Below are 230,686 nucleotides of genomic sequence, written 5' to 3' on the forward strand. Positions count from 1 at the left end.
GACCGTCCTGCTGTCGCTGCTCGTCGCCGCGGTGGTGCTCGTGATCGCCGTGGCCAGGCAGAAGCTGGGCGGCGCCCGCACCGCGGAGCCGGCCGCGGACGCCGACGAGGCCCCGGCGAAGGCCGGCGTCTGACCGGCGCACGGCTGGTGGACGAAGGGCCCCGCGGCCGTTGCCGCGGGGCCCTTCGCGCCCGCCCCCGAAACGCCGAAGAGGTTCGCCGGGCCGAAGGAGTGCTTCGGCCCGGCGAACCTCTTCGGCCGGAACTACGGCGTCACTTCCGCACGAGCTTCCAGGCGGTGGGCAGCAGGCCCATCGCCAGGGCCGCCTTCAGGGCGTCGCCGATCAGGAACGGGGTGAGCCCCGCCGCGATCGCGGCGGTCGCGGACATGCCGGTCGCCAGGGCCAGGTAGGGGACGCCGACCGCGTAGATGACCGCCTCGCCCAGCAGCATCGCGCCGGCGGTGCGCAGCACCGAACGGTCGGCGCCGCGGCGGGCCAGGGCACCCACGACGGTGGAAGCGAGCAGCATGCCGAGGACGTAACCGAAGGAGGGGGCGGTGGCGCCCGAGGCACCGCCGGCGAACCACGGCACACCGGCGACACCGGCGAGCGCGTAGAGGGCGAGCGACAGGAAGCCACGGCCGGCGCCGAGGGCCGTGCCCACCAGCAGCGCGGCGAAGGTCTGTCCGGTCACCGGTACCGGGGAGCCCGGCACGGGAAGCGAGATCTGCGCGGCGAGCCCGGTGAGCACGGCACCGCCGGCCACGAGGGCGACGTCACGGACGCGGGACGCGGGCAGCAGGTCGGCGAGGACCTCGCCGGGGCGGGCGATGGCGGTGGTGGTGCTCATGAAGGACTCACTCCGGCGGGGGAGACGGTTTGGGACACGTTGACGCTATCCCAGGCCACTTCGGCAGATCACCGTCAGCGGTCGACAAAGGGGGGAACGACGGCGTGATGGACTCCATACAAAGAGCGGGCGCTACACCCGGGTCGGCGTGACACTGGTCACTGAGGTCCGCTCGATGTGCCGACCGTGGGGTAGGGGGAGCCGACTGTAGGGTTTCACCAAACGGGGTCTCACCCGGACCACCCGGCCGTGTCACGGCTCCCATGTCACCGCCCCCGTACACTGCGTACCCCGTGCGTCCGCATAGTGGGCGGCGTGTCCCGCTGAGCGGATGACCGTCCAGACTGCGGGCGTTTCCCCGCCCCCTCTCACGCCTTGGACGAACCGCGCCCATGCCCCGCACCACCGTCGAGACCCCGTCCGAGCCGGACGTCTCCCTCTCCCACGGCCTCAAGCAGCGCCATCTGTCGATGATCGCCCTCGGCGGGGTGATCGGCGCCGGCCTCTTCGTCGGCTCCGGCGCGGGCATCGCCGCCGCCGGCGCGTCGATCGTGATCGCGTACGCCGTCTCCGGTCTGCTGGTCATGCTGGTCATGCGCATGCTCGGCGAGATGTCGGCCGCCTACCCGTCGTCGGGTTCCTTCTCGGCGCACGCCGAGCGGGCGATCGGTCCCTGGGCGGGCTTCGCCGCGGGCTGGTCGTTCTGGGTACTGCTGTGCACGGCCGTCGGCCTGGAGGGCATCGGCGCCGCGAAGATCGTCACCGGCTGGCTGCCGGGCACACCCGAGTGGGCGTGGGTGGCGCTGTTCATGCTGGTCTTCTGCGGCGCGAACCTGGCGGCGGTCAGGAACTTCGGCGAGTTCGAGTTCTGGTTCGCGGCGCTCAAGGTCGGCGCGATCGCCCTGTTCCTGGTGCTCGGCGTGCTGGCGATCGCCGGTGCCCTGCCGGGTACGGACTCGCCCGGCGCCTCGAACCTGACCGACGTCCTGCCGCACGGCGGCGAGGGACTCGTCGTCGGCCTGCTCGCGTCGGTCTTCGCCTACGGCGGCCTGGAGACCGTCACCATCGCGGCGGCCGAGTCGGAGCACCCGGTCAGGGGTGTGGCGAGCGCGGTCCGTACGGCGATGTGGCGCATCGCGCTCTTCTACGTCGGCTCGATGGCCGTCATCGTCACGCTCGTCCCCTGGAACGCGAAGGGGATCGTCGAGAAGGGCCCCTATGTGGCCGCCCTCGACCACCTCGGCATCCCGGGCGCCGGCCGGCTGATGGGCGTGGTCGTGCTGGTCGCGCTGCTGTCCGCGATGAACGCCAACATCTACGGCTCCTCGCGCATCGCGTTCTCGCTCGTGGCGCGGGGCCAGGGCCCCAGGGCGCTGGGCAGGGTCTCCGGGGGCGTGCCGCGGGCCGCCGTCCTGGCCTCGTCCGTCTTCGGCTTCGTGTGCGTCGTCCTCAGCTACTGGCGGCCGGACGACGTCTTCCCGTGGCTGCTGAACATGATCGGCGCGGTGATCCTGGTCGTCTGGATCTTCATCGCGGTCTCGCAACTGCGCCTGCGCCGCCGCCTGGAGCGGGAGGCGCCCGGGAAGCTGGTGGTCCGGATGTGGGCGTTCCCCGTGCTGACCTGGGTGGCGCTGGCGGGCATGGTGGCGATCTTCGTACTCATGGCGCGGCAGCCGGACACCCGGGTGCAGCTGTACTCGACGGGTGCGATGACGCTGTTCCTGGCGGTCGTCGGCTACGCGCGGCAGCGGGCCCGGGCCGGGAACTGACCCGCAGCGTCCCACCGGGAGACACGCGACGGCGTATTGCGGCCCGCGCCCCCGGGGCGGTATGAAGCGTGCTGCTCGTGATCGTCTTCTCACCCTTCACGCGGCAGGCGGGGAGAGGAGCGGCCCGCGCGAGGGCGCGCCTCACCCGGGCCGCCCCGTCACAGGCAGGGCACATTGAGCGACAGCAGGCCCACGGAGTCCTCGTCCACCCGGAGTTCGCTGATCGCGACGTTGTGCAGCCGCGGGAACACGCGGCGGTACTCGCCCGGCGGGATGGACAGCAGCGTGCACAGCGCCAGCCGCAACAGGGTGCTGTGCGCGACCACCAGGACGCGTCCGCCCGGGTGCGTGGCGGCGATCCGGCGCAGGGCGCCCGCCCCGCGGGCCGCGGCCGCCCGGGGATCCTCCGCCCCGGGGAAGGGGTGCGCGGCGGGATCCTCGAGGAAGGCGGCCGCACGCTTGGGATCCTCGGCCTCGAACTCGGCGAACGTACGGCCCTCCAGGACCCCGAAGCTGCATTCGCACAGGCCGGGGTCGCGGTGCGGGGTGAGGCCGAGCGCACGGCAGGCGGGCTCCGCAGTGGCGATGGCACGGGAGAGCGTGGACGTCCAGACCGCGTCGACCGGATGGGCGGCGGCCCAGCGCCCGAGTGCCTCCGCCTGGGCGCGGCCCGTGCCGGTGAGGGCCACGTCGCTCACACCCGCGTAGCGGTTCTCGTCGTGCCAGACGGTCTGCCCGTGCCGGGCCAGCAGCAGTGTCGTCCCCATGATCCCGCAGTATCCCCCGGCCTTGCGGACGCGGTCGGCGCGGAGCGGACGTCAGAGGTTGCTGAAGTCCGGTCCCTTCGTACGGGTGCGCTTGATCTCGTAGAAGCCCGGGACCGAGGCGACCGCCAGGGTGCCGTCCCACAGCTTGGCGGCCTCCTCGCCCTTGGGGGCGGGGGTGACCACGGGGCCGAAGAAGGCGAGTTGCTCGCCGTCGCCGTCCGGGACGGCGATCACCGGCGTGCCCACCTCCTGGCCGACCTTGTCGATGCCGTCCTTGTGCGAGGCGCGCAGTTCCGCCTCGAACTCGAAGTCCTCCTGGTCGGCGTATTCGATCAGGTCCGCGGGCAGGCCGGCCTCTTCGAGCGCGGCGGCCATCGCCTCCCGCGTCGGGCCCTCGCCCAGGTTGTGGAATCGGGTGCCGAGCGCCGTGTACAGCGGTCCGAGGACCTGCGCGCCGTGCTTCTGCCACGCCGCGGTCACCACGCGCACGGGCTGCCACGCCTGGGTGGCGAGCATCTCCCGGTACTCCTCGGACAGCTGGTCCAGCTTGTCCTCGTTGAGCACCGCGAGGCTCATGATGTGCCACCGGACCTCGATGTCACGGACCTTCTCCACTTCCAGGACCCAGCGGGAGGTCATCCAGGCCCACGGGCACAGCGGGTCGAACCAGAAGTCGACCGGGGTCCTGCCTGAGGGGGTCGCCGTCTCGGACATGGCTCTCCTCGATAGATATTGGTTGATCTGAAAACAATCACGGCCGGTGCCGCCATTCCCGGGTTCCCCGCGGGTGCGCCCGGTGTTCCGTGTCAGGGGCACATGGCAGGATCGGTCCTGTTCACCCCGTCCAGCCGTCCAGAAAGAGGGAGTGGCGCCCGTGCCCGGTGAGAATCTGTCCCGCGACGAGGCCCGGGAGCGGGCCGCCCTGCTGTCCGTCGACGGGTACGACGTGTCGCTCGACCTGCGCTCCGCCGTGGGCGGCACACCCGGCGCAGCGGGCGGCGAGCCGCGCACCTTCCGGTCGCTCACCACGATCCGCTTCCGCTGCGCGGAGCCGGGGGCCGCCACCTTCGCCGACCTGATCGCCCCGAGCGTCACCGCGGTCTCCCTCAACGGCAAGGACCTCGACCCCGGGGAGGTCTTCGACGGCACCCGCGTCCGGCTGGAGGACCTGGCCGCCGAGAACGAACTCGTCGTGGACGCGCAGTGCGCCTACTCCCGCACCGGTGAGGGCCTGCACCGCTTCGTCGACCCGGAGGACGGCGAGGTCTATCTGTACACCCAGTACGAGCCCGCCGACTCCCGGCGCGTCTTCGCGAACTTCGAGCAGCCGGACCTCAAGGCCCCCTTCCGCTTCGAGGTCCGCGCCCCGGACGGCTGGACGGTGTGGAGCAACGGCGCCGGCGAACTGCGCGACGGGGTCTGGCGATTCGCGGAGACGAAGCCGATCTCGACCTACATCACCGCGGTGGTGGCGGGCCCCTACCACTACGCCACGGACACCTACACCCGCGCCTTCGAGGACGGCACGACGCTGGAGATCCCGCTCGGCGCGATGTGCCGCAAGGGCCTGGCGAGGCACTTCGACGCGGACGACGTCTTCCTCGTCACCAAGCAGGGCCTGGACTTCTTCCACGACCACTTCGACTACCCGTACCCCTTCGGGAAGTACGACCAGGCGTTCGTGCCCGAGTACAACCTGGGCGCGATGGAGAACCCCGGGATGGTCACCTTCCGCGAGGAGTTCATCTTCCGCGGCAAGGTCACCCAGGCGGCGTACGAGCGCCGGGCCAATGTGATCCTGCACGAGATGGCGCACATGTGGTTCGGCGACCTGGTCACCATGGTGTGGTGGGACGACCTGTGGCTGAAGGAGTCCTTCGCCGACTTCATGGGCTCCTTCTCCCAGGTGGAGGCCACCCGCTTCACCGACGGCTGGATCACCTTCGCCAACAACCGCAAGGCATGGGCGTACCGCGCCGACCAGCTGCCGTCGACGCATCCCATCACGGCGGACATCCGCGACCTGGAGGACGCCAAGCTCAACTTCGACGGCATCACGTACGCCAAGGGCGCGTCGGTGCTGAAGCAACTGGTGGCGTACGCGGGGCGGGAGGCGTTCCTGGAGGGCGCGCGCCGCTACTTCAAGCGGAACGCCTACGGCAACACGCGTCTCGGCGACCTGCTGTCGGTCCTGGAGGAGACCAGCGGCCGGGACATGGCGGCCTGGGCGCGCTCCTGGCTGCAGACGGCGGGCGTCAACTCCCTGACGCCGCAGGTGCTGCTGGGCGACGACGGGCGGATCGCCGAGCTGTCCGTGCTCCAGGAGGCCGCGGAGTCGACCGCATCCAACCATGCGGCTCCACCGCGTGGCGAACTGCGGCCGCACCGCGTGGCGGTGGGCCTGTACCGCGACGAGGCGGGCGCGCTCGTGCGGTACGCGCGTGCCGAGATCGACGTGCACGGCCCGCGTACGGTGGTCGGGGAGCTGGCCGGTGCCGAGGCCCCGGACCTGGTCCTGGTCAACGACGACGACCTGACGTACTGCAAGATCCGTTTCGACGACACGTCGCTGGCGACGCTGAAGGACCGTCTCGGCGACGTCACCGACCCGCTGGCGCGGGCCCTGTGCTGGTCGGCGCTGTGGAACCTGACGCGGGACGCGCTGCTGCCGGCGCGGGACTTCGTCGGCCTGGTGCTGCGGTTCTCCGGCCGCGAGTCCGACATCGGCGTGCTCCAGATGCTGCACACCTGGGCGAACTCGGCGCTGACGTACTACGCGGCACCCGAGTGGCGGCGGCCCGGGTGGCGGCTGCTGGCGCAGGGGGCGCGGCGCGAGCTGCGGCAGGCGGAGCCGGGCAGCCAGCACCAGCTGACGTGGGCGCGGTTCTTCGCGGCGGTGGCGGAGGAGGAATCCGATCTGAAGCTGCTGCGGGGGCTGCTGGAGGGCACGGAAAAAATCAACGGCCTGGACGTGGACCAGGAGCTGCGCTGGGCGTTCCTCGGGCCGCTGGCCGCGCACGGGGCCGCGGACGAGTCGGTGCTCGCGGCGGAACTGGCCCGTGACGACACGGCGTCCGGCAAGCGCCACCAGGTCCGCTGTCTGGCGGCGCGCCCCTCGGCGGCGGTCAAGGCCCAGTCCTGGGCCCAGGTCGTCGAGTCGGACACGTTGTCGAACGCACTCGTGGAGGCGACCATCGCGGGCTTTGTGCAGCCGTCGCAGCGTGAGCTGCTGGCGCCGTACGCGGAGAAGTACTTCGCGGTGATCGAGCGGGTGTGGGCGCAGCGTTCCATCCAGATCGCGATGGACGTGGTGAGGGGGCTGTTCCCCTCGCTCCGCGACTCGCGGGAGACGCTGGACGCGACGGACGCGTGGCTCGCGGCGCACGAGGACGCCCCGCCGGCCCTGCGGCGGCTGGTGCTGGAGGCGCGCGACGACCTGGCGCGCGCCCTGCGCGGGCAGGCGTGCGACGCGGAGGCCGCGCGGTAGGACCGTGTTCCGCACGGGTGGGCGCCCCCGGTCACGCCGGGGGCGCCCACCCGTGTGCAGCGGGGTGTGCCGGCGCAGGCGGGCGGTTGACGTGTGCCGGCGAACGACAGTTACGAAATACGGGCATCCCACCCGTAACCCGTCCGCACCGCCGCCCGGACCAGCCTCTTCCGGTGGTCGAACACGCGTACTTGAGCGCCCTGTTGTCCGCATTCGTCGACAGACGTGTAACAGCGGTTAGCGGACGGATCCCGCGCGGGAACTCCGGGGGCATGACCCACAACCCCCCGCTCTCCCCACGGCCTCTGCGCCATCTCACCGATGTGCAGCGCCGGGTGCTGACCACCACCCAGCTGCGCGCCCACGGTGTGACGGCCGCCGAGACCAACGACCACTGCCGGCCCGGCGGCCCATGGCAGCAGTTGCTGCCGGGCGTGTACCTGCTGCACCCGGGCCCCCCGACCGCCGAGGAGCGCCTGCACGCGGTGCTGCTCTACGCGGCGCGCTCCTCGCTCGCCGGCCCGGCGCCCGCGGTGCCGTCCCAGCCGGGCGCCGGGGGCCCGCGCGGCCCGCTGCCCTACGCGGACGCGATGATCACGGGCCTGGCCGCGCTGACGCTGTACGGTTTCGCCTGCGCGCCCTCACTGCCGGCGCTGGAGACGATCGACGTCCTGGTCCCGCGGCTGCGGCGGCTGCGCAGCACCGGCTGCGCCCGGGTGATCCGCACCCCGTCGCTGCCCGCGCCGCGCCTGGTGACCGGCGTGCCCGTCGCACCCGTGCCGCGCGCCCTGGCCGACGCGGTGGCCCGGTTACCGGACGCGGGCGCGGTCCGCCGCCTGCTGACCGAGGCGGTACGCGGAGGCCACTGCGAACCGGCGGCGGTGGTACGGGAGCTCAACCAGGCGAAGCTGCTGGGGCGGCCGCACCTGGTGGACGCCGTCGACTCGCTCCTGGCCGAGGGCCGGGCGATCGCGGAGGAGCGCCTGTACCGGATGGTGCGGGAGCACGGCCTGCCGGACCCGGTCTGGAACGTGGACCTGCGGCTGCCCGGCGGCCCCTGCCTCGGCGGCCTGGACGCGTACTGGCCCGAGCAGGCGGTCGCGCTGGAACTGGACACCCGCGCGCCGCGGCAGAGCGACCCGCGGGACGACGAGCCGCCCTCGGAGTACGCCCGCAAGCGGGAACTGCTGGAGCGGTTCGGCATCACGGTCGTCCACCTCACGCCGAAGAAGCTGCGGGACGCCCCGGAGCAGCAGGCGACGGTGGTGCGCACCGCGCTGATGGCGGCGGCGGACCGGGAGCCGGCCGCGTATGTCGTGGTTCTGCCGCGGTAGTGGGCGGCCGGGGCCGGCATCGGGAGGGGACGCGGGTCGGGTCCGCCCGGCCGCCCCGTATCCGGCCCCGTATAGCCGCCCCGTATCCGGCCCCCGTATACCGGTGGCACCGCTGCGGTCCCGGTGTGACGATGACCGGATGACGGAGATGGCCGGATGACCGACCCGATCGACGCCACGATCAGGACCGCCGACGGGCGGCGGTATCACGTCCGGGAGGCCGAGCCGCGGGACGAGCCGGAGGTCCTGGCGCTGTTCGAGGCGGGCACCGCGTACGTGGAGGCGGCCACCGGCCTGCCCTCCGGGCCCGCCGACCTGCAGAGCCTGAACTACGGCCTGCCGCCGGGGGCCGACTGGCAGGACAAGCGGATCCTCGTGGTGACCGAGGGCACCGGCGGCCCGCTGGTCGGCGTCGTCGACGCGGTGCTGCGCTTCCCGGCGCCGGACGCGTGCGCGGTGGGCCTGTTCCTGCTGCACCCGTCGCTGTGGGGGACCCGCACGGGCCCGGCGGTGGCCACCGCGCTGCTGGAGCGGGCGGCCGCGTCAGGCATCGGCAGGGTGACGGCGACCGTCCCGGTGGGCTGGGAGCGCGGCCGCCGCTTCCTGTCGTCGCTGTCCTTCCACCTCACGGGCCCAGCGGCGCGGGGCCCGGCCACCGCGAACCGGTCGACGGGCCCGAGGGAGGCCGCGGTGCAGAAGGCGGAACTGCTCCTGGCACCGGCACCCTGAGCGCACCCGCGCGCCCCGTCCTGCGCCGGCCGAGCCGGCGGCCGGCGCCGGGCCCCGTGTCAGGGGGACGGGCTCGCCGGGCGGCCGGTGGGTGGTCGTTCGCGCCACAGGGTGAGGGCCGTGTCCATCAGGCGGACCCGGGGCAGTGACGGCACCTCGTCCAGCGGGTGCCAGGCCGCCATGTCGGTGGAGCCGCCGGTCTCGTGGCGCAGTTCGCCACCGGTGATCCGGACCTCGTAGACGAGCCGTACCCCGTGGTGGTCGACGGTGCGCCCCAGACGGCGCGGGAGGCGGCGGCGGACCGAGTCCACGCCGAGCAGGCCGGTGATCTCGACGTGGAAGCCGGTCTCTTCGGCCACCTCCCGCAGGACGGTGTCGTAGGGGTCCTCGCCGTGTTCCATGCCACCGCCGGGCAGGGTCCACTCGGGCGTGCCGCGGGCGTCACGGCCGCGGGCGAGCAGGAGTCGTCCGTCGCGAACACAGACGGCGTAGGCCGCCACCCTCAACTTCTGGCGCACAGGGAGACGTTAGTACGCCGGGTCCGGATCGGCAGGCGAGTATGCGGGCGCGGACCAGCGCAGCGGCACCGCCGACCGGGTGCCGGCCGTCTGCGCCACCGTGAAGCGGACCGTGCGGTCGCCGTCCGCGCCGAACTCCGTCCGCGCCGAACTCCGTCCGCGCCTCACCCGACAGGCGCAGCGTCCGGCCCGTCGTCCGGTCCGGGAACAGCAGGCCCGCGCGGGGCCCGGCCCGGCCGGCCACCCGCGACGTCGCGGAACGGCACCCGCCGCTGGTGCTCCATGGCCACCTGCGGCAACCGCGCGAAGGCTTCCCGCCACTGTGCGCGCACGCGTGAGAGCCGAGGCCCGCGGACTACGCGCGTAGGGGGCGGCCGGAACGCCGGATTGCCCCTTCCCGTGCCACTACGTCCCCGATGGCGCATGGCGGGATTGCGCCATGACTCCATCCCCTCCCGGTCAACTCTCCCCAAACATATGCCCCTTGGGTAAAGCTGAGCGGTCACCCGGACCCGACATCCGGACGACCGTGGCGAGGACCGATCGATCTTCCGGTCCGGGCCGCACCGCTTTCGTTCCTTTACCTACAAGGGATGCCGATGACCACCGACCCTCACCGCACCCCGGCAACGGGCGCGAGACGCATGGCCCGGACAGCCGCGGCCGCGGGTCTCGTGGCCGCCCTCTCCGCGGCCGGACCGATACCCCTGGCCCACTCCGCCGACCAGCGTCCCACCGCCGACCCGGCCGTCAAGTCCGCGGCCGCCAAGCTCGGTTCGGAGGACGCCGACCTGCTCGCCGAGGCCAAGGCCGACGGCGCCAAGAACGTCACCATGATGATCGCGACCGCGCCCGGGCAGACCGAGCAGGTCGCCCAGCAGATGGACGCGGTCAAGGGCGGCTCCGTGGGCCGCACCTACGACCGGCTCGGCTACGTCCGCGCCACCGTGCCGACGGGGAAGGCGGACGCGGCCATCGCCGCCGCCGCGAAGCTCTCCTCCGTGCACGCCATCGACCTGCGGCAGGAGATCCCGCTCGACGACCCGGCGCCGAGCGCCGACGCCGCGAAGGGCTCCTCCTCCCAGGGCACGGCCGGCTACTCCGGCCCCGGCGAGAACACCCCCGCCGTCAACCCGTACAACCCGTCCTTCGAGACGGGCGCCGTGGAGTTCGTCCAGCGGCACCCGCAGGCGGACGGCCGGGGCGTCACCATCGGCATCCTCGACTCCGGCGTGGACCTCGGCCACCCGGCGCTGCAGAAGACCACCACCGGCGAGCGGAAGATCGTCGACTGGGTGACCGCCACCGACCCGATCGTGGACGGCGACGCCACCTGGCGCCCGATGGTCAGCGCGGTGTCCGGACCGACCTTCACCTACGGCGGCAAGACCTGGACGGCGCCGTCGGGCTCGTACGCGGTCAGCGTCTTCAAGGAGTCCGTGACCGCGGGCGGTGACGCCAAGGGCGACGCGAACCGCGACGGCGACACGACCGACTCCTGGGGCGTCCTCTACGACGCGGCGGCCGGAACGGTCCGCGTCGACCTGAACAACAACAACGACTTCACCGACGACGAGCCGATGAAGCCGTACAAGGACGGCTTCCAGATCGGCTACTTCGGGACCGACGACCCGGCGACCGACGTCGTCGAGCGGCAGCCCTTCGTCGTGGAGATACGCAAGGACGTGCCGATGGACCCCTACGGCGGGTCCTGGGTCGGCAAGAAGGCCGACTTCGTCAACATCGGCGTCATCGAGTCCGAGCACGGCACCCACGTGGCGGGCATCACCTCGGCGAACGGCCTGTTCGGCGGGAAGATGAACGGTGCCGCGCCGGGCGCGAAGATCGTCTCCTCCCGCGCCTGCACCTGGAGCGGCGGCTGCACCAACGTCGCGCTCACCGAGGGCATGATCGACCTCGTCGTCAACCGCGGCGTCGACATCGTCAACATGTCCATCGGCGGCCTGCCCGCGCTCAACGACGGCAACAACGCGCGCGCCGAGCTGTACACGCGCCTCATCGACACCTACGGCGTCCAGCTGGTGATCTCCGCGGGCAACTCCGGCCCCGGCGCCAACACCATCGGCGACCCCGGCCTCGCCGACAAGGTGATCTCCGTCGGCGCGGGCATCTCCCGGGCCACCTGGGCCGCCAACTACGGCTCCCAGGTCACGAAGACGTACGCGATGATGCCCTTCTCCTCGCGCGGCCCGCGTGAGGACGGCGGCTTCACTCCGACGCTCGTCGCGCCCGGCGCCGCGATCAACTCCACCCAGACCTGGCTGCCGGGCTCCCCGGTCGCCGAGGCGGGCTACTCGCTGCCGGCCGGCTACTCCATGCTCCAGGGCACCTCGATGGCCTCCCCGCAGGCCGCCGGCGCCTCGGCCCTGCTCCTGTCGGCCGCCAAGCAGAAGGGCATCGACCTGACGCCCGCGACGCTGCGCACGGCCCTGACCTCGACGGCCCACCACATCAAGGGTGTTCAGGCGTACGAGGAGGGCGCGGGACTCATCGACATCGTGGACGCCTGGGACACGATCAAGGACGGCGCCGCCGCCCACGACGCCGCGACATCCGACTACGTGGTGAAGGCCCCGGTCGACACCGCGATCGACTTCGCGCTGAAGACCCCGGGCTTCGGCACGGGCCTGTACGACCGCGAGGGCGGCCTCAAGGCCGGTGAGCGGAAGACGTACGACGTCACCGTCACCCGCACCTCCGGCCCCGACCGGGCGGTGTGGCACACGCTGCGCTTCGAGAACAACGCCGGTGACACCTTCCGCATCGTCGGCTCCGGCCTGGTGAGGCTGCCGCTCGGCCAGCCGGTCACCGTCAAGGTCCAGGCCGCTCCCTCGTCCGCGGGCGTCAAGAGCGCGATCCTGGAGGTCGACGACCCCTGGACGGAGGGGGTCGACAAGCAGATCCTGACCACCGTCGTGGTCTCGACGCCCGTCGCGTACACCTACTCGGCGTCGGGTTCGGTGCAGCGCAACAGCACCCGGTCGTACTTCGTGACCGTCCCCGAGGGCGCGAAGTCGCTGGAGGTCGCGATGAGCGGGCTGCAGGACAAGAGCCAGACGCGGTTCATCGCGATCCACCCGTACGGCGTCCCGGTCGACAGCACCTCGACGCCGAACTGCTACAACAACTACCTCGACGGCAACGGCTGCAGGCCCGACGTGCGGTCGTACGCGGACCCGCAGGCCGGCGTCTGGGAGATCGAGGTCGAGTCGCGCCGCACGTCGCCGCTGCTCGACAACCCCTACCGGCTGGACGTCGCCGTCCTCGGCGCGGCCTTCGACCCGGAGACCGTGACCGTGCCCGAGGCCAAGGTCGGCACCCCGGCCGCCGTCTCCTGGAAGGTGACCAACTCCTACGCGGCCCTCGACGGGGCGCTCAAGGGCGGCCCGCTCGGCTCCTCGAAGACGGACCGGCCGACCATCAAGGACGCCGAGACGCAGACGACCACGGTCGAGGTGCCCGCGGGCGCCACGTCGCTGGACGTCGCCATCGGCAACGTGTCCGACACCGCCGCCGACCTCGACCTGACGGTCTACGACGCGAACGGCAAGCAGGTCGCGCAGTCCGCTGACGGCGACTCCGAGGAGTCGGTGCACATCGCCTCGCCCGCCGCCGGGACGTACACCATCGAGATCGCGGGCTACTCGGTCCCGTCCGGCTCGACGGCGTACGACTACCGGGACGTGTTCTTCTCCCCGGCGCTCGGCCGGGTCGCCGTCGACGAGTCGGCTCCGGTGAAGCTCGGCACGGGTGACTCCGCGACGGTGTCCGGCACGGTCACCGCGGCCGCGGCGGCGCCCGAGGGCCGGGAGTTCTTCGGCCAGGTCCAGCTGGTGAACGGCCGCGGCACGGTCGCGGGCGTGGGCAGCGTGAAGATCGAGAAGGTCACGCCGTAGCGGTGGCTGTGGCAGGAGCACCGGCCGGTGTCCGGCCGGTGCCGCCCGGGGCGGGCGTCCGCTGGTGCAGCGGGCGCCCGCCCCGTGTCATGGCGTACAGGTGATCGTGCGGGACGCCGGCAGCGCGTCGAGGATGAGGGCGCGCTCGCGGGCGATCTCCGCCTCCCCGGTGACCCAGCGGTCCGCCACCGCCGCGCCGGGCCGGACGCCGACCAGGACGTGCTCGCCCTCACGCGGCCGAGGACCGTCGTCCGGGTCCATGAGGAAGCTCACCTCGTCCTTGCCGCTCGCGGGTTTGTAGAAGCGATCGACGCTCACCGTGACCCGGTACCGGCTGCCGTCGGGCACGTTCCGCAGGCCGGTCACCCTGCCCTCCACGACCAACCGGGCGCAGGCGAGGTACCCGGCCTCGTCGCGGGAGTCCCCCGCGCGGCTGTCGGACGCCTTCGCACCCGCACTGCTGTCGGCCCCGGGCCCGCCGTGCGCGACGAGCCATCCCGTCCCGAGCACCACGGCGGTGACGACCGCCGTGACGAGGACGCCGAAACCGAGTGCGCGGACGCCGGGCCGGCGCCGGCGCCTCCGCGACGGCCTCGGCGCCGGCCGGGGCGTCCCTACGGGCGTCCCTACGGGCATCCCGGCGGGCGTCCCGACGGCCGTCCCGACCGGCGCGGGCCGCGCCGCGGGCCGCGCGAGCGTGTCCCCGATGATCCCCAGTTGCTCCCGCAGCAGCGCCACATCCGCCCGTGCCGCCCGGTACTCGGCCGTGAAGGCGGCATCGTCGCGCGCCTCGTCCGGCAGCGGCTCGCCGGTGATCGCGGCCAACAGCGCGTCGGCGCCGTCGTACTCGGCGGCCACGTCACACCACCTCGTCCTCGTGCAGACGGTCGCGCAGCGCGCGGACCGCCGAGTGGAGCCTGCTCTTGACCGTGCCCTCGGGGATGCCGAGTTCCTCCGCGATCCCCCGGACCGGCAGATCAGCGTAGAAACGCAGCACGAGGACCTGGCGCTGGGGACCGGGCAGCTCGTCCAGTCCCTGGGCGACTGCGAGCGAGAGCAGGCGGGAGTCCTCACCGCAGGGCTGCTCCGCCGGCCGCAGCGCGGCCAGCCGCTCACCGAGCCGCTCCTGGCGGCGCCTTGCCCGGTGCCAGTCCATCGCCAGGTTGGAGGCGACGACCGCCGCCCAGGCCGACAGGTCGCGCGGTGCCTCACGCCCGCTCGCGGTCCGCTCCAGCAACCGCAGGCGGACCTGCTGCACCCCGTCCGGCAGGTCCGCCTGCGGCACTCCGCCGAGCGCGAGCACCGCCCGCACCCGCCGTTCCTGGGCCGCGTCCAGGGGGTCGTCCACCGCGTGGTCCGCCCCCGGCCCGCGGCGGGCCTTTCTGCGCAGCACGGCCGCCCCTCCCCTCGTGTGTTTCCCCTACGACGCCGGGGAGGGGCAGAACGTTCGCCCGCCGGCGTGTCTTCTCCTGCGGGCGGACCGACGCCGGCGTGCGGACCGACGGAGTCGTGGAGGCCGCGTCATCGACACGTCCGTGGAGGCGTACGTCACACCGGGCCCCGAACCGGGGCGAGGGTCACGTACGAGCCGTACGGCGCGCCCCGCCCGCCGGTGCCCGGAGCTGGACGATCGCCCGGCCCCGGTGCGGCGGACCCGTACGGCTTCCGGTGCGCGGGGCGTTCCGGGCGGATATCTCCGGATCGGGACGGGCGGCCCGCCGGGTCGTCGGGCCGGGGGCCGAGCCCGGGTCCCGTCCCAGCCCTCGGGCAATGGATTGGACACGCGGGCCGGGGTGAGACGCATGATGGAGAGGCCCCGGTCATGCGGGCCGGCACACGCAAGCCAGGTAAAGGAGTCGCCGTGAGGGTCGGAATCGTCGGAGCCACCGGTCAGGTCGGCACGGTCATGCGCAGGATTCTGGCCGAGCGGAACTTCCCGGTCGACGAGCTGCGCCTGTTCGCCTCGGCCCGTTCGGCGGGGACGGTCCTCGACGGGGTGACCGTGGAGGACGCGGCGACCGCCGACTACACGGGGCTGGACATCGTGCTGTTCTCCGCGGGCGGCGCGACCTCGAAGGCGCTAGCCGAGAAGGTCGCCTCGCAGGGCGCGGTCGTGATCGACAACTCCTCGGCCTGGCGCCGTGACCCGGACGTGCCACTGGTGGTGTCCGAGGTGAACCCGCACGCGATCGCGAACCGGCCCAAGGGCATCATCGCCAACCCGAACTGCACGACGATGGCCGCGATGCCGGTGCTGAAGCCGCTGCACGCCGAGGCGGGCCTGGAGGCGCTCGTCGTCGCCACCTACCAGGCCGTGTCCGGCTCCGGCCTCGCGGGCGTCGCGGAGCTGCACGGGCAGGCGCAGAAGGTGATCGCCGACGCCGACAAGCTGACGCACGACGGGGAGGCGGTCGACTTCCCGGAGCCGCAGGTCTACAAGCGCCCGATCGCCTTCAACGTGGTGCCCTTCGCCGGCAACCTCGTCGACGACGGCCTGAACGAGACCGACGAGGAGCACAAGCTCCGCAACGAGTCCCGCAAGATCCTGGAGATCCCCGGGCTGAAGGTCTCCGGCACCTGTGTACGGGTCCCGGTCTTCTCCGGCCACTCCCTCCAGGTCAACGCCCGCTTCGCGCGCCCGCTGACGGTGGAGCGCGCGACGGAGCTGCTGGCCGCCGCCCCGGGCGTGGTCCTCTCCGACATCCCGACCCCGCTCCAGGCGGCCGGCAAGGACCCGTCGTACGTGGGCCGCATCCGCACGGACGAGACGGTGGAGCACGGCCTCGCCCTGTTCGTCTCCAACGACAACCTCCGCAAGGGCGCGGCCCTCAACGCCGTGCAGATCGCGGAGCTGGTGGCCGCGGAGCTCAGGGGCTGACACCGGCGCACACGGTCGGCGGGCCCGGCGGGATCAGTCCCTGCGGACCTCGAACTGGAAGCAGCCGTACTCGACGGCCCGGACGTGGACGAGTGCGACCTCCGGATCCGCGAACGCCTCCGCGAAGGCGTCGTCGAAGTCCTCCGCGCCCGCCACCAGGCGTCCGCCCAGGATGTGCCCGTCGGCCGAGTAGCGGCGGACCGTGCGGTGGGCGCCCGGGAACGGGTAGCCGTCCCCGTCGGGTCCGCCGCACTCCTCGGCGTGGACGAACACCGGCCCCTGCTCGTCGTAGGCCCCCGGCCGGGCGCCGGTCTCCGCCGCCCAGCGGCGCAGCGGGGCGTAGGAGACGAGGGCGATGCGCTCCCCCGGGGCGCTGCGGCGCAGGCAGCACCGCAGGGGCGCGCCGCCCTCCTCGTCGGTCACGGGAGCCATCGCCCGCCCCGCGTCGTCGCGCTCCCGCAGGTCCCGCAGGACGGCCGGGGGGATGGGACGGGCCCTGTAGGCCGTGGCGGGCGTCGTAGCGTCCGTCGTCACCACTGTGATCGTCTCTGAGGTCGTCTCTGTCGTCATGCGCCCAGACTCGCGCGCGGCGGCCACGGCCACCGGCGGGATATGGACATCGCATTCGGTGCCCCGGGGGTGCCCGGCGGCGGCCGCGGCGGCGGCGGACGGCCGCCCGGCACCGGGCCCCGAACAGCGCGGACGGCACCGCACACACCTGCTCGTCGCCCGGCGTTCTGCCGTGGAAGGATGGCGCAACCCACACATAACGAGGAGATGACCGCGTGCCTGGCACAAACCTGACTCGCGAAGAGGCACAGCAGCGGGCGAAGCTGCTGACCGTTGACTCGTACGAGATCGATCTCGACCTCTCCGGCGCGCAGGAGGGCGGCACCTACCGGTCCGTGACCACGGTGCGCTTCGACTCCGCCGAGACCGGTGCGGAGTCCTTCGTCGATCTGGTGGCCCCTACCGTCCACGAGATCACCCTCAACGGTGATCCGCTCGACCCCGCCGAGGTCTTCGAGGATTCGCGGATCGCCCTCCCGGGGCTGCTGGAGGGCCGCAACGTGCTGCGTGTGGTCGCCGACTGCGCGTACACCAACACCGGCGAGGGACTTCACCGTTTCGTCGACCCGGTCGACCAGCAGGCGTACCTCTACACCCAGTTCGAGGTGCCGGACGCCCGGCGGGTCTTCGCCTCGTTCGAGCAGCCGGATCTCAAGGCCACCTTCCAGTTCACCGTGAAGGCCCCCACCGGCTGGACCGTCGTCTCCAACTCGCCCACGCCGGAGCCGAAGGACGACGTCTGGGTCTTCGAGCCGACGCCGCGGATCTCGACGTATGTCACGGCGCTGATCGTGGGCCCTTACCACTCCGTGCACAGCGTGTACGAGAAGGACGGGCGGAGTGTCCCGCTCGGCATCTACTGCCGGCCCTCCCTTGCCGAGTTCCTCGACTCGGACGCGATCTTCGACGTGACCCGGCAGGGCTTCGAGTGGTTCCAGGAGAAGTTCGACTACGCCTACCCGTTCAAGAAGTACGACCAGTTGTTCGTGCCGGAGTTCAACGCGGGCGCGATGGAGAACGCGGGCGCGGTCACCATCCGCGACCAGTACGTCTTCCGCTCCAAGGTGACGGACGCGGCGTACGAGGTGCGTGCGGAGACGATCCTGCACGAGCTGGCCCACATGTGGTTCGGCGACCTGGTGACCATGGAGTGGTGGAACGACCTGTGGCTGAACGAGTCGTTCGCCACCTACACCTCCATCGCCTGCCAGGCGTACCACCCCGAGTCGCGATGGCCGCACTCCTGGACGACGTTCGCCAACTCCATGAAGACGTGGGCGTACCGGCAGGACCAGCTGCCGTCGACCCACCCGATCATGGCCGAGATCCGGGACCTGGACGACGTCCTCGTCAACTTCGACGGCATCACCTACGCCAAGGGCGCCTCGGTCCTCAAGCAGCTCGTCGCGTACGTCGGCATGGACGCGTTCTTCGCGGGCGTGCAGGCCTACTTCAAGCGGCACGCGTACGGCAACACGCGCCTGTCGGATCTGCTGGGCGCCCTGGAGGAGACCTCCGGCCGCGATCTGAAGACCTGGTCGCGGAAGTGGCTGGAGACCGCGGGCATCAACGTCCTGCGCCCGGAGATCGAGACGGACGCGAACGGGGTCATCACCTCCTTCGCCGTCCGCCAGGAGGCCCCGGCGCTCCCGGCCGGTGCCAAGGGCGCAGTATCCGATGACGCGACTCCGTCGCGTGGGACCCTCCGCCCGCACCGCATCGCCATCGGCCTCTACGACCTCGACGACGACAGCGGCAAGCTGCTGCGCGACGAGGCCGGCCGGATCGAGCTGGACGTCGACGGTGAGCTGACGCCGGTGCCGCAGCTGGCCGGCCGTCGGCGCCCGGACGTGGTCTTGCTCAACGACGACGACCTGTCGTACGCGAAGGTTCGCCTGGACGAGCGGTCCCTCGCCTTCGTCACCGGGCACCTGGGCGACTTCGAGTCGTCGCTGCCGCGCGCCCTGTGCTGGGCCTCGGCCTGGGACATGACCCGCGACGCGGAGCTCGCCACCCGCGACTATCTGTCCCTCGTCCTGTCCGGCATCGGCAAGGAGTCGGACATCGGTGTCGTGCAGTCGCTGCACCGCCAGGTCAAGCTGGCGATCGACCTGTACGCCGACCCGTCCGCGCGCGAGGCGCTGCTGACCCGGTGGACGGATGCCACCCTCGCGCATCTGCGGGCCGCCGAGCCCGGCAGCGATCACCAGCTGGCGTGGGCGCGCGCCTTCGCGGCGACCGCCCGTACGCCGGAGCAGCTGGACCTGCTGGAGGCGCTCCTGGACGGGTCGGAGACCGTCGAGGGGCTGGTCGTGGACACCGAGCTGCGCTGGACGTTCCTGGAGCGGCTCGCGGCGGTGGGCCGCTTCGACGAGGCGGAGATCGCGGGCGAGCTGGAGCGCGACAAGACGGCGGCCGGTGAGCGGCACGCGGCGACCGCCCGGGCCGCCCGTCCGACCCCGGAGGCGAAGGCCGAGGCGTGGGCGTCGGTGGTGGAGTCCGACAAGCTGCCGAACGCGGTGCAGGAGGCCGTGATCGCGGGCTTCGTCCAGACCGACCAGCGCGAACTGCTCGCCCCGTACGCGGACGCGTACTTCGAGTCGGTCAAGGACGTCTGGGACTCCCGTTCCCACGAGATGGCCCAGCAGATCGTGGTCGGGCTCTACCCGTCGATCCAGGTCTCCCAGGAGACCCTGGAGAAGACCGACGCCTGGCTGGCCTCTGCCGACCCCAGCCCCGCGCTGCGGCGCCTGATCTCGGAGTCCCGCGCGGGCATCGAACGCGCCCTGAAGGCACAGGCGGCGGACGCGGCGGCACGGTAGTCACCGCTACGACGAGGGCGCCCGGTGCCCGGCCGGGCGCCCTTTCGTGCGCTCAGCGCCTGCCGGGGGTGCGGCACGCCGCCGAGGACGCCCGCCCGCCGGCGGGAGACCCGGCTCGGTCTCTGCCGTGGCGGGTGCCGATCTCGCGCAGCGACAGGACGACGGACGCGAGGTCGAGGGGCGCGGCGGGGGCCGGACGCGCAGCAGGCCGGCCAACTGGCTGGCCTGCTGCGGCAGTTGCTCGCCGGTACCGTCACCTCCGGCCCGTCCAGCGGAGCAGCGCCTCCTCCAGCTGCGCGGCGTCGGGCGACTCCGCGGCCCAGGCGACGTATCCGTCCGGACGCACGAGGACGGTCGTGCGGCGCCCGCCCGCCCAGTGCGCCACCGCCAGCCGGTCCGCGCGGGCGCCCACCTCGTACTCCCGCGGGGTGACGAGGACGAACCGGCCGCCGCGCAGGGCCTCGTACAGCCGGCCGGTGGTGAGGGTGACGTCGGGCATGCGCCTGCCGGCCAGCGGGTGCGCCCCGCGCGGGGCGGCGTACGCGTACCCGATGCCGGTGATCTGGCCCACCACGCGCCGCCGGACCGGGCCGACACGGTTGACGACGGTGGTCAGCGCCGCGCGCAGCGCCAGGGTCCAGGGACGCTTGGCCATGGCGAGCCGGACGATCCCGCCGCTGCTGCGCAGCACGGCCCTGCCGACCGGGTGGCGCTCCGACTCGTAGGTGTCGAGGAGGGCCGGGCCGGCGTGGCCGCGCAGGACCGCGGCGAGCTTCCAGGAGAGGTTCGCGGCGTCCTGCAGGCCGGTGTTCATCCCCTGGCCGCCCGCCGGGGTGTGCACGTGCGCGGCGTCACCGGCGAGGAGGACACGGCCGACGCGGTAGGCGGGCGCCTGGCGCTCGTCGCTGTGGAAGCGGGACATCCAGCGGGCGTCTCGCATGCCGAAGTCGCGGCCGAGCGCGAGCCGGACGGTCTCCCTGACCTCGTCCAGGCCGAGCGGTGCGGTGTCGGGGACATCACGCCCGCGGTGCCAGCCGATGACGCGGTAGTAGCCGTCACCGAAGGGCGCGAGGAAGGCGAACGCGTCGCCGACGGCGCTGGCGGTCAGCACCTGCTCGGGCTTCTCGTCCAGGAGGACGTCGGCGAGGACGACGGAACGGATGACGGACCGCCCGGGGAAGGGCAGCCCGACGGCCTCGCGCACGGCGCTGTGCAGTCCGTCGGTGCCGACGGCGTAGGCCGCGCGCAGCTCGCCCGGCTCACCGTCCGCGCCACGGACCTGGAGCGTCACACCGTCGCCGTCCTGGCTCAGGCCGGTGACCTCGGTCTCGTACACGAACCGCACCCCGGCCTCGGCCGCACGCCGCTCCAGTGCCCGCTCCACCTCGTGCTGCGGCAGGACGAGAAGGTGCTTGAAGCGGGAGGGAAGGGTGTCGAGCCGGATGGTGAGCCGGCTGAAGAGCCGGATGTCGGAGAGCGGCTGCCCCGCGGCCTCCAGTTCGCCGGCGAGCCCGCGGGCGTCGAGCTGCTCCAGGGTGCGGGCGTGCAGGATGAAGGCACGGGAGAGGTTGCTGATCTTGTGGGGGCGCTTCTCGACGAGGGTGACGGGGACACCCGCGGAAGCGAGGTCACCGGCGAGAAGGAGCCCCGTGGGGCCGGCCCCGACGACGAGGACGCCGTCGGTGACACCGTTGCCCGAAGCGGTGGTGCGGGTCTTGCCTGCCATGGCGGCCTCCTGATGCCTGCCTACACCTGTAGGCCAACGCTCGTTTGCCAACGCTTGTTTGCCAACATAGGTGGACCTCTCTGGACTGTCAACACTTGTTGGCCTACGCTTGTTGGCATGGCTGAGACCCCACCCCGCCGATCCGACGCCACCCGCACCGCGATCCTCGCCGCCGCGCGGGAACGCTTCGCCTCCGAGGGCTACGAGCGCGCCACCATCCGCGCGATCGCCAGGGACGCGCGGATCGATCCCTCCATGGTGATGCGCTACTTCGGCTCCAAGGAGGGCCTGTTCGACGCGGTCCTCAACGTCGACCTACGGCTGCCCGAACCCGTGCGACTGCGGCGGCACGACGCGGGCGAGGTCCTGGTGACGCACTTCCTCTCCGTCTGGGAGGACAACTTGGAGGCGCTCACGGCGATGCTGCGCGTCGGCGTCACCAACGCGGCCGGGGCCGAGCGGCTCCAGGGGATCTTCCGGGACCAGTTGCTGCCCATCGCACGGCAGGTCTGCCCGGACCCCGAGCAGGCATCGGCCCGCGCCGGGCTCATCGCGTCACAGGTGCTGGGGATGGCGCTCACGCGCTACGTGCTGAAGTTCCCGCCGGCCGTCGCACTGGCCCGCGAGGAGATCGTGGCCTGGCTGGGACCGACCGTGCAGCGCTACCTGACGGCGCCGCACCCGTAGAGCGCGTGCACCCGGCGCCGTGCACCCCTGGGCCGCCGTGCACCCGTGGGGCACGGCCCTCGGCCCTCGCGTGCGCCGGGGCGGAGACACGTCGAGGGAGCCCGCGCACCGGATGGGTGTGCGGGCTCCCTCGACGGATGTACGGAGAGAGGTGTCAGCCCTGCTTCTGCTGCTTGCGGGACTTGTCCAGGACCATTACGAGACCGCCGATGACCAGGAACATCACGACCGGCAGTGCCACAAAGAGCCCCAGCGTGTCCACCACGCTCAGGCCCTGACCGGGGTCGTCGCCGTCGTCGCGCGTCAGCGCGAGCGCGGGGGACGACATGAGCAGCATCATCAGCGTCGTACCGGCGGCCAGGGCGCCGGCGCGCAGGGCGTTCTTCTTGTCCACGGTGCAAAAGTAGCGAACGCCCGAAGAGCGCGCGCGCCCGGGGTGCCCGTACGAGGCACGGCGACCGGTCGCGGCCCCGCGCACGGCCCAGGCGGACGGCCCGCGCACACCCCGGCGCGCACCCCAGCACGCGGCCTGGCGCGCGACCTGGCTCACCGCCGCCCGTCCGCCTCGCCCCTCCCCCTGCCGCCGCCCCCGCCACCGTCGCCCCCGCCGTCGTCGCCCCCGCCCCGCACCACGCTCACGAGCGCGTGCAGGCGCGGTGAGGCCGCGAGCTCCTCCAGGGTCACCGGGCGCCCCTCCGCATCCGCGATCGGCAGCCGCCAGTTGGGGTACTGGTCCCAGGTGCCCGGGAGGTTCTGCGGGCGCCGGTCGCCCACCGCGTCGGGCAGCCAGACCCCGATCAGCCGGGCGGGGGTGCGCACCAGGAACCGGTGGACGGCCTGGACCTCGGACTCCTCCGACACCGCCGAGCCCCCGCCGCTAGCCCCCTTCAGCAGTCCGAGCCGGGAGAGCAGGGCGAGCCATTCGCGGGTGTCGGCGGCCGCCTCGGCGCGTTCCTGGTCCAGGGAGCGGGTCAGCAGGCCGAGCCGGTCACGGAGTTCGACGTGCTCGCCCGCCAGCCGGGCGGCCGTGGGCGGCAGGTCGTGGGTGGTGGCGGTGGCCAGGCAGTCCGCCCGCCAGCGCTCCGGCGGCAGCGGCCGTCCGGTGCCCTCCCAGTCGCGTTCGAACCACAGGACGGATGTGCCGAGCACCCCGCGCTCGTGCAGCGCCTCCCGGACACCGGGCTCCACCGTCCCCAGGTCCTCGCCGATGACCAGCGCCCCGGCGCGCGCCGCCTCCAGGACCAGGACGGCGAGCATCGCCTCGGCGTCGTAGCGGACATAGGTCCCCTCCGTGGGCGGCTGCCCCTGGGGCACCCACCACAGCCGGAACAGGCCCATGACGTGATCGACGCGCAGGGCGCCCGCATGCCGGAACAGGGCGCGCAGAAGCCGCCGGTAGGGGGCGTAACCGGAGGCGGCGAGGCGGTCGGGGCGCCAGGGCGGCAGACCCCAGTCCTGGCCGCGCGGGTTGAAGGCGTCCGGCGGGGCGCCCACCGACATCCCGGCCGCGAGGTACTCCTGCTGCGCCCAGGCGTCGGCGCCGCCCGGGTGCACGCCGACCGCGAGGTCGTGGACGAGCCCGACCGCCATCCCGGCGTCGCGCGCGGTGCGTTGCGCGGTGGCGAGCTGGGCGTCGGTCAGCCAGGCCAGCCGGCTGTGGAAGTCGACGCGGTCCATCAGCTCGGCGCGTGCGCGGGCAGTGGCGGACGAACGCGGATCGCGCAGCCGGGACGGCCAGCCGTGCCAGTCGGAGCCGTACACCTCCGCGAGCGCGCACCAGGTCGCGTGGTCCTCCAGTGCCTCGCCCTCCTCGGCGAGGAAGTCGGCGTACGCGGCGCGCCGGCCGGGTCCGAGGGGCACGGCGTGCACGAGTTCCAGCGCCTCGCGCTTGAGCTCCCACACGGCGTCGCGGTCGATCAGCTCGCCCTTGTCCAGCACGGATTCCCGCAGCCGCGCTGCGCGCTGAAGCAGCGTACGGACGCGGCCGTGGTCCTCGGCGTACGCGAACTCGGGGACGTCCTCGATGCGCAGGTGCACGGGGTCCGGGTAGCGGCGGGAGGAGGGACGGTAGGGGGAGGGGTCCGTGGGGGCGCCGGACGCGGCCCCGCCGGGCACGGCCGCGTGCAACGGGTTGACCTGCACGAACCCGGCGCCGAGCGCCCGGCCGGCCCATGCGGTCAGCTCGGTGAGGTCGCCGAGGTCGCCCATGCCCCAGGAGCGGCGGGAGAGGAGGGAGTAGAGCTGGACGAGCAGTCCGTACGAGCGGGCGGGCGGCGCGGGCAGCCGGGCGGGGGCCGCGACCAGGTGGGCGTCCGCGGTGCGTCCGTCGGGTGCGGTGGCGTGCAGCGCGTGGACGCCGGGCGGGAGGTGCTCGGCCGAGGCGCGCGTCTCACCCTGTTCGGTCACGATCCTCAGGCGGGTGCCGTCCGGGAGGCCGGCGAGCGCGTCGGGCGGCCGTCCGCCCCAGCCGACCACGGTCGGCGGCAGCAGCCTCCCGCGCAGTTCCCGCTCGCGGGAGGCGAGGGCGTGGCGTACGGCGTCCGGGGTGCTCGCGTCGACACCGAGCGCGGCCAGGGCCGCGGTGACCGCGGTGTCCGACGCCGCGACCGTGCGGTCCGGGGCCGGGTGGTAGGAGGTGGCGACGCCGTGCAGCGCGGCGAGGCGGGCCAGCGGCGTCCCGTCGCGCGCGGGGTCGGCCGGCATCTAGTACCCCGTACGGTCCGGGTAGCACCCCGTGCGGTCGGGGACGGCGGTGGCGGGCTCGCTGGTCAGCGGCGCGGGATCGGTGAGCGGGGGTTCGCTGGTGAGGGGCTCGGCGTCGGGCAGCGGCGGCTCGCTGGTCAGCGGCGCCTCGGCCCGGGCGCCCTCGGCGCTGAGGACGCACAGCGCGGTCCGGGGTTCGGCGGGCGGCTCCGCCTCGCGTTTGGACAGGGCGGGGAGCGGGGGGTGTGCCGGTGCGGCCACGGGGGCCTCCTTGTCGTCGTACGACGGTTGCGGGTGAAAGCAGCCCTACCCAGCGGGCGCGGTCGCAGACGTACGAGGACGGACAACGTGCGTTCGGTCACAGACCGTACCAGGGCGAGGCGTCCGCGCCGCCGAGGAGGACGGAGTCGCGTCACGCATGACGTCCGGCGGCGCATGACGTCCGGCCCCGGGAGCACGGGGGCTCCCGGGGCCGGATCCGAGGTGCGCGCGGGGCGGCGCCCCGGGAAACGCGAAGGCCCGGATCGTCAGGCGGAAATGCCGTCGATCCGGGCCAGGGCGTCGTCCGCGCCGTACGGCCGCAGGTATGGCAGCCAGCGCGGGTCCCTATGTCCGGTGCCGATGATGCGCCACGCCAGACCGGTGGGCGGCGCGGGTTTGTGACGGAGCCGCCAGCCGATCTCGAAGAGATGGCGGTCGGCCTTGACGTGGTTGCAGCGGCGGCAGGACGCCACCACGTTGTCCCAGACGTGCTGACCACCGCGGCTGCGCGGAATGACGTGGTCGACGCTGGTTGCGACGCCACCGCAGTACATGCACCGGCCGCCGTCACGCGCGAAGAGCGCGCGCCGGGTAAGAGGAACGGGCCCCCGGTAGGGAACCCGCACGAATCGCTTCAGCCGGACCACGCTGGGCGCGGGGACGGTGACGGTTGCGCTGTGCATGTAGGCGCCGGACTCCTCGAGGCAGACGGCCTTGTTCTCGAGGACGAGGACGAGCGCGCGGCGGAGCGGTACGACGCCGAGTGGCTCGTACGACGCGTTGAGGACCAGGACGTGCGGCACGGATATGCCTCCTTGTACGCCGGCGGCGCGTGGCTCGCGCCGGGACGATCTGCAGTCAGTCTCCCCTCATGCCTGGTGGAAGCGCCACCATGTCCCGGTAACGGGCTGGGAGTGTTTTCGACCACACCCGGCGTGTCCCGTGCCGCGCGCCCCCTTGCCTCCCCCGGTACTTCTCCGGGTGCGCACGGGCCGTCCTTCGAACATCGCCGTGATCCCCACACGATGCCCCGTTAGTGTGGTGAGCCTGCCCGTCCGGTGACCTTTCCGTGACCTGACCGCTCACACCGGAGGCAGCGCCTGCACCAGGAGGTACCTGCCGTGTCCCTGCCCGCCCTGCCGGCCGTCGGCGCCGCTCCGTCACCGTCCCCGACCTCGACGGAGGACCCGGCGACCGCGACGCTCCAGGACGCCCAGCACACCGCGACCAACGCCGCGAGCTGGGTCGAGCAGAACTGGTCGACGTGGCTCGCGATCGGCCTCAGGGTCGTACTCATCCTGGTGATCGCGGCGGTGCTGAGGGTGGTGGTGCGGCGGGCGATCACCAAGCTGATCGACCGTATGAGCCGTACGGCCGAGACGGCGGAGGGCACGACGCTCGGCGGTCTGCTGGTGAACGCCGAGCGCCGCCGGCAGCGCTCGCAGGCGATCGGCTCGGTGCTGCGCTCGGTGGCCTCGTTCCTCATCCTGGGCACGGCGGCGCTGATGGTCCTGGCGACCTTCCAGATCAACCTGGCACCGCTGCTGGCCTCCGCCGGTGTCGCGGGTGTGGCGATCGGTTTCGGTGCCCGCAACCTCGTGACGGACTTCCTGTCCGGCGTGTTCATGATTCTCGAGGACCAGTACGGCGTGGGCGACACCATCGACGCGGGGGTGGCCACCGGCGAGGTGGTCGAGGTGGGCCTGCGCGTGACGAAGCTGCGGGGCGCCGGCGGCGAGATCTGGTACGTCCGCAACGGCGAGGTCAAGCGCATCGGCAACCTCTCCCAGGGCTGGGCGGTGGCGGGCGTCGACGTGACGGTCCGGGCCTCCGAGGACCTGGACAGGGTGAAGGCCACCCTGGACGGCGTCGCCGAGCGGATGAGCAAGGAGGAGCCCTGGAACGAGCTCCTGTGGGGCCCGGTCGAGGTGCTCGGCCTGGACAGCGTGCTGCTCGACTCGATGGTCGTGCGCGTGTCGGCCAAGACGATGCCCGGCAAGGCGCTCACGGTCGAGCGCGAGCTGCGCTGGCGCATCAAGCGGGCCTTCGACGCGGCGGACATCCGCATCGTCGGCGGCGCGACGGCACCGGCGGAGGAGGACCCGGCCCCGGACCCGACGGCGGCCGTCGCGGCCCCGGCGGTGTACTCCGACGCGGCGTCCCCGCAGGCGGAGACGGCGGCGCCGATACCGCCAGCGCGGCCGGCGGCGAAGTAAGAGACCGTACGGGGGAGGCGGCGCCCGGGATGCCCGGGGGCCGCCTCGTCCCGTCCGGGCAGCGTAACGGTTCGGCACACTCGTTCGAGTGAACGGCAACGATTCTGCAGGTCAGCGGCCCAACGAGGTCACGCATGCTCCCCCCGGGGCACCCGGCGTGGGCGTAGCCTGGCACCAGTGTGACGAGGAGAACCAGCGATGAGCGCCGAACCGATCATGGAGCCGGTCATGACGCAGGTGGACCCCATCGACCTGTTGATCGCGTTCGAAGAGGCGTCCGAGATGCCGATTCGGCCGCAGTACATCGAGGAGACGGGCATCGTGCCGCCTCAGCCGGACGAAGAACACAGCGACGGCATCGCGCAGCTGTTTCTCCAGTTCAACAGTGCGGGTTTCGCCCTGGCGGGATTCGGAATGGGCTTCCGTGTCGCACACAAGGACGGCCGGACGCAGGCGCTGGTCATCCCCGACTTCTACGTCCGTCGCCGCAGGGCGACCGAGCTCGACGAGTCGTACCGCAAGGCACACAAGGGCTGGTACCCCATCGACATGATCGCGCTGGTCGGCGAGGTCACGTCCACCAACCACGAGACCGACACCGGCCCCAAGCTGCGCACCTACGCGGCGACCGGCGTCCCGGTCTACGTCCTGATCAACCGCAACACCGGGACGGCCCACTGCTACACCGACCCGGTCACGCCCCCCGGCGGCTCCACCAAGGCGTACTACGGCAACGAGTCCAAGGTGCACCTCGGAGAGCCCCTCCCCCTCCCGGCCCCCTACCCCGCCCTGGACACGGCTCCGTTCCTGGAGAGCTGAGCCGGAGACCCGCGCAACGAGCCGGCTGCCACCACGGCCCACCCTTGACGCCCCCGCGCCCCTTGGCTACCTTCCTGTCACCGCAATAGGAAACTTTCCTAACAGTGGTCTTCGCGAGGGTGCGCCCGGACAGGGCCCGCCCCCGGGACGATCACCCGGTGGACTTCCCGACGGCCCCGCTGAGAAGCTGGACCGTTGAAAGGCAGGTGGCGACACACATGGCAGGATCCGCCGGTACGCCGGGCACCCCGCGCGTGCTGCGCGCCATGAACGACCGCGCCGCCCTCGATCTGCTCCTGGAGCACGGTCCGCTCAGCCGCACCCGCATCGGCAAGCTCACCGGCCTGTCGAAGCCCACCGCCTCCCAGCTGCTCGCCCGCCTGGAAGCCGCCGGCCTCGTCCTGATGACCGGCACCAGCGAGGGCCGGCCCGGACCCAACGCCCAGCTGTACGTGGTCAATCCGGCCGCGGCCCATGTCGCCGGACTCGACGTCACCCCCGAGCGCATCCACGCCGCAGTCGCCGACATCACCGGCAGGACGGTGGGCGAGTACGAGCTGCCGACGCCGGGCCGCCGTCCGGCACAACCGGTGGTACGGCAGGTCACCGACGCCCTCGACGGCGCGGTGAAGGCCGCCGGGCTCGCCGTCGCGGACGTGCACCGGGTCGTCATCGGCACCCCGGGCGCCTTCGACCCCAACACCGGCCGGCTGCGCTACGCCTCCCACCTGCCCGGCTGGCACTCCCCCACACTGCTCGACGATCTCGCCGCCGCCCTCCCGATGCCCGTCGAGTACGAGAACGACGTCAACCTCGTCGCCCTCGCCGAACAGCGCCTCGGCGCCGCCAGGGGGCACGACGACTTCGTACTGCTGTGGAACGAGGGCGGTCTGGGCGCCGCGCTCGTCCTCGGCGGCCGGCTGCACCGCGGCTGGACCGGCGGTGCCGGCGAGGTCGGCTTCCTGCCGGTGCCCGGCGCTCCCCTGGTCCGCCAGGTGACCAGGGCGAACAGCGGCGGCTACCAGGAACTGGCCGGATCGCAGGCCGTTCCCGAACTCGCCCGCGAACTCGGCATCACCGACGTGCCCACCGGCCCGTACGCCGAGGTCGCCGCCACCCTCGTGGGCCTGGGCGCCGACAGCGCCACGGGCCCCCACCGCCGGCTGCTGGAGGCGTACGCGACCCGGCTCGCCACCGGTCTGGCCTCGCTCGTCTCCGTACTCGACCCCGAACTCGTCGTCCTCAGCGGCGCCTGCCTCACCGCCGGGGGCGAACCGCTGCGGTCCCTGCTCCAGGCCGAACTGGAGGAGCTGGCCGCGTCCCGGCCGCGCCTCGTCGTCGGCGACGTACATGAACACCCCGTGCTGCGCGGCGCGTTGGAGAGCGCCCTCGCCGCCACCCGCGACGAGGTCTTCGACACCTCGCACTGAGCACCCGCCGGGCCCCGCCCCGTTCCCGCCCCCGAACCCGGCACCCGCCCGCATCCACACCACAGCCCGTCCCAGGGAGACCCCGTCATGCCCGAAGTCATGCCTGAAATCGCCAGAAAGACGGCTCTTGCCCTCATCGCGTCGGCCGCCCTCCTCACCACCGCCTGCACGGGCCAGTCCACCTCCGGCGCGCACGACGACGCGTCCAAGGAGACCACCGTCAACTTCTGGCACGCCTGGAGCGCGCCCTCCGAGACCAAGGCCGTGGGCGCGCTGATCGCGGGCTTCGAGAAGGCGCACCCCAACATCCACGTCAACGTCGTCGCCAACATGACCGACGACAAGATCAACCAGGCGCTGCGCACCGGCGGCGACCGGGCCCCCGACGTCATCTCCTCCTTCACCACCAACAACGTCGGCAAGTTCTGCTCGTCGGGCGCCCTCGTCGATCTGGGCCCCTTCTTCAAGAAGTCGGGCATCGACCCGGACACGACGTTCCCCAAGGCGATGAACGAGTACACCCAGTACGACGGCAACCGCTGCACCGCGCCGCTGCTGGGCGACGCGTACGGGCTCTACTACAACAAGACCGCCTTCAGGAAGGCGGGCATCACGCGCCCGCCCAGGACCTGGTCCGAGTTCGAGGCCGACGCGAAGAAGCTGACGATCCCCGACGGCGACGGCTTCAGGCAGCTCGGGTTCATGCCCGACTACCACGGCTGGGAGACGACCACCGAACACTACTTCGCGCAGTTCTCCCCGACGTACTTCGACTCGAACGGCAGGTCGAACCTCGCCAAGGACCCCGCCTTCAGGGCCGGTTTCACCCTGCAGAAGCGGCTCGTGGACGAACTCGGCGGCTTCGGGAAGCTGGAGAAGTACCGCTCCGAGCTGGGCGACGAGTGGGGGCCCAAGCACCCCTTCCACACCGGGCAGGTCGCCATGCAGCTGGACGGGGAGTGGCGCCTGGGCATGGCCCTCGACGCCAAGCCGGCCTTCGAGATCGGGGTGGCCCCGCTGCCCGTCCCCGACGACCAGGCCGCCCGGTACGGCAAGGGCTACATCACCGGCACCGTCACCGGCATCGCCGCCACCAGCAGGAAGCAGAACGCGGCCTGGGAACTGGTGAAGTACATGACCACCGACACGGACGCGGTGGTCGGCTTCGCCAACGACATCCACAACGTGCCCTCCACGCTGGCCGCGCTGAAGTCCCCGAAGCTGCGGTACGACCCGCGCTTCAAGACGTTCCTGGACATCGCCGCCGACCCGGACTCGACCACGACGCCGGCCTCCGTCAACGGCGGCCAGTACCTCGTGACGATCCAGCAGTTCGGCTACGACTACGAGAGCGGCAAGGCCAAGGACCTCACGGCCGGCCTGAAGAGCACGGCCGCGCAGATCGACACGGACATCGCGCAGGCGAAGCGGTGATGAGCACGCTCACCCTCGCCTCCAGACGCCGCCGGGCGGCCCTGCGCACCGCCGCCTTCATGTCGCCCTGGCTGATCGGCTTCGCGGTCTTCTTCGCGTACCCGCTGGTCTCCACGGTCTACTTCTCGTTCATGCACTACGACGGCTTCGGACCGGCGACGTGGAGCGGGGCCAGGAACTGGACGTATGTGTTCGGGCACTACCCGCTGTTCTGGCCCGCGCTGCGCAACACCCTCTGGCTGGTCGTCGTCATGGTCGGCCTGCGGGTCGCCTTCGGGCTGGGCGTCGGGCTGCTCATCACGAAGGTCAAGACGGGTACGGGCGTCTTCCGCACCCTCTTCTACCTGCCCTATCTGGCCCCGCCGGTGGCCGCGACCATGGCGTTCGCGTTCCTCCTCAACCCGGGCACCGGGCCGGTCGACTCGATCCTCGGCCGGATCGGCGTCCCGGCCCCCGGCTGGTTCAACGACCCCGCCTGGTCCAAGCCCGCCCTCACCCTGCTCGCCCTGTGGGGCGTGGGCGACCTGATGGTCATCTTCATGGCCGCGCTGCTCGACGTGCCGCAGGAGCAGTACGAGGCGGCGGAACTCGACGGGGCCTCGGCGTGGCAGCGGTTCCGCTACGTCACCCTCCCCAACATCTCACCGATCGTGATGTTCGCGGTGGTCACCGGCGTGATCCAGACCATGCAGTACTACACGCAGCCGCTGATCGCGGGAAAGGTCGCCTCGGGCGTCATCCAGGGCGCCGGCACACAGTTCGAGCCGGGATACCCCGACAAGTCCACGCTCACCCTGCCCCAACTCGTCTACAACCTGGGCTTCCAGCGCTTCGAGTACGGCTCCGCCTGTGTGGTCGCGCTCGTGCTCTTCGCCCTGTCGATGGTCTTCACCGCGTTCCTGATGCGACGCCGGGGCGGCCTCAACCTGGCAGGTGACCGGCCATGACCCAAGTACTCGACCCGCCGGCGAAGGTGCGGGCGGCCGTCTCGCCGGCCCGGCGCGCCGCCCGCCGCAGGGCCGCCCTGGAGTGGATCGCGGTCCACGCCCTGGGCGTCGCCGCCGCCCTCTTCTTCACGCTGCCGTTCGTGTTCGTGTTCCTGACCTCGCTGATGAGCGACACGCAGGCGCTCAGCCGCGATCTGGTACCGCACACCTGGGAATGGGGCAACTACCGGACGGTCTTCGACACGCCCGGCTTCCTCACCTGGTGGCGCAACACGCTGCTCTACGCGGGCCTCGGCACCGTCCTGACCGTCGCGTCGTCGATCCCGGTCGCCTACGCCCTCGCCGCGTTCCGTTTCCGGGGCCGCAGCCTGTCCCTCATGCTGGTGATCTCGATGATGATGCTGCCGCCGCAGGTGATCGTCATCCCGATGTACCTGTTCTGGGCGAAGCAGCTGGACCTGTCCGGCACGCTGTGGCCGCTGATCATCCCGATGGCGTTCGGCGACGCGTTCTCCGTCTTCCTGCTGCGGCAGTTCCTGATGACCATCCCGAAGGAGTACCTGGACGCGGCGAAGGTCGACGGCTGCGGTGAGCTGCGGACCCTCCTGAGGGTCGTGCTGCCCATGGCCAGACCGGGCATCGCCGCCGTCGCGCTGTTCCAGTTCTTCTACGCCTGGAACGACTACTTCGGGCCGCAGATCTACGCGTCCGAGAACCCCGGTGCCTGGACCCTGAGTTACGGCCTGGAGTCGTTCAAGGGCGCGCACCACACCGACTGGAACCTCACCATGGCCGCCACCGTGCTGGTCATGGCCCCCGTGATCCTCGTGTTCTTCTTCGCCCAGAAGGCGTTCGTCGAAGGCGTCACGCTCACCGGAGTGAAGGGTTAGCTACCGTGAAACTCACCGTGGTCGGCGGAGGGTCGACCTACACACCCGAACTCGTCGACGGATTCGCACGGCTCAGGGACACCCTGCCCGTTGAGGAGCTGGTCCTCGTCGATCCGGCCGCCGAACGCCTTGAGCTGGTGGGCGGGCTGGCCCGGCGCATCTTCGCCCGGCAGGGGCACGACGGCCGCGTCGTCACCACCCGCGACCTGGACGCGGGCGTCGAGGGCGCCGACGCCGTGCTGCTCCAACTGCGCGTCGGCGGGCAGGCGGCGCGCGAGCAGGACGAGACATGGCCGCTGGAGTGCGGCTGCGTCGGGCAGGAGACGACCGGCGCGGGCGGCCTCGCCAAGGCGCTGCGCACGGTGCCCGTGGTCCTCGGCATCGCCGAACGCGTCCGCCGTACCAACCCGAAGGCATGGATCATCGACTTCACCAACCCGGTCGGCATCGTCACCCGCGCCCTCCTCCAGGAGGGGCACCGCGCGGTCGGGCTGTGCAACGTGGCGATCGGCTTCCAGCGCAAGTTCGCCGCCCTGCTGGGCGTCGCCCCCGCCGACGTCCACCTCGATCATGTGGGCCTCAACCACCTCACCTGGGAGACCGGTGTGCGCCTCGGCGGCCCGGAGGGCGAGGACGTCCTGCCCAAGCTGCTCGCCGAGCACGGCGAGGCGATCGCCGGCGACCTGCGCCTGCCGCGCGCCCTCCTGGCGCGGCTGGGCGTCGTCCCGTCCTACTACCTGCGCTACTACTACGCGCACGACCGGGTCGTCCGGGAACTGCGCGGCAAGCCGTCGCGGGCCGCGGAGGTCGCCGCGATGGAGCGGGAGTTGCTGCGCATGTACGGCGACCCGGCGCTCGACGAGAAGCCGGCACTGCTCGCCGAGCGGGGCGGCGCCTACTACTCGGAGGCGGCCGTCGACCTCGCCGCCTCGCTGCTGAGCGGCGCCGGATCGCCGTACCAGGTGGTGAACACGTACAACAAGGGCACGCTGCCCTTCCTGCCGGACGACGCGGTGATCGAGGTGCAGGCCGCCGTGGGAGGCCACGGGCCGACGCCCCTTCCGGTGGCCGGCGTCGACCCGCTGTACGCGGGGCTGATGGCGAACGTGACCGCGTACGAGGAACTGGCCCTGCAGGCCGCCCTGCACGGTGGCCGCGAGCGGGTCTTCAGGGCGCTGCTCGCCCACCCCCTGGTCGGGCAGTACGCGGACGCCGACGCCCTCACCGACCGGCTGATCGCGCACAACCGGGAGCACCTCGCGTGGGCCTGACCGGGGGTGTCCTCGCCATCGACGCGGGCAACAGCAAGACCGACGTCGCCGTCCTCACCGGCGAAGGCGAGGTCCTCGCCACCGCCCGCGGCGGCGGGTTCCGGCCGCCGGCGGTGGGCGTCGAGACGGCCGTGGACACACTGGAGGAGGTCGTACGGCGGGCCCTCGCCGCGGCGGGGGCCGCCTCGGCCGGGCATGTCTCCGCCTGTCTCGCCAATGCCGACCTGCCCGTGGAGGAGCAGCAGCTGGCGGCCGCGCTGCACGCGCGCGCGTGGGGCACCACCACCGAGGTGCGCAACGACACCTTCGCCGTCCTGCGCGCCGGTGTCGCCGAGCCCCGCGGGGTGGCGGTGGTGTGCGGCGCCGGCATCAACTGCGCCGGCATGCGCCCGGACGGGCGCACCGCCCGCTTCCCCGCGCTCGGCCGTATCTCCGGCGACTGGGGCGGCGGCTGGGGCCTGGCCGAGGAGGCACTGTGGTGGGCGGCCCGCGCGGAGGACGGCCGGGGCGGGCCGACGGCCCTGGCGCGCACCCTGCCCGCGCACTTCGGGCTCGACTCGATGTACGCGCTCATCGAGGCGCTCCACCTGGAGCGGATCGAGCACGGCCGGCGCCATGAGCTGACACCGGTGCTGTTCGCCACGGCCGGGCGGGGCGACCCGGTGGCCCGCGCGATCGTCGACCGGCTCGCCGAGGAGGTGGTGGCCATGGCGGTGGTCGCGCTGGGCCGCCTCGACCTGCTCGCCGAGGAGACGCCGGTACTGCTCGGCGGAAGCATCCTGGCCGCCCGCCATCCGCAGCTGGACGACCGGGTGAGGGAGCTGCTGGCCGCCCGCGCCCCGAAGGCGGTGCCCCGGGTGGTCACGGCGCGGCCGGTCCTGGGCGCGGCGCTCCTCGGCCTCGACCGCGTCCGCGCCCCGGCGCAGGCCCACGCGCGCGTGCGGGCGTACTTCGAACCGGGCTGACGGTGCCGGTGGCGGCGCGCTCCACCGCCGTGGCGCGGGGCTTGCGGCGGGCGCACGGGACGCCCGGAACATCCCCACTCGTACGGGAACCGAACGGATCCCGAGGACGTATTGATGAACAGGGGGCGGTGCGGGGAGGCTTGCGCCGCGCCGATGTCCGGGCGGCGGCACCTCGATCCTCAACAAGATCGCGTGCAGACCTGTGCGGATGCCGGTTCCGGCGGCGATACTTGCCGCCGTGCACCTGCGTCCGCACCCGTGCTCCGGGCGGAGGTGACCGACGGATGACCATGGGGGAGGTCAAGTGACACAGCCGCAGCAGGGCGGAGCGCCACCGGCGCCGGCAACGGCGCCGGCCGCGGCCCCGGAGGCCACCCGCTCCGCGGCGGGCACGGCCCCCGTGCCCCGGGGCCGTCCCGCCGCCCGGCCCCGCCGCACGGCCCTCGCCGAGAGCGCCGACCGGCTGCGCGCGACCGCCACCACCGAGCCCGGCCGGCTGCGCATCATCGGGGCCGTCCTCGCCGTGCTCGTCGTCGCGTTCGGTGCCGTCACGGCCTGGCAGATGGCCGAGCGGTCCACCGCCGCCGACGACGTGCTGCACAGCAGCCAGCCGCTCAGCGCGGGCGCCGCCGACATCTACCGCTCCCTGGCCGACGCCAACACCACGGCCTCCAGCGGCTTCCTGTCGGGCGGTCAGGAGCCCGCCGCGACCACCCAGCGGTACGAGCGGGACATCCGCACCGCCGCCGCGGGGCTCGTCAGGGCCGCCGCCAGCGCCGAGCCCGGCTCGCCCTCCGCCGCCACCATCGCCAGGCTCAACACGCTGCTTCCCGAGTACAAGGGCCTCATCGAGCGGGCCCGGGCCAACAACCGGCAGGGCTTCCCCGTGGGCGGCGCCTACCTGCGGACCGCCAACGACACGATGCAGCGGAAGATGCTGCCGGCCGCCCAGAAGCTGTACGAGAGCGAGAACCAGCGGCTGCGCGCCGACTACGCGGACGCCACCCCGTACCCCTGGCCCGCCATCGCCCTCGGCGTCCTCGCGCTGGCCGCCCTCGCCTGGGCGCAGCGCCGCCACTACCTGCGCACCAACCGGGTACTGAACCACGGCCTGGTGGCCGCCACCGCCGCCTGCGCGGTCGTCCTGCTGTGGCTGGTCGTCGGCCATGGCTTCGCGCGCGCCGGGCTGGAGTCCTCCTACGCCCACGGGGTCCGCTCGCTGAACGTCCTGCACGACGCGCGCATCGCCTCCCTCAACGCCCGCGGCAACGAGAACCTGACGCTGGTCAGCCGCGGCGCCGAGACGAGGAAGCTGGCCGACGGGACGATCGAGGACGCCTACGACTACGCGTTCCAGCAGGACATGAAGACCCTCTCCGCGGGCCTCGGCAAGGCCGAGTCCCTCGCCGACGACCGGGCCGGCAGGCAGCCCGTCACGGCCGCGACCGGCAATATGAAGGTCTGGCAGCAGCGCCACCGGCAGGCGCGGGCCGCGGACGACGACGGCAACTACCAGGCCGCACTGGACAAGATCATCGGGTCCAGGGCGGACCAGCCCACCGGCGAGTGCTTCGACAGCGTGGACGCGAACCTGGCGAAGGCCCTGGACCACGAGGAGCACGAGTTCCGGCAGGCGGCGGGCGACGGCCTGGACGCGATGACCGGGCTCCCGGTGGGCGCGGCGGTCCTGGCGGTCATGGGCGCGGCGGGTGCGGTGCTGGGCATCGGGCGCAGGCTTTCGGAGTACCGGTGAGAGGGGGAGCGGTGATGGTCGCGCGGCGCCTGAGGACGAGCCTGAAGGGCTGGGGCGGTGTGGGTGCGATGCTCGTCGCCTGCCTGCTCGCCGTGGCCTTCGTGCTGCTGCTGCCGCTGGCCCACCCGCGGGGGGACGGTCCGCCGGGAATCGGCGGCCCGGGACTCGCCGAGGGCACCCAGGCGAAGGCCGACTCCTGCGGCGACCACCCGGAGCGGCTGAGCCCGCCGCCGTCCGGCGACGAGAGCGGCCCGTCGGTCACGGCCATCAAGAAGCGCGGCTATCTGTCGGTGGGCGTCGACCAGAACAGCTACCGCTGGGGCTACCGCGACCCCAACACCCCCGGCAGCGACCTGGAGGGCTTCGACATCGACCTCGCCCACGAGATCGCCCGGCAGATCCTCGGCGACGCGAACGCCGTCCGCTTCCACGCCATTCCCACCAACCAGCGCATCCCCGCCATCAAAAGCGGGCAGGTGGACCTGGTGGTGCGCACCATGACGATCACCTGCGACCGGCTGAGGGAAGTCGCCTTCTCCGCCCCGTACTTCACGACCGGCCAGCAGGTCCTGGCCCCCCGGTCGTCCGGCATCACGGGCTACGACCGCTCCCTGGCCGGGCGCAGGATCTGCTCGGCCGAGGGTTCGACGGCCGGCACCAAACTGGCGGACGACAAGAGGTCCGGCCGGCTCGCGGCGTCCGCGGACATCTCCACCACCGTCCCCAACCAGCTCGACTGCCTGGTCAAGTTGCAGCTGGGCCAGGTCGACGCGGTCGTGACCGACGGCGCCCTCGCCGCGAGCCAGGCGGCCCAGGACCCGACGGTCGAACTCAAGGGAAAGCCCTTCACGACCGAGTACTACGGGGTGGCGATGAACAAGCAGGCGGGCGATCTGGTGCGCCGGGTCAACCAGGTGCTCGCGGACTACCGCAGGAGCGGCTGGCAGGCCTCGTACGCCAAGTGGCTTTCCTCGACGCTGGGCACGGACCCGGCGTCGTCACGGCCGCCGTCTTGATGACAGGGGCAACCGACCTGATACCACTGGAGAGTCAGCCCGGCGCACCGGACACGCGCACCGGGAACCACGAGAGCGAGAGGTGATCGATGGGCGTCACGGGACCCACCGGGCCGGTACTGGACCGGGACGAGGTGGACCGTGCGCTGGCGCGGCTCGGCGCGGAGCACGAGGCCATAGAGACCTCCCTGCTCGCCCTGCAGGACCATGCGGGCCGCCGGCTCCTCGAAGGCGCCGAGCTGACGGGCGTCACCAAGGAGCGCTGGACGTCCGCGGAGGCGTCGATCACCCTGCTGTGGGCGTACTTCGACGCCTACACGGACGCCCTGCACACCGCGCGCGCGATCCGCGCCCGCCGGCGCTGGTCCAGCCGCGAGGACCTGGTCGAGCTGACCGAGCTGCTGCGCGGCGCGAGCGTCACGGTCGCGGGCAGCGCCGCGGCGACGGCGAACGCGCCGACGCTGGCGGGCGCCGGCAGGCTCAGCGAGCAGTTCACGCTGGTGCAGCTCGTGGAGCGGATGAACGAGCTGTACGCGTCCTCGCTCGACATGGTCGTCGCCGCCGACGCGGTGTGGTCGGCGCTGCCCGCCCGGATCGATCTACTGGCCGCGGAACTGCAGCGCACCCGCCGGCTCGCGCACTCCGTCGGGGTGCGGCCCGGCGAGCACCCGGCGGGCGACGACCTGGAGCGGATCACCCGCACCCTGACCGCCTTGCGCGAGCAGGTGGTCTCCGACCCGCTCGCCTTCTGGGTGCCCGCGCAGGGAAGTTCGGCGCCCGGCGGCGGCCGCCCGGACACCACCGTGTACGACCGTGAGGCGCGCGCCCTGGAGGACGTGCGCCGCGAGATCGACGCCGTGCTCACCGTCCGGCAGGACGCGGAGCAGCGGCTCATCAGGCTGCGCGACGTCCTCAGCCGGGCGGACCGCACGCTCGCCGAGGCGCGCACCGCCCGCGGCGAGGTGCTCGCCAAGATCGCCGCCACGGAGGTGCCGGTCGTCAGCGGCCCGCCCACCGCGCTGCAGGAGCAGCTGGCGACGGCCGCCGAGTACCGCAGACACGCCCAGTGGCACCGCCTCTCACCGCTCCTGGAGTCCCTGGAGCAGCAGGCCGAGGACGAACTGCTGCGCGCCCGCGAGTCGTTGACGGCGGTCACGGCGCCCCTGGCGGTCCGCGCCGAACTGCGCGGCCGCCTCGACGCGTACAAGGCCAAGGTGGCCCGGCACGGTCTGGCGGAGGACCCGCTGCTGATCGAGCGGTACGACGCGGCCCGCCGCATGCTGTGGAGCGCCCCCTGCGACCTCAGGGTCGCCGAGCAGGCGGTGCTGCGCTACCAGCGGGCGGCCGCGGAACTGCTCGGCTCCCGCGTGCCCGAGCAGAGCGGCCCGGCCGATCGGAGGGGGGAGCCATGAGCCAGGAGGGGCACACGTGCCAGCGGCCCGGATGCGACGGGTCGTACGAGGACGTGGGCGGCGGCGAGCTGTACTGCGACACATGCGGTCTGGCCCCGGTCCTCGCGGCACGGGACACGGCCGGCCCGGCGGCCACGGGGATCACCTCGGGCGAGGGCTCGCACGGTTCCGGCGAGGGGCACACGTGCCAGCGGCCCGGATGCGACGGGTCGTACGAGGACGTGGGCGGCGGCGAGCTGTACTGCGACACATGCGGTCTGGCCCCGGTCCTCGCGGCACGGGACACGGCCGGCCCGGCGGCCACGGGGATCACCTCGGGCAGGGACTCGCACGGTTCCGGCAGCGGCAGCTCGCGCGCCAGTTCCCGTACGTCGTCGCGGTCGTCGCAGTCACGGCGCTCGGTGTCGGGCCGGCTTTCGGGGAAGTCCACCGGCCGCTCGGTGTCCGTGCGCAGCTCCGGCATGTCGTCCTCCGGTTCCGGGCGCAGCCGGCTCGGCCTCGGCCTGGTGCAGGTCCCGGACGTGCCGCGGCCCGACCCGCGGGCGATGGTGCTGGACGACCCCGAGGTGCCCGAGCGCAAGCGGTTCTGCTCGCGCTCCGACTGCGGTGCCCCGGTGGGGCGGGCGCGCGGCGACCGGCCCGGGCGCACGGAGGGGTTCTGCACCAAGTGCGGTCACCCTTACTCGTTCGTGCCCAAGCTGCGCGCCGGGGACATCGTGCACGGCCAGTACGAGGTCGTGGGCTGCCTCGCGCACGGCGGTCTCGGCTGGATCTATCTGGCGGTGGACCGCGCGGTCTCCGACCGGTGGGTGGTCCTCAAGGGCCTGCTCGACACCGGCGACCAGGACGCGATGGCCGCGGCGATCTCCGAGCGGCGCTTCCTGGCGGAGATCGAGCACGCCAACATCGTGCGCATCTACAACTTCGTGGAGCACCTCGACCAGCGCACCGGCTCCCTCGACGGCTACATCGTGATGGAGTACGTCGGCGGCAAGTCGCTGAAGGAGATCGCCAACTCCCGCCGCACGCCGGACGGCAGGCGGGACCCGCTGCCGGTGGAACAGGCGTGCGCGTACGGCATCGAGGCGCTGGAGGCGCTCGGCCATCTGCACAGCCGCAACCTGCTGTACTGCGACTTCAAGGTGGACAACGCGATCCAGACCGAGGACCAGCTCAAGCTGATCGACATGGGCGCGGTGCGCAGGGCGGACGACGACGAGTCGGCCATCTACGGCACGGTGGGCTACCAGGCGCCGGAGGTCTCCGAGGTGGGCCCGTCGGTGGCGAGCGACCTCTACACGGTCGCCCGCACCCTCGCGGTGCTCAGCTTCGACTTCCAGGGCTACACGACCGTCTTCGTGGACTCCCTGCCCGACCCGGACGGCGTCGAGGTCTTCAGCCGGTACGAGTCCTTCTACCGCCTGCTGGTCCGCGCCACCGACCCGGACCCGGCCCGCCGGTTCGCGTCCGCGCAGGAGATGTCGGAGCAGCTGACGGGGGTGCTGCGGGAGGTCGTCGCCCTCCGGACCAACCGCCCCCGGCCCGCGCTGTCGACGCTGTTCGGCCCCGAACTCAGGGTCGTCGACACGGAGTTGTTCGCGAAGCCGACGGAGGACGTGTCGCGGCTGGGGGCGCGGGTGGTGCGGACGAGAAGGAGGCCCGCCGTCCCGGGCTCCGGCGCGGCGGGTACCGCGGCACCGGGTGGCGCGGTCGTGCGCTCCGGCGCGGGTGCCGTGCCACCGGCCGGCGCGGCGCCCGTGCCACCGGCCGGCGCGGTACACGTGCCACCGGCCGGCGCGGACGCGCGCGCCTCCGGTGGGGGCGCCGGGCTCGTCAAGCCGCTCGACACCGCCGCCGCCGCGCCGGCCCTGCCGGTGCCCCTGGTCGAGCCCGGCGACTCCAACGCCGGTTTCCTGGCCGGTCTGCTGGCCTCCGCGCCCGCGGAGCTGATCGCCGCGCTGCGCACGGCGCCGACGTCCTCCCCGGAGCTGCGGCTGCGCGAGCTGCGGGCCCGGCTGGAGATGGGCGAGACGGACGCCGCGGGGCGGGTCCTCGACGGGCTGGAGGCGGACCACCCCGACGACTGGCGGGTCGTCTGGTACCGCGGTGTCACCGCGCTCGTCACCGGCGACCACGAGGCCGCCGCGCTCTCCTTCGACGCGGTCTACGACGCCTTCCCCGGCGAGCCCGCGCCCAAGCTGGCCCTCGGGCTGTGCGCGGAGGTCCTCGGCCAGCTCGACAACGCGGCCGAGTACTACGGCCTCGTCTGGACCACCGACCCCAGCTACGTCAGCTCGGCCTTCGGCCTGGCCCGGGTCCAGCTCGCCTCCGGCGACCGGCACGCCGCCGTAAGGACCCTGGAGTCCGTGCCGGAGGCGTCCATCCACTACACCGCCGCCCGCGTCGCCGCCGTTCGGGCCCGGCTGCGGCAGCACCCGGGCCAGGGCCCGGAACCGGCGTTCCTGGACGACCTCGTGGCCGCCGCGGGGCAGGTCCAGGCGCTGGAGGCGTACGGTCTGGACGCCGTGCGGCGCGAGCAGTTGTCCACAGAGGTCCTCGGCCGCGCCCTGGACTGGGTACTCTCCGGTAGCCAGAGCCCCTCGCCGGGCGCGGCGGCCGGACGGGCGCTGCTCGGCAGCGACCTGGACGAGCGCGGCCTCCGCTTCGGCCTGGAGCGCTCGTACCGGACGCTGGCCAGGCTCGCGCAGCGCAGCGAGGAGAGGATCGACCTGGTGGAACGTGCCAACCGTTACCGCCCCCGGACATGGGTGTGATCGATGTCGCAGATGCCCCAGCCGACGGCGCTTTCCCGGTGCCCCAGTTGCGAGGAGCCCCTCGAGTCCGGTGACCGCTTCTGCGGCGCCTGCGGGTACGACCTGTCGGTGGTGCCCGCCCGCCCGTCGGACACGCCGACGCTGACCATGAACGGCGCGGCGCCGCCCCCTCCCGGCGAGGCGGCCCCCGTGGACTGGCCTGCCGCTCCCCCGGCGGGCGGCCCCGGCCCGTCCGCACCGGTGCATCTGCCGGCCGATCTCCAGGGCACCGACTCCGGCGGCTCCGAACTGCCGGCCGCGCCCGCCGCCCCGGCCGCCCGCGCCGCGCAGGGCGTCCGGTTCGACCGTCCCGCGCAGCCCCAGGACTACACCCTGGCGGCACCCCAGCCGGTCGACCCGCGCACGGCCGTGCCGGCGACGCCCCCCGCCGGCACGAAGGTCTGCGTGGCCTGCCGCACGGGCACCGTCGACGGGGACGGCTACTGCGAGCACTGCGGTCACGCCCAGCCACGGGAACGGGACCACATGGAGCAGGAGTTGGGCGCGGTCGCCGCGGTCAGCGACCGGGGCCTGCGCCACCACCGCAACGAGGACGCCTTCGCGGTCTCCTCGACCGCCCTGCCCGACGGCTCGCCCGCGGTCGTCGCCGTGGTGTGCGACGGCGTCTCCTCGGCGACCCGCCCCGACGACGCCTCCCTCGCCGCCGCCCACGCCGCGAACGAGGCGCTGCTGGAGGCCCTGCCCCGTGGCACGCACCCCCAGCAGGCCATGCACGACGCGATCGTCGCCGCGTCGCACGCCGTCAACGCGCTTGCCACGGAGCCCGAGACGGCCCAGGAGCACTCCCCGCACCAGAACGCGCCCGCCTGCACCCTGGTCGGCGCCGTCGTCACCGCCGGCCTGCTCGTCGTCGGATGGGTCGGGGACAGCCGCGCCTACTGGATCCCGGTGGACCGCGCCGCGCCCCCGGCCCGGCTCACCGAGGACGACTCGTGGGCCGCGCAGATGGTCGCCGCGGGCCTGATGAGCGAGGCCGAGGCGTACGCCGACGAACGCGCGCACGCGATCACGGGCTGGCTGGGCGCCGATGCCTACGAACTGGAGCCGCACACCGCTTCCTTCAAGCCGGACCGGCCGGGTGTGGTGGTGGTGTGCACCGACGGGCTGTGGAACTACGCGGAGACCGCCGAGGAGATGGCCGAGGTGATGCCGCCCGACGCCGAGCGGCGTCCGCTGCACTCGGCCCGGGTGCTGGTGGGCCACGCCCTGGACGGCGGGGGCCACGACAACGTAACAGTGGCGGTCCTCCCGTTCCCGGCCACGCCGCAGGGGGCAGGATCCGCCTGAGCGGTGTGTCCCCGGACACGCCCGTGGCCGGCGGGGGCCGGCCCCCAGGACCGGAGGGGACCGGTCCGCAACCAGCCATCGCCCCAGGGTGCTGGGGTCCTTGAGGGGGATCAGAGAACGCATGGCCAATTTCTCGAAGTCGAACGTGCCGCAGTTCTCGGTGGACGTCTATCAGAACGAGTACCTGCCGGAGGGCGGCCGCGAGGTCAACGCCATCGTGACGGTGACCGCGACCGGCGGCGGCACGATCGGAAGCGCGGTCGCCGCGCCCCGGCTCTACGCGCCGGGGCAGGGCCCGAGCGCGGCCGTGGCCGTCATGGTCGACTGCTCGGGGTCGATGGACTACCCACCGGCCAAGATGCGCAACGCCCGCGACGCGACGGCCGTGGCCGTCGACACGCTGCGCGACGGCGTGCACTTCGCGGTCATCGACGGCACCCATGTGGCCAAGGAGGTCTACCCGGGCGGCGGACGGCTCGCCGTCGCCGACGCGCACACCCGTGACCAGGCCAAGCAGGCCCTGCGCCGGCTCAGCGCGGGCGGCGGCACGGCGATCGGCACCTGGCTGCGGCTGGCCGACCGGCTGCTGTCCTCCGCCGACGTCTCGATCCGGCACGGCATCCTGCTGACCGACGGCCGCAACGAACACGAGGCCCCCGAGGACCTGCGGGCCGCGCTGGAGTCCTGCGCGGGCCGTTTCACGTGCGACGCGCGCGGAGTGGGCACCGACTGGGAGGTCAAGGAGGTCACCGGGATCGCCTCCGCGCTGCTCGGGACGGCCGACATCGTGGCCGACCCGGCCGCGCTGGCCGCCGACTTCCGGCAGATGATGGAGGCGGCCATGGGCAAGGAGGTCGCGGACGTCTCGCTGCGGCTGTGGACGCCCGTGGGCACGGAGACCGTGTTCGTGAAGCAGGTGGCGCCCACGGTCGAGGACCTGACCGGCCGCCGTGCCGAGGCGGGCCCGCGCGCCGGGGACTACCCCACGGGCTCCTGGGGCGACGAGTCCCGCGACTACCACGTATGCGTCCGCGTCCCGCCCGCGAACATCGGCCAGGAGATGCTGGCCGCCCGGGTCTCGCTCGTGATCCCGCAGAACGAGCAGGGCAGCGCCCACAACCTCGGCGCCCAGGGACTCGTACGGGCGGTGTGGACCGACGACATGGCCGCGTCCACGTCGATCAACCCCCAAGTCGCGCACTACACGGGCCAGGCGGAACTGGCGCATGTCATCCAGCAGGGGCTGGACCTCCGCAAAGCGGGCGATTTCGACGGCGCAACGGCCAAGCTGGGGCGGGCCGTTCAGCTCGCCGGCGCCTCGGGGAACGCGGATACTGCGAAACTGCTTGCGAAGGTGGTGGACGTGGTCGACGCCGCGACAGGTACTGTGCGACTGAAGGCGAAGGTCGCGGAGGCCGACGAGATGACTCTCGAAACACGGTCCACAAAGACTGTTCGTGTGAAGAAGTGACGTAGGAAGTCCTGACAGCAGCGAGCCCGACCCCCCCGGGGTTGGAGAACCACGCCGGTCACAGCGACCGGAGAAGGAAAGGGGGAAGCGCCGACATGCCGACCTGCCCGAACGGACACCAGTCGGGTTCCGACGACTGGTGCGAGGTCTGCGGTCACCGTATGGCCGGTGCCGTACCCCCGCCGCCACCTCCACCGCCGCCGCCCGGCGCCGGCTACGGCTACCCGCCGCCCGGCTCGCCCCCGCCGCCTCCGGGCGCGGGCGGCGGCCCCGCGGGGCGGCCCCTGTCCGCCGTACCGGACCTTGAGCCGGAGCTCTGCCCGCAGTGCCGCACCCCCCGCGAGGGCGGTGCCCCGTTCTGCGAGGAGTGCCGCTGGAACTTCCTGACCAACACCGCGACCTCCTACACCCCCGCGGCTCCGCGCCCGCCGGCTCCGTCGCCGAACCCGGCGCTGCGCTTCCAGCAGGGCGGGCAGACCGGGCCCGGCCCGGACCCGTACGACTACCACAGCTCCCGGCCGTCGCAGGTGAACCGGCCCGCGGAACCGATCCCGCCGTCCCCGCCGTTCGGCGGTGAGCCGTCCGGGCCGACGGGCTTCGGCGGTGAGCCGTCCGGGCACGGGGGCTTCGGCGGTGAGCCGTCCGGGCACGGGGGCTTCGGAGGTGACGCCTCGCGTCCGTCCGTCTTCGGGCACGACCCGTCGCGTCCGGCGCCACCGCCGCCCGGCCCCCCGTCGGGCGGTCCCGGCGGTCCGGGCGGTCCCGGCTTCCTTGGCGGTCCCGGCGGTTCCACCGGCCCCGGCGGCCCTGGTGGTCCCGGTGGCCCCGGTGGCCCCGGCGGACCACAGACCCAGGCTCCGAACGGCCCGTCGGCCTTCCAGCCGAGCGGCCCGCCCCCCACGTACCAGCGGCCCGGCGGCCCGCCGCCCCCGGTCCAGGGCTTTCCGCCGCCCGGGGCGCCGGGGCCCGGCGGGCCGGCCTTCGGCGGCGGTGACGACGACTGGGTGATCTCGCCGCCGTCGTCCTCCCCGGCGGGCGGCGCGCCCGGCGGGCCGGCGGGTCCCGGTGCCCCCGGCGGCGGTCAGGGCGGGGGCTACGGCTACCCGCAGCCCGGCGCCACCCAGGCCCCGCCCCGCCCCTACGGGCAGCAGCAGCCGGTGACCTGGACCGCCACCATCGGTCCGGACCGCGAGTACTTCCTGGCGATGATGCAGCGCTCCGGCCCCGAGGCCGCGGGCCTGAACCTGCCCGCGTACTCCCCAGAGCAGCAGCGCACCCTGTCCGGCAACCAGGTCACCATCGGCCGCCGCCGCCACTCCACGGGCGACACCCCCGACATCGACCTGTCGGTGCCGCCCGAGGACCCGGGCGTCTCGCACCAGCACGCGGTCCTGGTGCAGCAGCCGGACGGCTCCTGGGCGGTCGTCGACCAGAACTCCACGAACGGCACCACCGTCAACGGCGGCGAGGAGCCCATCCAGCCGTTCGTGCCGGTCCCCCTGCAGGACGGGGACCGGGTGCACGTGGGCGCCTGGACGACGATCACCATCCGCCGGGGCTGAACGGCGCGGCCCCGGGCGCGTGTGGGATTGCTCACGGGCTCTCGTACGCGTCCGGGGCCGTTCCGTCTCATCCGGCCGGGTCTTCACGACAGCGGCCAGGTGTGCGGCCCGTCCGGGTCGTCCAGCCAGGCCCGGGCGCGGTCGCCGCCGAGCGTGATCCCGAACCGCTCGCGGCCGGGCCGCTCCTCGTGCTCCCACAGCGTGTACGCCTCGGAGGGGGTGAGGGCGCCCGCCGTCAGGGCCAGCACGAACCGGAACCCCTCGTCGTTCCGGGCCCGGCGCGGCAGCCCGCCCAGATCCGGCGGTTCCGGCTCGGGCCGGGTTCCGCCGCGCAGCGGTACGAAGTAGGCGGGCGTGGTCAGGAAGTGCCCCTCGGCATGCCCGGCGTCCCGCACCTCCAGGGCGATCAGCCCGGTCGCGAACGGCGCCAGGATGCGCCCGCCCGGACGGCACTGCGCCGGCCAGGCGCCCGGGATCGAGCTCAGCGCGCAGGTCGCGATGATCCGGTCGAAGGGGGCCCGCTCCGGAACACCGCGCGAGCCGTCGCCCGTGACCACGGCCGGGTGGTGTCCCGCGGCCGCCAGGTGCTGCCGGGCGGACTCGGTGATCTCCGGGTCGATGTCGATCGTGGTGACCCGGCCGTCGCCGAGGCGGTGGGCGAGCAGGGCCGCGTTGTAGCCGGTGCCGGCGCCGATCTCCAGGACGGCGTGCCCGTCCCGGACCCTGAGCGTGGTCAGCATCTGTGCCATGAGGGACGGCTGGCTGCTGGAGGAGATCAGCTCGCCGTCGCGCACCCGGGTGGCCAGCGGGGCGTCGGCGTACGCGCCGCGCAGCCACTCCCGCCTGCGGTCCGGGTCGGGATCACCGCACCACCGGCGCTCGTAGCCGCCCCTGGCCACGACGTAGTAGTACGGCACGAAGACATGGCGCGGCACCGCCGCGAACGCCTCGCGCCAGAGGGGATCGGCCGCCCACGCCCCGCTTGCCTCGATCTCCCGCACGAGGTCCGCCCGCGCCGACGCGGCGAGGTCCTCCAGATCGTCATCGAGAGCGTGCGCGCCCATACCTCCACTCTGCTGCGGGAGGCGGCGCGTGGCGAGCATGCCGCGCGCGTCGAACCGGGGATCCGGGGGCTTGCGTCCTGGGTCGCCGCGTCTGAGACCATGGACCTGTGAATGAGATTCGGCGCGGCACGCTGCAGGAGCAGACCTTCTACGAGCAGGTCGGCGGCGAGGAGACCTTCCGCCGCCTCGTCCACCGTTTCTACGAGGGGGTGGCCGAGGACCCTGTTCTGCGGGCCATGTATCCCGAGGAGGACCTGGGCCCGGCCGAGGAGCGCCTCGTCCTGTTCCTGATCCAGTACTGGGGCGGGCCGACGACCTACAGCGAGCGGCGCGGCCACCCCCGTCTGCGGATGCGGCACGCCCCGTTCGCCGTGAACCAGGCCGCCCACGACGCCTGGCTCGCCCATATGCGGGTCGCCGTGGACGAGCTCGGCCTGTCCGAGGAGCACGAGCGGACGCTGTGGAACTACCTGACGTACGCCGCCGCGTCGATGATGAACACCCCCGGGTGAGCCGTCCCGAGGACCACCGGCCCCCGGTGACGCTCAGCGCACGCTGACGCTCAGCGTGCCGAGGCCCGCCCGGCGCACGGCGACCGACCCGTACGGGGTGCGCAGCCTGAGCCAGGCGCCCGACGAGAACAACTCCGGTGGCGCGTCGCCGCCGGACGCCCGCGGCGCGGGGCGCAGGAAGCCGAGCGACTGCGCGGCGTGCGCGGCCCGCACCGGCAGCTCCGTGTCCCCCAGCGTGCGGGACCAGATCTCCCTGCCGATCCCGTCGAGCGCGGTGCGCGTCCGCCGCTCCGCTGCAAGCTCCTGCGTGCGCGAGCGGAACTCGGCCACCGCCGCGGCCACGGCCGCCCGCAGGGCATCCGGCGCCGGCAGCCCCGGCTGCGGCCGCCAGCCGCCGCGGGGCGGCAGCACCCCGGCCCACGGCGGTCCGGTCACGGCGGCGGGCACGGTGGCGGTGGCCGCCGGCTCGTCGACGGACTCCAGGAGCTCACCGGCCGACACGGTCCGGTCGAGCCGGACCTCCAGTCCGTCCTCGTACGGCTTGGCGAGCCGCACCGCACGGATCGCGAGCACCTCGAACGAGGGCGGCCGCCCGAAGACCGCCAGCGCCGTCCCGGTCGTCTGCAGCCGCACCGCGGCGCCGCGGTCGTAGTGGACCAGCCGGGCCAGGAAGGCGGCCAGGTCCGCCGCCTCCCTGTCGCCGGCGAGGTGGAGCACCGTCATACCGCGACGGCCTCCTCCTCGTCGTCCATGTACTCCGCGAGGAACTCCCGCTCCTCGGGCGTGATCCGGCGCAGCCGCCGGGCCTCGAAGTCGAACGGCACGATCACCGTCGAGGCCCGGACGTAGATCCGTTCCGGGTCCTTGTCCTTGACCTCGTAGGCGAGGGTGAAGGACGCCGCCTTGATCTCCGTGACCCACAGCTCGATGTCCACCGGCGCGTGCCGGTGGACCAGCTGCTGCTTGTAGTCGATCTCGTGGCGTGCCACCACGGACCCCTGCTTGAACTCCTTGTCCGGGCGGAACAGGAAGTCGATACGGGCCTCCTCCAGGTACCGGAGGAACACCACGTTGTTGACGTGGCCGTATGCGTCCATGTCCGCCCAGCGCAGTGGGCAGCGGTAGATGTGCCGCAAGATCAGCCCCGGGTCAGCTTCTTGTAGGTGGCACGGTGCGGGCGGGCCGCGTCCGGGCCGAGGCGCTCGATCTTGTTCTTCTCGTACGACTCGAAGTTGCCCTCGAACCAGAACCACTTGGAGTCGCCCTCGTAGGCGAGGATGTGGGTGGCGACGCGGTCCAGGAACCACCGGTCGTGGGAGATGACCACGGCACAGCCCGGGAACTCCAGGAGCGCGTTCTCCAGCGAGGACAGCGTCTCCACGTCCAGGTCGTTGGTCGGCTCGTCGAGGAGCAGCAGGTTGCCGCCCTGCTTGAGGGTGAGCGCGAGGTTGAGGCGGTTGCGCTCGCCGCCGGAGAGGACACCGGCCGGCTTCTGCTGGTCGGGGCCCTTGAAGCCGAACGCGGAGACATACGCCCGCGAGGGCATCTCGACCTGGCCGACGTTGATGTAGTCGAGCCCGTCGGAGACGACCTCCCACAGCGTCTTGTTCGGGGCGATGTTCTCACGGCCCTGGTCGACGTACGAGATCTTGACGGTCTCGCCGACCTTGATCGAACCGGAGTCGGGCTGCTCCAGGCCCTGGATCATCTTGAACAGCGTGGTCTTGCCCGCGCCGTTCGGGCCGATGACGCCGACGATGCCGTTGCGCGGCAGCGTGAAGGACAGCTCGTCGACGAGGACCTTCTCCCCGAACGCCTTGCTGATCTTGTCCACCTCGACCACGACGCTGCCCAGGCGCGGCCCCGGCGGGATCTGGATCTCCTCGAAGTCCAGCTTCCGCATCTTCTCGGCCTCGGCCGCCATCTCCTCGTAGCGGGCCAGACGCGCCTTGGACTTGGCCTGCCGCCCCTTGGCGTTGGAGCGGACCCACTCGAGCTCTTCCTTCAGGCGCTTCTGGCGCTTGGCGTCCTTCTGGCCCTCGACCTTGAGACGGGCGGCCTTGGTCTCCAGGTACTTGGAGTAGTTGCCCTCGTAGCCGTGGAGACGGCCGCGGTCCACCTCGCAGATCCACCCGGCGACGTTGTCCAGGAAGTACCGGTCGTGGGTGACGGCGACGACGGTGCCCTCGTACTTGGCGAGGTGCTGCTCCAGCCAGTTCACCGACTCGGCGTCGAGGTGGTTGGTGGGCTCGTCGAGCAGCAGCAGGTCGGGCTGCTCCAGCAGCAGCTTGCACAGCGCGACGCGGCGGCGCTCACCACCGGAGAGGGTGGTGACGGGCCAGTCGCCGGGGGGGCAGCCCAGGGCGTCCATGGCCTGTTCCAGCTGCGCGTCCAGGTCCCACGCGTTCGCGTGGTCGAGCTGCTCCTGGAGCTTGCCCATCTCGTCCATGAGCGCGTCGGTGTACTCGACCGCCATCTGCTCGGCGATCTCGTTGAACCGGTCGAGCTTGCCCTTGATCTCGGCGACACCCTCCTGGACGTTCTCCAGGACGGTCTTCTCCTCGTTCAGCGGGGGCTCCTGGAGCAGGATGCCGACGGTGTAGCCCGGCGTCAGGAACGCGTCACCGTTCGACGGCTGCTCCAGACCCGCCATGATCTTGAGGACGGTCGACTTGCCGGCGCCGTTCGGACCGACGACGCCGATCTTGGCACCCGGGAGGAAGTTCAGGGTGACGTCGTCGAGAATCACCTTGTCGCCGTGCGCCTTGCGCGCCTTGCGCATGGTGTAAATGAACTCAGCCAAGAGAAACCGTCCGGCAGCTTGAAATCTGGCAGTGGGCAGATACAGCCCATCTTGCCCGACCGCCGCCCCTGGACGGAAACCCGTATGTCCGGGCGCCTCCGACCTGGGGTTTCACTGTCGGCGCCGATCGCTCGTCCGCGTGCCTGAAAGGCAACAGTGCGTGATGGTGTGATCGGGGCGTCGTGTCGTGTTCCGGTGCGGCACCACCGCCGAGGACCCGGCGCGGGTCGTGGCGGGGGCCGGTGGAACGGGAGCCCGGCCTGATCATTCGGCCCCGGGCCCGGCTGCCGGAGCGGCAGAGGCGACGGCGGGGCAAGATGGACGCGGTCCTCGGCTGGTCCGGCATCGTGCCCTGGGGCGCCGTCGCCTTCGTCGTCCCCGGCGCCGTGACAGCGGGCGCAGGGACGGTGTACGAGCGGCGGCGGCGCCGGGCCTCCCGTTGATCCGGGTGGCGTGGTGCGTCAAGTCGCCCACCACAGGCGGCGGTAGAAGTCCGTCCGCTCGGGGTCGGGGGCGACTCCGTAGGCGTCGAGGAGGGTGTCGTCCCAGCCCGGCCCGTAGTTCCACTCCGTGCTCCAGGTGGCGACGGCCAGGTCGGCCCAGCGGTCGGCGACACCGAGGGCGCCCATGTCGACATGGCCGGACCAGGTGCCGTCCTCGTGGAGCAGCGTGTTCGGCGCGCAGGGGTCGCCGTGGCACACGACCAGACGGTCGACCGGCGGCGGTGCGGAAAGGTCCGCCGGCACTGTGATGCCTGCGCGGCGAGCACGTTCCAGGCGGGAGTCGACAGACCAGCTGAAGGGGCACCCGGCCACGGGAAGCCGCTCGTGCAGGGCACGCAGACCCTCCCCCAGCGCACGCGCGGCCGTCGCCGGGTCCGCCGTCCACCGAGGAGTGACGGCGTTCTCACCGGGCAGCTCATGGGTGACGAGCCAGGCTCCGTCCTGGTCGGCTCCCTGGTCCCGCACACGGGGCACGGTCGTGAAGCGGCCGGCCCATCGCAGGCGCTCGGCCTCGCCGGCCAGGTCCAGCCGGGAGCCGGCCGGAGCCCACTTGGCGAACAGCCGGCCGTCCCCGTCGCCGATCCGGAAGGTCAATCCGCCCAGCTCGTTCTGCCACACGGGCAGCAGCGGCCGGTCACCGGCCAGGGCGGCGATCCGTGCCGGTACCGGCACGGTGGGAGGCGGCGGTCCGGACAAGGCCATGCGCTCATACTCTCCTCGGCGTCACCCGGCGGGCCAGCGGTTTTCTCCGCGCCCGGGGACCACGCGCCGCCGCCCAGCAGGCGGGGTCCCGTTGCTCAGTCGCGTGTCGGGGTCTGCTTCCGGCCGATCAGCAGAAGGGCCGCACCGCCGATCACGACCAGGCCGATGGCCGTGCCCGCGATGATCGGAGTCGCGCTGGAGCCGCCCGTCTCGGCCAGGTTCTCGTCGGGGGCCGTCGTCGGACCGCCCGCCAGCGCCGGGGCGGGCTCGCTGAGCGTCTGCGTCCTCAGGCCGCCCGCGCCGGACGCGGTCTTGCAGTCGAGGACGCCCTTGAAACGCTTCGCGTAGCCACCGGGCGCCTTGATCGTGAAGTCGTACGCCTGGTCCTCCTGCAACGGAATCGTCACCGTCTGCGACTTTCCGGCGGGGACGGTGTGCTCGGTCCCCATGAGCGCGAACGTGAACGCCTCGTCGCCCTTGTTCACCGCGGTGATGTCCACGCCGCCCCTGGCGCAGTTCTTCTCGGCCGACAGCGCGGGTATCGCGCCCGTCGCCGCCCAGTTCGCCGTCGCCGTCGCCGAGACGGTCGACTCGCTGGAGCCGGCGAGGATCTGCGTCTGGCTGCGGCTCTCCGAGACGAAGGCCCGGCCGACCGGCACGGTGGTCGACGCCTGCACGATCAGCTCGGCCGAACCGTCCTGCGCCTTCCGCGGCACCTGGAAGTAGATCCTGCTGCCGTCGACCGCGGACGTGATCTCCTTGCCGGCCGTATCGACGACCTTCAGCCCGCTCGCCATGGCGTCCGTCGGCGGCGTCACCGTCACGCTGTCCGCGTTCGTGTGCACCGTGACCGGGCCGAGCCGCTCGCCGGGGTGCCCCGAGACGGCGGGCGGGTCGAGGGTCAGGGACGCGGCGGGCTCCGGGAGGTTCCGCGCGTTCTTCTCCAGGTAGTCCGCGAGCTTCTCCGCCTGGGGATTGACCGCGTCCACGTCGGCGCCGTCCGAGTAGCGCCAGATCGCCACCTGGGTACCGGCCGCCGCGTCCTGCTCGGTGAGGCCCGTGGCGCCCGCCTCGGCCGCCAACGCCGCCAGGTCGTTGACCTGCGGGTAGGAGTTCTGCAGGATCCAGCGGATCTTACCCGCGTTCTTGTTGCCGTTGAGTGACGTGCCGCTCCACGTCGTCTCCTGGTACTTGGCGTCCTTCTGGGTCGGGTTGTGGACATCGATGCAGTAGGTCTGCAGGGTGCCGCCGTAGTCCACGGACATCTCGAACAGCCCCGCGGGCACCTGCTCGTCCCTGCCGCCGTCGTGGATGACGGCGACCCCGTAGGTCTTGAGGGCGCCTATCGTCGCGGTCGCTCCCCCCTCGCTCTGCGGGGTGTCGTCGGCGGCCGCCGCGCCCGCGGTGGCCAGCAGGCCCGCCGCGACGAGTCCGGACACCAGCGTCGCGGCGGCGAGGCGGGCGGCGGCCCCTCGCCTGCGCGCGGACGACGCAGAGAACGAAGAAAACACAGAATTCCCCTTCAAGCAGGGCCCGTTGCGCGGTGAGATGCGGTCCCACCAGCGGAATCAGGAGCCCCGAGAGCCATGCCCGGCATCCTAGGGACGCGGCGCACCCCTCTCCCCAGTCATATCGCCGGATAACCGATCCGACTCGGAATCGTTATCGCTCACACAGCTTGCAGGCTGCACTTATCGATAAATCCACAGGGATCGTTCGGGCAGCGGGCGACAGACTCCCCGATAGGCGACACTTCCGCATGGAGGGGGTAGTGGGCCTGATGTCACGTCACCCCGACTGCCTGCGAGTCGGGTTGGGAAGAAGCTTCGGCCTCCGCCCCGGCGCCGGACTGGTCCGTCGTCCGCGGACGACGCGCCGGTTCCGTCTCCCAGTTCGGCTCGGACTGCGGTGTCGCGCCGGGCTGTGCCCCGGAGTGCGCCTCGGGCCTTGAGGACCGGCGGAAGGCCGACGTGCCGCGCGACAGATCGTGGCCGATCGCCGCCGCGTCGAGGTCCGCGGACAGCCAGCCCTGCCCGTCCCGTTGCTCGGTGCGCACCTTCAACCGCCCCTGGACGACGAGCGGATCGCCCACCGCCACGGACCCGGCGACGTTCGTGGCCAGCGAGCGCCGGGCCCACACCGTGAAGAAGTTCGTGTGACCGTCCGTCCACTCGTTCTTCTCGCGGTCCAGATACCGCGCCGTCACCGCAAGCCGGAAGCGTGCCGTGGGACCCGTCGGCGAATCCCGGTACACCGGCTGTGTGGCGACGTTCCCGACCACGCACACCATCGTCTCGTTCATGCGAAACCCCTCCCTCGCCCCGGCTTCCGCGCCGGGACGGAACGCGCACGGGCCCGTCCCGTACGGCTGCGTCTGCCGTGGCGGGCACGCCGTGCCGCGTGCTGCCGCCTCCGTACGGCGACCGCGTTCGCGTTCGCCGCGATCGCCGTGGGATCAGACTGCCTCCGCCGGGCCGAGCCCGCCGAGCGCTGTGGGCTACCGCCCGGTTGTGGACAACTCCGCCACCCGAACGAGTCGCTCCGCCTCACCTTGACGCCCCGGAACGGGCATCGCATCGGCATCTCCCACCCCGGAAGGGCATCCTCCGGGCCGCTTCCGCCCGGACCTTCCTGCCCCGGCCGCTTCCGCCCGGACCTACCTGCCCCGGCCGCTTCCGCCCGGACCTTCCTGCCCGCCCGGCCGTCCCCGTCCGGTCCTCCAGACCCTCCGGTGGTCCTGCCCCCTCCGGGGCTCACCCCATCCCCGCCCCCACACCGGTCCCGGTGACCTTCGCGTACTGTTCCCGCACCTCCCGGTACCGCAGCAGCTCCGCCGCCACCGGATCCAGCACTCGGGCCCTTCCGCATCCGGCTGCCGCCTCCCTCAGCCGGCGTTCCGCCTCGAGTCCGTACCGCTGGGACGGCCCGCGCGCGGCGATCCGGCAGCCCCACTGGATGGCCGGTCCCCCGACGACACCGAGCGCCGTCAGCGACGCCGCCACGCCGAGGTCCGGCGGCATGAACCCGACGGCCCGCCCCAGCAGCCACAGCCCGCCGACGACTTGAAGCAGTGTCATCAGCGTCTGGGCGAGCACGGCGAAGGGCCACCAACCGGGCCGGGGCGGCCGCCCATGCGGCATGGCGGCGCGCACCGACAGTTCGTCCAACGCCTCCGGCAGCCCCTGCGCGCCACGCGCCGCCGCCTCGCGCACCGCCTGCCCCCAGGGCGCCGGCAGTCCGGCCGCGGCCCGGTCCGCCACCGTCCGCACGGCCTGCTCGACACGCTGCCGCTCGGTCGCCTCGCCGTCCGCCGGAGCGCGCACCGGCAGCCGTCCCGTGGACGGTTCACGCCGCTCCCGGAACCACCGCCACAGCCTCAGCCAGGGCATACCGCACGCGCGGTCGGCGTTGCGCAGCCACGCGCGTTCGGCGGCCTCGCCGGCGGCGGTCGCGCCCACCGCGTCCGCGAGCCGCCCCGCGAACTCCTCGCGCGCCTCCTCACTGAGTCCGGTGAACGGCCCGGTCCCGTAGACGGGCCGTAGCCGGGCCGCGGCGGCGTCCACATCGGCGGAGATGCGGCGCGCCGCCGCGCCGCGCTCGGCCACGAACTGCCCGAGCACCTCGCGCAGTTCCTCCACACCGTCCCCGGTGAGCGCGGACAGCGCGAGCACGGTCGCGCCGGGCTCGCCGAACTCGCCGAGCGCGATGCCGTCCCCGTCGAGCAGCCGTCGCAGGTCGTCCAGCACCTGGTCCGCGGCCTCCCCGGGCAGCCGGTCCACCTGGTTCAGCACGACGAACATGACCTCGGCGTGTCCGGCCAGGGGCCGCAGGTACCGCTCGTGGAGGACGGCGTCGGCGTACTTCTCGGGATCCACGACCCAGATCACCGCGTCGACGAGGGCCAGGATGCGGTCGACCTGCTCCCGGTGCTGCACGGCCGCGGAGTCGTGGTCGGGCAGATCGACCAGGACGAGCCCGCGCAGCCGCGGGTCGCCGTCCGGGCTGTGCACGGGGCGCCGACGCAGCCGCCCGGGGATGCCGAGCCGGTCGATGAGCGTGGCCGCGCCGTCGCTCCAACTGCACACGATCGGGGCGGCGGTGGTGGGCCGGCGTACTCCGGTCTCCGAAATGGTGACTCCGGCGAGCGCGTTGAAGAGGGCCGACTTGCCGCTGCCGGTGGCGCCCGCGATGGCGACCACGGTGTGCTCCCCGGAGTGTCTGCGCCGCGCGGCCGCCTCGTCCAGGACCCGGCCCGCCTCGGCGAGCGTGCGGCTGTCCAACCGCGTGCGCGACAGGCCCACCAGCTCCCTCAGGGCGTCCAGCCGCGACCTGAGGGCTCCGTCGTAGGCGAGGGGCATGGACTGCGGTACGACCGCGCCACGGGGGTCGAGGGCACCGGCCGCCCCCTGGGCGAGTCCCGTCTCGGACGCGCGCCTGGCGATCAGCCCGTCGTCCCAGACGGCTCCGGGTTCGGCGCGCTCCGCCGGATCGTCGCGCTGCACGCGCGCGTGCGGGGCATCGTGCTGCCGGGTGTCTTCGGCCTGCGCCGGCTCCCTGGTCCCGCCGCTCCCCCTCGTGTGCCCGGTCTCCCCGATCTCCGAGGGCTCCGCGGCCTTACCGCCCACCGCGCTCTCACCGCTCTCCCCGCTCACCGCGCTCACCGCGCTCACCGCGCTTCCCGCGCTGGCCACGCTCTCCATGTCGTGCCCGCGCAGGTGTGTGGTCCCCTCCCCTGATCGCGCCGCTCCGGACGCGTCCAGCGCCTCCGGCACGTCCGGCACGTCCGGCACGTCCGGCAGCAGGGCCGTGTCCGCGTCCGTGTCACCGTGGGCGCGCAGGCGGCCCGTCCGGGCCCCGTCGTTCGCATCGGCCCCATGGTGCTCACCGACCTCGTCGTTCATATGAGCCTCACCTCCGCCGGAGACCCCGCGGTACCAGTGCCCGCCCGGGTGCCCGCCCGGGTGCCCGCCCTCCTCGTGATCCGTGTGGCCGGTGATGACGTTCACCGCGGTCACCTCTCCTTCTGCAGTACGGACAGCACGGCGATGAGTTCGGCCTGGAGGTCGGCGTGGACGTCGAAGGCGTCGAGGGGCGCGAGACAGCGCTCGCGTTCGGTGCGCAGCACCCGGTCGACGTACTCCGAGAGCAGCCGCGCGCCGCGCTCGCGCAGCCGCTGTGCCTCCTGGGCGCCGATCCGCTCGGCGAGGACTTCGGCGGCCCCTTGTGCCCGCTCTCCGCCGAGGAGGGACGCGACGGCGAGGGCGGCCACCGTCTCGGCGTCCGGGGCGACGCTCCTGTCGAGATCGCGCACCGATTCCTCGGCGTACTCCTCCAGGACGCGCCGCCAGCGCCGTACCGCCAGCCCGATGCGGTGCTCGGCGCTGTCCAGGGCCGGATCCTGGTCCGTCAGCGCCGCAGTGGCCGCCGCCGGCTCGCGGCGCCATGCCTCGTCGACACGCTCGTCGGCGGCCGCGACGGCGCACAGCAGCAGGGCACCCAGGTTCTCGACGAGGGCGTCCAGCAGTTCACCGTCACCGCAGTCCAGTGGATAGCCGTGCCACCGCTTCAGGGCGTCGCCGGCGAGAACGGCACCGGTCCGCAGACGCGTGTGCACGCGCGCGCACTCACCGTCGTACGCCGTGTCGACGGCGGCGGTGAGCCGCAGCGCGGCGGCGTACTGCGCCGCGGCGGCACCGGCCAGTTCGCTCACGCGGGAGGTCAGGGAGTCGAGCACTCCGTGTGCCGTACGGGCCATGGCGGCCTCCCGGACGGCGGGGTCCTGTGCCTGGTAGGTGAGCCATGCGCGCAGAGGAGCGACGGCGGTGGCGGGCAGCAGCCCTCCGCCCCAGGCGGACTCGGGCAACTCGGGCACGGTGAAGCGGGGCACATCGCCGAGGCCGGCCTTGGTGAGCAGGGCGCCGTACTGGCGCGACACCTCGGAGACGACCTGGTGGGGCACGCGGTCGAGCACCGTGATCAGGGTCGCCCGGTGCTCCTTCGCGGTCCGCAGCAAGTGCCACGGCACGGCGTCGGCGTACCGGGCGGCGGTCGTGACCAGCACCCAGATGTCGGCGGCGCAGATCAGCTCGGCGGCGAGGACCCGGTTGTCCGCGACCAGGGAGTCGATGTCGGGCGCGTCGAGGAGGGCCAGGCCGCGCGGGAGCGTGTCGGCGGTCTCGATGCGCAGCACCCGCTCCTCCCGTCCCGCCAGGGCGGGCGGATCCTCGCCGGTGTCCTGGCGGGGCACCCACACGCGCGTGAGCCCCGGCAGGACGCGCATGCCGCTGAACCACTGGTGGTCCTCGGGATGGCAGACGAGTACGGGCGTACGGGTGGTGGGCCGCAGCACGCCGGCCTCGCTGACCTTGCGCCCCACAAGGGAGTTGACGAGGGTCGACTTGCCGGCCCCGGTGGATCCGCCCACAACGGCCAGCAAGGGTGCTTCGGGCTCCTTCAGCCGGGGCACCAGGTAGTCGTCGAGCTGCGCGAGGAGTTCGTCGCGGCCGGCACGCGCGCGTGCGGCCCCCGCCAGGGGCAGCGGGAAGCGTGCGGCGGCGACACGGTCGCGGAGGTCGGAGAGTGCGTCGAGCAGCTGAGGCCGTACATCCAAGGTCACCACATGCGAAGAATGCCCAATTTTGGATGTTTTCTGAAGCATATGGGCATGTCTGCGCGCCGACCGGACACAGGGGATGGAAGGGACGACTGGGGCGCAGGCATAACGAGTACACAACACCCGGGGCCGCCAGGCGCGAAAAGCGATGCACGATTCGCACCTGCCTGCGATTATCAGGACCGCTTCACCGAACCTCCACATCGAGCCACGGAGGGGAAGCATCAGGGGCAAGGGTCCTGGCGTCCTATCCTTGTCCCCGGCAAGGTCACGGATCAGCCCACACCCGGGCACCAGACAGGCCGCCACACCGGCCCCCGTAGCTCAGTGGATAGAGCAGGCGCCTTCTAAGCGCTTGGCCGCAGGTTCGAGTCCTGCCGGGGGCGCCAACCTGTGGTCAGCCCTGCCTGGGCATCGCCGCAGGCCAGCACTGCATTTTGCCCGTTGTGCGCCCTTTGGGTAGCGAGGAAGACCCGAGTAGGCGCAATCCCGTCCAGGCTGAGGAAGAATGCAGGTCACGGCCCCCTCATCCACGGCTCGGAATACAAGCAGCCAGCCACAGGTTCGAGCCCTACCGGGCACCCAGAACATGGCTGGTCCCCTCCCAAGGGCCATGGGGCCCGGCGGCCATCGGCAGGCGTCGCGAACAGGGAACCTGAACCTGATCCGCTCCGCACAGTCGGCGGCCCCCTCGGCGCCTACTCGCGGGTCATGTCCCACGGGGTGGTGTAGTCAGGGCAGCTGTTTCGGTTCCGGTTGTGGGGTGATCTGCGGTTCGGGTTCGGTCGGCTTGGTGGTGAAGAGCTCGGCCATGGAGGCTTCGGAGAGGTAGCGGCGGTCGAAGACCTGCCACTCGTCGTGGAGTTCGGCCAGCACCGCGGCGGCCAGCCGGTCCAGGGCGGTGGGATTGGGGAAGACCTGGACAACATCGGCCCGCCGTTTGATCTCCCGGTTCAGCCGCTCCAGCGGGTTGGTCGACCATATCTTCTTCCAGTGCGCCGGCGGGAAGTCGGCGAATGCGGTGATGTCCACCGCCGCATCCAGCAGCATCGTCTTGACCTGTGGGAACTGCCGCCCGAGCATGTCGGCGACCACGTTCAGCTGGCTGCGCACCTGCTCGCCGGTGGTCTGCGCGAAGATGGTGCGGATGGTGGCGGCAACCATCTCCCCAGAACCCCTCTCGATCACCGAGAACACGTCCCGGACGAAGTGCACCCGGCACCGTTGCCAGGCCGCGCCGAGGAAGACGGTGCGGATCGCGGCCACCAGCCCGCTGTGGCTGTCGGAGATCACCAGCTGGACGTTCTCCAGGCCACGGGCCCGCAGCGACCGCAGGAACTTCGTCCAGAACGGCTTCGACTCACTGTCGCCGACCATCAGCCCGAGGATCTCCCGGTGCCCCGTGGCGGAGATCCCGGTCGCGATCACCACGGCCTGCGATGCGATCCGGTGATTCACCCGCGCCTTGCAGTAGGTCGCGTCCAGGAAGACGTACGGGAAGACGGTGTGATCCAGCGGCCGCTCCTTGAACGCGGTCAGCTCGGCGTCCAGCTCGCCGCAGATGCGGGAGACCTCGGACTTGGAGATCCCGCTGTCCGCCCCCAGGGCTTTGACCAGGTCATCGACCGAGCGGGTCGAGACACCGTGCACATATGCCTCCATCACCACGGCGAACAACGCCCGGTCTATCCGCCGCCGGCGTTCCAGCAGCGACGGGAAGAACGACCCGCTGCGCACCTTCGGAATCTTCAGGTCCAGGTCGCCGGCCTGCGTGGTCAGCAGCCTCTCCCGGTGTCCGTTGCGCCAGGTCGTGCGCGTCTCGGAGTGCTCGCGCGGCGCGGCACCGATCACCTCGGTGGCCTCGGCCTCGATCAGCTCCTGCAGGATGCGCTCGCACACCACCCTGATTGCTTCAACTCCCTCGGCCCGACGTAGTGACTCCAGCAGCCGCATCAGCTCAGACTGGGACAAGGCCATCGCGTGCTCCTCCGGTCGAACTGCCCGTTCACCAGAGAGACTTGCGCGATGGCCTGCCCTTGTTCAGGGAGCATGCACCGCCAACGGATGCACGCCCCCGGGCAGACACCCGCGCGTTCCGGAACCCTGCCCGACTACACCACTTCACGGGACGCGATCTACTCGCGGTGGGTGCTGAGGAGCCTGTACGCACTACCAGGCAGCACACTGACCCTCGTGGCGGGAGGAACGACCCCCGTGGCTCAGGGGGAGCAGCCGGCGGGGGAGCTGCGGGCACCGCCGGTACCGTGTTCCCTGTGGACGGGCAGCTGAGCGACGCGGAACTCGACGAGCTGGCCGGGCAGGCCACCGTGGATGCCTACGACGAGGAGCAGCTCACCGGTCTGCATACGATGCTCGCCGAGCATCTGGCCGTCCCGTTCACGACGGTCGTTCTCGAGGTCGAGGTCACCCGTGAAGAGGGTGGACCTGCTGCCCGGAAACCAGATCGTGGCGGTCTGTACGCGAGGCGGGTACCGGCAGGCGATCGGCATTCTCGGCCTTCCGTTGCCGGATCCGGCGCCCGAGGGGGCCGAGTGGATCGAGGCCTACCGGCACTGGGATCGTGAAGGCACCCGGGTCAGTGGCTGCCCGACAGCGTCGGCCGGTAGCCCTGATCGGCGACCCGGGCCCTGCCCTGCTGCCGCTCCGCGGAGAACAACCGGTACCGCTGCAGTTGCGCCAGCGAGGCGGCCAGCATGTCCTTGAAGCGTCGGAACGCTCCTGGTCCCTGGATCGCGATGCCGAGGAACCGGGCGAGGTCACCAACGGAGCGGCTCCGAAGTCGCAGGGCCGGACGCGCAGCATCTCCGCCGGACGGCGGTTCTACTGTCCGCAAGGTAGCCGCGTGTGCTGGCGGGGCGGATCGCGGCGGTCGGGCCCGCCGGCCTCGTCCCTGATCTCACGGGCCAGTACAGCTGGGCGGCGCAGTTCCGCGTCCCGCCGCTGTTCGGCGGGCAGGGCCATGGACGCGAAGACCCCCTCGGGAAGGGCGAGGTGGGGCTCGGCGTCGATGCCGACGCCGAGCGCCTCACCGGCGTGCGCCACGGCCGCCGCCCGGTATCCGTCGCAGTGCGTCATGCTCCCGGCGACGCCGTCCGGCCACGCGGGGGCACCGCCTTCGCCGGTGAGGATGGGGAGGGGGCGATGCCCAGGTCCGCGAGGGCCCGACGGGCGCACCAGCGCACGGTGGCGAACTCCCGCCTACGTTTCCCGACGGCCCCCGCCACGATCCCCGGCTCGGCGCCGAGGAGCGGGGCATGGACGGGATCACCGAACCACTCGGCCACCGCGACCGACGGCGGCAACAGCTTCTCGATCATGATCGTCGTCCCCCTGGACGCCCCGCCCCAGGGGGAATCAGCCGCCCGCCATCGAGGCGATGGACACGACCGCGCAGAAGACGTCCCTGTCCTGCTGCCGACCGGTGACCAGCACCCTGCGGTTGCCGTTCAGGTCGTTCGGGAGCGAGGCGGACTCGATCCAGCAGGTGGTGTCGAACTCGGCGTAGCGGGCGAAGACGACGCTCATCCCCACCACCACGGCGGCGTCCGGGTGGACCATGGCCTGGGCCGCCTGGCGCGCCGCTTCGAGCAGCAGCATGCCGGGCACGTGGTCCACGGGGTGGTCGAAGAGGACCGGGTGCGCCCGGTCGACCCGCAGCTGCCAGCGGGTGCTGGAGTCAGTGGGCGAGAGGACCACGTCCTCGAAACTGCTCCGCCCCACGCGCTCGGGCGACGCCGGGGAGGGCAGGGGAACCGCATGCAGGTCGGGCATATCGGCGTAACGGCCCCGCAGACGTTCGTAGACGGTCCGGTCCTGGATCGTGAAGCGGGTGCGCGCGACGGCGAGGACCGTGCTGTCCCGCACCACCTCGAAGCGCAGCGCGAGGGCAGAGGCGCGCGCCTTGCGGCGCTTGACGTCCGTGCACGTGATGCAGAGGTCTATGCCGACCGCGCCGCTGTCACTGCGCAGGGCGCCCGCGTCGAGTTCCCAGGCGAAGTCCTGCCACAGCAGCTGGTGTCCGAGCGGTACCTCGTAGGCACCGTGGGACAGCAGCGGTAACGTCTGGCGCACCGTCTCGCAGAGCAGCATCGGGTCGTGCATGCCGAGCCGGGTCTCGTAGAAGGCATGCTGCCCGGGCCAGCCGGCCTCCACCGCGTAGGAGTCCGCCCCCGTACGGCACCAGTTGCTCAGCAGCACCTCGGACGCGTCACGCTTGTGCGTGTACGGCCGAGGAATGGCAGTAGGCATTTCCGTCACAGGCACTTGAGCAAACTGAAGCGACACGGCAGTCCTCCCCTTGGGCTGCTGGCGAATGCCAAAGCGATACCGAGCGGACACTCATGCGTGCCGCTTGGATAACATAGAGGTCGTTCTTTTTGTTTGTCGAGAGGTTGGGGCGGTCTGTGATGGCACAACGCAGGCAGGAGCGTGCCGTTCGTACCCGAGAAGTACTGCTCAGGGCGGCGGCCGAGATCTTCGACACGGCCGGGTACTCCGGCGCGAGCGTCAACAAGATCCTGGAACGGGCCGGGCTGACGGCCGGGGCCATGTACTTCCACTTCAAGAACAAGGAAGCCCTGGCCAGAGCCGTCATCATGGAGCAGGCCGCCGATCTGGAGTTCCCCCCGAGCGAGCCCGGCCTCCAGCAACTGCTCGACATGACCGGCTACCTGGCGCGCGAACTGAAGACCAACACGCTGCTGCGGGCCGGCGTCCGGCTGGCGGTGGAGCAGAACGAATCGGGTCTCCAGGAGTACTCGATCTACGAGTTCTGGATCGACCACTTCCGTGAGACCCTGGTCGAGGCGCGCGCGAGGGGGCAGTTGCGCCCCTCCGTCAACGAAGCGGACTTCGCGCGCGTGATCGTCGGTGCCTTCACCGGTACGCAGATCATGTCCGAGATCTCCAGCGAGCGGGCCAACCTGCCCGAGCTGATCGCCACCATGTGGCGCTGTCTGCTGCCCGCCCTGGCGCCGGACGAGGTCGTCGCACGGCTCGACATCCCCCACGACGAGTCGGCGGCCACCGCGTGAGGCCGCCCCGCGTGGCGGTCACCGGAGCCACGGGCTTCGTCGGTTCGGTGGTGCTGCGCCGGCTCCTCGAAGCGCGTGCCGACGGCCGCGTCGACGACGTGCGCGCCCTGGTGCGCACACCTCCCGGGAGACGGCTCCGGGACGAGGCGGGCCTGTCGTGGCGCCCCACGGACCTGACTGATCCGTCCTCGCTGTCCGGAGCGCTGGAGGACGTGCACGTCCTGGTGCACCTCGCGTCCCGGGTGTCCGGCGAGGCGCCCGCATGCGAGGCCGTCAACGTCCGGGGGACCGCGATGCTCACCGAGGAGGCCCGACGCAGCGGTGTCCGACGCGTCGTCCAGCTCTCGACGACCGCGGTGTACGGAGCGGGGCCGCACCGCGGGCTCACCGTGAACGAGATCGCGCCGGCGCCTGTCTCCGCGGCCAGCGCCACCCGGCTCGAAAGCGAGCGGCACGTGCTGGCGACGGGCGGCACGGTGCTGCGGGCCGGTCTGATCGTGGGCCAGGGAGACCGCTGGGTCGTCCCGGCGCTGGCCGAACTGCTCGCACGGGTTCCGGCCCTCTGGGACGGCGGAGGCGGCCTGCTGTCCCTCATCGACGTCGAGGACCTCGCACGGCTGATCGCGACGACGGCCCTCATGCCGGACGCGCCGCCCACGGGCATCCATCACGCCGCCCACCCCCGCCCCGTACGCGTCCGCGACCTCCTGACCACACTCGCCTCCCTCGGCGTACTGCCGAGTGTGACCGAGCCATGGCCCTGGGACGCCTGCGTACGCCGACTGCGCGAGGTGCCGGGTCTGATGAGCGAGCGCCAGTTCTCCCTCCTCGCCCTCGACCACTGGTACCGCGGCGAGGAGATCTGGCGCCTCACCGGCTGCCCGGAGGGCCCCGGCCCGCTCGCCCGCCTCACCTCAGCGTCCGCGTGGTACAGGTCGTTCCTCGCCGAACGCCCCTGGAGCCCGTCCGGCGGACCAGGTCGCAGCAAGGAAACTGCGGCAATCGAACACCGGTGAGCAGGGTGTGGTGCGTTCAGCTGCAAGGCGGAGGAGGCTGAGCCGATCAGCCGCTGCCGCGGCGGGCGACGCGGTGGCGGCACCTCCCGGCCGAAGGCTGGGGGACGTCGGCGAGTGACGACAACGCGGCAGATGCGCGTGCCACACCCCGCGTCTGCGGCCGGATCCGCCGGACAGGCTCCAGGGCTCTCAGGCGGTGTGGGGCAGTAGGGCGGGGGCATCGGGCGCGGCGAGGGCGGTGGAGGCCGGGGAGTAGAGGCGGCTGTAGGTGTAGGCGGCGGAGACCAGGGTCATGTGGTGGTGCCAGCCGGGGTAGGAGCGGCCCTCGAAGTCGAGGAGGCCGCAGTCCTCCTCAAGGCAGCTCACGGTGGCGGCGGCGCCGGAAGTCAGGTGGGCGAGCGCGGCGATGCGCCCGGCGCGCTCGTCGAGGAGGGTGGAGAGCCATGCGCGCGGGGGGCCCTGGCGGGTGGGGTTCCACTCGGCGAGGAGGCGGTGGGTCTGCCTGCTGCCGGGCAGCCGGACCCGGGTGGACAGCATTCTCACCTCACCGCGGCCCGGGGCGTGCACCGTGGCGCATGTCTGGCGGGTGCCGTGCCGGTGCAGGAACTCCTGGACGGACAGGGCGCCTTGGGCGTCCTGGGCGTCGGCAGCGGCGGCGCGCGGGCCGAGCGGGAGTATCCGCAGACCGGGCGGCACCGCCACCACGAAGTCCTGCCCGCGCCGGCTCAGGCCGTTGACCAGGGGGGTCACGTCCGGGCACTCGCTCATGTCCACCACCGCGGGGACCGCGGTGAGCCCCGCGCGGGACGCGACCGCATCGAGCAGATCGAGGATGTGCTCCCCGTACGGACGGTGGCGGGCCGTACCGGGGATCCTGGCCCGCTCACGCAGGTCCGCGTCGTCGCTCCACCGCTCGGGAAGCATCAGACGCCAGTCCACCGGCAGGTGCGTGTCCCCGAAGGAGAGGAACAACCCGACTCCCATCTGGCAGTTGATGGTCCGGCCCAGCCGTGGAACGAAACGGCGGTGCACCCCGCACGAGTGCGCACCGCGCTTGGGCAGGAACGCCGTGGCGAACGTCAGGGCCAGGGGCGTGGTGCGCCGCTGTACGACCCGGGTCAGTTCCTCACGGGCCGGTTCCCAGTCCCAGGGGCTGGTGTTGATGAACTGCTGCAGGGACTGCGACGCCGTCGGCGACGCCGAAATCGCGGCGGCAAGGCGGCGTATGGACTTCTTGCCCGGCGTCGTGAGCAGCCCGCGCAGGTAGCCCAGAGCCCATCGTCGCTGGTCGGCCCGCGGAAGATGTCCGAAGAGCGTGTCGCTGAAGGTGTTCAGCGAGGTCGTACTCCACTGCGGCGGCAGAACCAGGTGTTGCCCGGCCATCATGCGCTCCCTCCACGTGCATGCCCGACGAGAAAACAATAGCGAATGTTCTCTTTGTTTTTGAAAGGGTGGGCGCTTTCGGTGAGACTTCGGCAAGTCACTGAAGTAGCTGCGGGCATTTCAGTAAAAAACGGTCACAGGTGCAGATGCGGCCTCCAAACCCCGTACATCTATAGGAAGTCGGCGTTGTGACGGAGCTCTCGCCACCGGAAGCTGGAGGCAATCCGGCCCATCGGATTGAGAGGAGACCAGCAGTGACGCGATCGCTGATGTTCGCGGAACGCGTCGAGCGCCCGGCTCGCGGAGGCTGTCCACGGTGAAACAGGGACGAGCGGTCCGGACCCGGGAGTCCCTCATCCGGGCCGCCGCCGACGCCTTCGACGCCGCCGGCTACGAGGCCACATCACTGGGACGGATCTGCGCCGGGGCGGGCACCTCCATGGGCGCGCTGACCTTCCACTTCCGCTCGAAGGCCGCACTCGCCGACGCGGTGCAGCAACACGGCATCACGCTCACCGGCGAAGTGGTGCAACGGATCTTCAGAACACGTCAGCCCCCGCTGGAGACCATCATCGCCATCACCCTCGCCGTCGTCGGTCTGCTTGAGGAGAGTTCCGTGGTCCGGGCCGCCGCCGGGCTCAGCCGCGAGCGCGTGGCGACCGCCTCCCCCTGGCCCTCCTCGTGGATTCCGGTGATCGAGGATCTCGTGACCCGTGTGCCCGAGGAGTCCCTGAGCCCCGGCACCCACCCGCGTGCGCTCCTCTCCCTGGCCACGCATCTCGTGACCGGTGCCGAGATGCTCATCCACACCGGCGGCGAGGCCGCGGGGCCGGACCACGTCCGCGCGGTGACCCAGGTCGCTGAAATCTGGGAGCTCACGCTGCGCGGGGTCTCCCCGACCGTGCGCCTGCCCCAGCAGCGGCGGACCGGGGCCCACACGCGGAACGCTCCAGGACGGGCACGGACGGCCGAGGACGGTGCTGTTTAAGCGACTTGCCAAGATCGGGAGCGGACTTGGCCAGGGGCTGGGACGCGCCCCTTCTCGCCCCATAGTTTCGGCTGCGGCTTCCATCCGAGCGCGACGAGAGGAGCACCGTGTACATCAAGGAAGTCCGCCGGCTGGACCGGGTGATCATCCGGTTCGCGGGCGACTCGGGTGACGGCATGCAGCTCACCGGCGACCGCTTCACCGCGGAGACCGCGTCCTTCGGCAACGACCTCGCCACCCTGCCGAACTTCCCCGCCGAGATCCGGGCCCCCGCCGGCACCCTGCCCGGGGTCTCCTCCTACCAGTTGCACTTCGCCGACCACGACATCCTCACGCCGGGCGACGCCCCGGACGTACTCGTCGCGATGAACCCGGCGGCGCTGCGGGCGAACATCGGCGATCTGCCGCGCGGCGCTGAAGTGATCGTCAACACCGACGAGTTCACCGGGCGGGCGATCCGGAAGGCGGGCTACGCGACCTCGCCGCTGGAGGAGGGCTCACTCGACGGCTACCGCCTCCACTCGGTGCCGCTGACCACGCTGACGGTGGAGGCGCTGAAGGACCTCGGCCTCTCCCGCAAGGAGGCGGAGCGCAGCAAGAACATGTTCGCGCTCGGCCTGCTGTCGTGGATGTACCACCGGTCCACCGGGGGCACCGAGAAGTTCCTGAAGTCGAAGTTCGCCAAGCGGCCCGACATCGCGGCCGCCAACATCGCGGCGCTCCGCGCGGGCTGGAACTTCGGTGAGACGACGGAGGACTTCGCCGTCTCCTACCTGGTCGCCCCGGCGGCCACCGCGTTCCCGGCCGGCACGTACCGCAGTGTCTCCGGCAACCTCGCCCTGTCCTACGGCCTGGTCGCCGCGTCCCGGCAGGCGGATCTGCCACTGTACCTGGGCTCGTACCCGATCACGCCGGCCTCGGACATCCTGCACGAGCTGTCCAGGCACAAGAACTTCGGCGTACGGACCTTCCAGGCCGAGGACGAGATCGCCGGGATCGGTGCCGCCCTCGGAGCCGCCTTCGGCGGATCGCTGGCGGTGACGACGACGTCCGGCCCGGGTGTGGCCCTGAAGTCGGAGGCCATCGGGCTCGCGGTCTCGCTGGAGCTGCCGCTGCTGATCGTCGACGTCCAGCGCGGCGGGCCCTCGACGGGTCTGCCGACCAAGACCGAGCAGGCCGACCTGCTGCAGGCTATGTACGGCCGTAACGGCGAGGCCCCGGTTCCCGTGGTCGCGGCACGGACCCCGGCGGACTGTTTCGACGCGGCGATCGAGGCGGCCCGGATCGCGCTGACGTACCGCACGCCGGTGTTCCTGCTGTCGGACGGCTACCTCGCCAACGGCTCCGAACCCTGGCGCATCCCGGAACCGGACGAACTCCCGGACTTGCACGTGCGGTTCGCGCAGGGACCCAACCACACCCTGGAGGACGGCACCGAGGTGTTCTGGCCCTACAAGCGCGACCCGCAGACCCTGGCCCGGCCCTGGGCGATCCCCGGCACGCCCGGCCTCGAACACCGCATCGGCGGCATCGAGAAGCAGGAGGGCACCGGCAACATCTCCTACGACCCCGCCAACCACGACTTCATGGTCCGCACTCGGCAGGCCAAGATCGACGGCATCGACGTCCCGGACATCGGGGTCGACGACCCGGACGGCGCCAGGACCCTGGTACTGGGCTGGGGCTCGACGTACGGGCCGATCACGGCCGCGGTACGGCGGCTGCGCGCGGCCGGCGAGCCGATCGCGCAGGCGCACCTGCGCCACCTCAACCCCTTCCCACGTGACCTCGGCAACGTCCTGCGCCGGTACGAGCGGGTCGTCGTGCCGGAGATGAACCTCGGCCAGCTCGCCACCATCATCCGGGCGAAGTACCTGGTCGACGTGCGATCCGTCACCCAGGTGAACGGCATGCCGTTCAAGGCAGAGCAGCTCGCCCACACACTGGAGGCGATCATCCGTGGCCACTGAACTCCGCCTCCTGCCCAAGCACTTCAAGTCCGACCAGGAGGTGCGGTGGTGCCCGGGCTGCGGCGACTACGCGATCCTGGCGGCCGTGCAGGGGTTCATGCCGGAGCTGGGCGTGGCCCGCGAGAACATCGTGTTCGTCTCGGGCATCGGCTGCTCCTCCCGCTTCCCGTACTACATGAACACCTACGGCATGCACTCCATCCACGGCCGGGCACCGGCGATCGCCACCGGACTCGCCACGTCCAGGCGGGACCTGAGCGTATGGGTGGTCACCGGCGACGGGGACGCGCTGTCCATCGGCGGCAACCACCTCATCCACGCCCTGCGCCGCAACGCCAATCTTAAGATCCTCCTCTTCAACAACCGGATCTACGGCCTGACGAAGGGCCAGTACTCCCCCACCTCGGAAGTCGGCAAGATCACCAAGTCGACGCCGATGGGCTCGCTGGACGCCCCGTTCAACCCGGTGTCGCTGGCGATCGGCGCGGAGGCGTCCTTCGTCGCCCGCACGATCGACTCCGACCGCAAACACCTCACCGAAGTGCTGCGCGCGGCCGCCGCCCACCCCGGCACGGCCCTGATCGAGATCTACCAGAACTGCAACATCTTCAACGACGGCGCCTTCGACGCCCTCAAGGACAGGCAGTCGGCGGACGAGGCGGTGATCCGCCTGGAGCATGGGAAGCCTGTCCGTTTCGGCGCGGGCGGCGCGCGCGGTGTCGTACGCGACCGGCTCACCGGCGACCTGAAAGTGGTCGACGTGACCGCGGAGAACGAGTCCGAGGTCCTCGTCCACGACGCCCACTCCCCCTCCCCCACCACGGCCTTCGCACTGTCCCGGCTGGCCGACCCCGACACCCTGCACCACACCCCGCTCGGTGTGTTCCGCTCGGTGCAACGGCCCGTCTACGACACAGAGATGGCCGAGCAACTCGACACCGCCGTCGAACAACACGGCAAGGGCGGCCTGACGGAGCTGCTGGCCGGCGGGGACACCTGGACCGTCGTCGGCTGATCCTGAGCAGAAGGCGGCGGCACCACCGGTCGAACCGGTGGTGCCGCCGCCTTCTGTTTCCCTCAGCTGGCCCCGAGTTCCTCCCCGATGGCGGCCGCGAACGTGTCCACGTCCTCCTCCGTGGTGTCGAAGGCGGTCACCCAGCGGACCTCACCGGTGCGCTCGTTCCAGACGTGGAACGGGAAGCGTTTCAGCAGCCGCCGCGTGGCGTCCGGCGGAAGGACGGCGAAGACGTGGTTGGCCTGGACGGGGCGGGTGACGGTCAGGCCCGGCAGCCCGCGCACCGCCCTGTGCAGCCGGTCGGCCATGGCGTTGGCGCGGGCCCGCCGAGCGCGGCCACAGGTCGCCGTCGAGCAGCATGTCCAACTGGGCCGAGATGAACGGGACGACCCTGGGCTGTGCCCGGTGCCGGTTGCCGAGATCCGCCGCGCGGTGGGCCACCAGTTCGGGGGTGAGCTTGCCGTCCGGGGTGGGGAGGGGCAGCAGCTTGATGCCGCCCACCCGTTCCGGTGCGCCGCACTCGTCCACGTTGATGTGTGCCGACTCGGCGCAGATGACGGCCTGACAGACGTCGAGCATGGCCTGCAGCGCCACCACATTGGCCCCGGTGCCGTTCGCGTGGTTGTCGCTGGCGAAACCACGCCGGGTGGGATCGTGGAGGGGGCTGTCGTCATCGTGCGGCCCTTCCGGCCGGGAGCGTACGGGTGGCGGTCGAAGGCCCCCGCGGTCAGAGGGCCTCGGCGCGGATGGTGCGCGGTACGCCCCGCACCTGGGTCAGGTCGCGCAGTGCCGCCACGGCCGCGGAGAGCGCCCCGTCCAGGGCGCGCTGGGTGGACAGGAACAGCCGGGCGCCGCCGTCGGCACGCGTCTGCCGGAAGTCCTCGACGGACACCCCGTGGCGTTCGAGTACGGCGACCACGGTGCCGACGACGCCCGGCTGGTCCGTCACGTCCAGGGTGATGTGGTAGCGGGTGACCACGTCCCCGATCGGCCGGACCCGGCGTCGTTCGTACGCCGTGTCGTCGGACCCTGTGACCCCGGCGAGCCGGTTGCGGCAGGCGGCGACGAGGTCGCCGAGCACGGAGGCGGCCGTGGGCGCCCCGCCCGCGCCGGGGCCGTAGAACATCAGCTGCCCCGAGGCGTCGGCCTCCACGAACACCGCGTTGAACGCGTCGCGCACCGAGGCCAGCGGATGACCGGCGGGCAGCATCGCCGGGTGTACCCGGACGGTGATGTCGCCGTCCGGGGCGCGGTCGCAGACGGCGAGGAGTTTGACCACCCGGCCCACGGACCGGGCGGCGGCCATGTCCGCGGCGGTGATGTCGGTGATGCCCTCGCGGTGCACCTGGTCGAGGCGGACCCGGGTGTTGAACGCGAGTCCGGCGAGGATGGCCGCCTTGGCGGCCGCGTCGTGGCCCTCGACGTCGGCGGTCGGATCGGCCTCCGCGTAGCCGAGGGCCATGGCTTCCTTCAGTGCCCTCGGGTACTCCCAGCCGGCGGTGTCCATGCGGTCGAGGATGAAGTTGGTGGTGCCGTTGACGATGCCGAGCACCCGGGTGACCCGGTCGCCGGCCAAGGACTCGCGCAACGGCCGCAGCAGGGGTACGGCACCGGCCACCGCGGCCTCGTAGAACAGGTCGACGCCGCTGTCGCGGGCAGCGGCGTGCAGTGCGGCGCCCTCGGCGGCGATCAGGGCCTTGTTGGCGCTGACGACGGAGGCGCCGTGCGCGAACACCTTCGTGATCAGGTCGTATGGGCGGTCGACGCCGCCGATGACCTCGATCGCGACGTCGATGTCGCCCCGGGTCACCAGGGCGTCCGCGTCGGTGGTGACGAGGTGGGAGGGGATGCCGGGGCGAGGCAGGTCCGCGCGGCGCACCGCCACCCCGGCGAGCTCCACCCGGGCGCCGATGCGTGCGGTGAGGTCGGCTTCGTGAGCCGCCAGATACCGTGCGACATCGCTGCCGACGACGCCGCAACCCAGCAAGGCTACTTTCAGAGTGCGCATGTCGGACTGCTCCGTTTCCGAGACCGAAGTGAGAGGGCCGTGGTCGGCCGGGGAGGGGAAGGGGCGTGGACGTCCGGCGGACGGTCCCGCGTCCACGGTGGCGAGCCCGGGCGGTGCCGGCGGGGGGTGTGTGCCGGCACTGCCCGGGCGCGGCCCACGGGGTGATGTGGGCGGTCTACGGGGTGATGAGGCCGGCGATCGCGCCGACGGTCGGATCGTCGAAGAGCTGCCTGATCCGCAGGCGCACACCCGAGCGCTCGTGGATGTCGTTGATCAGCCGGCTGGCCAGCAGGGAGTTGCCGCCGGAAGTAAAGAAGTGCTGCTCGACGCCGACGTCCCGGATGCCGAGAAGCTCGGTGAACAGCTCGGCCACCAGGATCTCCCCCGTCGTGGCCGGTTCACGTCCCGCGCGGGCCACCTGGGACTCGGGCCGGGGCAGGGCCCCCCGGTCCAGCTTCTCGTTGGCGGTGAGCGGCAGCCGCTTCAGGACGACGAACGCGCTCGGCACCATGTAGTCGGGCAGCGCCGACTCGGCCTGCGCGCGCAGCTTGTCCAGGTCGGGGGCCGTGTCGTGCGCGGAGACCACGTACGCCACCAGTCTTTGGTCGCCCGGAGTGTCCTCGCGGACGAGGCAGACCGCCTGGCTGAGCTGCCCGTCGCGCAGCAGAACGGACTCGATCTCCCCCAGCTCGACCCGGAACCCCCGGATCTTGACCTGGTGGTCGAGCCGGCCGAAGAACTCGATGACGCCGTCGGCCCGCCAGCGTGCCGCGTCCCCGGACCGGTACATGCGGGCGCCGGGCCCGCCGTACGGGTCGTCGACGAAGCGCTCGGCGGTCAGGTCGGGCCGGCCCAGGTATCCCTCGGCCAGTTGGACACCGGCGAGGTACAGCTCGCCGGTCACCCCGGGCGGCAGCTGGCGGCGCTGCTCGTCGAGCACGTAGAGACGGGTGTTCCATACCGGCCGGCCGATCAGCACCGGGCCGGGCTCGGGCTTCTTCGGGCACAGCATCGAGGTCACGTCCACGGCCGCCTCGGTGGGGCCGTAGACGTTGAACAGATCGGCGTCGAGGACCGAGGAAAACCACGCCTGCAGTTCGGCGGGCAGGGCCTCGCCGCCGCACACCACACGGCGCAGGCTCGTACAGGCGGCGGCGCCCGGCTCCCGCAGGAACACCTTCAGGCCGGAGGGCACGAAGTGCGTGATGGTGATGTTCTCGGTGACGATCGTCTCGGCCAGGTACGCAGGGTCGCGGTGCCCGTCGGGGTCGGCGACCACGATCGACGCCCCGGCGAGCAGCGGCCAGAACACCTCGCGCACGGTCACGTCGAACCCGGCCGGCGTCTTCTGCAGCAGCCGGTCGTCCGGGCCCAGCGGAATCTGGTGCTGCATGTGGTGCAGTCGGTTGGTGATGGCACGGTGGGCGACCACCACGCCCTTGGGGCGTCCCGTCGAACCCGAGGTGTAGAGCACGTATGCCGGGGAGTCGGGGGTGAGCGGTGCGCGCCGGTCGGCGTCCGTGGGCGGGGCGGGGGTGGCCGCCGCGAGCCGGGCCACGGCGTCCGGGGCGTCCAGGACCAGCTGCCGCGCGGACACCAGGACCGAATCCGTCAGCTCCCGCACGGTCACCACATGGGTGACCCCGGCGTCGGCGAGGACCTGGTTGATGCGTTCCACCGGGTAGCTCGTGTCCACCGGCAGATAGGCGGCGCCCGTCTTGACGATGGCGAGGGCGGTGACGACGTAGTCGACCGACCGCGGCAGCACCATGGCGACGATGTCCCCGTGGCCAGCGCCGTCAGCGATCAGCAGCCGGGCGATCCGGCTGGCGCGCCCGTCCAGCTCGGCGTAGCTGAGACGCTGGTCACGGTGGCTGAGGGCGGTCCGCTCCGGGTGCGCCGCGGCGTTCGCCTCGACCAGCTCGGGAAGCGTCAGGGTGGGCACCGGGTGTGCGGTGTCGTTCCACACGTGCATGATCTGGTGGTGCTCGGCCGGCGTGAGCAGTTCGATGCCGCCCACCTCGGCCGTCGGGCCGGCCTCCAGCAGGCGCCGGGTGAAGTGGCTGAGTCGGTCGGTGTGCGCCGCCACCTCCTCGTCCCTGTGGCGCTCCGGGTTGCCCCGCGCCCGGGCGTTCAGGTGGCCGTCCGCGTCGAGGGTGAGGACGAGGGCGAGGTCGTCCACGGCCACCGGGCCGCCGTCGAGGAACACCTGGGTGCCGACGGGCGTGGCGGGGGCCTCGGCCGCGACCGGGGATGTGCGTGCCGCGCGGACCCGCTCCACCAGCTCGGCCAGGGTCGTCGTGGGCTCGACGGACAGCCTGAGCGGCCCGGGCAGGCCGGCCACCGTGAGCGCCAGGTCCCCTTCCGAGGTCAGCCGGTGGACGTAGGCCGCCGCGCAGGCGAGGGCGTGGTCGGCCCAGTCGGCGGCCGGCGACGCGGTGACGTCGTCGAGGAGGATCCCTCCCGCGGACGTGGTCCGCGGTGCTTGTGTGTCGTGCACGGTCATGCGCCACGCTCCAACAGGAATCGGTGTACGGCCTCGGCCACGTCCGGGGTGTCGAGCAGAGCCGCGGTGTGCACGGGGAAGCTCTGCACGGCGCGCGCGTCCACGGCGCCCGGACCGCCGTCGGCCGAGGTCAGGGCGAGCGCCGTGGCCCAGCCCGGCTCCGGGTTCAGCTGCCGGGCCGCGTGCAGGTAGGAGACGTAGGACCGGAACAGGCCGAGCAGGTCCTCGCTGGTCTCCTCGTCGAAGCCGAGCAGGTCGAAGGCGGTGCCCGCGACGGTCTCGTAGGCCTTGACGACCTGGGCCGCGATGGCGGTGAAGTCGTCGTCTCCGGCCGTCACGCGGACGACCTCGGCGATTGCGCCGGAGCGCTCCTGCTCGGGGACCACCGTGAGGGTGTCGACGGTCTTGCGGAAGTCGCGGTACAGGCTCAGCCGGTCCACCGGCTCGGGGTCGAGGAGCAGCAGGGCCGGCCGCTCCCCCTGCTCTTCGGCGATCTCGTCGGCGAGGGCGGCGGCGAACACGGCGCCCACGCAGTAGCCCATGACGGTGTCGATGTGCCGCGGGCCCTCCGGGAGCCTGCGCCACCGGCTCAAGTAGTCGGCCGCCGACAGCAACTCGTGCTCGGACTCGGCGGGTTGGGTGGTCTGCCAGATCTCCCGGCGCGGCGTCAGATGCGCGGCGAGGCGGCGGAAGTCGGCCTCGGGCCTGCCGGTGGAGTCGAAGTCCACCGCGAGGACCGTACGGGCCGGGTCGCCCTCGCCGATCCTGCGCCAGCTGTCTGTGCTCATCGCGGTTCGCCTTCCGGGTTCTCCAGCAGCTCGGCCTCCTCGGCCGGAGTGAGCCCCGCCTCGCGCTCGCGGTCGAGGCCGAGGTGACACTCGTGGGCGAGAACATCGGCGACGACGTCCTCGATCGGGCGGTGGGTGAGACCGGCCGCGACGGCTCGGGTGTGGTCGTGGGCCATGAAGCCGCGGTCCTCGGGGGGCACCCACAGCGGCAGCGACCTCGGTCCCCGCCACACCTGCACCCCGGCCCGGTCCAGGTGCTCCTCGGCGACCGGGACGAGTTCGGTGTCCGGTGCGCCGACCGTCTTGACGATCAGGTCGAGCAGCTCGCCGAAGGGCAGGCTCGGGCCGACGCCGTTAAAGGTGCCTCCGACGCCTTGTTCGCCCGCGTCGACGATCCACGCCGCGAGATCGCGTACGTCGACCAACTGCGTGGGCTGCTCGGGGACGTCCGGCACGGCGACGCGGCCGCCGCGGGAGATCCGCGCGGGCCAGTAGCCGAAGCGGTCGGAGACGTCGCCGGGCCCCACGATGAGCCCGGAGCGCACGACCAGCGCCCGTTCGCCCAGGGCGGCGCGCACCGCGTTCTCGCAGGCGACCTTGATGCCGCCGTAGAGATGCGGGTGCTCGATCCGGGCCAGCGCCGCCGCCCCGGACTCGGCGGGCTCGTGGAGCGCCGCGTCCTCGTTCTGCCCGGCGGTGACGGCGTCGGCGTACACGTTGATGGACGACACGAACGTCCAGTGCCGGGTGTGCGTGCCGAGTACCCGCAGCGCCTGCTGGACCCACGGGTAGGACATGGTGGCCACGTCGACCACCGCGTCGAAGTCCTGGCCCGCCAGCGGGGCGAGGCCGTCGGGGGCGTCCCGGTCGACCTTGACGAGCGTGGCGCCGTCCGGGACGTTCCCGGAGGTGCCGCGCGCCGCGCAGACGACCTCGTGCCCTCGGCGTACGGCTTCGTCGGCAATGGCGTGCGAGAGGAAGGCCGTACCGCCCAGTACGAGGGTCCGCACGGTCAGGCACCCCCGTGGGCAACGGGGCAGCCGGTCATGGCCGGCTCCTCGGCGGTGGCGTCGGCGGCGCGGGGCCGCAGACGCTCGTACGACACCGGCAGCTTCGCCAGGCCGCGGCTGACCGAGTTGTCGTACACCCACTCGGTGTCCGCCGGGTCGATGGCCAGGATCAGGCCCTCGAGCCGGCGCAGCAGCGTGGGGAAGACGACGTGGCCCTCCAGGCGGGACAGCGGGGCGCCCGGGCAGAAGTGCGGGCCGTGGCCGAAGGTGAGATGGCGGTTGTTGGTGCGGGTGATGTCCAGGCGGTCGGGGTCCTCGAAGATGTTCGGATCGCGGTTGGCGGCGGCGATCAGCAGATGGACGAACGCCTCCTTGCCGATGGAGACGTCGCCGATCTCCATGTCCTGCGCGGCGACGCGCAGGGTGCCGCGGTAGCTCGGTGACTCGTAGCGCAGGAACTCCTCGACCGCGGAGACCACCAGGTCGGGCTGGGAGCGCAGCAGGTCGAACTGGTCGCGGTGGGTGAGCAGGGCGTGGACGCCGTTGCCGATGAGGTTGGTGGTGGTGCGCTGGCCCGCGATGATCACCAGCGACATCGTCGAGGCGATCTCGTCGATGGTGAACGTGCCCTCCTCGTCGGCCGCGCGCAGGAGCTGGCTCACCAGGTCGTCGCCCAGGTCGGAGCGGCGGGCCTCAAGGAGATCCAGGATGTACTGCTCGAAGGCGGAACTCACCTGCTTGAGCCGGTTGTTGGCCTCCTCGTCGGCGTACGGGGCACCGCCGAGGATCTTGGACCAGTCGTAGAGCATCTCGCGGTCCGAGACGTCCACACGCAGGTACTCGAAGATGACCATGACTGGCAGGACGCGGGCGAACTCCATCAGGTCGATCTCGCCCGACTCCGGGAACGCGTCGATGAGGTCGTCGGCGATCTCCTGGATGCGCGGGCGCAGCTTCTCCATGCGGCGCGGAACGAAGGACTTGCTGACCAGCTTGCGCAGCCGCGAGTGTTCCGGGGCGTCCGCGATGAGCATGTTGCGGGCCTGCACGGGGCTGTTGTCGAAGAGCTGGTCGCGGAACCACTTCGGCGCGTTGTCCAGGGACTTGGAGATACGGCTGTCGCCGAACGCCTTCAGCGCCATCTCGTAGTCCGACACGATGTACGCCTCGGCGCCGGGCGGATGGTTGATGGCGCGCACGGGGCAGGCGGACCGCAGCTGCGCGTAGGTCGCGTTCCGGTCGTCGATCGGATGAGTGAAGAACTCCGGGGGCAGCACGTCTGTCATGACAACTCCTTGGTGGTGGTTCGGTTCACGTCAGGTCCTGGACCGAGGCCAGGGTCCGGATGCCCTTGGTCAGGGTGGGCAGGGCACCGAGGGTGGCGATGGCACCGATGGTGGCGAAGACCCAGACCGGGCCCGCGGCCTGGAAGACGGCGCCGATCGCGAGGACGCCGAGGGGCGAGACGATCGTGGAGCTGAAGACGATCGCTCCGAGGACCCGGCCCTGGAGCTCGTCGGGCACGACTTTGGCCGTGTAGGTGAGGAACAGCGCGTTGATGATCGGGCCGCGGATGTAGACGCAGGCGACGACGATGCCGAGCGGTACGACCCCGGGCACGGTCACGAGGAGCACGGCGGCGACCGGCCCGATCCAGTAGCCCGCGATGAACACGGCCGACGGACGGACCCGCTTGATGACGAACTGCGCCATCAGCGCCCCGGCCAGCCCGCCGGAGCCGGCGATCGCGAGGGTCAGCCCGATGAACGACTCGGACGCTCCGCGCGCGGTCCCGGTGGCGATGACGGCCAGGGAGATCCCGGTCGTGTTGAACGCCAGGTTGGACAGCGTGACGCTGACGATCAGCGGACCCAGCACCGGGTGCTTCGCCAGGTAGCGGAAACCGCCGAGGAGTTCCTTCTTCCCCCCGGCCACCGCGAGCGGTCGTGGCGTCCTGCGGACGAAGAGCATCAGCACGGTCGAGACCCCGAAGGAGATGCTCGCGCCGATGAACGGCAGCACCCGTGTCACCCCGTACAGGGCACCGCCGACGGACGGCCCCACCGTGATGGCGCCGAACCACCGGATCTGGTTCTGCGCGGTCGCCTGCGCAAGCTGGTCGGGCCGCACCAACTGCTTGATCATCGCCATGCCGGCGGGCATCGACAGGCCGAAGCAGGCCGCCGACACGATGGCGATGCCGAGCGTCACGACCACGTTCACCGCGTCCGCGAGGACCAGCAGGGTGAACGCACCGAGCAGTGCCGCCCGCAGTAGGCTGCAGCCGATGAGCAGCTGCTTGCGGTCCATCCGGTCGGCAAGGATGCCGCCCCAGAAGGACATCAGGCCCTGCGCGAGCAGCTGGGACGAGCCGACGAGTCCGGCGGCGGCCGCCGAACCCGTCGTGGTCAGGATGAGCAGCGGATAGGCGACACCCGCGGCCTGCTCGCCGACACCGGCGAACGCCTCGCTGCTCCACAGCGCCTGGAAGGACCGGTTGCGCAGCAGCGCCGGCCCGGCGGACGGCCCGGGCGCCGACTCGGGTACGTCGGCCGCGGTGGCCGTTGTCCGGTCACTCGCCATCGTGCCGCTCCTCGACCGAGTCGTCGGCCAGCAGGCCACTGAGTTTCGCGGCGAGATCACCCACGTGGGGCTCTCGCAGCATCGACCAGTGCTCACCGGCCACTGGCACCACGGTGACGTCGGGCCCGTACAGTCCCTCAAGGCCGAGCCGCAGCCGCAGGGCCTCCCCGGCGCCGACGCCCACCTTGAACACCGCGGTCGGGCAGCTGACCGGACGGGGCCGGTAGCGCGTCAGGGCACGGAACTTGTCCAGCAGCAGCCCACGCAGCGCCGGGTGGCGCCGGGCCTGCGCCCCCGCCTCACCCACTCCGAGTGCGGCCCAGGCCATGAGCCGCAGGTGCCCCAGCACGAACGCGGGGTCGGTGCCGATGCGACGGCCCGCCTGGCCGGGCATGTACGCGTCCAGGCAGACGAGCAGGTCGACGCGTGCCCCGCGCCGCGCCAGTTGGCCAGCCATCTCATGGGCCACGACGGCGCCGAAGGACCAGCCGCCGATGGTGTACGGGCCCTCGGCCTGGAGCCCGGTCAGCGTCTCCACGTGGAACGCGGCGATCTCCTCGATCCGCGCCCCGTCGACACCTCTGGGCTCCAGCCCCAGCACCGGGCGCGTCGTGTCCAGGCCGTCGGCCAGGGCGAGGTAGCTCAGCGTTGAGTCAGCCGCGTCCGCCACCAGGAACACGGGCCTGCCCGCGCCCTCACGCAGCCGTGTGAAGCGCGGCTCGGGCGGGGTGGCCGCCTCGGTGACGGCGGCCTCGGGCACGGTCTCCTCGAAAGGCCCGTCGCCCAGCTGCTCCTCCGCGACCCGGCGCAGGTGGCCGAAGGTCGGCTCACGCATGAACTCGGCGACGGGGACGACGACGTGAGCCTTCTCCCGTAGCTGCGTCATCAGGTTCAGCACCACCAGCGACTCACCGCCGAGGTCGAAGAAGTTGTCCGGGTCGGAGGCCGACGTCACGCCCAGCGACCGGCACCACAGCTCCTCCACCCGGCGCCGGGCCGCGGACCCCCGGTCGGCGCCGTCGGCCCGCGCGGTGTCCGGGCGCGGTGCCTCGGTCCCGGGGTCCTGCTCGGCGAAGGGGTGGCCCGGCAGCGAGCACCGGAGGGCGGTGTCCGGCGCGCCGTCGAGGGCCGCCCCGGCCGCGGCCAGGATGGGGCCGGCGACGTCCAGGCCGCGCTCCCACAGCGCCCCGAGGCCGCGCAGCAGCCCGCGCTCCTCGTCCTGCTCCCTGCCCAGCAGCGGCACCGCGACGCGGGCCGGGTCCCACTGGGGGGCGAGGCGCAGCGCGCCCAGCATCGTGCTGCCCGGGCCGAGTTCGACGAACGTGTCGCAGTCGGAGCCGAGCAACGTCGCCATACCGGCGTCCAGCTGGACGGGCCTGCGCACATGCGCACCCCAGTAGTCGGGGCCCGACACGGCGTCGGGGTCGGCCCAGTCGCCGGTGACGTTGGAGACCACGCGCAGCTCGGGCAGCCGGGTGGGCATGGCCGAGATCAGCTCCGCGAGACGGTCGGCCACGGGGGCCTGCAGTTCGCAGTGAGCGGCCCGGTCGACGTTGAGCGGCTTCAGGTCCAGGCCGGCCAACGCGTCGCCCTCGATCAGCTCCGTCATGGCCTGCGCGGGGCCGGAGAGCACCACGCCGCCCCGGCTGAACATGGAGACGGTCACCTCGTCGCCCAGCCGCACCCTGCGGGCCACTTGCTCCACGGGGGCGTTGACCGCGAGCATCCGGCCGGGTGCCGTGGCCCGCAGCCCTTCGGCGCGCTCGTGGACCAGGACGGCCGCGTCGGTCGGCGACCACACTCCGGCGAGCGCGGCGGCGGCGTACTCGCCGACGCTGTTGCCGAAGAGCGCCGTCGGCTTCACCCCCCACTCCTGCAGCTGCCGGGCGAGTGCGTAGCCGAGCGTGTAGAGCCCCAGTTGCTGGTGCGCCCAGTCCTCGAACCACTCCGGCGCCACGGGTGCGCCGGAGATCACCGGGGACAGGTCGATCCCGAAGCGGGCCCTGGCGAAGCCGGCGATCTCGTCGAAGTGCTCACGGAACACCGGCAGCAGCCGGTACGGGGCCGCACCCGCCGGGTGCCGCAGCACTCCGTGCCCGGGGAAGAGGAACGCCACCTGTGACAGCGACCGCCGCTGCGGTGCGCGCACACCGCGCAGCAGCCGGGCTGCTTCGGCGTGGTCGCGCGCGACGACACAGGCCCGGTGCGGATGCTGCCTGCGGTCCGCCAGCGTTCGTGCCACCGCGTCGAGCGCCGGCGCGGGTTCGGCTTCGAGCCGCTCGGCGAGCTGATGGCCGTACCGTCCGAGGGCTTCGGGCGTGGCGGCGGAGAGCAGCAGTGCCCGGGCCGACGAGCCCTCGGCGGGTGCCGGGGGCAGGGGCGCGGCGGCGAGGACGACATGGGCGTTGGTGCCGCCCACGCCGAAGGCGCTGACCGCGGCGACGGGGGTCCGGCCCGCGGGCCACGGGCGGCTGTCGACGCACACCTCGAAGGGCGACGTGTCCAGGTCGAGCAGCGGGTTCGGCTTGGTGTAGTGCAGTGTCGGCACCAGTTCCCGGTGTTCGATCATCAGCACCGTCTTGATGAACCCGGCCACCCCAGCCGCCGCGCTGGTGTGGCCGATGTTGCTCTTGACGGAGCCCAGCCAGGTCGGGTGGTCCTGCTGTGCGGTGCCGAACACATCGCTCAGGGCCGCCACTTCGACCGGGTCGCCCATGGGGGTGGCCGTGCCGTGGCACTCAATGTGATCGATGGCGCCCGGCTCGACCCCGGCGACCCGCTGGGCGTGCCGGATCACCTCGCTCTGGCCGGGAATAGAGGGCGCGGTGAAACCCAGCTTGTCCGAGCCGTCGTTGTTGAGGGCCGAGCCCCGGATCACCGCGGCGATCCGGTCGCCGTCCCGCAGCGCGTCCTCCAGACGCTTGAGGACGACCACCCCCACGCCCTCGCTGGGCACCGTGCCAGCGGCCTTCTCGTCGAAGGGGCGGCAGTGGCCGTCGGGCGAGAGGATGCTGCCCTGCTCGTGCAAATAGCCCCACTCGCCGGGCGGCGACACGGTGACACCGCCGGCCAGCGCCGCATCGCACTCGCCGGTCAGCAGCGCCTGGCGCGCCATGTGGATCGCCGTGAGTGACGTGGAGCACGCCGTCTGCACGGTGATCGCGGGACCGCGCAGTCCGAGTTTGTACGCCACGCGGGTCGCCACGAAGTCCTTCTCGTGGCTCACCATGCGGACCAGGGGGCTGAGGTCGCCGGAGCTGTCGAGCAGGGTCCGGTCGGACCCGGCGTACACCCCGACGCGTCCCTCGAACCGGCCGGCGTCGAGCGCAGCGTCGTCGAGGGCGGTCGCGGCGCATTCGAGGAACACCCGCTGCTGCGGGTCGATGTGCGCCGCCTCGGCCCGGTTGTAGCGGAAGTACGTCCAGTCGAAGTTGCGCGAGCCGTCGAGCACGCCCTTGGCCGGTACGAACTCCGGGCGCCGCACGAGTGAGGGGTCCGCGCCCTTGGCGAGCAGGGCGTCGATGTCGAACCGCGTAATGCCTTCACGCCCGTCGCGCAGCAGTTGCCAGAACTCGCGTACGTCGGCGGCGCCCGGGTAGCGGCACGCCATTCCGACGACGGCTATCGCTTCGGTGGGCCGGGCCACCGCCACCGTCCCGTTCACTGGTCGTCCGCCCTTCCGAGTTCCTCCACGAGGTGGCGCACATGGGCAGCGGTGGGGGTGAGCAGGAAGTCGCGCAGCCGCAGCGTCAGACCGAACTCCTGCTTGACCAGGCGGATCAGCTGGACCGCGCCCAGCGACGTGCCGCCCATCGCGAAGAAGTCGGTGTCGGCGTCGACCGGCCCGGCGGTCTTCCCGGAGCGGTTGCTCGTGCGCTCGATGGCCGTGGTGAACAGTTCGGCGATCCGCGTCGCCACGTCGTCGGCGGGCAGCTGCGCGGCGGGCGCCGCCGGGGCGGGAGCCCGCCCCGCGGCCGTGGCCACGGCGGCCAGCGCCTTGCGGTCGACCTTGCCGTTCGCGGTCACGGGAATGCGGTCGACGAGCGCCCACAGCGTGGGCACCATGTAGTCCGGGAGCGAGGCGGCCAGATATCTGCGCAGCTCGTCCGTGCCCGGGGCGGCACCGGGGTCCGGCACCACGCCCGCCACGAGCCGCTTCTCGGCGCTGTCGGCCCCGGTGACGACCACCACGCAGTCCTTGACCTGTGGGTGTCCCGTCAGCACATCGCTGATGGCGCTCAGTTCGATGCGGTAGCCGCGCAGCTTGACCTGGTCGTCGGCGCGGCCGAGGAAGGCGAGCCGGCCCCGGGTGTCGAGGCGTACGACATCGCCGGTGCGGTAGAGCCGCTCGGGCACGTCGGGCGAGAACCGTCCAAAACGCCGCCGGGTCTCGGCCTCGTCGCCGATGTATCCGTCGGCCAGTCCCTCGCCGCCCGTGTACAGCTCGCCCACGGCGCCGGGCGGAACGAGCCTGGCCCGCTCGTCGAGGACATGGACGTGGGTGCCGGGCATCGGGGTGCCGATGGGGAGGGGTCCCGACACGTCCTCGGGACGGGTGACCGTGTGCGTGGTCGTGAACGTGGTGTTCTCGGTGGGCCCGTAGCCGTTGGTGACAACCAGGTGGGGGTGGCGGGCCAGGGCACTGGCGACATGGTCGTGCGGTACGACGTCACCGCCGGTCAGCAGCTGCTTCAGCGCGCCGAACGAGTCCGGCGCGAACTCCTCGACCAGCCGGAACAGGCCCGCCGTCAGCCAGGCGACGGTCACTTCCCGCTCGACCAGGAAGGCGCCCAGCTCGCTCGGGGAGGGCAGCGAGTCGGCGGGATAGATCTCCAGCGTGGCGCCGGTGAGGAGCGCGCCCCACAGTTCGAGCGTGGAGGCGTCGAAGGGCAGCGGCGACAGCCGCAGCATCCGCTCGCCGGGGCCGGTGCGCACGTAGTCCGCCTGGTGGACCAGGCGGATGACGGCGCGGTGCGGGACGCTGACGCCCTTGGGCTGCCCGGTGGAGCCGGAGGTGAAGGCGACGTAGGCCCGGCGTCCGCTGTCGGCGGCGGAACGCCCGGTGCTGTCCGCCGCGTCGGCGGAGTCGGCCCAGGCAGCCTCCCAGGAAGTCACGGCCGCCACGTCCCGCAGCGCGGGGTGGTCCGCCTTGTCCGCCGGGACGATCACGGCCGCGGGCGCGGCCTTGGCCACGATCAGTTCGGTGTGCGCGAGGGGCAGGCCGAGGTCCACCCCGACATAGGCGGCGCCAGCGAAGAGCGCGCCGAGGACGGCCACGGCCTCGGCGACGGAGCGCTCTACCCCGACAAGGACGGTGTCACCGTCGCGGACACCCGCCTGCCGCAGCAGCCGGGCCTGCCGGTCGGCCGCCCGGGTCAGCTCCGCGTAGGTCAGTTCGACGTCTCCCTCGCGGACCGCGACCGCGTCGGGCGAGCGCCGCGCCACCTGGCGGAACAGCTCGTCCATGGAGGTGGCCGGGAACTCCTCGCGTACGTCGTTGACCGCGGCCAGCTGCGCACGGCGCTCGGCGGACAGGCAGCGCACGTCCTCCAGTACCGTGTCCGGGGCGGTCGCCAGCGCCTCGGTGGCGGCGCGGAAGTCGGCGATGAACCCGTCGGCCTCGCTCTGTGTCCATACGGCGGTGGCGTACTCGACATGGCCGGCGAGCGTCGGTTCGGCCTGTCCCACCAGCAGGGTGAGGTCGAACTGCGCGCCGCCGCCGTGCCCTTCCTCGATCCGGACGTCGAGCGCGGAGGTGCCCAGACACTGGGGAACTAGCTGGTCGTGCATGCCGAAGCACACCTGGACCAGCGGGTGGCAGCCCACGCTGCGCTCGATGCCGAGACGGGCGACCAGTTCCTCGAACGGCACCTGCCCCGCGTCGATGCTGAGCGTCAGCGAGTGCTGCACGGAGCGCAGGTAGCCGGCGACCGACGCCGAGTCGTCGATGTCGATCCGCACCGGAACGAGGTTGCCCGCCACTCCGACGAGACCCTCGAGTTCGGAGGTGTCCCGGCCGAGCAGCGGTACGCCGACCAGCAGACTGCGCACCCCGGTGGTGCGGCCGAGCGTCAGCGTGAACGCGCCGAGCAGCAGGGCGAACGGGGTGATGCCCAGGGCACGGGCCGTCTCGGAGACGGCGGCGCTGGCCGGACCGCCCAGGTCGAGGGGCCGGCGGTCGCCCGCCGCGTCCTGCACCGCGGGGCGCTGCCGGTCAGCGGGCAGCTCCAGGACGGTTGGCACGGAGTCCAGGTGCCGGGTCCAGAAGTCGGTCTGCCGGTCCCACAGACCGCCCGCCCGCTGCTCCTCCTGACGCCGGATGAGGGTGCCGAGGGGGACGCCCCGGCCGAAGTCCGCGGGGGTGCCGCCCGACAGTTCCTCGTAGTGGGCGAGCAGTTCCCTGAAGAGCAGGCCCACGGCCCAGCCGTCGAGCACCATGTGATGCGCCGTCAGGACGACGGCCTGGCGGCCCGACGCGTGGGTGAAGTACAAGAAGCGCACGGCGGGCGCGGCCTTGAGGTCGAAGGGGCGCCGCGTGTGCGCCTGGGAGGTACGGCGTACCTCCTCCTCGAAGCCGGCGGCCTCCCCGGCGCAGACGATGCTGGTGAACTCCGCGGTGTGTTCGTCCAGCACCGTGCGTACCACGGCGCCCGTGGCCTCGTCCTCGGTGAAGACGGTGCGCAGCCCCTCGTTGCGGGCGACGGTGCGGGCGATGGCCTCCTTGAAGACCTCGACGTCCAGGTCCCCCTTCTCGACGAAGGCGGTGAACACCAGGTTGTAGGGGGAGCCGCCGGTGATGCTCTCGATGAGCCACATGCCCCGCTGGGTGCGGGACAGCCCGCTCTCGTGCGGCACCGCGTCGGCGGCGGCTACGGACTCCCGCGGCGCGGCCTCCACCTCGGCACCGGCCAGGGCGGTGGCCAACGGCTCGCCGCCGAGCAGGGCCTTCATCGGGATTCTCACGCCCAGCTGTTCCCGGGCCAGGGCGGCGAGCCGCATGGCGCGCAGCGAGTCGCCGCCGAGTTCGATGAAGGAGTAGGCACCAAAACTCGCGCTGTCCGCGTCCGTGTCCAGGACCGCGGCAGCAAGGTCGTCAAGCGTCATCGATCAGTCTCTTCCCACGGGTACGAGGAGTGGTCGCGGTTGGCGCGAGATACGCAAGCCCGAGGTCAGCCGCGGGCGGCGCCGAGGATGCGGTCGCGGGCACCGGCCCCGGCGGCGGGCGCGCCGGGCCCGGCCGGAGCGGCGAGGAGTCCGGCGTGGCCGCGTACGGTTCCCGCGCGGAAGAGGTCCATGGTCCTCAGGGCCTGGCCGGAGGCCTGGCTGAGCCGCTCGACGAGCATGATGAGCAGCAGGGAGTCGCCGCCGGCGTCGAAGAAGCTGACGTCGTCGCCCACCTGGTCGTCGGTCCTGAGGACCTCCTGCCACAGGGAGCGGACGAGCTCGATGCGGGCCTCGGGCGTGGACAGGTCTACGGCAGCGAACTGGTCGGTCACGGTTTCCTCCGGAGAGTCGACGAGTTGGATGGCACAGCGCTGAAGGTCTGCGAGGAGGGCGGCGACGTCGCCCCGGTCGTAGAGGGCCTCGATGAAGTCGGCGGACAGCTCCAGCTGCCGGGAGCCGGACTCCTCGGTCACGGTGACGAACAGGCCCAGGTCGTACTTCATGTGCAGGGAGGGCAGGGGCTGGACGCGGCCCACCACGTCCTCGGCCAGGTGCAGGTCCGCGGGCACCTCCGCCATGTTCACCAGCACCGCGGACAGCGGCGGCCAGATGACGTCCCGCTCGGGACGCAGGCCGGCGGCGACGGCGTCGAGCGGCACGTCGGCGTCGACGAAGGCCTCCATGGCGGCCAACCGGGTGGTGCGGAGGAGCTCACGCCAGGTGGTCGCCTCGTCGAGGGTCACGCGGATCATGGCGGTGTTCATGAACATGCCGATGGCGTCGGCGTGGGCGGGATCGTCACGGCCGGGCCACCCGAAGGCGAAGAGGAAGTCCCGCTGGTCGCCCGTGCGCGCCAGGGAGGCGGCGAACAGGGCCGTGCCGGCCATGAACGGGGTGCAGCCCTCGGCCTCGGCCACCGCCAGCAGGTCCTCGGTGAGGCCGGCGTCGAGCCGGAGGGCGGCGCTCGCCCCGGACAGCGAAGGGTCGTCGGTCTGCCGGCGGAAGGGGATCCGCACGTCGACGGGCACACCCGTGAGCCGTTCGAGGACCGCGGGCAGCCGTTCCTCCGTCTCCTCAGGTCCCGCCATGGTGACCACCTCGCTGGGATGCGGGGGCGTGCTCAGGCGGGGTTCGGCACCGGCGACGGCGGCCCGGTACACCTCGGCGATCTCCGCCATGAGCAGCGTGCGCGACCAGCCGTCGCAGACGATGTGGTGCACGGTGAACACCAGCAGCGTGGTCCCGGCATCGACGCGGATCACCTCGGCCCGGGCGGGTGCCTCGTCGGCCAGGTCGAAGGGCGTGTAGCACAGGAGGTCCACGAGCCGGTCCAGCTCGTGCGCGGACCAGCCCTCCGCGACGGCGTCGAGGAAGCCCGCCTCGGCGGGCGGGGCGTCCGTGCGGTACTCGATCCGCTTGTTCCAGGCGTCGAGCCGGAAGCGGGAGCGCAGCGCGGGATGCCGGCCGAGGACCCGTCGTACGGAGGCCACGAGCAGGTCGTGGTCCACCGGTCCCGAGAACCGCACGACGGTGGGGATCAGACTCGTGGGGCGCAGGTGCTCCACCCGGTCCAGGACCCACAGCCCCTTCTGCGCCGGATTGGCTTCGTACCACTGGGGCTCAGCGGGCCGCCGGATGGGCGGGAGCATGTCTTTCGCCGTTTCCATCGGATCCCCTCAGGAGCGCCGGCGCGCGGTGATCGGCACGTGCTTGTAGCCGGACGCGAAGTTGGAGACGAGCCGCTCGGGCTTGCCGGCCGGCTCGAAGTCCTCGTAGTGGGCGAAGAGTTCCTCGAACAGCACGCTGACGGTGATGCGGGCGACGCTGTGCCCGACGCAGTAGTGCGGGCCGATGCCGAACGCGAGGTGCTTGTTGGGCTTGCGCCGGATGTCGAAGGTCTCGCTGTTCTCGAACACCTCCTCGTCGCGGTTGGCGGAGCCGAGCCAGGCGACGACGGCGTCACCGGCGGCGATCCGCGTACCGCGCACGACCGTGTCCCGGGTGGCGTAGCGCAGGACATGGTTGACCGGTGAGGCCCAGCGCAGCGCCTCCTCGTAGGCCGTCCCGTTGACCTCGGGGTGGGCCGCCCAGTCCGCGATCACGTCGGTGCCGGTGAACTCGGCGAGGAAGAAGGTGGGGGCGTGCGGGGTGGTGACGTTGGCGCCCAGCAGCAGGCTGTAGCAGTTCGCGACGATCTCGCTCGCGGACATGTGCCGGCCCTCGAAGCGGGTGGAGATCAGCACACTGAGCAGGTCGTCACCGAGGTTGTCGCGGCGGTGCCGCATGAGGTCCTGGAAGTAGCCGAACAGCTCGCGGTGGGCCGCCTGCAGCGTCGCCTCCTTGCCGCCCGGATCCTGGAACTCCGGGTCGTCGGCGGCGATGCACACCGTGGTCAGCCTGCTCAGCCAGGCCCAGTCCGCCTCCGGCAGCCCCATCATCGTGCCGGTGACCGACATCGGCAGCGCCAGCATGGCCGTGCCGAAGTCGAACGCCTGGCCCGAGCCGAGCGGTTCGAGGAGGTCGACGACCTTCCCCCGGATCGTCTCCCGCTGGCGGTCCACCGTCTTCACGGCGAGGGCCTTCTTCAGCCGGGCCTGCCGTTCGGTGTGCCGGGGCGGGTCCGTGACGGCCAACTGCTGCCCGCCGGCGGGGTCGTCAGTGCCGAGCAGGTCAAGCAGGGTGCCCCGCTCGGAGGTGAACGTGGCGGAGTCACGCAGCACCAGATCGGTGTCGGCGTACTTCACCACGGACCAGAAGCCCCGCTCGTCGTCCACCTGGTGCCAGCTGAGCCCGTCTTCCTGACGCAGCTGGCGCCAGATCTCGTAGGCGTCTCCGCTGCTGTAGAGGGTGGGGTCGATGAGATCGGCTGATGCCGCGTCGACTGGGCAGCGGGAGGATCGAGTTTGGTGCCTGGAGATGGCCCGACTCCTTTCACGGAAGCATCGCGTTACGGACGGCGGACGGCACAGGCCGGCCCGGGCGCCGGACGGAGAGAAAGCACGCCGCCCGCGAATTCGGAGAGGGCGGGGGAGTCGCGAGAACCGAGCGGTTCACCGCCCGCGACCGACACAGCTGGACCGTATCCCCTGGCCGCCCGCACCGGGCAAGCGGCGACGGTCCAGGACCCGACTACTTAAGGAACTTGCCATTCTGGTTCCGGTGCGCCGGCCATCTGCTGAACCCGGTCGCGCACCTGCGTAAGCTCCCGATTCAGCTCGCACATCCCACTTCCGCGGATGCCGCCGCACAACCCGTGGGCTGCGCGTTCGCATCAAGAAAAACTCTGAACCATTTCGGCAAGTCGACCTTGCAAGGGAGCATGACCATGCGTTACCGCACGCTCGGCGGGACCGGCATGGAAGTGAGCGCGTACTGCCTCGGCACCATGAATTTCGGTTTCGTCGCGAATTCGGACCACGAATCCTGTATTCGCATCGTCCACACGGCTCTCGACCAGGGAATCAACTTCGTCGACACCGCGGACATGTATGCGGCGGGCGAATCGGAAGTCATCGTGGGCAAGGCGCTCAAGGGACACCGCGACGACGTGGTGCTCGCCACGAAGGTGCACTTCCAGATGGGTGAGGGCCGCAATCGCAGCGGCAATTCACGACGCTGGATCACCCAGGCGGTGGAGGACAGTCTCCGCCGGCTGCAGACCGACTGGATCGACCTCTACCAGGTGCACCGCCCCGACTACTCCACCGACGTGGAGGAGACCCTCGGGGTCCTCACCGACCTCGTCCGGCAGGGCAAGATCCGCGCCTTCGGGTGTTCGTCCTTCCCCGTGGAAGACATCGTCGACTCACACCATGTGGCCGAGCGCCGCGGCCTGATGCGCTTCCGTACCGAGCAGCCTCCGTACTCGCTGCTCGCCCGTGGCATCGAGGCCGATGTGCTGCCCGCCTGTCAGCGCCATCGGATGGGCGTGCTGACCTGGAGCCCGCTCGCCTTCGGGTTCCTGTCCGGCAAGTACCGCAAGGGCGACGCCATCGACCTCACCCAGGGCCGCCCCGCGGTCGTGCCCGCGCGTTTCGACCCGGCGCTGGCCCAGAACACGGCGAAGTTCGACGCCCTGGAGCAGCTGATCGACCTCGCCGGCGACCTCGGCTGCACGCTGCCCGAACTCGCTCTGGCCTTCGTCACCACGCACCCCGCTGTGACCTCCGCGATCATCGGCCCGCGCACCACGGACCACCTCGACAGCGCTCTCAAGGGCGCTTCGCTCGCCCTCGACGACGCGGTCCTCGACCGGATCGACGAGATCGTCCCGCCGGGCACCGACCTCTACGACCCGCTCGCCTCCTGGCCGCCACCGGCCCTCGCGACTCCCGCGCTGCGCCGCAGGCCACTGGAGGACCGGGCAGCGGCCTGACGCGCCGGCGCCGTTCCGCGTTCCGGCCGTCAGCCCGGTACGCCGACGCCGTCACATCTCATGCGCCCATGGGGCGATCACCCCACCGACACCGACTGGAAGCCGAGGTAATCCGAGATGAGTCAGGACGAGCAGCCGTCCGGCGACCACGCCGCCACGCCCGCGCGTACGCCCATGGCCCCCATGGAAACCTTCGAGCGCTCCGCGGCACGCTCGATGCCGTGCCGCCACCACACCTGGGACCACAGCCCGGGCGGAGAGAGCTGCCCCTTCACCACCGACCCCATCTCGCTCGGACTGTGACACGCGGCGGACCCACACCGCGCTGAACCCCACACCAAGGAGATTCCATCGTGAGCCAGGACGAACTCTTGGCGCGCTTGGAGACGGCCGTGGTCGACGCGTACTCCCTGTACCGCATCGCCCTGGGACACACCCCGCGCGGATCCGTCCTGCGAGACGCGGCTCTGACCGGTGACATCCGTCTGGTCGTGCCCGCGTTCAGCTTCGGCGTCGCCTGCGCCATGCGTACCTGCTGGGACGAGGAGTGCGACGAACGGCACCCGCCTGGCGCCGGGGCGACGATCCGCCGGTTCCTCGGCGGCCGCGGCGTCGAGGCCGCCGAACCCACGCCGGAGGCGACGGTGGCGGCCGGGCAGTTGTACGCGGACTGCGCCCAGCACCGTGTCACCGGCGCCGAGGTCCTCGCCGCCTGCCACACGGTGGTGCTGGCCGGCGATCGCGGGACGCCCCTGGTCTCGGCGGCCCGGGCGTCGTACTGCTATCTGCCGCTGGCCGACCGGCGACCGGGCCTCCGTATCGACTACGTCTGACACCGTCACCCGACCCGGTCCGACTCGCCACCAGTGAACGGGAGAAGCAACCCCCATGTCGTATGTGATCGCGCAGCCCTGCGTCGACGTCAAGGACAAAGCCTGTCTCGAAGAGTGCCCCGTCGACTGCATCTACGAGGGCGAGCGCGCCCTCTATATCCAGCCCGACGAATGCGTCGACTGCGGCGCCTGCGAGCCGGTGTGCCCCGTGGAGGCCATCTTCTACGAGGACGACGTCTCCGCGGAGTGGCAGGTCTACATCCAGGCCAACGCTGAGTTCTTCACCGAGCTCGGGTCGCCCGGCGGCGCCTCGAAGCTGGGTCTGATCGAGCACGACCACGCCTTGGTCGCCGCGCAGCCCCAGCAGACCCCGGCCTGAGAGGGAATCGTGAGCATGACTGTCCCATCCCCCTGGCTCAAGCGCATCGGAGGGCCTGCCCAGGCCGAGGGCGGCACGCCCGAGTTGGTGTGCTTCCCGCACTCCGGGGGCGCCGCGAGCTGGTACCGGCCCCTCGCCGCCGAGCTCGGCGACGACATCCTGACCGTCGCAGTGCAGTACCCGGGCCGACAGGAACGGCACGACGAGCCGGCCATCACCGATCTGCACGAGCTGGCCAACCGTACCGCCGAGGCGCTCGGCAACGCCGACACCGGCGTGCCGCGGATCTTCTTCGGCCACAGCATGGGCGCCATCCTCGCCTACGAGGTCGCTCAGCGGCTCGGCGAGCGGGGTCCGGCGGCGCTGCTCGCCTCGGGCCGCCCTGCCCCCGACCGCGTCCGGCTGACCACTTCGTACCTCCTCGACGACGCAGCGCTGGCCGAGCAGATCTCCTGGCTCGGCGGCACCACGAAGGAGCTGCTCGACGACCCCGAGATGCGCTCGCTACTGCTGCCGGTGATCCGCAGCGACTACCGGGCGAGCGAGACCTACCGCCCCCGGCCGGGCTGCGGTCCGCTGGGCTGTTCCCTGATCGCACTGGGCGGCGATGGGGACCCCGTCGCGCCGCTCGACGACGTCCAGGCCTGGTCCCGCCACACGACCGGCCCGTTCCGCCTGGAGCTTCTGCCGGGCGGCCACTTCTACCTGCTGGACCACTGGGCGGCCATCGCCGGCCTCGTACGGGCCTGCGTTCGACCGCTGACAGCGGTGCCTGGGATCCTGCCCGGATGAGCGACATGAACCCCCCGAGCCCCGCCGAGCGCGTGGAGCCGTTCCGCCTGGACATCGCGGAAGCCGATCTGGACGATCTGCGCCGGCGGCTGGACCGCACCCGCTGGCCCGACGAACTGCCCGGCGCGGGCTGGGACTACGGGGTGCCGCTCGCGCATCTCCAGGAGCTCACCCGGTACTGGCGGCACGACTACGACTGGCGTGCCGCCGAGGCCCGGCTCAACGAGTGGCCGCAGTACACCACCGTGATCGACGGCGCGCACGTCCACTTCGCGCACATCCGCTCTCCCGAACCGGATGCCACGCCCCTGTTGATGACCCATGGCTGGCCGGGCTCCCTGGTCGAGTTCACCCACGTCGCGGGGCCCCTCACCGACCCGGCGCGGTACGGCGGGGACCCCGCCGACGCCTTCCACCTGGTGCTGCCGAGCATTCCGGGCTTCGGCCTGTCGGGTCCCACCCGTGAACGCGGCTGGGAACTGCGCAGGGTGACCGCGGCCTTCGCCGAACTCATGCGCCGGCTCGGCCATGCACGCTACGGGGTGCAGGGCGGGGACTGGGGCGCCGCGATCTCCCGCGAACTGGGCCGTACGCGCCCCGAGGTGATCGGCGTCCATCTGAACCTTCTGCCCAACGGCTACATGGCGCACGACCCCGGCGACCTCTCCGGGCTCTCACCGCAGGAGGCCGAGAACGCCCGCCGGTCCTGGGCCCGCTTCCAGGCCTGGGTACGCGACCGGCAGGGGTACGCGGACATCCAGTCCACCCGGCCGCAGACCCTGGCGTACGGCCTGACCGACTCGCCGGTCGGCCAACTCGCCTGGATCGCCGAGAAGTTCCATGAGTGGGCCGAACACCCCGTGGACCGTGACCTCCTGCTCACCAACGTCATGCTGTACTGGCTGACCGCCACGGCGGGTTCCTCGGCGCGCATCTACTACGAGCGCGCGCACGCGGACTACTGGGGCACCCCGCCCGAACCCTCCACGGCACCGACCGCCGTCGCCCACTTCCCCCACGACAACTTTGTCCTCCTGAAGCACATCGCGCAGGAGACGAACAACGTCGTCCAGTGGACGGATCACGACCGCGGTGGCCATTTCCCTGCGCTGGAGACGCCGGACCTGCTCGTCGACGACATCCGGAGGTTCTTCCGCACCCTGCGCCTCAGAGTGGATCGTGACTGAGCGTCAGCTCGCATCGCCGGGCCTTCCTCGCGCCGGGCCTCCACGGTCACCGCATGGTCACTCCTCGCTGTCTCCGGGGTGGCAAGCGGCTTGTTCCTGGTCCGCAAGGAACTTGAGAACGTCGCGGATCACACTCAGTTGACGCCGTCGCAGCTCCTCGCCCTCCGGCCCGTCCACAACGACGTACCGGACATGAACAGAGGGCGGGGCTCCCCATCTGCCGCGCCCCAGCGAAGGTGCCTGCTGCGCACGCCCTGCATTCGCCATGCCACCCAGCTTCTCCCTGGCACGCGGGTGTTCCTCGATGCCGGCCGAACTCGTGAAAGGAGTCACCAGGGGGCGGTACCCTCCCCCACCACAGCCCGGCCACCGACGATCAGGACGTCTGCCTGCTCGGACGATGTATCGGCAACGCGCAGCCGCAGGGCGCCCGCGAAGGCGCCGCGGCGCCCGGTCCTCCTACGCCACCGCCTGTCCCGCGCCCGCGATCTCCGTCACACCCGTCCCGGGCGCGTGCTTCTCGAACTGCGTCCGGTGCAGCTCGGCGTAGCGCCCGTCCGCCGCGAGCAGTTCCTCATGCGTACCACGCTCCACGATCCGTCCGGCTTCGACGACGAGGATCACGTCGGCGGCCCGGACCGTCGACAGCCGGTGGGCGATGACGACGGCGGTCCGCCCCTCCAGGGCCTCCGCGAGTGCCTCCTGGACGGCCGCTTCCGAGGTGTTGTCCAGGTGGGCCGTGGCCTCGTCGAGTATGACGACGCGCTGGCGGGCCAGCAGCAGTCGGGCGATGGTCATGCGCTGGCGTTCGCCGCCTGAGAGCCGGTAGCCGCGCTCGCCGACCACGGTGTCGAGGCCGTCGGGCAGGGAGCGTACGAGGTCTTCGAGGCGGGCGCGGCGCAGCACGTCCCACAGTTCGTCCTCGGTGGCCCCGGGCCGGGCGAGCAGCAGGTTCTCGCGTACGGAGTCGTGGAAGAGGTGCCCGTCCTGCGTGACCATGCCGAGGGTGGCCCGCATCGACTCGGCGCTCAGTTCGCGTACGTCGACGCCGCCGATGCGGACGGCTCCCGCGTCGGTGTCGTACAGCCGCGGCAGCAGCTGCGCGATGGTCGACTTCCCGGCGCCGGACGAGCCGACCAGGGCGACGGTCTGGCCGGGTTCGGCGCGGAAGCTGATGCCGTGGAGGACCTCGGCGCCGCCGCGGGTGTCCAGGGCGGCGACCTCCTCCAGCGAGGCCAGGGAGACCTTGTCGGCGGACGGGTAGCCGAAGCGGACGTCCTCGAACTCCACGGCGACCGGTCCCTCCGGCACGGCGCGGGCGTCCGGCTTCTCCTCGATCAGCGGCTTGAGGTCGAGCACTTCGAAGACACGCTCAAAGCTGACGAGGGCGCTCATGACCTCGACGCGCGCCCCCGCAAGTGACGTGAGCGGCGCGTAGAGACGGGTCAGCAGCAGCGCAAGGGACACGACGGCGCCCGGCTGCAGGGTGCCGCGCAGCGCGAACCAGCCGCCGAGCCCGTAGACGAGCGCGAGCGCCAGGGCGGAGACCAGCGTCAGGGCGGTGATGAACGCCGACTGCGCCATCGCCGTACGCACCCCGATGTCCCGCACCCGCCGGGCCCGCGCCGCGAACTCGGCGGACTCGTCCTCGGGCCGTCCGAAGAGCTTGACCAGGGTGGCGCCGGGCGCCGAGAACCGCTCGGTCATCCGGGTCCCCATCGACGCGTTGAGGTTGGCGGCCTCGCGCTGCAGCTTCGCCATCCGACTGCCCATCCGCCGCGCGGGGATCACGAACACCGGCAACAGCACCAGTGCGAGCAGCGTGATCTGCCAGGACAGGGTGAGCATCACGGCGAGGGTGAGCAGCAGGGTCACCAGGTTGCTGACGACTCCGGAGAGGGTGTTGCTGAAGGCGCGCTGCGCTCCGATCACGTCGTTGTTCAGACGACTGACGAGCGCACCCGTACGCGTACGTGTGAAGAACGCGACCGGCATGCGCTGCACATGATCGAACACGGCCGTCCGCAGATCGAGGATGAGTCCCTCGCCGAGCGTCGACGACAACCAGCGGCCGAGGATCCCGAACGCCGCCTCGGCAAGCGCGATGAGGGCGATGAGCGTGGCAAGGCGTACGACGGTGCTCTGGTCACCGCGGGACACGATGGCGTCGACGACGCGCCCCGCGAGCACCGGGGTGGCGACGGCGAGCAGCGCGGTCGCCACGCTGAGCAGCACGAACTGCCAGATACGGCGGCGGTGCGGTCGGGCGAAGGCGCCGATGCGCCGCAGCGTCGCGCGGGCGAAGGGGCGGCGCTCCTGCTGCGCGTTCATGACGCTGTGCAGCTGCATCCAGGCTGTGCTCTCCATGCTCATGAGAGAGACGGTATGACCTCAAGCTCTCTTGAGGTCAAGGGAGACCTCGATCACGGCTCCGGGACTGATTTCGGCCCGTAGGCTGAGGACCGCACTCCGCTCGGGTCGGTCCCTGCTGTGCCGGCAGGACAGGGCAGGGTCCTCGCGCACCCGATCGGGACGCAGGCCGGGCAAGCAGCCCGGCGATCCGGGCACCACCTTGCGCCGGTCGACGATCCGGACGAGCGGATCGCCATTCCGGCCCCGTCTGCCTGCGCCGACTGTGAGAACCCGCTGATCGGGGTGCCGGTGTCCGTGGTGCGCCGCCGTCGGTCTTCGACCTGGCCGAGCCGCCCTCGCCGCGGGTCATCGAGTACGCCGCCGACATCAACCGCTGCCCCCGGAGACGGGGTTCGGCTCGGGCCGGACCTGCTTGCGGCGCCGACGGCTGGATCGGTGGCCGCCGCGGCGCTGCGAGCCGTCGTCGGGGCCCCGGTCACGGAAACGCCGTGACCGGGGCCCCGCATCAGCCACCGCGGAGGGCGCCGACCGCCGCTAGTTCCGGTACCGGAACACGATCCGGCCGCGCGTCAGGTCGTACGGCGGGAGCTCCACCAGCACCCGGTCCTCCAGCATGATCTTGATGTAGTTCTTGCGGATCTTCCCGCTGATGTGCGCGAGCACCTGGTGGCCGTTCTCGAGCTCCACGGTGAACATGGCGCTGCGCAGGCACTCGACGACCTTGCCCTCGACCTCGATGACGTTCTTGTGCTTCGTCATCGCACCAGCTCCAGGTTGCTGCTCATCGGCCGGGCGCCGATGCCCTCGAACAGCGCCGAGGCCGCCTGGTTGGACTCGTGGACCTCGGTCCAGGCCGCGGCGAACCCAAAGCGGTGCAACGTCCCCAGCGCGTGGCCCAGCAGCGCCCGCGCGATGCCGCGGCGCTGCTCGCCGGCCCGGACCGCGACCAGCCCGATGCGCGGCCGTTTCACCGTCACCACCCGGATCAGACCCAGGTAGCGGTCCGGCGCCGCGGCCACCGCGTACTTCGACGGGTCGACGATGGTGTCGCCCTCGGGGCGGGGAATCACCTCCGCGGGCATCGACTGCCACCCGACACCCGCCTCGACTTCGTCACGGATCGCGCGGTCCACCGCCCGCAGCAGACTCTCGTCCGCCCGGCCGGCGGGCACGATCGTCACACCCGAAGGCGGCAGGACTGCTTCGAGCCCTGTGACCCGCGGGTCGGTCGGCACGACGTACTCCCACTCGCGGCGCCGGATCGCGAAACCGGCCCGCCGCCAGCCGGCCGTCAGCTCGACGTCGGCTTCGTCGACCACCGTGTACAGCGGCGCCGGCAGTTCCGCCAGCATCGCCTCGGCGAGCCGGTCGAAGGTGGCGTCGTGCCAGGCGTCGATGCTGATGAACAAGCGTCCGTCGGGCCGGTGCTCCGCATGCCCGCGGCCGACCACCAGGTCGTCGTCCAGCGCATGCCATTGCCTGTCCGCGACGCGCGTGATCACCACCGCGCTCTCGCCCAGGCCGGATGTGAAAGGCTTCGTGTTCATCGGAGTCTCCTTCCAGGAGTGCCTCGATCTCAGGCGCTCCTGGCGACACCGAACGTCAGCCGCCGGACCGTGACGGGTTGAGGGAGCACCCACGGGTAACTGTGTTCACGGGGCTCACCTCCATACGGCGACTTCACGGTCCACCACGAACGTAGCAGCGGGACGCCGCCTCGCTCAAACCCTTTCCCATGAGCTCGTGACGCGATCACGATCCGGCCTGTTCGAGGGGGCCCGCTCGCTCGGAGCCGACAACAGACGACAACGGACCGTGGCTTCCGGGACCGTGCACAGAGCTCAGACGCTCATCCGCTCGTCCGTTCGTCCGTGGCCGAGTGACCACCGCCGTACGAGGCGACCAGTGCGTCGGCAACGGCCGCCGCGTCTGCGTCGGCCACCTCCGCCGGGTACTCCGGCAGGAGGTCGTCCCACACGGGCATCCACGACCCATACAGCTGGGCCTGCCCCTCGGGCCGGGCGAAGAACCAGATGTGCAGGTGCGCGGCCCCGTCCCCGATCCGGTAGACATGGGCTCGGGAGATATGCGCCAGTGCCTGCACATGGCGCACGATGTGAGTGGTGAGCACCCCCAGTTCGGCGGCCATCCCGTCGGGCAGATCCGCCATGTCGTAGTGGTCGCGGGAGTACAGCATCAGCACCAGCGGCACACCGACGCCCGTCACCCGGACCAGTCGCCAGCGTTCGTCGAACCAGATGCCTTCGTCCCGGGCACGGCACACGTCACAGTTCGCCGGGTCCTCGCCGTGCCGTTCCGGTTCGGGCAGAACGGGCGGACGCAGCGGCGCGACGCGAAGTCCTTCAGGCTCGAACGGGCTTATGTCCCAACTGGTCATCCGCGCCAGCGGAAGCCGAAGCCCACCGTCCGCGGCCGCACGTGCGTGGTCGTAGAACTCATCAGGTCGCAAGGCCATGATCGGAGACTAACGTGGCGCGCAGGTGCCTTGACGGGTCAATGTGATCAGCCGTCAAGCGGGCCTGCCGCTCGTCGAGGCGCACCCGTTCTCCGGGGGCGTCGCCGACCACCCGGGCCGAGCAGGCGAGAACCCCGTCCCGTGCGCGCACACTCGCAGCGGGCCGCTCCGGTCACGGCACGGCGGACTCCCCCGGACCCGGAGTTCAGGTTGCACGCGAACTTTTCCCAACTTCCCTGTGTCGGAGCGTCGTTGATCGGCACAATGGTGGTCGTGTCACGCTATGACTACATGGAGTTCACTCTCGACGACGGTTCGCGTGTCCGTGTCGAGCTGTCGGCGGCGGGCGAGGGGGCGACGCCCCCGGAGGGCGGTACCGACCTGCCGGAAGGCATAGCCGGAGTGACTCCGGTGGGGCGCGGGGCGCGTGTCGAGGCGCTGGCCACGGAGGCGCTGCGGACCGTGCTGAGCCCACTGGGCCCCGTGCTGCAGCAGGTGCACGACTCGGTACGGGGCATCCCCGACCCGCCGCACGAGATCTCCGTCGACTTCGGGATACAGATCGGCCAGGACCTGAAGATCGGCATCGTCGGCGCCAACGGCCAGGCCAGCATGACCATCTCGGCCATGTGGCGGCTGTCCCGCGGGACCGGGGCGTGACCTGGTTCGCAGTGTCGCAGGACGGGCGTGTCCCGGATGCCCGCGGTGCGCTCGTCCGAGTGATGTCGAAGGACCTGGCGCGCACGGCCGGCGCGGGCGTGTACCTCTCCGGCCGGTCCCTGCTGACCTGCGCGCACGTTGTCAACGCGGCCCTTGGGCTGCGTGCGCTCAGCACCCACCACCCCGGCGGCGTCGTGCTCGACGTCGCATTCCCGGTACTGTCCGCCACGCGCACCTGGCGGGCACGGCTCGTGGCCTGGGTACCTCCGCGCTCCCAGCGGTACGGACCGGTGGCGGACGGCTCACTGGAGTGGGACGGCGACCTGGCCGTCCTCGAACTGGACGAAGAGCCCCCACCGCCTGTGAGCCCGCTCCGCTGGCTGGAGATGACGAGCGGCCAGGAGGTCAGGGCCTGGTACGGGGGCGGGCAGCCGTTCTCGTACGTCGACGTCCGGGTCGCCGCGTACGAGGGCGGCATCGGCTACCTCGACGGACAGCTGTCGGGCGCGGCCATCGGCGAGGGGTACAGCGGGGGGCCGCTGTGGTCGGTGGTCGACAGTGCCGTCGTGGGCCTGGTCATGGGCCGGATCGCCGCACCGGACGCGGCCTTCTCACCGCAGCACACCGTGCGGCGGAGCTGGGGCCTCAGCTGGCAGTCGGTCCTGGCGGAGTTACGCCAGACGGGGGCGGTGCCCGAGGCGCGGCTGGAGGCCCTGTGGGCGAAACCCGCCGTCCTCGACGTGGACGAGTCGGTGCGCGACATGATGGTCGGCCCCTTGCACATCCTGCTCGGCGACCCCAGGGCCCGCGCCGCGCACGCCACCGCGCTCGCCGCCCAACTCGGCCTGCACGCGCCGGTCGACGGTACCTCCCCCTCCGTGGAGGAGCTGGCGCAGCTGCTCAGCGGCACGGAGCGGGCGCTGCCCACGCTGGCCGAGTCGCTGGCCCCCAAGGTGGCCGACGACCCGCGCGGTCGCTCCGAACTCGACCGGCTGCTGGCCCTGGGCCAGCTCACCGACGCGGCCCGGCTGCTGTCGGTCGCCGAACATCGCGTTCTGGTCGGCAAGGTGGAGCACCTCGTCAAGCACGACCCGGGTCTCCTGCACCGCGCCGCGAACGCCGCCCTGCCCTACCTCGAACTGCCCCCGTCCCTCCAGATGTCCCGGCTGGCCCCGTCCGTCGTGCCCGGTGTGCTGAGGGAGCTGGAGACATGGCACGGCGACGGTTCATCGGTACCCGAAGAGACACCTCGGCTGCCCGCCCTGCTGCGCCTGGTCGAGTACGTGGCCGCCGAGACCGGTGGACTTGCCTGCCAGGCGCTGCAGGAGTGGAGCCGGCGGGTCGCCGCCCGACTCGGCGTGCACCCGTCGGCACTGCACGAGCGGCGCGCCGATGCCGAGCGGTGGTCACGGCGCGCCACCCCGGCGGGCGGCCGGATCCTCGTGGAACTCGACCGGTACTCCAAGGATCCCGCCGACCACTACCGCTGCTCGGTCTGGCGGCTGCGGCCCGACGGCACCGCCGCACGCGTCGTGACGGGTTCCGACCGGCCCCGCACCGGTCGGGAGATCGCACGGCTGATCCGCGAGGTCGCCGGCGGTACCGACGACACGGGTGGCGGGGTGGCACTGGTCGCCGTGTCCGTGCCACCGGACGGGCTGGAGCTCCCGGTGGACGAGTGGGACGGGGCCGGCGCCGACGAGGTCATCCCCGCCCCGCTCGGTGAGGACTTCCACCTCGTACTGCGCTGCCCGAAGCTGCGGATGCGGTCCAAGACCGGCACCACCGACCTCAAGCGGCGGTGGAAGGCACGTACGCAGAGCCCGCCGCTCCTGGCCGACCACACGGTCGGCGGGCGGGCGGGGCTGATCGGGCTGCTGAAGACAACCTACCGGGACAGCGCGCGCGTCTTCGTGAAAGGGGGTGCCGAGCATCGCCGCGAGCTCCTTCCCATCTGCCTCCTGATGGGTGTCCCTATCGTGCTGTGGGATCGTGAAGACCGCGGAGACCGCGGAGACCGCGGAGTCGGTGGAGTCGGTGGCTCTGGCGGAGCGCTCCGCCTCGATGCCATGGTGCCGGAGGGGCCGGTCAATGAACTCCCGGAGCGACTCCGGCACTTCAGGGTCCGCGCCTATGCGTACGGCGTGGGATCCGAGCGCCCCGCACTGGTGTGGGAGGACGCCGAACTGCTGTTGCCCGACGAACTCCAGCTCGCCGACCCCTCCGAAGGAACGGAGCAGACGACATGACGCACGACGACGGGTGGCGGCTGTTCCGCGGCGACCGCGTGGCCCGGCAGGTGGCCTTCCCCGAGGCCCCGCCGTGGCGGCAGTTCACCGGCGGCCCGGACTCCGGAACCCGGCTCCGCCCGTACCTCATCGGGCGCACCGAGGCCGACGTGGTGAGCGCCGCCCTGCATCTGCGCCGCCCGCTGCTGGTCACCGGGCACCCGGGCACGGGCAAGTCCTCCCTCGCACACGCCATCGCCCATGAGCTCACGCTGGGGGCGGTGCTCCAGTGGCCCGTCAACAGCCGCTCGGTCCTCAAGGACGCCCTCTACGGCTACGACGCCATCGGCCGACTCCGCGAGACCCATCTGCGCAAGGAACAGGGCGACGCCGAGCCCGACATCGGCACCTTCATCCGGCTCGGCCCCCTGGGCACGGCCCTCGTACCGCGCGACCAGCCGCGGGTCCTGCTGGTGGACGAGCTGGACAAGGGCGATGTGGACCTGCCCAACGACCTGCTCACCGTCTTCGAGGAGGGCGAGTTCGAGATACCCGAGCTGTCCCGGCTGCCCGAGGCGCAGTCCGAGGTCTCGGTCCTCACCCACGGCTCGGGCACTGAGCGTGTCACCGTGACCCGGGGCCTCGTCCGCTGCCGGGAGTTCCCCGTCGTGGTGATCACCAGCAACGGCGAACGTGACTTTCCGCCGGCCTTCATGCGCCGCTGCGTACGACTGGACCTGCCCGACCCGGACGAGGCGCGGCTGCGCGACATCGTGGCCGCACACCTCGGTGAGGAGGCCCTGGACGGCGTGGACGACCTCCTCCACGCCTTCCTCAACCGACGGGCGCCCGGTGAGCTGGCCACGGATCAGCTGCTCAACGCCGTGTTCCTGCGCAAGGGCGGCGTCGACCTGGATGCGGCCGGCCTGCTCGACGCCGTACTGCACCGGCTCGGCGGGGCGGTCTGAATGCCGCCCGACGGCACGGGTCCGCACGGGCCGCCGGAGTCGAGTGCCGGCGCCGAGCCCCCGCCGTCGGCGCTCAGCAGGCTGGCGCAGCTCACCGGGTACGACCTGTCCATCCACGAGCTGCTCGACGCCGTCTGGCTGGCGGCACGGCTTCCTGCGGACTCCGGCACACCGCTCGCGCGGTCCCTGCCGGGGGCCTTCGACCACCTCCCGCAGTCAGGAACCGGGCACGGAACCGGCACACCTGAGGACCCGTCGGCTGCCGGTCCCACGCCGGGCTCCTCCCAGGCACCGTTCCCCCCGCCCCAACCACCGCCTCCCGCCACGCTGCTCGGCGCCCTGCACGCCGCGGCTGCGGCTCGCAGCGCGCCCGAGTTCGCGGAGCTGGGGACGGATCACCGAGCAGCCGCTCACGAGGGAGCGATGCCCGTACTCGTCCCCGAGGAGAAGGCACTCGGAGAGGACGAACTGCGATTCGGACGCGCGCTGCGCTCGCTGAAGCAGCCGCGACCCGACCCGTTCAAGACCGAGTTCGACGAGGAAGCCACCACCGTGGCGCTGGTCGAAACCGGGCTGCCGGACATGGTGACGCGGCCGGCGAGGCAGCGCTGGCTGAACCTTGTCCTGCTCATCGACGACGGCATCTCGATGCTGCTCTGGCAGCGCCTGGCGACGGAACTGCGTGCCCTGTTGGTAAGGCTGGGTGCCTTCCGCGACATCCGCGTGCACGGCCTCGACACCCGTTCGGCACGGGCGCCGCTGCTGCGGGCCCGTCCCTTCGCCCCGCACACCCCGGTCCTGTCGCCGGCCTCGGTCATCGACCCTTCGGGCCGCACCCTGGTACTGGTGATCAGCGACGGAGTCGGAGTCTGCTGGCGGGACGGACGGATGACGAAGGCCCTGGAGCGCTGGGCGCGTCAGGGACCGACCGCGATCATGCACACCCTGCCCGCCCATCTGTGGGACGGTTCGGGAATCCGCTCGGAGCCCTGGCTCGTGACGAGCAGGCGGCGGGGAGCGGCGAACCATACCTGGGAGGTGACCGACCCGCTGCTGCCCCCGGGGCTCGGCGAGGACTTCACCGGCGTACCGGTCCCTGTGCTGGAGCCGTACCCTCCGGCCGTCGCCGCCTGGGCACGGCTCGTCGCGTCGCCGGGTGCGAGCGCGGAGCTGCCCCTGCTCAAGCCGTCGCACACCAGGGGGCCGCGCAGCACGGCCGGAACCCGCGGCCGGGACGCGCCGAGCGCCGTGCTGCGGTTCCGGGACGCCGCGTCACCGGAGGCGTACCGGCTGGCCGCCCACCTCGCCGCGGTGTCACCGCTCACCGTGCCTGTGATGCGGCTCGTCCAGGCAGCCGTCCCCTGGCGCGCCGACACCGCCCATCTGGCCGAGGTGTTCCTCGGCGGTCTGATACGCCAGATCGAGTCGGCCGACGATCAGCTGCCGGCACAGCACCGGCGGTTCGGTTTCGCCCGGGACGCCCAGGAGATCCTGCTCGACACGGCGTCCCCGATCGACCTGCTGCGCACGACCCGAGCCGTCACCGACCGGCTGCGCACACTCGTGGGCCGCTCACCCGACTTCCCCGCCTGGCTCGCCCATCCCTCGGGCACCGGCGAACTGCTGCCCGGAACAAGGCCGTTCGCATGGCTGGAGGACCGCCTCCTCAGCCATCTGGGCGCCCGGCCGATGGCGCGGCCGCCCGAGCGGGTCGTCGAGTACGAGGAAGTGCGCCTTCCGGCAGGGCTCGAGACGTCGCCGAGCTGGCTCCCGCTGCGCCTTCAGGACCTGCACGTGCTGGGCCCGTACACGCTCCTGCGGCGCGGCGGATCGGGCGGGAAACCCACGGCCTACATCGGCGAGGACGAAGAAGGGCGGCAGGTACTGCTGCGCGTGTCCTCGTCATTCGACACGCCCGTCGGCCAGGAGCTGCTGAACATAGAGCGCCATGCGCTGCGCCGCATGGACGGGGTCTACGCACCCGCCGTCGTCGGCAGCAATCTGCAGGACTCCACACCGTGGCTCGCCCTGCGGCTCGACACCCTCGCCGACGGGCGGCCGGCTCCCACACTGCGAGCCGTGCTCGACTCTGCCGGACCGCTGCCCGGCACCCCACTGTTCACCTGGCTCGGCTGGCATCTGGCACGCGCGGTGGCCCGCTGCCACCACCGGGGCATCGTGCACGGCTCGCTGACACCCGGAGCGATCCTGATCACCGAGTCGACGCTGCACATCATCAGTTGGACCTCGGCCCGCATCGACGGCGCATGGAGCGCGTCAACGGCGTCCGTACCGGCCAACTCGCCCTATCGCGCACCGGAGGTGACCTACTGGGGCGAGTCACGGATCGCGGCGGGCGACGTGTACTCCATGGGCGCCATCCTGCTGCACGCGGTGACGGGCCGTGCGTGGCGCGTCTACGGGCGAGGCGAACTGGAGCGCAGTCGGGAGTTCTCGGAACTCGACGACGGGCTGCGGGAGTTGCTGCTGCGCTGTGTCTCGACGGGGCCCGAGGACAGGCCGACCGCCCAGGAGGTGGCTGAGGCTCTGGGCGCACGTCTGCCCGGAGGTCCGGAGTGGTCGGGCGTGGAGGAGGAGACCTGGACTCCGCCCAGGACATCGGCCGGGGCCGGGCGGGACGAGGCAGACGGACCCGAGGCCGGCAGCGACGGCTGGACGCAGACCATCCGAGCGCCCCTGCAACGTCCCCTGCGCATCGCCCTCGTGGGGGTCAGGGACGGGGTCGGGTGCACCACGACGACCATGGTGCTCGGCGCGGTCCTGGCCGATCAGCGACAGGAACATGTGCTCGCCATCGACGCCGACCGGCACGCCGGCAGCCACATCCGCCTCGTCCGGCGCCTCTTCCGCAACACGCATGCGGGCCTGTCCGACCTCGCCGGCGCACTGCACGAGGTGCGCGGCTTCGAAGACCTGCAGTTGTTCCTGTCGCCGCACCGCTCAGGGCTCATGGTTCTGGCCAACAGCTCGTCGTCCTATCCCGCGCCGGGGGGCCAGTACACCGACTCCGACTTCGGCTACGTGGCCCTCGCCACGCAGCGGCACTTCGCCCTCACCCTCGTCGATGCGGACACGCCGCTGCCCGTCGTCCTGCAATACGCCGACCGCGTCGTCATCGTCTCGCGCGCAGACCCCGCCGGGCTCACCCAGGCCCAGCAGACCATGGACCGGCTGGTGTCCCTCAACCGCCCGGACCTGGTCCAGGAGGCGGTCGTCGTGCTCAACCACAGCCGCCCCGCCGCGGGCTGGAGACTCGACACCGCCGCCACACGGGCCCTGAGCTCCCGCTGCCGCGGCCTCGTCACCGTCCCCCGCGACGGTCACCTCGCCATGGGCAGCACCGTCGAACTGTCCTGGCTGACCCCTGAGGCATACAAGGCGTATCTCCGGCTCGGGGCGTTGCTGCTCGGGCCTCGGCCGATATTTCCGTGATCCTGGGTCTCCGCGGTTTCCACCAGGTCGGCACCTGCCGCCCCGTCACCACCCGGTACAGCGCTCGCGCGTTCACCACGTCCGGACGCGGGTTGAGCGGCCTGCCGATGGGCGTCGCCGCACGGCGCCCTCCGTGTGGCTCACGGCCGTGCGGGGCGGAACCGCCGACGTGGCCTGAGCGTCGAAAGGCCATGGCTGAGAGAGCTGGACACATCATCTTCGCCCTCGCACTGGCCGCGGGGGTGCTCACAGGCTGTGCCCAGGCCGACGAGGGCGCGGACGCCGTCCGGGCGACACCGTCCGGGCGGACGATCCCCTTCGACCTCTATACGCATTGCGGAATCGACGAGGCCCGTGTCGGCTCGACGTACTTCGAAGCGGAGACCCCCCTCTCCGATGGCTCGGGAAACCCGCCCGAGGGGTGGGACAACCCCACCCAGCGCGGCACGATGACGTTGAAGTCCGCGACGGAGGCCGTCTTCACCGACGATGCCGGGCATGAGGTGAAGTTCCGTGCCCGGCCCGGTGCGAGTGCTTTCAAACGCATCTGCAGTTAGCACTCCGGCTCGGGACCCGGTCCTGGGGTCTGGGTCGCGGCCTGTCGCCGGTCATGGCGGGTACGCGATCGTCCGCTCCGCGATCGTCCGGCGGTTCCTGCGAGGCGGGTAGAGAGCAGCGGCGGCTCCGGGGAGGCTGCCGGGAAGCGCACCTGCATCGCCGCCGGCATCCCGCCGAGTACCGGCCGGGATTCGGATTCGGCTGCCACGGCCGTCCGCGCCCCGGCGAGCGCGCGCACCGCCGAAGAGGCCGGAGAGAGCGCGCCGTCACGGCGGCCCGCGGGCATCCGCGGCGCCGAACCGTGCGCAACGTCTTTACGGCCGTTCAGAGTTGCATTACTTTTCGGCAAGATTCTGCAACGCCTTTCGGGCGTCGGCGTCCGGGACAGCGCCGAGGCTCCCCCCACCTCTGCCTCCTGGAGTCGCCATGTCTTCGCCCAGACCTGCCCGTACCCGGAGAGAACACCGTCTCGGCCGTCGTGCGGCGACGGTCGGCCTCGTGGTCGCGGCCGCGGTCAGCGGCCTCACGGTCCCCGCGCCCCTCGTCAGTCCCGTCGCCGCCGCCACCAGTGGCCCACTCGGCGCCCACTACGACGCGACCGGCGCGAACGTGGAGTTCCGTGTCTATTCCTCGCGCGCCACACGCGTGGCGCTGTACCTGTACCAGGAGGCGACCGGGGTCCAGGAGGCCGCGGCCCTTCCCCTCACCCAGGACTCCGGCACCGGCGTCTGGTCGGTGACCGTGCCCGTGTCCACGCTTCGCGGCCAGTACGGCATCACCGGCCCGGTCTACTACGGCTACCGGGCCTGGGGCCCCAACTGGCCCTACGACCCCGCCTGGACCAAGGGTTCGAGCGCCGGATTCATCACGGACGTGGACGCCGCCGGCAACCGGTTCGACCCCAACAAACTCCTGACCGACCCCTACGCACGGGAGCTGAGCCACGACCCCGTCACGCCCGCCCACAGCGACGCCTCCGTGTACGGCACGGGCCCGCAGTACCGGGCGCTCGACAGCGCCCCGCAGGCGCCCAAGGGCATCGTCCTGCCCGACGGCGGAGCGAGCACGGGGACCAAGCCCACCCGGGCCCTGAAGGACGACATCGTCTACGAGGTGCACGTCCGGGGCCTGACCGAGAACGACCCGTCGGTGCCCGCCGCCTACCGGGGCACCTACAAGGGCGCCGCGACGAAGGCCGCCGGCCTCGCGGCCCTCGGCGTGACCGCGGTGGAGTTCCTGCCCGTGCAGGAGACCCAGAACGACGCCAACGACGTCGACCCCGCCACCACCACCGGGGACAACTACTGGGGCTACAGCACGCTGGACTACTTCGCCCCGGACCGCCGCTACTCCTCCGACCGGAGCGCCGGCGGGCCCACCCGCGAGTTCCAGGAGATGGTGAAGGCGTTCCACGACGCCGGGATCAAGGTGTTCACCGACGTCGTCTACAACCACACCGGTGAGGGCGGCCCCTGGAACGCGAACGACAAGAACACCTACAGCCTGTTCTCCCTGCGCGGCCTGGACAACCCCACCTACTACTCGCTCACCGGCGATATGCAGGGTCCCTGGGACAACACCGGCGTCGGCGGCAACGTCAACACCTACAACCCGACCACCCGGAACCTGATCACCGACTCCCTGGCGTACTGGAAGGACACGCTCGGCGTGGACGGCTTCCGCTTCGACCTCGCGCCCGTCCTCGGCAACACCTGCCAGCACGGCTGCTTCCAGTACAGCCGCACCGACCCCGGCACCGCGCTCAACCGCATCACCGCCCTGATGCCGCCCCGCCCGGCGAACGGCGGGACGGGCACCGACTGGATCGCCGAGCCCTGGGCCCTGGGCAGCGGCACCTACCAGGTCGGCAACTTCCCCGCCGGATGGTCCGAATGGAACGACAAGTTCCGCGACACCGTACGCCGCGACCAGAACGCGATGGGCGTGGAGAACGTCACCCCGAGCGACCTGGCCACCCGGATCGCCGGCTCCTCCGACCTGTACCAGGCCGGCGGCCGCGCCCCCTGGAACTCCGTCAACTTCGTGGTCGCGCACGACGGTTTCACCCTCGCCGACCTCTACCGCTGCAACACGAAGAACAACAGCCAGAGCTGGCCCTACGGCCCGTCCGACGGCGGCTCCGACCACAACCTCTCCTGGGACCAGGGCGGGGTCGCCGCCGACCAGCGCAAGGCCGCACGCAACGGCCTGGCCCTCCTGATGCTCTCGGCCGGCACTCCGATGACGACCGGCGGCGACGAGTACCTGCGCTCCCTCAACTGCAACAACAACCCCTACAACCTGGACTCCTCCGCGAACTGGCTCACCACGTCCCTCACCGCCGACCAGAGCACCTTCCGCGCCTACGCCCAGCGCCTGTTCGCCTTCCGCAAGGCCCATCCGGCGCTGCGCCCGGCCGCCTTCTACAGCGCCTCCGACGGCAACGGCAACGGCATGGGGCAGCTCGACTGGTTCACCCCCGCCGGGAGCACCCCGGACGGCACCTACTGGGGCGACCCGAACAACCACGCCCTGGCCTGGCGCTACGACGGCACGGAACTGGGCGACCCGAGCAGCGCGATCTACGTCGGCTACAACGGCTGGTCCGGCGACGTCGACTTCACCCTTCCCTCCCCCGGCCCCGGCAAGAGCTGGTACCGCGTCACCGACACCTCCACCTGGGCCGAGGGCGCCGACCAGGTCGCCCAGCCCGGCTCGGAGAGCCTCATCGGCGGCTCCGGAACCGCCTACCGGCTGCACGGCCGGGCCGTCCTCGTCCTGATCGCCAAGTGACAGCCGCCGCTCCACCCATCCGACCGGCCGCGCCCTCGCTGCAACACCCCACCGGAGGAGTCACCGTGATCACCCTGCCCCATCGGCCCCCGTCCGGCAGACGGCGCACCCGCCGGCACCGGCCGCTCGCCGCCCTGTTCGCCACCGTGCTCGGCCTGCTGGCGGCGCTGCTGCCCGCCGTGGCCGCGCGGGCGGCGACCAGCGCGACGGTCTACTACCGGCCGGCCGCCGGCTGGACGTCGGTGGACATCCACTACGCCCCCACGGGCGGCAGCTGGACGACGCCGCCCGGCGAGCCCATGGATGCCGCCTGCGCCGGCTGGTACAAGAAGACCGTCAGCCTGGGCTCGGCCGACTCGCTGGCCGTCACCTTCAACAACGGCTCCGGCACCTGGGACAACAACGGCGGCGCCAACTACACGTTGGGCAGCGGCACATCGGCCGTGGCCGACGGCGCGGTGACCACCACCGAGCCGTGCGCCACCGCCCAGCCGGCCTCCGCGACCGTGTACTACTACACGGCGACACGGAACTGGCCGGCGTACTACCTGCACTGGGCGCCCACCGGCGGCGGCTGGACCACCGCGCCCGGCACCCCGATGACCGCCGCCTGCACCGACTGGGTCAAGCTGACCGTCGACCTGGGCACCGCCACCACCTGGCAGGCCGCCTTCAACAACGGCTCCGGCACCTGGGACAACAACGGCGGCGCCGACTACCGGCTCGGCACGGGCACGGTCACCGTCAAGGACGGGGTCGTGGCCCACAGCGACCCGTGCGGTGCGGCACCACCGACGGCCGGGAACTCCGCCACGGTCTGGTACTCCACCGCGACGGTCGGCTGGACCACCGTCAACCTGCACTGGGCGCCCACCGGCGGCAGTTGGACCGCCGCGCCCGGCGTCGGCATGGACCCGGCCTGCGCCGGCTGGGTGAGGAAGACCGTCGACCTGGGCACCGCCACCACCTGGCAGGCCACCTTCAACAACGGCAACGGCACCTGGGACAACAACAACGGCGCCAACTACCCGCTGGGCGAGGGCGACTCAACCGTCCAGGACAAGGTCGTCAAGGCGAACGCCGCCGACCCGTGCGCCGCCGCCCCGCCCGACACCACGGCGCCGTCCGTGCCCACCGGGGTGAAGGCCACCACCACCGGCACCTCGGCCGTGGTCACCTGGGACGCCGCCACCGACGACGTGGCCGTCACCGGCTACCGGGTCACCCGTACCGGCGGCACCCACGGCACCTCCGTCGCCGACACCTCCTCCACCGTCGCCTCCCAGAGCGGTCTGGAGGCGAACACCTCCTACTGCTGGACCGTGCGTGCCCTGGACGCTGCGGGCAACGTGTCGGGCGCGGGCACGGCGGCGTGCGCCACGACCGGCGACGCACCCCCGCCACCCGCCGCCGGTACCCCGCTCGGGGGCGATCCGCGCAAGGACCCGATCTACTTCGTCCTCACGGCGCGCTTCTCCGACGGCGACAGTTCGAACAACCGCGGCGGCAGCCAGCACGTGAAGTCCGGCAACGCGGCCAACGGCGACCCCATGTTCCGCGGTGACTTCAAGGGGCTGGTCCAGAAACTCGACTACATCAAGGCACTCGGCTTCTCCGCGGTCTGGATCACCCCGGTCGTCCTCAACCGCTCGGACTACGACTACCACGGCTATCACGGCTGGGACTTCTACCGGGTCGACCCCCGGCTGGAGTCGGCGGGCGCCTCCTACCAGGACCTGATCAACGCCGCCCACGCCAAGGGCATGAAGATCTACCAGGACGTGGTCTACAACCACTCCTCCCGCTGGGGCGCCAAGGGACTGTTCGTCCCCAAGGTCTACGGCGTGCGCGACTCCCAGTGGTCCTGGTACTACGACCAGCCGAACGCCGACTTCGACTACGACGGCCTGACCGTCGAGCCCGTCTCCGGCAAGTCGTACTACAACGGCGATCTGTGGTCGACCGCCGAGCCCACCGGCAACACCTGCCTGAACTGGGGCAGACCCACGGGCCAGACCAGCCCCGAGGGCTACACCCTCTACAACTGCCAGTGGCCCTCCCCCACCAGCAAGATGTTCCCCTCCGCGTACTACCACCAGTGCTGGCTGGGCAACTGGGAAGGAGAGGACTCCCGCTCCTGCTGGATCCACGAGGACCTGGCCGACTTCAACACCGAGAACCCGGCCGTCCAGCAGTACCTGATCGGCGCCTACGACAAGTACATCGACATGGGCGTGGACGGCTTCCGGGTCGACACCGCCGTACACGTCCCCCGCATCACCTGGAACCGCCGGTTCCTGCCCGCGATCCAGGAGGAGGTCGCCCGCGCGTTCGGCGCGGACAAGGCGAAGGACTTCTTCGTCTTCGGCGAGGTCGCCGCCTTCGTCAACGACAAGTGGAACCACGGCTCGGTCAACCACTCCGCGCAGTTCTACACCTGGAAGGAACGCAGACAGTACACCGACGACGATGTCCAGGCCGCTCTCGACCAGTACACCTACGAGGAGGACCTGGGCCCGGCGGGCCAGCCCGTGTCGACCAACGCCTTCCTGAACGGCAACGCCTACCACACGCCGGATCACAGCCGGTTCAGCGGCATGAACATCATCGACATGCGGATGCACAACAACTTCACGTACGCGTCCAACGCTTTCAACAACGGCAAGGACTCCGACGACTCCACCAACGACGCCACCTACAACGTCGTGTACGTCGACAGCCACGACTACGGCCCCAACAAGTCGAGTACCCGCTACAACGGGGGCACCGACGCCTGGGCGGAGAACATGTCCCTGATGTGGAGCTTCCGCGGCATCCCCACCCTCTACTACGGGTCCGAGATCGAGTTCCAGGCCGGCAAGCAGATCGACTGCGGGCCCACCTGCCCGCTCGCCGGCACCGGCCGCGCCTACTACGGCGACCACCTCGCCGGAGACGTCACCGCCGCCGGCTTCTCCGAGGTCTCCAGCGCCTCCGGCGCCGTCGCCACCACGCTGCGGCAGCCCCTGGCCGAGCACCTCCAGCGGCTCAACCGGATCCGCCGGGCGATACCCGCCCTGCAGATGGGCCAGTACTCCACCGAGGGCGTCACCGGGGACATGGCGTTCAAACGCCGCTACACCGACACGGCGAGCGGCATCGACAGCTACGCCCTGGTCGCCGTCGGCACCGCCGCCACCTTCACCGGCGTCCTCAACGGCACCTACAAGGAGGCCGTCACGGGCCGGACCGTCACCGTCACCGACGGCACCCTCGGCATCCCCGCCTCCGGCAAGGGCAACCTCCGCGTCTACGTCCTCGACCAGGGCGGCATCAACGCGGCACCCGGCAAGATCGGCACGGACGGGCCCTATCTGAAGTAGCCCTGGAGCAGCCCTGAAGCAGCGGCTCCGCCGCCACCGGTCATCCCCCGCGGGCCCGCGTCCTGGCACGTGCCCGCCCGCCGGTCCGCGGGGGGAGGGGGGGACCGGCGGGCGGAGACGGGGGTCAGGCCGGGGCGAACCCGAAGCGCGACGGCGCCATGTCGAGCGCGGCGACGGCCTTGTGCAGTTCGTCGTTCAGGGACTGGATCCGCACGGTGTCCGGCGTGCCCCGGTCGCGCTCCCGCATGATCTCCTGCGAGGTGCGCAGGATCGGTACGAGATCCTCGACCTTGAGTCCCTTGCCGTCCAGGTAGGGCAGCGCCCAGAAGTCGAAGTCGTACAGCGGGAGCCAGACCGACTCGGTGACCTTCTCGAACATCACGTCGCACCAGTTCGCCGCCTCGCGCGAGGTCATCGTGTGGTGGGACCAGTTGTAGGCCTCGCCCTCGATGCCGTGCAGTTCCTTGCGCTGGTAGACCGGGGCCTTCGGATTGCCCCACCACGGCTGGGCCCGCCAGAAGGTGGGGGCGGTCTCGTTGAGGAAGTCGACGGTGTTCTGGACGGTCCTCTCGTTCTCGCCGGGGAAGCCGACGATGATCGAGGCGAAGGTGGTGATGCCCCGCTCCTTGAGCCGCCCTATGCCGTTGCGGTACTGGGCGTCCTGCGCCAGCTTGTTCATATTGGCCAGGATGTCCTGGTCGCCGGACTCGATGCCGAGGAAGACGCCGCGGCAGCCGCTCTCGGCGGCCAGGTCGAAGGTCTCCTCGTCGCGGGCGTTCGAGCAGCGGAAGTAGGAGTACCAGTTCAGGCCCAGGTCCTCCTCGATCAGCATGCGGCACAGCTCCTTGAACCGCTTGGGCGGGACGTTGAAGGTGTCGTCGACGAACACCAGGTTCCTGACGCCGAGTTCGGCCATCGTGCGCAGCTCGCGGCGCACCGTGTCCACGGAGGCCGTGGTCAGGGCGCCCGCACGCATCGGGTAGTCGCAGAAGCTGCACTTGAACGCGCAGCTGCGGGCCGTCCGGGTCTGGGCCGTGACACCGATCAGGTCCGGGCTGAACGCGGACCAGTCGATCGCGGCGTGATCGATGTCGTTGGCCTCCGGCGTCCTGGGGCCGGCGACCCAGGTGCCGCCCCGCAGGGTGACCAGGTTCGCGACGCCGTCGAGGGACCGGCCCTGCTTGAGCGCCCGGACCAGTTCGAGCAGCGCGCCCTCGCCCTGGGACTCCACGACGTAGCTGTCGGCGCCCATGCCGTGCAGGAGGTCCTGCGCCATCCCGCCGACGCCGTCCATGCAGATGTTGTCGACCAGCGGACCGCCCACGACGATGTGCGCGTCCGGCGCGTACGCCCGGATGAAGTCGACGACGGGCAGCACCGGCATGATGTTGACGTAGAACGTCGTCGTCACCGCGACCACGAGCGGCTCGCGCTCCAGCAGGTCGGCCAGGCGGTCCTGCTCGGCGCTGAACAGCGACACCGCCTCGGCGCTGAGGCCCGCCTTGCGGAGGAAGTTGCCGAGGTAGAGGCCGGCGAGGTTGTGCACCTCACCCACGTGGTAGCGGTCGTTGCGTCCCGTCGCCTTGTTCCGCAGGACGCTGAGGCCGTCCATCCAGGACAGGTGGCGGCCGTCGACCTCCAGGTACTCCTTGCTGTAGATCTGCAGCGTGGGCGAGCCGGGACCGCTGCTCTCGCACATCGCACGGTAGTCCTGGAAGTCCCCCTCGTTGTAGCCGACGACCACGCAGTCGAGCTGTTCCGTCATGAATTCTGCCTCCCGTGTTCCCCGCGGAATCAGTGCCTGTTCCGGCCGGGGCCCCGTACACGCCTATTCGGTCTCCTGGCCGCCGAGTGCGGCCCGGACGAGCTCATCGACGCTCAGCCCCATGATCTTTTCTTCCATCTCGGCGCCCGCGTCCGCTTCTTCCTCCTCCGCCGCCGCGGCGGGCACGATCCCGAATTCGTCGGCCAGCAGTCCGGCCAGCGCGCGCGGGTTCGGGTAGTCGAACATCACCGTCGCGGGAAGACGCAGTCCGGTGGTGGACTGCAGTCCGTTGCGCAGTTCGATGGCCGCGAGCGAATCCAGTCCCATGTCCGTGAATCCGCGGTCCGCGTCGACGTCTTCGGCCGACCCGTGGCGGACGGCCGCCGCATGGGTGCAGACCAGGTCGATCAGCGTCCGCGTGGCCTCGTCGGCCGACAGCTCCGCCAGTTTCCGGCGCAGTGACGCATCGGCACGCCCCGCCCCGTCCACCCCGGCCGGCACGACGGCGCGGCCGCCCGCGGTCACCGCGGTGACCCGCCGTGCGGGCCCGGTCCGGACCGCCAGGCCCCGCAGCACCGGGGCGAGCAGCGCACCGTCCAGTTCGGACAGCCGTGCGGTGTCGATCCGGGCCGGCACCAGGGCCGTCTGGTCGAGGGCGAGCGCCTCGTCGAACAGGGCCAGCCCCTCGGCCTCGGAGAAGGGCGGAAGGCCGGAGGCGGCCATCCGCTGCTCGTCGCGTTCGGCGGCGGCCGGATCGGCCACGCCCGAGGGGCGGCCGAGGCCGGTCCGGGCCGTCCACAGCCCCCAGGACAGCGAGGTCGCGGGCCGGCCCTCGGCGCGGCGTCGGGCGGCGAGCGCGTCCAGGAAGCGGTTCGCGGCCGCGTAGTTCGCCTGTCCGGCGGAGACGGCGAGCCCCGCGACGGAGGAGAAGAGCACGAACGCCGTCAGATCCAGGTCCCTGGTCAGGACGTGCAGGTTCCAGCCGCCGTCGACCTTCGGCCGTACGACGCGGTCCAGTTGCCCGGCGGTGAGGTCGCCGAGGGTCGCGTTGTCCATCGTGCCCGCGGCGTGCACGACGCCGCGCAGCGGGCGGTCGGCGGGGATCGCGGCCAGTACGCCGGCGAGCCCGGCCCGGTCGGCGACATCGCAGGCCGCCACCCGGACCTCGGCGCCCAGTCCGGTCAGCGAGCCGACCAGTTCGCTCACCCCGGGGGCCGCCTCGCCGCGGCGGCTGACCAGCAGCAGATGCCTGACGCCGTGGGCCGACACCAGGTGCCGGGCCACGATGGCCCCCAGCCCGCCGGTGCCCCCGGTGACGAGCACCGTGCCGTGCGTGTCCCAGGGCGCCTGCCGTTCCGGGTCCGACGCGGGCACCGGTGCCAGCCGCGGCACGTGGATGTCGGCGCCGCGCACGGCGGTCTCGGCCTCACCGGTGGCCATGAGGGCCGCGGGGAACCTGTCGTCGGACAGGTCGGCCAGGACGATACGGCCGGGGTGTTCGGCCTGCGCGGCGCGGACCAGTCCCCACACCGCCGCGTGCGCCGGGTCGACCGCGTCGGTGTCGACGGCCGAGCGTGTGACGACCGCCAGCCGCGAGGACGCGAACCGGTCGTCCGCCAGCCAGTGGCGCAGCAGTGCCAGCACCGAGTGGAGCAGCCCGCCGACCGAGGCGGGGATCTCCTCCTCGCGGGCCGTCCCACCGGCCGGGCATGCGAACAGGATCACCTCGGGCACCGCTGCCCCGCCCTCGACATGGGCGGCGAGCGCGGGGAGGTCCGCGAAGACCGGCACATCCGGCAGGTCGAGGCCGACGCCGCCCTCCGGCCGCAGTACGGCCCACCCGTCCGTGCCCGCGGTCGCGGTGCCCAGCGGCAGCGAGTCCCAGCCCAGCCGGAACATCCCCTCCCGCATCCGGGTCCCCGCGGACGCGGCGGCGGCGGCCGCGACCCGGTCGGAGGTGACGGCCCGGACCACCAGGGACTCCACGGTCGCCACCGGACGTCCCCCGGGGTCCGCCAGTTCCAGCCGTACCGCGTCCGATCCCTGCGAGCCGGCCCCGACCCAGGTGATCCGCACCCTGAGGCGGGAGGCGCCGCCGGAGTGCACGCTCACCCCGGTCCAGGCGAAGGGCAGCATCGTCGCCCCGACGTCCTGGGGCTTGCGGTCGCCCAGGAAGTCGGTGGCGCTGAGGGCGGCGTCCAGAAGTGCGGGGTGAAGCCGGTACCGGGACGCCTCGCCGGCGGCGTCGTCGGGGAGCGCCACCTCGGCGAAGACCTCCCGGCCGTTGCGCCAGATGCCGCGCAGCCCGCGGAACATGGGGCCGTAGTGGTAGCCCTGGCCGGTCAGGTAGTCGTAGACGTCACCGATGTCGACCCGCTCGGCGCCCGCCGGCGGCCACGAGGACCGGTCGCCGTTCCAAGGCTCCTCAGCCGGGTCCGGGGCCGGCTCGCCGTCCGCGGTCTGCGACGGCGCGGCCCCGGCCGGGGCCAGTACGCCCGTGACATGGCGCGTCCACGGAACGTGCTGCCCGGCGCCCTCCATGCGGGAGTACACGGCGAACGAGCGGCGGCCGTCGTCGTCGGCGCCGCCCACGACGGCCTGGACGGCGACCGCCCCCTGCGCGGGCACCGGCATGACGGCCTCGATCGTCAGTTCCTCGACGACCGGACAGCCGACCTCCTCCCCGGAGCGCACCGCGAGTTCCACATAGCCCGTGCCCGGGAACATCACGGTGCCGAGGACGTCGTGATCGGCCAGCCACGGCTGTGTGGTGTGCGACAGCCGGCCGGTCAGGGTGACTCCCCCGGTCTCCGGCGCCGCAACCACCGCGGTGAGCAGCCGGTGGGCGGCATCGTCCTGGCCGTGCGCCGCGGCGCCCGCGGCCACCGGTTCCGGATCGAACCAGAACCGCCGGGCCTCGAAGGCGTAGGTCGGCAGATCGACGCGGTGCGCGCCGGTGCCGTCCAGGACGGCCCGCCAGTCGATGCCGGCGCCGTCGGTGTGCAGGGCGGCCAGGCTCTCGGTGAGGGTGCGGACCTCGTCGGCGCCCTTGCGGGCCGACGGCACCGCGAGCGACCGGTGGCCGTCGAGGGTGGCGGCGGCCAGCGGCGCGAGCACCGCGTCCGGCCCCACCTCCAGGAAGCGGACGGCACCCTGCCCGGCCATGGTCCGCACGCAGTCGGCGAAGCGGACGGTGTCCCGGACCTGCCGGACCCAGTAGTCCGCCGAGGTGAGTTCGCCGGGTGCGGCGAGCCGGCCGGTGACGGTCGAGACGAGCGGCAGTGCCGGTTCCCGGAAGGCGATCGTCTCCGCCACGGCCCGGAACTCGTCCAGCATCGGCTCCATGAGCGGCGAGTGGAAGGCGTGCGAGACGTTCAGCCTCGCGGTCTTCGGGAAGCGGGCCGCGACGGCCAGCACCTCGTCCTCCGTTCCCGAGACGACCGTCGCCGCGGGGCCGTTCACCGCGGCGACGGCGACGCCCGCGGTGAGCAGGGGACGTACGTCCTCCTCGGCGGCGCGGACGGCGACCATGGCCCCGCCCGGCGGCAGCGCCTGCATGAGCCGGCCCCGCGCGGCGACCAGACGGCACGCGTCGGGCAGCGACATCACGCCCGCCACATGCGCCGCGGCGACCTCGCCGACCGAGTGGCCGGCGACCATCTCCGGCCGCACCCCCCAGGACTCCAGGAGCCGGAAGAGGGCGACCTCGAAGGCGAACAGCGCGGTCTGCGTGTACGAGGTCCGGTCGAGCTCGGTGGAGTCCGCCGAGTGGACCACGGTGCGCAGCGGGCGGTCGAGCAGCGGGTCCATGAGGTCGCAGACCTCGTCGAAGGCGGCCGCGAACACCGGGTGGGCGGCCGCCAGTTCGCGGCCCATGCCGGGCCGCTGGCAGCCCTGGCCGGAGAAGAGGAAGCCCATGACGCCACCGGTGTCGGCGACGAGGCTGCGGACCGGTACGGGGGGCGCGGCCGGATCCGCGGCGCCTTGCTCGGCGAGTGCGGACAGTCCGCGCACCGCCTCCTCCAGATCACCGGCGAAGACCGCGGCCCGGTGTTTGAGGGCCGCGCGTGTGGTGGCCAGCGAGTAGGCGAGGTCGGCCAGCCGCAGCGACGGGTCGGCGGCGATGCGCGCGCGCAGCCGGGCGGCCTGGGCGGGGAGCCGGCGCGCGGAGGCGGCGGACAGGAGCAGCGGGACCGGGGCCGGTACGGGCTGCCGGGGCGCGGGGGTCCGGGCGGGCTCCTCGGGCGCCTCCTCCAGGATCACATGGGCGTTGGTGCCGCTCAGCCCGAACGAGGAGACCGCCGCCCGGCGCGGACCGCGCGCGTCCCAGGGCCGGGCGCGGGTCAGCAGCCGCACGTCGCCCTCGGTCCAGTCGACCTGGTGGCTGGGCTCGTCGGCGTGGAGCGTCATCGGCAGTTCGCGGTGCCGCAGCGCCATCACCGTCTTGATGACGCCGCTGATCCCGGCCGCCGCCTGCGCATGGCCGATGTTCGACTTGACGGACCCCAGCCACAGGGGCCGTCCCGGCGCGCGGTCCCGGCCGTACGTGGCCAGCAGTGCCTGCGCCTCGATCGGGTCGCCCAGCCGCGTCCCCGTGCCGTGCCCCTCGACCATGTCGACGTCCCGCGGCGACAGGCCCGCCGCCGCCAGCGCGGCCCGGATCACCCGCTGCTGGGCGGGGCCGTTCGGCGCCGTCAGCCCGTTCGAGGCACCGTCCTGGTTGACCGCCGAACCACGCACCACCGCGAGCACCCGGTGCCCGTTGCGGCGCGCGTCGGACAGCCGCTCCAGCACGACCACGCCCACGCCTTCCGACCATCCGGTGCCGTCGGCCGAGGCGGAGAAGGCCCGGCACCGGCCGTCTGCCGACAGTCCTCGCTGCCGGCTGAAGTCGACGAAGATGTCGGGGGTGGGCATCACCGTGACGCCACCGGCGACGGCGAGCGTCGTCTCCCCGGCACGCAGCGCCTGAACGGCCGTGTGCAGGGCGACCAGCGAGGACGAGCACGCCGTGTCCACGGTGATCGCCGGGCCCTCCAGACCGAGGCAGTACGACACCCGGCCCGACGCGATGCTGCCCGCGCTGCCGTTGCCAAGGTAGCCGGACAGATCGTCGGGGGCGGTGCCGGGGCGGCGGCCGTACTCGGCGTACATGATGCCGACGTACACGCCGGTCCGGCTGCCCCGCAGTGTGTGCGCGTCGATGCCGGCGTCCTCGAACGCCTCCCAGGTGGTCTCCAGCAGCAGACGCTGCTGCGGGTCCATGGCGACGGCCTCGCGCGGCATGATGCCGAAGAACTCGGGGTCGAAGTCGGCGGCGTCGTGCAGGAAGCCGCCCCGCTTCACATAGGTGCGGCCCGGGAGGCCGGGCTCCGGGTCGTAGATCGTCTCGGTGTTCCAGCCGCGGTCCCGGGGGAAGTCGGTGATGGCGTCGCGGCCTTCGGCGACGAGTCGCCACAGGTCCTCGGCGCCCCGGACACCGCCGGGGAACCGGCAGCCGATGCCGACGATCGCGATCGTCTCGTCCGCGCCGGCAGGACGCTCGTCCCGCGAGCCGTCGGCCCGCACGCCGGCCGCCGCGGAGCCCGCGGGCGCGGCCGCGGAGGCGGCGGGCGTTCCGCCTGAAGCCACGGGCGTTGCGGCCGGGCCCGAGGACGCCACGGCGGAGTCCGCGGGCGCAGTCGGCGAACCCGCAGGCACCACCGCGGAACCCGCGGACCCCACCGCGGAACTCCCGGGCGCCACGGCGAAGTCCACAGGCACAGCCGACGAACCCACAGACGTCACAGCGGAATCCGCGGACCCCACCGCGGAACCCCCAGGCGTCGCGGCGGAATCCACAGGCACAGCCGACGAACCCACAGACGTCACAGCGGAATCCGCGGACCCCACCGCGGAACCCCCAGGCGTCGCGGCGAAGTCCACAGGCACAGCCGACGAACCCACAGACGTCACAGCGGAATCCGCGGACACCACCGCGGAACCCCCAGGCGCCACGGCGGAATCCGCGGGCGCAGTCGGCGAACCCGCAGGCACCACGGCAGAATCCGCGGACGCCACCGCGGAACTCCCGGGCGTCGCGGCGAAGTCCACAGGCACAGCCGACGAACCCGCAGGCGCCACGGCGGAGTCCGCGGGCGTTGCCGCCGAGCCGGCGGAGGTCGCGGCCGGAGCCGCAGGCGTCGCAGGCGCAGCCGCGGTCAGGCGGGCGTCGAGGAAGGCCGCGACGGCGCGGATCGTCGGCTGGTCGAAGACCAGGGTCGCGGGCAGCCGGGTCCCGGTCGCCGAGCTGAGCGCGTTGCGCAGCTCGACCGCCGCCAGGGAGTCCACGCCGAGGTCGCGCAGGGGGCGGTCGGGGTCGATCGCGTCGGGGCTCGCGTGGCCGAGGACCGCGGCCAGCGTGCCGCGCACCTCGTCCAGCAGGGCGCGCTGCCGCCGGAATCCGGTCAGTCCGTCGAACCGGCCGGACCCGCCCGGCTGACGGGGCGGAACCCTGCGGGCGGGTGCCAGGCCGCGGAGCACCGCCGGGAGCCGGTCGCGGCGGGCGGCCAGGGCCCGGCGTTCGGTGCGCAGCACGGTGACGCACGGCTCGTCGGTCCGCAGCGCGGAGTCGAAGAGGGCCAGCGCGTCGTCCGGGTCGAGCGCGGGCAGCCCGAGCCGCGCCATGCGCTCCAGTTCGGCGTCGGTGAGAGCGCCCCCGAGCCCGGTGTCGACGGCCCACATGCCGTAGCCGAGTGCCTGCGCCGCGAGGCCCTGGGAGCGGCGGTGGGCGGCGAGGGCGTCGAGGAAGACGTTGGCCGCCGCGTAGGTGCCCTGCCCGGCGGCCAGCGCCGTACCGCCCGCGGAGGACAGCAGGACGAACGCCTTGAGGTCCAGGTCACGGGTCAGCTCGTGCAGATGCCAGGCGCCGTCGGCCTTCGGCCGCATCACGTCCGCGAGGTGCTCCTCGGTGAGGTCGGTGGTGAGCCCGTCGCCGGCCACGCCCGCGGCGTGGATCACCGCGGTGAGCGGCTGCTCGGCGGGGATCGCGGCGAGGACCGCTTCGAGCGCCGCCCGGTCGGTGACGTCGCAGGACACCACGGTGGCCTCGGCCCCGAGAGCGGCGAGTTCGGCCCGCAGTCCGGCGGCGCCGGGTGTGCCGGGCCCGCGGCGACCGGTCAGGACCAGGCGCCGGGTGCCGTGGTGCCGTACGAGGTGCCGGGCCAGGAGGCCGCCGAGGCCGCCCGCGCCGCCGGTGATCAGGACCGTGCCCCGCCAGGCGGCCGAGCGGTCGTCCGGGGGGACCGGTGGCCGCTGCGGCAGCGGAGCGAGGCGGGGAACGAGGACGACGCCGTCGCGGACCGCGATCTCCGGTTCGCCGAGCGCGAGCACCGACGGGTCGAACCCGGCCGTCCCGTCCAGGTCGACGAGCACGATCCGGCCGGGGTTCTCGGCCTGCGCCGCGCGGACCAGACCCCACACCGGGGCCTGTGCGACATCGGCCGTCTCGCCGGGCCGGGCCGCGACACCGCGCACGGTCCCCACCACGAGCACCGAGTCGGCGGTGGTGTCGTCGGCGAGCCAGGACCGTACCCCGGACAGCACCCGGGCGGCGGCCGCCAGGGCGGCCCGGGGCGCGGGCCCCTCGCCGGGCCGGGGGGCGACCGTCAGCAGCTCGTGGCGTGGTACGGCTCCCTGGGCGCCCTCCGCCGGGATCCAGTCCAGCCGCAGCAGCGAGCCGCCGCCGGTGCGCGGCGCGAGCTGCTCGGCGCTCACGGCGCGGCTCGCCAGCGAACGGACCCACAGCACCGGCGTGCCGTCCGCGTCGGTGGCGGCGATCTGGGTCTCCTCCTCGCCGCGCAGCCGGCGCAGCCGCACCCGGAGGGTGCTGCTTCCGGCCGTCTTCAGGCTGACCCCCCTCCACGAGAACGGGAGGAGTGTCGGACCCTCACCGCCGTCGGCCAGCAGATCGGCGTGCATCGCGGCGTCGAGCAGGGCGGGGTGCAGCCGGTACGAGGCCGCTTCGGCCGCGGTGTCCGCGGGCGGCTCGACCTCGGCGAAGACATCGTCACCGGCACGCCACGCGCGGCGCAGCCCCTGGAACGCGGGGCCGTAGTCGTAGCCGCGTGCGGCCAGGCGGTCGTAGGCGTCGGTGACCGGCAGCTCCACGGCGTGGGGCGGCGGCCACGCGGCGAGTGCGGCGAACGCCTCCGACGCCTCGCCGTCGTCGGCCGTGTCGCCGCCGTCGCCTGCCGCGAGGAGACCGGTCGCGTGGCGGGTCCAGGTGTCCCCGTCGGAGCCCTCGGGCCGCGTGTGGATGTGGAGGGTGCGCGATCCGTCGTCCGCGGCGGCGCCCACGCTCACCCGCAGCACCACCGGGTCCGTCAGCGACAGCGGCCGTTCCAGCGTCAGTTCCTCGATCCGGCCGCAGCCGGTGTACTCGCCGGCGCGGAGGGCGATCTCCACGAAGCCGGTGCCGGGAAGCAGGACGTTGCCGAGGACGTCGTGGTCGGCGATCCAGCCCGGCTTGCCGGGGGTCAGACGGCCGGTGAGGACGACGGCCTCGGATCCCGGTCCGGTGATCGCGGCGGCCAGCATCGGATGGCCCACGGCGTCCTGGCCGGCCGCGCCGACGTCGCCGGCGGCCGGGACGGCGTCGAGCCAGTAGCGGCGGTGCTGGAACGCATAGGTCGGCAGCCGGTCGCGGCGCCCGGTGCGGCCCTCGAAGAAGGCGTCCCAGTCGACGGCGCCGCCCCGCGCGTGCACGCGGCCGAGCCCGGCGACGACCGCCTCCTCCTCCGCGCCGGTGCGGCGCATGGTGGCGGCGAACGCGAGGTCGGCGTCGCCTGCGCTCTCCGGGCCCGCCGCGGTCAGGACGGCGTCGGGCCCGAGTTCCAGTGCCGTGGCGGTCCCCCGCCCGCACAGGGTCCTGATCCCGGCGCCGAAGCGGACCGTTTCCCGCACCTGCCGCACCCAGTAGCCGGGTTCGCGGAAGGCGGCCGGGTCCGTCAGCTCGCCGGTGACGGAGGAGACGAGGGGGATGCCGGGTGCCGCGTACGACAGTCCGCGGGCGACCGCGGCGAACGGCTCCAGCATCGGTTCCATCAGCGGCGAGTGGAACGCGTGGCTGACCCTGAGCTCGGTGGCCGCGGCGCCCCGCGCCGCGAACTCGGCCGCGATCCGCCGGACTTCGCCCGCCTCACCGGAGATCACCGTCGAGGTGGGGCCGTTGACCGCGGCGATGCCGACGCTCCCGGTGAGCCGGGCCGCCACCTCCGCCTCGGGAGCCCGTACGGCGGCCATCGTGCCGCCCGCGGGCAGCGCCTGCATGAGGCGGCCCCGCGCGGCCACCAGTGTGGCCGCGTCGGCGAGGGACCACACTCCGGCGACGTACGCCGCGGTGAGTTCGCCGATCGAGTGGCCGAGCAGGTAGTCGGGGCGCACACCCCAGGAGCCGAGCAGCCGGAACAGCGCCGCCTCGACGGCGAACAGCGCCGGCTGGGCGTACTCGGTCCGGTCGAGCAGTGGTGCCTCGTCGCCCCACATGACGTCGCGCAGCGGGCGGTCCAGGTGCGGGTCCAGCGCGGCGAGCACCTCGTCGAACGCCTCGGCGAAGACCGGGAAGGCGGCATGCGCCTCGCGTCCCATGCCGAGGCGCTGCGCGCCCTGGCCGGTGAACAGGAACGCCAGCCTGCCGTCGTGGACGGTGTCGGTGATCTGCGGCGCCGCCAGGGCGCGGAGCAGGGTCTCCCGGTCCGCGCCGAGGACGACGGCGCGGTGTTCGAGTGCCGCGCGCCCGGTGGCGAGCGCCGCGCCGAGGTCGGCGAGGCCGCCGGGATCCGCGTCGGTCATCGCCGCGGCGAACGCGCCGAGCCGCTCGGTCTGCGCGCGAAGTGCCCGGGCGGACCGGCCCGACACGACCCACGGCACGACGGTGCGGCCGGCGGGCGGCCGCCCGTGCTCGGGCTCCGCCGCGTCCTTCGCGGGCGGGGCCTGCTCCAGGATCACGTGGGCGTTGGTGCCGCTGATCCCGAAGGAGGAGACGGCGGCCCGCCGGGCGCCTCCGCGGTCGGGCCAGGGCATCGCGTCGGCGAGGAGTTCCACCGCGCCCTGCGACCAGTCGACCTGGCCGGAACGCTCGGCGGCGTGCAGGGACTTCGGGAGCACCCCGTGCTCCATCGCCAGTACGGTCTTGATGATGCCGGCCACGCCTGCCGCCGCCTGGGTGTGGCCGATGTTCGACTTGACGGAGCCGAGCCGGAGCGGATCGTCCGGCGCGCGGTCCCGGCCGTACGTGGCCAGCAGCGCCTGCGCCTCGATCGGGTCGCCCAGCCGCGTCCCCGTGCCGTGCCCCTCGACCATGTCGACGTCCCGCGGCGACAGGCCCGCCGCCGCCAGCGCGGCCCGGATCACCCGCTGCTGGGCGGGGCCGTTCGGCGCCGTCAGCCCGTTCGAGGCACCGTCCTGGTTGACCGCCGAACCACGCACCACCGCGAGCACCCGGTGCCCGTTGCGGCGCGCGTCGGACAGCCGCTCCACCAGGAGCAGCCCCACGCCCTCGCCCCAGCCGGTGCCGTCGGCGCCCGCGCCGAACGACTTGCAGCGTCCGTCCGGGGCCTGGCCGCCCTGGCGGCTCATGTCGACGAACGTGTCGGTGGTCGACATCACGGTGACACCGCCGGCGAGCGCCAGCTTGCACTCGCCGTTCCGCAGCGCCTGGGCGGCCAGGTGCAGCGCGACCAGCGACGACGAACACGCCGTGTCGACGGTCAGGGCCGGGCCCTCGAAGCCGAGCGCGTAGGCGACGCGTCCGGACACGACACTGGCCAGGCTGCCGTTGCCGAGGTAACCGGCGATCTCCTCGGGCATCGGGCCGAGGCGCATGCCCCAGTCGTGGTACATGACGCCCGCGTAGACACCGGTGTCGCTGCCGCGCAGCGTGTGCGGATCGATGCCCGCGCGTTCCAGCGTCTCCCAGGCGACCTCCAGGAGCAGCCGCTGCTGCGGGTCCATCGCCTGGGCCTCCCGCGGGCTGATGCCGAAGAAGTCCGCGTCGAAGTCCGCGGCGTCGTAGAGGAATCCGCCCTCCCGGGTGACGCTGCCGCCGGGCCGCGTGCCGTCCGGGTCGTAGAGGTCCCCGGGCCAGCCGCGGTCGGCGGGGAACGGACCGATGGCGTCCGTGCCGTCGGCCACCAGCCGCCACAGGTCCTCGGGGGAGGTGACCGAACCGGGGTAGCGGCAGGCCATGCCGATGATGGCGATCGGCTCGTCCGTCGTGCCGGGCGCCGTCCGCACACGGGCCGGAGCCGGGGCGGCCGGCCGCTCGGCGGCGATGCGGTCGAGCGACTCCCGCAGGAACCCGGCCAGCGCGTCGGGGGTCGGGAAGTCGAAGGTGAGGGTCGCGGGCAGGGACAGGCCGGTCGCGGTGTTCAGACGGCCGCGCAGCTCCACGGCCGAAAGCGAGTCGAAGCCCATGTCGCTGAAGCTCCGGGAGCGGCCCACGTCGTCGGCGCCGTCGTGCCCCAGGACGGCCGCCGCGTGCAGGCGTACGAGGTCGAGCAGATGCTCGGCGCGCTCGGCCGCGGGCAGCGCGGCGAGCGTACCGGCGGACGACGCGCCCGGCCACGAGGCCGGCCCGGGCGCCGTGGGCGGCGGGGCGGCGACCAGGCCCCGCAGCAGCGCGGGGACGCCGTCGGTGCGCTCGCGCAGGGCGCGCGTGTCGATCCGCACCGGCACCGCCACCGGGGGTGCGCCGAGGAGGGCGGCGTCGAGCAGACCGAGGTTCTCGCCCGCGCTGAGCGGCGCGAGGCCGGAACGTCTGATGCGGGCCAGTGCGGCGGCGTCGAGTCCCGCGCCCATGCCGGTGCCGGTCCACAGCCCCCAGACCAGCGACAGCGCGGGAAGTCCCTGGGCGCGGCGGTGGGCGGCGAGCGCGTCCAGGTAGCTGTTGGCGGCGGCGTAGCCGGCCTGGCCGGGGGCGTCGTAGAGCGTCGCGGTCGACGAGAACAGCACGAACGCGGCCAGGTCGGCGTCGTGGGTGAGCTCGTGCAGGTGCCAGGCGCCGTCGGCCTTCGGGCGCAGCACCGTCTCCAGGCGCTCGGCGGTGAGGTCGGCGACGAGGCAGTCGTCGAGGACGCCCGCGGCGTGGAAGACCGCGGTGAGGGGCCGGTCGGCGGGGATCGCCGCCAGCAGCGCGGCCACCTGTCCGGCGTCGGCCATGTCGCAGGACGCGATGGTGGCGTCGGCACCGAGTCCGGCGAGTTCCGCGCGCAGGGCCCGGGCCGCCGGGGTGCGCGGTCCGCCGCGGCCGGCCAGCAGGAGGTTGCGGACTCCGTGGACGGCGGCGAGGTGGCGGGCTACGTGCGCACCGACTCCGCCCGTACCGCCGGTGATGAGGACCGTGCCGTGCGGATCGAGGTGTGCCGCGTGCCCGTCGTCGCCCGCGGGGGCCGGGGCGAGGGCGGGCACCAGGACGCGGCCGGAGCGTACGGCCACCTCGCTCTCGCCCGCCGCGACCGCCGCGGCGAGGAGCCGTGCGGCGTCCGGGGATTCGTCCAGGTCCGCCAGGACGAGGCGCCCGGGCTGCTCCGCCTGCGCCGACCGGACCAGGCCCCACACCGCCGCCGACGCCGGATCGGGGGTCTCGTCCGCGGCGGCGGCCACGGCTCCGCGTGTCGCGATCACCAGGACCGAGCCGGATGCGGCGGGACCGGCGAGATGGTCCCGGACGGCTTCGAGGACGGTTCCGGCGACGGCGCGTACGGCGCCCGGTCCCGTTTCTGCGCCCGGTCCGACGTGCAGGACGGCGGCTGCGGGCCGTCCGGCCGCCCGGTGGGCGTCCGCGAGATCCGGCAGCGCCCGGTCGGCGGGCCGCACCGGGATCGCGTTCCAGTCCACGCGGTACAGCGGACCGTGTGCTGCGGCCCGCGCGGACCGCAGCTGCTCCTCGGAGACGGCCCGGACCCGGTAGGAGTCGATCGTCGCCAGCGGCCTTCCGGCCGGGTCGTGGAGGGAGATCGCGGCCCGGTCGTCGGACGCGGCCAGGATGCGGACGCGGGCCGCCGTCGCGCCGGTCGCCGCCGGCCGGACGCCGCTCCAGGCGAACGGCAGCCGGATGCGGCCGTCGGCCGGTGTCCCCCAGGCGAAGTCCGTCGCATGCAGTGCCGCGTCGAGCAGGGCGGGGTGCAGCGCGAATCCGGGGTCGGGTGTTCCTTCGGGCAGCGCGACCTCGGCGAACACCTCGGCGCCGAGCCGCCATACGGCCCGCAGGCCCTGGAAGGCCGGTCCGTACCGGTAGCCCTGGCGGGCGAGGTCGTCGTAGAGGCCGGTGACGTCGATCGGCACGGCGTCCGGCGGCGGCCACTCGGCCCGCTCCGGCGCCGGGGTGCCGCCGGGGGACGCGGCGAGGGTCCCGCTGGCGTTGCGCGTCCACGCCGCCCGGTCCGGGGCGTCCTCGGCCCGTGAGTGGATCTCGACGGTACGGCGGCCACGTGGATCGGCCGGGCCGACGCGGACCTGGAGCGTGACGGCGCCGGCCGCCGGTATCGGAAGCGGTGCTTCCATGGCGAGGTCCTCGACGACGGGGCAGCCCGTCTCCGTTCCGGCGCGCAGGGCGAGTTCGAGGTAGGCGGTGCCCGGCATCAGGGTGATGCCGTCGATCACGTGGTCGGCCAGCCAGGGCAGCGCGGACCGCGAGACCCGGCCGGTCAGCACGGTCCCGTCCGAGCCGGCGGTGCGGATCGCCGCGCCGAGCATCGGGTGCGCCACCGCGGTCTGGCCGAGGGACTCGGCGTCGGCGGCGGGGCGGAGCGGGGGAAGCCAGAACCGCCGCCGCTGGAAGGGATACAGCGGCAACTCGACGGTGTGCGCGCCCCGTTCTGCGAAGTAGGCGGGCCAGTCCACCTCGGCGCCGCGGGCGACCGCCGTCGCGAGGCCCTCCGTCACGGTGCGCCGTTCGTCGCGGCCGGAGCGCAGCAGCGGGACGAAGGCGAGCGGCGACGGATCGGCCGCGCAGGCCGGGCCCATCGCCGACAGGACGGCGTCGGGGCCGAGTTCCAGGAATGTGGTGACGCCCTGGTCCGCGAGGGCGCGTACGGCGTCGCGGAAGCGTACGGGCTTGCTGACGTGCCGTACCCAGTAGTCCGGGTCCGCGAGTTCGGAGGCGGTCGTGGGGAGGCCGGTCACGGTGGAGACGATCGGGATGCGGGCCGGCCGGAAGTCCACGGCCTTGGCGGTGCGGCGGAACTCGTCCAGCATCGGCGTCATCAGCGGCGAGTGGAACGCGTGCGAGACACGCAGGGGCCTGACGCGCCGTCCGAGGCCGGTGAGGTGGGCGGCGATCCGCGCGGTCTCGGTCTCGGCGCCGGAGACGACCAGGGCGCGGTCGCCGTTGACGGCGGCGATGCCGACCGTCTCGCTCAGCAGCGGCAGGACCTCGTCCTCGGTGGCCTCCACGGCGATCATCGCGCCGCCGTCCGGGAGTTCCCGCATGAGGCGGCCGCGGGCCGCGACCAGGAGTGCCGCGTCGGGCAGGGAGAGGACCCCGGCGGCATGGGCGGCGGCGAACTCGCCGACCGAGTGCCCGGCGAGGGCGTCCGGCCGCAGCCCCCACGACTCCAGGAGCCGGTAGAGGGCGACTTCGAGCGCGAACAGCGCAGGCTGGGCGTAGTCGGTACCGTCGATCAGCCGGGCGGCGGGGGAGCCGGGCTCGGCGAACAGGACGTCCGCCAGTGGCGTGTCGAGCTGGAGGCCGAGATGGCCGGCCGCCTCGTCGAGCGCGTCGGCGTACACCGGGTGACGCTCGTACAGTTCGCGTCCGGCTCCGGCGCGCTGGCTGCCCTGGCCGGTGAACAGGTAGGCCAGCGCGCCGTGCGTGGCCGTGCCGGTGAAAACGCTGGGCGCCGGCTCCCCGGCCGCCACGGCGTCGAGCCCGCGTGCCAGTTCCGCGCGGTCCCCCGCGACCACGACGGCCCGGTCGGCCAGCGCGCCACGCGTGGTGGCGAGGGAGTACGCGAGGTCGAGGGGTTCGGCCCCGGCCTCGGCCAGCCGGACGGCCTGCGCCCGCAGCGCGGCGGCACCACGCGCCGTGACGAGGACGGGGACGGGGTCGGCGTCCGCCGCGGGGCCGGCGTCCCCGGCGGGAACGGCGACCGCGGCGACGGCGGCGGGGTCGGCGTCGGTGGCGAGGACGGGGTCCGCGGCGGGGACGGCGACGGCGGCGGGGTCGAGGTCCGCGGCGGGGTCGGCGTCCGCGGCGGGAACGGCGACCGCGGCGACGGCGGCGGGGACGGGGTCTGTGGCGAGGACGGGGTCCCAGGCGGGAACGGCGACGGCGGCGGGGTCGGCGTCGGTGGCGAGGACGGGGTCCCCGGCGGGGACGGCGACCGCGGCGGGGTCGGCGTCCGCGGCGTTCCCGGCGGGGGCCGGGGCGGGCGCGCGGTCCGGGGTGGGATCGTCCCCGGGGGCCTCCTCCAGGATGATGTGCGCGTTGGTGCCGCTGATCCCGAACGACGACACCGCGGCCCGGCGCGGACGCTCGCCCCGCGGCCACGGCACCGGCTCGGTCAGCAGCCGTACCGCGCCGGCCGTCCAGTCGACGTGCGGCGAGGGCGCGTCGATGTGCAGCGACCGCGGCAGACGGTCGTGCCGCAGCGCCATCACCATCTTGATGACGCTCGCGGCGCCGGAGGCGGCCTGGGTGTGCCCGAGGTTCGACTTGACCGAGCCGAGCCACAGGGGCGCGTCCCCGGGCCGGTCCTGCCCGTAGGCGGCGAGGACCGCGCGGGCCTCGATCGGATCGCCCAGCCGGGTGCCCGTGCCGTGCGCGTCCAGGGCGTCGACGTCGGAGGAGACCAGGCCCGCGTCGGCCAGGGCCTGGCCGATCAGCCGCTGCTGCGCCGTGCCGCTGGGCGCGGTCAGCCCGTTCGAGGCGCCGTCCTGGTTGACGGCGGTCCCGCGCACCAGCGCCAGGACGCGGTGCCCGAGCCGCCGGGCGTCGGAGAGCCGTTCGAGGACGAACAGGCCGACGCCTTCGGAGAAGCCGGTGCCGTCCGCGGCGGCGGCGAACGCCTTGACCCTGCCGTCCGCGGCCAGTCCGCGCCCCCGGCTGAACGCCGTGAAGACCCCGGGGCTGCCCATGACCGCGACGCCGCCGGCGAGGGCGAGGGCGCACTCCCCGCGCCGCAGGGCGTTCACCGCCAGATGCAGGCCGACGGCCGAGCCCGAGCAGGCGGTGTCGACGGTGACGGCCGGGCCCTGGAGGCCGAGCACATAGGCGACGCGCCCGGTGATGACGCTCGGCGCGTTGCCCGTGAGCAGATGGCCGCCCAGGCCCTCCGGCGCGTGCGCGGTGGGCACGCCGTACTCGTGGGACTCGGAGCCCACGTAGACGCCGGTGTCGCTGCCGCGCAGGGACAGCGGGTCGATGCCCGCGTGCTCCAGCGCGTGCCACGCCGTCTCCAGGACCAGCCGCTGCTGCGGGTCCATGCCCACGGATTCCCGCGGGCTGATGCCGAAGAACTCCGGGTCGAACCGTGTCGCGGTGTCCAGGAACCCGCCGCGGTCCACGTAGCTCGTCCCCGGATGGTCCGGATCGGGGTCGAAGAGCTTGTCCAGGTCCCAGTCGCGGTCGTCGGGGAACGGTCCGAGCACATCGCGGCCCTCGTCGACGAGCGCCCACAGGTCCTCGGGGGCGGCGATGCCGCCGGGGAAGCGGCAGCCGATCCCGACGATCGCCACCGGATCGTCGGCGTCGTCGTCGACGGCGGTTGTGGCGGCCGCCGGCCGAGGGCGGCGCGCGGGCGTCGGGGCCAGGCCCAGCAGTTCGGCGCGCAGGTACTCGGCCAGCAGGGCGGGCGTCGGGTGGTCGAAGGCCGCGGTCGGCGGGATCGCGAGCCCGGTGGCCTCGGCGAGGCGTTCCTGCAGTTCGACCAGGGCGAGCGAGTCGAGGCCGAGATCGCGGAAGGGCAGGTCCGGTCCCACCTCGGCGTCCTCGGCCCCGGGGCGGGCCCGGCGCAGCGCGGCGAGAGCGACGTCACGGACCGACTCGACCAGCAGGCGCTGTTGTTCGGGCACGGCGAGCCCGGTCAGGCCCGCAAGGTTCTCGGGCAGCGTCGGCCCACTCATCGGCATGCTCCGCTTTCGGTTCGATCGGTCATCGCGGCGAACGGCTGTGCACGAGCTGCGAGGCCGAGACGACGTCGCCGGCGCGGACGGTCACCTCGGTCGGCGCGGGCCGCCCCAGGAACGCCAGCAGGCTGGCCGTCGGCCCGTACGCCCCGGCGTTGGGGATCGCCACCAGATCACCGGGATGCAGGTCGGGCAGCTCGATCTCCCGGCCGAGTACGTCACCCGGTGTGCACAACGGGCCGACGAGCGAGGCCCGTTGGGTCGGACCGCCGGCTCCGGTCGGCTCCACCGCGACGGGCAGCAGCCGGCCGAGCCCGGACATCCCGCCGAAGGTGTTGATGCCGGCGTCGGTGATCACGAACTTCCGGCCGCGGCCCACCTTGACGTTGGTGACGGTGGCCAGCAGCGTGCCGCAGCCGCCGACCAGGTACCGCCCGCTCTCGCACGCGATGCGCGGCGAGCCGTCCCGCCAGTGCGGGAACTCGGCGTCCAGGGCGGCCTCCAGTTCGCCGCGCAGCCTGGGGTAGCGCGTACGGCCGCCGGGCACGCCGTAGGGGACGCTGAATCCGCCGCCGATGTCCAGATGGCGCAGCGGCAGACCGTGGGTGCGGCTCAACTCGGCGGCGACCCGCAGGGTGGTGCGGAACTCGCCGATGAGGTTGTTCTCGTCGGTGGTGTTGCTGAGCGGGAAGAAGTGCATCCCGGTGATGTCCACCGCGGACACGCCGGCCGGGCCGCGGAGTTCGCCGAGCGCTTCGGCCAGGTTCTCGCTGTCGAAGCCGAACTGCGACGGTGCGCCGGTCATCCGGATGCCGGTGGTGGCGCTCGCGGAGTCGGCGTTGATGCGCAGCAGGGCCTCGACGCGGACGCCCTGCCGGCGGGCCGCGGTGTCGAGCCGGCGCACGTCGGTGACGGAGTCGGTGGAGAACAGGCGCACGCCGAGCGTGATCGCCTCGTCGAGTTCGCGTGCGGTCTTGCCGGGGCCCGTGTACAGGCAGTCGGCACCCGGAAGTCCGGCCTCCAGGGCGGCGGCCAGCTCTCCGGTGGAGCTGATCTCCGCGCCGCATCCCGGCGCGGAGGGCTCAGGACCGACGGCCCGGACGACGTCGGGGTGCGGATTGGCTTTCAACGCGTAGTACAGGTCCACTCCCTCAGGCAGCGACGAGAACAGGACGGACTTCGCTTCGGCGACATCGTCGAGGTCGTAGACGTACAGCGGAGTCCCGTACTGTGCGGCCAGCCGAGCGTGGAGCGCTTCGTCACGGGCTCGTGGCATGGGGGGAATCTAGGTGAGCGGCAAAGAGCCGGGGTACCCCTAGCGGCCGACCACGGCACGGCCGCCACCAGCCGGTTAGGGGTTGCGTAGGGGTGGACGGGTGCGGCCCGCGCGGCCGGGCCGCACCCTTCGTGCTCACTCGTCGTCGATCATCAGCATGTCGATCAGTTCCGCGGCGTCCATCTCGTCGATGGCGGCGTCGTCCACGGCCAGGAACCGGTCGGCGCCCTCGATGCCCGCCAGGCCCATGAGAGCGTCCAGCAGGCCCGCCGTGCGCAGCCGCTGGAAGGGGATCCGGGCGAACAGGTCGCGCAACCACGCGTCGTCGTCCCGGTCCGCCGCCGGCTCGGTGTCGGGCAGCAGTCGCTCGCGCAGGTGCGCCGCGATGTCGGCCACGCTCGGGTGGTCGAAGACCAGGGTCGCCGGCAGTTGCAGGCCGGTGGCCGTCGCCAGTCTGTTGCGCAGCTCGATGCTGGTCAGCGAGTCGAATCCGGTGTCCTTGAACGGCCTGTCGATCTCGATCGCCGTCGGTGAGCCGTGTCCGAGGACGGCCGCCGCGTGCGCCTGGACGAGTTCGGCGAGCACCTGTTCCGCCTCCCGCGGGCCGAGCCCGGCCAGCCGCGCGAGCAGGGCGGTGTGCGGCTCCTCCGCGCCCGTGGACGTGGCCGCCCCGGTCCGGCGCGGGGTGCCGGCCAGGCCGAGGAACATCGAGGGCACGTCGTCGTCCCGCTTCCGCAGCGACGCCGCGTCGTACCGGAACGGCATCAGCTGCGGGCCGCCGGCGGCGAGCGCGAGGTCGAACAGGGCGAGGCCCTCCTCGGGGGAGAGACCGCCCACGCCGGACGTGGCCATCCGGGCGACGTCGGTGGCCGACAGGTCCCGCGCCATGCCCTGGCCGGCCCACATGCCCCAGGCCAGCGACTGTCCGGGCAGCCCCAGCCCCCGGCGGTGGGAGGCCAGCCCGTCGAGGAAGGCGTTGGCGCAGGCGTAGTTGGCCTGGCCCGGGGCGCCCAGCGTGCCGCCGCCCGAGGAGAAGAGCACGAACAGGTCCAGGTCGAGGCCGCGGGTCTGCCGGTGCAGGTTCCAGGCCGCGTCGGCCTTGGGTCCCAGGACCGTGTCCATCCGCCGCGGGGTCATCGCTCCGAGCACGCCGTCGTCGGTGACGCCCGCGAGGTGGACCACGCCGGCGAGCCGCTGCCCGGCCGGGATCGATCCCAGCAGCGCGGCCAGGTCGTCGGGGGCGGCGACGTCGCAGGCCGCCAGCCGTACGTCGGCGCCGAGGGCGGAGAGTTCGGCGGCGGCCCCGGCCGCCCCGGGCGCGTCCGGTCCCCTGCGGCTGACGAGGATCACCCGGCGCGCTCCGTGCCGGGTCACCAGGTGGCGCGCGACGAACCGGCCGAGCGCGCCGGTTCCGCCGGTGACGAGGACCGTGTCGTCCGGGCCGAGGCGCCGGGGGACGTGCAGCACGGCCTTGCCGGTGTGCGGCGCCCGGACGGCGTCGGCGGCGCGTCCCATGTCCCACAGGTACGGGGACGCGGGGTCGTGGCCGTCGCCCTCGAAGAGCGCGGACGGCTCGCCCGCCGTCGTGCGGACGCGGTCGGCGGGGAGGGCCGCCGCCGCGGCGAACGACCACCGCTGCGGCAGCCGCACCACGAGCCGCTGATCGGCCACCGCCGTCGGCCCCGCCCCGCCGGGCAGCAGCACCAGGACGCGGTCTCCCGGCGTGAGCCGGTCGACGCCCGGCCCGGTCTCCTCGACGATGCCGGCGCCCACCGCCGTATCGGGGGAGTCGAGTCCCACGGCCCGGATGCCGATCCGCACCTGCCCGGCGGCCGGCGGCGCGTCCTCGGGGGCGGCGACCGGGGCGAGGTGGTCGAGCGTGTCCTGGGAGGTCGCCTCCACCCGCCAGTTCTCGGCGCCCGCGGGCGCGACCAGCGCGGTGGAGTGCGCGAGACGGGGGGCGAGAAGCCGGCCGTCGCGCACGGCGATCTGCGGTTCGCCCGTGGCGAGCGCGGCGTCGAGCGCCGCCGGATCCGCCGTGTCGTCGGTGTCGACGAGGACGAAGGCCCCGGGGCACTCCCCCTGCGCGGTGCGCACCAGGCCCCACAGGGCGGCCCCGGCGAGGTCGCTGACCGCCTCGCCGCCGCGGGCGGCCACCGCGCCGCGTGTCACCACGGCGACCCGCGAGCCGCTGAGCCGCTCGTCGGCGATCCGGGCCTGTACGACGGCGAGCATCGTGTGCACGGCCTCGTGGAGCGCGGCCGGGAGACCGGATGTCGTGCCGGTGCGGTGCGGGACGAGGATGACGTCGGGCACGGGCGCGCCCCCGGACAGCGCGTCCGCCAGGGAGCCGATCGCCGGATACGTCGTCCCGGGCGCCGGCTCGCCGAGCGCCGGGACGGACGCGGCGGTGTCCGGCCCGACGACCGCCCGGGTGAGCGGAGCGCCGGCCGCGGCCCCGGACGCCGGCACGGGTGTCCAGGACACCTCCAGCAGGTTCTCGCTCAGCGGGGACGGCGCGCCGCCGGATCCCGGTGCCGCGGGCCGGGCCACCAGTGACTCGGCGGAGAACACCGGCGTGCCGAGCGTGTCCGTGCAGGTGATCTCCGACGTGCCGGCCGCGGTCCGGCGCACTCGGACCCGCAGTGTGGTCGCGCCCCGTGTGTGCAGCACCGCCCCGCCCCAGGAGAACGGGATCAGGGGACGTCCGGGCCGGGCGTCCTCGTCCACGAGGGCCGAGGCGTGCAGTGCCGCGTCGAGCAGCGCCGGGTGGATGCCGTATCCGGTGGCGTCCACGCCGTCCGGCAGGGCGATGTCGGCGAACACGTCGTCGTCCAGGCGCCAGGCGGCCTTCAGTCCCTGGAACGAGGGGCCGTAGTCGAGCCCCCGGTCGGCCAGTTCCCGGTACGCGTCCGCGACGTCGACGGGGCGGGCACCGGGCGGGGGCCAGTGCCGTGACGTGTGGGCGGCGGAGTCCACGGCACCGGGAACGGGCCCCTCGCCCAGGATTCCCTCCGCGTGCTTGGTCCACGGACCGTCGGTCGTGGTGCGGGAGTAGACCGCCAGGGTGCGCTGCCCGGTGTCGGGGGCGGGTGCCCCGGCGTGGATCTGCAGGGTGGTGGGGTGCTCCACGGAGAGGGCGAGGGGGGCGTGCAGGGTCAGTTCCCGGATGTGGGAGGTGTCGGTGCGTTCGGCGGTGTGGAGGGCGAGTTCCACCAGTGCGGCGCCGGGCAGCAGCGGCTGCCCGTTGACGGCGTGGTGGGTGAGCCAGGGGGTGGCATGGGGGGCGAGGGTGCCGGTCAGGAGCAGGCTGCCGTCGGTGGCGAGGCCGGTGACGACGGGCAGCAGCGGGTGGCCGGTGGACTCCAGGCCGGCGGTGTGGGGGGTCGTGGTGGCGCCGAGCCAGTAACGCTTGCGCTGGAAGGCGTACGTGGGGAGGTCGGTGTCCTCGTCGACGGCGGCCTGCTCCCCGGTCCGGGGCAGGGTGCGGACCCAGTCGACCGGGGTGCCGCCGACGTGGAGACGGGCCAGGGCCGTCGTCAGGGCGGTGGTCTCGTCCTGCCCGGGGTGCAGCGTGGGGATCGGGATGGCCGCGGGGTCCGGGCCGGCGTCGAGGGTGTGTCCCGCCAGCGTGGTGAGGGTCCTGTCCGGTCCGATCTCCAGCAGGACGGTGCAGCGGTGGGTGCCGGTGAGCGTCGCCAGCGCGGCGGGGAAGTCGACGCCCTCCCGGGCGTGGCGGGTCCAGTACCCGGGGTCCGCCGGCTCCTCGGCGGTGAGGGTCAGGCCGGTGAGGGCGGACACGAAGGGGATGGTGGGGGCCCGCCAGTCGACGGCCGCGGCGGCCTCCGCCAGGGCGGGCAGGGCCGGGCCCATCAGCCGGGAGTGGAAGGCGTGCGACACCGGCAGCGGTGATGTCCGTATGCCGTTCGCGGACAGGTACGCCGTGGCCGCCGACACGGCCTCGGCGTCCCCGGAGACGGTGGTGTGGCGGGGGGAGTTGACGGCGGCGATGTCGACTCCCGGGAACCCCGGGCTCGCTCCGCCCTCACCTGTTCCGACGGGTACGTCCGTGCCGGCGAGCACGGCCGCGACCGTCTCCCGGCCCGCGGACACCGAGGCCATCGCGCCGCCGGACGGCAGGACCTGCATGGCGGTGGCCCTCGCCGCGACCAGCCGGGCGGCGTCCGCGAGGCCGAGGGCCCCGGCGATGTGGGCCGCGGAGAACTCGCCGATGGAGTGCCCGGCGACCGCGGCCGGCGTGACGCCGAACGACTCCAGCAGCCTGGCCAGAGCGGTGTGCAGGGCGAACAGCGCGGGCTGGGTGTAGACCGTCTCGTCCAGCTCGTCACCGGAGGCGACGACCTCCGCCAGGGGCCGCGGCAGCAGCCCGTCGAACGCGGCGCAGACCTGCGCGTAGGCCCGTGCGAACTCCGGGTGGGCGGCGGCGAGTTGCGCTCCCATGCCGGGGCGCTGCGATCCCTGCCCGGAGAACACGAACGCCACCCGGGCCGCTCCCGCGCGCCCGGACACCGTGCCCGCCGCCTCGCGGCCCTCGGCCAGCGCGTCCAGTCCGGCCAGCAGGTCCTCGGCGGACCGGCCGGACACCACGGCCCGGTGCTCGAACAGCGACCGCGATCCGGCGAGCGCGCGGGCCCCCGCCACCAGCGGGAACCCGGGGCGCTCCCGCACGAACCGCGCCAGCGCCCCGGCCTGTCCGGCGAGCGCCGCCGCCGAGCGTCCCGACACCGCCCACGGCACCACTCGGCCCGCCGCGCCCGGTTCCGCTCCCGCGGGCTCCGGCGGGAGCGGGGGCGCCGCCGCGTCGTTCCGGGGCGGCTCCTCGATGATGATGTGCGCGTTCGTGCCGCTGATCCCGAACGAGGACACACCGGCCCGGCGCGGACGCCCGCCCCGCTGCCACGGCACGGCGTCCGCCAGCAGCCGGACCCCGCCGGAGGACCAGTCCACCTCGGGCGAGGGATCGTCCGCGTACAGCGACCGGGGCAGCACCTCCTGTCGCAGCGCCTCGACCATCTTGATCACGCCGGCCACTCCGGCGGCGGCCTGTGTGTGCCCGATGTTCGACTTCACCGATCCCAGCCACAGCGGCCGCCCGGCGTCCCGGCCCTTGCCGTAGGCGGCCAGCAGTGCCTGGGCCTCGATCGGGTCGCCCAGCCGCGTCCCGGTCCCGTGGCCCTCGACCGCGTCGATGTCGCCGGGCGCCAGGCCCGCGTCGGCCAGCGCCGTCGCGATGACCCGCTGCTGCGCCGGTCCGTTCGGCACCGTCAGTCCGCTGGAGGCGCCGTCCTGGTTGACCGCCGAGCCCCGGACCACCGCCAGCACCCGGCGCCCCGCACGCAGCGCGTCCGACAGCCGCTCCAGCACCAGGACGCCCGCACCCTCGGAGCAGCCCACGCCGTCGGCCCGCGCGGAGAACGCCTTGCACCGGCCGTCGGAGGACAGCCCCCGCTGGCCGCTGAAGTAGACGAACATGTCCGGCTCGGTCATCACGGTCACACCGCCGACCAGGGCCAGCGTGCAGTCGCCCCGGCGCAGTGCCTGCGTCGCCAGGTGGATCGCCACCAGCGAGGACGAGCAGGCCGTGTCCACCGACAGCGCGGGGCCCTCCAGGCCCAGCGTGTAGGCGGTGCGCCCGGACACGAGGCTGCCGTCGCTGCTCCCGGGGCCGTAGTCGTGGTACATCACCCCGGCGTACACACCGGTCGCGCTGCCGCGCAGCGACGCGGGGACGATCCGCGCGTGTTCCAGCGCCTCCCACGACGTCTCCAGCAGCAGCCGCTGCTGCGGGTCCATCGCCAGGGCCTCGCGCGGTGAGATCCCGAAGAAGTCCGCGTCGAAGTCGGCCGCGTCGTAGAGGAATCCGCCCTCGCAGGAGTACGTGGTTCCCGCGGTGCCCGGCACCGGCGAGTACAGGGCGTCCACGTTCCAGCCGCGGTCCGCGGGGAACGACCCGATGGCGTCCGCCCCCGACTCGACCAGGTTCCACAGCTGTCGGGGCGAGGTCACGCCGCCGGGGTAGCGGCAGGCCATGCCGACGACCGCGATGGGCTCGCCGACCGCCGCGGTGAGGCGCTCGTTCTCCCGGCGCAGCAGTTCGTTGTCCAGCACGGAACGGCGCAGGGCCCCGACGAGCTGCTCGGTGGAGGCGTTTTCCTTCATTCCTTCGTCATCCTCACCAGGTGATCGAGGGCTCTATCGGGAGCCGGAGGTCAGGGCGGACCGGGAAGCGGTCCCGTCCAGCGCCTTTCCGTCGAATGTCCGTTGGACGTAGGAGAGGGCCTCCATGAGGCCTCTCGCCGTCAGCCCGTCGCCGTCCGGGCGGTTCTCGGCGATGCCCGCCAGCGGCATCGAGCCGATGTCGGACCAGCGCAGGCGGCCTTCGGCGTCCAGCCGGCTGCGGGTGCGGCCCGCGTTGTCGGGGTGCAGGCAGAACGGGATGTCGAGCAGGCCGCGCCGGAAGGCGGCCACCAGGGCGTCGCCGATGTCGGCCGCGCAGTTGAGCACCGCGTCGATCAGGGCCAGGGCCTCGCGGTAGGTCTGTCCGCCGTCGTCCCCGGTCGGCGGCGGCGTCTCGTTCCGGCGGGCCGCGGCGGCGGCTGTGGCGGCGGCGGTGGCGGCGCGTTCCAGGGCTTCGACGTTCTCGGCGACGGTCGGCAGGCGGTGCGACTCGGCCACGGTCTTGACGATCAGCCGCTCGCTGCCGGTCGCGACCGCGAGGCGGGCGGCGTCGGCCAGGAGTTCGCGGGCGCCGCCGGGGGTCTTGGGGTACATCCCCATGTAGGCGTAGACCACGACGTGCCAGTCGGTGTCCGGCAGGAGTTCGGCGCACAGCCGGCGCAGCGCCCGGACAGCTTCCTCGTCCTGCGCCGCGTTGGTCTGCTGCGCGTAGCTGACCGAGATCGACCGCAGGCCCAGGGCGCGGAAGAACATCCCCTCCAGGACGCTCACCGCGACCAGCAGTCCGGGTGGGCACAGCTGTCCCATCAGGCAGCCGCCGAAGGTCTCCAGGTGCGGCATGCGCCCGGTGTCCCCTACGGCGGCCAGTTCCTCGCAGGACGCCCTCCAGGCGCGGACCGACTCCGCGAGCGGGGTCCGGCCGTAGGGCAGGCAGTACGACACCGGGCCGCCCTCCGTGGCGTGCAGCCCGGCCCGGATCATCCCGCGGACGATCTCCAGCGGCCTGGCCGAACCGTGCCGCACCTGGACCGGGAAGCCCTCGTCGGCGAGGCCGTCGATCACCGCCCTGGTCGTCGCGGCGTCGTGGCTGAGGAGCGGATAGCCGTTGAGCGCGTTGCCGTCCCGCAGGGCCCGGTCCGCCGACTCCAGGTCGCCGAGCCGGGTGTAGCTGTCCAGCGTGATCGTCCCGGCGGTCACCGCGGCGGCCCCTTTCACGGCGGCCAGGCACTCCCGCATCCGCTTCGGGTCGCCGAAGCCGGAGCGCGGCTGCACGACCAGGTCGCCCGCCGCGCTCCGCTCGCGCACGAAGCCGCCGAAGCTCACGCCGTGACCGCCGTCAGCGAGGCGACGAGGCTGCGGAACGACTCGGTGCCGCCCGCGTCGTCGTACACGGCGTCGTAGCCCGCGGCGAGCAGGTCGTCCGCGCGCTGTGAGCGGCCGACTGCGGAAACTCCGAGCTTGCCCCCGATGACGATCGGCACCTCGGCGAGTTCGGGGCACTCCCGCAGCCGTGTGATGGCGCGCATCCCGTCCTGGTAGCCGTGCCCGTTGACGCTGCTGATCACCACCATCGCGGCGCGCCGGGCACGGCACTCGGACACCAGCAGGTCGTCCGGCACGCACGGGCCCAGGTTCACCACCTCGAACCCGAGTTCCTCGATGAGGAGTTGGAGGAAGACGAGGTTCCAGGTGTGGGCGTCCGAGGCCAGGCTGCTGACCACGACGGTGGGCGTCGCCCGTTCGTCCCCGCGGCCGGCCGGCGGGCCGCCGGCCGCGGCGATGGTGCCGGTCATCGGGGGGCGGCCCGGTCCGACGCCGATCGGGCCCGCGCCGCGAAGACCTCGTCGAGGATCCTGGTCAGCTCCCTGGTCGCGTTCTTGCCGTGCGCGGTGAGCGGGAACGCGTCGACCACATGGCACAGGGAGGGGACCTTCAGCGGTTCGAGCCGCTGGGCGAGTTCCCGCAGGACGACGTGGGGGGCCAGCTCGGTCTCCACGCAGATGGCGAGGTCGCGGTCGCCGGAGGGCGGTACGACGCCCGCGGCGCGGACGCCCGGGATGTCCATCGCGGCGGCCTCGATCTCCAGCGTGCTCATCCGGATGCCCTTGCGCTTGAACATGTCGTCGACCCGGCCGTGGAAGTACAGGTAGCCGTCCTCGTCGACGGTTCCGTAGTCCCCGGTGTGCAGCCGCGGTTCGCCGGTGGCGGGGTCGGTGCGGAAGGTGTGCGCGCTGATCTCCGGCTCCCGCCAGTAGCCCGGCATGACGTGCGGCCCCGCCGCGACGATCTCGCCGAGTTCGCCGGCGGGCACCTCGTTCCCGTCCGGGTCGAGGATCAGGACCCTGGTGCCGCGGATGGGGCGGCCCACCGAGTCCGGCCGGTCGTGCTCCTCGTGCGGCGGCATGACCGAGATGCGCTTGCACTCCGTCTGCCCGTACTGGCGCACCACGACGGCCCCGGGGAACGCCTCGCGCAGTCTGGCGGCGGTCGACTGCGGCAGGGCGGCGCCGGTGTTGGTGAACAGCCGGATCCGGTTGCCGCCGGCCGGCTCCGGCTCACGGTCGGCGAGCTTGCCGATCATGGTCGCGAAGGACGGCACGATGGGTACGACGGTCGCGCCGACCTCGCGCATCCGGCGCAGCAGCGTCAGATCGGACTCGTCGCCCGCCAGGACGATCTCACAGTGGGCCACGGCGCACATCAGCACCTTGTAGAGGCCGTAGTCCCAGGAGACCGGGAAGCGGCAGAAGACCACGTCGTCGGCGCGGTAGCCGAGTTCGGCGACGAGCGCGCGGGTGGCGAACACGATCTGCGCGTGCGGCTCCATCACCCCCTTGGGCACCGAGGTGCTGCCGGAGGTGTAGACGAGGACCGCGAGGTCCCCGGCGGTGACCTCCACGGGGTGGGGGCGTGCGCCGCACTCGCGCAGGCCCTCGATCTCCTTCCACACGACGTCGCGTTCGTCGGCGGCGAGGATCAGCCGGGGCTCGGCGCTCGCGATGACGGCCCGCAGCTGGTACGGCCGGGTGTCCGGGTTGACCGGGACCAGCGTCGCACCCGCGCGGCTCGCCCCGAACAGCACGGCGGCGAGCCGGCGGTCGGTCGGCCACTGCACCAGCACCCGGTCCCCCGGCCCGACGCCCCGGCCCTGGAGCCAGGCGGCCACGGCCCGGCTGTGCTCGTCGGTCTCGCGATAGGTCCACTCGCCCTGCGCGTCCCGCACCGCGCGGGCGTCGGGCGCCTGGGCCGCCGCGTCGTCCAGGAGGGTGTGGACGAGGGGGCCACGCGGGGAGGATTCGAGTCGTGCCATGTCCGCCTCTCGCACCACGCACGCTTCCGGGTCGGCCAGAAGCTACCTCGGCCCGTCTGCCGGTCCACACCCCTACGACCCCTATCGGCGCAGCCCGGACAGCAGGTCGGACGCCAGGGCGGTCAGCGCCTTGCGGTCCGTCTTGCGGTTGGCGTTCAGCGGGAGTTCGTCCAGGCGGTGGAAGCGCCGCGGGATGGCACCGTCGGGCAGGAGCCGCCGCAGCCTGCCGACGATGTCGGCGGTCGAGACCCCCGCGGTGGTGTGGAAGGCGATGAGGGCGGTGCCGCCGGGCCCGTCCGCGCCGACGGCGACGGCGTCGTGCAGGCCCGCCTCGTGCAGGGCGTGCTCCACCTCGGCGAGCTCGATGCGCCAGCCGGCCACCTGGACCTGCGTGTCGCGCCGGCCCAGATAGGCCAGCCGGTCGCCGCCGATCCGCCGGACCCGGTCGCCGGTGCGGTACCAGCGGTTTCCCTCCAGGGTCGAAAACCTCCCGTCCTCGTCGGCCGGGTCGAGGTAGCCGCCCGCCACCTGCGGTCCCGCGACGCACAGTTCGCCCTCGTCGCCGGCCGGTTCGCCGTCGTCGCCGAGCAGGAGGTGCCCGTGGCCCTCGTGGATCGCGCCGATGGGCACGATCCCGTTGACGGCCTCCGCCTCGGTGGCGGCGCCCGCCCACCGGTGGGCGGCGATCGTCACGGTCAGTTCCGTGGGCCCGTAGAGGTTCTCGACGGCCGAACCGGGCGCCGCCGCCTGCCAGTCGCGCGCGTCCCGGCACTTGAACGCCTCACCCGCGAAGAAGCTCCACCGCAGCCCGGGCAGGGCGCCGGGGGTCAGCCCGCCCATCCTGCGGACCAGGTCGATGGCGCTGGGCGTGGAGAACCACACGGTGACGTCGTGCTCGGCGAGGAAGCCGGGCAGGTCCCGGTAGGCGGCCGGCGGGATCGCGAGGGCCGTGGCACCCGCGCCCCACGCGCAGAACATGTCGAACAGCGCGCAGTCGAAGTTGAGGTCGAAGGCCTGCGAGAACGTGTCTTGGGGGGTGAAGTCGTAGCGGGCGTCGAGCAGCCCGAAGTAGTGGCCGGTGTTGCCGTGGGTGACCACGACGCCTTTGGGGCGGCCGGTGGAGCCGGAGGTGAACAGGATGAACGCGGGATCCTCCGGCGCGGCCCCGCGCGGCCCGGGAAGCGCCCGCCGTGCGTCCGGCACCAGCGCGGGCAAGGGCAGCGCGTCGTCGACGCCGCCTTCCGGGGCGAGGACGGAGACGGCGGCCATGGCGGCGCCGCCCGCCCCGGCCGGCCCGGCAAGGGTTTTCGCGCCCTCCTGGTCGACGATGAGCGCCGTCACCCCGGCGGCGCTGATCATCCGGCTGGTGCGGGCGGCAGGGAAGTCCGGGCGCATCGGGACCACGGCCGCCCCGGCGCACAGCGCGGCCAGCACGCCGATGTAGGCGGTGGGGCTCTTTCCGGCGAGGACGCCGACGGCCTTCGGCTCCGTGCCGGCCAGCGCCCCCGCCCACACGAGGGCCTGTTCGTGCGCCTGCGCATAGGTGATCCGCCGGTCCGCGATCCGGATCGCCGTCCCCGTGGGGGAGCGTTCGAGTCCGCGCAGAAACCGCGCGTACAGCCCTTGCGGGGCCGGTCCGTTCACTGCGTCCTCCGTCAGGTCGGCCGGCGCTTCGCCGGGAAGGAGTAGGGGTCGGCAGGGCGGGCCGGTGCCGCTAGCGTGCGGGGACAGCACGCCGGAAGCGCCCACAGAGCCTGGAGCAGTCATGCACGATGAGTTCGAGAAGACGGTCCGCAGCTTCCTTCCGTATCTGCCGGGCGACGAGCCGTTGCGGCCGGAGGCCGAACTGCGCGACTACGGGCTCGACTCCCTGGCCACGGTGGAACTGCTCGCGGCGCTGGAGAGCCGGTTCCGGATCCGGTTCCGCGAGGAGGCCCTGAGCCTGGAGACCTTCCGCACGGCGGGCGTCCTGTGGGAGACGCTGTCCGCGCACCTCGGCTCGTCCGCCACCGCCTGACGTCCCGCCCCGCGCCGCCGCGTCAGCGCCGTCCGGCGCGGCGGGGCTGCAGCGCCAGCCTCGGGTCGACGGCCAGGACGTCGAAGGTCTCCCTGGTGCAGGCGACCCGGCCGAACAGGCTGTCCGGCCCGTACACGCACACCCGCCCGATCCCCAGTCCGCGCAGGGCCTCCACGGCGGTGGGCCAGCGCACCGGCCGCACGATGCCGTCCAGCAGCATCGTGCGGATCCCGTCCCCCGTCCGCAGCACGGCGCCGTCCTGGTCGGCGACGACCGGGAGCGCGGGATCGGCGAACCCCAGCCCGCCGAGCACCCGGTCCTCGGCGATGCTCCGCAGCCCGGCGAACGAGGCCGAGTGCAGCGGTGGACGCATGGTGTAGAGGGACATGCCGCCGAGGCTGCGGATCTTCTTGTCCAGCCACTCCATGTTCTGCTCGCGCAGCGACAGCATGTACATGGTGCGGTCGAGGTGGCAGGAGACGTCGCTCCACTGGCCGAGGGCGTCCAACTCGGCCAGGATCTCCTCCAGTTGCCCGGCCGATATCCGGACGAACGAGTGGGTCACGACATCCCGGTACTCGGTGGCGAAGAACTCGTCCGTGCACCGGGCCAGGGCCGCGGTCATCCACACGGCGTCCTCGAACGGCAGCGATCCGCAGAACACCGACAGCGGCTTGCCGCCGAAGCTGGGCCCGACGGCGGCCCTGGCCTCGACGCCGAGTTCGGTGCGGGCCCACTCGGCGAGCGCGACACAGGTCACCATGAAGGCCACCTGGGCGTCCTCGCTGTAGTCGCCCCTGGCGCCTTCCAGGCCGTCGAGCACCGAGCGGCCCAGCCGCCGGTCCGCCTCGGCGAGCAGCCGGCGCGCCACCGGGTTGACGACCAGGAACCGCGCGAGGTCGGCGTGGCCCACCGGGTTCATCCCGGGGAACAGCGCGGCCGTGTCGGGCCGTTCGGCATCCATGCGTGTCATCCCTTCCCGAGCCCGAGGAGGAACTCGGCGAGTACGCGGAAGAACCGCTCGGGCTCCTCCAGGTGGGGCAGGTGGCTGGACTCCTCGAAGACCACCCGGCGGGCGTCCGGGACGCGTTCGTGGAACGGCCGGACCACGGCCTCGGTCGCCTCGTCGTGGCGTCCGGACAGGACCAGGGTGGGTACGGCGATGCGGGGGAGGCGGTCCTCGATCGACACGTCCCGCAGCGAGCCGATGACATGGAACTCGCTGGGTCCGTTCATGGCGAGGTAGACCGTCGGGTCGTTCACGATCTCCATGAACGAGGCGTTGTAGTCCCGCGGCCACGGGTCGAGCCGGCAGACGTGCCTGCGGTAGAAGACGCGCATCGCCTCGGTGTACTCGGCGGAGTCGGTGGTCCCGGCCGCTTCGTGGGCCCGCAGGACGTCGTCGACTCCCTCGGGCAGCGCGGCGCGCAGGATCGCCGTCTCCTTGCGCCATGTCGGGTAGGAGGCGGGCGCGTTGGCCACGATCAGACCGCGCAGTCCCGGCGGGCGCCCGGAGGCGTGCCAGGCCGCGAGCATGCCGCCCCACGACTGGCCGAACAGCACGTAGTCGTCCGCGATGCCGAGACGGGTCAGCAGGTTGTCGAGCTCCTCCAGGAACAGCTCGGGTGTCCAGAACCCGGGTGGCATGTCCGGCAGATGGGTGGAGCCGCCGTTGCCGAGCTGGTCGTAGTGCACCACGGGCCAGCCGCCCACGGCGAGCGCGCTCAGCTTCAGCAGGTAGTCGTGGGTGCTGCCCGGGCCGCCGTGCAGGATGACCAGGGCGGGGCGCCCACCGCCGGGCCTGCCGGTCATGCGGTACCAGGTCGCATACGTGCGAAAGGGCACCAGCCCTTTGGTGGTGGGCACTGCGGCTGTGGTCATGGCAGCCATGTCTAGCCGCGGCCGCCGACGGGACACCAGCCCCTTAGGGGTGTCCGCACCGCCTGCCGGCCGGGTCAGCGCACCCGCTGGGCCGCGGTGGCGGCCAACTGGCCGCGCAGCGTGCCGGAGATCAGCTCGACGACCCGCTCACCGTGGCTTTCGAGGTAGAAGTGGCCGCCGTCGAAGAGATGGACGTCGCCGCCCGCGGACGTGTGCTCGTGCCAGGCCCGCGCCTCCTCCAGGGTGGTGCGCGCGTCGTCGGTGGCGGTCATCACCACGATCGGGGCGCCGATGCGCGCGCTGGTGTCCTGGCGGTAGGTCTCGATGGCGCGGTAGTCGGCCCGCAGCGGCGGCAGCACCACGTCCAGCAGGTCCGGCTCCGAGAGCACCCTCGCGTCCGTGCCGCCCATGCTGCGCAGTTCGGCGATGATTCCGGCGTCGCCGAGCCGGTGCACACCGTCGTCGTGGACCCGGCTCGGCGCCCGGCCTCCGGAGGCGAACAGGAGCTGCGGAGCGGGGCCGCCGCCGGCCTCCAGCCGCCGCGCCACCTCGAACGCGACGGCCGAGCCCATGCTGTGTCCGAAGAAGGCGACGGGCCCCCGCATGAGCGGCCGGATCGCCGTGTGGATCGCGTCGGCGAGGGCGTCGACGGTGGCGAACGGCGCTTCCGCGCGGCGGTCGTGGCGGCCCGGGTACTGCACGGCCAGGACGTCGAACTCGGGCGCCAGGGCCTTCGACATCGGGTAGTAGTAGCTGGCCGAGCCGCCGGCGTGGGGGAAGCAGAACAGCGTGGCCCGCGGGGCGCGCGTCGGGGTGTAGCGGCGGAACCACAGTTCCTGCACGGACATCGTCACGTACTCACCTTTCGAAGAGCTGCGCGGCCATCGGCGATGGCGCGCGCGATCGATCTCGCCGTCCGCCGGAGATCGGCGCGGGGGACCGGCGGGGCGTCCGGATGGTCCTCCGACAGCGACATCAGGCAGTGGACGGCGAGTGCCAGGTCGCTCATCCGGAGCCGCCGCAGGCCCAGTTGGCAGGCCGCCAGCAGCAGACCGGGCGTGGCGAGGTTGTTGCTCAGGCCGTTCTCCAGCGCCGGCAGATAGGTCGCCCCCAGGGCGGCGGCGTCCTCGTACCGCACCTCGACGTCCGGGTAGGACAGCGGTACGACGACGGGCTTCGGGTTCATCCCCGCCAGGTCCGCGGCGGCGATGGGGGCGCCGGACAGGGCGAGGCACACGTCGGCGCCCCGCAGCGCCGCCCCCACGGGCCCCCGGATTCCGTCCGGGTTCGTGAGGGCCGCCAGCTCGGCCTTCTCCGCGCTCAGTCCGGCCCTTCCGGGGTGCAGCACGCCCACCGAGTCGACCACCCGCAGCTCACCGACGCCGAGGTGGTGCAGCAGCCGGGCCGTGGTGGCGCCCGCGGCCCCGGCGCCGACGACGACCGCGCACAGCTCCCGCAGGGCGCGGCCGGACCGGTGCAGTGATGTCAGGACCGCGGCGGCGGCCATGACCGCCGTGCCGTGCTGGTCGTCGTGGAGGACGGGGCAGTCGACCGCCGTGCCGGCCAGGAGCCGCTGCAGGTCGAAGCAGCGGGGCGCGGCGACGTCGGCGATCAGGATCGCGTCGTAGTTGGGGCGCAGCAGTTCCAGCGTCCGTACGTACTCGGCGGGTTCGGCGCGCGCGAACGCCAGCGGGAAGGCGCTCATCCCGGTGGCGTGCTCCAGCACCCGGCACTTGCGCTCCAGGACGGGACGCACCGCCGCGGCGCCCAGGTCGCCGCGGCTCAGCACGGACGATCCGTCGCTGAGCACGAGCGCCGTGGGCCGCCGGGTGCCGTCGCCGTGCCCGGACGCCAGGCGGAGCACCTCGCGGGTGACGTCGGAGAGCGACCCCGGGGCGGTGTGCCCCGGGCCGGGTTCCTGACCGAGGGGTGCCATGGCCTACTCCGCGAAGAGCGGGCGCAGGTCGCTTCGTCTGATCTTCCCGCCGGTGCTCGCGGGGAACTCGCCGACGACGCGCAGCTTCGACGGCGTCAGGTTGGTCGGCAGCATCACCCGCAGCTCGCGCAGCAGTTCATCGGCCGCGGACGCGGCGCGTGCGGTGATCACGGCCACGCAGATCTGCTCGCCGAGGCTCTCGTCCGGCATGCCGCACACCCGGGCCCGCTCGATGTCGGGGTGCTGCTCCACGAGGGACTCGACCACCGACGGGACGACGGTCTCACCGCCGCGCTTGATGGCGTCGGAGTCGCGCCCCAGTACGGACAGCGCGCCGTCCGGCCGGCGCACGCCGATGTCGCTGGTCTCGTACCAGCCGCCCGGCGGGACCGGCTCGTGGCCGACGTAGCCGAGCATCACGTTCGGGCCCCGCACCCGGATCCGGCCCTGGACGCCGGGCTCGGTGGGGCGGCCGTCCGCGTCGACCGTCTCGACGTCGACGCCGCGCTGGGGCGGCATCCAGCCGGGCTCGGTGCCGGTGCCGGACACCTGGGTGCACACATGCCCGGGGATCTCGGTGAGGGCGTAGGCCTCGACCACGGGGGCGGAGAACTCGGATTCGAGGGCGGCCCGGTCGGAGGCCGGCAGCGCCTCGGAGGTCGAGCGGATCACACGGGGCCGGAAGGAGGAGAACCAGGCCGGCCAGGAGCGCTTGGCGACGAGCATCGACCGGTGGAGCGTGGGGGCGGCCGAGTACCAGGTGATCCCGCAGCGCAGCCCCTCCTCCAGGAACATCAGGTCCTTGGAGTCGATGATGACGAGTTCGCCCCCGCTGAACAGCGGGGCGAGCACACCGGCGGTGATGCCGTGCCCGTGGTGCAGCGGCATCATCGACAGCCCTCGGTCGGCGGGCGACAGCCGCAGCGAGTCCGCGATGAACCCGCCCGCGGCGATGAGGTTCCGCTGCGAGAGCCGTACCCACTTCGGGTCGCCGGTGGTGCCGGAGGTGCACAGCAGCAGGGCCGGCTCCCCCGCCGTCCGGGCCGTCAGCGCGCCGGCGTCGCCCGGCTCGAACGCCGCCGGGTCGGACACGTCGATGGTCACCGGCACGTCGTCGCCGGCCGCGGGGACGGAGGTCAGCAGGGCGCGGATGTCGAACGGGCCGGCCGGCAGCCGCGGGGCGTCCGCCGCGGCCGGGACCGCCACCCCGTGGACGGCCGCCGCGAGCAGGGCCACCACCGACGGCGTGTCATGGCCGACACGGACCGCGATGGCGGCTCCGGGTTCCACACCGGCGGCGCGCAGCGCCTCGCAGAGGGCCGCGACGTGTCCGGCGAGCCCCCTGCCGTCGACGGGGTCACCGGACAGGTCGTCGATCAGCACGGCCGGGTCCGTGGCGTCGAGCGACCGGATGAAGGCGCCCAGGGTGCCGGGCCGTTCGCCGGGTGTGGCCCGCAGGTCCAGGTCCGTCATCGTTCAGCTGCTCTCCGCGGACTCGGCGGCGCCGGCGCTCCGGGGTGCCGGGCCCCGGTCGTCCGCCGCGAACTCCTGCGCCCACATGGCCTCGGACAGTTCCCTGCGAAGCCCCCCGCCGTTCGCGGACAGATGGCCGCGGATGGAGCGGCGGACCTCCGGCGTGTGCTCCTGGCTGAGCTTGAACATGGCCTCGACCGACTCCACGTGCACACGGAAGGCGCGGACACCGGGCTGGATCCGCCGGAAGTAGTCGAGCGAGTCCGTCATGTCCCAGCCCGTTCCCGCGACCTTCTCCAGTGCCCGGACCGTGGAGGTGACGACCTCCAGCGTCGGCTCGCCGGTCGGTATCGGCTCGATGCGCCCGCGCAGGTGGACGGTGATGAAGTTCCAGGTCGGCGCCGCGGGCCGCTGGTCGTAGGCGACCGGGGATATGTAGGCGTGGGGCCCCTGGAACACGATCAGGGCGTCCCCGCCCCGCTCCACCGCCTGCCAGTGGTCGTTGGCCTTGTTCATATGGCCCAGCAGCGAGGCCCCCGCCAGCGCGTCCTGCTCCCCGGCCCCGTCCGCGAGCCGTTCGACGACGACCGGCACGTGTGTCGCGTACGGCGTCCGGGCCCCGTTGGAGACGAGGAGGGCCAGCGGATTGCGGCGCACGGTCTCGACGACGTCGCTCGCCCGGCGCGGCCGGTACATCGGGGGGATCAGCATCAGACGACCTTCTCGGCAGCCGTGTGGGCGCAGTGGCGCGCGAGGGAGTTCGCGATCTCGCCGCTGCGCACCGCGATGGTGGAGAGGAGGGAGGAGGACAGTCCGTGGGTGTGCTCGGAGCCGCCCTGGAGGTAGATCCCGCACCGGATCTCCGGGCTCGTCCGCACCCGGTAGTCGCGTTCGAGCAGCACCCTGCCCTCGTCGTCGCGCCGGCAGTGGGCGGCCAGATCGCCCAGCAGGGAGGTGGGGTCCATGGGCGTGTATCCGGTGGCGCACACGAGGAGGTCGACGTCCAGGTGGTCCACCTCGCCGGACCGCAGCGACTCCACCGCGAGGCGGATGCGGCCGTCGTCCGTCGCGGCCGACCGGGCCCTGCTCAGGTTGCGGAACCTCAGGCGGGGGCGGCGGGCCAGTTCGTCCGCGTACTGGCGCTCGTACAGGTCCCGGATCAGCTCGTCGTCGACGACGGAGTAGTTGGTGTTCCGGTGGTAGTGCCAGACCGCGTCCTTGGCCCGGTCGGACGAGAAGTAGAAGTCGTCCACGGAGCTCGGGTCGAAGACCTGGTTGACCAGGGGGGTGCTGTCGGCGATGGCGTAGCCCACCGGGGAGAGGATCGCGTGCACCTCGGCGCCGGGCAGGTTGTCGTAGAGGTGGCGGACGATCTCCGCCGCGCTCTGCCCCGCGCCGACGACCGCCGCGCTGCGCACCCGCCCGGCGTCCAGCGCCTGGAACCTGGTGAGGAACTCGGAGCTGTGCCACACGTCGGGGCCGGGTTCGATCCCCTCCGGCATCCGGGCCGTCAGGCCGGTCGAGACCACGAGGTTGCGGGTGTGCACGACCCGGGTGGCGTCCGCGGCCCCGCTCTCCCGGACCAGGAGCCGGAGTTGGGTCACCTCGCCGTTGTCGTCGCGTACCGGCCGCACCGAGACGACCTCGGAATTGTAGTTGACGTATTTCGTGAAACGGGCCTCGACCCATTCCAGGTAGTCGTGGAACTCCCGGCGGCTCGGGAAGAAATCGTTCCTGTTTGTGTACGCGGCCAGCCGGCCCTGCGCATGCAAATAGGAGACAAAGCTGTAGGGTGACGCCGGGTTGCGGAAGGTGACCAGGTCCTTGAGAAAGGAGACCTGCATCTTGGCACCCGGCAGCAGCATTCCACGATGCCAGCCGAGCGCCTCCTGCTTCTCGAAGAACACCGCGTCGACCGCGGGGCCGCCTGATTCCCCGTCGAGTTCGTCGAGAGCGGTCGCGAGCGACAGATTGGAGGGCCCGAATCCTATTCCGACCACATCGTGCGTCTTGACTCCATCGACTCGCATAGACAAATACTCCCGTCGTCAATTTCGATTACGGTATTGCGCGGGCGCGAGGCCGGTCAAGGATTGCCGCGCGACCGCACCGGCCACGGGACCGTTCAGTGGTCAACTTCCTCCGATTCCAAGGGTGTTCGCACTCTGGCGCCGCGGTGCGGGCGGACGCGTATGCTCCGCCCATGGACTCCTCTCAGCCTTCTGAGGAATCGCACGACGATTCCGCTGCGCACAAGGCCCTTTCAGCCGAACCGGGGCTGCGCGCCTCCGACGCCGACCGGGAACGGACCGCCGCCGTGCTACAGGCCGCCGTGGCCGACGGGCGGGTCTCCCCCAGTGAGCTGGAACAGCGCCTGGAGGTGGTTTACAGCGCCAAGTCCAAGGGTGAACTCGCCGCGGTCGTCAAGGATCTGCAGCCGGTCCAGTGGTCCGGAGGCAAGCCGACCGCGAGCAAGGACGTCGGCGTTCTGAACGATTTCGTCCGCAAGGGGCGCTGGAAGGTCGGCGACACATACCGCGGCACCGCCGTGGTGAGTTCCGGGGTGATCGACCTGCGGGAGGCCGAGTTCACCGGGCCGGAAACCACCATTCACGTCAGCTCCTGGGTCGGCTCCGTCTACATCGTCGTTCCCGAGAACGTCGAGGTGCATGTCGAGGGCACCGGAATCCTGGGCGGATTCAAGCAGGACCGGGAGAGCGCCGCCTACGCGGCGACACACCGCGTCAATGTCACCGGACTCGCCGTGTGCGGCAGCGTCTTCGTCGTCCACGAGCTGCCCCCGGCCAAGGAACGGCGCCTTCTGAAGTACGAGCGGAAGAGCCTCGGGAAATAGCGGTCCCGTCGCGCGGGGGTTCGTGGGGGTGGGCCGGTGACCGGCCCACCCCCACGCGTTCCCGCGCCCGGGACCATCCCGTCACTCCTGGTCGGCCAGCGCGTCGTTCATGACGGCGCCCATGAACGACGCGCTCTCCGGCAGATGCATGTCGTTGTGCGTGCAGGCGACCTCGTGCTCGGTGATGACGCCCGTGATGTTGGGGCGCCACCTCTCCCGGCCGGCCGGGTCGCCCGGCTGCCGCCCCAGCGTCGCCGTGAACAGCAGGGCGTCGCCGTCGTACACCGGGGACAGGAACGACTGCAGCTTCTCGTGGTGGTCGGTGACGATCGCCGTGGCGACCTCGATCATCTGCAGATAGTCGCCCCCGCCGCGCATCGCCCCGAAGTACTTCTCGAGTTCGGCACGCATGAGCCGTTCGAAGCCGGCCCGCTCGTAGGCGTCCGCCCCGTGCCGCGGTGCGGCGTCCAGCAGCGCCAGCATGCCGACCTGGAGGCCGCGCTCCCGCAGCTTCACCGCGATCACGTGCGCCAGTATTCCGCCGAACGAGTACCCGAGCAGATGGAACGGCCCGTCCGGCTGGGTGAGCAGGATCTGCTCCAGATAGTCCTCGGCCATCGCGTCGATGGACTCGGGCAGCGGCGTCACGCCGTCGAACCCTCGGGCCTGGACGCCGTAGACGGGACGGTCCGGGAAGCTCGCCGACAGGCCCAGATAGGCCCAGCTCAGCCCGCCGCCGGGGTGCAGGCACCAGACCGGCTTGCGGGTGCCCCCGGACTTGAGGGGCAGCACGACCGCGAACGGGTCGCCGGACTCGGTGCCCGTGTCCGGACGCAGGTGCCCGGTCAGCTTCGCCACCGTCGGCGCCTCGAAGACGGCCCGCAGCGGCACCTCCACGCCCAGGGCGCCCCGGATCCGGCCGATCAGCCGCGTCGCCCGCAGCGAGTGCCCGCCCAGGGCGAAGAAGTCGTCGTCGATGCCGACGCGGTCCACGCCCAGCACCTCGGCGAACACCCCGGCGAGCACCTCCTCCTCCACCGTGCGCGGGGCCCGGTACGCGTTGCCGGTGATCACCGGTGAGGGCAGCGCCGCCTTGTCCAGCTTGCCGTTCGGCATCAGCGGCATCCGGTCCATCACGACGAACGCCGCCGGAACCATGTAGTCGGGCAGCCGGTCCGCCATGAACCGGCGCAGGTCGTCGACGCGGCCGGCGGCGTCCGGGTCGCTGACGTGTTCGGAGAGCACACCGACCGTGTCCGCCGGAAGGAACACGTCCGTGAGCGGAATTTCCGCACCCGTCCGCAGGAAGACCGCGTCCATCCGGCCCGGGACGGCCGACCAGGTGACCACCACCCGGTAGCCGAGCTCCGCCGCGAGCCGGCGGCAGTCGTTCGGCGTGAGCATCGCCTTGTCGGCGGCGGACTGCTGGACCTCGGCGGCGGGCAGTCGGCCGGCGACGGCGTCGAGCCTGCGCACGGTGTCGGCCACCGGCAGCACCTCGGCGTGCGGTATGCCGCACAGCCGCACGCTCTGCGGGCGCTGCTCGGTCAGGAACCGGCGCAGCACCTCCGGCGAGCCGAACCCGTCCCAGGCGACGGGGGCGACGCCGGCCAGCGACCGCACCTCGGCCGGGGCCTTGCGCAGCACCACCTCGTAGCGGTAGCGGCTCAGCTCGTTGGCCGCGTCCATGTCCTTCAGCTGGATGTCGACCGCACCGATCTCCGGCAGCAGACGGGGCAGTGCCACGAAGAACTCGGGCGCCAGCAGCAGCTCGCGCTCGGCGAGGATCTCCAGCCGCACCCGCTCGCGCAACTGCTCCACCGTGGTGCCGGCGTCGGCGCGGGCCAGCTGCACCTCGGTGGCGAACTCGCGCAGCAGGGCGTGGTTGCGGATGTCGCCGAGGTACAGCGCCCCACCCGGGGCCAGCAGCTTCAGGGCCTTGCCGATGACGTCGATGAGATAGCCGGCGTTGGGGAAGTACTGCACCACCGAGTTGACGACGATGGTGTCGAAGTGCCCGGCCGGCAGGTCGTCCACGTCGTCGGCGCGGCGCGCCTGCAGCGTGACCCGGTCGGCCCACGGCGGGTCGAGCCGGCGGATCTGCTCCTTGAGCGAGTCGATGGTGGCGCGCGAGAAGTCCAGCGCCCAGTACTCGTCGACCTCGGGCACCAGGGGCGCCATCAGCAGACCCGAACCGACACCGATCTCCAGCACCCGGGACGGGGCGAGGGCCCGGATGCGCTCGACGGCCGCGTCCCGCCACTCCCGCATCTCGCTCAGCGCGATCGGTGCACCCGAGTAACTGCTGTGCCAGCCCTGGAAGTTCTCACCGAACTCGACGTCCGGTACCGGCTCGTCCGCGCCGGCGTCCTCGGCGACGTACGCCTCCTTGTGGGAGTAGAGGTCGTCGTACACCTCCTCCCACTGGGCGACGGATTCCGCCTCCACGGTCTCCCGGCGGACCAGCGAGATCTCCTTGTCCAGCACCACATAGCCGACCAGGTCCTTGCCCCCGCCGCCGGAGGCCGCGTCCCGGGCGACGACCACCGCCTGGCCGATGGCGGGGTGCGAGGCCAGCACCGACTCGACCTCGCCCGGCTCGATCCGGAATCCGCGGATCTTGACCTGGTCGTCGCTGCGGCCCGCGAAGACCAGCTCGCCGGAGTCGTTCCACTGCACCAGGTCGCCGGTGCGGTAGAGCCGCCCGCCCGCAGGGTCGAAGGGATCGGCCACGAACCGCGACGCCGTCAGACCCGGGCGGTCGCGGTACCCGCGGCCGACACCGGCACCCGCGATGTACAGCTCCCCCACCGCGCCGGGCGGCACCGGAACCAGGCCCGGACCGAGCACATACGCCCGGGTGTTGGGCAGCGGGGCGCCGATCGGCACCGCTGGGGACCGGGGCCGGTCCGCGGGCGCCGCGCCCGGCACGGTGTGGTAGGTCGCGTCGACGGTGATCTCGGTCGGCCCGTAGGCGTTGACGACGTCCACGCCGGGGTGCTTGCGCTGGAACTCCTCGATCACACGGGCGGACACCGCGTCACCACCGGTGACGACCCGCTCCAGGGACGCCAGTCGGTGGTCACCGGCCGCCAGCATCTCCAGGAGCGCGGGCACCGCGAAGACGGACGTCACGCCCTGCTCGTCGATGACGCGGGCCAGCGCGTCGACGTCGCCGGAGTCGGCCGGCCCGACCACCAGCGTGCCGCCGCTCATCAGGGCCGGCCAGGTCTCGAACGCCGAGGCGTCGAAGGCGATCGAGGACTGCAGCAGCGTCCGGCCGCCCGGCTTCGGCCAACCGTGCGACGCCATGTCCACGGCGTTGCGCTGGGTGATGGCGACACCCTTGGGTACGCCGGTGGAACCCGAGGTGTAGATGACGTAGGCCAGGTGCTCCGGCCGCAGGACCGCACCCCGGCCGGCGTCCACGAGCGGCCGCCGCCCGGCCGTGCGCTCATCGTCGAGGTACAGCCGCGGGGCGGGAGACTCGGGCAGCACCGCGTCGGTCCGGCGGTCGGTGAGGATCACCGTCGGCCGGGCGTCGTCGAGGATGAAGGCCACGCGCGGGCCGGGGTACTGCGGGTCGATGGGCAGATAGGCGCCGCCCGCCTTGACCACCGCCAGCAGGGCCACCAGGTAGTCCACCGAGCGCCCGGTGGCGACGGCGACCACCCGGTCCGGGCCGGCACCGTACGCGGCCAGCTCGGCCGCGAGCACGTCGGCGCGGGCGTCCAGTTCGGCGTAGGTCAGCGAGCGGGAGCCGTCCGTGACCGCCACCGTGCCGGGCGAGGCGGCCACGACCGCGTCGAACATCGTCGCCAGCGTCGCGTCCGCCACCGGTCGCGCCGTGTCGTTCCACCGCTCCACCACCAGCGCCCGCTCGGCGGGCGTGAGCACCTCGATCGTGCCGATCGCCGCACCCGGATCGTCGATGATCTGCTCCAGCACGCGGACGTAGCGCTCGGAGATCCGCTCGATCGTGTCGCGCTCGAACACGGCCTGCTGGTACTGCAGCGACATCCGCAGCGGCTCCGGCGCCGCCATCAGGGTCAGCGGGTAGTGCGTGCCGTCCACGGGTGTCGAACGGCTGATGGTGAGCCCGGAGTCATCGATCGGCCTGGTCAGCGCGTCCCGGTCGATCGGGTAGGACTCGAAGCCGACGATGGTGTCGAACAGGGTCGGCAACCCGGTGGCCTTCTGGATGTCGACCAGACCGTGATGGTGGTGGTCGAGCAGCACCGCCTGGCGGTCCTGCAGGTCCGTCAGCACCGTGGCCAGGGTGTCGCCGGGGCTGCAGCGCACCCGGACCGGCAGCGTGTTGATGAACAGGCCGACCATCGCGTCGACCCCCGGCACGACCGGCGGCCGGCCCGACACCGTCATGCCGAACACCACGTCGGTGCGCGCGGTCAGCCGGCCCAGCAGGATCGCCCAGGCGCCCTGCACGACGGTGTTGACGGTGACGCCCAGCTCGGCGGCGCGACGCACCAGTTCGCGGGCCTTCTCATCGGACAGGCCGACCTGGTGGCGGCCCATGCCGCCGTCCGTGTCCGCCTGCCGCGCCCGCGGCGCCAGGAGCGTCGGCTCCGTGACGCCCTCGAGTTCACCGGCCCACACCCGCGCGGACAGCTCGCGGTCCTGCTGCGACAGCCACACCAGGAAGTCGCGGTAGTTCCGGGCCCGCGGGAGCGCCGACGCGTCCCCGTTCACCACGTACAGGCCCATCAGGTCCTGCATCAGCAGCGGGGTCGACCACCCGTCGAACAACAGGTGGTGCGCCATCAGGACGAGTTCGCAGCGGCGGTCGCCGACCCTGATCAGCTTCATCCGCACCAGCGGGGCCGCCAGCACGTCGAAGTGGTCGCGACGGTCGGCGGCCAGCAGTTCCTCCAGCCGGGCGGGGCGCTCGGCCTCGGGCAGGTCCCGCAGGTCGAACTCCTCCCACGGCAGCTCGACCCGCGCCGGGACGATCTGGACCGGTTCGCCGTCGGAGCCGAAACCGTACGCCACCCGCAGGTTGGGGTGCCGGTCCAGCAGGGCCTGTCCGGCGGTCCGCATCCGCTCCGAGTCGACCACGCCGTCCAGATGCATGGTGAACTGCATCTGGTACGGGTCCAGTTCGCGGCCCGCGAGCATCGCGTGGAACAGCAGGCCGGACTGCATGGGCGTCAGCGGCCAGACGTCCGTCACGTTCTCGTGGCGGGCTTCGAGGACGTTGATCTCCAGCTGGGACAGCGACACCATCGGCAGGTCCGAGGGCGTGAGACCGCCGGCACCGGGGCTCTCGGCGTGCCGGGCGAGTCCGGTCAGCGCCTTCGCCCACAGGTCCGCCAGCTCCTGGACCTCCTCGCGGGTCAGGATCCCGCTCGCGAAGCCGAACGACGCGTTGAGGACCGGTCCCTGCCCGGTGTCGGTGACGACGGCGTTGATGTCGAGGGCGTGCGCGACCGGCATGTCGGCGTCGAACCGGGCGGACACGTCCTCCAGCGTGGCGACGGGGGTCCAGCCCTGGCCGCGCAGCTTCTCCGGCAGGTCGGTGCCCGAGAAGCGGCCCAGGTAGTTGAAGCCGATCTGCCCGACCGGGAGCCGTGCCAGCTCGGGAGCGGTGTCGTCGTTCAGATACCGCAGCAGGCCGTACCCGATGCCCTTGTCCGGAACCGCCCGCACCTGCTCCTTGACCGCCTTCACCGCACGGCCCGCACCACCGCCTCCGGCGAACGCGTCATCGAGATCGACCCCGGCGACATCGACACGCACCGGGTAGATCGTGGTGAACCAGCCCACCGTGCGCGACAGATCGGCACCCGGGACCACCGCCTCCTCACGGCCATGGCCCTCCATGTTCACCAGCACCGACGGCTCCACACCGCCACGAGCCCGCCGCCACGCCGCGACCGCCAGCGCCAGACCCGCCAGCAGCCCCTCGTGGGGGCCGCAGCGGAACGCGGACGGCAGCTTGGTCAGCAGCGTCTCGGTCACCTCGGCGGACAGCCGCACCTGAGTGCGGTCCACCGTGGACACGACATCGACCGCCGGGTCGAGGGGGCGTGAGCCGAGGACGGGGTCCGGCCCCTCCAGCACCGAGCGCCAGTACCCCAGCTCCGCGACGCGCTCCCCACACCGCGCCTCCTCGGCCAGCGCCGCACTCCACCGCCGTACCGACGTACCCACCCGCGACAACACCGGCACACGCCCGGCCGCCACCGCACCCCACGCCTCGACGAAGTCCGGCACCAGGATCCGCCACGACACACCATCGACCACCAGATGATGCGCCACCACCAGCAGACGCCCACCCGCCGCACCAACCGCACCCGCCACATCCGCGGGATCGGCTGTATCGGCCGCATCGGCCGCATCGGCCGCATCGGCCGCATCGGCCGCATCGGCCGGATCGGCCGGATCAAGCCACACGAACTGCAGCATCACCCCAGCCTCAGGATCCAGCCGGCCCAACGCCGCATCCAACTGGGCCGAGATCAGCCCACCCCACGCCCTCTCATCCACCACCCCCGCACACGACACCCGAGACACCAGAGCCGACACATCCACCGACCCCGGCTCACCCACCACCAAACCGGCCCCGGTCAGCCGCGACCGCCACACATCATGCCGGTCCACCACCGCACCCAACGTGGCGACCAGACCCCCACGATCCACACCGGCAGGCAGATCCAGCACCAGCCACTGCCCATACCGCCCGAACGAGCCACCCCGCTCCAGCATCCACTCCCCGACCGGAAGCAGACCCGCCTCGCCCACACCACCACCCTCAAGCTCCTCCAGCACACCCACCGCATCCAGGCCGCCGTTCGCCACGGCCACCACCGCCAGCGCCGCCACCGTCCGCGCCTCGAAAACCTCCCGCGGCGTGACCACCACACCCGCCTGACGCGCCTGCGTCACCACCTGGATCGAACGGATACTGTCCCCACCCAGAGCGAAGAAGTCGTCATCCACCCCCACCCGCTCCACACCCAGCACCTCAGCGAACACCCGCGCCAGCAACTCCTCCTCCACCGAGACCGGAGCCCGATACACCCCACCCGAGAACACCGGAGCCGGCAACGCCGCCTTGTCCACCTTGCCGTTCACCGTCAACGGCAACCCCTCCACCACCACAAACGCCGACGGCACCATGTACTCCGGCAACCGCTCCGCCACATGGCCGCGCAGATCCGAGGTCACGGCGTCGTGGTCCTGGTCCTCCGCACCGTCGAGGACCACGTATCCGACGAGTCGTTTGCCGGTGTCGGTCACATCCGGAGCATCCGCGCCAAAACCGTCGGAACGAGCGACGACCACAGCCTGCGCAACAGCCGGATGCGACACCAGCACCGACTCGATCTCACCCGGCTCCACCCGGAACCCACGCAACTGCACCTGATCATCACTACGCCCCACATACAACAACTCACCCGCAGCCGACCACCGCGCCACATCCCCCGTCCGATACAACCGCCCACCCGGCGTGAACGGATCAGCCACAAACCGCGACGCCGTCAACCCCGCCCGACCCCGATACCCCCGCGCCACACCACAACCCCCCACATACAACTCACCCACCACACCCGGCGGAACCGGCAACAACCCCCCATCCAGCACATACACCCGCGCATTCGCCAACGGCACACCAATCGGCGACACACCCCCCGGCCACACACCCCCCGACCCCAACTCCAACCGCGTCACATGCACCGTCGTCTCAGTGATCCCATACATATTGACCACCGACGCAACCCGCACCCCCGGCACCCACCAGCCCTCCACCCGGGCCGGATCCACCGCCTCACCACCCAACACCACCAACCGCAACGCCGACCCACCCACCGCACGCTCCGGACGCGCCCCGATCAACGCATAAAAAGCAGCAGGCGTCTGACTCAGCACCGTCACCTTCCGCTCCAGCAACACCTCCCACAAATCACCCGGAGACCGCACCACATCCCACGACACCACCACCGTCGTGCCACCCGTCAGCAACGCACCCCACATCTCCCACACCGAGAAATCAAACGCCTGCGAATGACACCACGCCCACACATCACCCCGCCCGAAACCAGCCCAACCCTCCACCCCCGAAAACAGCGACCACACACTCCCGAACGACACCCCCACACCCTTGGGAACACCCGTCGAACCAGACGTGTAAATCACATACGCCAAATGACCCGAACACAGCGGCGCAACCCGATCCGCATCACACGGCGCACGACCCACCCCCGGCCGCGCATCCTCCACAAACACCCGCGGCACACCCACCGCCGGCAACACCCGATCCGTCACCCGATCCGTCACCACCACCCGCGGCCGCGCATCCGCAAACACATACTCCAACCGCACCCCCGAATACTGCGGATCAACCGGCAAATACGCACCACCCGCCTTCGACACCGCCAACAAACCCACCACCAGATCCACCGTGCGCCCCGTCGCCACCGCAACGACCACATCCGGACCCACACCACGCCCGATCAACTCGAACGCCAACGCATTCGCCCGCGCATCCAACTCGCCATACGACAACGACACCGAACCAGCAACCACCGCCACCGCATCCGGCGACTCCACCACCCGCGCCTCAAACACCTCCGGCAACAACAACCCGGCACCCCCAACCACCGAGCCACCACCACCCACCACCAACGACCGCTCACCCTCCAACAACACATCCACCCGCCCCACCAACACACCAGGCTCAGCCACCACCCCCTCCAACACCCGCACAAACCGAGCCACCAACCCCTCAGCCGAACCCCGATCGAACAGGTCGAGGTCGTACTCGAGGAAGCCGCGGAACTCCCCGTCCACCTGCGCCATGATCAGGCTCAGGTCGAACTTCGCGACCCGGTTCACCGTCGGCTCGACGGACCACTCCAGGCCGGGCATCGCCACGACGGTGTCCGGTGACGCGATCGTGCTCTGCCACACGAACGCGACCTGGAACAGCGGGTGGTAGGACGTGGAGCGCTCCGGGTTGAGCAGTTCCACCAGCCGCTCGAACGGCACGTCCTGGTTGTCGTAGGCGGCCAGTGCCTTGTCCCGCACCTGGTCCACCACCTGCTCGAACGACCGCCGGCCCGACAGGTCGACGCGCAGCACCCAGTTGTTGACGAAGAAGCCGATCAGGTCGTTGAGGTCCTCGTCGGTGCGGCCCGCGATCGGTGAGCCCATGGTGACGTCGTCGCCGGCACCCAGCCGGGACAGCAGCACGGCGTAGGCCGCCTGCAGCACCATCGGCACCGTCGCGTTGTGTTTGAGCGCCAGCTCCTCGACCCGGGCGGACACCTCCGGTGCCACGGTGAACTCCACCGTCTCGCCACGCTGGCTGCGCCGTTGGGGGCGCGGCCGGTCGGTGGGCAGGGCCAGCGGCTGCGGGGCACCCGCCAGCTCCCGGCGCCAGTAGGCGACCTGGGCGGCGGCGACGCTCTCCGGGTCGTCCACGTCCCCCAGCAGTTCCTGCTGCCACAGCGTGTAGTCCGCGTACTGGACCGGCAGCGGCTCCCACTCCGGTTCCCGGCCCTGCGCCCGGAACACGTATGCCGTCGTCAGGTCGCGGGCCAGCGGTGCCATCGACGCGGCGTCACCGGCGATGTGGTGCATCAGGATGACGAGGACGTACTCCTGCGGACCCACCGCGAGCAGGCTGACCCGGATCGGGATCTCCGACTCCAGCTCGAACCGGTACGCCACCGCCTCCGCGACCGCGTCCGCCACCTGCTCCGGGGCCACCCTGCGGGTCGGAATGTCGATGGCGACCTCGTCGGCCGGCAGGATCCGCTGGAACGCCACACCCCGCTCGTCCTCACCGATCACCGTCCGCAGACTCTCGTGCCGCAGCACCACGTCCCGGACCGCGAGGGCCATCACGCCGGCGTCCACATCGGCCTTCAGGCGCAACACCACCGGCTGGTTGTACGTCTCCGACGGGCCCTCGAACCGGTACAGGAACCACAACCGGCTCTGCGCGAACGACAACGGGATCATGACATTACCTCTCGGAGATCGATTGGGTGCCGGCGCAGTCGGCTCGGGCCGGGTCGTTGCCTGGGCTACGGCTTCTGCGTCACCGGACCGGCAGCGCGGCCCGGTCCAGTTCGCCCGTCGGCGTCAGCGGCAGTCGCTCCACCGCCATGACCGCCGCGGGCACCATGTGTTCGGGCAGGCGGTCCGCCATGAAGGCCCGCAGTTCGTCCGCCACGTCCGCCGCCCCTGCGTCTGCGGCGGTGTCGGTGACGGCGTGGGCGTCGGTGACGGCGTCGGTGACGTCCGTGGGGACGATGTACGCGGCCAGTCCCCGCGTGCCGTCGGCGAGGTCATGCGGGACGACGGCCGCCCGCGCCACTCGCGGATGCTCCTCCAGCACCGCCCGGACGTCTGCGGGCTGGACCCGGAAACCACGGACCCGCACCTGGTCGTCGGTGCGGCCGACGTACACCAGCTCACCGGTCCGCGCCCTGCGGACCAGGTCACCGGTGCGGTACATCCGGCCACCGGCGGGGTCGAACGGGTTGGCCACGAAGCATGACGCCGTCAGGCCGGGGTGGTCCGGGTAGCCGCGGCCGAGACCGGCACCGGCGAGATACAGCTCGCCCGTCACCCGCGGCGGGACCGGCGCCAGTCCGGGACCCAGCACCAGCGCTTGGACGTCCGGCAACGGCTGCCCCAGGGGCGTGCTCCCGGTCGCGGTCCAGTCGTCCCCGTACGGGATCGCCAAGGTCGTGGCACAGCCGGTCTCCGGCTGCGCGTACCAGTTGAGCACCCGCACGCCCGGCAGTTCGGTGCGCACCCGGGTGACCAGTTCGGCCGGGAGCGCCTCGCCGGAGAACAGGACGGTGTCGATGCGGCCCGCCGGGCGGTCGGTCCGCGCGGCGAAGACGGAGGGCACCGTGCTGAGGACGGTCGTGCTCCAGGCGCCGTGCGCCGGCGAGCCCGCCGTGTCCCCGCTGACGTCGAGGCAGGCGCCCGTGGACAGGGCGGCGAACGCTTCGAGGATCCGTACGTCGAAACCCGCCGACCGGCAGGACACGATCCGCGCACCCGGCCCGATGCCGAGCTGGGCGGTCAGCCGCGCCACGACAGCGGTGACGTTCCGGTGGGTGATGGCCGTGCCGAGCGGGGCGGCGCCCGGTCCGGACGCGACGCCGGCGTACGCCAGGTGCTGCGGGCGCAGCGGCCGGCGCCGGTCGGCATCGGCCGGTGCGCGGTCCTCACCCTTCCGGGGATCGTCCAGCCACAGGTGCGGAACGTCCCACTCCGGGAGCGCGGCTGCGGCTTCGCGGTCGGTCACGACGGCCGACAGACCGGCCACGGCCGCCGCCCGGGCCGTGCCGGCGACCTGGTACGGCGCCTCGACCGGCAGGTACGCGCCGCCGGCCTTGGCCACCGCGAGCAGCGCCACCACCGACTCCAGCGGCCGCTTCGTCGCCACCGCCACCAGGCCGTCGGGCCCGACGCCCTTCTCGATCAGTTCGAACGCCAGGCGGTTGGCCCGGGCGTCCAGTTCGGCGTAGGTCAGCGATCGCGAGCCGTCCGTGACGGCGACCGCGTCGGGCGAGACGGCGACCGCGGCCTCGTACAACCCCGGCAGCGAGGACGGATCGTTCGCCGCCACCCGCGCCGGTCCGGCGGGTTCGGGCCGCTTCCGCTCCAGCAGCGACCGCTCCGCCGCGGTGAGCACCTCCACCGCGCCGACGGGCACCGCCGGGTCGGCGATGATCTGCTCCAGCACCCGCAGGTACCGCTCCGCCATCTGCTCGACGGCCGCCTGGTCGAACACGCCGCGCTGGTACTGCAGCGTCATCCGCAGCGGTTCCGGTGCCGCCATGAGGGTCATCGCGTAGTGGGTGCCCGTCGAGTACCGGAACCTGCTGATGGCCACGCCGGATTCGGACCCCGCCCCGCCTCCGGAGCCGTCCCACGGGTAGGACTCGAACACCACGACGCTGTCGAAGAGGGTCCGCAGGCCGGTGCCCTCCTGGATCTCCGCCAGGCTGTGGTGGTGATGGTCGAAGAGGACGCTCTGGCGGTCCTGCAGGTCCGTCAGCACCGTGGCCAGGGTGTCACCGGGGCTGTAGCGCACCCGGACCGGCAGGGTGTTGATGAACAGCCCCAGCATCTCGTCGACGCCGGCCAGCTGCGGCGGACGGCCGGAGACCGTCATCCCGAAGAGCACATCGTTACGGGCGGTCAGCTGGCCCAGCAGGATCGCCCACGCGCCCTGGACGACCGTGTTGATCGTCACGCCCATGTCGGCGGCGCGGCGTACGAGTTCGCGGGCGCCCTCGGAGGTCAGTCCCACCTCGACCCGGCCGATGCCGGCCGCGGTGTCCGCCTGCCGCGCCCGCGGCGCCAGGAGCGTCGGCTCCGTGACGCCCTCGAGTTCACCGGCCCACACCCGCGCGGACAGCTCACGGTCCTGCTGCGACAGCCACACCAGGAAGTCGCGGTAGTTCCGGGCGCGCGGCAGCCGCGAGGCGTCGCCGCGAGCCTCGTAGAGCTCGATCAGGTCCCGCAGCACCAGAGGCAGGGACCAGCCGTCGAACATCAAGTGGTGGCTGGTGACGACGAGTTCGAAGCTCTCCTCGTCCAGCCGGATCAGCGTGAGCCGGAACAGCGGCGCCAGCGCCGGATCGAAGTGCTCCCGCACATCGGCGGCCAGCAGTTCCTCCAGCCGGGCGGGGCGCTCGGCCTCGGGCAGGTCCCGCAGGTCGAACTCCTCCCACGGCAGCTCGACCCGCGCCGGGACGATCTGGACCGGTTCGCCGTCGGACACGAAGTCGAACGCCACGCGCAGGTTCGGGTGGCGGTCGAGCATCGCCTGTCCGGCCGCGCGCATCCGGTCCGGGTCCACGGGTCCGTCCAAGTGCAGTGTGAACTGCATCTGGTAGGGGTCGTACTCCTTGCCGACCAGCATCACGTGGAACAGCAGTCCGGACTGCATGGCCGTCAGCGGCCACAGGTCCACCGGGTGCGGGTGGCGCGCCTCCACGGCCTCGATCTCGGCCTGGCCCAGCGAGACCAGTGCGAGGTCCGAGGGGGTGAGGCCGCCCGCGCCCGGGCCGGCCGCGTGCCGGGCGAGACCGGTCAGGGCCTTCGTCCACAGGTCCGCCAGCTCCTGGACCTCCTCGCGGGTCAGGATCCCGCTCGCGAAGGTGAGCTGCGCGTTGAGGACCGGTCCCTGCTCGGTGTCGGTGACGACGGCGTTGATGTCGAGGGCGTGCGCGACCGGCATGTCGGCATCGAACTCGACGGACACGTCCTCGAACACGGGCAGCGGCGACCAGCCCCGGTCATCGGCGTTCCCGGACATGTCGGTGCCCGAGAAGCGGCCCAGGTAGTTGAAGCCGATCTGCCCGACCGGGAGCCGTGCCAGCTCGGGAGCGGTGTCGTCGTTCAGATACCGCAGCAGACCGTACCCGATGCCCTTGTCCGGAACCGCCCGCACCTGCTCCTTGACCGCCTTCACCGCACGGCCCGCACCACCGCCTCCGGCGAACGCGTCATCGAGATCGACCCCGGCGACATCGACACGCACCGGGTAGATCGTGGTGAACCAGCCCACCGTGCGCGACAGATCGGCACCCGGGACCACCGCCTCCTCACGGCCATGGCCCTCCATGTTCACCAGCACCGACGGCTCCACACCGCCACGAGCCCGCCGCCACGCGGCCACGGCCAGGGCCACTCCGGCGAGCAGTCCGTCGGCGGGGCCGCAGTGGAACGTCTCGGGCAGGGTGGTCAGCAGCGTCTCGGTCACCCCGGCGGGCAGCCGGAGCCGCACCTGGTCGGTGGTCGCCGCGATGTCACGTGCCGGGTCGAGGGGGCGTGAGCCGAGGACGGGGTCCGGCCCCTCCAGCACCGAGCGCCAGTACCCCAGCTCCGCGACGCGCTCCCCACACCGCGCCTCCTCGGCCAGCGCCGCACTCCACCGCCGTACCGACGTACCCACCCGCGACAACACCGGCACACGCCCGGCCGCCACCGCACCCCACGCCTCGACGAAGTCCGGCACCAGGATCCGCCACGACACACCATCGACCACCAGATGATGCGCCACCACCAGCAGACGCCCACCCGCCCCACCAACCGCACCCGCCACATCCGCGGGATCGGCTGTATCGGCCGCATCGGCCGCATCGGCCGCATCGGCCGCATCGGCCGCATCGGCCGCATCGGCCGCATCGGCCGCATCGGCCGCATCGGCCGCATCGGCCGGATCGGCCGGATCAAGCCACACGAACTGCAGCATCACCCCAGCCTCAGGATCCAGCCGGCCCAACGCCGCATCCAACTGGGCCGAGATCAGCCCACCCCACGCCCTCTCATCCACCACCCCCGCACACGACACCCGAGACACCAGAGCCGACACATCCACCGACCCCGGCTCACCCACCACCAAACCGGCCCCGGTCAGCCGCGACCGCCACACATCATGCCGGTCCACCACCGCACCCAACGTGGCGACCAGACCCCCACGATCCACACCGGCAGGCAGATCCAGCACCAGCCACTGCCCATACCGTCCGAACGAGCCACCCCGCTCCAGCATCCACTCCCCGACCGGAAGCAGACCCGCCTCGCCCACACCACCACCCTCAAGCTCCTCCAGCACACCCACCGCATCCAGGCCGCCGTTCGCCACAGCCACCACCGCCAGCGCCGCCACCGTCCGCGCCTCGAAAACCTCCCGCGGCGTGACCACCACACCCGCCTGACGCGCCTGCGTCACCACCTGGATCGAACGGATACTGTCCCCACCCAGAGCGAAGAAGTCGTCATCCACCCCCACCCGCTCCACACCCAGCACCTCAGCGAACACCCGCGCCAGCAACTCCTCCTCCACCGAGACCGGAGCCCGATACACCCCACCCGAGAACACCGGAGCCGGCAACGCCGCCTTGTCCACCTTGCCGTTCACCGTCAACGGCAACCCCTCCACCACCACAAACGCCGACGGCACCATGTACTCCGGCAACCGCTCCGCCACATGGCCGCGCAACTCGGCCACGATGTGGTCGGTGACGACGCCGTCCACGACGACCACGTCGTCGCGGAACTCCAGAACGCCGTCGATGGTGTCGCCGCCGGTGGCCGGCATCGACGCCGTCTGCGACTGCTGCGGAACGATGTAGGCGACGAGTCGTTTGCCGGTGTCGGTCACATCCGGAGCATCCGCGCCAAAACCGTCGGAACGAGCGACGACCACAGCCTGCGCAACAGCCGGATGCGACACCAGCACCGACTCGATCTCACCCGGCTCCACCCGGAACCCACGCAACTGCACCTGATCATCACTACGCCCCACATACAACAACTCACCCGCAGCCGACCACCGCGCCACATCCCCCGTCCGATACAACCGCCCACCCGGCGTGAACGGATCAGCCACAAACCGCGACGCCGTCAACCCCGCCCGACCCCGATACCCCCGCGCCACACCACAACCCCCCACATACAACTCACCCACCACACCCGGCGGAACCGGCAACAACCCCCCATCCAGCACATACACCCGCGCATTCGCCAACGGCACACCAATCGGCGACACACCCCCCGGCCACACACCCCCCGACCCCAACTCCAACCGCGTCACATGCACCGTCGTCTCAGTGATCCCATACATATTGACCACCGACGCAACCCGCACCCCCGGCACCCACCAGCCCTCCACCCGGGCCGGATCCACCGCCTCACCACCCAACACCACCAACCGCAACGCCGACCCACCCACCGCACGCTCCGGACGCGCCCCGATCAACGCATAAAAAGCAGCAGGCGTCTGACTCAGCACCGTCACCTTCCGCTCCAGCAACACCTCCCACAAATCACCCGGAGACCGCACCACATCCCACGACACCACCACCGTCGTGCCACCCGTCAGCAACGCACCCCACATCTCCCACACCGAGAAATCAAACGCCTGCGAATGACACCACGCCCACACATCACCCCGCCCGAAACCAGCCCAACCCTCCACCCCCGAAAACAGCGACCACACACTCCCGAACGACACCCCCACACCCTTGGGAACACCCGTCGAACCAGACGTGTAAATCACATACGCCAAATGACCCGAACACAGCGGCGCAACCCGATCCGCATCACACGGCGCACGACCCACCCCCGGCCGCGCATCCTCCACAAACACCCGCGGCACACCCACCGCCGGCAACACCCGATCCGTCACCCGATCCGTCACCACCACCCGCGGCCGCGCATCCGCAAACACATACTCCAACCGCACCCCCGAATACTGCGGATCAACCGGCAAATACGCACCACCCGCCTTCGACACCGCCAACAAACCCACCACCAGATCCACCGTGCGCCCCGTCGCCACCGCAACGACCACATCCGGACCCACACCACGCCCGATCAACTCGAACGCCAACGCATTCGCCCGCGCATCCAACTCGCCATACGACAACGACACCGAACCAGCAACCACCGCCACCGCATCCGGCGACTCCACCACCCGCGCCTCAAACACCTCCGGCAACAACAACCCGGCACCCCCAACCACCGAGCCACCACCACCCACCACCAACGACCGCTCACCCTCCAACAACACATCCACCCGCCCCACCAACACACCAGGCTCAGCCACCACCCCCTCCAACACCCGCACAAACCGAGCCACCAACCCCTCAGCCGAACCCCGATCGAAGAGATCCAGGGCGTATTCGAGGCTGCCGTGCAGTCCTTCCCCGTCCGGCGTGTCGTCCTCGACCAGACGCACCGTGAGGTCGAACTTGGCCGTCTCGTTCGGGATCGGTTCGACGGACACCCGCAGGTCCGACGATGCGACCGGGGGCAGGACGTCCTTGTTCCAGACGAACGCGACCTGGAACAGCGGGTGGTAGGCCGTGGAGCGCTCCGGGTTCAGCAGTTCCACCAGCCGCTCGAACGGGAGGTCCTGATGGTCGTAGGCGGCCAGTGCCTTGTCCCGCACCTGGTCCACGACCTGCTCGAACGACCGCCGGCCCGACAGGTCGACGCGCAGCACCCAGTTGTTGGCGAAGTAGCCGATCAGGTCGTTGAGGTTCTCGTCGGTGCGGCCGGCGATCGGTGAGCCCATGGTGATGTCGTCGCCTGCACCCAGCCGGGACAGCAGGGTGGCCAGCGCGGCCTGGAACACGATCGGGGGTGTCGCGCCGTGCTTGTGCGCCAGCGCCTCGACGGCCGCGGTCAGCTCCGGAGAGATCCGGAACTCGACGGTGCCGCCGCGATGGCCGGCCCGCGCCGGGCGGGGCCGGTCGGAGGGCAGGGCCAGCGGCTGCGGGGCGCCCGTCAGCTCTCGCCGCCAGTAGGCCAGTTGACGGGACGCCAGGCTGTCGGGGTCCGACACCTCGCCCAGCAGATCACGCTGCCACAGCGTGTAGTCCGCGTACTGGGCGGGCAACGGCTCCCACTGCGGGGCCGCGCCACCCGAGCGTGCCTCGTAGGCCGTCGTCAGGTCACGGGCCAGCGGTGCGATGGAGGCGCCGTCGCTCGCGATGTGGTGCATCAGGATGACGAGGACGTACTCCTGCGGACCCACCGCGAGCAGGCTGACCCGGATCGGGATCTCCGACTCCAGCTCGAACCGGTACGCCACCGCCTCCGCGACCGCGTCCGCCACCTGCTCCGGGGCCACCCTGCGGGTCGGGACGTCGATGGCGACCTCGTCGGCCGGCAGGATCCGCTGGAACGCCACACCCCGCTCGTCCTCACCGATCACCGTCCGCAGACTCTCGTGCCGCAGCACCACGTCCCGGACGGCCCGCGTCAGCGCCTCGGCGTCCAGCGGGCCGCGCAGCCGCAGCGCCACCGGCAGGTTGTAGGTCACCGAGGGGCCCTCGAACCGGTACAGGAACCACAGCCGGCTCTGCGCGTACGACAGCGGCAGCCGCTCGGGGCGGCGCGTGACGGGCTCCACCTGGGGCCGGGCCTTCGCCCCCGATTCCACGTGTGCCGCCAGCCGTGCCACCGTCGGGTGGTCGAACACCGCCCGGACCGGCACCTCCGCCCCGAACGCCCGCCTGACCTTCCCGATCAACCGCGTCGCCCGCAGCGAATGACCACCCAGCGCGAAGAAGTCGTCGTCGACACCGACCCGGTCGACCTCCAGCACCTCCGCGAAGATGCCCGCCAACAGCTCCTCCGCCGCCGACCCCGGCGCACGGTACTCACCACCCGAGAACACCGGAGCCGGAAGAGCCGCCCGGTCCACCTTGCCGTTCACCGTCAACGGCAACTCCTCCAGCACCACGAACGCCGCCGGCACCATGAACTCCGGCAACCGCTCCGCCACGAACGCCCGCAGCCCCGCGGCCACCACCTCATGGCTCCCGCCCTCGGCACCCTCCACGACCACGTAGGCGACCAGCTGCCGGGAGCCGTCGGCGACGTCGGTCTCGCGGGCCACGACGACGGCCTGGGCGACGGCGGGGTGCGCCGTCAGGACGGCTTCGATCTCGCCGGGTTCGACACGGAAGCCGCGCACCTTGACCTGGGAGTCGTTGCGGCCGACGTAGACGATCTCGCCCGACGGCGTCCAGCGGACCAGGTCACCGGTGCGGTAGAGCCGCTCGCCGTCGCCGAACGGGGCGGCCACGAAGCGCGCCGCGGTCAGAGCGGGGCGGTGCAGATAGCCGCGTGCCAGACCGGCGCCCGCTATGTAGAGCTCACCGACGACGCCGGGCGGAACGGGGGCGAGGCCGCTGTCGAGGACGTAGCAGCGCATGTTGTCCAGCGGCACGCCGATCGGCACGCCCGCCGACAGGTCCTCGTCGCGGGAGAAGGCGTGCGTGACCGCGAAGGTCGTGGTCTCGGTGGGACCGTAGCCGTTGACCACCCGGATGTCCGGGCAGTGCCGCCACAACTGCCGCAGCGTGGCGGGGGGCAGTGCGTCGCCGCCCGCCCACAGCCCGGTCAGGCCCTGGAGGCACGTGGGGTCCTGGTCGACGACGGTGGCGAACAGGCCGACCGACAGCCACAGCGCCGTCAGGTGGTACGTGGTCACCAGCTCGCGCAGCACCACCGCGTCCATGTCGCCCGGCGGGGCCACGACCGCGCAGCCGCCGGTCAACAGCGGAGCCCAGACCTCGAAGGTGCTGGCGTCGAACGCCTGGGAGGAGTGGACCAGCACCCGGTGGCCACCGGCGAACTGCCGGTCCGCGGCCAGCGCGACGATGTCCTCGTGGGTGACCGCGACGCCCTTGGGCACACCTGTCGACCCGGAGGTGTACATGACGTAGGCGAGCCCCGAGGCCGCGCACGGCCCGGTGGGCCCGGTCGCCGGAAGGTCGTCTTCCCGGGCCTCGGCCTCGGCCTCGACGAGGGTGCGCACGGGGATCCCGGTCCCCGGCACGGCCCCCGCCGACTCCGCCGCCGCCAGCACCAGCACGGGCCGGGCGTCGGCGAGCACGAACTCAAGGCGCTCACGGGGGTAGTCCACATCGAGCGGAAGGTAGGCGGCGCCGGCCTTCAGCACCGCCAGCTGCGCCACGATCATGTCCGCCGACCGTGGGATGGCGAGCCCGACCAGCGTCTCCGGCCCGGCGCCCCAGCGGTTCAGGGCCGCCGCGAGCCGGTCGGAGCGGGCGTCGAGCTCCGCGTAGGTGAGCGTGGAGTCCGCCCACACCACCGCCGGCGCCTCGGGTGTCCGCGCCGCCTGGGCCGCGAACCGCTCCGGCACCGTGAGCGGCGCCGCCTCGCGTGCGGTGTCGTTCCAGTCCACGAGCACGAGCTGCCGCTCGGCCGGGTCCAGGACCCCGATCGCGGTGATCGGGGCCTCAGGGGCGGCCAGGGCCTGCTCCAGCACCCGTACGAAGCGGGCCGCGAGCCGTTCGACGGTGCTCCGCTGGAAAAGATCCGTCGCGTATTCCAGGAACCCGCGCAGCCCGCCGCTGCCGCGGTCGTCCACGGACAGCGTCATGGTGAGGTCGAACTTCGCGACCGGATTGCCCTCCGCCATGTTCATGTGCGGCTCGAAGGTCAGTCCCGGCGCCGCCAGCCGCGGCCACATGTCCTCGTGCCAGACGAACATCACCTGGAACAGCGGGTGGTAGGACGTGGAGCGCTCCGGGTTCAGCAGTTCCACCAGCCGCTCGAACGGGAGGTCCTGGTGGGCGTGGGCGGCCAGCGCCTTGTCCCGGACGCCGTCCACGAGTTCGGCGAACGACCTGTGCCGGGACAGGTCCGCGCGCAGCACCCAGTTGTTGACGAAGAACCCGATCAGGTCCTCCAGGTCCTGGTCGGTGCGCCCCGCGATCGGCGATCCGATCGCCACGTCGTCACCGGCGCCCAGCCGGGACAGCAGCACCGCCAGTGCCGACTGGAGCACGATCGGCGCCGTCGCGCCGTGCTCGCGCGCCAGCCGCTCCACCGCGTCGGCCAGCGGAGCCCCGATCGCGAACTCGATGGTGTCGCCGCGGTGGCTGACCCGTGCCGGGCGGGGCCGGTCGGCGGGCAGCGCCAGTGGCTGCGGCACGCCTGCCAGCTCCTGGCGCCAGTAGGCGAGTTGACGGCTCGCCAGGCTGTCGGGGTCCGACACCTCGCCCAGCAGGTCGCGCTGCCACAGCGTGTAGTCCGCGTACTGGACCGGCAGCGGGGCCCACTCCGGCTCCCGTCCGCCCACCCGGGCGGCGTACGCGGTCACCAGATCACGTGTCAGCGGCGCCATCGACCCGCCGTCACCGGCGATGTGATGCATCACCAGCACCAGGACCGTGTCGTCCGGGCCGCCCCGCAGCAGGCTCGCCCGGACCGGGATCTCCGCACGCAGATCGAAGCGGTGGTCCAGCGCCTCGGCGACCGCCGCGTTCATCCCGTCGGGTCCGACCGTGCGGGTCACGACCTCGGCCACGGTCTCGTCCGCCGGCATGATCCGCTGGTGGGCGACGGTGTCCTCGTCCTCGTCGAACACCGTGCGCAGGCTCTCGTGCCGCAGCACCACGTCCCGGAACGCCGCGGTCAGCGCCTCCTCGTCGACCGTTCCGTGCAACTGCAGCACGACCGGCAGGTTGTAGGTCACCGAGGGGCCCTCGAACCGGTACAGGAACCACAGCCGGCTCTGCGCGTACGACAGCGGCAGCCGCTCCGGACGCGGCACCGGCTCGACCCGCGGCCGCACCGGTACGGCGGAGTCCGCTCCCGGCCCCACATGGGCGACCAGCCGTGCCACCGTCGGGTGGTCGAACACCGCCCGGACCGGCACCTCCGCCCCGAACGCCCGCCTGACCTTCCCGATCAACCGCGTCGCCCGCAGCGAATGACCACCCAGCGCGAAGAAGTCGTCGTCGACACCGACCCGGTCGACCTCCAGCACCTCCGCGAAGATGCCCGCCAACAGCTCCTCCGCCGCCGACCCCGGCGCACGGTACTCACCACCCGAGAACACCGGAGCCGGAAGAGCCGCCCGGTCCACCTTGCCGTTCACCGTCAACGGCAACTCCTCCAGCACCACGAACGCCGCCGGCACCATGAACTCCGGCAACCGCTCCGCCACGAACGCCCGCAGCCCCGCGGCCACCACCTCATGGCTCCCGCCCTCGGCACCCTCCACGACCACGTAGGCGACCAGCTGCCGGGTGACCTCGCCCCTCGCCCGGTCGCCGGCGCCCTCCCGCGCGATCACGGCGGACCGGGTCACCTGCGGGTGTCCCGCCAGGACCGTGTCCACCTCCCCCGGTTCGATCCGGAAGCCGCGGATCTTCACCTGGCCGTCGGCGCGGCCGACGAACCGCAGCTCGCCGGAGCGGGTCCAGCGCACCAGGTCGCCGGTGCGGTAGAGCCGCTCGCCGTCGCCGAACGGGCTGGCCACGAAGCGCTCCGCGGTCAGAGCGGGGCGGCCGAGGTAGCCGCGTGCCAGGCCGGCACCCGCGACGTACAGCTCACCGACGACGCCGGGCGGAACCGGGACGAGACCGGCGCCCAGGACGTACACCCGTGTGTTGTCCATCGGCACACCGATCGGCACGCCCGAGGACACGTCCTCGTCGGAGCCCAGCACATGGGTGAGGCAGCAGGTCGTGATCTCGGTGGGGCCGTACGCATTGGAGATCAGCGTGTCCGGGCAGTGCGTGCGCATCTGCTCCACCGTGGTGACCGGCAGCACGTCACCGCCCGTCCACACCTGGGGCATCCCGGCCAGGCTCGCCGGATCCTGCTCGACGACGGCCGCGAACAGACCGGTCGGCAGCAGCGTGCTGGTCACCTGATGCGCGGATATCAGCCCGCGCAGTGCCACCGCGTCGATGTCCCCGGGCGGCGCCACGACCAGGCAGCCGCCGGTCAGCAGCGGGATCCAGATCTCCCAGGTGGAGGCGTCGAACGACAGCGACGAGTGCAGCAGCACCCGCCGCAGGCCGGCGAACCGCCGGTCGGTGGCCAGCGCCACGATGTCCTCGTGCGTGATCATCACGCCCTTGGGGCCACCGGTGGAACCGGACGTGTACATCACGTATGCGAGGCTCGACGGCGCGGCCGGGACGGCCGGTGCGGCCGGGACGGCCGGTGTGGCCACCGGCCCCGCGTCGTCGCCGCCGTGGGAGCCCCCGGCGGTGTCGAGGTCGGCGAACGTCAACGCCTTGATCCCCGTTTGCGGCAGCACCCCCACCGACTCGGCGGCCGCCAGCGCCAGCACCGGCTTCGTCTCGGCGAACATGAACTCCAGCCGCTCGGGCGGATAGTCCACGTTGACCGGGAAGTAGGCGGCACCGGCCTTCAGGATCGCGAACATCGCCACAAGGAGCTCTACCGACCGCGGGAACGCCAGCACGACCACGTCCTCGGGACCCACCCCGTGATCCGCCAGCCGCGCCGCCAGCCGCGTCGACCAGGCATCCAACTCGGCGTAGGTCAGCGTCCGTTCGCCGTACACGACCGCCGGTGCGTGCGGCGTGCGACGGACATGGGCACCGAACACGTCGACGATCGTCCCCGCCACCGGCTCGCACGCGGTGTCGTTCCACTCCTCCAGCACACGGTGCGCCAGCGTCCCGTCCATCATCTCGACCAGACTCACCGGGACATACGGGTCGTCGACGACCGTACGCACAAGGGTGAGCAGCTGCTCCAGGAACAGCTCCAGGTCCGCTCCGCCGTACGAGGTCGCGTTGCCGTCGACGTAGACGGACATCCCATTGCCGGGGCGCGCGTCCCCCAGCATCGTGATCGAGAGGTCCTGCACGGCCCCGAACCGGATGTCGGTGATGCAGCCGCGGGCATCGCCGAAGTCCAGCTCCTCGACCCACGGAATGATGTTCAGACTGTGGCCGAAGACATTACCGCCGGCGTTCGAGACGCCGATCGCATTGCGGATGTCGGAGATCTGCATCAGCCCGTGCATCGCGACGGTCCGCGTCTGCTCCACCACGTCCTGTGCCACGTCGACGAAGCTCGCCGTCACCGGAACGGAGACACGCATCGGCACCACGCCGGACATGAGCCCCGGTGAGGAGGCGCTCACGCCGGAGCGGTTCGCCCCGGCGACACAGAACACGAACTCCCGCAGCCCGCACATCCGGCCGAAGAAGACACCGGCCGCGCCCGAGAGCAGACCGCTGACCGACATCCCGAGCGACTCGGCGACCTGCTCCCACTCGGTCAGCTCGGCGCGCGAGACGACGGCACTGCGGCGCACCAGTTCGGGTCGGCTGGAGCTGCGTTCACCGGGCAGCCGGGCCGGGTCGGGGAGGTCGGCGAGATAGTCCCGCCAGAACGCCTGGTCGGCCGTGAACCGGTCGGAGGCCCGGTACCGGGCGTCCTCCTCGGCGATCACTCCGGCACCGCCGAAGGCCGGCCCCGGCGCCGGACGCCCCGTCCGCGCGGCCGCGTACAGGTCGGCGACGCGCGAGACGAGCATCGACATGCCGAAGCCGTCGGTCACCAGATGGTGGAACCCCATGAACAGCCAGAAGCGCGACTGCGAGAGCCGGATCGTCCCCGCCCGGAACAGGATGTCGCAGTCGAGGTCGAAGACGGTGGACGCGGCGGACTCCACGAGCGCCCGGGCCGCCGCCTCCGGGTCGGGTGCGGCGCTGACGTCGTGGTGGAACGGCGCCCATCCGTCGGCGTCGACGACGACCTGACGCAACCCGTCCTCGAACTCACGGAAGCTGACACGCAGGACTTCGGCCTCGTCCAGCAGGGTACGGAATACGGTGTCGAACAACGCGACGTCCGGAACACCCTCCGCCTCGGCCACGAGGCACGGGTTGTTGGGAATATCCGGCGCCAAACGCTGCGCCAGCCACAGCTCCTCCTGCGCCGACGACATACCGAACGAACGCGAAGGATGCATGTCTACCCTCTCGGAAGTCGCGCGGCATAACACAATCGAGGGCCGCGGCCGTAACTTAAAGCCGTGCGTTCAGCCCGATCAACCCTGGTCAGCCACGGGTCGACCAAGGGTCGGCCAGAGCCCGTCCAGAGCTCGGGCGGAAGGCCGGCCAGGTGGAAATGGCCGTTGATCAGCGCCGGTTCGACGTGCGGAAGCCGAAGCGGGGTCGGGTGCGGAACTTCCGCACCCGACCCCGAAACGGTGTCTGGAAGATTCGGCTGATCAAGCCCGGCCGGTCACCGGAATCAATTGCTGGTGAAGATGTTCGGCAAGGGCCTCGGACGTCGGATTACTGTAGACGAGCATCGCGGGCAGAGCCAGGTTGGTCGCGACCTGAAGGCGATTGCGCAATTGAATGCCGCCGAGGGAATCCAGGCCCAGATGCTGAATGGGCACCATCGCCTCCACGTCCTCGGCACGATCGTGACCGAGCACCGCTGCCACATGCGTGGTGACCAGCTCCACCAGCAGCCGGCGCTGCTCCTCCGGCTCGGCGCCGCGCAACCGGGACACCAGTTGCGAGGCCGACTCCCCGGCCGCCGCACTCCGACGCACCCTCGGCACCAGCTCTCCCAGCAGCTGGGGCAGTTCACCTGCGGCCGCCAGACGGCGCAGTGCCGACAGGTCCCACCGGACGCCCACCACGTGACCGGCGCCCCCGGACACCGCCGCGTCGAACAGCTCAAGGGCCTGCCCCGTACCGAGCGCCAGCACACCCTCGCCGCGCTTGCGCTCCACCCCCTCGGCACCGAGGTGCCCGGTCATCGCGCTGTCCAGCGCCCACAGGCCCCAGGAGATGGACTGTCCCGCAAGCCCCGACCCGCGCCGGTACTGGGCGAGCGCGTCCAGGAACGCGTTGGCCGCGGCGTAGTTGCCCTGCCCCGGACCACCAAGAACACCAGACAGCGAGGAAACAACGGAGAACAACGTCAGCGGCAGATCCTTCGTAGCCTCATGCAGATACCACGCCCCATCCGCCTTCGCCCCAAGAACCCCGTCAATCCGCTCAGGCGTCAAAGACCCGATCACACCATCGTCCAGCACCCCCGCCGCATGAACCACACCACGCAACTCGAACCCGTCCGGCACGGACGCCACCAAACCCGCCACCGCCGACCGATCCGACACATCACAAGCAACCACACGTACCTCAGCACCGGCCGCTTCCAGATCAGCCACCAACTCCGGCACACCCTCAGCCGCCACACCACGACGAGACGCCAGAACAACACATCCGGCACCGTGCACCTCCACCAACCGACGCGCCAACACCGCACCGACCCCACCGGTACCACCAGTGACGATCACCGCACCCTCCACGCCGACCACGCCCTCCACAGGCTCCGACAAGACAGCGCGGACCAGACGAGCCGCGTGCACCACGCCGTTGCGGACAACCACCTGCGGTTCACCCAGCCCGGCCACAGCAGCCACACCCGCCACATCGGCATCGGCATCAGTATCGATCAGCACGATCCGGCCGGGATTCTCCGACTGCGCCGACCGCACCAGCCCCCACACCGCCGACCCCGCCACATCACCGACGTCCTCACCCGGCAGACCAACCGCACCCCGCGTCACCACAGCAAGCACCGAACCCTCAGAAGAAGACGACGCCAGCCACGACTGCACCACCCCCAACACCCCATGCACCGCCTCATGCATCGAGGCGACCACACCACCACCCGACTTCGAAACCCACTCCCACACCACCACCGACGGCACCGAATCCCCACCCGACACCGACACCGGCACCGGCACCGGCACCGGCGACCAGCGAACGTCGTACAGACCGTTGGGGGCCGTACTCGCGGCGGCGGCCGCCATCGCCCGCTTCGACACCGGCCGCGTCACCAACGAGTCGATTCCCAGGACCAGGGCACCGGCCTCATCGGTGACCTGAATCGACACCGCGTCATCGCCGGCCGGGGCGATCCGTACGCGCACCGAGGACGCGCCCTCCACGCTGAGGGAGACGCCCTCCCAGGCGAAGGGAACGCGCACCTCGTCCGATTCCACGCCCGTGTCTCCGGCGTCCACCGCGCCCAGAAGCCGGGAGTGCACCACGGCGTCCAGCAGGGCGGGATGGATTCCGAACCCGCTCACGTCCATTCCGGACGGAACACTCACCTCGGCGAAGACTTCCTGACCCCGCCGCCAGGCCGCGCGCACACCTCGGAACACGGGTCCGTACCCGTAGCCCTGCCCGGCGAGTTCGTCGTAAGCCGCCTCCACGTCAACCGCTCGCGCTCCCACCGGAGGCCAACGCTTCACACCGAATGTGGGCGCCGACGCGACGGCCTGGTCCGTCACCACCGCCTGCGCGTGGAGCGTCCACGACCCATCGGTGTCGTCCGCCGGGCGGGAGTGGAACGACACCATGCGGTCACCGGACTGGTCGGCCTCGGCGACCGTGACGTTCAGCTGCACACCACCGGTCGTCGGCATCACGAGCGGCTGCTGCAGGGTCAGCTCCCTTACGACGGAGCAGCCCACCTGGTCGGCGGCGTGCAGCGCCAGTTCGACAAAGGCGGCACCCGGGACGATCACATGCCCGAACACGGTGTGGTCCGCCAGCCAAGGGTGGGTCCGCAGCGACTCCCGACCGGTCAGCAGCACGCCGTCAAGGGCGGGGAGCTCCGCCACCGCGCCCAGCATCGGGTGCGTTGCCGTGGTCAGCCCCGCGGATCCGACGTCCGTGGACTGGGCCGACTGCGTGACCCAGAAGCGCTTGTGCTGGAAGGGGTAGGTCGGCAGGTCGACCCACCGGCCGTCCGCACCGTAGACGGTCCAGTCCACCCGGCCGCCGGACACATACAGTTCGGCCGCGGAGCTGACGAAGCGGTCGAGGCCGCCCTCGCCACGGTGCAGCGTGCCCACGACCGTCGCGGGGCCCGCCGTCTCACAGATCTCCTCCAACCCCACGGTCAGCACCGGATGCGCGCTGACCTCGACGAGGAATCCGTGCCCGTCGGCGAGCGCGGCACGCGTGGCCTCCTCGAAGCGCACGGTCTGACGCAGGTTCTCGTACCAGTAGTTCGCGGTCAGTGCGGCCGTGTCGAGGACCGCTCCGGTCACCGTCGAGTAGAACGGAATCTCCGACGAACGCGGGACTACGTCGGCCAGCGACTTCAGGAGGCGTTCACGCAGCGTCTCCATCTGTGGCGAGTGCGAGGCGTAGTCCACCGCGATGCGCCGGAATCTGATCCCCGCCTCCTCGCAGTCGGCCAGGAACGCCTCCAACTCGTCGCAGGCGCCGGACACGACCGTCGTCGACGGGTTGTTCACCGCCGCCACCGTGAGCGTCGTCGTGTCCGTCAGTCCTGCGCGGACCGCGGACACCGGGGCCATGACCGACACCATCGTGCCGGTGCCGGCCACCTCGGTCAGGGCGATGGACCGCAGCAGCACGGTGCGTGCCGCATCCTGGAGGCTCAGGCCTCCGGCGACGTAGGCGGCGGCGATCTCTCCCTGCGAGTGCCCGATCACCGCGTCCGGCACGATCCCGAACGACCGCCACTGCGCCGCCAGCGACACCATGATCGCGAAGAGGACCGGCTGGACGACGTCGACGCGGTCGATGTCCGGGGCGTCGGGTTCCCCACGCAGCGCATCGAGCAGCGACCAGTCGACGAACTCGGCGAAGGCTTCGGCGCAACGGTTCATCTCCGCGGCGAAGACGGGTGAGGTATCCATCAACTCACGGCCCATGCCCAGCCACTGAGAACCCTGACCCGGAAACACGAACACGACTCCGCCGCCACTGCCCGCACCGGCGGGGACGGAGCCGGTCACCACGCCCGGGTTCTCACGGTCGGCGGCAAGGTCGGTGAGCGCAGTCACCAACTCCCGACGGTCGGCACCCGAAACCACCGCCCGATGCTCGAACACCGAACGACACGACAGCGAAAACGCCACATCAGCAATACCGGCTTCGAAACCCTCCCCGGCAAGCCAGTCGGCCAACACCCCCGCCTGCCCGACCAACGCCTCCCGCGTCCTACCCGACAACACCCACACACCACCCGCCGAAGCGGAATCCGGAGTAGAGGAGGTAGAGGTGGTGGTGACCTCCGCGGTGATCTCCGGGGCCTGCTCGATAATGACGTGCGCGTTCGTACCCGACAGACCGAACGAAGAGACCGCGGCACGGCGCGGGCGGTCCACCTCCGGCCACGCACGCTCAGCCCTCAGCAGTTCCACACGCCCCGCAGTCCAGTCCACCCGCGAAGAAGGCGCATCCACATGCAGCGTCCGCGGCAGCACCCCCCGCCGCAACGCCTCAACCACCTTGATCACACCACCCACACCCGCAGCCGCCTGCGTGTGCCCCACATTCGACTTCAGCGACCCCAGCCACAACGGCTCCGCACCAGCCGGACGCTGACCATAAGTGGCAAGCAACGCCTGCGCCTCGATCGGATCCCCCAGCACCGTCCCGGTGCCATGCGCCTCCACCACATCCACATCGGCCACACCCAGCCCCGCCGACGCCAGCGCAGCACGAATCACCCGCTGCTGCGAAGGACCATTCGGAGCCGTCAAACCATTCGACGCACCATCCTGATTCACCGCCGAACCCGCCACCACCGCCAACACCGGATGACCATTGCGACGGGCATCCGACAGCCGCTCCAACAGCAGCACACCCGCGCCCTCACCCCAACCGGTACCGTCCGCACCCTCCGCAAACGCCTTGCACCGGCCATCCACCGCAAGACCACGCTGCCGCGAGAACTCCACAAACGTCTCCGGCGTCGCCATCACCGTCACACCACCGGCAAGCGCCACATCACACTCACCCGCACGCAACGCCTGCACCGCAAGATGCAACGCCACCAACGACGACGAACACGCCGTATCCACCGACACCGCAGGCCCCTCAAGCCCCAGCACATACGACACCCGGCCGGATATAACCGACCCCATGACGCCTGTACTGAATGCTTCGGCGCCGTCGGCTATACCGTCACCAGCCCTGATGTAGTCCTGGGACATCACGCCGGCGAAGACTCCGGTCCGCGACCCCCGCAGACCGGCCGGGTCGATACCGGCCCGCTCGATCGCCTCCCAGCACACCTCCAGCATCAACCGCTGCTGCGGATCCATCGCCACAGCCTCACGCGGCGAAATCCCGAAGAAGGCGGCATCGAAACCCGCCGCATCGGCAAGGAACCCACCCCGGCGTACGTAGGTCTTGTCCCACGCCTCGGGATCCGGATCGAACACCGCGTCCACGTCCCAGCCGCGGTCGGACGGGAAGTCCCCGATGCCGTCCGCGCCGGACGACACCAGATCCCACAGACCCTCCGGAGACACCACACCCCCCGGATAACGACACCCCATCCCCACCACCACAACAGGGTCGGTGCCCAGGTCGGGCATCGTGGACGCAGGGAGCTCCGGGGCCGCGGCCGTGAGCTGGTCACCCGGCATCAACTGCTCAAGCAGAAAGTCCGCCAGGACCTGCGAGGTGGGGTAGTCGAAGACGAGCGATGCCGGGAGGCTCAGCCCGGTCGCGTTCTGAAGTCGGTTACGGACGCTGATACCGCCCAGGGAATCGAGCCCGAGATCCTTGAACGCCACAGTGGCACCCACCGCAGCGGCACGATCGTGCCCCAGCACCGCCGCCACGTGCGTGGTGACCAACTCGGTCAACAGCCGGCGCCGCCCGGCCAGGTCGACTGTCCGGAGCCGGGACACCAACTGCGACACCGACTCCCCCACCGCCGCGGTCCGGCGCACCGCAGGCACCAGATCCGTCAGCAGCGGAGCCAGCTCACCGGCACCCGCCAGACGACGCAACGCAGGCAGATCCCACCGAACGCCCACCACATGCCCCGCGCCCCCGGACACCGCCGCGTCGAACAGTTCCTCTGCCTGTGTCCCGCTCAGCGGCAGCACACCGCCGGCACGAATCTGCGCGATCTCTTCCGCATCCAGTCGACCGCCCATGCCACCGTGTTCGGCCCACAGGCCCCAGGAGATGGACTGTCCCGCAAGCCCCGACCCGCGCCGGTACTGGGCGAGCGCGTCCAAGAACGCGTTGGCCGCGGCATAGTTGCCCTGCCCCGGACCACCAAGAACACCAGACAGCGAGGAAACAACGGAGAACAACGTCAGCGGCAGATCCTTCGTAGCCTCATGCAGATACCACGCCCCATCCGCCTTCGCCCCAAGAACCCCGTCAATCCGCTCAGGCGTCAAAGACCCGATCACACCGTCATCCAGCACCCCCGCCGCATGAACCACACCACGCAACTCGAACCCATCAGGCACGGACGCCACCAAACCCGCCACCGCCGACCGATCCGACACATCACAAGCAACCACACGTACCTCGGCACCGGCCGCTTCCAGATCAGCCACCAACTCCGGCACACCCTCAGCCGCCACACCACGACGAGACGCCAGAACAACACATCCGGCACCGTGCACCTCCACCAACCGACGCGCCAACACCGCACCGACCCCACCGGTACCACCAGTGACGATCACCGCACCCTCCGCGCCGACCACGCCCTCCACAGGCTCCGACAAGACAGCGCGGACCAAGCGAGCCGCGTGCACCACGCCGTTGCGGACAACCACCTGCGGTTCACCCAGCCCGGCCACAGCAGCCACACCCGCCACATCGGCATCGGCATCGGCATCAGTATCGATCAGCACGATCCGGCCGGGATTCTCCGACTGCGCCGACCGCACCAGCCCCCACACCGCCGACCCCGCCACATCACCGACGTCCTCACCCGGCAGACCAACCGCACCCCGCGTCACCACAGCAAGCACCGAACCCTCAGAAGAAGACGACGCCAGCCACGACTGCACCACCCCCAACACCCCATGCACCGCCTCATGCATCGAGGCGACCACACCACCACCCGACTTCGAAACCCACTCCCACACCACCACCGACGGCACCGAATCCCCACCCGACACCGACACCGGCACCGGCGACCACGCCACCTCATAAAGACCATCCGGAGTGGTGCTGACAGCAGCGGCGGCCAACGCCTCCTGCGACACCGGCCGCGTCACCAACGAGTCGATTCCCAGGACCAGGGCACCGGCCTCATCAACGACCTGCACCGACGCCGCATCAGGCCCAGCCGGTGCAATCCGCACCCGCACCGAGGACGCACCCACCGCATGCAGCGAAACCCCCTCGAACAGGAACGGGACCCGCACCCCGTCCACCCCCGAGCCCGACCCCGCAGCGATCAGGAGCGGGCTATGGACCACCGCGTCCAACAGAGCAGGATGGATCCCGAACCCGCTCAGGTCCACTCCGACCGGAGTGCTGACCTCAGCGAAGATCTCCTCGCCTCGCCGCCAGACCCCGCGCACCCCGCGGAACACCGGCCCATACCCATAGCCCTGACCGGCAAGCCCCTCATACGCAGACTCGACATCGACCACCCGCGCCCCCACCGGCGGCCACACCGACTCCGACCACACCTGCCCATCCGCAACAGCAGGACCCAGCACTCCCTGGGCGTGCAACTGCCACGGCCCCTCACCAGCATCCGAACGGCCGTGAATCCCCACCTGACGCAGTCCCGCATCATCCGGTTCGCCGACCACCACATGGACCTGGACACCACCACGATCCGGCAACAACAAAGGCGCCGTCACCGCCAGCTCCCGCACCACCGGACACGCGACCTCATCACCCGCCCGCACCGCCAGCTCCACCCACACCGACGCCGGCACCATCACACGCCCAAACACCTCATGATCAGCCAGCCACGACTGACCACCCCGGGACAACTGCCCCGTCAACACCACACCCGAAGACCCCGGAGAAGCCACCACCGCACCCAGCACCGGATGCCCCGCCGCAACCAAACCCACAGCAGCGGGATCCCCAGACCGCACGGAGGGCGTCAGCCAAAAACGCTCACGCTGAAACGCATACGTCGGCACCCCCACCCACCGACCACCCTCACACCACCGAGCCCACGACACCGGAAGACCAGACACAAACAACTGCCCCAGCCCCGACACCAACGCCCGCGACTCCACACCACCACGCCGCAACAACGACACCACAACCGGCGCCCCGACCCCCTCAACCCCCTCCACGGTCGCCGACACCGCAGACACCAACACCCCAGGCCCCAACTCAACAAAAACACCAGCACCCCGCCCCGCCAAAAACCTCACCGAATCAGCAAACCGCACCCCCTCCCGCGCATGCCGCACCCAATAATCCGCCGACCCATACCCCAACCCCACATCCGCCAACTGCCCCGACACATTAGAAACCAGCCCCACCCCACCAACCGGAGCCACCACCCCAACCCCAGCCGCAACCTCCCGAAACTCCTCCAACACCGAATCCAACAACGGCGAATGAAACGCATGCGACACCGCCAACGCACGCGTCGAACAACCAACCCGCTCCAACTCCACAACAGCAGCATCAACCGCAGCCCCAGCCCCCGAAATCACCACCGAACCCGGAGAATTCACCGCCGCCACAACCACCGGCCCCAAATCCCCCGACACACCCCCCAAAACCTCCTCCACCACCTCAACCCGACCCGACACCGCCACCATCACACCAGCCCCAGCCCCCTGCATCACCCGCCCACGCGCCACCACCAAACGCGCAGCATCCTCCAACGACAACATCCCCACCACATGCGCCGCAGCAATCTCCCCCACCGAATGCCCCACCACAAAATCCGGCGACACACCCCACGACCGCAACACACGAAACAACGCCACCTCAACCGCAAACAAAGCAGGCTGCGCAAACTCCGTCCGCTCCAACAACCCCCCATCACAACCCCACATCACATCCAACAACCGATGCCCCCACCACCGGTCAACCTCACCCGCAACCACCTCCAACTCAGCAGCAAACTCAGGAACCGAAGCAGCCAACTCCCGCCCCATCCCCAACCACTGAGAACCCTGACCCGGAAACACGAACACGACTCCGCCGCCACTGCCCGCACCGGCGGGGACGGAGCCGGTCACCACGCCCGGGTTCTCACGGTCGGCGGCAAGGTCGGTGAGCGCAGTCACCAACTCCCGACGGTCGGCACCCGAAACCACCGCCCGATGCTCGAACACCGAACGACACGACAGCGAAAACGCCACATCAGCAGTACCGGCTTCGAAACCCTCCCCGGCAAGCCAGTCGGCCAACACCCCCGCCTGCCCGACCAACGCCTCCCGCGTCCTACCCGACAACACCCACACACCACCCGCCGAAGCGGAATCCAGGGTGGGGATATCTACGGCGGTCTCTGCGGCGGTCTCCGGGGCCTGCTCGATGATGACGTGCGCGTTCGTACCCGACAGACCGAACGAAGAGACCGCGGCACGGCGCGGGCGGTCCACCTCCGGCCACGCACGCTCAGCCCTCAGCAGTTCCACACGGCCGGCGGACCAGTCCACCCGCGAAGAAGGCGCATCCACATGCAGCGTCCGCGGCAGCACCCCCCGCCGCAACGCCTCAACCACCTTGATCACACCACCCACACCCGCAGCCGCCTGCGTGTGCCCCACATTCGACTTCAGCGACCCCAGCCACAACGGCTCCCCACCAGCCGGACGCTGACCATAAGTGGCAAGCAACGCCTGCGCCTCGATCGGATCTCCGAGAACGGTGCCGGTGCCGTGCGCCTCCACCACGTCCACATCGGCCACACCCAGCCCCGCCGACGCCAGCGCAGCACGAATCACCCGCTGCTGCGAAGGACCATTCGGAGCCGTCAAACCATTCGACGCACCATCCTGATTCACCGCCGAACCCGCCACCACCGCCAACACCGGATGACCATTGCGTCGGGCATCCGACAGCCGCTCCAACAGCAGCACACCCGCGCCCTCACCCCAACCGGTACCGTCCGCACCCTCCGCAAACGCCTTGCACCGGCCATCCACCGCAAGACCACGCTGCCGCGAGAACTCCACAAACGTCTCCGGCGTCGCCATCACCGTCACACCACCGGCAAGCGCCACATCACACTCACCCGCACGCAACGCCTGCACCGCAAGATGCAACGCCACCAACGACGACGAACACGCCGTATCCACCGACACCGCAGGCCCCTCAAGCCCCAGCACATACGACACCCGGCCGGATATGACCGACCCCATCACACTGGTGCTGAAGCCCTCGGCGCTGTCGCCCGCCGCGTCTCCTAGCTGGGCGTAGTCCTGGGACATCACGCCGGCGAAGACTCCGGTCCGCGACCCCCGCAGACCGGCCGGGTCGATACCGGCCCGCTCGATCGCCTCCCAGCACACCTCCAGCATCAACCGCTGCTGCGGATCCATCGCCACAGCCTCACGCGGCGAAATCCCGAAGAACCCCGCGTCAAAACCCGCCACATCGGCAAGGAACCCACCCCGGCGTACGTAGGTCTTGTCCCACGCCTCGGGATCCGGATCGAACACCGCCTCCACATCCCAGCCGCGGTCCGACGGAAACTCACCGATGCCATCCCCACCCGACGACACCAGATCCCACAGACCCTCCGGAGACGCCACACCCCCCGGATAACGACACCCCATCCCCACCACCACAACAGGGTCCGAGTTCTTCGCGAGTAGCCGCTCGTTCTCGGCACGCACTGTTTCGATCTCGAGCAGAGAGTTGCGCAGCGCTTCGACGAGCTTTTCTTCCCGGGTCGCCATCAGTTGTCACTCTTCCTGCTCTGAGAAATGCCAAGTCCCATGTCGATCAGCGCGTCCACGTCCATCTCCCGTATGGACTCCCGTCGGTCGTGCACTTCGGGTTCGCCGTCGAACAAGTCGTTCTGAGCTTCAGCAAGCTTCAGCAGCCGCTCGATGATCGCCGCATCACCGGGCCGAGCAAGCGGCACGGTATGCAGCAGTCGGCGGACGTCCTTCATGTGCGTCGGGCCGGGATCGGTTTGGCTGTTGTCCGGCATGAGTTGCTCAAGCAGGAAGTCCGCCAGCACCTGTGGGGTGGGGTAGTCGAAGACGAGCGAGGCGGGAAGGCTCAGCCCGGTCGCGTTCTGAAGTCGGTTACGGACTCCGATACCGCCAAGAGAATCCAGTCCGAGATCCTTGAACGGCGCGGTGGCTCCCACCGCATCGGCGCGGTCATGACCGAGCACGGCCGCCACATTCGAGGACACCAGCTCGGTCAACAACTTGCGTCGGCCGGCCGGATCGACTGTCCGGAGCCGGGACACCAACTGCGACACCGACTCCCCCACCGCCGCGGTCCGGCGCACCGCAGGCACCAGATCCGTCAGCAGCGGAGCCAGCTCACCGGCACCCGCCAGACGACGCAACGCAGGCAAATCCCACCGAACGCCCACCACATGACCCGCGCCCCCGGACACCGCCGCGTCGAACAGTTCCTCTGCCTGTGTCCCGCTCAGCGGCAGCACACCGCCGGCACGAATCTGCGCGATCTCTTCCGCATCCAGTCGACCGCCCATGCCACCGTGTTCGGCCCACAGGCCCCAGGAGATCGACTGTCCCGCAAGCCCCGACCCACGCCGGTACTGGGCGAGCGCGTCCAAGAACGCGTTGGCCGCGGCATAGTTGCCCTGCCCCGGACCACCAAGAACACCAGACAACGAGGAAACAACGGAGAACAACGTCAGCGGCAGATCCTTCGTAGCCTCATGCAGATACCACGCCCCATCCGCCTTCGCCCCAAGAACCCCGTCAATCCGCTCAGGCGTCAAAGACCCGATCACACCATCGTCCAGCACCCCCGCCGCATGAACCACACCACGCAACTCGAACCCATCCGGCACGGACGCCACCAAACCCGCCACCGCCGACCGATCCGACACATCACAAGCAACCACACATACCTCGGCACCGGCCGCTTCCAGATCAGCCACCAACTCCGGCACACCCTCAGCCGCCACACCACGACGAGACGCCAGAACAACACATCCGGCACCGTGCACCTCCACCAACCGACGCGCCAGCACCGCACCGACCCCACCAGTACCACCGGTGACGATCACCGCACCCTCCACGCCGATACCGACATCGGCCTGCGGCGCCAGGACAGCACGAACCAAACGAGCCGCGTGCACCACACCGTCACGAACCACCACCTGCGGTTCACCCAGCCCGGCCACAGCAGCCACACCCGCCACATCGGCATCGGCGTCAGTATCGATCAGCACGATCCGGCCGGGATTCTCCGACTGCGCCGACCGCACCAGCCCCCACACCGCCGACCCCGCCACATCACCGACGTCCTCACCCGGCAGACCAACCGCACCCCGCGTCACCACAGCAAGCACCGAACCCTCAGAAGAAGACGACGCCAGCCACGACTGCACCACCCCCAACACCCCATGCACCGCCTCATGCATCGAGGCGACCACACCACCACCCGACTTCGAAACCCACTCCCACACCACCACCGACGGCACCGAATCCCCACCCGACACCGACACCGGCGACCACGCCACCTCGTACAGACCGTTGGGGGCCGTACTCGCGGCGGCGGCCGCCATCGCCCGCTTCGACACCGGCCGCGTCACCAACGAGTCGATTCCCAGGACCAGGGCACCGGCCTCATCAACGACCTGCACCGACGCCGCATCAGGCCCAGCCGGTGCAATCCGCACCCGCACCGAGGACGCACCCACCGCATGCAGCGAAACCCCCTCGAACAGGAACGGGACCCGCGCCCCGTCCACCGCCGAGCCCGACCCCGCAGCGATCAGGAGCGGGCTATGGACCACCGCGTCCAACAGAGCGGGATGGATCCCGAACCCAGCGACGTCCGTAGCAGCCGACATACTCACTTCGGCGAAGATCTCCTCGCCTCGCCGCCAGACGGCACGCACGCCGCGGAACACCGGCCCATACCCATGCCCCTGGCCGGCAAGCCCCTCATACGCAGACTCGACATCGACCACCTGCGCCCCCACCGGCGGCCACACCGACTCCGACCACTTCTCCCAAACGGTGGAAGACTCCTGAGAAGGTGCCAGCACTCCCTGGGCGTGCAACTGCCACGGCCCCTCACCAGCATCCGAACGGGAATGGATCTCCACGGCACGCAGATCACCGTGCTCGGGCTCGCCGACCACCACATGGACCTGGACACCACCACGATCCGGCAACAACAAAGGCGCCGTCACCGCCAGCTCCCGCACCACCGGACACGCGACCTCATCACCCGCCCGCACCGCCAGCTCCACCCACACCGACGCCGGCACCATCACACGCCCAAACACCTCATGATCAGCCAGCCACGACTGACCACCCCGGGACAACTGCCCCGTCAACACCACACCCGAAGACCCCGGAGAAGCCACCACCGCACCCAGCACCGGATGCCCCGCCGCAACCAAACCGGCACTACCCACATCACTCACCCGCGTGGAGGGCGTCAGCCAAAAACGCTCACGCTGAAACGCATACGTCGGCACCCCCACCCACCGACCACCCTCACACCACCGACCCCACGACACCGGAAGACCAGACACAAACAACTGCCCCAGCCCCGACACCAACGCCCGCGACTCCACACCACCACGCCGCAACAACGACACCACAACCGGCGCCCCGACCCCCTCAACCCCCTCCACAGTCGCCGACACCGCAGACACCAACACCCCAGGCCCCAACTCAACAAAAACACCAGCACCCCGCCCCGCCAAAAACCTCACCGAATCAGCAAACCGCACCCCCTCCCGCGCATGCCGCACCCAATAATCCGCCGACCCATACCCCAACCCCACATCCGCCAACTGCCCCGACACATTAGAAACCAGCCCCACCCCACCAACCGGAGCCACCACCCCAACCCCAGCCGCAACCTCCCGAAACTCCTCCAACACCGAATCCAACAACGGCGAATGAAACGCATGCGACACCGCCAACGCACGCGTCGAACAACCAACCCGCTCCAACTCCACAACAGCAGCATCAACCGCAGCCCCAGCCCCCGAAATCACCACCGAACCCGGAGAATTCACCGCCGCCACAACCACCGGCCCCAAATCCCCCGACACACCCCCCAAAACCTCCTCCACCACCTCAACCCGACCCGACACCGCCACCATCACACCAGCCCCAGCCCCCTGCATCACCCGCCCACGCGCCACCACCAAACGCGCAGCATCCTCCAACGACAACATCCCCACCACATGCGCCGCAGCAATCTCCCCCACCGAATGCCCCACCACAAAATCCGGCGACACACCCCACGACCGCAACACACGAAACAACGCCACCTCAACCGCAAACAAAGCAGGCTGCGCAAACTCCGTCCGCTCCAACAACCCCCCATCACAACCCCACATCACATCCAACAACCGATGCCCCCACCACCGGTCAATCTCACCCGCAACCACCTCCAACTCAGCAGCAAACTCAGGAACCGAAGCAGCCAACTCCCGCCCCATCCCCAACCACTGAGAACCCTGACCCGGAAAAACAAACACCACACCACCAGGCCCACCACCACGCGAAACCCCAGCCACCACCCCCGAATTCTCACGATCAGCAGCAAGGTCGGTGAGCGCAGCCACCAACTCCCGACGGTCGGCACCCGAAACCACCGCCCGATGCTCGAACACCGACCGACACGACAGCGAAAACGCCACATCAGCAGTACCGGCTTCGAAACCCTCCCCGGCAAGCCAGTCGGCCAACACCCCCGCCTGCCCGGCCAACGCCTCCCGCGTCCTGCCCGACAACACCCACACACCACCCGCCGAAGCGGAATCCAGAGTGGGGATATCTACGGCGGTCTCTGCGGCGGTCTCCGGGGCCTGCTCGATGATGACGTGCGCGTTCGTACCCGACAGACCGAACGAAGAGACCGCGGCACGGCGCGGGCGGTCCACCTCCGGCCACGCACGCTCCGCCCTCAGCAGTTCCACACGCCCCGCAGACCAGTCCACCCGCGAAGAAGGCGCATCCACATGCAGCGTCCGCGGCAGCACCCCCCGCCGCAACGCCTCAACCACCTTGATCACACCACCCACACCCGCAGCCGCCTGCGTGTGCCCCACATTCGACTTCAGCGACCCCAGCCACAACGGCTCCCCACCAGCCGGACGCTGACCATAAGTGGCAAGCAACGCCTGCGCCTCGATCGGATCTCCGAGAACGGTGCCGGTGCCGTGCGCCTCCACCACGTCCACATCGGCCACACCCAGCCCCGCCGACGCCAGCGCAGCACGAATCACCCGCTGCTGCGAAGGACCATTCGGAGCCGTCAAACCATTCGACGCACCATCCTGATTCACCGCCGAACCCGCCACCACCGCCAACACCGGATGACCATTGCGACGGGCATCCGACAGCCGCTCCAACAGCAGCACACCCGCGCCCTCACCCCAACCGGTACCGTCCGCACCCTCCGCAAACGCCTTGCACCGGCCATCCACCGCAAGACCACGCTGCCGCGAGAACTCCACAAACGTCTCCGGCGTCGCCATCACCGTCACACCACCGGCAAGCGCCACATCACACTCACCCGCACGCAACGCCTGCACCGCAAGATGCAACGCCACCAACGACGACGAACACGCCGTATCCACCGACACCGCAGGCCCCTCAAGCCCCAGCACATACGACACCCGCCCCGACACCACAGAGCCCATCACACCAGTGCCGAAGCCTTCGGTACTGTCGCCCGCCGCCTCCCCCAGCTGGGCGTAGTCCTGGGACATCACGCCGGCGAAGACTCCGGTCCGCGACCCCCGCAGACCGGCCGGGTCGATACCGGCCCGCTCGATCGCCTCCCAGCACACCTCCAGCATCAACCGCTGCTGCGGATCCATCGCCACAGCCTCACGCGGCGAAATCCCGAAGAACCCCGCGTCAAAACCCGCCACATCAGCCAGGAACCCACCCCGGCGCACATACGACTTCCCCGAAACCCCAGGATCCGGATCGAACACCGCCTCCACATCCCAGCCGCGGTCCGACGGAAACTCACCGATGCCCTCCCCACCCGACGACACCAGATCCCACAGACCCTCCGGAGACACCACACCCCCCGGATAACGACACCCCATCCCCACCACCACAACAGGGTCGGTGCCCAGGTCGGGCATCATGGGAGCCGGGGCCGCAGGAGTTGCCGCCGTTGACTCGCCACTAGGCATCAACTGCTCAAGCAGAAGATCGGCCAGGACCTGCGAGGTGGGGTAGTCGAAGACGAGCGATGCCGGGAGGCTCAGCCCGGTCGCGTTCTGAAGTCGGTTACGGACGCTGATACCGCCCAGGGAATCGAGCCCGAGATCCTTGAACGCCACAGTGGCACCCACCGCAGCGGCACGATCGTGCCCCAGCACCGCCGCCACGTGCGTGGTGACCAACTCGGTCAACAGCCGGCGCCGCCCGGCCAGGTCGACTGTCCGGAGCCGGGACACCAACTGCGACACCGACTCCCCCACCGCCGCGGTCCGGCGCACCGCAGGCACCAGATCCGTCAGCAGCGGAGCCAGCTCACCGGCACCCGCCAGACGACGCAGCGCAGGCAGATCCCACCGAACGCCCACCACATGCCCCGCGCCCCCGGACACCGCCGCGTCGAACAGCTCAAGGGCCTGCCCCGTACCGAGCGCCAGCACGCCATCGGCCCGCATCCGGGCCGCCGCTTCGTCCGCTAGTCCGGCCCCCATACCACCGGCCTCGGCCCACAGGCCCCAGGAGATGGACTGTCCCGCAAGCCCCGACCCGCGCCGGTACTGGGCGAGCGCGTCCAGGAACGCGTTGGCCGCGGCGTAGTTGCCCTGCCCCGGACCACCAAGAACACCAGACAGCGAGGAAACAACGGAGAACAACGTCAGCGGCAGATCCTTCGTAGCCTCATGCAGATACCACGCCCCATCCGCCTTCGCCCCAAGAACCCCGTCAATCCGCTCAGGCGTCAAAGACCCGATCACACCATCGTCCAGCACCCCCGCCGCATGAACCACACCACGCAACTCGAACCCGTCCGGCACGGACGCCACCAAACCCGCCACCGCCGACCGATCCGACACATCACAAGCAACCACACGTACCTCGGCACCGGCCGCTTCCAGATCAGCCACCAACTCCGGCACACCCTCAGCCGCCACACCACGACGAGACGCCAGAACAACACATCCGGCACCGTGCACCTCCACCAACCGACGCGCCAACACCGCACCGACCCCACCGGTACCACCAGTGACGATCACCGCACCCTCCACGCCGATACCGACATCGGCCTGCGGCGCCAGGACAGCACGAACCAGACGAGCCGCGTGCACCACGCCGTTACGGACAACCACCTGCGGTTCACCCAGCCCGGCCACAGCAGCCACACCCGCCACATCGGCATCGGCGTCAGTATCGATCAGCACGATCCGGCCGGGATTCTCCGACTGCGCCGACCGCACCAGCCCCCACACCGCCGACCCCGCCACATCACCGACGTCCTCACCCGGCAGACCAACCGCACCCCGCGTCACCACAGCAAGCACCGAACCCTCAGAAGAAGACGACGCCAGCCACGACTGCACCACCCCCAACACCCCATGCACCGCCTCATGCATCGAGGCGACCACACCACCACCCGGCTTCGAAACCCACTCCCACGCCACCACCGACGGCACCGAATCCCCACCCGACACCGACACCGACACCGGCGACCACGCCACCTCATAAAGACCATCCGGAGTGGTGCTGACAGCAGCCGCAGCCAACGCCTCCTGCGACACCGGCCGCGTCACCAGCGAGTCGATTCCCAGGACCAGGGCACCGGCCTCATCAACGACCTGCACCGACGCCGCATCAGGCCCAGCCGGTGCAATCCGCACCCGCACCGAGGATGCACCCACCGCATGCAGCGAAACCCCCTCGAACAGGAACGGGACCCGCACCTCGCCCGCGTCAGACGTACCAGCCTCATTCACATCGGCAACAAGAGGGGCATGAACGAGGGCGTCCAGTAGAGCGGGATGGATCCCGAACCCGCTCAGGTCCACTCCGACCGGAGTGCTGACCTCAGCGAAGATCTCCTCGCCTCGCCGCCAGACCCCGCGCACCCCGCGGAACACCGGCCCATACCCATAGCCCTGACCGGCAAGCCCCTCATACGCAGACTCGACATCGACCACCCGCGCCCCCACCGGCGGCCACACCGACTCCGACCACTTCTCCCAAACGGTGGAAGACTCCTGAGAAGGACCCAGCACTCCCTGGGCGTGCAACTGCCACGGCCCCTCACCAACATCCGAACGGCCGTGAATCCCCACCTGACGCAGTCCCGCATCATCCGGTTCGCCGACCACCACATGGATTTGGACACCACCACGATCCGGCAACAACAAAGGCGCCGTCACCGCCAGCTCCCGCACCACCGGACACGCGACCTCATCACCCGCCCGCACCGCCAGCTCCACCCACACCGACGCCGGCACCATCACACGCCCAAACACCTCATGATCAGCCAGCCACGACTGACCACCCCGGGACAACTGCCCCGTCAACACCACACCCGAAGACCCCGGAGAAGCCACCACCGCACCCAGCACCGGATGCCCCGCCGCAACCAAACCCACAGCAGCGGGATCCCCAGACCGCACGGAGGACGTCAGCCAAAAACGCTCACGCTGAAACGCATACGTCGGCACCCCCACCCACCGACCACCCTCACACCACCGACCCCACGACACCGGAAGACCAGACACAAACAACTGCCCCAGCCCCGACACCAACGCCCGCGACTCCACACCACCACGCCGCAACAACGACACCACAACCGGCGCCCCGACCCCCTCAACCCCCTCCACAGTCGCCGACACCGCAGACACCAACACCCCAGGCCCCAACTCAACAAAAACACCAGCACCCCGCCCCGCCAAAAACCTCACCGAATCAGCAAACCGCACCCCCTCCCGCGCATGCCGCACCCAATAATCCGCCGACCCATACCCCAACCCCACATCCGCCAACTGCCCCGACACATTAGAAACCAGCCCCACCCCACCAACCGGAGCCACCACCCCAACCCCAGCCGCAACCTCCCGAAACTCCTCCAACACCGAATCCAACAACGGCGAATGAAACGCATGCGACACCGCCAACGCACGCGTCGAACAACCAACCCGCTCCAACTCCACAACAACAGCATCAACCGCAGCCCCAGCCCCCGAAATCACCACCGAACCCGGAGAATTCACCGCCGCCACAACCACCGGCCCCAAATCCCCCGACACACCCCCCAAAACCTCCTCCACCACCTCAACCCGACCCGACACCGCCACCATCACACCAGCCCCAGCCCCCTGCATCACCCGCCCACGCGCCACCACCAAACGCGCAGCATCCTCCAACGACAACATCCCCACCACATGCGCCGCAGCAATCTCCCCCACCGAATGCCCCACCACAAAATCCGGCGACACACCCCACGACCGCAACACACGAAACAACGCCACCTCAACCGCAAACAAAGCAGGCTGCGCAAACTCCGTCCGCTCCAACAACCCCCCATCACAACCCCACATCACATCCAACAACCGATGCCCCCACCACCGGTCAATCTCACCCGCAACCACCTCCAACTCAGCAGCAAACTCAGGAACCGAAGCAGCCAACTCCCGCCCCATCCCCAACCACTGAGAACCCTGACCCGGAAAAACAAACACCACACCACCAGGCCCACCACCACGCGAAACCCCAGCCACCACCCCCGAATTCTCACGATCAGCAGCAAGGTCGGTGAGCGCAGCCACCAACTCCCGACGGTCGGCACCCGAAACCACCGCCCGATGCTCGAACACCGACCGACACGACAGCGAAAACGCCACATCAGCAATACCGGCTTCGAAACCCTCCCCGGCAAGCCAGTCGGCCAACACCCCCGCCTGCCCGGCCAACGCCTCCCGCGTCCTGCCCGACAACACCCACACACCACCCGCCGAAGCGGAATCCAGAGTGGGGATATCTACGGCGGTCTCTGCGGCGGTCTCCGGGGCCTGCTCGATGATGACGTGCGCGTTCGTACCCGACAGACCGAACGAAGAGACCGCGGCACGGCGCGGGCGGCCCACCTCCGGCCACGCACGCTCCGCCCTCAGCAGTTCCACACGCCCCGCAGACCAGTCCACCCGCGAAGAAGGCGCATCCACATGCAGCGTCCGCGGCAGCACCCCCCGCCGCAACGCCTCAACCACCTTGATCACACCACCCACACCCGCAGCCGCCTGCGTGTGCCCCACATTCGACTTCAGCGACCCCAGCCACAACGGCTCCCCACCAGCCGGACGCTGACCATAAGTGGCAAGCAACGCCTGCGCCTCGATCGGATCCCCCAGCACCGTCCCGGTGCCATGCGCCTCCACCACGTCCACATCGGCCACACCCAGCCCCGCCGACGCCAGCGCAGCACGAATCACCCGCTGCTGCGAAGGACCATTCGGAGCCGTCAAACCATTCGACGCACCATCCTGATTCACCGCCGAACCCGCCACCACCGCCAACACCGGATGACCATTGCGTCGGGCATCCGACAGCCGCTCCAACAGCAGCACACCCGCGCCCTCACCCCAACCGGTACCGTCCGCACCCTCCGCAAACGCCTTGCACCGGCCATCCACCGCAAGACCACGCTGCCGCGAGAACTCCACAAACGTCTCCGGCGTCGCCATCACCGTCACACCACCGGCAAGCGCCACATCACACTCACCCGCACGCAACGCCTGCACCGCAAGATGCAACGCCACCAACGACGACGAACACGCCGTATCCACCGACACCGCAGGCCCCTCAAGCCCCAGCACATACGACACCCGCCCCGACACCACCGACTCCATGACGCCGGACCCGAAGCCCTCGACCCCGTCGCCGGCGGAGGCCCGGCCGTAGTCGTGGCCCATGACGCCGGCGAAGATGCCGGTGCGGGACCCCCGCAGACCGGCCGGGTCGATACCGGCCCGCTCGATCGCCTCCCAGCACACCTCCAGCATCAACCGCTGCTGCGGATCCATCGCCACAGCCTCACGCGGCGAAATCCCGAAGAACCCCGCGTCAAAACCCGCCACATCAGCCAGGAACCCACCCCGGCGCACATACGACTTCCCCGAAACCCCAGGATCCGGATCGAACACCGCCTCCACATCCCAGCCGCGGTCCGACGGAAACTCACCGATGCCCTCCCCACCCGACGACACCAGATCCCACAGACCCTCCGGAGACACCACACCCCCCGGATAACGACACCCCATCCCCACCACCACAACAGGGTCCGAGTTCTTCGCGACGAGCTCGGCGTTGCGTCGCTTCAGTGCTGCGACCTCCTTCGCCGCACGGCGAAGCGCGTCGACAAGGTCTTCCTTCGAGGCACTCACAGCGGGATCCATCTCTGTGTCGGGGTACGAGTCGTCGGCGTGCGCGGGGTGGTTCGGAGGGGGGAGGCTGCGGTCGCGCACCGGCAGCCCGAAGCACCCACCCGTGGGGTCCAGGTCCTGAGGCCGGGGGTGGGTGGGCGTTCCTTTCAGGGGCGGGGGCGCCGCCGGGCGGCCGGGTCCGGCCCGGCGGCGCTCTGCGTCACGGTCCCGAACCGGTCCACTCCGGGGAGTTCGGCAGCAGGGCGACCACCTCGGGTGTGAAGAACTCGGAGCGGTCGATGAGGCCGGCGAGCATCGCGAAGTAGCGGTCGGTGAGGTCCGGCGAGCGGTCGATGGCGCGGAGCATCGCCATCCGGGAGTCGGTGATGCGCAGCTTGGCGAGGTCCAGGGCCATCCGGTAGGGCTCGCGGAGGATGTCGTAGGTCTCCTTCGCGAAGGCGGCCAGGCACGTGTCGACCCCGGAGGTGTCGTCGAGGTCCTGGCCCGCCAGGGCGTCGGAGAGGAGCTGGGACTGGGTGAAGGCGTTGGTGATGCCGCGGGCGGTGATCGAGTCGAGATGGTGGCCGGCGTCGCCGATCAGCGCCCAGCCGGGGCCGTTGGCGCGGCGGAAGAAGTTCTGCTGGTTGCCGGTGCCGACGAGGCTCCCGACGCGTTCGGCGTCGGTGAGCTGTTCGTGCAGGTCGGGTGCGTTCTGTTCGATGGCCGCCAGGTGTGCGGCCAGGGCGTCGTGCCGGATGCGGGCGAACTGGTCTTGTGGGAAGTAGGTGGTCACGAGGGTCAGTCCGTCGTGGGTGGGGATCCGCACGACCCAGCTGTCCGGGCGCTCGTGGTAGCCGAAGCCGGTGCGGATGCCCTGCCAGCTGCTGTAGTAGACGCAGCTGACGGGCTGGTCGGCCGTCAGGTACGGGGCGTCCACCAGCGACGCGAGGCGCGATCCCTGGCCGTCCGCGCCGAGGACCAGCTTCGCCGGTACATCCTGGAGGCCGTCGGCGGACTGGATCCGTACGCCGGTGACCCGGTCGTCGCGCCAGGTCAGCTCGCGGAGGCTGGTGCGGTCGCGGAACTCGGCTCCGGCCTCGACCGCGGCCCGCACCAGGAGTTCGTCGAGGACGCGGCGGCGCGGGGCGTACGCGACCGTCGAGTACGGCGTGGGCGGGGTCGCCGCGGTCAGCCGCAGGCCCGCCACGTCGTAGTCGACCGTGTCCAGCGGGGGGCATCCCGAGGCGGCGACGGCGTCGAGGACGCCCCAGCGGGCGAGCAGCGCCACGCCCGGCGGGTGGATGTAGAGGGTGGACATGATGTCCGCGGGGAATTCCATCCGGTCGATGAGCAGCACCTTGCGCCCCTGCCGGGCCAGCAGCAACGCTGCCGAGGCACCGGCGCATCGGGCACCGACAATCACGACGTCATACATTTCGCGTCGACTTCCGTTCGTAGCCTCGGGCAGACACCACGTCTATCCCTCCCTCTCCCTCATGCGCCGCAGCTTGGGACGGGCGGAGGCCGCCGAGGTCCGCAGTACGGGTTCCAGCTGTGCGACCGTCGGGTTCTCGAAGATGGTCCGCATCGTGACGGTGACGCCGACAACGGAGCGGATCCGGCTGACCAGCCAGGTGGCGCGCAGCGAGTGCCCGCCGAGTTCGAAGAAGTCGTCGTCGACACCGACCCGTTCGAGGCCGAGCACCTCGGCGAACAGTCCGGCCAGGGTCTCCTCGCCGGGGTTGCCGGGCGCCCGGTACGGCCTGGAGGAGGTCTGCCCGGTGCCGTCGGCGGCCGGCTGCTCGATGTGTTCGAGGCCGTTGGCGACGCGGCGCACCAGGTGGCCGGTCCGGTAGAGCCGGGCGCCGGGGGTGCCGGAGACGGGGTCCGCGATGAGGTGCGTGGCCGTCGTGGCGGGCTGGTCCAGGTGTGGTGGGGCGTCGGGGCCGCCGGTGACGTAGAGTTCGCCGACCGCGCCGACCGGGACCGGCTGCAGGCCGGGGCCGAGGACGACGGCCGAGCCGGCGGCGGCGATGTCGCCGGACCGGAGGGGGCCCGTGGTGACGGCCGGGTGGGGGGAGTCCGGGAGGGCCGGCAGGAGCGGCATCTGCGCGAGCGGCTGGAGGGCCCGCGACCGTTCGTCCGGGGCGAGCAGGTCGATCGCGCCCAGGCGGGTCCGGGGGTCGTCGGCCAGTGCCCCCAAGACGCGGACCAGTTGGGCCGCGATGTACTCCACGATCGGCCGGGGGAACCGGTCCGTGCGGAACTTCAGCAGTACCCGGAGGTCCGGGTCGGCGGCGGCGACGACCGCCATCGGGAAGTTGTTGGCGGCGATCGTGCGCAGGCCGCTGACGGTCATGCCGGTCTCCAGGTTGGCCTGGACGAGGCCCGCCTGGTCGACCGGGTAGGAGTCGAAGCTCAGCAGGGTGTCGAACAGTGACCGCAGGCCGGTGGTCTCGTAGATCTCCGTCAGGCCGATGTACTGGTGGCTGAGCATCGCCACCTGGCGGGCCTGCAGGCCGGAGAGGTACTCGGCGAGGGTCAGCCCGGGTGCGCAGTCGACCCGGACCGGGACGGTGTTGATGAACAGGCCCAGCATGGCGTCCACGTCGGGGACGTCGGCCGGGCGGCCCGACACGGTCGCGCCGAAGATCACGTCCGTGCGTCCGGTGAGGGTGGCGAGGATGAGTGCCCAGGCGCCCTGGACGACCGTGTTCATCGTGACGCCCAGGTCGGCGGCGCGGCGGGTGAGGAGGCGGGCGGTGTCCACGGGCAACGGGACGTCGATCTGCTCGAACTCCTCGACACCGTCGCCGGTCCGGCTTGCCGGGCCGGCCAGGAGGGTCGGCTCGGTGACGCCCGTCAGTTCGTTCTCCCAGGCGCGCAGCGACTCCTGCCGGTCCTGGGTCCCCAGCCATGCCAGGAAGGTGCGGTAGCCGGGCACCCGCGGCAGTTCGTCGTCGTTGCCGGAGGCGTACACCCACAGCAGATCGCGCAGGAGCAGCGGCAGCGACCAGCCGTCGAAGAGCACATGGTGGGCGGTGAGGACGAGTTCGTACTGCTCGTGTCCCGTCCTGACCAGCATCAGGCGGAGCATGGGGGGTACGGCCATGTCGAATCCGGCGTCGCGGTCCGCCTGGAGCAGCCGCTCGAAGGAGGCGGCGCGCTCGGTGTCGTCGACGGTGGACAGGTCGTTCTCCCGCCAGGGCAGTTCGACGGTCTTGCGGATCACCGACAGGGTGGTGCCGGAGCTGGTCACGAATCCGGCGCGCAGGTTCGGGTGCCGGTCCAGGAGGGTCTGTCCCGCCGCCCGCAGGCGGGTCGCGTCGACGGCGCCCTTGAGGTGGAGGACGTACTGGACGTGGTAGACGTCCGTGCCCGGGTTGGACAGGCTCGCGTGGAACAGCAGACCCGCCTGCATGGGGGTCACGGGCCATACGTCGGCCAGGCCGGGCTGGGTGCGCTCCAGTTCGTCCAGCTCCGGCTGCCGCAGCGCGACCAGCGGGACGTCGGAGGGGGTGAGCCCGCCGGCCTCCGGCCGGGCGGCGTGCCGCGCCAGTCCGGTGAGCGCCTCGATCCAGAGGTCGGCCAGTTCCTGGACCGCGTCGCGGCTGATCGCGCCGGCCGGGAAGCCGAAGGTCGCGCGCAGTGCCGGGCCGTCGGCCGCGTCGGTGACGGCGGCGCCGATGTCCACGGTGGCCGAGACGGGCATGTCCGCGTCGAGTGCCGGGGCGAGTTCGTCGCCGTCGGCCACCACCTGCCATGCCGCGCCGCCGCGGCGCCGGTCCGTCGCGGTGCCGGTGACGTGTCCGAGGTAGTTGAACGCGATCTGCCCGGTCGGGTGCGCGGCGAGCCGTGGGCCCGTCTCGGGGTTGAGGTGGCGCAGGAGTCCGTAGCCGATGCCCTTGCCGGGGACGGCCAGGAGTTGTTCCTTGACCTGCTTGATGGCACGGCCCGCGGCGGGTCCGCCGCGCAGTGCGTCATCGAGGTCGATGCCGTCGACGTCGAGCCGGACCGGGAACAGGGTGGCGAACCAGCCGACGGTCCGGGAGAGTTCGGCGCCGGCGACGACCGATTCCTCGCGGCCGTGGCCTTCCAGGCGCAGCAGCGTGGTGGATTCGGTCACGTCGCGGCGGCTGCGCCATGTGGCGACGGCCAGCGCGAGCGCGGTCAGCAGGCCGTCGTTGGCGCCGGAGCGGAACCGGGCGGGCAGTGTCGTCAGCACCGCTTCGGTCTCGGTGGCGGGCAGGGTGACCCGCACCTGCTCGACCGTCGACACGACGTCGACGGCGGGGTCGAGGGCGCGGTCGCCGAGCAGCGGGTCGGGGCCCTGGACGGTCTCCAGCCAGTACGGCAGCTCCGCGGTGCGGGCCGTGGACACGGCCTCGTCGCGCAGGGCGTGGGACCAGCGCCGCGCCGAGGTGCCGACCGGCTCCAGTGCGGGGGTGCGGCCCAGCCGTATCCGCTGCCAGGCGGTGTTGACGTCGGTCACCAGGATCTGCCAGGACACGCCGTCGACCGCGAGGTGGTGCGCGACGACCGCGAGCCGGCCCCGCCGGCTTGGGCCGTGGTCGAACCACACGCACTGCAGCAGCACACCGGCGGCCGGGTCCAGCCGGCCGGCGGCGGCGTCGAACTCCCGGCGGACGGTCTCCCGTGCGGCGGGGTCGGCGGGGTCGCCGGACATCTCGATCCGGTGGATCAGCCCGGCGGCCCTGACGGTGCCGGGTGCGCGGGTCTGGAGTTCCGTGCGGCCGTCGGCGTCGCTGACGAGGCGGGCGCGCAGCATGTCGTGCCGGTCGAGGACGGCGTCCAGCGTCACGGCGAGCCCGACGGGGTCGATGCCGAGGGGCAGTTCGAGCACCAGGGCCTGGGTGTAGCGGGAGGTGTGGGGTCCGGACTCGGTGAGGAACCGGGCGATGGGCAGCAGCGGCATCCGGCCGACGCCGCCGCCTTCGAGTTCGTCCAGGACCGGGCGGTCGACGGCCTGCCCGGCGACGGCGGCCAGTTCCGTGACGCTGCCGTGCGCGAACACGTCCTGTGCGGTGATGTCCAGGCCGGCGGCGCGGGCCCGGGCCACCACCTGGATGGAGCGGATGCTGTCGCCGCCGATGGTGAAGAAGTCGTCGTCGACGCCGACCCGTTCCACACCGAGTACGTCCGCGTAGATGGCGGCGAGTGCGGCCTCGGCGGGGGTCTGGGGCGCGCGGTATCCGGTGCTCTCGAAGACGGGGGCGGGCAGTGCCGCGCGGTCCAGTTTGCCGTTGGGGGTGAGCGGCATCCGGTCCAGCACCATGACGACCGCCGGCACCATGAACTCCGGGAGCCGGCCGGCCGCGTACTGGCGCAGTCCGCGCGGGTCGAGCGGGGCGGTGTCGAAGGCGACGTCGATGCTGGCCCCGGACGAGGCGTGGCCGGCGCTGCCCGCGGCGCGGAGCGGGACGACGTACCCGACGAGCCGCTTGCCGTGGTCGGTGTCGAGCACGATGACACTGGCCGCCGACACCATGGGGTGCGACAGCAGGACGGCTTCGATCTCGCCGGGTTCGATGCGGATGCCGCGTACCTTCACCTGTACGTCGGCACGGCCCACGTACTCCAGCACGGGGGTGCCGTCGCGGCCCGGCTCGGGAGGCAGCCGGCGCACCAGGTCACCCGTGCGGTACAGACGCGCGCCCGGCTCGTCGGAGAACGGGTCGGCCACGAACCGCGACGCCGTCAGCTGCGCACGGCCCCGGTAGCCACGCCCCACCACCCCGCCCCCGACGTAGAGTTCGCCGGCCACGCCGACGGGGTTCGGTACCAGGCCGGGGCCGAGGACGTGCATACGGACACCCTCCAGCGCACTGCCGATGGGGACCGGACCGTCCGCGTGCACCCCGCCGGGAACCTCGAACACCGAGTCGTAGAACGTCTCCGACTGGCCGAAGGAGTTCACCACCCGGACCGCCGGCCACACCTCACGCACCCGGTTCACCAACGACATCGGCAACGCCTCACCGGCGAACACCAACGTCTCCACCCGCACCCGGCCGGCGATCCGGTCCAGCAACTCCGCGAACACCGACGGAACCGTCGACACCACCGAACCCGACCACGACTCCCGCTCACCCAGCACCAGGACATCGCGAACGACCTCGACGCACCCACCACTCGCCAACGTCGCGAAGATCTCGAACACCGACACATCGAACGCCACCGACGTCGACGCCAGCACCCGCGACCCCGCACCCACACCCACCCGGGCCGCCAGCTCACCGATCGCCGCAACGACATTCCGCTGCGTGATCCCCACACCCTTCGGCTCACCCGTCGACCCCGACGTGTACATCACATACGCCAGGTTCTCCGGCCGCGGGCCGGGCAGCGGGGCTCCCTCGCCGAGGCCGTCCCCCGCGTCCGTGTACAGCCGGGGTACGCCGTCCGGGACCAGGTGTTCCGTGGAGGCGTCGACCAGGACGAGGGCGGGTCTCGCGTCGGCGAGCACGGCGTCCAGCCGCGCGCTCGGATACCGCGGATCGATCGGCAGATACGCACCGCCCGCACGCCACACCGCCAGCAGACCCACCACCAGATCCACCGACCGCGGCAGCGCCACACCCACCACCACATCGGGACCCACACCCGCCGCCACCAGCCGACGCGCCAGCACCGACGCCCGCGCATCCAGCTCGCGATACGTCAGCTCCGCATCCCCGCACACCACCGCCACCGCACCCGGCGACACCGCCACCCGCCGAGCCACCAACGACACCACCGTCGACCCGGCACCCTCGACAGCGGCCGGTGCGGTGCGGGAGGCGGGGGCCGGGCGGTCGCGTTCCGAGGGCAGTCGCACGTCGACCATGACCACGGGCAGCGCCGGGTCGGCGATCGCCTGCTCCAGCACCCGCACGAACCGCTCGGCGAGTTCCTCGGCGGTCTCCCGGTCGAACAGGTCGACCGCGTACTCCAGGTGGCCGGCCAGCGTCCGGTCGTCCGACGGCGACCGCACCTCGTTCATCGTCATCATGAGGTCGAACTTGGACGTTCCGGTGACGGCGGAGTCCAGTGCCCAGCCGGACTCGGAGCTGGCCGGATCGACCCAGCTGGCGTCCTGCAGGACGAACATCGCCTGGAACAGGGGATGGTAGGCCCGGGACCGTTCGGGATTGAGCAGCTCGACCAGCCGCTCGAAGGGGAGGTCCTGGTTCTCGTACGCGGCCAGCGCCTTGCCCCGGACCCGGTCCAGGACCGTGGTGAACGACGGGTTCCCGGACAGGTCGGCCCGCAGCACCCAGGTGTTGACGAAGAAACCGATCAGGTCCGCGAGCGCCGCGTCGGTCCGGCCCGCGATCGGCGAGCCGATCGCCACGTCCTCGCCGGCCCCCAGACGGGACAGCAGCACCGCGAACGCCGACTGCAGCACCATCGACACCGTCGCGCCACGGCTCAGCGCCAGCTTCTCCACGGCGGCGAACAGCTCCGGCCGCAGCTCGAAGTCGACCATGCCGCCGCGGAAGCTCGCCACCGCAGGCCGCGGACGGTCGGCCGGCAGCATCATCGGCTGGACGATGTCCGCGAGTTCGCGGCGCCAGTACTCCAGCTGACGTGCGACGAGGCTGCCGGGGTCGGACTCGTCGCCCAGCAGCATGCGCTGCCACAGGGCGTAGTCCGCGTACTGCACGGGCAGCGGGGCCCAGTCGGGCTCCAGACCGGCCTGGCGGGCCTGGGCGGCCGCGGCGATGTCACGCGCGAACGTCCCCATCGAGCCGCCGTCGCCCGCGATGTGGTGCACGACCATCACCAGCAGATGGGTGGGGCGGTCCGGGCCGGGGCCGTCCTCCGCGATGCGCAGCAGGCGGCCGTGGATCGGGATCTGCGTGGCCAGGTCGAAGTGGTGCCGTACGACCTCGGTGACGGCCGCCTCACGGTCGGCCGCGGCGACTTCGATCTGCGGCAGCTCGAACACCACCTGGTCGGGCGGCAGGATCCGCTGGTGGCCGATGCCGGAGGCGTCGGCGACGAACAGCGTCCGCAGGCTCTCGTGCCGGGCGATGACGTCGGTGACGGCAGCCTCCAGGACCGTGCGGTCCACGTCGCCGGAGAGCCGTACCGCGAGGGGGATGTTGTAGGTGGCCGACCGGCCCTCGTACTGGTGGATGAACCACAGCCGCTGCTGGGCGTAGGAGAGCGGCACCTGCTCCGGGCGCTGCACGGGGACCAGCGGCGGCCGTGAGCTGCCCGCGGTGAGCCGGGGGGCGAGGCCGGCCACGGTCGGGGACTCGAAGACCGCGGCGATGGGGAACTCGGCGTCCAGGGCGGCGCGGACGCGCGCCATCAGCCGGGTGGCGCGCAGCGATTCGCCGCCGAGCGCGAAGAAGTCGTCGTCGATGCCGACCCGTTCAAGGCCCAGTACGTCGGCGAAGATCTCCGCGAGGATCTGCTCCCGTGGGGTGCGGGGCGCGCGGTAGGGACGGGCGGCGGCTTCGGGCGCCGGCAGGGCCTTGCGGTCCAGCTTGCCGTTGGGGGTCAGCGGGAAGTGGTCCAGCACCATGGTGATGGCCGGCACCATGAACTCGGGCAGCCGCGCGGTTGCGTGGCCGCGGAGTTCGTCGGGGTCGACCGCGGCGGGGCCCTGGTCGGCGGTGCGGGCCGGGACGACGTAGGCCACCAGTTGCCTGGCGGCATCGGTGCCGTGTGCGACCACGACGGCCTGGCCCACGGCCGGGTGGGCGAGCAGGACGGCTTCGATCTCGCCGGGTTCGATGCGGATGCCGCGCACCTTCACCTGTACGTCGGCACGGCCCACGTACTCCAGCACGGGGGCGCCGTCGCGGCCCGGCTCGGGGGGCAGCCAGCGCACCAGGTCACCCGTGCGGTACAGACGCGCGCCCGGCTCGTCGGAGAACGGGTCGGCCACGAACCGCGACGCCGTCAGCTGCGCACGGCCCCGGTAGCCACGCCCCACCACCCCGCCCCCGACGTACAGCTCGCCGGCCACGCCCACCGGCACGGGGCGCAGGCCGGGGCCGAGGACGTGCATACGGGCACCGTCCAGCGCACTGCCGATGGGGACCGGACCGTCCGCGTGCACCCCGCCAGGGACCTCGAACACCGAGTCGTAGAACGTCTCCGACTGGCCGAAGGAGTTCACCACCCGGACCGCCGGCCACACCTCACGCACCCGGTTCACCAACGACATCGGCAACGCCTCACCGGCGAACACCAACGTCTCCACCCGCACCCGGCCGGCGATCCGGTCCAGCAACTCCGCGAACACCGACGGAACCGTCGACACCACCGAACCCGACCACGACTCCCGCTCACCCAGCACCAGGACATCGCGAACGACCTCGACGCACCCACCACTCGCCAACGTCGCGAAGATCTCGAACACCGACACATCGAACGCCACCGACGTCGACGCCAGCACCCGCGACCCCGCACCCACACCCACCCGGGCCGCCAGCTCACCGATCGCCGCAACGACATTCCGCTGCGTGATCCCCACACCCTTCGGCTCACCCGTCGACCCCGACGTGTACATCACATACGCCAGGTTCTCCGGCCGGCAGCCCGCCGCCACGACGCCGGCGGCCGGGGGCTCGGAGACATCGACGAACAAGCGCGGCACATCCGCCGGCACCACATGCTCCGTCGTGCGGTCCACCAGGACGAGGGCGGGTCTCGCGTCGGCGAGCACGGCGTCCAGCCGCGCGCTCGGATACCGCGGATCGATCGGCAGATACGCACCGCCCGCACGCCACACCGCCAGCAGACCCACCACCAGATCCACCGACCGCGGCAGCGCCACACCCACCACCACATCGGGACCCACACCCGCCGCCACCAGCCGACGCGCCAGCACCGACGCCCGCGCATCCAGCTCGCGATACGTCAGCTCCGCATCCCCGCACACCACCGCCACCGCACCCGGCGACACCGCCACCCGCCGAGCCACCGACGACACCACCGTCGACCCGGCACCCTCCACGACGGCCGGTGCGGGGTCCGTGGGCTCCGCGGTGACGGCCGGGGCGGCGGCCGACGGCACGAGGTGGTCCCGCTCGAACGGCAGCAGCACGTCGACGACCAGCACGGGCAGCGCCGGGTCCGCGATCACCTGCTCCAGCACCCGCACGAACCGCTCGGCGAGTTCCTCGGCGGTCTCCCGGTCGAACAGGTCGACCGCGTACTCCAGGTGGCCGGCCAGCGTCCGGTCGTCCGACGGCGACCGCACCTCGTTCATCGTCAGTTTCAGGTCGAGCCGGAAGGGCTGGGCGGGCGGTGCGGGCTCGCCGATGTCCTTGAGGACGAACATCACCTGGAACAGCGGGTGCCAGGCCGCCCGGTGGTCGGGGCTCAGCGACTCCACCACCCGCTCGAAGGGCACGTCCTGGTTCCGGTACGCCATCAGTGCCTTGTCCCGGACCCGGTCCAGGACCGTGCCGAACGACGGGTTCCCCGACAGGTCCGCCCGCAGCACCCAGGTCCCCTCGTCGGTGCCGTCGGCCCGTTCACGGACCGGCGAGCCGATCGCCACGTCCTCGCCGGCCCCCAGACGGGACAGCAGCACCGCGAACACCGATTGCAGCACCATCGACACCGTCGCACCACGGCTCAGCGCCAGCTTCTCCACCGCGGCGAACAGCTCCGGCCGCAGCCCGAAGTCGGCCATGCCGCCGCGGAAGCTCGCCACCGCAGGCCGCGGACGGTCGGCCGGCAGCTCGATCGGCTGCGCCGTGCCGCCCAGTTCGCCCCGCCAGTAGGCCAACTGCTGCGCCGGCGCACTCGCGTCCGCGGAAGATGAGGTCACGACAACAGCTCCGTTCCTGGTTGCACCGTGTCATCGGGCAACGCATCGATCGCCTCGACCAAGACCTGCGGATCCGCGGCACCGCGGCGACGGCGTCCTCGACCTCCGCGGCACCGCTCTGACGGTCGTCCGGTGTGCCGGCCGAGCCACCGTCGGAATTCAGCGGAACAGTGCCGACGACAACGTTCGGCACCATGCCGAAGTCGCCGTCCATCGCAGTGCAGCCGCCTGGACGCGCATATCAATCAGCGATTTCCGAATCAGCGGCCCGGTACTTGTCTTCCGTGCACGAGCCGCCAATCGACCGCACCGGAGTGCCGGTCTCGGACATTCGGTTCGGGAGATTAGCGGGCACAACCGGCGGTTGTCTGCACTCGCAAGCCGACCGGCCCCGGGAGCCGCGAGCGCCGCCGGGGACGTGGCGAGGGCGAACGGTGAACCGGGGTCCGACGGAGGCGCTCCGGCCCCCGCCACGCACTTCCGGAAAGCGGGTCTGATCTGCGGAAACGTTCCCCCTGCCCCAATCAATGCAGACACCCGGTCGATTTTCAGCCGTCGCTGTAGGATTTGACGACCTCGCGCTCCGACGGGACGGCGAGCGACCGACCAAAGCGACCACATCTGAACATCGTCACCAGCACGCAGCATCGACGTAATTCACCACGGGGGAATAGCGATGTGTGAGCACTCGCTTACGCTCAGAGCAGACCTTGCGGTCACAAATCGTGCATATACCCGTCACGCCGACTTCGACCCAGCGCGCCGCCCGTTCCGCCGAAACGGGGTACGCGCCGAATGCGCGGAACACCGCAGGACCGAGACACCGGGACGGGCGGAATGACCCAGGAGCCGCATAGCGACATACGCATAGTGCTTGCCGACGACCACCGGCTGTTCCGGGAGGGCGTCCGCGTGATCCTCTCCGCCGAGCAGGGCCTGCGGGTGCTGGCCGAGGGCGGGTCCCACGAGGCGGTGTCCATGGTGACCCGGTACCGGCCGAACATCCTGCTGCTGGGTGTGCAGAGGTACGGCCCGAGCCCTGTCATGACGATCCGTCAGATCGCCAAGGACTCCTCCTGCACCCAGGTCGTCATCCTCTCCGCCCATACCGACAACGACCTGATACAGAGTCTGGTGACCGCCGGCGCGGCCGCCTATCTGTCGAAGAACATCGGCGCACGCGAACTGTGCTCGGAACTGCGGCTGGTGGCCGCCAACAGCCGGATGGTCGCCGTACGCGTCCCACGGCAGGCCGTGCTCGCCGGCGAGGACGACAAGCGGCCGACCGCCCCGCTGACGAACCGTGAGATCGAGATCCTGCGGCTGGTCAGCCTGGCGATGACGAATTCCCAGATAGCCACGAAGCTCTACGTCAGCGAGGCCACCGTCAAGCGGCATCTGACCAACATCTTCGCCAAGTTCAAGGCACGGTCCCGGCTCGACGCCGTCAACCGGGCCATCGCGCTCGGCCTGCTCGACGGCATCGAGAACTGGCCCTTCCTGCACTGACCCGGCGACGGCGCCCGGCCGGCCGGCCGCGAGTCCCTACCGCACGGTCTTCTTGCCGAAGACCGACCGCGCCCACAGGTAGCCGGCCAGAGCGATGCCGACGCACCACACCACGGACAGCCAGCCGTGGTCCCCCACGGGGGCGTCGGTCACCAGGTTCCGCAGGGCGTAGATGATGTGCGTGATCGGCTCGTTCCTGGCGAACGCCAGCAGCCAGCCGGGCATGCCGTCGACCGGCGCGAAGGCACCCGACAGGAACGGCAGGAGAGAGACCAGCGACGCCATGCTCGCTGCGGACGACGTGTTCGCCGCAGCGAGCCCCATCGCAGTCGCCAGCCATGAGATCGCGACCAGCATCAGCACCACGATGCCGGCCGCGGCCAGCCACCGGAGCGGGCTGCCGCTGGGCCTGAAACCCATGGCCAGGCCGGCCAGCACGACCACCACCACACCGAATCCGGTACGGATCGTGTTGCCGACGACATGCCCGGTGAGGACCGACCCCCGGGATATCGCCAGCGTCCGGAACCGGTCGATGATGCCCTCGCTCATGTCGGTGCTCACGGCGACGGCGGTGGCGCTGCACGAGTACGCGGCGCCCATCACCACGATGCCGGGGATCAGGTAGTCGATGTACCTGCCCCCGCCGACGTTCAGCGCCCCGCCGAACGCGTAGTTCATCAGGCACAGCAGGACGAGCGGCAGCGTGATCGACATCAGCAGGGTCGACGGGTTGCGCCGTGTGTGCCGGAGCACCCGGCGGATCATGGTCGTCGAATCGGACACCGCGTAGGCGATGGCGCTCATCAGATGGTCGCTTTCTGTGCGTCGGCTCCGTCGGCGGCGCGGCCGGTGAGAGCGAAGAAGACGTCGTCGAGATCGGGGGAATGGATGGAGAGGTTCTCCACGGCGATGGACTGGCCACCGAACTTGTCCAGGAGACGCTTGATCGACGCGACGCTGCCGTCGCTGGACACGTCCACCGAGAGCTGGTCGCGGTCGCTCTTCACCTCGCCGAGGATGCCGATCGCGGCGTTCAGGCTCTCGGGGTCGGCGAACGTCAGCGTCACATAGCCGCCCGGCACCCGCCGCTTCAGCTCTTCCGGGGTCCCCTCCGCGACCAGCTTGCCCCCGTCCAGCAACGCGATCCGGTGGGCCATGTGGTCGGCCTCGTCCAGCATCTGCGTGGTCAGGAAGATCGTGGTCCCCTCCGCGACCAGCTCGGACACGAGCTGCCACATCGTGCGCCGGCTGCGCGGGTCGAGGCCGGTCGTCGGCTCGTCGAGGAAGATGATCTGAGGCCGTCCCATGAGGCTCATCGCCAGGTCGAGCCGGCGCTTCATGCCACCGGAGTAGTGCGAGGCGGCCTTCTTCGCGGCGTCCGCCAGGTCGAAGCGCTCCAGCAGTTCGGCCGTGCGCGCCCGGCCCTCCCCCTTGCCCAGATGGGCCAGGTCGGCCATCAGCAGGAGGTTCTCCTCACCGGTGAGCAGTTTGTCGACCGCAGAGAACTGGCCGGTGACGCCGATCGCCGCCCGGACCGCGCGGGGCTCCTTGACCAGGTCGTGGCCCGCGACCCGCACCTGGCCGGCGTCCGCGCCGATGAGCGTGGTCAGGATCTGGACGGTCGTCGTCTTTCCGGCGCCGTTGGGGCCCAGGAGGGAGAAGACGGTGCCGGCGGGAACCTCGAAGTCGATGCCGTCGAGCACCGTCTGCGCGCCGAACGACTTCCTTAGCTGGACCACCTCGATCGCGTTGGCTGATGGCGCGATTGTCATTTAGCCCTCATCTTCTCATCGACGGACGCTGGATGGACTTCGAGCGCGCAGGCGAAGGCATCGCCGGATAGGCTCACCAATAGTTCTGCGGTCAACCTTCGGCGCCCACGGGACGACCTCCACAGGTCAGTCGACCAGCGCAGCCAAGGTAGGGCGCTTCCGGATGTCGAGCAATATCGCGAGGTGCGCGACCGTCTCGTTCCGGCCCCGCCCCGGGGAAGGGCGGCCGGCCGCATGCGGATATTCCGCGGCCGACCGGGTTCAGCGGTGCTGGGCTGGGTAGTTGATGCCGCGTCAGCGCGGCCTCGCCGGAGGCGGGAAGCCGGCTGCGGACGGTCCCGCGGTGGGGCCGGTTCCACAGGTCCCGAGCAATACGACGAAAGTCGTACGCCGCCTACCACCCACCGCTCAACTACCCATCGTCGAAGCCCCGCGGGATCGCGGCGGCCGGGACGCGCTGTTTTACTCACCGCTGCAGGGCGTCCCTCACAGGACGTCCATGGAACACGCGCCAGGCGTCCACGGCACACAACCGATTGTCGGGGACTCCTATGAAGACGACCGGGGGGGAAACGGGAGTCCGCGATGCTCCAAGAACGGGGAAAGCGAAATGAGTGTCACATACGTCAACTCATTGTCACAGAGCGCAATCAAGGGGACGGCACGGCTCAAGGAAGTACGGGACCAGCGGGAGAGCGACGTCGTCACGGTGTCGATCGCGTCGCTCCTGCCGGCTAACTCTCCCCGGCTCGTGGAGGTGGACGAGCACATCCAGGTGCTGTCGGAGACGGAGAGCGAGCTCCCGCCGATTCTTGTGCACCGCACCACTCTGCGGGTCATCGACGGCATGCACCGGCTGCGCGCGGCGCAGCGCCGGGGCGCCACGACCATCGCGGTCCGGTACTTCGACGGGGACGACCGCGATGCCTTCATCATGTCGGTGCGGCTCAACAGCGCGCACGGGCTGCCCCTGACGCTGGCCGACCGGAAGAACGCCGCCCTGCGCATCATCAACTACCACCCCGAGTGGTCGGACCGCTCGATCGCCGCCCTGGTCGGCATCTCCGACAAGACCGTCGGCGCCATCCGGCGGCGGGAGGGTGACAGGCTCCCCCAGCTGACCAGCCGTATCGGCCGGGACAACGAGAGCTACCCGCTCAACGCCATGCAGGGCCGGCTGCGCGCGAGCGAGCTGTTCCAGCAGAACCCGAACGCCAGCACCCGCGAGGTCGCCCGGCTGGCCGAGATCTCCGCCACCACCGCCAAGGACGTCCGCAACCGGCTGCTGCGCGGCGAGGACCCGGTGCCGCCCAAGCAGCGTCAGAACCAGGACGCCACGGGCACCGTCCAGCCCGCCCGGACCGCCGTGGCCCGGCGCGCCCCGGCCATCGAACTCAGCCGCCTGCGCACCGATCCCTCGCTGCGGATGTCCGAATCGGGCCGCACGCTCCTTCGCTGGCTCGAAGCCCTGGGAAGCAACGAGGGTGAATGGGCGGCGATAGCGGAGTCCGTTCCCAGCCATTGCGCGCCCGCGGTCGCCGAGATGGCGCGCCGTCGTGCCGACGACTGGCAGAGCTTCGCTATGGCCCTGGACCGGCGTATTCAGATAGCTTCCGCATAGGCGGATCCCGCAACAACCGTTAACCGGACACCATCGCATCCCCTTGCGGAGAGGCACTATGAGCGTGAACCCATTCGACGACGAGTCCGGCCGATTCTTTGTGCTCATCAACGACGAGGAGCAGTATTCGCTGTGGCCGGCCTTCGCGGAGATCCCCAACGGATGGCGGGTCGTGTTCGGCGAGGACGGTCGCGCGGAATGCCTGGACTTCGTCGAGAAACGGTGGACGGACATGCGGCCCAAGAGCCTGCGGGTGGCGATGGAGGCCGATAGCGGCAGCGCCCTCGCCTGAAACCCCCCGCACCGGAGGCCTGGTTCGTCGTTCCCGGCACGAACCAGGCCTCCGGTGTGTTCGCAGTTCGCGCTGCGGTCTGTCTCCAGCGATCGCGCCCGACCCGGCGCAGAAAGGGCCACCACGAGTGTCTGGCCTCTCGAGAACCGCACGGCGCCGGCATTACCTGCTGTGCGCGCCGACCTATTTCGACGTCCGCTATTCCATCAACCCCTGGATGGATCCCGGGCAGCCGACCTCCACCGCTCTCGCCGTCTCCCAATGGCGGCGACTGCACGGTGTGCTCGCCGACCTGGGGCACACCGTCGAGCTGATCGAGCCGGCTCCCGGCCTGCCCGACATGGTGTTCGCCGCCAACGGGGCGATCGCGGCGGACGGCCGCGCGCTGGTGGCCCGGTTCCGCCACCCGGAGCGGGCCGGCGAGGCCCCTGCCTACCTCGACTGGTTCCGCGGCCACGGCTACCGCGAGGTGTGCCAGGCCACCGTGCCCAACGAGGGCGAGGGCGACTTCCTGACCGCGGGCAAGCTGATCCTCGCCGGCACGGGCTTCCGCAGCGACCCCGGATCGCACGAGGAGGTACGGGACTTCTTCGGCAGGGAGGTGCTGAGCCTGTCCCTGGTCGATCCGCGCTTCTACCACCTGGACACGGCGATCGCGGTCCTCGACGAGGAGGAGGTCGCCTATCTGCCGCAGGCGTTCTCCCCCGAGAGCCGTGAACTGCTCGCGGACCGGTACCCCGACGCGATCGCCGCCACCGAGGAGGAAGCCTGCCTCTTCGCCCTCAACGCGGTCTCGGACGGCCGGCACGTGATCCTGCCGTCGGCGGCGACCCGGCTGGCGGCCCAGCTGCGGGAGCGCGGTTTCGAGCCGATCGGTGTCGACACCACCGAGTTGCTCAAGGCGGGCGGTGGCGCCAAGTGCTGCACCCTGGAGCTGCATGACGCCCCGGTCGGCGCGGACGACAAGGGCTGACGACGACGGCGCACCTGCGGACGGCCGGTCCCCCGGGACCGGCCGTCCGGCGTGTCACGGCCGAGGCCGGTGATCGGCCCGGAGCCGGGCGGCGAGTTCGGCCCGGCCCCGTATCCGCAGTTTGCGGTAGACGCGGGTGAGGTGCTGCTCGACGGTGCTGACCGTGATGGGCAGGCTCTCGCTGATCTCCTGGTTCGTCATGCCGAGCGCGGCGAGTTCCGCGACGCGCATCTCCGCCGCGCTGATCGCGTCGATGCCGTCGGCCTCCGGTTCGGTGCGCGCGGTCGCCGAGAGTGCTCTGGAGACGACCGCCGCCGACACCGGGTTCCGGGACGCCCCCACCCGGTCGGGCACGGGCGTCCGGGGCGCGGGAACCGCGATGCGCTGCTGCGGGGGCCCGTCCAGCATCTGTGACGTCCGGTGCGCCTCCCACCGGTCGCCGCTGTCGGCGAACGTCGCGGCGGCCTGCCGCAGCGTCCTGCGCAGGTCGCCCGGATCCCCGGCGAGCGCCTGCACCCGCAGGGCCAGGCCGCGCGTGTACGCGTCGGTCTCGGCGGCCAGTCCGAGCTGCTCGGCCGCGAGATCCCGGGCGGTGCCGAGGTTCCCGAGGGCGAGGTGGGCCGCGGCCAGGTCCGCCCGCCACGGTGCGACGACCGGCAGGTCGGCGGCGCGGGCGGCGAGCATCCGGCCGCAGGCGGTGAAGTCGTCCACCGCCGCCAGCAGTTGACCGGTTGCCAGGTGGTAGTGGCCGCGGGCCCGTACGAACCGGATGCCGGCGAGGGTCTGGAACATGCCGTCGGGGACCTGGTGCGTCAGCAGGCCGGCGGCGCGGTCGTACTCGCCCGCCGCCGTCCAGGCGAGGAGCAGGGTGGCCAGCGGGTCGCCGACGGCCGCCCCCCAGTCCTGGGCCGGGAGCAGGCTGAGCGCGTGCCGGGCCAGTTCGGCCGCGTAGGAGACGCCGCCGCCGCGGAGCACCGCCGAGGCCCACATGCCGGTGAGCACCGCCTGCCAGGTCACCGCGCCGCGGCGGTCGGCCTCGGCCTTCAGGGAGCGCCACCAGGTCTCGGCGTCCTCCGTCCTGTTGGCGTGGACCAGCGCCAGCACCGCGGTCATCAGCGCTTCGAGGTTCACGTCGTCGAGTCGGCAGCTGCGCAGAAGCCGTTCGGCCGCGGCCGTCGAGGCGTCGTTGCCGGACTGCGACCAGATCCTGGACAGCTCCGTCGCGGTGAGCCGCCACGGGTCGTCCGCGGAGAGCCGCGTGGCCGCGTCGGCGCCGGCCGGCCCGAACCACCACACGTGGGCCAGCCGGAGCGCCGTCTCGGTCCGGGCGTCGGCCCGGTCGGACACGGTCTGCCGGTTCGTGCGGTACGCCGCCTCGTCGCCCTCCCACAGTGCCCGGCGCGCGGCGGCGGCCGCCGCCTCGGCCCGCTCGTCCGGTGCGGCACCGTCCGCGGGCAGTTCCTGGAGCGCGTCGAGGTGGAGGGCGCCGGCCGAGGGGCGTGTCCGCCAGGTGTGGCGGGCGAGTGCGGCGAGGACCGGACGCTTGTCCTCGCTCGTGTCCGCGGTGGCGAGGGCCAGTTCGAGGCACCGCTCGGCGATGTCCGCCTCGCCGTCGGCGGCGGCCTGGTCGGCGGCCCTGCGCAGCACCGGGATCGCCCAGCGGGGCTCGGCCGCGCCCGCGGCGATCAGGTGGGCCGCGATGTCCTTCGGCCGCGCCGCCTGCCGGAAGGCGATCTCCGCCGCGCGCAGGTGGGCCGTCCTCCGCGCCTCGACCGGGAGGGCGCGGAGGACGGCCGACTCGACGGCCGGGTGCCGGAACCAGCCGTCGGCCATCAGACCCGAGCCGGTCAGCGCCTCGATGGCCTCCTCGGCAAGGGCCGTCGTGATCCCGGCGAGTTCGGCCACGACGTCGGCGGGCGCTTTCGCACCGAAGACCGCGACGGCGCCGGCCGCCTCACGCAGGGGCAGGTCCCAGCGGTCCAGGTAGGAGGCCAGGGCGCGGGAGAACACCCCGTCGGCCGTCGCGGCCCTGCCGATGTCGCCGGTGGCGGCGCAGTCGGCCGTCAGGGAGTGGACGAGCAGCGGGTTGCCGGCGCCGAGCCGGTGGATCAGGGACGGGAGTCCGTCGCCGTCGCGGCCGTCGCGGCCGTCGAGCATCGCGCGCACGGCCTGTTCGGACAGGGGGGCGAGCCGGATGTGGTGATGGGCGTGGCGGGTGAACCGCATCCCCCTGGCCGCCGTCCGCGGGCCGTCGCGGAAGCTGAGCACGATGGTCAGCCTCGTCGAGCGGAGTCTGCGCTGGAGGTGCTGGAGCAGCAGCACCGAGACCGTGTCCGCAAGGTGCACATCGTCGACGACGATGACCGTCGGGCGCTCCCGGGCCAGTTCCAGGAGCACCCGGGCGAGCCGCCACTCCAGCGGCGGGGCCGCCCGGGCCGTCCCGGGGTCGCCGGCGGGTTCGCCGCGTCCGGCGCCGTGGGAGGTCTCGATCAGGTGCGCGGCCTCCTCCGCCGCGGCCCGGGGCGCGTCCGGCCCGCTGAGCAACTGGTCGACGACGCCGCCGGCGACGGTCTGCTCCTCCGCGGCGCCGGTGGCGCTCAACGCGCGCACACCCTCCCGTACGGCGGTGTCGAGAACGTCGTCGAGCAGCCGCGTCTTCCCGCTCGCGACGCCCCCGCTGACCAGGATCAGCCGGCCCGGCCCGGCGCTGTCCGGTGTCAGCCGCTCACGCAGGAACGTGAGCGCGTCCGTCGGCTCCAGCTCGATCGCCGGCGCCCCGCTCCCGGGACCTTGAGGCGGGCCGTCGCTTCCCGTCGTCGTCCACATCCTGGAACCCCCCGTCACCCCGATGGAACCCCCGTGTTCCCGCGCCCTGGGAGGAGATCGCGACAACTGGTGGACGAGGCTTCCTCAGCGCTTCAGGAACCATCCGAAATACGCCCGAGACCCTGTCAGATCGGCTGGTGGCTGGCAACTTCCGCACCCGTCCACGACCACCCGTGCCACGGGCCGTGCCGCCCCCGCCGCCGGGCTTCGTCGCCGCCTGCTCGGGACGGAGCCCGGCCGGCTCGCACGTGTCGTTGTCGCCGTGCGCCAGGAAGTCCCATCGCCACCAGACAACCCATCGGCATGGCTGGACGGTACCGACTCCCCTGTTGCACCAGGCTTGTTGCCCTTCCCACGTGGAGCCGGCTGCCGAGTGACGTGGTTTGACGCGGGTTCGCCGCGGGATGGATGCTTCGCTGACCGACGCGCAGGCAGACGGACGTCGTGTCGCTGCCCAGACGCTGTCGAGACGTCACCCCCCTCATTCCGGATTCGGGAGCTGTTCATGACGACAGACCCTGCCGTGCGCCGACGCGCCTTACGGCGCCGCCGGCCGGCCCCGCTCACCGCGCTGTGCGCGCTGGCGATCGCGGGCACGCTCGCCGTGCCCCTGTCGGCCCCGGCCACCGCGGCGACCGCCCCGGCGGACACCGCGCGGCAGCGCGACTTCGCGGCCGCCGCGGCCGAGTTCCATGTCCCGCCCCAGGTGCTGCTGGCAGTGGCGTACCAGGAGTCGGCCTGGGACGACCACGCCGGGCAGCACAGCACCAGCGGCGGCTACGGCCCGATGCACCTGACGGACGTCACCCCCGCCATGGTGGCCGGTGGCGACGCGGGGGCGGCGGGGCGCGGTGATCTGGCGAAGCTGGCCGCGGACCCGGCTCTGCACACCGTGCAGGCCGCGGCCGGGCTGACCGGTCTGTCCGCCGAGCGGCTGCGCACGGACCCGGCCGCCAACGTCCGCGGTGGTGCGGCCCTGCTGGCGTCGTACCAGAGGGCCGCGGCCGGCCGCATCTCCGCCGACCCCGGCGACTGGTACGCGGCGGTCGCCCGCTACAGCCAGTCCACCCGCAGACAGGGCGCCGCGGCCTTCGCGGACCGGGTGTTCGCCACCGTCGAGCACGGCGCCGACCGCACCACCGCCGACGGCCAGCGCGTCCGTCTGGCCGCCGCCCCGGGCGTCCGCCCGGCCACCGGACAACTGGACGCGCTGCACCTGACGTCGGCGGCGACGGACACCGGCACCGAGTGTCCCGCGACCGTGGAGTGCACCTTCCTCGCCGCGGCCCCGTCCAACGGGCAGGTGTCGAACCGTCCCGCCAACGGCATACGGATCGACACCATCGTCATCCACGACACGGAGTCCTCGTACGAGTCCGCCATCACCACCTTCCAGACCCCGGGCGGCGGTTCCTCGCACTATGTGATGCGCTCCTCGGACGGTGCGGTGACGCAGATGGTGCCCACCAAGGATCTCGCCTTCCACGCGGGCAACTACTCCACCAACATGCACTCCATCGGCATCGAGCACGAGGGCTACGCCGCGCACGGGGGCACCTGGTACACCGAGGCGCAGTACGAGGCCACGGCGGAGCTGGTGCGGTACCTCGCCGCCCGCTTCGGCATCCCGCTGGACCGGCAGCACATCGTCGGCCACGACAACGTCGCCGGGCCGAGGTCGTCCCTCGTCTCCGGCATGCACTGGGACCCGGGGCCGGCCTGGGACTGGCAGCGCCTCATGGGCCTGCTCGGCGCTCCCGCAGAGGGGTGGCACGGGGTCGGGCCGGCCGGCTCGGTGGTGACCATCGCCCCCGGCTTCCACCGCAATGAGCAGCCCGTCCAGGTCTGCCCCTCCGACGACCCGACCGGCGCCACCACCGCGTGCACACAGGTCTCGCAACCGGCGAACTTCGTCTACCTGCGCACCGCGCCCGACGACACCGCTCCGCTCTTCGGGGACCAGGCGCTCCACCCGGGGGCCGCGGGCACCGACCGGATCAACGACTGGGGCAGCACGGCGCAGGCCGGTCAGCAGTTCGTGGTCGCCGGGCAGGACGGTGACTGGACCGCCGTCTGGTTCAGCGGCGCGAAGGTCTGGTTCCACAACCCGCACGGCTGCAACACCGTGCCCGCCCGCGGCGTGACCGTGGTCAAGGCCGCCGGCACCTCCCCGGTGGCGGTGTACGGCTCCAGCTACCCGGACCCGGCCGAGTACCCGGCGGGTCTGTCGCCCTCGACGCAGGCCCCGCTGAGCATGTACACCGTTTCGCCCGGCGAGGCGTATGTGGCGACCCGGCCGCCGGCCGCCACGGACGACTTCTTCCCCTCCAGCGGCACGGTGGTCACCGGCGGCCGGTCGATGTACACCATCCAGTACAACCACCGGGTCGGCCTGGTGTACGCCGAGGACGTCACCGCCACCGGCGTGTGACGCCAGCGGACGCGGCCGGCGGTGGTGCCCGGGAGGCCCGGGCCTCCCGGGCACCACCGCACGCAGTTGCTCAACGTCTCGCGCGCGCCCGGCGGGACGTTGCGGCCCGCCCCCGTCCGTCAGCCGCGCAGGCTCCGGACGGGCAGGAGCACATGCGCCGCGGTGGTCACGGTCTCCTCCGCGCCCGCGAACGCCGCCAGCCGCTCGGGCTGGACGGGCCTGCCGGGCACGGCCTCGGGCCAGGGGCGGGTGGCGAACAGGAAGTAGGCGTGGCCGCGTGCACGGACCGCGGCCGTCCACTCCGGCGGCACACCGCACTGGGCGTTGACATACGGCATGGTGAGGACGGCCTGGCCCGCCTCGGCCAGCAGCGTCACGGGCAGGCTGGGGCGCTGGGAGCCGTCGACGACCTCCTCGCCCGCGTTCAGGCCGTTGGCATGCAGCAGCGCCCTGATGGCGGTCGTGCATCCCGCGGGACCGCTCGCGCCGTCGCCGAGGGAGTAGGCGAGCAGGTAGGGCATGTCCCCGCCGGGGGCTTCGCCGCTCCAGGCGACGACGACGAGCGTGCCGAGGTCCGCGGCGCGGAAGGAGCGCGTTGCGCTGGGGGTTGTGGTCACGGCGGAACCGTAGCGGCGGCCCGGGACTCCGCCGGGCGAGTTTCCCCCGGCCGGGGGACGGGGCCGGCGGCGACCACACGAACGAGGGACCGGGGGCGGCGGCCGGTACGGCGGTTCACCCCTGCTGGACCCGTGCGGCGGTTCACCCCTGCTGCAGGGGAAGGCCGCCGAGCAGCCGGGTGGGCCCGCCGTCGCGGTTGAGGGCGGCCGCCGCGCCCTTCACGGTGTGGAGGACGGAGCCCTCGTTCTCGGTGTCGAGGGCGTCGGACTGGTGCTGGACGGGGCGTACGTCGAGGGTCTGCTGGTGCGTGAGCGTGTCCAGGGCGCCGTTGAGGCTGGAGGGCGTGAGACCGGAGGCGTCCTGCGCGACAGCGGGAGCGGCGATCCCGGCCACGGCCAGGGACCCGGCGACGGCGGCTGCCGCCTTGAAGGGCTTCATCGTGTTCCTTTCTTCGGCGACTGCCGTCACCAGAGGGATGGGCGCGCGAACGCCGCGGCGACCGCCGCCCCCTGCTACGCCGACCGGCCGTCCCCCGGCGGGAGAACGGCCGGCAGAAGGTCCGCTGGGACGTCAGTTGTTGACGCAGCCGTTGCCGAACGCCGGGTTCAGCAGACCGACGGCGTCGATCGTGTCCCCGCACACACCGACCGGGACGTGGGTCGGGACCTGCAGGGAGCTGCCCGACAGGATGCCCGGGGAGCCGTCGGCGGTGGCGCTTGCGCCGCTGTCGGCGGCGGCGACGCCGGCGGCGCCCGCCACGGCCGCGACGGCAACGGAGGTCAGGGCCAGGCCCTTCGCGATACGCGACATGGAGAGGTACTCCTTGGGGATCGTTCACAACAACCGGGCGGAATGCCCGATGTTGAGTCAACTGCGCATCCTGTGACCGAGTTGCGCCTCCGATGGAGTGATGTCCCGCAATCGGCGGAACCGCGTCCACGCGGACGGGCCGGACCCGCTGCGCCGGGCCCGGCCCGCCGGTCCGTGTCCCCCGCAGCGGCCGCCGATGCCCCAGCGTGACGTCAGGCGATCCTGCCGGTCTTGGAGAAATGCGCACAGCGGTGCGGCGGCAGCACCAGGCTCGTCGCCTCACCCGCCATGCGGTCCCCGCCCGGCGGGCCCGGCCGCGCCGCGGCCGCGCTCCGTGCCGCGGCGAACTCCCGCGGTGTGCATCCGGTCATCGCCCGGAACTCCCCGCTCAGGTGCGCCTGGTCGTAGAAGCCGCACACGGCCGCCGTCTCGGCCACCGACCGGCCGGACACGAGCAGCCGCCGTGCCCGTTGCAGCCGCAGCACGCGCGCCGCCGCCTTCGGGCCGAGTCCGATCTGTTCGCGGAACCGGCTCTCCAACTGCCGTACGCTCCACCCGACCTCCTGCGCGAGCCGCGGCACCGGCACGGCGCCCCAGGTCCGCCGCAGCACCGACCAGGCCCGCACCACCCGGGGCGAACTCGGCGTCCCCTGACGGGTCCAGCGCGCGAGCACCTCGTCGAGCAGCCCGAAACGTTCCGTCCAGCCGGGCAGTCCGGCCAGCACGGCGGCGAGTTCACCGACGCCCGCCCGGCCCGGCGCGCCCTGCCACCCGCCGCCACGGGCGAGCGGATGCGGCAACTCGTCCGGGTCCAGGGACCGGTCCGCCAGTTCGTACTGGGGCGTGCCGAAGAGCGTGAACGCGGCCCACGGCATGAGCAGGATCTCGATGCCCGAGATGCGGCCGCCGTGCTCGCCGACGGCCGAGGTGGTGGTCAGCCCGGAGTACACCGGCACGAGGGACACCGGGGGCCGGCCGGCCCGTGAGATGCGGATGGGCCCGTCGAAGCCCAGCAGGAGCGTCGCGGCGCCGACGGGCGTCTCCAGACGGCTGCGCGGGCCGGCCGGCGCGAGCCGGATCCCGCGGTAGCCGATCACCCCGGGGCGCAGCCGGCGGTGGGGCGGCGCGGTCACCGTCTCCCGGCTGCCGCCCGGCCCGCATCCGGCCCGAGACGCCATCCCGCTCGCCATCCGCCCTCCCCCGCGCACACCGGAAACGACCCATGGTGCACGCCACCAGGACGGGCCGGAAGCCCGGCGCCCGCCATCGCCCGGGACCCACGACGACTCTCGTCCATATGTCCGGACAAAATGTTGACAGGGCTCCCTCGGCGCGACTAGACCTGGGGGCAGCCGACGTGAAGGGAACTCGATGGAGGAGTTCGAGGAGTCCACGCCGCACGCCGCCGGCGAGCCCGGCGGCACCGGTGACCCGTACGACCTGATCACCATGGGCCGGATCGGCGTGGACCTCTATCCGCTGCAGACGGGCGTGCCCCTGCCGCAGGTGACGTCCTTCGGGAAGTTCCTGGGCGGTTCGGCCGCGAACGTCGCGGTCGCCGCCGCCCGCCTCGGCCGCCGTACGGCGGTGATCACGCGCACCGGCGACGATCCCTTCGGCACCTACCTCCACGAGGCGCTGCGCGGCTTCGGCGTGGACGACCGCTGGGTCGCGCCGGTCCCGGGGCTGCCGACGCCGGTCACGTTCTGCGAGGTCTTCCCGCCGGACCACTTCCCGCTGTATTTCTACCGGCAGCCCAAGGCCCCGGACCTGGAGATCGACGCCCACGAGCTGGACCTGGACGCCATCCGCGCCGCGCGCATCTTCTGGGTGACGGGCACGGGGCTGAGCGAGGAGCCCAGCCGCACCGCCACGCTCGCCGCCCTCGCCCACCGGGCCAAGGCCGGTACGACGGTCTTCGACCTCGACTGGAGGCCCGTGTTCTGGCACGACGACCGGCGAGTCGGCATGCGCGGCTCCCGCCGGGGGCCGGACGCCGCCCGCCGGTTCTACGCCGAGGCCCTGCGCCACACCACCGTCGCCGTCGGCAACGCCGACGAGGTGGAGATCGCCACCGGTGAGCGCGACCCGGACGCCGCCGCCCGCGCGCTGCTGGACTCCGGCGTCCGGCTCGCGGTCGTCAAACTGGGGCCCGAGGGCGTCCTCGCGGTCGCCGGCGGGGGCGAGCCGGTCCGGGTGCCCCCGCTCCCGGTCGAGGTCGTCAACGGCCTCGGCGCGGGCGACGCCTTCGGCGGCTCCCTGTGCCACGGGCTGCTCGCCGGCTGGGAGCTGGGGCGGATCATGCGGTACGCGAACGCGGCGGGCGCCCTGGTCGCCTCCCGTCTGGAGTGCTCGTCCGCGATGCCCACGGCCGACGAGGTCGAGGCCGCGCTCACGGCGGGAGCCGTGCGGTGAGGGCGGGGCGGCGGCCGGGACGGCGCCTGCCGGACGACCGCTGTGAGGACCGGACTGTGAGGACCGCATGAGCACGGAGCTGTACGTCCCCAGGGGCACCACCGCGAACGCGCGGTACGCCCTCGACATCGACCCGGAGCGGGCCGGCTGGACCCACAGCAGTCTGCGGATCCTCAAGCTCCCGCCGGGCGGCACACACACGTTCGCCACCGGCGGCAGCGAGTGGATCGTGCTTCCCCTCGAAGGCGCCGGTACCGTGCGCACAGAGGACAGAGTGTTCCAACTCCTGGGCAGGGACACCGTGTTCGCGGGGGCTTCCGACTTCGCGTACGTGCCCCGCGACGCCCGGGCACAGATCGCCTCCGGTGCGGGAGGCCGCTTCGCCCTGGCAGGAGCGAAGTGCGAGCGCCGACTCCCCGCCCGCTACGGCCCCGCGCCGGAGGTCCCCGTCGAAGACCGCGGCAGCGGCACCTGCGCCCGCCGGGTGCGCAACTTCGCCTCCGCGGACGCCTTCGAGTGCGACCGGCTCATCGCCGTCGAGGTCATCACCCCCGGCGGCAACTGGTCGTCGTACCCGCCCCACAAGCACGACGAGACACGGCCGGGCGAGGAGACAGAGCTGGAGGAGATCTACTACTTCGAGATCGAGGGCCCGAACGGTTTCGGGTACCAGCGCGTATTCCCCTCGCGTGAGGGCGGATCCGACGTCCTCGCCGAGGTCCGCACCGGTGATGCCGTCCTCGTCCCCGACGGCTGGCACGGCCCCTCCATCGCCCAGCCCGGACACACCATGTACTACCTGAACGTCATGGCCGGGCCGGGTGAGGAGCGCCAGTGGCGGATCTGCTTCCACCCGGAACACACGGAGGGATACCGATGACCTCAACGACGAGGCTCACGGTCGCTCAGGCGCTCGTACGCTTCCTGGCCGCCCAGCACACCGAGCGCGACGGGGTGCGCCGGCGCCTGATCGGTGCCACCTGGGGCATCTTCGGCCACGGCAACGTCGCGGGCCTCGGGCAGGCACTGGTCGAGTACGCCGGCCTCATGCCGTACCACCAGGGCCGCAACGAGCAGTCGATGGTGCACGCGGCGGTGGGTTACGCGCGGCAGTCGAACCGGCTGTCCACGCACGCCGTCACGACGTCCATCGGCCCCGGGGCGACCAACCTGGTCACGGGCGCCGCCCTCGCCACGATCAACCACCTCCCGGTGCTGCTGCTGCCCGGCGACATCTTCGCCACCCGCCCCGCGGACCCGGTGCTCCAGCAGCTGGAGGTCCCGCACGCCGGTGACGTGTCCGTCAACGACTGTCTGCGCCCGGTGTCGAAGTACTTCGACCGGATCACCCGCCCCGAGGCGCTGATCCCGGCCGCGCTGCAGGCGATGCGCGTGCTGACCGACCCGGTGGACACGGGCGCGGTCACGCTCGCGCTGCCGCAGGACGTGCAGGCCGAGGCGTACGACTGGCCCGAGGAGTTCTTCGCCGAGCGGACCTGGACGGTGCGCCGCCCGGGCCCCGACCCCGTGGAGCTGGCCGCGGCGGTCCGGGCGATCCGTGCCGCGCGGCGCCCGCTCGTGGTGGCCGGCGGCGGCGTCCACCACAGCCGCGCCGAGGACGCCCTCGCCGCGTTCGCCGAGGCCACCCGCATACCCGTCGCCTCCACGCAGGCCGGCAAGGGTTCGCTGCGCTGGAACCACCCGCAGGACGTCGGCGGCATCGGCCACACCGGCACCGCGGCCGCCGACGAACTCGCCCGCACCGCCGACCTGGTGATCGGCGTGGGCACCCGGTACACGGACTTCACCACCGCCTCCGGCACCCTCTTCGCCGGCGAGGGCGTCCGCTTCCTCAACCTCAACATCGCCCCGTCCGACGGCCACAAGCTCGCCGGGCTGCCGCTGGTCGCCGACGCGCGCAGCGGCCTGGAGCTGCTGACGCGGGCGCTGGAGCCGCACGGGTACCGCGCCGGTCCCGGGTACATCACCGAGTACACGGAGGACAAGGAGCGCTGGGAGCAGCGGGTCGACGCCTGCTTCGAGGCCGACGAGCCGGACGTACGGCCGACGCAGCCCCAGGTCATCGGCGTCCTGGACGCCCTGGTGGACGAGTCCGACATCATCGTCAACGCCGCCGGCTCGCTCCCCGGCGATCTGCACAAGCTGTGGCGGACCCGCTCCCGCGACCAGTACCACCTCGAGTACGGGTACTCGTGCATGGGCTACGAGATCCCGGCCGCCATCGGGGTGAGGATGGCCGCTCCCGACCGCCCGGTGTGGGCGCTGGTCGGCGACGGCACCTATCTGATGATGCCGACGGAGATCGTCACCGCCGTACAGGAGGGCATCGCGATCAAGATCGTGCTGGTGCAGAACCACGGCTACGCGTCCATCGGCGGCCTGTCGGATTCCGTGGGCGGTGAGCGGTTCGGCACCGCCTACCGGTTCCGGTCCGACGACGGCACCTACACGGGCCCGCCGCTGCCCGTCGACCTCGCCGCCAACGCGGCCAGCCTGGGCATGCGGGTGCTGCGCGCGAAGACCGTGCGCGCGCTGCGCGCCGCCCTCGCCGAGGCGCGCGACGCGGACACTCCCACATGTGTCTACGTGGAGACCGAAACCGCAGACACTGTGTCGGGCGCGCCTCCCGCGCAAGCCTGGTGGGATGTTCCCGTGGCCGAGACCGCGACCCGACCGTCGGCGGTGAAGGCCCGCGAGCTGTACGAACGGCACGTCTCGACCCGACGCCGCCATCTGTGAAGGAGTTCTCGGTCATGACGAAGATCGTCAACCACTGGATCGGCGGCAAGACCGCCGAGGGCGCGTCGGGCACGTACGGGCCGGTGACGGACCCGGCGACCGGCGAGGTCACCACGAAGGTCGCGTTCGCGGCCGTGGAGGAGGTCGACGCGGCCGTCGCGGCGGCCAAGGAGGCGTACCGCACCTGGGGGCAGTCCTCCCTCGCCCAGCGCACGGCCGTCATGTTCCGGTTCCGTGCGCTGCTCGACGAGCACCGCGACGAGATCGCCGGGCTGATCACCGCCGAGCACGGCAAGGTGCACAGCGACGCGCTCGGTGAGGTGGCGCGCGGCCTGGAGATCGTCGACCTGGCGTGCGGCATCACCGTCCAGCTGAAGGGCGAGCTGTCCACTCAGGTGGCCAGCCGCGTGGACGTGGCCTCGATCCGGCAGCCGCTGGGCGTGGTCGCGGGCATCACACCGTTCAACTTCCCGGCGATGGTGCCGATGTGGATGTTCCCGCTCGCCATCGCGTGCGGCAACACGTTCGTGCTGAAGCCCTCCGAGAAGGACCCGTCGGCGTCGGTCCGCCTCGCCGAGCTGTTCGCCGAGGCGGGCCTGCCCGACGGCGTCCTCAACGTCGTCCACGGCGACAAGGTGGCCGTCGACCGGCTCCTGGAGCACCCGGACGTCAAGGCGGTCTCCTTCGTCGGCTCGACCCCGATCGCCCGTTACATCCACACCACGGCCTCCGCGAACGGCAAGCGCGTCCAGGCCCTGGGCGGCGCGAAGAACCACATGCTGGTCCTGCCGGACGCCGACCTGGACGCGGCGGCGGACGCCGCGGTGTCGGCCGCGTACGGCTCGGCGGGCGAGCGCTGCATGGCCATCTCGGCGGTCGTGGCGGTCGGCTCCGTCGGCGACGCGCTGGTGGAGAAGATCCGCGAGCGCGCCGAGAAGATCAAGATCGGCCCGGGCGACGACCCGGCCTCCGAGATGGGCCCGCTGATCACCAGGGCACACCGCGACAAGGTGGCGTCGTACGTGGCGGGGGCGGCGGCGGAGGGCGCCGAGGTCGTCCTCGACGGCACCGGCTACACCGTCGAGGGCCACGAGGACGGCCACTGGATCGGCATCTCGCTCCTGGACAAGGTGCCGACCACGGCCAGGGCGTACCAGGACGAGATCTTCGGCCCGGTGCTGTGCGTACTGCGCGCGGAGACCTACGAGGAGGGCGTCGCGCTCATCAACGCCTCCCCGTTCGGCAACGGCACCGCGATCTTCACCCGCGACGGCGGCGCGGCCCGCCGCTTCCAGCTGGAGATCGAGGCGGGCATGGTCGGCGTGAACGTGCCGATCCCGGTCCCGGTGGGCTACCACTCCTTCGGCGGCTGGAAGGACTCGCTCTTCGGCGACCACCACATCTACGGCAACGACGGCACGCACTTCTACACCCGCGGCAAGGTCGTCACCACCCGCTGGCCCGACCCGGCCGACGCCCCGACGGGCGTGGACCTCGGGTTCCCGCGCAACCACTGAGGCCGTACGGCCACCGGTGCCCCGCCTCCCGCGAAGGGGGGCGGGGCACCGCCGTGCCGGACCCGGTTCAGCCCTGCTGCTCGGCGGCCTTCTTCAGCTCCTCGGTGACGTCACCGGTCTGCGCGGCGGGCGGGGCCTTGACCTCGGCCGCGGCGCCGAACTTCTCGAAGTCCATGGTCACCGTCACCCTGCCGAACCGCTGCTTGATGCGGACCGGGAGGTCCTCGGACCCGAGCCAGACGTCCATGGTGATCGAGTCGCTGCCGCCGGTGAGGGACCCGAAGAGGTTGTCACCGTTGCCGTAGGCGTCCTTGAACCTGCCCAGGTGCTCCCGGTCGATCACGGCCCGGTAGTGGGTCGCGCTCTGCCCGTCGACGGTCTCCTTGCCGAGGTCGTCGACGTCGTTCGCGTACTTCAGGCCCCTCATGGAGGCCGCCGGGCTGCCGCCGCCCGTGCTCCCCGTGAACGCCTGGGCGCCCTTCTCGCCGAACACCGCCGACGCGTCGACCTTCATCCACTCCTTGCCCTTGAGCGGGCCGGAGGACTGCGGGTCGACGTCGTAGTAGTAGGCGCCGTCCACGAACAGCATGCGGATCTTCGCGGCGTCCTGGAGCCGCTGCATCTGCACGGCCCGGGTGTCCATCTCGACGTCGAACGCGTAGCCGTGGCCCCAGGAGTAGGTGCCCTCCATGGTGATCGGGCTGCCGCCGCCCATCACGGTGGACATCCTCACCTCCGCCGACCCCACGTTCTCGGTCCGGTCGGTGGCCCGAGCGAGCGCCGCCATGATCTTGTCCGCGTTGCCGACGGCCGTGGCCGCCGACTTCGCGCTCTCGGCACCGCACGCGGATGTCGCCAGCAGCGCCGCCGCCGTGACCCCCACCCAGGTCGCGGTGTGCCGCAGTCTCATCTGTCCCACCCCATCGCTGTGATTCGGTTGTGAGGAGCGACTGTAGCGGGGGCCGCCGACACCGGCCCCGCCGGGCGATTCGCCGGATCCGGGGCGCCGGCGGTGTCCGGACTCCGGACGAAATTCGGCGAATTCCGGTGCGGAAGGTACGGTTCCCGCACGGCCGAAAGACGCCCAGCGCGCGGCCTCGACACCACGTAAACGTGTGGTGAATCCGCTTTCCGCAACGGAATCCGTAGGCAAACACCCATTGACGCGCTGGTTTTCGTCGGGGTTCCATCTGCGCCGGGAGCGGACGACATGACGTACGCCCACGGCCGCCGGAGGCGATGGCGCTCCCGACCGCGCACCACCTTCCCCACGAGTCGATCGGAACCGCCCGCATGACCGACACGCTCCACCCTGTCGACGACGCCGCCGTCGCGGCGCCGGACAGCCCCCAGAAGCTCAAGCGTTCCATCGGCGTCGTCGGCGGCACCCTGCTCACCCTGTCGTGCGTGACGCCGGCCTCCACGCTCTTCGTGGTCGTCCCCGACCTGTTCGGCTCGCTGGGCACCGCCACCGCGCTCACGATCGCCATCGGCTCCCTGCTCTGCGTCGCCGTGGCCTTCTGCTACTCCGAGCTGGGCACCCTCATCCCCAGCGCGGGCGGCGAGTACGCCATGGTGTCGACGCTCGCCGGACGGCTCGCGGGCTGGCTGGTCTTCGTGCTGTCCCTGCTGGTCGTGATGATCGTCCCGCCGGTGATCGCGATGGGCACGGCGGACTACCTGGCGCCGCTCGTACACCTCGACCCGGCGATGACGGGCGCCGCGGTCATGCTCCTCGCCACCCTCGCCGGCCTGCTCGACCTGCGCGCCAACGCCTGGATCACCGGTGTCTTCCTGGTCCTTGAGGTCATCGCCGCAGGCGTCGTCGCGGTCCTCGGCTTCACGCACGGCGAGCGCGGCCTCGGCAGCCTCGTCTCCATGCAGGTCGCCGGGTCCGGCGGCCGCACCGACACGGTGACGGCCATGCTGGTGGTCTCCGGGCTCGCGATCGCCCTCTTCGTCACGCAGGGCTTCTCGACCGCGGTCTACCTCTCCGAGGAACTGGAGCACCCGCGCCGCAACGTCGCCCGCACCGTCCTCGCCACCCTCGCCATCTCCTCGGTCGTCATCCTGGTCCCCGTCGTGGCGATCACCCTGGGCGCCCCCGACCTGCAGGCGCTGACCGGCGGAGACATCGGCACCATGGTCACCGCCTGGTCCAGCTCGGCCGTCGGCACCTTCATCAGCCTCTGCGTGGCCCTCGCGATCATCAACGCGGGCATCGTCATGGTGATCCAGAACTCCCGCGTGCTGTTCGCCTCGGCCCGCGACAAGGCATGGCCCGAACCGGTCAACCACGGCCTCGCCAGGCTCGGCCGCTTCGGCTCGCCGTGGGTCGCCACGCTTCTCGTCGGCGTTCCGGGCGCGCTCCTGTGCTTCGTCGACCTGGACACCCTCTACGGCGTCACGGGCGTCTCGGTGACCGGCATGTACCTGCTCGTCGCGGTCGCCGCCCTGCTGGCCCG

At 71.9% G+C, this 230,686-nt stretch carries 122 protein-coding genes, 1 tRNA gene and 6 pseudogenes (2 of these 129 running past the window's edge); 58 read left to right on the plus strand and 71 right to left on the minus strand.

The window, feature by feature from the left end:
* Nucleotides 1-133 carry the 3' end of an amino acid permease gene (locus tag ACZ79I_RS13765; RefSeq protein ID WP_471497363.1) on the plus strand. Its footprint begins 1,343 nt before the window's first position, so 133 of the gene's 1,476 nt are visible here — the last part of the coding sequence; the start codon falls outside the window, past its left edge; its stop codon occupies nucleotides 131-133.
* A 139-nt stretch (nucleotides 134-272) separates the two neighbouring features.
* Here the strand turns inward: ACZ79I_RS13765 and ACZ79I_RS13770 are convergent, their stop codons facing one another.
* Nucleotides 273-851 (minus strand): biotin transporter BioY, encoded by a 579-nt coding sequence (locus ACZ79I_RS13770; RefSeq protein WP_471497364.1) that lies wholly within the window; start codon nucleotides 849-851, stop codon nucleotides 273-275.
* A 392-nt stretch (nucleotides 852-1,243) separates the two neighbouring features.
* On the opposite strand from ACZ79I_RS13770, the gene ACZ79I_RS13775 reads away from it, so the two are divergent.
* A complete protein-coding gene (locus ACZ79I_RS13775) occupies nucleotides 1,244-2,620 on the plus strand; it encodes an amino acid permease (RefSeq protein WP_471497366.1) in 1,377 nt (458 codons plus the stop codon).
* Between the two features lie 158 nt (nucleotides 2,621-2,778).
* On the opposite strand, the gene ACZ79I_RS13780 is transcribed toward ACZ79I_RS13775, so the two are convergent.
* Together ACZ79I_RS13780 and ACZ79I_RS13785 are read right to left on the minus strand one after the other, a co-directional pair.
* Nucleotides 2,779-3,387, minus strand: a complete 609-nt coding sequence (locus ACZ79I_RS13780; RefSeq protein ID WP_471497368.1) for a histidine phosphatase family protein — start codon at nucleotides 3,385-3,387, stop codon at nucleotides 2,779-2,781.
* Between the two features lie 51 nt (nucleotides 3,388-3,438).
* Nucleotides 3,439-4,101, minus strand: coding sequence for a mycothiol-dependent nitroreductase Rv2466c family protein (locus ACZ79I_RS13785; protein ID WP_471497370.1), 663 nt, complete (start codon nucleotides 4,099-4,101; stop codon nucleotides 3,439-3,441).
* Nucleotides 4,102-4,261: 160 nt separating this feature from the next.
* Between ACZ79I_RS13785 and pepN (ACZ79I_RS13790) the strand changes: the two genes are divergently transcribed.
* From pepN (ACZ79I_RS13790) to ACZ79I_RS13800, 3 genes are all read left to right on the plus strand, one after another.
* Nucleotides 4,262-6,874: an aminopeptidase N gene (pepN, locus tag ACZ79I_RS13790; RefSeq protein WP_471497372.1), complete on the plus strand. Its 2,613-nt coding sequence runs from the start codon at nucleotides 4,262-4,264 to the stop codon at nucleotides 6,872-6,874.
* A gap of 272 nt (nucleotides 6,875-7,146) precedes the next feature.
* Nucleotides 7,147-8,208 carry a hypothetical protein gene (locus ACZ79I_RS13795; RefSeq protein WP_471497374.1) on the plus strand — a complete coding sequence of 354 codons (1,062 nt, stop codon included), beginning with the start codon at nucleotides 7,147-7,149 and terminating at the stop codon, nucleotides 8,206-8,208.
* A 156-nt stretch (nucleotides 8,209-8,364) separates the two neighbouring features.
* Complete coding sequence (locus ACZ79I_RS13800) at nucleotides 8,365-8,937, plus strand: GNAT family N-acetyltransferase (RefSeq protein ID WP_471497375.1); 573 nt, start codon at nucleotides 8,365-8,367, stop codon at nucleotides 8,935-8,937.
* A 59-nt stretch (nucleotides 8,938-8,996) separates the two neighbouring features.
* Here the strand turns inward: ACZ79I_RS13800 and ACZ79I_RS13805 are convergent, their stop codons facing one another.
* On the minus strand, nucleotides 8,997-9,455 hold the full coding sequence (locus ACZ79I_RS13805) for an NUDIX hydrolase (RefSeq protein WP_471497377.1): 459 nt from the start codon (nucleotides 9,453-9,455) through the stop codon (nucleotides 8,997-8,999).
* Nucleotides 9,456-9,704: 249 nt separating this feature from the next.
* Between ACZ79I_RS13805 and ACZ79I_RS13810 the strand changes: the two are divergent.
* Together ACZ79I_RS13810 and ACZ79I_RS13815 are read left to right on the plus strand one after the other, a co-directional pair.
* Nucleotides 9,705-9,797: pseudogene (locus ACZ79I_RS13810) on the plus strand (CGNR zinc finger domain-containing protein); the annotation flags it as partial.
* 257 nt (nucleotides 9,798-10,054) lie between these two features.
* A complete protein-coding gene (locus ACZ79I_RS13815) occupies nucleotides 10,055-13,372 on the plus strand; it encodes a S8 family serine peptidase (RefSeq protein WP_471497378.1) in 3,318 nt (1,105 codons plus the stop codon).
* 87 nt (nucleotides 13,373-13,459) lie between these two features.
* Here ACZ79I_RS13815 and ACZ79I_RS13820 read toward each other — a convergent pair whose 3' ends face one another.
* Both ACZ79I_RS13820 and ACZ79I_RS13825 read right to left on the minus strand, forming a co-directional pair.
* Complete coding sequence (locus ACZ79I_RS13820) at nucleotides 13,460-14,230, minus strand: hypothetical protein (RefSeq protein ID WP_471497380.1); 771 nt, start codon at nucleotides 14,228-14,230, stop codon at nucleotides 13,460-13,462.
* 1 nt (nucleotide 14,231) lies between these two features.
* On the minus strand, nucleotides 14,232-14,765 hold the full coding sequence (locus ACZ79I_RS13825; protein WP_471497382.1) for an RNA polymerase sigma factor: 534 nt from the start codon (nucleotides 14,763-14,765) through the stop codon (nucleotides 14,232-14,234).
* Nucleotides 14,766-15,233: 468 nt separating this feature from the next.
* On the opposite strand from ACZ79I_RS13825, the gene ACZ79I_RS13830 reads away from it, so the two are divergent.
* Nucleotides 15,234-16,250, plus strand: coding sequence for an aspartate-semialdehyde dehydrogenase (locus ACZ79I_RS13830; RefSeq protein ID WP_471497384.1), 1,017 nt, complete (start codon nucleotides 15,234-15,236; stop codon nucleotides 16,248-16,250).
* Between the two features lie 33 nt (nucleotides 16,251-16,283).
* On the opposite strand, the gene ACZ79I_RS13835 is transcribed toward ACZ79I_RS13830, so the two are convergent.
* Nucleotides 16,284-16,820: a DUF1203 domain-containing protein gene (locus ACZ79I_RS13835; RefSeq protein WP_471497385.1), complete on the minus strand. Its 537-nt coding sequence runs from the start codon at nucleotides 16,818-16,820 to the stop codon at nucleotides 16,284-16,286.
* A 215-nt stretch (nucleotides 16,821-17,035) separates the two neighbouring features.
* Between ACZ79I_RS13835 and pepN (ACZ79I_RS13840) the strand changes: the two genes are divergently transcribed.
* Entirely contained in the window at nucleotides 17,036-19,642 is a 2,607-nt protein-coding gene (gene pepN, locus ACZ79I_RS13840) for an aminopeptidase N (RefSeq protein ID WP_471497387.1), read from the plus strand.
* A gap of 253 nt (nucleotides 19,643-19,895) precedes the next feature.
* Here pepN (ACZ79I_RS13840) and ACZ79I_RS13845 read toward each other — a convergent pair whose 3' ends face one another.
* On the minus strand, nucleotides 19,896-21,368 hold the full coding sequence (locus ACZ79I_RS13845) for an FAD-dependent monooxygenase (protein ID WP_471497388.1): 1,473 nt from the start codon (nucleotides 21,366-21,368) through the stop codon (nucleotides 19,896-19,898).
* A 117-nt stretch (nucleotides 21,369-21,485) separates the two neighbouring features.
* Between ACZ79I_RS13845 and ACZ79I_RS13850 the strand changes: the two genes are divergently transcribed.
* Nucleotides 21,486-22,055, plus strand: a complete 570-nt coding sequence (locus tag ACZ79I_RS13850; RefSeq protein WP_471497390.1) for a TetR/AcrR family transcriptional regulator — start codon at nucleotides 21,486-21,488, stop codon at nucleotides 22,053-22,055.
* A gap of 154 nt (nucleotides 22,056-22,209) precedes the next feature.
* On the opposite strand, the gene ACZ79I_RS13855 is transcribed toward ACZ79I_RS13850, so the two are convergent.
* From ACZ79I_RS13855 to ACZ79I_RS13870, 4 genes are all read right to left on the minus strand, one after another.
* Complete coding sequence (locus ACZ79I_RS13855; protein WP_381092309.1) at nucleotides 22,210-22,449, minus strand: hypothetical protein; 240 nt, start codon at nucleotides 22,447-22,449, stop codon at nucleotides 22,210-22,212.
* A gap of 152 nt (nucleotides 22,450-22,601) precedes the next feature.
* The gene (gene malQ / locus ACZ79I_RS13860; RefSeq protein ID WP_471497392.1) at nucleotides 22,602-24,758 is read right to left on the minus strand and encodes a 4-alpha-glucanotransferase; all 2,157 of its coding nucleotides are present in this window, start codon (nucleotides 24,756-24,758) and stop codon (nucleotides 22,602-22,604) included.
* On the minus strand, nucleotides 24,759-25,019 hold the full coding sequence (locus ACZ79I_RS13865; RefSeq protein WP_471497394.1) for a hypothetical protein: 261 nt from the start codon (nucleotides 25,017-25,019) through the stop codon (nucleotides 24,759-24,761).
* A 266-nt stretch (nucleotides 25,020-25,285) separates the two neighbouring features.
* Complete coding sequence (locus tag ACZ79I_RS13870; RefSeq protein WP_388379759.1) at nucleotides 25,286-25,822, minus strand: HNH endonuclease; 537 nt, start codon at nucleotides 25,820-25,822, stop codon at nucleotides 25,286-25,288.
* Between the two features lie 318 nt (nucleotides 25,823-26,140).
* On the opposite strand from ACZ79I_RS13870, the gene ACZ79I_RS13875 reads away from it, so the two are divergent.
* The 15 genes from ACZ79I_RS13875 (at nucleotide 26,141) to ACZ79I_RS13945 (ending at nucleotide 46,326) form a co-directional block, all read left to right on the plus strand.
* Complete coding sequence (locus tag ACZ79I_RS13875; RefSeq protein ID WP_471497396.1) at nucleotides 26,141-27,235, plus strand: mechanosensitive ion channel family protein; 1,095 nt, start codon at nucleotides 26,141-26,143, stop codon at nucleotides 27,233-27,235.
* Nucleotides 27,236-27,433: 198 nt separating this feature from the next.
* On the plus strand, nucleotides 27,434-28,054 hold the full coding sequence (locus ACZ79I_RS13880) for a Uma2 family endonuclease (RefSeq protein WP_471497398.1): 621 nt from the start codon (nucleotides 27,434-27,436) through the stop codon (nucleotides 28,052-28,054).
* A gap of 218 nt (nucleotides 28,055-28,272) precedes the next feature.
* Complete coding sequence (locus ACZ79I_RS13885) at nucleotides 28,273-29,484, plus strand: ROK family transcriptional regulator (RefSeq protein ID WP_471497400.1); 1,212 nt, start codon at nucleotides 28,273-28,275, stop codon at nucleotides 29,482-29,484.
* A gap of 99 nt (nucleotides 29,485-29,583) precedes the next feature.
* A complete protein-coding gene (locus tag ACZ79I_RS13890; RefSeq protein WP_471504941.1) occupies nucleotides 29,584-30,918 on the plus strand; it encodes an ABC transporter substrate-binding protein in 1,335 nt (444 codons plus the stop codon).
* Nucleotides 30,918-31,865, plus strand: a complete 948-nt coding sequence (locus tag ACZ79I_RS13895) for a carbohydrate ABC transporter permease (RefSeq protein WP_471497402.1) — start codon at nucleotides 30,918-30,920, stop codon at nucleotides 31,863-31,865. Before ACZ79I_RS13890 ends, ACZ79I_RS13895 begins: the two co-directional genes overlap by 1 nt.
* Nucleotides 31,862-32,755 carry a carbohydrate ABC transporter permease gene (locus ACZ79I_RS13900; protein WP_471497404.1) on the plus strand — a complete coding sequence of 298 codons (894 nt, stop codon included), beginning with the start codon at nucleotides 31,862-31,864 and terminating at the stop codon, nucleotides 32,753-32,755. Before ACZ79I_RS13895 ends, ACZ79I_RS13900 begins: the two co-directional genes overlap by 4 nt.
* A gap of 5 nt (nucleotides 32,756-32,760) precedes the next feature.
* Nucleotides 32,761-34,026 (plus strand): 6-phospho-beta-glucosidase, encoded by a 1,266-nt coding sequence (locus tag ACZ79I_RS13905; RefSeq protein WP_471497406.1) that lies wholly within the window; start codon nucleotides 32,761-32,763, stop codon nucleotides 34,024-34,026.
* Nucleotides 34,017-34,991 (plus strand): N-acetylglucosamine kinase, encoded by a 975-nt coding sequence (locus ACZ79I_RS13910; RefSeq protein ID WP_471497408.1) that lies wholly within the window; start codon nucleotides 34,017-34,019, stop codon nucleotides 34,989-34,991. Before ACZ79I_RS13905 ends, ACZ79I_RS13910 begins: the two co-directional genes overlap by 10 nt.
* 304 nt (nucleotides 34,992-35,295) lie before the next feature.
* Nucleotides 35,296-36,744 (plus strand): hypothetical protein, encoded by a 1,449-nt coding sequence (locus tag ACZ79I_RS13915; protein ID WP_471497409.1) that lies wholly within the window; start codon nucleotides 35,296-35,298, stop codon nucleotides 36,742-36,744.
* Nucleotides 36,745-36,758: 14 nt separating this feature from the next.
* The gene (locus tag ACZ79I_RS13920) at nucleotides 36,759-37,760 is read left to right on the plus strand and encodes a glutamate ABC transporter substrate-binding protein (protein ID WP_471497411.1); all 1,002 of its coding nucleotides are present in this window, start codon (nucleotides 36,759-36,761) and stop codon (nucleotides 37,758-37,760) included.
* An 89-nt stretch (nucleotides 37,761-37,849) separates the two neighbouring features.
* Nucleotides 37,850-39,172, plus strand: coding sequence for a hypothetical protein (locus ACZ79I_RS13925; protein WP_471497413.1), 1,323 nt, complete (start codon nucleotides 37,850-37,852; stop codon nucleotides 39,170-39,172).
* The gene (locus ACZ79I_RS13930) at nucleotides 39,169-41,946 is read left to right on the plus strand and encodes a serine/threonine-protein kinase (protein WP_471497415.1); all 2,778 of its coding nucleotides are present in this window, start codon (nucleotides 39,169-39,171) and stop codon (nucleotides 41,944-41,946) included. Before ACZ79I_RS13925 ends, ACZ79I_RS13930 begins: the two co-directional genes overlap by 4 nt.
* A gap of 3 nt (nucleotides 41,947-41,949) precedes the next feature.
* The gene (locus tag ACZ79I_RS13935; protein WP_471497416.1) at nucleotides 41,950-43,293 is read left to right on the plus strand and encodes a PP2C family serine/threonine-protein phosphatase; all 1,344 of its coding nucleotides are present in this window, start codon (nucleotides 41,950-41,952) and stop codon (nucleotides 43,291-43,293) included.
* Between the two features lie 121 nt (nucleotides 43,294-43,414).
* Nucleotides 43,415-44,764, plus strand: coding sequence for a vWA domain-containing protein (locus tag ACZ79I_RS13940; RefSeq protein ID WP_471497418.1), 1,350 nt, complete (start codon nucleotides 43,415-43,417; stop codon nucleotides 44,762-44,764).
* Between the two features lie 95 nt (nucleotides 44,765-44,859).
* Nucleotides 44,860-46,326, plus strand: coding sequence for an FHA domain-containing protein (locus ACZ79I_RS13945; RefSeq protein ID WP_471497419.1), 1,467 nt, complete (start codon nucleotides 44,860-44,862; stop codon nucleotides 46,324-46,326).
* Nucleotides 46,327-46,409: 83 nt separating this feature from the next.
* Here the strand turns inward: ACZ79I_RS13945 and ACZ79I_RS13950 are convergent, their stop codons facing one another.
* A complete protein-coding gene (locus ACZ79I_RS13950; protein ID WP_471497421.1) occupies nucleotides 46,410-47,390 on the minus strand; it encodes a methyltransferase domain-containing protein in 981 nt (326 codons plus the stop codon).
* A gap of 107 nt (nucleotides 47,391-47,497) precedes the next feature.
* Between ACZ79I_RS13950 and ACZ79I_RS13955 the strand changes: the two genes are divergently transcribed.
* Nucleotides 47,498-47,902, plus strand: a complete 405-nt coding sequence (locus tag ACZ79I_RS13955; RefSeq protein ID WP_471497423.1) for a globin — start codon at nucleotides 47,498-47,500, stop codon at nucleotides 47,900-47,902.
* Nucleotides 47,903-47,935: 33 nt separating this feature from the next.
* On the opposite strand, the gene ACZ79I_RS13960 is transcribed toward ACZ79I_RS13955, so the two are convergent.
* From ACZ79I_RS13960 to ettA, 3 genes are read right to left on the minus strand one after another with little or no spacing between them, the layout of a single operon-like run.
* The gene (locus ACZ79I_RS13960; RefSeq protein WP_471497425.1) at nucleotides 47,936-48,625 is read right to left on the minus strand and encodes a DUF8185 domain-containing protein; all 690 of its coding nucleotides are present in this window, start codon (nucleotides 48,623-48,625) and stop codon (nucleotides 47,936-47,938) included.
* Nucleotides 48,622-49,038: an acyl-CoA thioesterase gene (locus tag ACZ79I_RS13965; RefSeq protein WP_471497427.1), complete on the minus strand. Its 417-nt coding sequence runs from the start codon at nucleotides 49,036-49,038 to the stop codon at nucleotides 48,622-48,624. The genes ACZ79I_RS13960 and ACZ79I_RS13965 overlap by 4 nt, the downstream gene beginning before the upstream one ends.
* A 2-nt stretch (nucleotides 49,039-49,040) precedes the next feature.
* A complete protein-coding gene (ettA, locus tag ACZ79I_RS13970; RefSeq protein WP_471497429.1) occupies nucleotides 49,041-50,705 on the minus strand; it encodes an energy-dependent translational throttle protein EttA in 1,665 nt (554 codons plus the stop codon).
* 242 nt (nucleotides 50,706-50,947) lie between these two features.
* Between ettA and ACZ79I_RS13975 the strand changes: the two genes are divergently transcribed.
* A complete protein-coding gene (locus tag ACZ79I_RS13975; protein ID WP_471497431.1) occupies nucleotides 50,948-51,148 on the plus strand; it encodes a hypothetical protein in 201 nt (66 codons plus the stop codon).
* Between the two features lie 18 nt (nucleotides 51,149-51,166).
* Here the strand turns inward: ACZ79I_RS13975 and ACZ79I_RS13980 are convergent, their stop codons facing one another.
* From ACZ79I_RS13980 to ACZ79I_RS14000, 5 genes are all read right to left on the minus strand, one after another.
* Nucleotides 51,167-51,910, minus strand: coding sequence for a phosphotransferase (locus tag ACZ79I_RS13980; RefSeq protein ID WP_471497433.1), 744 nt, complete (start codon nucleotides 51,908-51,910; stop codon nucleotides 51,167-51,169).
* 95 nt (nucleotides 51,911-52,005) lie between these two features.
* On the minus strand, nucleotides 52,006-53,421 hold the full coding sequence (locus tag ACZ79I_RS13985) for a Cys-Gln thioester bond-forming surface protein (protein WP_471497435.1): 1,416 nt from the start codon (nucleotides 53,419-53,421) through the stop codon (nucleotides 52,006-52,008).
* 272 nt (nucleotides 53,422-53,693) lie between these two features.
* On the minus strand, nucleotides 53,694-54,212 hold the full coding sequence (locus tag ACZ79I_RS13990; protein ID WP_471497437.1) for a single-stranded DNA-binding protein: 519 nt from the start codon (nucleotides 54,210-54,212) through the stop codon (nucleotides 53,694-53,696).
* A gap of 451 nt (nucleotides 54,213-54,663) precedes the next feature.
* Nucleotides 54,664-56,925 (minus strand): GTPase, encoded by a 2,262-nt coding sequence (locus tag ACZ79I_RS13995; RefSeq protein ID WP_471497439.1) that lies wholly within the window; start codon nucleotides 56,923-56,925, stop codon nucleotides 54,664-54,666.
* Nucleotides 56,922-58,529: a dynamin family protein gene (locus ACZ79I_RS14000; RefSeq protein WP_471497441.1), complete on the minus strand. Its 1,608-nt coding sequence runs from the start codon at nucleotides 58,527-58,529 to the stop codon at nucleotides 56,922-56,924. The genes ACZ79I_RS13995 and ACZ79I_RS14000 overlap by 4 nt, the downstream gene beginning before the upstream one ends.
* Nucleotides 58,530-58,836: 307 nt before the next feature.
* On the opposite strand from ACZ79I_RS14000, the gene ACZ79I_RS14005 reads away from it, so the two are divergent.
* Nucleotides 58,837-58,912, plus strand: a tRNA-Arg gene (locus ACZ79I_RS14005).
* A gap of 343 nt (nucleotides 58,913-59,255) precedes the next feature.
* Here the strand turns inward: ACZ79I_RS14005 and ACZ79I_RS14010 are convergent.
* From ACZ79I_RS14010 to ACZ79I_RS14030, 5 genes and pseudogenes are all read right to left on the minus strand, one after another.
* Nucleotides 59,256-60,500, minus strand: a complete 1,245-nt coding sequence (locus tag ACZ79I_RS14010; RefSeq protein WP_471496683.1) for an IS256 family transposase — start codon at nucleotides 60,498-60,500, stop codon at nucleotides 59,256-59,258.
* Between the two features lie 242 nt (nucleotides 60,501-60,742).
* Nucleotides 60,743-61,033, minus strand: coding sequence for a hypothetical protein (locus ACZ79I_RS14015; RefSeq protein ID WP_471497443.1), 291 nt, complete (start codon nucleotides 61,031-61,033; stop codon nucleotides 60,743-60,745).
* Between the two features lie 331 nt (nucleotides 61,034-61,364).
* Nucleotides 61,365-61,619 (minus strand): hypothetical protein, encoded by a 255-nt coding sequence (locus tag ACZ79I_RS14020; RefSeq protein ID WP_471505525.1) that lies wholly within the window; start codon nucleotides 61,617-61,619, stop codon nucleotides 61,365-61,367.
* 21 nt (nucleotides 61,620-61,640) lie between these two features.
* Nucleotides 61,641-61,861: pseudogene (locus ACZ79I_RS14025) on the minus strand (4'-phosphopantetheinyl transferase); the annotation flags it as partial.
* A 37-nt stretch (nucleotides 61,862-61,898) separates the two neighbouring features.
* The gene (locus ACZ79I_RS14030; RefSeq protein ID WP_471497445.1) at nucleotides 61,899-62,792 is read right to left on the minus strand and encodes a ScbA/BarX family gamma-butyrolactone biosynthesis protein; all 894 of its coding nucleotides are present in this window, start codon (nucleotides 62,790-62,792) and stop codon (nucleotides 61,899-61,901) included.
* Nucleotides 62,793-62,950: 158 nt separating this feature from the next.
* Between ACZ79I_RS14030 and ACZ79I_RS14035 the strand changes: the two genes are divergently transcribed.
* Together ACZ79I_RS14035 and ACZ79I_RS14040 are read left to right on the plus strand one after the other, a co-directional pair.
* Nucleotides 62,951-63,577, plus strand: a complete 627-nt coding sequence (locus tag ACZ79I_RS14035) for a ScbR family autoregulator-binding transcription factor (RefSeq protein ID WP_471497447.1) — start codon at nucleotides 62,951-62,953, stop codon at nucleotides 63,575-63,577.
* 11 nt (nucleotides 63,578-63,588) lie between these two features.
* Nucleotides 63,589-64,593, plus strand: a complete 1,005-nt coding sequence (locus tag ACZ79I_RS14040; RefSeq protein ID WP_471497448.1) for an NAD-dependent epimerase/dehydratase family protein — start codon at nucleotides 63,589-63,591, stop codon at nucleotides 64,591-64,593.
* A gap of 189 nt (nucleotides 64,594-64,782) precedes the next feature.
* On the opposite strand, the gene ACZ79I_RS14045 is transcribed toward ACZ79I_RS14040, so the two are convergent.
* Nucleotides 64,783-65,976 (minus strand): IS701 family transposase, encoded by a 1,194-nt coding sequence (locus ACZ79I_RS14045; RefSeq protein WP_471504944.1) that lies wholly within the window; start codon nucleotides 65,974-65,976, stop codon nucleotides 64,783-64,785.
* A 316-nt stretch (nucleotides 65,977-66,292) separates the two neighbouring features.
* Between ACZ79I_RS14045 and ACZ79I_RS14050 the strand changes: the two genes are divergently transcribed.
* The 3 genes from ACZ79I_RS14050 to ACZ79I_RS14060 all read left to right on the plus strand — a co-directional run bounded on the left by ACZ79I_RS14050 (nucleotide 66,293) and on the right by ACZ79I_RS14060 (nucleotide 69,949).
* Nucleotides 66,293-66,964, plus strand: a complete 672-nt coding sequence (locus ACZ79I_RS14050) for a TetR family transcriptional regulator (protein ID WP_471497450.1) — start codon at nucleotides 66,293-66,295, stop codon at nucleotides 66,962-66,964.
* A gap of 107 nt (nucleotides 66,965-67,071) precedes the next feature.
* Nucleotides 67,072-68,934, plus strand: coding sequence for a 2-oxoacid:acceptor oxidoreductase subunit alpha (locus ACZ79I_RS14055; protein WP_471497451.1), 1,863 nt, complete (start codon nucleotides 67,072-67,074; stop codon nucleotides 68,932-68,934).
* Nucleotides 68,924-69,949: a 2-oxoacid:ferredoxin oxidoreductase subunit beta gene (locus ACZ79I_RS14060; RefSeq protein ID WP_471497453.1), complete on the plus strand. Its 1,026-nt coding sequence runs from the start codon at nucleotides 68,924-68,926 to the stop codon at nucleotides 69,947-69,949. The genes ACZ79I_RS14055 and ACZ79I_RS14060 overlap by 11 nt, the downstream gene beginning before the upstream one ends.
* 62 nt (nucleotides 69,950-70,011) lie before the next feature.
* Here ACZ79I_RS14060 and ACZ79I_RS14065 read toward each other — a convergent pair.
* The 11 genes and pseudogenes from ACZ79I_RS14065 to ACZ79I_RS14115 all read right to left on the minus strand — a co-directional run.
* A pseudogene (locus tag ACZ79I_RS14065) lies at nucleotides 70,012-70,639 on the minus strand (threonine aldolase family protein); the annotation flags it as partial.
* A 37-nt stretch (nucleotides 70,640-70,676) separates the two neighbouring features.
* Nucleotides 70,677-71,957 (minus strand): homoserine dehydrogenase, encoded by a 1,281-nt coding sequence (locus tag ACZ79I_RS14070; RefSeq protein ID WP_471497454.1) that lies wholly within the window; start codon nucleotides 71,955-71,957, stop codon nucleotides 70,677-70,679.
* Between the two features lie 175 nt (nucleotides 71,958-72,132).
* A complete protein-coding gene (locus ACZ79I_RS14075) occupies nucleotides 72,133-74,463 on the minus strand; it encodes an amino acid adenylation domain-containing protein (RefSeq protein ID WP_471497456.1) in 2,331 nt (776 codons plus the stop codon).
* Entirely contained in the window at nucleotides 74,460-75,251 is a 792-nt protein-coding gene (locus tag ACZ79I_RS14080) for a hypothetical protein (RefSeq protein ID WP_471497458.1), read from the minus strand. The genes ACZ79I_RS14075 and ACZ79I_RS14080 overlap by 4 nt, the downstream gene beginning before the upstream one ends.
* Entirely contained in the window at nucleotides 75,248-76,261 is a 1,014-nt protein-coding gene (locus ACZ79I_RS14085; protein WP_471497459.1) for an NAD-dependent epimerase/dehydratase family protein, read from the minus strand. The genes ACZ79I_RS14080 and ACZ79I_RS14085 overlap by 4 nt, the downstream gene beginning before the upstream one ends.
* Nucleotides 76,262-76,263: 2 nt before the next feature.
* Entirely contained in the window at nucleotides 76,264-77,547 is a 1,284-nt protein-coding gene (locus tag ACZ79I_RS14090) for a cytochrome P450 family protein (protein WP_471497461.1), read from the minus strand.
* A 25-nt stretch (nucleotides 77,548-77,572) separates the two neighbouring features.
* Nucleotides 77,573-78,844: an MFS transporter gene (locus ACZ79I_RS14095; protein ID WP_471497463.1), complete on the minus strand. Its 1,272-nt coding sequence runs from the start codon at nucleotides 78,842-78,844 to the stop codon at nucleotides 77,573-77,575.
* On the minus strand, nucleotides 78,834-82,508 hold the full coding sequence (locus ACZ79I_RS14100) for a type I polyketide synthase (protein WP_471497465.1): 3,675 nt from the start codon (nucleotides 82,506-82,508) through the stop codon (nucleotides 78,834-78,836). The genes ACZ79I_RS14095 and ACZ79I_RS14100 overlap by 11 nt, the downstream gene beginning before the upstream one ends.
* Entirely contained in the window at nucleotides 82,505-85,948 is a 3,444-nt protein-coding gene (locus ACZ79I_RS14105) for a non-ribosomal peptide synthetase (protein ID WP_471497466.1), read from the minus strand. Before ACZ79I_RS14105 ends, ACZ79I_RS14100 begins: the two co-directional genes overlap by 4 nt.
* Before the next feature lie 65 nt (nucleotides 85,949-86,013).
* The gene (locus ACZ79I_RS14110) at nucleotides 86,014-87,675 is read right to left on the minus strand and encodes a condensation domain-containing protein (RefSeq protein WP_471497468.1); all 1,662 of its coding nucleotides are present in this window, start codon (nucleotides 87,673-87,675) and stop codon (nucleotides 86,014-86,016) included.
* A gap of 9 nt (nucleotides 87,676-87,684) precedes the next feature.
* Nucleotides 87,685-88,782, minus strand: a complete 1,098-nt coding sequence (locus ACZ79I_RS14115) for a cytochrome P450 (protein ID WP_471497470.1) — start codon at nucleotides 88,780-88,782, stop codon at nucleotides 87,685-87,687.
* Nucleotides 88,783-89,333: 551 nt separating this feature from the next.
* Here ACZ79I_RS14115 and ACZ79I_RS14120 point away from each other — a divergent pair.
* The 6 genes from ACZ79I_RS14120 (at nucleotide 89,334) to ACZ79I_RS14145 (ending at nucleotide 93,574) form a co-directional block, all read left to right on the plus strand.
* Nucleotides 89,334-90,383, plus strand: coding sequence for an aldo/keto reductase (locus ACZ79I_RS14120; RefSeq protein WP_471504945.1), 1,050 nt, complete (start codon nucleotides 89,334-89,336; stop codon nucleotides 90,381-90,383).
* A gap of 117 nt (nucleotides 90,384-90,500) precedes the next feature.
* Nucleotides 90,501-90,686: a hypothetical protein gene (locus tag ACZ79I_RS14125; RefSeq protein WP_471497472.1), complete on the plus strand. Its 186-nt coding sequence runs from the start codon at nucleotides 90,501-90,503 to the stop codon at nucleotides 90,684-90,686.
* 50 nt (nucleotides 90,687-90,736) lie between these two features.
* Nucleotides 90,737-91,216, plus strand: coding sequence for a hypothetical protein (locus ACZ79I_RS14130; RefSeq protein ID WP_471497473.1), 480 nt, complete (start codon nucleotides 90,737-90,739; stop codon nucleotides 91,214-91,216).
* 55 nt (nucleotides 91,217-91,271) lie between these two features.
* The gene (gene fdxA / locus ACZ79I_RS14135; RefSeq protein ID WP_471497475.1) at nucleotides 91,272-91,595 is read left to right on the plus strand and encodes a ferredoxin; all 324 of its coding nucleotides are present in this window, start codon (nucleotides 91,272-91,274) and stop codon (nucleotides 91,593-91,595) included.
* Between the two features lie 15 nt (nucleotides 91,596-91,610).
* A complete protein-coding gene (locus ACZ79I_RS14140; protein WP_471497477.1) occupies nucleotides 91,611-92,387 on the plus strand; it encodes a thioesterase II family protein in 777 nt (258 codons plus the stop codon).
* Nucleotides 92,388-92,392: 5 nt separating this feature from the next.
* Complete coding sequence (locus ACZ79I_RS14145; RefSeq protein WP_471504946.1) at nucleotides 92,393-93,574, plus strand: epoxide hydrolase family protein; 1,182 nt, start codon at nucleotides 92,393-92,395, stop codon at nucleotides 93,572-93,574.
* A 459-nt stretch (nucleotides 93,575-94,033) separates the two neighbouring features.
* Here the strand turns inward: ACZ79I_RS14145 and ACZ79I_RS14150 are convergent, their stop codons facing one another.
* The 4 genes from ACZ79I_RS14150 to ACZ79I_RS14165 form a co-directional block, all read right to left on the minus strand.
* A complete protein-coding gene (locus ACZ79I_RS14150; RefSeq protein ID WP_471504947.1) occupies nucleotides 94,034-95,941 on the minus strand; it encodes an ABC transporter ATP-binding protein in 1,908 nt (635 codons plus the stop codon).
* 540 nt (nucleotides 95,942-96,481) lie between these two features.
* A complete protein-coding gene (gene infA / locus ACZ79I_RS14155) occupies nucleotides 96,482-96,706 on the minus strand; it encodes a translation initiation factor IF-1 (protein WP_069759925.1) in 225 nt (74 codons plus the stop codon).
* A complete protein-coding gene (locus ACZ79I_RS14160) occupies nucleotides 96,703-97,494 on the minus strand; it encodes a GNAT family N-acetyltransferase (protein ID WP_471497480.1) in 792 nt (263 codons plus the stop codon). The genes infA and ACZ79I_RS14160 overlap by 4 nt, the downstream gene beginning before the upstream one ends.
* A 302-nt stretch (nucleotides 97,495-97,796) precedes the next feature.
* Nucleotides 97,797-98,423 carry a hypothetical protein gene (locus tag ACZ79I_RS14165; protein ID WP_471497482.1) on the minus strand — a complete coding sequence of 209 codons (627 nt, stop codon included), beginning with the start codon at nucleotides 98,421-98,423 and terminating at the stop codon, nucleotides 97,797-97,799.
* Nucleotides 98,424-98,696: 273 nt separating this feature from the next.
* Between ACZ79I_RS14165 and ACZ79I_RS14170 the strand changes: the two genes are divergently transcribed.
* From ACZ79I_RS14170 to ACZ79I_RS14200, 7 genes are all read left to right on the plus strand, one after another.
* Complete coding sequence (locus tag ACZ79I_RS14170) at nucleotides 98,697-99,083, plus strand: CU044_2847 family protein (RefSeq protein WP_471497484.1); 387 nt, start codon at nucleotides 98,697-98,699, stop codon at nucleotides 99,081-99,083.
* Complete coding sequence (locus ACZ79I_RS14175; RefSeq protein ID WP_471497486.1) at nucleotides 99,080-101,332, plus strand: VMAP-C domain-containing protein; 2,253 nt, start codon at nucleotides 99,080-99,082, stop codon at nucleotides 101,330-101,332. Before ACZ79I_RS14170 ends, ACZ79I_RS14175 begins: the two co-directional genes overlap by 4 nt.
* Nucleotides 101,329-102,279: an AAA family ATPase gene (locus tag ACZ79I_RS14180; protein ID WP_471497488.1), complete on the plus strand. Its 951-nt coding sequence runs from the start codon at nucleotides 101,329-101,331 to the stop codon at nucleotides 102,277-102,279. The genes ACZ79I_RS14175 and ACZ79I_RS14180 overlap by 4 nt, the downstream gene beginning before the upstream one ends.
* Nucleotides 102,280-105,732, plus strand: coding sequence for an SAV_2336 N-terminal domain-related protein (locus ACZ79I_RS14185; RefSeq protein ID WP_471497489.1), 3,453 nt, complete (start codon nucleotides 102,280-102,282; stop codon nucleotides 105,730-105,732).
* A gap of 191 nt (nucleotides 105,733-105,923) precedes the next feature.
* Entirely contained in the window at nucleotides 105,924-106,289 is a 366-nt protein-coding gene (locus tag ACZ79I_RS14190) for a hypothetical protein (RefSeq protein WP_471497491.1), read from the plus strand.
* 427 nt (nucleotides 106,290-106,716) lie between these two features.
* Complete coding sequence (locus ACZ79I_RS14195; protein ID WP_471497493.1) at nucleotides 106,717-109,083, plus strand: glycogen debranching protein; 2,367 nt, start codon at nucleotides 106,717-106,719, stop codon at nucleotides 109,081-109,083.
* Nucleotides 109,084-109,148: 65 nt separating this feature from the next.
* A complete protein-coding gene (locus ACZ79I_RS14200; protein WP_471497495.1) occupies nucleotides 109,149-112,445 on the plus strand; it encodes a carbohydrate binding domain-containing protein in 3,297 nt (1,098 codons plus the stop codon).
* A gap of 124 nt (nucleotides 112,446-112,569) precedes the next feature.
* On the opposite strand, the gene ACZ79I_RS14205 is transcribed toward ACZ79I_RS14200, so the two are convergent.
* From ACZ79I_RS14205 to ACZ79I_RS14240, 8 genes and pseudogenes are all read right to left on the minus strand, one after another.
* Nucleotides 112,570-114,210 (minus strand): PhpK family radical SAM P-methyltransferase, encoded by a 1,641-nt coding sequence (locus ACZ79I_RS14205; protein WP_471497497.1) that lies wholly within the window; start codon nucleotides 114,208-114,210, stop codon nucleotides 112,570-112,572.
* 63 nt (nucleotides 114,211-114,273) lie between these two features.
* The gene (locus tag ACZ79I_RS14210) at nucleotides 114,274-131,262 is read right to left on the minus strand and encodes an SDR family NAD(P)-dependent oxidoreductase (protein ID WP_471504949.1); all 16,989 of its coding nucleotides are present in this window, start codon (nucleotides 131,260-131,262) and stop codon (nucleotides 114,274-114,276) included.
* Nucleotides 131,263-131,341: 79 nt separating this feature from the next.
* The gene (locus ACZ79I_RS14215; RefSeq protein WP_471497498.1) at nucleotides 131,342-132,592 is read right to left on the minus strand and encodes a type III PLP-dependent enzyme domain-containing protein; all 1,251 of its coding nucleotides are present in this window, start codon (nucleotides 132,590-132,592) and stop codon (nucleotides 131,342-131,344) included.
* 135 nt (nucleotides 132,593-132,727) lie between these two features.
* Nucleotides 132,728-138,733 (minus strand): annotated as a pseudogene (locus ACZ79I_RS14220) (type I polyketide synthase); the annotation flags it as partial.
* A 72-nt stretch (nucleotides 138,734-138,805) separates the two neighbouring features.
* Nucleotides 138,806-140,113, minus strand: a complete 1,308-nt coding sequence (locus ACZ79I_RS14225; RefSeq protein WP_471497500.1) for a methylaspartate mutase — start codon at nucleotides 140,111-140,113, stop codon at nucleotides 138,806-138,808.
* On the minus strand, nucleotides 140,110-140,583 hold the full coding sequence (locus ACZ79I_RS14230) for a cobalamin B12-binding domain-containing protein (protein WP_471497502.1): 474 nt from the start codon (nucleotides 140,581-140,583) through the stop codon (nucleotides 140,110-140,112). Before ACZ79I_RS14230 ends, ACZ79I_RS14225 begins: the two co-directional genes overlap by 4 nt.
* The gene (locus ACZ79I_RS14235) at nucleotides 140,580-142,100 is read right to left on the minus strand and encodes an AMP-binding protein (RefSeq protein WP_471497504.1); all 1,521 of its coding nucleotides are present in this window, start codon (nucleotides 142,098-142,100) and stop codon (nucleotides 140,580-140,582) included. Before ACZ79I_RS14235 ends, ACZ79I_RS14230 begins: the two co-directional genes overlap by 4 nt.
* 81 nt (nucleotides 142,101-142,181) lie before the next feature.
* On the minus strand, nucleotides 142,182-143,744 hold the full coding sequence (locus ACZ79I_RS14240) for an AMP-binding protein (protein WP_471497506.1): 1,563 nt from the start codon (nucleotides 143,742-143,744) through the stop codon (nucleotides 142,182-142,184).
* 121 nt (nucleotides 143,745-143,865) lie between these two features.
* Here ACZ79I_RS14240 and ACZ79I_RS14245 point away from each other — a divergent pair, with 121 nt between their 5' ends.
* Entirely contained in the window at nucleotides 143,866-144,117 is a 252-nt protein-coding gene (locus ACZ79I_RS14245; protein ID WP_471497509.1) for an acyl carrier protein, read from the plus strand.
* A 22-nt stretch (nucleotides 144,118-144,139) separates the two neighbouring features.
* On the opposite strand, the gene ACZ79I_RS14250 is transcribed toward ACZ79I_RS14245, so the two are convergent.
* The 7 genes from ACZ79I_RS14250 to ACZ79I_RS14280 form a co-directional block, all read right to left on the minus strand.
* Nucleotides 144,140-145,081, minus strand: coding sequence for an ACP S-malonyltransferase (locus tag ACZ79I_RS14250; protein WP_471497511.1), 942 nt, complete (start codon nucleotides 145,079-145,081; stop codon nucleotides 144,140-144,142).
* Between the two features lie 5 nt (nucleotides 145,082-145,086).
* On the minus strand, nucleotides 145,087-146,007 hold the full coding sequence (locus ACZ79I_RS14255) for a proline iminopeptidase-family hydrolase (protein ID WP_471497513.1): 921 nt from the start codon (nucleotides 146,005-146,007) through the stop codon (nucleotides 145,087-145,089).
* Between the two features lie 65 nt (nucleotides 146,008-146,072).
* On the minus strand, nucleotides 146,073-146,846 hold the full coding sequence (locus ACZ79I_RS14260) for a thioesterase II family protein (RefSeq protein ID WP_471504951.1): 774 nt from the start codon (nucleotides 146,844-146,846) through the stop codon (nucleotides 146,073-146,075).
* 2 nt (nucleotides 146,847-146,848) lie between these two features.
* Nucleotides 146,849-147,934 (minus strand): hypothetical protein, encoded by a 1,086-nt coding sequence (locus ACZ79I_RS14265; protein ID WP_471497515.1) that lies wholly within the window; start codon nucleotides 147,932-147,934, stop codon nucleotides 146,849-146,851.
* Between the two features lie 3 nt (nucleotides 147,935-147,937).
* Entirely contained in the window at nucleotides 147,938-149,407 is a 1,470-nt protein-coding gene (locus ACZ79I_RS14270; RefSeq protein ID WP_471497517.1) for a class I adenylate-forming enzyme family protein, read from the minus strand.
* 3 nt (nucleotides 149,408-149,410) lie between these two features.
* Nucleotides 149,411-150,118 (minus strand): FMN-binding negative transcriptional regulator, encoded by a 708-nt coding sequence (locus ACZ79I_RS14275; RefSeq protein WP_471497519.1) that lies wholly within the window; start codon nucleotides 150,116-150,118, stop codon nucleotides 149,411-149,413.
* Nucleotides 150,118-151,437 carry a lysine N(6)-hydroxylase/L-ornithine N(5)-oxygenase family protein gene (locus ACZ79I_RS14280; protein ID WP_471497521.1) on the minus strand — a complete coding sequence of 440 codons (1,320 nt, stop codon included), beginning with the start codon at nucleotides 151,435-151,437 and terminating at the stop codon, nucleotides 150,118-150,120. Before ACZ79I_RS14280 ends, ACZ79I_RS14275 begins: the two co-directional genes overlap by 1 nt.
* A gap of 173 nt (nucleotides 151,438-151,610) precedes the next feature.
* On the opposite strand from ACZ79I_RS14280, the gene ACZ79I_RS14285 reads away from it, so the two are divergent.
* Nucleotides 151,611-152,261 (plus strand): DUF1707 SHOCT-like domain-containing protein, encoded by a 651-nt coding sequence (locus ACZ79I_RS14285; protein WP_471497523.1) that lies wholly within the window; start codon nucleotides 151,611-151,613, stop codon nucleotides 152,259-152,261.
* Nucleotides 152,262-152,342: 81 nt separating this feature from the next.
* On the opposite strand, the gene ACZ79I_RS14290 is transcribed toward ACZ79I_RS14285, so the two are convergent.
* The 6 genes and pseudogenes from ACZ79I_RS14290 to ACZ79I_RS14315 all read right to left on the minus strand — a co-directional run bounded on the left by ACZ79I_RS14290 (nucleotide 152,343) and on the right by ACZ79I_RS14315 (nucleotide 208,674).
* Complete coding sequence (locus tag ACZ79I_RS14290) at nucleotides 152,343-162,248, minus strand: non-ribosomal peptide synthetase (RefSeq protein WP_471497526.1); 9,906 nt, start codon at nucleotides 162,246-162,248, stop codon at nucleotides 152,343-152,345.
* A gap of 79 nt (nucleotides 162,249-162,327) precedes the next feature.
* Nucleotides 162,328-176,550 (minus strand): non-ribosomal peptide synthetase, encoded by a 14,223-nt coding sequence (locus ACZ79I_RS14295; RefSeq protein ID WP_471497528.1) that lies wholly within the window; start codon nucleotides 176,548-176,550, stop codon nucleotides 162,328-162,330.
* Between the two features lie 261 nt (nucleotides 176,551-176,811).
* Nucleotides 176,812-187,161, minus strand: a pseudogene (locus tag ACZ79I_RS14300) (type I polyketide synthase); the annotation flags it as partial.
* 83 nt (nucleotides 187,162-187,244) lie between these two features.
* A pseudogene (locus ACZ79I_RS14305) lies at nucleotides 187,245-197,813 on the minus strand (type I polyketide synthase); the annotation flags it as partial.
* Between the two features lie 283 nt (nucleotides 197,814-198,096).
* Nucleotides 198,097-199,299 (minus strand): NAD(P)/FAD-dependent oxidoreductase, encoded by a 1,203-nt coding sequence (locus ACZ79I_RS14310; RefSeq protein ID WP_471497530.1) that lies wholly within the window; start codon nucleotides 199,297-199,299, stop codon nucleotides 198,097-198,099.
* A 54-nt stretch (nucleotides 199,300-199,353) separates the two neighbouring features.
* A complete protein-coding gene (locus tag ACZ79I_RS14315) occupies nucleotides 199,354-208,674 on the minus strand; it encodes an amino acid adenylation domain-containing protein (protein WP_471497532.1) in 9,321 nt (3,106 codons plus the stop codon).
* A gap of 837 nt (nucleotides 208,675-209,511) precedes the next feature.
* On the opposite strand from ACZ79I_RS14315, the gene ACZ79I_RS14320 reads away from it, so the two are divergent.
* Nucleotides 209,512-210,183, plus strand: a complete 672-nt coding sequence (locus ACZ79I_RS14320) for a LuxR C-terminal-related transcriptional regulator (protein ID WP_471497535.1) — start codon at nucleotides 209,512-209,514, stop codon at nucleotides 210,181-210,183.
* Between the two features lie 36 nt (nucleotides 210,184-210,219).
* Here the strand turns inward: ACZ79I_RS14320 and ACZ79I_RS14325 are convergent, their stop codons facing one another.
* Nucleotides 210,220-210,990 carry an ABC transporter permease gene (locus ACZ79I_RS14325; RefSeq protein WP_471497537.1) on the minus strand — a complete coding sequence of 257 codons (771 nt, stop codon included), beginning with the start codon at nucleotides 210,988-210,990 and terminating at the stop codon, nucleotides 210,220-210,222.
* Nucleotides 210,990-211,958 (minus strand): ATP-binding cassette domain-containing protein, encoded by a 969-nt coding sequence (locus ACZ79I_RS14330; protein ID WP_471497540.1) that lies wholly within the window; start codon nucleotides 211,956-211,958, stop codon nucleotides 210,990-210,992. The genes ACZ79I_RS14325 and ACZ79I_RS14330 overlap by 1 nt, the downstream gene beginning before the upstream one ends.
* Nucleotides 211,959-212,568: 610 nt before the next feature.
* Between ACZ79I_RS14330 and ACZ79I_RS14335 the strand changes: the two genes are divergently transcribed.
* From ACZ79I_RS14335 to ddaH, 3 genes are all read left to right on the plus strand, one after another.
* A complete protein-coding gene (locus tag ACZ79I_RS14335) occupies nucleotides 212,569-213,579 on the plus strand; it encodes a ParB/RepB/Spo0J family partition protein (protein ID WP_471497543.1) in 1,011 nt (336 codons plus the stop codon).
* Nucleotides 213,580-213,637: 58 nt separating this feature from the next.
* Nucleotides 213,638-213,871 carry an MbtH family protein gene (locus ACZ79I_RS14340; RefSeq protein ID WP_471497545.1) on the plus strand — a complete coding sequence of 78 codons (234 nt, stop codon included), beginning with the start codon at nucleotides 213,638-213,640 and terminating at the stop codon, nucleotides 213,869-213,871.
* 127 nt (nucleotides 213,872-213,998) lie between these two features.
* On the plus strand, nucleotides 213,999-214,844 hold the full coding sequence (gene ddaH, locus ACZ79I_RS14345; RefSeq protein ID WP_471497547.1) for a dimethylargininase: 846 nt from the start codon (nucleotides 213,999-214,001) through the stop codon (nucleotides 214,842-214,844).
* A 54-nt stretch (nucleotides 214,845-214,898) separates the two neighbouring features.
* Here ddaH and ACZ79I_RS14350 read toward each other — a convergent pair whose 3' ends face one another.
* A complete protein-coding gene (locus tag ACZ79I_RS14350; protein ID WP_471497549.1) occupies nucleotides 214,899-217,670 on the minus strand; it encodes an AAA family ATPase in 2,772 nt (923 codons plus the stop codon).
* Between the two features lie 505 nt (nucleotides 217,671-218,175).
* Here ACZ79I_RS14350 and ACZ79I_RS14355 point away from each other — a divergent pair.
* Entirely contained in the window at nucleotides 218,176-220,101 is a 1,926-nt protein-coding gene (locus ACZ79I_RS14355; protein WP_471497551.1) for an N-acetylmuramoyl-L-alanine amidase, read from the plus strand.
* Between the two features lie 119 nt (nucleotides 220,102-220,220).
* Here the strand turns inward: ACZ79I_RS14355 and ACZ79I_RS14360 are convergent, their stop codons facing one another.
* From ACZ79I_RS14360 to ACZ79I_RS14375, 4 genes are all read right to left on the minus strand, one after another.
* Nucleotides 220,221-220,718, minus strand: coding sequence for a DUF5949 family protein (locus ACZ79I_RS14360; RefSeq protein WP_471497553.1), 498 nt, complete (start codon nucleotides 220,716-220,718; stop codon nucleotides 220,221-220,223).
* 142 nt (nucleotides 220,719-220,860) lie between these two features.
* Nucleotides 220,861-221,157, minus strand: a complete 297-nt coding sequence (locus ACZ79I_RS14365) for a hypothetical protein (protein ID WP_381092472.1) — start codon at nucleotides 221,155-221,157, stop codon at nucleotides 220,861-220,863.
* Between the two features lie 132 nt (nucleotides 221,158-221,289).
* The gene (locus ACZ79I_RS14370) at nucleotides 221,290-221,529 is read right to left on the minus strand and encodes a chaplin (protein ID WP_471497555.1); all 240 of its coding nucleotides are present in this window, start codon (nucleotides 221,527-221,529) and stop codon (nucleotides 221,290-221,292) included.
* Between the two features lie 212 nt (nucleotides 221,530-221,741).
* Nucleotides 221,742-222,707: a helix-turn-helix domain-containing protein gene (locus tag ACZ79I_RS14375; RefSeq protein ID WP_471497557.1), complete on the minus strand. Its 966-nt coding sequence runs from the start codon at nucleotides 222,705-222,707 to the stop codon at nucleotides 221,742-221,744.
* Between the two features lie 193 nt (nucleotides 222,708-222,900).
* On the opposite strand from ACZ79I_RS14375, the gene iolC reads away from it, so the two are divergent.
* The 4 genes from iolC to mmsA all read left to right on the plus strand — a co-directional run bounded on the left by iolC (nucleotide 222,901) and on the right by mmsA (nucleotide 228,221).
* Complete coding sequence (gene iolC / locus ACZ79I_RS14380) at nucleotides 222,901-223,944, plus strand: 5-dehydro-2-deoxygluconokinase (protein WP_471497559.1); 1,044 nt, start codon at nucleotides 222,901-222,903, stop codon at nucleotides 223,942-223,944.
* A gap of 67 nt (nucleotides 223,945-224,011) precedes the next feature.
* Nucleotides 224,012-224,824 carry a 5-deoxy-glucuronate isomerase gene (gene iolB / locus ACZ79I_RS14385; RefSeq protein ID WP_471497561.1) on the plus strand — a complete coding sequence of 271 codons (813 nt, stop codon included), beginning with the start codon at nucleotides 224,012-224,014 and terminating at the stop codon, nucleotides 224,822-224,824.
* A complete protein-coding gene (iolD, locus tag ACZ79I_RS14390; protein ID WP_471497564.1) occupies nucleotides 224,821-226,704 on the plus strand; it encodes a 3D-(3,5/4)-trihydroxycyclohexane-1,2-dione acylhydrolase (decyclizing) in 1,884 nt (627 codons plus the stop codon). The genes iolB and iolD overlap by 4 nt, the downstream gene beginning before the upstream one ends.
* A 14-nt stretch (nucleotides 226,705-226,718) precedes the next feature.
* Nucleotides 226,719-228,221, plus strand: a complete 1,503-nt coding sequence (mmsA, locus tag ACZ79I_RS14395) for a CoA-acylating methylmalonate-semialdehyde dehydrogenase (protein WP_471497566.1) — start codon at nucleotides 226,719-226,721, stop codon at nucleotides 228,219-228,221.
* A gap of 67 nt (nucleotides 228,222-228,288) precedes the next feature.
* Here the strand turns inward: mmsA and ACZ79I_RS14400 are convergent, their stop codons facing one another.
* Nucleotides 228,289-229,131 carry an SCO4651 family lipoprotein gene (locus ACZ79I_RS14400; RefSeq protein WP_471497569.1) on the minus strand — a complete coding sequence of 281 codons (843 nt, stop codon included), beginning with the start codon at nucleotides 229,129-229,131 and terminating at the stop codon, nucleotides 228,289-228,291.
* A 383-nt stretch (nucleotides 229,132-229,514) separates the two neighbouring features.
* Here ACZ79I_RS14400 and ACZ79I_RS14405 point away from each other — a divergent pair, with 383 nt between their 5' ends.
* On the plus strand, nucleotides 229,515-230,686 hold the 5' portion of the coding sequence (locus ACZ79I_RS14405) for an APC family permease (protein WP_471497572.1). 226 nt of this gene lie beyond the right edge of the window; 1,172 of the gene's 1,398 nt are visible here — the first part of the coding sequence; its start codon is at nucleotides 229,515-229,517; its stop codon lies beyond the right edge, outside the window.

The sequence above is a fragment of the Streptomyces sp. PSU-S4-23 genome (assembly GCF_055632315.1).

Coding starts and splice junctions, on each gene's coding strand:
- ACZ79I_RS13770 (WP_471497364.1), bottom strand. CDS start 851: ATGAGCACCACCACCGCCATCGCCCGCCCCGGCGAGGTCCTCGCCGAC.
- ACZ79I_RS13775 (WP_471497366.1), top strand. CDS start 1,244: ATGCCCCGCACCACCGTCGAGACCCCGTCCGAGCCGGACGTCTCCCTC.
- ACZ79I_RS13780 (WP_471497368.1), bottom strand. CDS start 3,387: ATGGGGACGACACTGCTGCTGGCCCGGCACGGGCAGACCGTCTGGCAC.
- ACZ79I_RS13785 (WP_471497370.1), bottom strand. CDS start 4,101: ATGTCCGAGACGGCGACCCCCTCAGGCAGGACCCCGGTCGACTTCTGG.
- ACZ79I_RS13795 (WP_471497374.1), top strand. CDS start 7,147: ATGACCCACAACCCCCCGCTCTCCCCACGGCCTCTGCGCCATCTCACC.
- ACZ79I_RS13800 (WP_471497375.1), top strand. CDS start 8,365: ATGACCGACCCGATCGACGCCACGATCAGGACCGCCGACGGGCGGCGG.
- ACZ79I_RS13815 (WP_471497378.1), top strand. CDS start 10,055: ATGACCACCGACCCTCACCGCACCCCGGCAACGGGCGCGAGACGCATG.
- ACZ79I_RS13835 (WP_471497385.1), bottom strand. CDS start 16,820: ATGACGACAGAGACGACCTCAGAGACGATCACAGTGGTGACGACGGAC.
- ACZ79I_RS13845 (WP_471497388.1), bottom strand. CDS start 21,368: ATGGCAGGCAAGACCCGCACCACCGCTTCGGGCAACGGTGTCACCGAC.
- ACZ79I_RS13850 (WP_471497390.1), top strand. CDS start 21,486: ATGGCTGAGACCCCACCCCGCCGATCCGACGCCACCCGCACCGCGATC.
- malQ (WP_471497392.1), bottom strand. CDS start 24,758: ATGCCGGCCGACCCCGCGCGCGACGGGACGCCGCTGGCCCGCCTCGCC.
- ACZ79I_RS13880 (WP_471497398.1), top strand. CDS start 27,434: ATGAGCGCCGAACCGATCATGGAGCCGGTCATGACGCAGGTGGACCCC.
- ACZ79I_RS13885 (WP_471497400.1), top strand. CDS start 28,273: ATGGCAGGATCCGCCGGTACGCCGGGCACCCCGCGCGTGCTGCGCGCC.
- ACZ79I_RS13890 (WP_471504941.1), top strand. CDS start 29,584: ATGCCTGAAATCGCCAGAAAGACGGCTCTTGCCCTCATCGCGTCGGCC.
- ACZ79I_RS13895 (WP_471497402.1), top strand. CDS start 30,918: ATGAGCACGCTCACCCTCGCCTCCAGACGCCGCCGGGCGGCCCTGCGC.
- ACZ79I_RS13900 (WP_471497404.1), top strand. CDS start 31,862: ATGACCCAAGTACTCGACCCGCCGGCGAAGGTGCGGGCGGCCGTCTCG.
- ACZ79I_RS13920 (WP_471497411.1), top strand. CDS start 36,759: ATGGTCGCGCGGCGCCTGAGGACGAGCCTGAAGGGCTGGGGCGGTGTG.
- ACZ79I_RS13925 (WP_471497413.1), top strand. CDS start 37,850: ATGGGCGTCACGGGACCCACCGGGCCGGTACTGGACCGGGACGAGGTG.
- ACZ79I_RS13930 (WP_471497415.1), top strand. CDS start 39,169: ATGAGCCAGGAGGGGCACACGTGCCAGCGGCCCGGATGCGACGGGTCG.
- ACZ79I_RS13935 (WP_471497416.1), top strand. CDS start 41,950: ATGTCGCAGATGCCCCAGCCGACGGCGCTTTCCCGGTGCCCCAGTTGC.
- ACZ79I_RS13940 (WP_471497418.1), top strand. CDS start 43,415: ATGGCCAATTTCTCGAAGTCGAACGTGCCGCAGTTCTCGGTGGACGTC.
- ACZ79I_RS13945 (WP_471497419.1), top strand. CDS start 44,860: ATGCCGACCTGCCCGAACGGACACCAGTCGGGTTCCGACGACTGGTGC.
- ACZ79I_RS13950 (WP_471497421.1), bottom strand. CDS start 47,390: ATGGGCGCGCACGCTCTCGATGACGATCTGGAGGACCTCGCCGCGTCG.
- ACZ79I_RS13960 (WP_471497425.1), bottom strand. CDS start 48,625: ATGACGGTGCTCCACCTCGCCGGCGACAGGGAGGCGGCGGACCTGGCC.
- ACZ79I_RS13980 (WP_471497433.1), bottom strand. CDS start 51,910: ATGGCCTTGTCCGGACCGCCGCCTCCCACCGTGCCGGTACCGGCACGG.
- ACZ79I_RS13990 (WP_471497437.1), bottom strand. CDS start 54,212: ATGAACGAGACGATGGTGTGCGTGGTCGGGAACGTCGCCACACAGCCG.
- ACZ79I_RS14010 (WP_471496683.1), bottom strand. CDS start 60,500: ATGGCCTTGTCCCAGTCTGAGCTGATGCGGCTGCTGGAGTCACTACGT.
- ACZ79I_RS14015 (WP_471497443.1), bottom strand. CDS start 61,033: ATGCCGATCGCCTGCCGGTACCCGCCTCGCGTACAGACCGCCACGATC.
- ACZ79I_RS14020 (WP_471505525.1), bottom strand. CDS start 61,619: ATGACGCACTGCGACGGATACCGGGCGGCGGCCGTGGCGCACGCCGGT.
- ACZ79I_RS14030 (WP_471497445.1), bottom strand. CDS start 62,792: ATGCCTACTGCCATTCCTCGGCCGTACACGCACAAGCGTGACGCGTCC.
- ACZ79I_RS14035 (WP_471497447.1), top strand. CDS start 62,951: ATGGCACAACGCAGGCAGGAGCGTGCCGTTCGTACCCGAGAAGTACTG.
- ACZ79I_RS14045 (WP_471504944.1), bottom strand. CDS start 65,976: ATGGCCGGGCAACACCTGGTTCTGCCGCCGCAGTGGAGTACGACCTCG.
- ACZ79I_RS14070 (WP_471497454.1), bottom strand. CDS start 71,957: ATGCGCACTCTGAAAGTAGCCTTGCTGGGTTGCGGCGTCGTCGGCAGC.
- ACZ79I_RS14075 (WP_471497456.1), bottom strand. CDS start 74,463: ATGACCGTGCACGACACACAAGCACCGCGGACCACGTCCGCGGGAGGG.
- ACZ79I_RS14080 (WP_471497458.1), bottom strand. CDS start 75,251: ATGAGCACAGACAGCTGGCGCAGGATCGGCGAGGGCGACCCGGCCCGT.
- ACZ79I_RS14090 (WP_471497461.1), bottom strand. CDS start 77,547: ATGACAGACGTGCTGCCCCCGGAGTTCTTCACTCATCCGATCGACGAC.
- ACZ79I_RS14095 (WP_471497463.1), bottom strand. CDS start 78,844: ATGGCGAGTGACCGGACAACGGCCACCGCGGCCGACGTACCCGAGTCG.
- ACZ79I_RS14105 (WP_471497466.1), bottom strand. CDS start 85,948: ATGACGCTTGACGACCTTGCTGCCGCGGTCCTGGACACGGACGCGGAC.
- ACZ79I_RS14110 (WP_471497468.1), bottom strand. CDS start 87,675: ATGGAAACGGCGAAAGACATGCTCCCGCCCATCCGGCGGCCCGCTGAG.
- ACZ79I_RS14120 (WP_471504945.1), top strand. CDS start 89,334: ATGCGTTACCGCACGCTCGGCGGGACCGGCATGGAAGTGAGCGCGTAC.
- ACZ79I_RS14125 (WP_471497472.1), top strand. CDS start 90,501: ATGAGTCAGGACGAGCAGCCGTCCGGCGACCACGCCGCCACGCCCGCG.
- fdxA (WP_471497475.1), top strand. CDS start 91,272: ATGTCGTATGTGATCGCGCAGCCCTGCGTCGACGTCAAGGACAAAGCC.
- ACZ79I_RS14140 (WP_471497477.1), top strand. CDS start 91,611: ATGACTGTCCCATCCCCCTGGCTCAAGCGCATCGGAGGGCCTGCCCAG.
- ACZ79I_RS14145 (WP_471504946.1), top strand. CDS start 92,393: ATGAACCCCCCGAGCCCCGCCGAGCGCGTGGAGCCGTTCCGCCTGGAC.
- ACZ79I_RS14150 (WP_471504947.1), bottom strand. CDS start 95,941: ATGGAGAGCACAGCCTGGATGCAGCTGCACAGCGTCATGAACGCGCAG.
- infA (WP_069759925.1), bottom strand. CDS start 96,706: ATGACGAAGCACAAGAACGTCATCGAGGTCGAGGGCAAGGTCGTCGAG.
- ACZ79I_RS14160 (WP_471497480.1), bottom strand. CDS start 97,494: ATGAACACGAAGCCTTTCACATCCGGCCTGGGCGAGAGCGCGGTGGTG.
- ACZ79I_RS14165 (WP_471497482.1), bottom strand. CDS start 98,423: ATGGCCTTGCGACCTGATGAGTTCTACGACCACGCACGTGCGGCCGCG.
- ACZ79I_RS14180 (WP_471497488.1), top strand. CDS start 101,329: ATGACGCACGACGACGGGTGGCGGCTGTTCCGCGGCGACCGCGTGGCC.
- ACZ79I_RS14185 (WP_471497489.1), top strand. CDS start 102,280: ATGCCGCCCGACGGCACGGGTCCGCACGGGCCGCCGGAGTCGAGTGCC.
- ACZ79I_RS14190 (WP_471497491.1), top strand. CDS start 105,924: ATGGCTGAGAGAGCTGGACACATCATCTTCGCCCTCGCACTGGCCGCG.
- ACZ79I_RS14195 (WP_471497493.1), top strand. CDS start 106,717: ATGTCTTCGCCCAGACCTGCCCGTACCCGGAGAGAACACCGTCTCGGC.
- ACZ79I_RS14205 (WP_471497497.1), bottom strand. CDS start 114,210: ATGACGGAACAGCTCGACTGCGTGGTCGTCGGCTACAACGAGGGGGAC.
- ACZ79I_RS14215 (WP_471497498.1), bottom strand. CDS start 132,592: ATGCCACGAGCCCGTGACGAAGCGCTCCACGCTCGGCTGGCCGCACAG.
- ACZ79I_RS14230 (WP_471497502.1), bottom strand. CDS start 140,583: ATGACCGGCACCATCGCCGCGGCCGGCGGCCCGCCGGCCGGCCGCGGG.
- ACZ79I_RS14235 (WP_471497504.1), bottom strand. CDS start 142,100: ATGGCACGACTCGAATCCTCCCCGCGTGGCCCCCTCGTCCACACCCTC.
- ACZ79I_RS14245 (WP_471497509.1), top strand. CDS start 143,866: ATGCACGATGAGTTCGAGAAGACGGTCCGCAGCTTCCTTCCGTATCTG.
- ACZ79I_RS14250 (WP_471497511.1), bottom strand. CDS start 145,081: ATGGATGCCGAACGGCCCGACACGGCCGCGCTGTTCCCCGGGATGAAC.
- ACZ79I_RS14255 (WP_471497513.1), bottom strand. CDS start 146,007: ATGGCTGCCATGACCACAGCCGCAGTGCCCACCACCAAAGGGCTGGTG.
- ACZ79I_RS14260 (WP_471504951.1), bottom strand. CDS start 146,846: ATGTCCGTGCAGGAACTGTGGTTCCGCCGCTACACCCCGACGCGCGCC.
- ACZ79I_RS14265 (WP_471497515.1), bottom strand. CDS start 147,934: ATGGCACCCCTCGGTCAGGAACCCGGCCCGGGGCACACCGCCCCGGGG.
- ACZ79I_RS14270 (WP_471497517.1), bottom strand. CDS start 149,407: ATGACGGACCTGGACCTGCGGGCCACACCCGGCGAACGGCCCGGCACC.
- ACZ79I_RS14275 (WP_471497519.1), bottom strand. CDS start 150,118: ATGCTGATCCCCCCGATGTACCGGCCGCGCCGGGCGAGCGACGTCGTC.
- ACZ79I_RS14280 (WP_471497521.1), bottom strand. CDS start 151,437: ATGCGAGTCGATGGAGTCAAGACGCACGATGTGGTCGGAATAGGATTC.
- ACZ79I_RS14285 (WP_471497523.1), top strand. CDS start 151,611: ATGGACTCCTCTCAGCCTTCTGAGGAATCGCACGACGATTCCGCTGCG.
- ACZ79I_RS14290 (WP_471497526.1), bottom strand. CDS start 162,248: ATGATCCCGTTGTCGTTCGCGCAGAGCCGGTTGTGGTTCCTGTACCGG.
- ACZ79I_RS14295 (WP_471497528.1), bottom strand. CDS start 176,550: ATGCATCCTTCGCGTTCGTTCGGTATGTCGTCGGCGCAGGAGGAGCTG.
- ACZ79I_RS14320 (WP_471497535.1), top strand. CDS start 209,512: ATGACCCAGGAGCCGCATAGCGACATACGCATAGTGCTTGCCGACGAC.
- ACZ79I_RS14325 (WP_471497537.1), bottom strand. CDS start 210,990: ATGAGCGCCATCGCCTACGCGGTGTCCGATTCGACGACCATGATCCGC.
- ACZ79I_RS14330 (WP_471497540.1), bottom strand. CDS start 211,958: ATGACAATCGCGCCATCAGCCAACGCGATCGAGGTGGTCCAGCTAAGG.
- ACZ79I_RS14335 (WP_471497543.1), top strand. CDS start 212,569: ATGAGTGTCACATACGTCAACTCATTGTCACAGAGCGCAATCAAGGGG.
- ACZ79I_RS14340 (WP_471497545.1), top strand. CDS start 213,638: ATGAGCGTGAACCCATTCGACGACGAGTCCGGCCGATTCTTTGTGCTC.
- ACZ79I_RS14350 (WP_471497549.1), bottom strand. CDS start 217,670: ATGTGGACGACGACGGGAAGCGACGGCCCGCCTCAAGGTCCCGGGAGC.
- ACZ79I_RS14355 (WP_471497551.1), top strand. CDS start 218,176: ATGACGACAGACCCTGCCGTGCGCCGACGCGCCTTACGGCGCCGCCGG.
- ACZ79I_RS14365 (WP_381092472.1), bottom strand. CDS start 221,157: ATGAAGCCCTTCAAGGCGGCAGCCGCCGTCGCCGGGTCCCTGGCCGTG.
- ACZ79I_RS14370 (WP_471497555.1), bottom strand. CDS start 221,529: ATGTCGCGTATCGCGAAGGGCCTGGCCCTGACCTCCGTTGCCGTCGCG.
- ACZ79I_RS14375 (WP_471497557.1), bottom strand. CDS start 222,707: ATGGCGTCTCGGGCCGGATGCGGGCCGGGCGGCAGCCGGGAGACGGTG.
- iolC (WP_471497559.1), top strand. CDS start 222,901: ATGGAGGAGTTCGAGGAGTCCACGCCGCACGCCGCCGGCGAGCCCGGC.
- iolB (WP_471497561.1), top strand. CDS start 224,012: ATGAGCACGGAGCTGTACGTCCCCAGGGGCACCACCGCGAACGCGCGG.
- iolD (WP_471497564.1), top strand. CDS start 224,821: ATGACCTCAACGACGAGGCTCACGGTCGCTCAGGCGCTCGTACGCTTC.
- mmsA (WP_471497566.1), top strand. CDS start 226,719: ATGACGAAGATCGTCAACCACTGGATCGGCGGCAAGACCGCCGAGGGC.
- ACZ79I_RS14400 (WP_471497569.1), bottom strand. CDS start 229,131: ATGAGACTGCGGCACACCGCGACCTGGGTGGGGGTCACGGCGGCGGCG.